This is a genomic window from Streptococcus sp. ELY_86, from assembly GCF_058314495.1.
On record NZ_JBZFUK010000002.1, the window covers coordinates 354,434 to 520,688 of the forward strand.

Sequence of the window (166,255 nt, forward strand, 5' to 3'; positions counted from 1 at the left end):
GCTAAAGCTCCTATGTTTGACACGCCAACCGCTATCGGCGGTTTGGCTAGTTCACTTACTAACTTCGCAGAAGCTGTATTATCGACACCTTCTGCTGCGTGTCGTAACTTTCAATAAACTTGGAGCTGAAGCTCCTATGTTTGACACGCCAACCGCTATCGGCGGTTTGGCTAGTTCACTTACTAACTTCGCAGAAGCTGTATTATCGACACCTTCTGCTGCGTGTCGTAACTTTCAATAAACTTGGAGCTGAAGCTCCTATGTTTGACACGCCAACCGCTATCGGCGGTTTGGCTAGTTCACTTACTAACTTCGCAGAAGCTGTATTATCGACACCTTCTACTGCGTGTCGTAACTTTCAATAAACTTGGAGCTAAAGCTCCTATGTTTGGCACGCCAACCGCTATCGGCGGTTTGGCTAGTTCACTTACTAACTTCGTAGAAGCTGTATTATCGACACCTTCTGCTACGTGTCGTAACTTTCAGTAAACTTGGAGCTAAAGCTCTTTATGTTAGACACGCCAACCGCTATCGGCGGTTTGGCTGGTTCACTTACTAACTTCGCAGAAGCTGTATTATCGACACCTTCTGCTGCGTGTCGTAACTTTGGACAAACTTGAAACTAGAGTTCTTAAATCTTACACGGCAATCGTTAGGGCAACGGCTCGTAATTTCAAGCAGGTTTGGGACTGAACTCATTGGCAAAGCTGAATCTCATATCTGTTTGATACAAAAGCTCTCAATTTTCACACAGAATCTGCTAAAATACAAAGCAAGCTCTTCCCTGTACAGCACTATACATCATTTATAAGGAATAACTAAGATGACTACTTATTACAAAGCAATAAACTGGAATGCTATTGAAGACGTTATTGATAAATCAACTTGGGAAAAACTGACTGAACAATTCTGGCTGGATACGCGGATTCCGCTTTCCAACGACTTGGATGACTGGCGCAAGCTTTCGGCTCAGGAAAAAGATTTGGTCGGCAAAGTTTTTGGCGGCCTGACCTTGCTTGACACCCTGCAGTCTGAATCAGGTGTTGAGGCTCTGCGCCACGACGTGCGTACCGCTCATGAAGAGGCTGTTTTTAATAACATTCAATTCATGGAGTCTGTCCACGCCAAATCCTACTCATCCATCTTTTCAACCCTGAACACAAAATCAGAAATTGATGCTATTTTCGAGTGGACCAACAACAACGAATACCTGCAAGGAAAAGCTGAAATCATCAACGAAATCTATCTTAAAGGCAATCCTCTGGAAAAGAAAGTTGCCAGCGTCTTCCTTGAAACCTTCCTTTTTTATTCAGGTTTCTTCACACCGCTCTACTATCTGGGTAACAACAAGTTGGCCAACGTGGCTGAAATCATCAAGCTGATTATCCGTGACGAATCCGTTCACGGCACCTACATCGGCTACAAATTCCAGCTTGGTTTTAACGAACTGTCTGAAGAAGAACAGGATAAATTCCGTGACTGGATGTATGACCTTCTCTACAAACTCTATGAAAATGAAGAAGGCTACACCGAAACGCTTTACGACGGTGTCGGCTGGACTGAGGAAGTGAAAACTTTCCTGCGCTACAATGCTAACAAGGCTCTGATGAATCTGGGGCAGGATCCGCTGTTCCCTGATACAGCTGATGATGTTAATCCGATCGTCATGAACGGTATTTCAACCGGAACCTCCAACCATGACTTCTTCAGTCAGGTCGGAAACGGCTATCTTCTCGGTACTGTTGAGTCCATGCAGGACGATGATTACAGCTACGGTTTGTAAAAAGCCACAGGAGAAATAAGTTTAGCTGTAAGATCTGAGGCACCTCTATTAAGCCCAGCTTAGCTGCTGTTCAAACATAGGAAAAGCCAGAATCACTGTTCTGGCTTTCAGATTGTAGACAAACTTCCAAAACTAAATTCTCTCTAAAATTTTATCATAGAATAGTATCACTTTTCATTTTTTATAAGATGATATAGAAAATGAAAGAATCCTAACCCTGATACCTTCCGATGTAGCAAAAGAGGCAGAAACATTGAATTTCTGCCTCTCGGAGATTTTGAGACCTAGGCTCAAAATCTAGATATGGAATTCCGAAGGAAGTCGCTGTGACGATTGCCGTTAGAAATCGATACTATTTCTAACGGCAATCTAATGCAAAACCTAGTCAAGAGCTATAGCCTTGGCGTTTGGTTTTGCCGTCCGTGCTACCTAAGGAAGGTATCATAACAAAATATTACTTTTTGAGAAAATAGACTTTTTCTTCAGTCTGAAGCCAGAATCACTGTTCTGGCTTTTTGTTTTTTCTGTTCAGCCAAGAGGCTCGTTTTTGACAGGGCACATTCATTTTTGTTTTTATGTGTTATAATGAAAAAGAATCTTTCAGCGGAGGCACGATATGATTTTATTCTTGATTATGATGGAGCGGGCAGGCCTGATTATTTTGCTGGCCTATGCGTTTGTTCATGTTCCCTTTATCAAGCAAACACTCAACCATCCTGAGGTTAAAAAGCACCAGCTGATTTTACTGCTCTTGTTTAGCTTTTTCGCCATTATTTCAAATTTTACCGGTGTGGAAATCCAGTCTAATTTAGCCATCGTCAACCAAACTCTGGGCAAGATTGCCCAGCACTCTTCTGTTGCCAATACCCGGGTGCTGACAATCGGTGTGGCCGGCTTGATCGGAGGGCCTGTGGTCGGCGTTTTCGTCGGTGCCATCTCGGTTTTATTTCGATACTGGCAGGGCGGACTGGCCCCTTACATTTACATCATTTCGTCACTCTTAATCGGGCTGTGCTCGGGCTTGCTGGGGAAATATTTCCGCAGGCAGCGGCCCATGGTTACAATCAGACAGGCCATGTTTGTCGGCATGTCTATGGAAGTTTTGCAGATGATCTGCATCTTGATTTTCAGCTCCGACTTTCATCAGTCTTGGGAATTGGTCCGCTTCATCGGACTGCCCATGATTTTTGCCAATACGCTGGGAGTTGGTATTTTCATTTCCATCATCACCTCAACTCAGCAGCTGGAAGAACAGGCCAGAGCTGTCCAGACGCATGATGTCTTAAAACTGGCCAATGAAACCCTGCCATATTTGCGGCAGGGGCTCAGTTTTCAGTCCTGTCAGCCGGTTGCTGAAATTATCCATCAGTACATGCGGGTTGCGGCTGTCAGTCTGACTAACAGAGACACTATTTTGGCCTATGTCGGAGCAGGCGCCGATCACCATGTTCCCAATATTAAAATTTTGACAAAACTAGCCAAGCGGGCGATTGAAACCGGCAGCATCTGCATTGCCAAAGACCGCAGCGAAATCGAATGCGACCACGAAGGCTGCACCCTCACCTCAGCTATTGTCATTCCTTTGAAAATTCAAAATGAAACGGTCGGAACGCTAAAGCTCTATTTTTCAGGAAACCACAAAATGAGCTATGTGGAACAGGAAGTCGCTGAGGGGTTGGGCAATATCTTTTCAACACAGCTGGCTCTGGGGCAGGCCGAGGCGGCCGCCCATCTGCTGCAGGATGCAGAAATGAAATCCCTACAGGCTCAGGTCAATCCGCATTTCCTCTTTAATGCCTTAAACACTATTTTGGCCCTCATCCGCATGGACGGTGAAAAAGCCCGTCACCTCCTTAAAGAGCTCAGCAAATTTCTGCGGGGCAACCTGCAGGGAGCCCGCCAAAATGTCATTCCTTTAAGTCAGGAAATCATGCAGGTCAATGCCTACCTTGCCTTGGAGGAAGCCCGATTCCCAGACAAGGTCCACTATCACATAATAGTTGATGAAAATCGAGACGGCAAAGTCTTGATTCCGCCTTTTACCTTGCAAGTATTGGTTGAAAATGCCTACAAGCACGCTTTTAAACAATCTAAGACCGACAATCATCTGCGTGTCTTGATTGAACGCAAGGAACAGATGCTTCACATTACCGTTGAGGACAATGGGCAGGGTATTCCAGCCGACAAGTTAAAAACGCTGGGCAAGGTTCAGCAGGAATCAGCCGAAGGTTCAGGCTCAGCCTTGGAAAACCTCTCCCGCCGTCTGACCCTCATCTACGGACACGAAGCCAGCCTTAGTTTTCAATCATCACCCGACGGAACAAGCGTTTACGTTGCTGTTCCCTTAACAGAAGAGAAAGTCACATAATAATAACCACCCGTTTTGAATAAGAATCATAAGCCCATAAAATAAGCCAGCGTCTTTAGGCGCTGGCTTACACTTTGTTCAAGCCCCATTGCTCTCAACTCGTTACTAGCTTCCCTTGCGAAATTTGATTGGAGATTTCAGCCAAATTCTTTTACAGCTACCTTATCAATTAATAGCAATGTATCGTCGATTACCGCTAAACGCAACATAAGAAATCCAAGTAAGACCATCGGAATTTACGACTTTATCATAATTAACAGTTTGTCCTGCATTATAATAGGCAATTTCTGGACTGGACTGCTTTGGCTCTGCCTTGACAGAAGAACGCTTTGTGAAACGGTAGCTTCCTTGAGACGGGATAGTCGGTTCTACTGCTGCAGATTCTGCTTTATAACCGCCTCCTTCAAAGCCATAATATTCCTCTAAACTCAAACCAGACTGATAAATTTCCTTGGCTTCTTCCCCTATATAACGGATATGCCAAGCTTCAGGCATATAGCCTGTAACGGATTCCTTTCCTGGTTGGTAACGAACAACAAAGCCGTAATTGTGAGCATTATTTTTAAGACAATTGCTTGCTGATTTATCTTCCAAAAGGTTACCCGATTTATCAGTCAAATCAAAGGTTAAGCCTGTTTGATGTTCACTGTAGCCCGGTCTTGCTGAATAGCGATCTGCAGCGGCCTTGCCATCACGGTTAACATAACTTTGATATAAATTTTTTTGATAATCATATGTCCTAAAACCACTATAAGATTTTCCAACATTGTAACCTTGGGCAATCATATCATCTCTGAGACGGATAAAAGCGGCTTTGGCTGTTGGGTTTTCACCAGGGTTATAACTAGCTGATAATGGGTACTTTTTATTAACAATAACAATTTCATCATATTTGCCTTTAATGCTGTAATAAGAGCCATTATAGGTTACAGATTTTGATGTTGGAGATTCAACAGTCGTTTTAGTAGCCGCAACTCCTGCCATAGTCCCATCTTTTTGAACATAATAAAGATGGATATTGTACTCACCTCGATTATTTTTATGCTTGCCAATATTAACACTTACCTTGTAGGTATTATTAGACTGATGGGAAGCATCATACCAAACAATATCATCTTGCCCATTTTGCGTGGTCCAAACAGGAACTTTTACTGCCATCACTCCCTTGGTTGATGACACATTACTCACCACAACATTGAATCCTTGGGATGATCGGTTCTCAATAGTTAATTTACCAGTAACTTTATCTGCTGTTGTTTTCGTCGGCGAAATAGGATCCAGTTGAACATAGCGGCGAATACCACTATACGAGATATAGCTCAACCATTGGTATTTTTCTGCCTCTAACACCTTATCATAATTAATTTTTTCACCTTTTTCAAAAGTAAATTCAGTTCTAGCAGATAGTTTAGCCTGATTTTTGACATTAACTTGGTGTGTAAAAGTGTAAGAACCTTGAGAAGGAATAGCCATTGCACTTGGAGCTGCTATCTTCGTCTGAGCTGCAGCCACTCCTTGCACCCTGCCGCTCGGTTCAAGATAATAAAGATGAATGTGGTAAATTCCGCGTTCATTCTTATGGTTCCTGATATTAACAGCTAGTTTATAATTTCCATTGGCCTGTTTAACGCTATTATACCAGACAATATCATCTTGTCCGCTTTTATCAGTCCATACAGGAACCTTTACAGCCGTTATACCATTGCTGTCGGAAACATCAGTGATGAGAACATCAAATCCCTGACTTGTCTTGTTTTGAATATTAATTTTTCCTGAAACTTTAGAAGCTGTCGGCTTTTGCGGCTGAGCTTGTTCCAACTTATTAATAGCAGCATAACGCCGAGTTCCACTGTAAGAAACATAGCTCAGCCATTGATAACCATCGTTTTCTAAAAGTCTGTCATAATTAACCTGATCTCCTTTGTTAAAGTAGAATTGGGTTGGAGCGGCTGTTCTTGCCTCATTTTTAACATTGGTTCGCTCTGAAAAGGTGTAACGTCCTTGAGCCGGAATTTTTTTCACTGGTGATGGCTGAGGTTTCGCTGGTGTACTGGGAGCTTTTTGAGTCAGCTGATTAATCGCAGCATAACGCCGAGTTCCACTGTAAGAAACATAGCTCAGCCATTGATAACCATCTTGATTTAAAACGCGATCATAAAAAATCTTGTCACCTGCATTGGCATAAAATTGAATTGGTGCTGAAACCTTAGCTTCATTTTTGACTGGTGTGCGTTTCGTATAAACATAGTTTCCCTGACTAGGAAGCTGTTTTGTAGGAGCAGCTGCAGAAGATTTATTAATATTAACAGCTTTAACAGTTTTTACCGCTTGTTCTTGTCTCTTAATGTCAACTTGAGGAGAGACTACTGCTTGTTTGATTTGCTTAACTGCTTGATTAACTTGATTAGCATTAATTGGATCAGCAGCACGAGCTGTGGACGCTTGATTAGGTACCACTGGCTCTTGAGGCTGTTCATTATTAGCAGTGGCAGCATCTGAAATCTCAGCAGCGTTACTGCTGATATCAGTGTGGCTTGCTTCTGTTACCTGTTCTGATGAGACTGTTGCGGGTGCTGTACTTTGAGAGGTGGCCGCTGCAGCGGTGTGGTCTTCCACAGTTTCAACTGTTGGTGAATTGACAGCTGTTTCTGTCTGCTCATCCGCAAAAGTCACACCACTAAGAAAAAGAAGAGAACCAATCAAAACGGAGGCAACTCCGATAGCATATTTCCGAATAGAAAACCGCAGTCTTTTAACAGCAAACATTTCTTTTTTCATTATTAATCACCCACTTTCTTTGTTACCATCTTTTAAGCATAAACAATTAGTTCATCTGGTATTAAAAATGAAAATATTTCTCCAAAACTCATTGTTACAATAATTTCTTTTTTGTTACGTTTTATTTACTAATATTGTACCACTTAATGACAGCGTTTTCAACAATCATCCTAAAGGTTATCCATTATACTTTAAGATCTTTTTTATGGACATTTCAGAACTCTGCTTCTCTGCCTTTATCTATGTTATAATAAAACAGTTATCTATAAGATTATATTATGTCTTATTCAAAAAGAAAGGACCTAACTCATGAAAGTATTGGTTGTTGACGATGAGCCTTTGGCGCGCAACGAGCTCATCTATCTGCTCCATAAATACGATGAACACCTATCCATCAAGGAAGCTGACGATATTCCTTCTGCTTTGGCTTTGCTGCTGCAAGAGCACTACGATGTTGCCTTTTTGGACATTCAGCTCAGGGAAGCTTCGGGTATGAGTTTGGCTGAGAGTATCAATAAAATGCCGGATCCGCCGATTATTATTTTTGCGACAGCTTATGATCAGTACGCCATTACGGCTTTTGAAAATAATGCCCGCGACTATCTGCTAAAACCCTATGAACCTGAACGCTTGAAAGCGGCTATGGACAAGGTCAGACAGAGCCTTAGGACAAGGACTGACGCAGCAAGTGAACACGCGCAGCCGCAAGCCTATCCTATCAGCGAAGAAGACCGCATTTATATGGTTCAAGCCAGCGATATTATCATGATCGAAGCCTTGCAGGGCAAGACCATTATCCATACCAGCCAAAAGCAATATGAGTCTCATGATTCTCTGGCCTATTGGCAGGGAAAACTCCCAGGCGAGCAATTTGTCCGTGTTCATCGCTCCTACCTTGTCAATCTGCAAATGATTACGGTCGTTGAGCCTTGGTTCAACCAAACCCTGCGGCTCACCTTAGCTGACCGCCTAAAAGTGCCTGTCAGCCGGGCTAATGTTAAATCCTTAAAAGAACGCTTAGGTATCTCCTAAGTGTTCTTTTTTGCAGGAACATGCTGCTTATCTCCCCTATCTAACCATTCATGTCCTAAATCAGGTCATTCATTTTGAAAACGGCTCAGATTCTCTTTTCATTGTTATAATAAAACCATGTAAGCGCTTAAATTTTTAAAAATAAAAATCCTACATCGCTAAAGGAGGATTAGCCATGATAACATTTTTGGGAGGTATAGCACTGCTGATTGTCGGGTATTTTACCTACGGTGCTTATATTGAAAAAAATTTCCAAATCGACACTGACCGAAAGACTCCGGCCGAGGCTTTGAGGGACGGTTATGACTTTGTTCCTATGCCTAAATGGAAAAATGCCATGATTGAACTGCTCAATATTGCAGGAACCGGTCCTATTTTTGGGCCTATTATGGGAGCCTTGTACGGACCTGTCGCTTATCTGTGGATTATCCTAGGCTGTATCTTTGCAGGAGCCGTCCACGATTACATGATCGGCATGATTTCCCTGAGAAACAAAGGAGCTTTCCTGCCCGAACTGGCCAGCCGCTATCTGGGCAAATCCATGAAGCTGGTCATCAATCTCTTTTCCATGCTGCTGCTCATCTTGGTCGCAACGGTATTTGTCATCACACCGGCTAATCTGATTGCCAGCATCCTGCCAAAAGGTCTCATCGGACTGCCATGGATTGTCGGGCTGATTTTTGTCTATTACCTGATTTCAACCGTACTGCCCATTGACCAGGCACTTGGTAAAGTTTATCCAGCCTTTTGTGTGATTTTGATGATCAGTACAGCTGCTATTGCCTTTCGTTTGCTGACCGGCGGATTTGATATGCCTAATCTGACGGCAGCTACTTTCAAAAACATGCACCCGACAGGCTTGGCTATTTTCCCTGCTCTTTTCTTCACCATCTCCTGCGGAGCTATTTCCGGCTTCCACGCAACACAGGCACCGATGGTTTCTCGTACCACTATCAATGAACGCGAAGGTCGCTTTACTTTCTATGGTATGATGCTGGCTGAAGGTGTCATTGCTATGATTTGGGCTGCAGCTTCTATGAGTCTGTTTGATGGTAAAACACTGTCTCAATTAATCGCTGCCGGTACTGCTTCTGCCGTTGTTAACAAAGTCATGATCATGCTTTTAGGCAATATGGTCGGAACTGTTGCTATCATTGGTGTTATTGTCTTACCGATTTCTTCAGGACTGTCTGCTTTCAGAAGCTTACGGACTATCGTTGCCGATTATCTGCACATCAAACAAGACACGCTTCCTAAGATTTTCGCTGTTACCATTCCGCTCTATGTGATTTCTTTCGTCTTAACAAAAGTTGATTTTAACTTGCTCTGGCGCTACTTTAACTGGGCCAACCAAGTTACAGCCGTTATCGGTCTCTTGGTTGCAACGCGCTATCTGGTCTTGAAACGCCGGAACTTCTGGGTTACCTTGATACCGGGCATCTTCATGCTTTATGCTGTGGTGGTCTATATTCTCAGTGAACCCCTTGGTTTTCATATGGGGCTGTCAGGTCTGACCTATCTCTTGGGAGCTTTGATTACAGCCGTTTTGATCGCACTCTTCTGGCATTCCGGACAAAAGCAACTGCACCGCTTAGACCCCGAATCCTTCTTGCTAAATGACCAGCGCCCAATCAGTTATTACACCTCGCTGGATATGTAAGAATCAAACATACAAAAACAGAGTCAGAATCGTTTCTTTTGAATAACGATTTTGACTCTGTTTTTTTTCTTGTAAATAGGTGAGCTAGGCTTTTTCGATCTGATCTGTCAGAGACATCATCTCAAGCAGGCTTTGAGCCGTGTCATAGCCCTTGTTGCCTGCTTTGGTGCCTGAGCGCTCAATCGCCTGTTCAATGTCCTCTGTTGTCAGTACCCCGAAAATTACAGGAATATCGCCTTCTAGATTAAGCTGACCAACACCCTTAGCAACTTCGTTGCAGACCAGATCATAATGACTGGTTCCTCCTCGGATAACGCAGCCCAAGGTCAAAATGCCATCATACTGCTTGTTGTTTAGAAGTTTTTTAGCCAGATAGGGAATTTCAAAAGCTCCAGGAACCCAGTAAACATCAATAGCTGCTTTGGATAGCCCGTGGCGCTCCAAATTGTCCTTGGCTCCCGCCAGCAATTTTGAGGTAATAAATTCATTGAAACGTGCAACAATAATGGCAACTTTCTTTTCCTCGGTAAAATGAAACTGTCCTTCGAATACTGTCATGTTTTTTCTCCTTTCTCAGACTTGAATGTCGTGATGAAATTTTTCTTTTTTAGTTTTCAGATAAGAGAGATTTTCCCTGCGGGCCGGAACCTGCAGAGGAATTCTCTCAGCTACTTCTATACCGGCAGCCTCGAGCTGCTGGACTTTATCGGGATTATTGGTCAGAAGTCTGACTTTGTTTAATCCTAGATAGTCTAAAACGGTCTTGGCAAAATCATAGTGCCGCTCATCAGCTGCAAAGCCAAGTTCCAGATTAGCATCGTAGGTATCAAGGCCTGCATCCTGCAGCTGATAAGCTCTCAGCTTGTTTTTCAGCCCGATGCCGCGGCCTTCCTGCCTCAGATACAAAATCGCACCGCTTCCTTCTTTTTCAATTGCTTTCATGGCTGCTTCTAACTGCTCTCCGCAGTCGCAGCGCACGGAAGAAAAAATATCTCCCGTGGCACATTCTGAATGAATCCGAAACAGCGGAGCAGATTCTTTTGTGAGATCGCCCTTGGTTAACAGCAGATTTTCTTTACCTTCTCCGTCTTCCAGAAGGGTCAGGTCAAAATAACCATAGCGGGTGGGCAGAGAGGTTTTAACCGCCCCTTTAAAACGCAAATAAACTGCCAGCTCTTCAATCGAAATCAAGGGCATCTGCCATTCTTGGGCCAGCTGCTCCAAATCTTTCCGCCTTGCCATGTGACCGTCCTCTTTAAGAATCTCACAGATATAAGCAGCAGGTCTGCTGCCGGCCAGACGGGCCAGATCAAGGGCCCCTTCGGTATGACCGCGCCGTTCCAAAACACCTCCTTTTTTGCCAATCAAAGGAAACATGTGCCCGGGCCGCTTGAAGTCAAGAGCTCTGCTTTCTTCCGAGGAAAGGGCCTGAATGGTTTTTGCCCTGTCAAAGGCGGATATACCTGTTGACGTGGTATGATGGTCGACACTGACCGTAAAAGCCGTTCCGAAGACATCTGTATTGTCGGCAATCATGTCAGACAGATCCAGCTGCTCAGCTATTTCCTTTGAAATGGGAGCACAGATGAGACCGCGTGCTTTTTGCGTCATAAAATTGACCTTGTCTGCACTCACAAGACTGGCCAAACCGACCAGATCGCCCTCAGCTTCCCGATCAGCATCGTCCGTCAGAATAATCAGTTCTCCTTCTTTGAGCCTTTGTATGGCTGCTTCAATTTTTTCAAACATGGCGTCTCCTTTCAGCACTTGCCTGTGCTTTGATGTATTTACCCAAAATATCTGTTTCAATATTAACCCAGTCGCCTGCTTTAAGCTGACCCAAGTTCGTTTTTTCACGGCTGTGCGGAATCAAGGATACTGTAAAACGCTCCTCATCGCAGGACACAACTGTCAGACTGACCCCGTTAATAGCGACTGAGCCTTGCGCAATGATTTCCCCAGCATGCCCCTGAGGGTACGAAAAGGTTAAAATTTCAGCATTTCCCAGACTTTTCTTGTCAAGCAGCTGGCTCTGAGCATCAATATGTCCGGTCACAAAATGTCCCTCAAAGCGCCCGGCAGCTGATAAGGCAGGTTCAATATTAACAGCATTTCCAATATGCTGATAGCGTAGATTGGTCCTCTTAAAAGTCTCCGGCATAATATCAACCACAAACTCACGGCCTCTTTTAGCAACACAGGTCAAGCAGGCACCGTCAACCGCGATACTGTCACCGATAGCGATTTGATCAAGAAAGCCTGCAGACACCTGGCAGGTCAGGCGAACGCCTTGGCTGTTTTTGCTGAGATGGCTTATTTTCCCTTTTTCCTTAATTAATCCTGTAAACATGGATCCTCCTTTCTTTTGGCAGAAATTCGCCAATCCTCACCAACCTGCTCTAAGGATACATCAGGCAGATTAGTCAGGGTTTGTGCTATTCTGGTGCTGCTCATGCTGGCCAAGGCATCTCCTCCTAAAAGAATCGGGGCCAAGTAAAGCAGCCATTCATCCCAAAGATCAGCTGCATAAAAGTCATCGTGAATATGGCTGCCGCCTTCAACATAGAGAGACTGAATACCCTCTTTAGCCAGCTGTTTAACCACTTTATCAACCGTCCAGTCAGGGTCACAAAAAACGCTGACATGAGCAGGCAGATCTTCCACAGGTCTTTGGCTAAAAAGATAGACCGGGGCTTCGCTGTTAGTAAAAAGCTGAAGCTGCCTGTGGCTGAACAGCCGACCTCGCCGATCTAAAACAACACGAACCGGTGGGAAAAGACTGCTCTTTGCTGCCAGAAGGCCGGGGTCATCCAGCAGAGCTGTTTCGCTGCCGATTAAAATAGCCTGATAATCACTGCGTTCCTGATGAACCAGCTCTTTGGCTTTCTTTCCAGTCAAAGCTGTCCGTTTGCCTTTAAAAGCAATCTTGCCATCTAAACTCATGGCGCTTTTTAAAACAATATAGGGCCGCCCATGCCGGTAAAAATAATTATAGTGGGGATTGAGCGCTTCTGCTTCTTTTTCCAGCAGACCAACATCAACCGTCAGTCCCTGACTTTCTAAAAACTGCCGGCCCCTGCCTGCGACTAAAGGATTGGGATCTAGCTGGGCAATAACGACCCGTGTGATTCCTGCCTGAACAATACTTTCTGTGCAGGGGGGCTGCTTGCCCTGATGATGGCAGGGTTCAAGCGTTACATAAAGCGTTGCCCCTTTCAATTCTTCGGCGTTTTGACAGGCCATTATCGCATTTTTTTCTGCATGATAATCGCCATATTTTAAGTGAGCTCCCTTAGCAATGACCTGATTATTTTTAACAATAACCGCTCCAACCAGCGGATTGGTATAGGTCTGGTATTTTCCCTCCATGGCTTTAGCAATAGCTAAAGCCATAAACTGTTCATCCATACTGCCTCCTTTCCAACACAAAAAACCCCGTAAAAATATTACGGGGCAGATAAGGTTTACCATCATAAAAGACCGACAGAAGAATATTCACTCTTAATCTGAACATGTCCTGTCTTTGACAAGAAGTCTGGAACTATGCTGTTTTCAGCAAGGTTAACAGCAGCTTTTTAAAACAGATATTTAGACCAACAACACCTGCATAGCTGAAAAACTTCCTGTATGCAAGAACACTTGACTCTTTAACAGCCAAGGTATCACTTGACAGACTGGCAACATCCCTTTGGGGAAGCCTAGTCTCTTCTTTTATTTTCTTCTCCCATCCAGACTATACTGTCGGTTCCGGATTTTCACCGGATCAACCGCTCTCGCAGTTCACGGACTTCAAGCTCAGCTTGTCACCGTCGGTCGGGAATTTCACCCTGCCCCGAAGAAATAAATCTATTCAATTGCCTAAAGGATAACACGCTGACAGCAATTTGTCAACACTTACCTATGCTCAGGCAAAAACTTCTTTTAGAATAGCCAATCCCTGGTCCAGCTCATCTTTGGTTAGGGTCAAAGGCGGCAACAGCCTGATGACATTGCTGCCTGCAGTAAGCACAATCAATCCCTTGGCACGCGCTGAGGCAAGCAGCAGACTCAAATCTGCGCTTGTTTCAATCCCAATCATACAGCCCAGTCCGCGAATCTGAGTGACCTTGGGATTATCGGCCAGCATACTCTTCAGCTGGTCTTGCAAGTACTCTCCCTTAGCCAGTGCAGTTTCTAAAAATCCCTCTTCTTTTAAGACTGTTAAGCCGGCACTGGCTGCTGCCATGGCTAATTTATTGCCGCCAAAGGTCGATCCGTGACTGCCGTAACCAAAAGCTGCCGACAGCTTAGTTTTCCCCAGCATGGCTCCGACAGGAACTCCGTTTGCTAAGCCTTTAGCCAATGTGAAAATGTCCGGCTCAATGCCGTAATGCTCAAAAGAATACAGCTTGCCCGTCCGGCCCATGCCTGTTTGAACCTCATCAACAACCAGTAAAATATTTTTTTCCTTGCAAAAAGCAGCCAAATCTCTGACAAAATCTGGCTCAGCCGGGTGAATACCGGATTCTCCCTGAACTAATTCCAGCATCACCGCAGCAGTGCGTTCAGAAGCCAAACTTTTGACGCTGGCCAGATCATTATAATCTGCATAAAGAAAATGGGGAACCCCGTCACCAAACCCCTCTTTTATCTTGTCCTGACCGGTTGCAGACATCGAGCCGAAAGTCCGGCCGTGAAAGGAATCTTTAAACGTGATGATTTCCTGCTTGCCGGTCGCCTTGCGGGCAAGCTTGATAGCAGCCTCATTGGCTTCGGCTCCGCTGTTGCAAAAGAAAGCCAAATAATCGCGGTCGCCAATCAGTTTTTCTGCCACCTCTTCCTGCAGAGAGTTCTGGTAAAGATTGGGAGTATGCCAAATGCGGTCAGCCTGTACCTGCAGAGCGGCCTTGACCTGCGGGTGAAACCCCAAATTTGTCACACCGATACCTGATGAAAAATCAAGGTATTTTTTGCCGTCTGCATCAAACAAATAATTTCCTTCTGCTTTGACAAATTCAATAGCCGCTCTTTTATAATTTTGAAATAATTTACTCATCTTTGCCTCTCCTGTTACTGTCGGAAGCTCTGCTGCCTTCCTGTCCTTTTTACCGGTAGTCATTTTTATCCTTTGTGAATCAAGGTTCCGCCTGCCAAACTGTCAGCAATCAACACCTGGGCAACGCCTGCCTCAACGGTCTTTGCAGCACTTTCGATTTTGGGAATCATACCGCCTGTGATGACGCCCTTTGCAATCTTTTCAGGAATCTGCTCAATCGTTAATTCCGGCAGCACACGCCCATTTTCTAAGACCCCTTTAACATCTGTCAGAAGAATCAGCTTTTCAGCAGACAGAGCTGCTGCTGCCGCTGTCGCCAGATAATCCGCATTTATGTTGAGCAGATCACCCTTTTGAGAATAGCCCAAAGAAGCCAAGAGCGGAATCTTTTTATCCTTGAGCAGTTCTAAAAGAGGAGCAGTGTCTATATCAGTTACCTCTCCTACATAACCGTAAGTAACCTTATCTAAAAAATCGGCTCTTACCAGCTGCCTGAGCTGCGATTTCAGCTGCAGATTATCAAGGCCTGCCTGCGTCAGCCGATCACTTAGATCCTTTCCGACAATATCTAACAGTGCATGGCTGACCAAAGTCATATCCTCACGGCTGGTCACCCGCAAGCCCTTAACTTTTTTGATGGGAACCTGCTTTTCCTCCATCAGCCTGTTGATAGCAAAGCCGCCGCCGTGCACAATAACAAGAGCTTTGCCGGCAGCCTGCCAGGCTTTCAGCTGCTCAATAAAGCTCGAATCTAATTGCTGACTGGCGACACCGCCGATTTTGATGACTATGATTTCTGACATGGATTTTCCTTTCAAATACAGTTAAACTCACAAAATTCAAACAAGAATAAGCAGAAAACAGATAAGACTGGGAATTTTTCAGCTCCTTTGCTTCCGGTTATAGCTTTTACTCTCTCATCAAGCTTTTTTTAGTTCAGGTCCTGTAAAGGGCATTGATTTTCACATAATCGTAGGACAGATCACACCCCCAAGCGGTGCCCTTTTTTTCACCGGCATGCAGGTCAATGCTGACCTTGATTTCGTCAGCCTGCATGATATCCTGCATCTCTTCCTCATCAAACTCCACAGGGCTTGAAGCAAGCATGACAGGAATCGTCCCCAGATAAATGTCAATATTGTCCACAGCGATATCTGCTCCGGCGTAACCCACTGCTGCTAAAATCCGCCCCCAGTTGGGGTCTTCACCAAAAACAGCTGTTTTAACCAGACTTGAGCCAACCACACTCTTAGCCATCATGCGGGCGTCCAGCTCATCGGGAGCATTGAGTACTTCAACCTCAATCAGCTTGGTCGCACCTTCACCGTCTTTGGCTATTTTTTTAGCTAACTCCTGCATGACAAAATGAAGCATGGCTGAAAATTTGTCAAATTCCGGGGTGTTTGGCAGAATTTCGTCATTTAAAGTGCAGCCATTAGACATGACAAGAACCATATCATTGGTTGAGGTATCACCGTCAACTGTAATCTGATTGAAGGTTGTTTCAGTATTTTGGCTGAGAGCCAGCTGCAGCGTCTCACTTGAAATAACAGCATCGCAGGTGATAAAGGCCAGCATGGTAGCCATATTGGGGTGAATCATACCAGACCCCTTGGCAACACCTGCCATAGTGACTTCGTCACGGCCAAACTGTTCAGTGACAGTTACTGTTTTTGTCACTGTATCAGTTGTCAGAATCGCCTCAGCAAAGTCATTTGCATTGCCATTGACAACAAGCTTGGACAGCCCATTTTTCAAGGTCTCCATGGGCATAAGATCACCAATGACACCTGTTGAGGCAACACCGACAAGGTCACTATCGATACCCAATTTTTCAGCTGTCCATTGCTGCATGGTCTGAGCATCTTCCAGCCCTTGCACGCCTGTGCAGGAATTAGCAACACCTGAATTCACAAGCAGCGCCTGCATTTTTTGCGCTTTTTTGACCGCATTTCGAGTGACAATCAAAGGCGCTGCAATCACCTTGTTAGTCGTATAAACCCCGGCAACGCTGGCCGGTACTTCTGAGACAATCCAGCCGAAATCTTTTTTGCGCTTTTTAAAACCTGCGTGTAAACCATCTGCCGAAAAGCCCAGCGGACTGGCTATATTTCCATCAATAACTTTCATAACTCAACTACTGGAAACCTAAAAATATCTAAAAGCCCATTAAAATGCTGAACAGCTATCTGAGAACTCTTACCTCTGATCAGCTGTCATACTGCTGTGCTTATATCTTTGAAGTTCCATTCCTTTCTAAACTCATCTCTACAAATAACTGGGAGACGTCAGCAACCCTTCAGTTTCGTCAAATCCCATCATGAGATTGAGATTTTGAAGGGCCTGACCGGCGGCACCCTTGATTAAGTTGTCAATAACAGATACAACCGTTAAGACATTAGTCACTTCGTTATAAGCAAAACCAATATCTGTAAAATTAGAACCGATGACATTGTGAAGCTCCGGCAGACTCTTTTGCATACGGACAAATGCCTTATCAGCATAACAGTCAGCATAAATCTTATCGATTTCAGTCTCCGTCAGAGCCGTCTTTAATTTAACATAGCAAGTTGCTATAATACCGCGGTTGACAGGCAAGAGCGAGGTTGAAAACTGAAGGTGCTGAAAATCGCTATCGAACAGCTGCAGCTCCTGAACAATTTCAGGAATATGCTGGTGGCGGTTGAGTTTATAGGTGACATAATTGTCGTGCACATTGACAAAATGGCTGGATTCTGACAAACCCTTGCCGGCTCCTGTCAGTCCTGACTTAGCATCGATGATAATGCTGTCCAGATCAGCAACTCCAGCCTTGATCAAGGGCAGCAAGGCCAGTTCTGCCGCCGTAGCATAGCAGCCGGGATTGGCAATAAATTTCTTCCCTTTAACATCGGTAAACTCAGCCAGCCCGTAAGTAAATTTATCCAGATCTGTTTGTTTTGCAGCGGGTTTTTGATACCATTTTTCATAAGTCTTGGCAGGCAGACGGTGATCCCCGGAAATATCAATGACAGGAAAATCCGCTGCCAGGAAATCTCCGGCCAGCTCCTTGGCAACACCGCTTGGAGTGGCAAATATAACCGCATCAGCTTCCTCCATAATGGCTTGACTGTCAAAGGCCTGAATGGTTAAATCACAGATACCTCGCAGATAAGGATAAATATCAGACAGTCGTGTTCCAATCTCCTTGGTTGCATACACCGATACAAGTTTTGCTTTCTTGTGATGATTCAAAAGACGCACCAATTCTAATCCGCTATATCCTGTAATACCAACGATTGAAACTTTCATGCTTAATCTCTCCTTTACTGAATATGTTGATTATTTTATCGTATATTTATACATAAGTCAAGAATAAAAATAAATAAAATACAAAAAAATCTGTCCGCAATAGTATGCAGACAGATCAGAAAATCGGCTGTAATAAACTACTATACTTATTTAAAGGCCATAAGCAGGAGATAGATAGCAGATGGAAGATTATTCAATATATGAACCGCCATCGAGTCCTTAACATTGCCGCGGCGCTGATAAGCCAGATAAAGTATGGCACCAAGACAGGCATAAATCAGAAACTCAAAGACCGTTGTTGCGTGAGGAAAAGCAAAGACAGCAGTGGTCACAATACCGGCTAAAACTTTATGATTATGCTTAAACAAGAGATGATTAGGAAAAGCACGGTAGGCCAATTCTTCGATGATCGGACCGATAATCCCCACTAAAATAACATATAAGAGGGTGTATAAAAAGAAACCTCCGGCAAAGAAATTAGCTAAACCTTGCAGGCCGGCATCATTAGCTGTTGTAGTCTGACCGCTCAGCTGCTGGTTCAATAAGGTTCCTCCAATTGCCACAACACGCGCCAGCAAAAAGAATAAAAAGGCAAAACCAAAATCCTTCCAAGTGAATTTTTGCTGGGCAATAGCTGCATCTTCGTGCTTTTTATGCGCCTTCCATAAGAAATAAATAACAGCAGCGATAAATACAATATAAGCAATTCCCAGTCCCCATTTAAGCGGCAGAGACAATGTGAACTGCCTTTGCAGCAGAATCATGGGCGTGATATTGCAAAGCAGGGACAGAAAAATAAGACCGATAACTTTAACGATATTAATAACTAATTTCATAAAAATTCTCCTTTTATTTATAATACCTTTTTGTCATTTTAAACTGCATAGCCATAATGTAAAGATGGATGACAGCTGCTACCATAAGACCGGACAGCTCAACCTTCTGCAGATAAAGAGAGAGCAAAAACAAAGCAAGATAGATTCCCGGCAGGATAGCACCGCTCAGATTCATAACAATTTCAAAAGATATTTTGTAATTGGCTTCCAGCTCTGCTTCATCCATCTGCATAATATTGTTCTTTAATTCTTTAAGCGTCGGAACTAAGGGCATGTTAAGATTGCGGATACGATTGTAAACCTTGAGCACATAACCCTGCAAAGCGCCTGAAGCAATCGCCGCCAGAAAATCCAGAAAAGGAAAAGACATCTCAGCATAGCTGTCCGCAAATATCAGCTTATAGGCTAAAATTAAGCTAAGAACAGCCAAGACACCGCTTACGCCTCCATAAATCACTGCATAAGAATGCCTTTTGTTCATGGTTCGGTAGAGTTCTTCCGACTCATCATCTGTACTGTTTTGGTAATCTTTATAAGCCTGCAGTACTTGAAAAATGTAAAAAACACTGAGAACAAAAGCAATGACAAATAAAATTCGCAGACTGACAAGAAGAAGCTCTGTTAATTCTTTCTGAGACAGGGGCAGTTTTTGGCCGGAAGCATGAAAATAGCCAATTAAAGCTCCTCCCAGACCGCCGATTAAAGCACCGATGAGGAATCTTATTCCAGCTCGTTTAAAAGTTCCCTTTTGTTTCTTAACCATTCTCTTTATCCTCCTCTAAACGAAAGACTTCTTCTACCGGTTCGTGGAAAATCCCGGCAATTTTCATTGCAATCACAACCGAAGGCGTGTACTCATTGCGCTCAATCAGACTGACGGTCTGACGGGAAATACCTGCTAACCTAGCTAATTCTGTTTGATTAATCCCTTCTCTGGCTCGCAGTTCTTTGAGTCTGTTTTTCAATATGAAAGCCATGGTTTCCTCCTTTAGACAATTTGCATTATCTAATAATCTGCTTTCGTTTTGTCGCCCAAATAACACCGGCTAAAGACAGCAGCAGCCATATCAAAAGAATCCAAAAACTCTTATCCGTTAAATGGTAGGCCGTCCAATCGGTGCCGGCTTTCGTATAGGCTCCCATGTAGGTGTAGGTAATGACTTTTTCAATACCTTTATCCATCATCGAAAATAAAGGCAAAAGGAAGGTCAGCATCATAATCGGCATGGCCAAAATAGTTGCCCGAGACTGAGTATCTGTCAAAAGAGCTACCATCAAAAAGAGCAGAAAGATAGCAGGAGAGGTCAAAAGCATGATAAGCACATAAGACAGGCCCAAGTCAGCAAAATCAACCCTTAGGTAGACGGGCAAGAGAATCAGATAAAGCACGGTCAAAATAAAAGGAAAAAACAAACTGGCCAGCACATACTCCCAGCTCTTAACACCTGCCAAACGCAGGCTGCGCTGATTGTTTTTTTCAGCTTCTTCTGCGACTAAAGTTGGTATGTTATAACCAATCAAAGCCGGGATTATCGGCAAAACCAGATACAAAATAAGTTCATTCATATCTTGCATTTTTAAGTCTTTATACATAAATTGATAAAGCAAAACCAGCAAAAACGGTGTGAAAATATTGACCATGATCGGTTTATTGGCAAGTACCATCTCTTTGCGGCTCCAAAAAAGAGCCCTTAACCGCTTAAACATTTAATTTACCTCCTGTCAGTGAGATGAAAACATCTTCCAAAGTCGGCTCACAAGAATGAATGGTTTCAATATCCCCTACATGTTCTAACTGAGGCAGCTCACTGTAGGACAGCTCTGCTTCATTCCCATCGGCATAGAGAATACGGACACGCTTATCCTGATAATATTTTTGAATCAAATCTTTGGGACGTCCTGTTTCAACCAACTTCCCTTGATAGAGCAGGGAAACACGGTCACAAAGAAGAGTCGCTTCCTGCATGTCATGCGTTGTCAAAAAGATCGTTGTCCCTTGCGCCTTCAGCTCCAGCAGCCAATCGTGAATCATACGCGATGTTGCCGGATCAAGCCCGCTGGTCGGTTCATCTAAGAAAAGAAACTTAGGACGGTTAATAAGAGCCCGCGCCAAAAGCATGCGCTGCTTCATCCCCGTTGAGAGTTTTTCAGCAGGCTTATTGCGGCTTTCATATAAGCCTATGCGCTGCAGCAGCTCATCAACACGGCTGTTAGAAACCCCATGCCACTTGCTGTAGACTTGGATATTTTTATACAGTGTCATTTTTTCATAAAAACCGCTGGTATCACTGACAATCCCAATCTGTGCCAAATCGTCGCTGTTCAAATCAAGCGCTTCTTTGCCAAAAACCATCGCCTTACCGGCATCTATCAGCAGCTGTCCTGTCAAAATATTGATCGTTGTCGTTTTCCCCGAGCCTGACGGACCTAAAAACCCGGAAATCTCACCTTCTGCTATCTCAAAAGAAATACCATCCAGCGCCGTCTGATTGCCAAAGCGTTTGACCAAATCTTTGACTTCAATAACATTTGTCATCCTAAACCTCCTTAGTTACAGTTTGTAAACGGTCATTTTTTCTTCTTGCTGCTCAAAGCAATCATAAGATATTTGACAGTTACATTGTAACACTTCCTTTTCATTTTGACAATGATTATTGTCAAAATGAAAAGGATTTTTGTCAAAAAAATTGAGAACCATTAGTTGGCCTCAATTTGATTTATGAAGCGGCAGAACAATATCAACCTGACCGCCGCCTTGTTCAGCATTTGACAGCTCAAGACTGCCGCCGTGCAGGCGTACAATATTATCTGCAATAGTCAGGCCCAGACCTTGATGATTGACCTGTGACCTGCTCTTATCATCTTTGAAAAATTGCAGGGTTCCTTTTTCCAAGGCTTCCTTAGAAAAACCCGCTCCGCTGTCCAAACAGGAAATGCTTACCGCCTCACCCTGCAAACCATAGCTCAGCTGTAAACAGCCTCCTTGCGGGCTGTGCTCCACAGCGTTAGCAACAATGTTCATCAAGGCGCGTTTCAATAACTCTTTATCCCAATAAGCAGTAAGCTGAACATCAAACAAAACATTGAGAAATTGAACTTTGATTGCTTTTGCTGCAGCAAGGGCCTGAGTGTTCTGGGAAAATTCTTCCAAAAACGCTGCGACCTTAATTTTTTCAGGATGGAAATCTTGTAATTCTCTGTTCTTAGTCAGGTAGGACAATTGCTGAAGGTAAGTCTCTACTTGCTCAATATTTTTCAAACTGTAGCGGATGAATTCCTGCTGCTGATCAGACAGGCTTGTGCTGTTTAACAATTCGGTATTGCCGCGAATGACAGTCAAGGGGGTCTTAATATCATGCGTTAAAGCAGCTATTTGATCTTGTTTCTCCTGTTCCAATTGCCAGCTGCGCAGCAACGATTCTCTCAGAGCCTGCCGCATGATATCCAAACTATGTAAGACTTGATTAAACTCTTTAACGTTAGATGACTGTATGGCAAAGTCCAAATCTTGCTTAGTTATTTTTTGCGTAGCAGCAATAATCGGGGACAGCTGCCGCTGAAGTCTGCGGGCAAAGAGGATCGTCACTAAGCTAAACACAAGCAAGGTTCCCAGTCCCGTCAGAATAAGGAATAACAAGCTCACATTAGGCAGATACCTATTCATCCAGGCAATGGAATAATGGGCTTTTAGCTGATAGTTGACAACGACAATCTCATTTTTAGGCTTCAAAATCATAAAGTAGCCGTAATCGCCAGGGCTGACCGTTTTCCCAGAATAACTGGCTAAAGCTTGCTTCTGCAGCTTCTTCGGCATTTTACTTTCTTTGATTTTTCCGTCTTTAGTCAGCAAAAGGTAAGTTGTATCTTTAGGCAAACGATTTGCTTTAAACCTACCAGTTTGCTTAATTTCTTTGTCTAAGCGCTGGAGTTTTTGCTCTGTTTGATTGGCAGGAATGACAAGGTTAGTATTGAGACTTAGGACAAAGGCAAGCCAAATTAAACACAATAAGGCAATAAAAGACAAACTGACTGTCGCAAAATACAGGGTGAAAATCATTTTTAAAGAACGACTTGATTTTTTCATTGCCATTTATAACCTATCCCCCAGACCGTTTCAATGGGTTCCACCCCGGCAGCTCTAAACTTAGCGCGAATATTTTTAATATGCTCAGCAATAGCAGCCGGTGTTCCTCTTTCTTCGTACCCATACAAATAGTCATAGAGCTGTTCTTTTGAAAAAACCTGACCGCGGTGTTTAGCCAAATGTTCGCAAATCTCATATTCTGACTTAGTCAAGTCCAAGACTTGCTCACCTGCCCACACTTGCTTGCTGGATAAATCAAAATAGACATTACCCAAAAGCAAGGCTGCATGGCGCTCACGCTTTTCACGGCGCAAGTGAGCATTGACACGCGCAAGCAGCTCTTGTACACCAAAGGGCTTAACCAGATAATCATCCGCTCCGTAACTAAGCCCCGAGACAATATCAGCTTCCTGTGTCTTAGCCGTCAGAAAAAGAATGGGACAGTCCACCAAGGGGCGAATCTCTCGGCAGAAGCTCAGCCCATCCACATCCGGCATCATAATGTCCAGTAAAATCAAATCATAGCGCATTAATTTCGAACGGTCAACCTGTTTAGCACTCGTGAAAGTGTCTGCTAAATAATTATGCAGCTGCAAGGTATTTTTTATCAGAGCCAAAATATCTGCATCATCATCAATTGCCAAAATGCGTGTCATACTAGGAAACCTCCTTCACTAGGATAACATATTTTATTCAACATTGCTCCGTCCCTGCCATCTGTCAAACCAAAAAAGACTGAAAAATAAACCAAGCAAAGTCGTTGGGAAGGCCACTTCCAGCCATAGGAGAAGCTGCTGAGCAAAGACAGGATTTTTATCTGGATATTGCAACATGTTAAACCAGGTGTCCATCAACCGTGCTGGCCAAGCACAAGGAACAAATTGCCAAATGCCATCACCTAAGCCTGTTAGAAGCAAGGCTGAAACTAGGACTTCAAAAATCCCTAAGCCAATTGTTGCACCACTGCCAAATAAAAACGCAATTAATAGATGAAGCAAATATAAGATAGCTGTTGACGCCAATAAAAACAGTCCCACATAAGCATAAAAGACAAGATAAGGGACATCTGCATCGGAGCGATACAAGATTCCAAAGATGGTCAAAGCTAAACATATAGCAACAGTTTCCATTACGATAAGACTGACAAATTTTACAAAATAAAGGATTTTTCGTTGACTACTTGCTAAGAAAGTTTGAAAATGGCCAGCTTCCGCCTCTAATTCAACGCCTTTACTGCAAATAACAGCAATGACTAACGGAAAAGCAATTCCCAGCATCTGTAAATAACCACTCGTAATACTTGCCCAAGAATAAGCAGGTGTCACCAGACCAAAGACAGCCGTTAAAACAGCGATACCAGTTGGTAAAAGTACATGTATCCAAGGCAAAAAGGTATGATTATATTTCAAAAACTCTGCCCAAATCAATTTAACCATTACTTAACCTCCTGTTTTTCAAACCAAAGAGCCGTTAGCCAGGTCAGCCCTGCAAAGAGGACAAGCGCCAGAGTTAAGCTGAGCATAACGGACCAGTTACTAGTTGCTAATAACGGTGCCGCAGCTTCTGAACCAGCTTTCAGTCCATTAGGATATATTTTCATAATGGGGATCATCACTCGTATCCCCCAAGCATACGGGCACAACAACCAATAAACGGTCGTCGAAAAAGTAACTCCTAAGATAATATTAGCTGTGAAATTGACTAACAAAGTGACAATTAAGCCCAATTTCTTTGCCAGCCATAAACAAAATGGGAGCTGCCAAAGCACACTGAGCAATAAGGCCATAGAAGCAAGAAGCATTTGGCTAATAGGATAAGTTTCTCCAGCGTTAGGAAAAACAAAATATTTCAACAAGATTAAAACAAAACAATGCAAGAAACTGCTCAGAGTCAAGTAATAAGCCAAAGTCATAATCTTACACGTCCAAAATTTTCTTAAGGAAATTGGCAAAGGAAATACTGCCCGATAACGTAACTTTTTTTCTTCATAAGTATTTACTAAAGCAGCAAATAAGGTCAGGAGCCCCGGTAAAATCATGACATACCACCAATTATAAGCATTCGTAATCAAATATTGAGACACAATAAAACCGTGTATCACTACCAATAGCGGTCCAAAAATCAGTAATTTTTTTGCCATCGTCCGCTTCAGTTTTAAGCGCTCAGCCTGAAACATTCCCAGCATCTCACTCACCTCCCCGATACTTCATGACAACATCAGTAAAGAGCTTTTCCAAATTTTCACCGTGATGAATCTTATCTTGATAGCCAAGCACACCATTGGCAATAATCCCGATATGATCTGCTGTCATTTGAATTTCAGATAAAATATGACTGGAAATAATAACTGTAATCCCTTGTTCAGGAAAGGAACGAATGAGCTCACGCAGTTCCTGAATACCAATAGGATCAAGTCCATTGGTCGGCTCGTCTAAAATCAAGAGCTTAGGATGGTTAAGCAGAGCAATCGCAATACCCAAGCGCTGTTTCATCCCCATGGAAAACTGACCAGATTTTTTTTGACCTGTATTAGTTAAATCAACAATCTTTAAGACTTCATCAATCCGACTATTCGGTAGTCCTAACATCAAAGTTCTTACTTTTAGATTTTCACGCGCTGTCAGGTTTTCATAAAGCGGCGGCGATTCAATCAAGGCTCCGATATTTTCTAAATCCTTGCGGCTCCAATCGTGTCCGTCAATCAGAATCTGGCCAGATGTCTTTCTCAGCATTCCTGTGACCATTTTAAGTGTTGTTGATTTGCCGGAACCATTGGGTCCTAGCAGACCATAAATCGACTGACGTTCAACTTTCAAGTTCATCTGATTAACTGCCGTTTGCTGACCAAACTGCTTGGTTAAACCTTTTGTCTCTAACATATAATCCATTATGCTGTCCTCCTTTTTTCTGTTTCCTAGTATAAAAAATAAATTTAAGAATTTTATAAGGAAAAGAAAAAAAACGATAAACTAATAAAAATTGAACAATAGAAAAACCCAAGTCCACATGAACTTAGGTCTTTTTATTCCTAGAAATGTTAACCTGCAAAGCTGTTCCAAATAACAGCGATAAGGAGGGCCGGCAGGAGATTGGCGACTTTGACCTTTGTATCGAAGGCCAGATTAGTGCCGACACAAAAGATAATCGCGTTGCCCACAAGGGCTATACCATCAACGGCCTGACTTGACAGAAAATTTCCTGCTAAAGCTGCTAAAAGCGTGACGCCGCCCTGAAAAACAGCTACCGGAATAGCTGAAAAGATGGCGCCTCGGCCTAAGGAGGCTGACAAAATAGCAATGATAATCAAATCCAGCACACCCTTAGCCAGCAGGATAGAAGCATCGCCGTAAATACCATCTTGAATAGAGCCGACAACAGCCATCGCTCCGACACAGACGGTGCAGGTTGCTGTGACAAAGCCGTCAACAAACTGACTGTCTCCTTGGCTGCCTGTTTTGCGTTTGAGAAAATCACCGAACTGCTCAATGCGTGCCTCGATCTGACAGAGCTCACCCAGAACAGCACCAAGAGCCATACTGATAATCAGCAGAAAACTATGCCCGCTTTGAAGATGATTGTTATCAACCGCCATCATTTTCCCCAAAACACCGGCAATGGCTAAAAAGATGACCGCTACACCTGTTGCCTGCATCAGGGTTTTCTGCAGCTGGGGTTTGAGATGGTTTTTAAATCCCAGCCCCAAACCGCCGCCAACTATAATCAAAGCAACATTCATTAAAGTGCCCAATGCTAATTCTCCTTATCAGAGATGATCAGCGACAGCGGCCAAAAGCTCTTGGATAGCTCCGGCGTCTGATCCGCCAGCCATAGCCATGTCAGGTTTTCCGCCGCCGCGGCCGGAAACAATTGGTGCGAGTTCCTTAATCAGATTGCCGGCGTGGACGTCCTTACTCTTGCTGGCAACAAGAACGTTAACCTTTTCACCGATACTTGCTGCTAAAACAAGAACGTCTGAATAGTCTTTTTGCTTCCAATTATCAGCAAAGGTGCGCAGAGCACCTGCATCGGAAACCTCAACTTGACTGGCAATGTAGCGAAGACCGTTTGCTTCTTTCACCTCTTTGAAAATATCTCCGGCTGCAGCCGCAGCTGCTTTTTCTTTCAATTCGGCATTTTCTTTTTGCAGCTGATGAAGCTGTTCCTGAAGGGCAGTGACCTTGCTTACAACTTGATTCATTTGCGGCACTTTAAGTGTTGCAGCAATTTCTTTGAGGCTGTCTTCTTCCTCGCGGTAAGCTTCAAAGGCTTCTTTGCTGGTTACTGCCAGGATGCGGCGCGTTCCTGAACCAATACCTTCTTCTTTGACAATCTTGAAGATGCCGATTTCAGAAGTGTTCTTCAGGTGAGTACCGCCGCACAGCTCTATCGAATAATCCCCGATGGAGACGACACGGACATTTTTCCCGTATTTTTCACCAAAGAGAGCCATAGCTCCCATCTTCTTCGCCGTATCAATATCTGTTTCAATAGTTGTGACCGGCACAGCTTGCCAGATCTGTTCATTGACTTCGGCTTCAATGCGTCGGAGCTCTTCAGCTGTAACAGCTTCAAAATGCGTAAAGTCAAAGCGCAGGAATCCTTCTTCGTTGAGAGAACCAGCCTGAGTAGCATGGTTGCCGATGACATTGTGAAGCGCAGCGTGGAGCAAGTGAGTTGCCGTATGGTTTTTCATGACACGGTTGCGGCGGTCATGGTCAATTTCCAGCCTGTAAACTGTTCCGACTGACAAGCTGGCCAAAACTTCTACCGTGTGCAAAGGCTGACCGTTTGGTGCTTTTTGAACATCTGTCACCCGCGCAACAATGTCTCCCTTATCATTTTTGATAAGACCGTGGTCAGCGACCTGACCGCCCATTTCGGCATAAAAAGGTGTTTCTGCAAAGACAAGGAGAGCTTCTCCTTCTGAAACAGCCTCGGTGCGCTCATTGTCTGCAATGATAACAGACAGCCTACTGTCGAGAGCTTCTTTTTCATAATTAAAGACCGATTTTTCGCTAATATTGGACAGGGTTTCGTTCTGCATGCCCATTGAGCCGCCTTTAACGACACTGGCACGAGCCCGTTCCTGCTGCTCTTTCATGGCAGCTTTAAAGCCATCATGATCAATCTTAAAGCCTCGATCCTCAGCCAGTTCTTCGGTTAATTCTACAGGGAATCCATAGGTATCGTAGAGTTTAAAGATATCTTGGCCGGCAAGCGTCTCTTTGCCTGCTTGTTTGAGATCAGCCAGCAATTGATCCAAGTGGCCTGAACCGGCATCAATGGTGCGGGCGAATGTTTCTTCTTCACGTTTGACAATTTTTTGAATAAAGTCTTGTTTTTCCAAAATTTCCGGATAGTAAGACTCCATAATTTGTCCGACAGTCGGAACCAGTTTATACAAGAAGGGCTCGTTGATACCAAGGCGGCGTCCGTGCATGACAGCACGGCGCAGCAAACGGCGCAGAACATAGCCGCGTCCTTCATTTCCGGGAAGAGCCCCATCACCAATAGCAAATGAAAGTGAGCGAATGTGGTCGGCAATGACCTTAAAGCTCATGTTGTCCCCATCAGGATCATACGTTTTGCCGGACAGCTTTTCAATGTCACGGATAATCGGCATAAAGAGATCCGTTTCAAAGTTCGTTTTAGCTCCTTGGATGATGGCAACCAGACGCTCTAAACCTGCTCCCGTATCAATGTTTTTATGCGGCAGTTCCTTATACTCAGAGCGCGGAACAGCAGGATCGGCATTGAACTGTGACAGCACGATATTCCAAATCTCAATATAGCGGTCATTTTCGATATCTTCAGCTAAGAGGCGGACACCCAGATGATCCGGGTCAAAGTCTTCCCCGCGGTCAAAGAAAATTTCGGTATCCGGTCCTGAAGGGCCGGCACCGATTTCCCAGAAATTATCCTCAATCGGAATCAAGTGGCTGGGATCTACGCCGACCTCAATCCAACGGTTGTAGGACTCCTTATCATCCGGATAATAAGTCATGTAGAGCTTGTCTTTGGGAAAATCAAACCACTCAGGGCTGGTCAAAAGTTCAAAGCCCCATTTGATGGCATCATCGCGGAAGTAATCGCCGACCGAAAAATTGCCCAGCATCTCAAACATGGTGTGGTGGCGGGCAGTTTTGCCGACATTTTCAATATCATTGGTCCGAATCGCCTTTTGCGCATTGGTAATACGAGGATTTTCAGGGGTTACTGACCCATCAAAGTATTTCTTCAGCGTTGCGACTCCTGAATTAATCCAGAGCAGGGTCGGATCGTTGACCGGAACTAAATTAGCAGACGGTTCGATCGCGTGATCCTTCGATTTCCAAAAATCCAGCCACATTTGGCGTACTTGGGCACTTGTTAATTGTTTCATCTTGTATGAATTCCTTTCTTATTTCGAATTATTTTCAAGTTCCTTGACATAGTCAATGGCAATCACTAGCGAGATAACCAGGTCAGAATAAACCTCATCATAGACCTGAATCGTGTAGGTTGAGGCCAGTTTAAACCACTCCTGCGAAATGCGGGCAATGACCTGGCCGTCATGCAGCAGTTCAAAATCCATATCCCAGAAATTGCCTTGGACGGTGATGCCTAAATGATCAATACTGTAACGAGGCTTGAAAAAGGTCATTTCTTTTCTAATAGTAAAATGCTGACCGTTTGCCATACTGACATCAAAGGCAGCAGGGAAAGCAAACACCCGTTTTTCAATTTTACTGACAGGATTTTCCGCCATGTCCTTAACAGTAAAAGTCTTAGGAATCTTAAAGAGGCTTCCCTCTACTTGATAGCAGTCTATTCCCAGTTCATCACTGATGGTAAATTTACCGGCCATAGACCACATTTTTTCCTTAATTTTAAATTCTTTTGCCATACACCTGTCCTTAAACAAAGACAAGTCCATCAAACGAAGGGCGAAAAAACCGCGGTACCACCTTCATTCAATGAACTTGTCATTCTTATTTTCGTATTCAATTTAACAATCAAGCAGCAAGATCTCTCGCTTTGCATAGCTCGCATCAACCGCTATTTTTCTGGGGCAAAGAGGTGAAAAATCAATTCTTGATAGGTCAATTATACTGTCTTTTGCAGCATTCGTCAATCCTTACAGATTACTCTGCCGCTGTTGTTTCAGCATTTGTCGTTTGGTCATCGGCAGCTGTTGTTGCATCATCGCTTGAAGCTGCTGTTGTCGTTGTTGAAGCAGAAGAGTCACCTTCGCCTGCTGTGGCATATTGTGAGAGAATCTCACTGAACGCCTTGTCTTTAACTTTGACATTAGCTTTTTTGAAGGCCTTGCCGATAACAGCATTGCGGAAATTAGTATCTGCCAGTTTTTGGTTGATGATAATTTCTTTCAGGCGCTTTTTATAAGCTTTCCAGTCAGCATTTTTATTTTCTTTCTTAGTAACCTTGACAATGTAATAGACAGGCTTGTACGTTGAAGAATCGGCTGTTGTAATAACATCAGACACACCGTCTTTGTCAAGCGCAAAGGCAGCTGTCAGCACCTGACTCGGAAGATCTGTCGAACCTGAGTCAAATGTATACTCTGTTTTATCACCCTTAGTATTATCTTTGGCGATTTTGGCAAAGTCTGCTCCGTCTGCTTTGGCATCTTCTAAGACAGATTTGGCCTTGCTTTCGTCATCCAGCTGGATAATCTGAGCCGTTACTTCCGGCTTGTAATCCTCATAAGCCGCCTTATAATTGGCATCTGTCAATTCTTTTTCAGCTTCTTCTTTCACCGCATATTCCAACAACTTTTCAGAACGAATTTGTTTCTTGTAGGATTCTTTAGTATAGCCGCGGGATGCCAGGATACTTGAGAAAGAATCTCCGTAATATTTTACTGCTTCGTTATAGGCTTTGGTGACTTCTTTGTCAGAAACTTTGTCTCCGTATTGTTTTTCAAAGACTTTTGAAATGACCAGAGACAGCACAGCTTGTTTCGAAGCGGTTGACTCTTTAACTTCATTATAAAAGTCTGAGACAGTGATGGTGTCACCCTTCATCGTAATGATTTTGCTGCTTTGTGATGTTTTGGAACAAGCCGCCAATGTGACAACAGAAAGCAAGGTCACAAGTCCTGTAACAATCGTACGTTTTTTCATTCTTGATAAACTCCTTTTTGTCATTAACCCTTTCATTATATCATAATTTCTTAAAGATGACTTAATCGGGCAGTTTGGCTTCTTTAGTGTTCTTACGAATCATCAGCAGACCGTCGCCAAGCGGCAGGAGACTGGCCGTCAGGTCAGGATTTGTCAGGGTCGCATCAAATAATTTCTGCAGACCGCGGTAGATAGCTCGTTGACTGCGATGAATCTCGTCCAGCGGCTTTGTCACATCGCCCCCTTGAAAAACATCATCCAGCACAACAAGACCGCCGACAGCCAAATGCTCTAAAACAGCAGGTAAAAAGACAATATACTTTGACTTTGCCGAGTCCATAAAGACAAAATCATAAGTCTCGTCAAGCTCAGCTAAAATATCTGAAGCCTCACCTTCAATAAGGCGAATCTGCCTGCGGCTGTCATAGTTGGCAAAGTTGTCCTTAGCCAAAGCAATCATCTCAGGATTGCGGTCAATCGTTGTGATTTTGGCCGAAGGAGCACTTTCAGCCATTAAAAGTGCTGAAAAACCAATAGCTGTCCCGATTTCCAGAATTTTTTTGGGCTGCAAAACCTGCATCAGCAGCCGAAAATAGGCTGATGTTTCCGGCGGGATGATCGGAATATTTTCAGACTGTGCAAAATCTTCCAATTTTTTTAGAAAACCTGTATTCTGAGCCTGATGTTCACGCATAAAGCGAACAACTTCTTCTTTTACTACAGGCCGGCGCATGTTGCGGTTGGCATTTTTACTGTATGTTTTAACCATGATTTCTATTATAACAAAAATTCTCTGGGCAGTGCCAGAGAATTCTTTCTTAAAGCTCTCCCAGCAGAAGCAAATCTTTCAAAGTCTCAATTTTACGATTGACAGCTGAGTCAGGCTGATGGAGATTGATAGAGTGGATACCGGCATTTGCTGCCGATTCTGCATCCAGCCTGCGGTCCCCGATATAATAGACTTGCGATTTGTCCAAACCATACTTATCCACCAGATAGCAGATTCCTTGAGGATGAGGCTTTCTGGCAAAACCATTGGCAGAAGTAATGACTTCCGTGAAAAACCGATCAATCCCTAAGCGCTCAAGTACTGATTGTGTTGTCGCTCCCTTGTGGGTATAGATGAAATGCCGGATGCCCTTTTCCTTGGTTTTCTGCAGAACCTCTTTAGCGTAAGGCATGAGGCTGATCATATGGTCACGTGCTTCTTGCTCACGATTAAAAAAAGCCAGCAATTCGTCAAAAGACAGACGGTGTTCAGCTGCTAGCTTTCTTAACAAACTGCCGACCGATTCTTTAATAATATAATCCATAACCCAGTCCTCATCAAAGGGCAGACCATAGAACTTATAAAGCAAGATTAAAACCTCACGAATGGCTCCATAGGACTCCACCAGAGTCCCGTCAAAATCCCAGATAAATGTCCTTTGTGTCATATTCTTTCCTTACGATGCACTCCTTTTTCAACTAATTCTTCCAATTCTGTCAGCCGTTCTTCAAAGACCTTAAAGGCTGCATCCAGATAATCACCCTTGGTCATATCAACTCCTGCTTTGGCAATGACATTAAGCGGGTAGTCTGAATTTCCCGCCTTGAGATAACTAAGGTATTTGTCCTTATCTTCCTGAGTGCCGTGCACAATTTTATGTGCCAGATAGCTGGCGGCTGCAAAGCCTGTTGCGTACTGATAAACATAGAAATTATAGTAGAAATGCGGAATCCTTGCCCATTCAAATTGAATTTGAGGATTTTCTTCTTTGGCTAAGCCATAGTATTTCTCATTTAAATCGGCATAAAGATTATTCAAATAGTCACTGGTTAATACCTCACCGGCTTGAGCGGCCTGATGGATGCGCTGCTCAAACTCGGCAAACTGACTTTGCCGAAAGACTGTTCCCTTGAAACCATCCAGATAATGATTGAGAATGGCAAAGCGCTGCTTGTCATTTGTCACTTCTTTTAAAAGTGTCTCCGTCAGAATATTTTCATTGGTGGTTGAGGCAATCTCAGCCAGAAAAATGGAGTAATCTCCATAAACATAGGGCTGATTCTCACGGGTAAAAACTGAATGGATAGAGTGTCCCGTCTCATGAACCAGCGTAAACAAATTATCCAGCGTGTCCTGCCAGTTGAGCAGGATAAAAGCATTGGTATCGTAAGACCCACCGGAATAAGCACCTGAGCGCTTGCCTTTATTGACCTGAACGTCAATCCAGCGTTCTGTAAAAGCACGGTGCACGCGTTCTGAATAATCTTTGCCAAAAACTGCCAGTACTCCCTCAGCTTTTTTTAAGGCTTCATCATAGGTGACACTCATATCCATCTCTGATAAAGGCGTGTAAATATCATACATTTTAAGATCATCAAGTCTTAAAATTTTCTGGCGAAGTTTAACATAGCGTCTAAGCAAGGGCAGGTGCCTGTTAACAGCCTTTAGTAAGGTATCATAGACACTTTCCGGGATAAAATTCTCAGCCAGAGCGGCCTCACGCGCACTTTTATATTTTCTTGTCTCAGCCTTAAAATTATGAACCTTGACGTTGGTCTCTAAAGTCTTAGCGTAAGTATGCTGAAATTGCTCATAGACGCTGTAATAAGCCTCATAGGCAGCCTGTCGGACCTTACGGTCCTTGGATTCCATCAACGTAATGAAATTGCCATGTGTCAATTCCACCTCTTGGCCCTCTTCATCCAGAATCGTTGGAAAAACAATATCGGCATTATCCAGAATTTCAAAAGTTTCACCGGCCGAACCGAAAATTTCACCGGCAGCAGCCAACAATTCCTCTTCCTTGTGAGAAAGGACGTGCTCTTTTTGCTTAAACAATTTTTCAAAGAAATGGCTGTAGGCAGTCAGCTGGGGACAGTCTGCCAAAAAATCCTGATACTTTTCTTCAGACAGCAGCATGAATTCAGGTTCATAAAAAGCAAAGGTCTGGCTGAATTTTGCTGCCAGAGCTGTCGCCTTAGCCTGAAATTCCTGATATTTGGCTACCGTCGTGTCTTGGTCATTTTTCATGGAAGCATAGACATAGATTTTTTCCAAACGGCGGCTCAAAGTCAGATAACGTTCAGTAATCTCCAAAAGACTCTGACCGGAGTCAAGAAGATGCCCTGCCTTAGCCTTAGCTTTTTCAAACTCTCTGCCGAGTGCTTGATGCTCGTTTTCCCAATCCTTATCGTTTGAAAAGACGGTTGTTAAATCCCACTGGTATCTTTTCTCAATATGCTTACGATTATCAGACATTTGCTTCCCCTCTTTCGCTGTCATTACCAACCATTTTAACATAAAAAGCCGGCGGATAGAGTTTTTGGATGTTTTTATTTTCTTGGCTGCGATAATATTGGAAAAAGGCTGTATAGAAGTTTGATAAATCTTGAGTAATTTGGCAAAAACCAGTTTCGCTGTCAAGCGGTCTGACCTGCGAATAAAAAGCCGCCATATCTAGGCTGAGCAGGTTAGTTCCTTTTAAATAGGCAGCTTCTTGTCTTTTAAGCCAATGAGGATTGCGCCCTGCCAGCTGCCTTTGAATATAAGTCAGGAGCTGCTGATCCATTTTGACCTGATAGAAAGACATCTTCTGCTTAATAAAAGGCAGGCGCAGAAAAGCAAGAAGATTATCGTCAAAGCGACACTCTTCTGCCAGATAATGAACATGTCCGTGCCAATCTTCATAAATGAGATATTTCAGACGCAGGCAGCGCCTATCCAAATCTAGCTCCCAGAGATGAAAGCCCATATTAGCCGAAAAATAGAGCAAATCTCGTTGCAGGCTGGTCAGCGTTTGGTTTAGCCAAAGCTTTTTCCCCAGCAGCCAGCGGACCTGACAGCCATGTTCTCGGTAAGCTTGTGTTCGCTCATGCAAACGTTCTTTGGACAAGCGGCTGCATTGAACTTCCAACGCTAACTTTTCATTAACCATAAGATCTGCTATCTGTCCTAATTCGGGCAGCAGCTTTTCCACTTCAACTGAAGAAAATGCCGAAAAACTTTTATACAGTTCTGCTTTTAATCCCAAGTGTTCTGCTGATTCATTCTCACTGTAGAACCGGCAGTTTTGAAGACTGATGTGAGCAAAGTGCGGCCGCATAACGGAGCCATGTCTAAGGCGTACTGCCTCTCCGCAAGCCGGACAGGTAAAGCGCTGTTTGCGAGGAACAGTTTCAGCCAGATTCACGAGCTTTCCTTCTTCATCAAATGCTGCTAACATAAATGACCTCCTACTTAGTTATACGAAAAGGAGCTGACCCTCAGCTCCTTTTTCATTTTATAAACCTTGCTGCTCCGACAGCTGTCAGCAGCAATAAAAAAGCTGATTAAGGTATTAACCAGCTCTCAAAATTCAATTTTATTGCCGCTTATCTTTTGCAAAGCTTCTTTATAAGTTTTATAAAAGGTTGGTGCCGGTACCTGTTTCTTTTTGCCGAAATCATAAAGGCATTGACATACAAAAAACAAGTCGGGCAGATTGTTATGCAGGGTTATAATCGTGCGGCTCAGAATATTTTTAGCAAACATGCGTTTCATAAGCGGTGCAGAAAGCCGGATGGGCAGTCGGTAGGGCAGCAATTCGTTCCGATAGTACTTCAAATTTACCCCTCTGCTCTTTACAATTTTAGCAGTTTCACGAATAGCTCTGACAGCTTGAGAAAGCGACTGAGTTGAGCTAATCATATTTTCAGCTGCTTGACTGGGATTCTTAAGATCGGCATGAGCAGCTATGGTGGAGATAACACCGGCATTAATGGCCATGTGCAGCCAAATCCACTCCAGCATATCGTAAGGCTTTTCCAGCTGGATCTGACAGCTGGAAAAGAGTTTTTCTAAATCCGTATAGTTGGAAATCCCAGCTTTGTCTTTCTTTTCCAGCATAAAATGATCAAAGACACAGGCAGTTAGCTGCTTGTCAGAAATTCGTCCCCCAGCTACGGGATAGCCCAGAATATAGTCACGTCCTTTCATCAGCTCATCTAAGGAATGCCTATCCTGCCAAATCCCACACGCCAGCAAAATCGTACCGGAAATCTGATTTTCCTGCAGGTAATCGATAGCTTCCCTAATCTTTCCTTCAGGGAGACTGACAAAAATAAAATCATAGGCTCTTTGACGTTGTTTTTGGACATGGTAAAGATCCTGCACATGTAAGCCTGTCTTACTTTTTCTGCCGTCTAAGAGGTCTACGTCCAGAGCAGCAAGCTTTGTTCGACTGCTGCTGTCACGAATATAGTGCTCAACCTGATGACCTGCCTTTTCAAATAGATAACCGTAAGTTGCTCCGATAACGCCTAAACCGACGACTAAGATCTTCATGTGCTTTTTACTTCCTTTCTGTGACGTTTTTGAGTATGACTATACCAGACTAGAACCAGCAATAAACTTAAGCTTTGAGCAACAGCCACTCTCACTGCCATCAGCTCATCACTGCCGGATTCTGACAACACATGCAGCAAATTGACGCTGCTGTTATTGATAAAATGCGCCATCATCGCCATATAGAGACTGCCGGTCAGTTTAGTCATGAGTGCAAAAGTAAATCCTACTAAAGCAGAGGCTGTGACATAGACTATCGTCTGAACAACTGTTTGCACCAGCGTTGTCTCGCCATCAATCAAACTTCTGATAGGAGCCATCACATGCCAAAGGCCAAAGAGGATTGAGGACAAAACAGCAGCCATGATAAAACGATACTTTTCTTCCAGCAGTCTTTGAAAAAGTCCGCGAAAGATGCCTTCCTCCATAATGACATTAATGATATTGCCAGCTATGCAAAGCAAAAAGAAAATGGGGGCTGCCTCTTTTTCGATATTTTTATCTACATTAAAAACACTGACGTAAACCTCTAACCCTTGGAATTTCCCTCGGCCAGTCAGCGCAGCAATTTCTGCACCGTAAGCCAAAGCAAAAACAGCAAGGCTAAAAATCAATCCTCTTAGGAGATTCTTCCCAATACCTCGTTTAGAAAATCCCAGCTGCCGCAGACTGAAACCACGGCTTTTAGCTGCCCAAAAGAGAATTGCGATCCCGGCTAATTTATGAACAAAAGCCTCACCCCAGACTGTCTGATCGGTCCGCAAGACAAGGTATTCCAAAATACGGCAGGCAAAACAAAGACCATAAATCATCAGAATAAAAGACCACAATTTTAATTTAGAGTTAGTAACCATAAACCCTCCGCTCTTTTAACGGTGCTGACGTTTTTGAATCAGCTCATTGATTTCCTTTGCTTCCTGATTGAGATCAAAAAGATCCAAAACTTGAGACACAGCATACATGATCAACCCAATCAGAACCAGCATCAGCCACTGATTCCAATTGAAAACAAGTCCCAAAAGGCCGGTCAGACCCTCTATCACTGCTATATCCAGCAAGGCCTGCCAAAGAAAAGAAGTCAAAGCTAACCAACGTGTTGCTAATATCGTGAGATGAATAAGGATATTTAAGAAGAGTACCTGAAAAATAGAGACCAGATACAGCCAATGTGCCCCTAGACAGAGCGCTACTAAGGCGACTAAAAGCAGGGACAGCCCTGTGGTTGCAAAAACATTGATAAACCATTTTTTCATCTGTCCTCTCCTCCTCTTAAGGTTTCCTTGACAGCCTGCAAGTAACTGCGATTGACAATCAATTTTTCGCCATTATCCAAAGTTGCTTCCATGCGGCTGTTAAAGAGCGGACGCATACTTGCCAGCCGATCGATGTTGAGCAGACAGGATTTACTGATTTGTACAAAACCATACGGCTCTAGGCCGCTGCTCAGCTGATAAAGACGCAAGTCTGTCTGGTAAACCGCTTGGTTCAGATAGACAAAGGTTTTTTTATCAACACTTTCAATATAGTAGATATCAGACACGTTAACCAAATATTCTTCACCATCCAGATAACAGCTGAGCTGCTTATCAACGGACTCTAAAAAACGAAGAATGCGTCTGACCAATTCATCTTTTTGCCTATAAGTCAGATGGACAGCTGTATCTTTAACAGACGGGTCTTGCTTGATTGTTAATTTCATAGTATCACCTGCCATTCATTATAGCATAGCCCCAGCAGCAAAAAAATCCCATATCCACTAAGATACAGGATAGGGCAACTGAATTACAGCCTTTCTGTCAATCGGATAGCTAAAACAGTGTGCAGGCAGCCGTTTGTGATGATCTTGCCAAACCTTTTAAATGGGCTATAAATCCGATCATTCAGCCTCATAAATGCTGTATCAAACAGTCGTCTGCCTGGCTCCTTTAAGCACAAGAATCGTTTATTTTTAATTTGTCTGCAAACTTTTTGACAAGCCCTTGTCATAGTAGTATAGTTACTCTATTGACACACATAGGAGGTTATTTATGTTTCTCGCCTTAAAAGAAATGAAACATGAGAAGGTTCGCTATGGGATGGTTATCGCCATGATTACCCTCGTCACCTATCTCATCTTTATCATGACTAGTCTGGCTTTGGGTTTGGCTCATGAAAACACTGCGGCTATTGAGTCTTGGAAGGTCAAAAGTATCCTGCTCAATGATAATGCCAACACAACCTTGCGTCAGTCACTCTTGACTAAGGAACAGGTAAGTCCTTACAGCAAAGATAAGGATAAGGCGCAAATTGGTGAAACGACTGTAATTTTGACAGCTGACGGCGCTGATAAAAAGGCTGCAAATTTTGTTGGGATCAAGGAAGATCAGTTCATTGCCCAAGACATGGCCATTTCCGAGGGACGCCTCTTTAAAAAGAATTACGAGGTTGTTGTCGACGACTCTCTGGCCGAGGACGGTTATGATGTGGGTGACAGTATCAAACTCAACGGCTCTGATAAAACCTTTACCATTGTTGGCTTTACCAAGGGTGCCAAACTCAATATTTCTCCTGTTATTTACGGACAGCTCTCAGACTGGCAAACCCTCAAAGGGACAAAAGATTTTGCGGCCAGTGCCATTGTCTCTAAAGATGCCAACTTAAAGATTGACAAGAATGGTGTCAAATCTTACACAATTGATGCCATGATCCAAAAACTGCCGGGCTATTCCGCACAAAATGAGACGTTTATCTTTATGATTGCTTTCTTGATGATTATCTCTTTGGTTATCATCTCGGTTTTCCTTTATATCATTACTATTCAGAAGGTCAATAATTATGCGGTCCTCAGAGCTCAAGGGGTTCCTGCCGGGCGTTTGATGAGCGCTACACTGGCTCAGTCCTTTTTATTGACTGTGGCCGGACTTGTGATTGGGATTGTCCTGACAGTTGCGACCGCCATGGCTATCCCTAACAGTGTCCCTATGACCTTCCAGCTGGATCTCTTATCTTTGGTGTCAGTTGGCATGATTGTCATGGCTCTGCTGGGATCGCTCATCCCGATTCGCATCACCGCTAAAATTGATCCTATAAGCATCATCGGAGGTTAAGCATGGCAGTTTTAACATTAAAACAAATCAACAAATATTTTGGCAAAGACAGCGCCCGCGTTCACGTCCTTAAAGACCTGAATTTCAGCGTTGATAAGGGGCAGCTTGTTCTGGTGTTGGGACCGTCCGGCTCGGGTAAAAGCACCTTCTTGACTATTGCAGGCGATCTGCAGACACCGGACAAAGGCAGTATTTCAATCAATAATCAGGATATGCTCAAGCTGACTCCTAAGCAGCGGGATAATCTGCGTCTCAACAAGATTGGCTTTGTCCTGCAAAACTATAGTCTGGTTCCTTATTTGACAGCTATGGAGCAGTTTCAGCTGGTCGACCGCATCAAAAAAGAGTGCAATATCAGCTCAGATGATCTGATACAGCTCCTCAAACAGCTTGATATCTACGCGTTAAAAGATAAGTACCCCGACCAACTCTCTGGCGGTCAGCGGCAGCGCCTAGCTATTGCTCGGGCACTTTACACCCAACCGGAAGTTGTTCTGGCTGATGAGCCGACGGCTGCACTGGACAGTGAGCGGGTCAAAGAAGTCGGTAAACTTCTAGCTGACCTGGCTCATCAAGGTGATAAAGCCATCGTCATTGTCACTCATGACAGCCGTCTGCAAGCCTTCGCAGATGATATCTACCATCTCAGCGACGGCGTTCTGGAAAAAGGATAACTTTAATAGGCCTGAAACAGTCATCTATCGAGCACATAGATTCATTACAGCCTCCCAAAACTAAATTCTCTCTAAAGTTTCATCATAGAATAGTATCACTTTTCGTTTTTGTAAGATGATATAGAAATGAGCGAAGCCTAATCTGATACTTCCTGATGTAGCAAAAGAGGCAGAAACATTGAGTTTCTGCCTCTCGGAGATTTTGAGACCTAGGCTCAAAATCTAGGCATGGAATTCCGAAGGAAGTCGCTGCCGTCCGTGCTACCTAAGGAAAGTATCATAACAAAATATTACTTTTTGAGAAAATAGACTTTTTCTTCAATCTATAAGGAGCTTGTCAGCTCCTTATTTTTATTATAACTTGCCGGCTGCTGCATGATCCAAAATCAGTGTCACATCAGGGTGGTTCTGCAGAATGCTGGCCGGCAGATCTTCTGTAACCGGTCCTTTAACCATGCGGGCAACAGCATCAGCCTTTTGACTGCCGTAAGCCATGAGGACAATTTTTTTAGATTTCATAATAGAAGCAATCCCCATGGAAATAGCCTGAGTCGGAACATCTTCTGGCTTATCAAAAAAGCGGCTGTTGGCTTCAATAGTACTTGGGCTTAAATGGACAATATGGGTTGTGCTGTCAAAAGCAGTGCCCGGCTCATTAAAACCGATATGGCCATTGCGGCCGATGCCCAGAATTTGGAAATCGATAGGATTTTCTGTGATAAGCTGGTCATAGCGCTTGGTTTCTGCCTGCAAATCAGCTGCCAAACCATTAGGCAGAAAGCTTTCCTTAAAGGGCTTAGCAGCAAAGAGATGCTGCTGCATGAAATAAGCATAACTTTGTGGATTTTCTGCAGATAAACCAACATATTCATCAAGATTGACAGACACTAAATTTGAAAATTCTACCTTAGAAGTTCGTATTTCGCGATAAAGCTCCAAAGGCGTGCTGCCTGTCGCCAAACCCAAAGTTTTGGCGCCGGCTTCTATCTCTCTTTGCAAAAGTTCAAAGGCCTTCCTGCCTCCTTCTGCTTGATCTTTAACGACGATTATTTTCATGGCATCCTCCTTAAAAATGGTCTATACAACTATTATATGGTATAGACCAATTACTGTCAAGCTTTGCAGCCGATGCTAAATAAATCACAATTTTATTATCTTACCGAAAAAAAAGACCAAGACAGCAATCTTAGCCTTCTTTGATTAGAAAAACAGTCGGCATTCTCTCAAAGCGAAAAGAGCTGGCCAATCAGGTAGGTCGCAAACATGGTCAAAAGACCGATGGAAACATTGCGGCGCATGGCAGGCCCGACCGGAGCATCTCCCAGACGGGAACTGACATAGCCGGTAATCAGCAGGGCCACAACCACGACTGCAACGGTTGCAATAATCCGAATATTCTCCGGAAAAAGCATGATAGCCGCAGTAGGAAATACAGAGCCGACGACAAAAGAAATAAAACTTGACATGGCTGCATGCCAGGGATTGGTAAATTCGCCAAATTCAATTCTATATTTTTCTTCAACCAGAGTTTTTATGGGGTTGTTAAGAAAGGCCTTGTTAACCAAAAGCTCCGCTGAAGTTTCGCACTCGCCCTTAGCCAGATAAACATTGTAGAGAGATTTTCTGGCGGCATCAGGATCGCTTTTGAGCAAATGCTCCTCGCGGGCAACAGCTGCCTGCTCCGTATCTTTTTGCGTGCTGACACTGACGTACTCTCCTCCTGCCATCGAAAAGGCTCCTGCCAAAATAGCCGAAAGGCCGGATAAAAAAACAATCCATAAATCAGCCTTTGCACTGGCAACACCGATAACCACACCGGCAATAGAAATAATACCGTCATTTGCTCCCAGAACACCTGCGCGCAGAATATTCAAGCGCTTTGAAAAACTATGTTCCTGTTCCATAGGCAACTCCCAACTGTTTTTCTTCATAATAATCTAAAACAAACCGGCAATCTGTTAAACTTTGTTGACCGCAGGTTTTTATGACATCACTTTTATCGATAATATTATTATACCTTTCATCTAGAATCATTACAAATCAAATTTACACTGATGACTGAAAATCTATCTCGTGTTATAATGGTAAGGCTGAAAAACGATTATTAGAGGAATACTATGAATACGACTGATTTTGATTTTGATTTACCTGAACATTTAATTGCCCAAACACCGCTCAAGCAGCGCGACAGCTCCAAGCTCTTGGTTATTGACCATAAGAGCAAAACGATGAAAGACACTCATTTTGATCACATTATTGATGAACTCAATTCGGGAGATGCCTTGGTTATGAATGACACGCGCGTGCTTCCTGCCCGGCTGCACGGAGAAAAAGCGGAAACTCACGGACATGTTGAGCTGCTGCTTTTGAAAAATACTCGGGGTGACCAATGGGAAGTCCTTGCTAAGCCGGCCAAGCGCTTGAAAGTCGGCAGCCGAATTTCTTTTGGTGATGGCCGTTTAAAAGCAACTATCATCAAAGAATTAGAACACGGCGGCCGCATTGTTGAATTTTCTTACGATGGGATTTTTCTGGAAGTTTTAGAAAGCTTAGGAGAGATGCCCCTGCCGCCTTATATCCATGAAAAATTGGCCGATCGTGACCGCTATCAAACCGTTTATGCCAAAGAAAACGGTTCTGCAGCAGCACCGACAGCCGGCCTGCATTTTACAGAAGAGCTGCTGGCTAAAATCAAAGCCAAGGGGGTAAAACTCGTTTACCTGACCCTGCACGTGGGACTTGGAACCTTCCGCCCTGTTTCAGTTGATAATGTGGAAGAGCATCAGATGCATTCAGAATTTTACAGTCTGTCCGCAGAAGCCGCCCAGACGTTAAAAGATGTCAAAGCAAAGGGCGGCCGCATTGTGGCTGTTGGTACAACGTCGATTCGCACTCTTGAAACCATCGGCAACAAATTTGACGGCCACATCCAAGCTGACTCCGGCTGGACCGATATTTTTATCAAACCGGGCTACCAATTTAAGATTGTCGATGCCTTTTCTACAAACTTCCACCTGCCAAAATCAACACTGGTCATGCTCGTATCAGCCTTCGCCGGACGCCAGTTTGTCTTGGACGCTTACCAGCATGCCATTGACGAACACTACCGTTTCTTTAGTTTCGGCGATGCCATGTTTGTTAAGTAAGGCTAAACATAAAAATCGGCTCTATAATTGCTGTAGGTACAGAAGTTATAGAGCTTTTTGAGTACAAAAAGTCACTGCCTATTGTCACCTAAGAATAGTCTCTAAAGACTATATTTTGGAAGCAGAGTTGATTATAATTGAAATTTGCTGTGAATTATCAGAATAATTTTTACAATATCTCATTATCTCATTACTATTTTTATTTTATTAAAAAACCTAAAATTCATTGCCAACTGAACATAATTCCGCTAAAGTAAGTACCGTCAGCTGAAATAAAGCGATAAATACAAAAATAAAAATTATCGGAGATGATTAGAATGCAATCTGTAATTTTAGGATTAGTTGGGCTCGTTTTTGGAGCATTGGGACTTGGTCTGCTATGCTATAGTTTTTCAGGCAGCTGGATGATGACCATCGGCGGTGCCATAATCGGCGGACTTTTAGCCGGATTTGCTGGGTATTCTATCCACACCCCTATTTCTTGGTTATAATTTTCTGTGAAGAATAACTGAGATTAGTTTGAATGGTATTGCTTAAGCAGTTAATCGCATTTGATATGATTGTTAGTCCCGTAACATCAGTTATTTGGCCACTCTGTCAGGTACAGTGGATGATAAAAATAATCCGGAGTTTGGGACAAAAGTCTCAAACTCTTTCAATTTCAGCATTAGATAAAAAAAACAGGTACTTCATCTTTGGAGTACCTGTTTGTGTTTTCAGTGAACAGTCAATCAGCAATTCTCTAACTGGTTTTATCTTTATAGGCAGTGTTTATGCAGTTATTAGGGAGTTATGATATTTTACCCAAACAGCTTAATTGATGCCCCGAATAGCCACGGAAGCCGGATTGGTCTTAACGCTAATGTCATCAATCAGCCAAAAATACAGTGTGCTTCCATCTTTCCCAGCCAGCGGAATGACCTTCCGGCATTTTTTCCCTGCTATCGAAACATTTTCCATATTCGGGTAAGCAGAGCAGCCCCAAGCATAAACCGATTGAAATTCCGGAAATGTCCCTTTCTTTTTCAGAGATTCCTGCAGATCCGATCGCAGCGTCTTTTCATCGGAGTATTTCTTATGAAATGAACAGTTCAGATTTCTTTTGCCAATGTAATAGTATTTCCCATTCTTTTTATACATTTCAGTACTTTCCAGTTTTGGGCATAGATAGAATGGATTTTTTGCTTGGGAAGGGCCTTTTTTAACTGATTTTGGAGCAGGTGCATAATAGATGACACAGGCCGAATCCTTGTTTTCAAACCGGTAGATTTCCTTATAACGATTAGAAGAAACTTTCGCCTTTTTGAGAACATCTTCTATATGAGGATAACCCTTGGTAAAAAGGTCTTTAGTATAATTCATGGTCGCCAGATTATTGCCCTGAATCGGCTTGGGTGACGAATTCGTCATCATAGTCATAAACAAAGTACCATAAAGTAAGACATAAACGACTGCAATGGCCGCAGCAAATCTTTTGGCCGCAATGATTTTCGAATGCTTCCTTAAAAGGAATATTACAAAAATCCATACTAGGATAAAAAGAACAAGAAACAGTATTCTTTGCTCGTTCACCGTTCGTCCAAAATTCATGCTGATAACCACACTTAATAACTGTAAACCAATTATTAAAAGGCTCAGTCTTAGACCGGTGTGAACCTTGTGACTTTTTTTCATCATAACCCCTAAATCTAACAATGAGAGCGGAGCAGACACACCTGTTTGGCTCCGCCGTCACCCATAAACCGCTGCAATCAACACGATTGCTAAAAAATCAGGAACTTAACAGCCATTTGATTTTGTCTCCTGCCTTGGCACGACTGATAATCACCGGCAGGACAAGCAATCCCTTAAAAATTCAGCAAGCTGCTCTGCCTAATATACGGAAAAAGCGGCAAAATTTTACCCGCCCCTTTCCTTTCTTTTGGCATCTACAATTCATTAACAATGTAATCTTTTGCATTCATGGCAGCGTGACGCCCTGAATTAACATTGTGAGCGCAGGCGGAACCGCCCAAGGTAATGGTATAAACACTGCGGTACTGCATGGTGCTGTCCATTCCTGAAATGTAAAGGCCAGGAATTTTTTCAAACTTCTCATCAATAACTTCAAATTTACGGTTAGAACCGACACCGCCAATACCAATCAGATTTGACGGATCCAGCCGAGCGATATAAAACGGTCCTTCTTCAATCGGAATCAGCATGTCCGCATCCTTGTTGAACTCTTCATCCTTGCCTTGGTGACAATAGTGATTGTAGCGTTTCATCGTATCAGCCACTGTATCTTTGGGCAGGTTAAAATGCTGTGCTAAATCTTCAATGCGGTCTTCTTTATACAAAGAATTGCCGTCATTGGTCCGAACAGCTTCTGCCAAAATTTCCTGAGCATTTTCAACCCCTTCGGTAATCTTATCATAAATAGCCTGATTGAAAATCTGATAGGTGTTTTTGGTTGAGTGGATAGCCATTCTTTGATAGAGCAGATTATATTTCTTAACATTTTCATTGACCAGCCGCACGCCCTCTTGGTTTACCCATACAACAGGACCGCCGGATGGCAGGGCCATAAAACCGTTAATAGGATCAATGTACAGGTGCACACCTTCGTGCGGCAGCGCCATGATATAATTCATCATGAATTCCGGTGATTCCAAAAGCATGTCCTTGGCACCCAGAGACATGGCCATCTTATAGCCGTCACCAGTATTACTTGGCATAGAGCAGTAATGCAGGTTTTCTGTTTGCCAGCCTTGCTTTGCAATCAGCTCTTCGCTGTGACCCACACCGCCTGTAGCAATCAAAGTCGCCTTGGCATTGATTTTTAAAATGCCGTCTTTATTTTGAGCATAGGCTCCGCGGACTGTGCCATTTTCATAAATCAGGCCCTGAGCGCTGGTTTCCAGCAAGAATTCGACGCCTAGTTTGTCAGCGTGTTCTTTCATATAAGGAACATAGCCGACAGAAGCAAACCCGCCTTTATACCAATGGAAGGTCGGAAACTGACAAGTTCCGTGGTAGTCATCCACAGATGTCAGCTGAACACCGTGATCCACCAGCCAGTCAATATTGTCAGCCGAATTATTGACAAGATCAACCCAGAAAGAACCGTCTACACGGTATTGCCCCAGCTCAGCTTCCCGCGCAATGATTTCTTCTTTATTGGCGTGAATGCCTGCTGCTTTTTGCATTTTAGTATTGATGCCAAAAATCCCCTCAACACCGCCGCCGTTACCGGCAACAAAAGGCATCTTTTCAAGAACAGTCGTTTTCAGTCCCAGCTCACCTGCCTGAACAGCAGCTGCCAATCCTGAAATCCCTGCGCCAATAATCAGAAAATCAGTGTTTATTTCCTTATCAATTTTTTCAGGCGCTGTTCGCCACTCGCTGTAATCATCTGCAGTAGCGGCCTTTGAAGTTGCTGCAGCTTCTTCGGAATTGCTGAGCGAGCCAGAGACTGACTGATGATACTCGTCAGTGTTACCGCCGGCCTGAGCAATCACCTCACCAACAGCTTTAACCAAGCCTTTGGACGTTGAAGTCGCACCGGAAATCGCATCAACCTCAAGGGTCTGCTCTCCAATCATCTGCTGTGTTAAACGCTTAATAACAGTGTCCTCTAAACTATCCGGAATAATTTCCTTTTGTGGATTAATTTCTGCAAGTTTGCCGTCTTTAATAATAATTTCGTAAGGCGTTGTATTGCCTTCATAGCCTTCTGCAATCACCTTATAAGTTCCTGATTTTAACTGAGCCATGATAATTGTTCCTTTCAATATAATATAAAATAACCTCTAGCCAATTTTTACAACCGGCTTGATGACAGAACCATTTGCAGAATCTGCAAAAGCTTGATTGATGTCTTCAAAAGCATAATGTTTTACCAATTTGTCAATTGGAAATCGGCCTTGCTTATAGAAATCTACCAAACGCGGGATAAACAGCTGAGGCACAGCATCACCTTCAACAACACCAATCAAAGATTTGCTGACAGACATAATTTCAGCATGAATATCAATAGGCATCTCCGGTGTTAAGCCTACGACAGCCAGTGTTCCCATAGGAATTAAAGCACGCAAAGCGGCACGCACAACAGCAGGTACTCCTGTTGTGTCAAGACCATAGTCTGCTCCGCCTTCTGTGATTTCCTTAATGCGTTTCTCAAAGTCTTCTGTTTGGCTGTTAATCGTATGCGTAGCACCCAGCTCTTTTGCCAAAGCTAAACGGTTATCGTGAATATCTACCGCAATAATATTGGCACAGCCTGTTAGCTTAGCTCCCATAACGGCTGACAGCCCTACAGCTCCCGCTCCGTAAATAACGATGGATGTTCCAAATTCAGGCTTTAAACGATTTAAAACAGTACCGCTGCCCGTTTGAAAACCGCATCCTAAGCCTCCCAGCAAGCTAAGATCAACATCCTTATCTACCTTTACAGCACTTGTTTCTTTCACAACGGAATAAGTCGCAAAAGAGGCCTGTCCAAAGAAAGTAGACAACTCTTGGTTCCCTTGCTTTAAAGGTGTTGTCCCATCCGCAAACCGTCCGCCAAAATTTAACAGTCCGCTGCTGACACAATTGGCCGGATGTCCTTTTAGACAATTAACACAGTGATTGCAGTAAGCAAAGGATAAGACCACATGGTCCCCCGGCTTAACACTGGTGACAAACCTTCCCGTCTTTTCCACAATACCGGCGCCCTCATGTCCCAGCACCACCGGATAAGGTGTCATACCAATGTCTCTTCCCAAAGCATCTGTATGACAGATTCCGGCAGCTACGACTTTAACTAAGACTTCATCGTCTCTAGGTTCTCTCAGTTTTGCATCTTCAATCCGCAAGGTTTCCCCTTGCTCATGTGTTACGACAGCTTTTATTTTCATAGACTTCACCTCCTGACGCTATTATTATGAATAGGCGCTTCCTGACGCAGTCTCCTCCTTTCTCCATAAGTTTGTATGCGTTTTCACATTAAGTGTATCATTTTCTCTTATAATACTCAATGAATAATTGATTGAAACCGATAAAGACTGAAACACTTAAAATTACAATTACTGTTTCAAATATTTTTTGAAAAAAGCAATTGTCTTTTGCCAAGAATCGTTTGTATCTGCCATAACTTTGCTGTTTTCAGTCTTTTGGTAACGATGATTGGGCTGTTATAAAAAACCTCAGCTGCTCACGAGCAGCTGAGATTTTGTCTGTTAATTGCGGTTGACGCGATGCCATTCATTGATAACATAGGCTATTTGGCAGAGCTGAGAATAGCCGACATCGTTAATTTCATCGTTTTCGGGAGTTGTACCCCCCAAACCGGCGGTATAAAGTGCGATCAAATAAGGTGTTTGTTCATAAACAAGAGCATCAATATTAAGAGCTTCACGGACATAACCCGGTTTTTGGCGGATGTCGATGTCTGGAAGATAGGTTTCATAGTAAAGCCCCGGGAAAGACTGTCCCAAATAGCCAAGGATATCAGCGTATTTATCCTGATGCTGCCAAAGATGATCCAAAACCTGGATGTAGTAGTCTGTTGTCGTTTTATTGCCCTCTTGGTCAATCGTTTTAACGTCGCCTTTAGATGTACCATAGCGTTTAAACATCGGATAAACCTTATCAAAGCCTCCGAGAGCCTTAGCCATGGCATAGGCAGGGGTATTTTCGGAATAAATCAGTGAGTACTCCTGCATTTCAGGAATAGTCATATCATCACCAAACTGATTGCGGTAAGCCTGGTATTCGCCGATATATTCATACTCAAGGTCTGTAATATCATAGGGCTGCTCTAAAGAAAGCTCTCCTTTTTTCACAGCATCCACTGCCAGCATATTCAAAGGCAGCTTATAAGTTGAACCCGCAGTCATTGGCTGCGCTTCATTCATAGCGATCACTTCACCGCTTGCTGTATTTTTATAGGAAAAAGCAACGCAGGAATGGTCAATTCCTCTTTCATCCAGATAAGTCTGAACAACCTGCGGAAGAGTCATATTGGCATAATCATAGCGCAGACCAATAGCGTCCATCGTTGCTGCGTCAGCATCCATAACCGCTTGTTTTTCTTCTGCTGTTTTTTCAACAACCTGAGGCGGCGTTTTCTTTTCTTTACTGTCATTTGCTGTTTCGCTGGTCTCACTAAGACTGGATGACGTTTTCGTTGATGAAGACCGGTTTTGCTTCATGATATTTTTAGATTGAAAGAAAAAACTACCCAATAATACTACTAAAGCAAGAACCAGTACTGATACAATTAATTTTTTTCGATTCACAATTTTCTCCTGACCCTACCATTATAAAGGACTGACAGTGAAATGACAAGACTATTAAAAAAATTTCTTTAGTATTTCAGCTGCTTTTAATCAGGCAAAAGTTTCACTCCATGCAACTGTGCTCAGAAAAACATTAAATCAACATCTGTTACTGCTGACTTCAGCACCTATTATGAATAATAAAAAGGGGCTGAGGTAAAATGCCTCAGTCCCTGCTAAATAATAGCGAAAAACTATTTTGCTGCTGCATAAAGTTCAGCAACCTTGTTCCAATTGATTACTTCAAAGAAAGCTTTGATATAATCCGGACGAACATTGCGATACTTGAGATAATAAGCATGTTCCCAAACGTCAAGCGCTAAAATTGGCTTTAATCCCTGTGAAATCGGGGTATCTTGGTTGGCTGTTGACATTACTTCAAGCTTGCCTTCTGCGTTTACAACGAGCCAAGCCCAGCCTGAACCAAAGCGTGTTGCTGCTGCCTGAGTGAAGGCTGTCTTGAAGGCTTCAAATGAGCCAAAAGCATCATCAATTGCTGCGGCTACTTCTGCAGTGATTTCTGTTTTTTCCGGTGAAAGAAGCTCCCAGAAAAGCGCATGGTTAAGGTGTCCGCCGCCGTTATTGATAAGAGCCTGACGGATATCCTCCGGAATTTGTTCAACATCAGCCAAAAGCACTTCTAAATTTTCACCAATTTCTGGATGTTTTTCAAGAGCTGCATTAGCATTTGCCACATAAGCAGCATGGTGTTTATCATGATGAAGGGTCATTGTTTCTGCGTCAATATAAGGTTCCAAAGCATCGTAAGCATAAGGAAGATCCGGTAAAATAATTGCCATGTCAATTACCTCTTTTCTTTTTTAATACACCCTCATCATACCGTAAAACAATAGAGCTTACAACTATTCTGCTCATTGCCTTTCATGTACCATTTTCAAAATCGCCATATCAAACAAATAGTCCTTATCATAGACACCTCTTTTAATGTGATAATCCGCATCAATAAGATAGACCATGGCCTTTTTAAGAAAAGACAGCGGCAGGCTGCGGCTGTCTCTGACAGCAAATTTAACTTGATAAGGATTGACCCTTCGGCCCATAATATCGGATAATTTCGCTACCATCTGCTGTTCTGTTTTTCCTTGACCGCCCAGTATTTTAACCTGTGTAAACATACGAAACTGGCCCAGCATAACAGCAATCAGTTTGATGTCATCTTCTCCCTGCAGCCGCAAATCCCGAATTAACTCACGCGCCTCATCTACCTTCCCCAACAAAACCAGCTGGGTCAGATCAAAAATATTATCCTGCAGCGTTTTAGGAATGGCCTGACGGATATCTTGGCTGGTTACCCGGCCGCCTGCTTTATAGGACTTCAGGAAGGTCAGATTCTTGTTTACCTCACTAAAATCAAAACCTGACTTGGCAAGCAGCTCTTCAAAAACACCAGACTCAAAAACCAGACCTTCCTTATGGGCCCGCTTTTGAAAATAGGTTCGAAGTTCCGCTTCCTTTAAAGGATTGGCTTCAAAAATCTGAGCATCTCGCTTGAGCAATTTCACTAAACGTCTCTTGCCATCCAGCTTCCCGGACGCGCAAAGAATCAGCTTTGTACTCGTAATAGGATTGGCTAAATAAGCTTCCAGGCGCTTCAATTCTTTATCATCAAGATAAGACTTTTTAGCCGTTGTAATATCGGCAACATTATCAAAAATGACTATTTTCTCATCAGCGAAAAAAGGCAGACTCTCCAAATCCATTTCAGCATCCTGATAAGCCGTTTCAGCCATATCAAAATAAGAATAATTCAAATCACTGGGTTCAAAACCAATTTGATTTAAAAAGAGTTCTTTCATCTGGCTGTACTGCCCAAAATCTTCTCCGGTTAAAACCGTAATGGGAGTAAGCTCGTCCTTTTTTAAACGTTCAATCATTTCTATAGCAATCATATCCTTATTATAGCAGAAAATAGCAAGGAGTATGACCTTCAGCTAAAGGCAGAAGAAAAAATTCCAAAACGTACTGAGACAAAGACTTAGGATCCCCTATTCAGACTGTCAGTTCAGCCTTACTGTTCAAAGCCTGCTTTATTGACAGTTTATGAATGTTCAGCAGACAAAAACTGCCTGCTGCTCAAACTTTCCAGATAAAAAGTAAAAGACTTGGGCAAACTGCTCCAAGTCTTATTAAACGGCTTATACTTACTGTTGCTGATTCGTCGGTGCCTGCGGCTGTACAGGTGCAGCAGGCTGAACGGTTGGCTGCTGCGGTGCCTGTCCTTGATAAGCATTAGGCGTTTGCGTTGGCTGCACAGGCTGTGCAGGTGCTTGATAAGGTTTTGTCGGCTGACACAGCAAAATAGTATAGAAAATATTTGCGAATCCAACAAGAACAAATACAATAGCACGCAAGAAAGGCACAAGCAGAAGCAATGAGAAGACTGCTGCTCCTACTGGAATAAAAATAAGTGACCAGTGAAAACCAGCATCACGCAAGCGGCGAACAGAAATAGCCAAGTTCGGCACTAAAATGGCCAAATAAAAGAGAAGAACAATAACTGTAAGAATAATAATATCAACAGTAAAAAGATTTGGTGTCGTATCAACCATTAAGGAATCAATGTCTCCATTGTAAACCCTTCCCAAATATTCATAATAATTGAAATAATAAATGGATGTAATCGCAGATGCGAAAGGCATTACAAGCAAGACATTGCACAGGACTGCCCACCAATAATCAGTTCGGCTGGTTCGACCTGTAAAATTGACATAGTTCGTCCAGAATTTTTTATAAGCTGTAAACATAGGTAAACTCCCTTACTATTTTTTACTCTATCAGAATACCACAATTTCAGCAGGAAAACAAGAACACCTCCATTTCCCTACTCGGGACGCAGCAAGCCTGTCACAGAATATTCAAAAGCCACTTCTTCCTACAAGATCAGTTATGATTAAAAATCCGGCAGCCCATTTACCAGTAAAATCGGCTTCAATCAACAAAGACACCATTAGAGCACCGGCAGCAGTTTTATCTTTATTTCACCGTTTCAAGCGTCCAGTATCGGATTCCTTTAAAACGAAGAGCGCCCTGCTGGTCTGTCCGATAAATCTGACTTTTAATTTTAATCAAACGCCTCAAAGTCTCCTGATGCGGGTGCTTGTAGCGATTGTTTTTTCCTGCAGAAATAAGGGTTACTTGAGGCCTGATCTGCTTTAAAAACTTAACAGAAGAAGAGCCTTTGGATCCATGATGTCCTGCCTTTAAAACATCAGCTGTTAGATGGGGATAGGCTCCAAGCAATCGTTCTTCCCCTTCTTTTTCCAAGTCACCTGTAAAAAGAAAGCTCAGATTTAAAAGTTTGCCATAAAGAACCACAGAATCATTATTCCCCCCATCTCCTGTTTTAAAAGGATAGAGTACCTGCAGCTGACTGCCCATGATAGGCAGGCGGTCTCCAGCTCTAAGAACAGCTGCTTTAAGCTGCAGCTTTTTTAGTTTTACTGCAAAATTCTCATTAGCCAAACTGCCCGGACTGACTAAAACCTGTCCGATTTTAAATGTTTTTGCGACAATTTCTATATCGCCTATATGATCGCTATCTGTGTGGGTGAGAACCAGTTGATCAATCTTACTAACACCGCGGCTTTTCAAATAAGGAATCAGGGTTCGCTCCGCATTAGCACTGCTTGTGCGCTGCTGCCACTCAGCCGGCTTAGCAAAAGGCACTCGGCCTCCTACATCAATTAGAATTGTCTTCCCTTTTATATCCCGCAAAAAAATGCTGTCGCCCTGTCCGACATCAACCATGGTAACCTCATTAGTTAAAGGATTTTTTGCAATCAAAAATGATAAAGCAAGAAAGGCAGTCAATAGAGCGGCTAAGAGCCTTTTCTTTCGATAATCATGCAGCAGTGCCATAGTCAGCAAAATAATCACTAACAGCCACAAAGACGGTTTCCCCAGAATCAAAGGACGGCTGAAAATCTGATTGATATAAACAATAAATCGCTCTAGCATAATGAAAAATAAATTAGCATTTACCAATACTATAAAAGGCGATAAAAGGAAGACAATCGTCAGAACCGGCAGAATAAGGCCATCAAAAACAAGGGAAAAAACCGCTGTTAAAAAGACTGAAAGAGGCTGAAAACTGCTAAAATACCACATCAGAAGCGGCAGTACACCCAAAGACAAGGTCAGCATCTGAGCACCCCATCGCTTGGGCTGGGACAAGTGCTTAAAATCAATCATGCTTAAAATAAAAGCATAGGCAAAACTGAGCACTCCGCCTGCTGTTAAGAGAAAATGCGGCATGACAAAAAACATCATAAATAAGGTCACCGCCAAATTATCCATCTTGGTAAAGCCGACATTGGACAGATTATTCTGCAGCAGACTGCGGACAACAGATACTGAAAAACCTGTCAGCCCGGCATAAATCAAAGAAAAAGGCAGCTGCAGCCAGTTCATATAATCCCGTCTCACACCTAAACGCAGACCCAGGTAGCGAAAATTACCGATAAAAAAGCCTACCTGCATGCCTGATAGTGCAAAAAGATGGATGATCCCCAAACTGGTATAAATGTCACTCATTTCATCAAAAGACCTATCCAAATGACCAAAAAGCAGGCCGGTCATGTAATGGCGCATAGGAATCGGGAACTTTTGACTGACAAACACCAAGAGCCGCCGCCGCTGCTCATGCAGCCTATCAAAAAAAGTTAAGCCTTGCTCGGGCCTTATTTTTTCTATTTTTTCAACATTCACCAGGCGGTAGATCTTTTGTGTTTTTAAGTAGCTGCGATAATCAAACCCGCCAAAATTCCGTGTCTGCTCAGCTTTATGCACATCAGCAGCAACCTTAATAAGACTTGTTTTCCAGAGGTTCTCAAAGTATTGCTTTTCTTTCTGAGATTTTAAGGTGTAAAAGGCTTGATAGATGCGATGTCCTGATTTGCCTTGAAAACTAAGGCTGTCGCCATTAATACTGATAGTATCCGGAATAATTCTGAGCTCCTCAACCTGCTTAGGAGCATTTTGATAGTCAGATTCTATTTTTTGATAAGACAAGTAAAAATAAAATCCAAAAAACAATAGGAAGAAGAAAGTTCTTAAGCAGGTTTTTCGGTCATACTGGCTAATGAGGAAAATACCGCTTAAACAAAGCAAAAGAGCTGTTATGAACGAAAAACGATAGATTAAAAAATAAATCAAAATAGTTAAAAATGCTAGATACACAGGCTTTAACGGTAATTTAATCAACACTCACCATGTCTTTCAGTTTTTCAAAGGTTTTGTCTCCAATGCCGGAAATATTTTTCAGATCTTCTATGGACTGAAAACTGCCGTTTGTCTCACGATAATCAATAATGTCCTGCGCCCGTTTTTCACCGATACCGGATATGGTCTGCAGATCAGCAAGGCTGGCTGTGTTTAGATTAATCTTATCATTTGCTGCGGCCTCAGAGCTGCTTGCCTGACTGGCTGCTTCTTTCTGAGGATTGCCAACGACACTGATGTTTTCTCCGACTGATGCGACGTAAATAACAGCCTCATCCTGCAGCTTTTGCGCAAGGTTGACTGATTTGCGGTCTGCTTTTTCAGAAAAACCGCCGGCCCTCTCAATAAGCTCATTAACTCGGCTGTCAGCCGGCAGGCGGTAGACTCCTTGGTTTTTTACTGCACCCTTGACATCAACCATTATTGTTGAAGCTGCTTGCGCCTTCCTTTTATTTTTCGAATGGGCTGGTACACTTGTTGCTGAAAAAGTCTGCTCCTGTGACTGCGGCCAATTGCTTTGTTCCTCTTTTTCGCTTGAAGAAAGAAAATAAAAACCCAGTCCCAGAGCAGCAAAAACAGCGACTGCCGTAAGAAGCCACTTATTGTCTCTGAATTTATCCAGCATTTCTTCTATCATATAATCCTCCTTACTTCTTTATTCGCAGAATAAAGAAAAAACCTACCTTAAGGTAAGTTTTTTACATTATTTTAAATTTTTTTCCCGATGTTTTTCAGGATTCCAGACAAAACTTGCAAACCAAGAAAAGATATAAGTCAACCCCAGTATAACGACTACCAACAGCATCGCAGGCAGGCGGTAAATCAAGCTCCACCAGCTTGGACGGCTGTCATCCTTGAAAGATGCAGTTTCGGCATCCATCTGAGCAAATTCTTTTTCAATACGATGCGAAACCTTTTCAATTCCGTCGTCATTCATGCGCTTGATATCCGAAATATCAATAGGATTTCCAAAAGTCACATCAATCCTATCGTGCTTAAGAAGACCCTTGATTGAAGTAGGACCGGCATAGGCTGCCGGCATGATTTTGACCTTGCTGGTTTTTGCAATAACAGCAACACCTCCCTTGACATCAGAAGAGTGGCGGCTGCCGCTTGGAAACATAATAAGAGAACGATCGCTCTTTCTAAGCATTTTCACAGGATAGCGAATGGCTTCCGTTCCCGGATTTTCCCGATCAATAGGAAAAGCTCCGCACATGCGAATCCACCAGCCAAAGGCACGATTTCTAAAGAGTTCCTTTTTGGCCATGAAAATAAATTGCTTGGGACGAGCTGCAAAAGCCAGAAAAATAGGATCCCACAGCGTACGGTGAGGCGCCACCAAAACATAATTTTCATCTTGAGGCAAAAGCTTATTCCGATGATGATAGTGAATGTTGCCGTTAGCTGCCCAAATTAAAAAGACCAGCAGAGAGCGCAGATACGTGTAAAGCACTGAAAATTCTCCTTTATTTAAGATACAAAGGGCGTGAAGAAAGCGAGAAGAAAATAGAACCCTAGCGCCATGCGCTGGCGCATCAGGCAGGCTGTCTTTTTCTCGACGCTTTTAGCCCGTATTCAATTTTGATAACACAGTAATGATTTCATTATATCAAAATTTAACATTTTTGACAGAAGAATTATTCCAGAGCTGCCATTTGATTTATCGTTAAACTATTTGTCAGACTTCTGAAAAATTATTGCGTATGGCAAGAATTTCAACACCCGTGTCAGATTGAAGCGACAGACAGGGCATTATTTTTTTGCTATAATAATTCCTATGAAAACTCCTCTTTTAAAGAAAAAAGAGCGGATTGATCAGCTCTTTTCTACCGATGTCAAAATTATTCAAAATAAAGACGTCTTTTCTTATTCTATTGACAGCGTCCTGCTCTCTCGTTTTCCAAAATTTCCCGCCAAAGGTCTGATTGTCGATCTTTGCTCAGGCAATGGAGCCGTCGGACTATTTGCCTCAACTAAAACCAAGGCTAAAATTGTTGAAATTGAAATTCAAAAACGTCTGGCTGATATGGGCCAGCGTTCAATCGAGCTCAACCAGCTGCAGAGCCAAGTCAGCATGATTAACGACGACTTAAAAAATCTCATGAACCATGTTCCCCGCTCCAAGGTTGATCTTATCCTTTGCAATCCGCCTTATTTTAAAGCAAGCGAAACATCTAAAAAGAATGCCAGCAAACATTACCTTTTAGCTCGCCATGAAATCACAACTAATCTTGATGAGATTTGCCGCATCAGCCAGCAGGCGCTTAAAACCAAGGGACGGCTGGCGATTGTACATCGTCCTGATCGCTTTCTTGAAATCATTGATACTTTGAAAAGATACAAGTTAGCGCCAAAACGCATCCAGTTTGTCTACCCCAAGGCTAATAAAGATGCCAATATGCTTTTGATTGAAGCCATTAAAGACGGCTCTCCTGATGGCATGAAATTTTTACCGCCTTTGATTGTCCATAAGGATAATGGCGACTACACCGATGAGATTCATCATATTTACTTTGGCAGGGAACACAAGGCCTATATGTATGTGCTTGAATGTGCTGACGGCAGTCTCTACACCGGCTATACAACCGATTTAGACAAACGCTTAGCCACGCACAATGCCGGCAAAGGCGCCAAGTACACTAAATCCAGGCTTCCCGTCAAACTCCTCTATTATGAGACCTTCAATCATAAAAATGCGGCTATGAGTGCTGAAGCCAAATTCAAGCGCAAAACACGTCAGGAAAAGCTGGATTATATCGCAAAACATACTAAATAAGACTAGAACAGGCGCACTACGCCTGTTTCTTTCTTAATTGGGTACATCTTTTCCAGAAAAATTTTGAAAAAAATGCACTCACAAAATCAGAGGCCTAAACGTGAACGAGTTTTTCCAGCGCACAAATTATCACATAAAAAACCTCCTGAAACACATGTTTCAGGAAAGTTTGCCTATTTACCAGTCACCCTTATTGCGAATAGTGAAGCCGCTTTTCTTTTCAGAAGTCATGAAAAAGAAGATAGCCATCAATGATTTTTATCTTTCTTTATCCACCTGACAATACCAGCAATCAGCAATACTGTTATTAAACCACAAGCTATAAGTGCTGCTGTACTGGCAACTGTCCCAGATATAGCATCAATTCTATATAGCAACCGCATAATTGAAACGACTGTAAGTATAATCAGCAGCGAGGATTCAATTCTAATCAAGGAAGTCAGTTGATTGTCAACTGTTCGTAAAAAGCCAGGAAGCAACAGTAAAGTAATAATAATCAAAAATAAATTAGAAAATGTTTCTTCTCCATTATTAAACGGCCAAATCATTAATAAATTAACTATAACATTTAAAGATGAACAAAAAATAAACGACCATTTTTTTGTCATTATCTATATACCTCAAATGATTGAAAATACTATCATCAAATCATTTTAATCTAATGTTGCTGCACCGTAACCTATCATTCCACCTGCAGCAGCACATGTAAGTAAATAAGCACCGCCGAGTCTCCATCTAGCTGCCTGACAAACTATAGCATAGCAGACCAACTCCTAAAGCTCCAAAAACCAGTTCAACTAAACCCAAAATTATGGATTGCATTCTGAGCATCTCCAATCTCTTATTCATTTAAATTGGTAAACTAGGGGCTGTGATTGCAAGTCCGGCAAATCTGCCAGCAAGCACAGCACTAATTACACCACCTGCGATAGCACTGGTAATACCAAGTATCAAACCGCCTCCGTCTGATTCAGAAAGATAAGCGATATCCACTGCCACAAAATCATCAAGGAAATAGTAACAAAACCTCCGATAGGAGGAGACTTCATCACTTTGTTACCATGTTTTTATTTTTTATTTCTTTTATTCAAAATAATTCGCCCTATAATTGCTGATATAGCACCGATGATTATAAGTACAATATACTTCATAATTAATCTCAATCGCCTCCCGTTATTAAATACCAACTTCCGCTTGCAACGGCACCGTTAATAATACCTGCTGCTTCTGTTTTTTAGTGTAAAATGCTGTAGATACAAAGGCCGAGAAAAAGAAACAGGCAAATAAATGAAACAATAATATGTTTACTGCGGTAAGAAATAACTGCTAAAGCACAGAGAACCAGCATCAATAGAAGTCCAGAAAATCTTTCCATGACATTGTTCTTCCTAATTCTCAGAATGCTTTATTTTTGCCATAATCATGATACCAGCGAAACTCTGAATCAACATCACAATAAAAATAATAAGATTCATATATTTAAAAGGAAAGATTATAGGAATTAACAGCATAAAAGGTAAACTGTCTAATAATAGATGCTGTAATTTTTTTAAAGACATAAAATCACTCCTTATCTTTTAGATCCAAGCTGGAAGTCCTGGAAGGTGAGTTGCCAGACCTGCGAGGGCTGCAGGAACACCGTACTTTACCCCAACTGCAATAGAAATACCACCTGTTTCCGGTGCGGCTAATGCCGCTCCAACTCCAACCCCAATCCCAGCAAGTGCAGCCAAGATATATCCTTCTCCATCAATTTCAGAAAGTTGGTCTGATTTTAAATTTTCAAATCGTTCAAACGCTAATGAGTTCATAAAAACAACTCCTTACCACATTAGACCCAAGCTGGAAGTCCGGGACAATGAATTGCCAATCCTGCAAGAGCTACGGGAACACCAGCTTTAACTCCAACTCCAATAGAAGAGCCAGCTGTTTCTGGTGCAGCTGCTACCGCAGCAACTCCAACTGCAATCCCAGCAAGTGCAGCTATGACATATCCCCCACCATCAACTTCTGAAAGCTCAGTTTGACCTACTGCCTCAAAGTTATCAAAGGCCGCTGAATCTAATGTTACTGTGTTCATAAAATGTCCTCCTAAAATTTCACATAAGCTTATCAGCTTACAAGTTTTTTATTTTCACAAGATTCCTAAGGAAGCATGAAATGTTTCTAAAAGTTTCCCTGTGAAAACTACACATCTATTCTAGTGCTTAATTTTCTCTTATTCAAGGGAATTTGGCTTATTTAATGAAATCGATAATAAACCATAAAAAAAGAGCAAATTTTCAGACTATTTTCTTAAGCTATTAACTTAATTTGAAATTTATCAAAAAACTCTCCTGAAATACACGTTTCAAGAGAGTTTGACTGCTTATCTGTCACCCTTATTGCGAATGGTGAAGCCGCTTTGTTTTTCGCTGGAAGTACGATGCGGACGTTTATTGCTCTTGTTTTCAAAATCCTTGCGGTTCTTGTTGGATACGCGCTTGAATTCACGGCGATTCTTATCTCGATTGCGGCCATCGTTGCGGCTGCGCCGGCCTCCGCGGCGGTCATCACGGCGGCGTCCGCTGCCGCCCTTGCCGCCGCCAAATTTAAAGGGTAGCGGCTTTTCTTTGGCAATTTCGACCTTAGGCATCATTTCCGGATCTTGAACGGTCAGAGTCAGGATATACTGCGCCAGCTCTTCCGATGAAAATTCAGCAGCTAATTTTTGAGCATCATCTGTGAATTTTTCAAAATTAGAACGGATTTTATCATCTTCAAAGTCACGTTCAATTTTCTTAAGAGCAACTTTCTTAGTAGCACGAAAGGCTTCCTCGGCAGTAGCCGGTTTCATCCCCTTCATGCGTTTTTTGGTCAGATTTTCAATGATTTGCAGGTAGCCCATTTCATTTGGAGAGACAAAAGTGATGGACTGACCATGCTTGCCGGCACGGCCCGTGCGGCCGATCCGGTGAACATAGCTTTCTGGATCCTGCGGAATATCATAATTGTAAACGTGGGTCACACCTGAAATATCGAGACCGCGTGCAGCCACGTCTGTTGCAACCAAGATATCAAGGTTGTCATTTTTAAAATCACGGAGCACACGCAGGCGTTTCCCCTGATCCAAATCCCCATGAATTCCTTCTGCACGGTAGCCGCGCAGTTTTAAGCCGCGAGTCAGCTCATCTACCCGGCGCTTGGTGCGGCCAAAAACAATGGCAAGATCCGGCTGCTCTACATCTATAAGGCGGGTCATGGTGTCAAATTTTTCCTGTTCCTTGACACGGACATAATATTGGTCAACAAGATCGGTTGTCAGTTCCTTAGCGGCAATTCTGACATGCTCTGGATTTTTCATAAACTGCACGCCGATGCGCTTAATAGCCTCCGGCATGGTTGCTGAAAATAAGAGAGTCTGACGTGTCTCCGGAACACGGTAGATAATTGCCTCAATATCCTCTAAAAAGCCCATATTAAGCATTTCATCGGCTTCATCAAGGATTAAGGTTTCAACATGATCCAGTTTAAGCGCCTTGCGCTTAATCAAATCAAGCAGGCGTCCCGGCGTACCGACAACAATATGGGCACCTGATTTCAGAGCTTTAATCTGCTTTTCAATACTGGAGCCGCCGTAAACCGAACGCACCTTAACACCCTTTTCACGGCCAAAACGAAACAGCTCTTCCTGACTTTGAACAGCCAGCTCACGTGTCGGAGCAATTACAAGCGCCTGTACCAAGTTGCTGGCAATATCAATCTTATTTAAAGTCGGCAGGCCAAAAGCCGCTGTTTTCCCGGTTCCTGTCTGAGCCTGACCAATAACATCTTTTCCTTCCAAAGCCAGAGGAATAGTCAATTCTTGGATAGGTGAGGGCTCAGTAAAGCCGGCTTTTTCAACAGCCGAAAGAATGTCTTCTGTTAGGTTTAATTCTGTAAATTTCAATGGTTTCTCTTTCTAAAAGGCAGTGCGAAGCTGCCTCATTAAACTTATTAGTATGTGCAACCTAATTATTATAACATAAATAGCATAAATTGATAGTTTTTTATTTTAGAATGAAGCAATAACACGTTTTCAAAACAAAAACCTCCGGAAAGTGACGCCGTCTTTACTGCGCTGCTTTCCGGAGGCCTGTTATTAAGCAAAGAGAACATAGCGGCGAATACCGCTGTAAGATACATAGCTGAGCCATTGATGACCGTCTGCGGTCAGAACCTTATCGTAATTAATGCTTTCACCTGCTCTAAATGTGAATTGGGTCGGGCTAGACATTTTAGCTGCATTTTTCACACTGACTTCCTTGGTAAAGGTATAGGTACCTTGAGCAGGAAGATTTGGTTTTGCTGGTGCCGGCTGACTGGATTGGCCGCCATTCTTTGACGAAAGTACAGCTATTGGAGCATAACGGCGAATACCGCTGTAGGATACGTAGCTGATCCATTGATGCCCGTCAGTTTCTAAGACCTTGTCATAAAAGACCTTATCTCCCTTATTAAAGAAGAATTGGGTTGGGCTGGACATTCTGGCTTCATTTTTAACATCTGTCTTGGCTGTGAAAGTGTAGGTTCCGGAAGCCGGAAGAGTTGACTTAGCCGGTGCTGATGGAGATGGCTTAGCTGTTTCAATAGTCGTTGCAGCAGTTCCGACGCCAATCTGCTGACCGCTGCCCAGCAGGTAGTAGAGGTGAACATGATATTTACCAGTGTTATTTTTATGTTCGCTGATTTTTACAGTAACCTTATAATTGCCATCTGCTGCTTTGGCTGCCTTATACCAAACAATATCATCCTGACCGCTTTGATCTGACCAGACAGGAACTCTGACTTCTTTAATGGTTTGATTGCTTGAAACCTTAGAAATCAGAACATCAAACTGCTGAGCGGTCTTATTTTGAATGTTAATGCTGCCGGCTGCTTGCGGAGCTGCTGGTTTTGGCTGCGGTTTGGCTGGTGAGGTCAGTGAAGCAATAACCACATAGCGGCGGATACCGCTGTAAGAAATGTAGCTGATCCATTGGTGATTATCCGCAGTCAGAACTTTATCATAATAAACTTGGTCACCCTTATAAAAGGAGAATTGGGTCGGACTGGACATTTTAGGCTGATTTTTCACATCTGCTTGCTTGGTAAAATGATAAGTTCCGGAAGCCGGAAGAGATGGTTTCGTATCTGCAGGTTTTGGCACTGCAGGTACAGAAGACGTTACCCCGATTGGAGCGTAGCGGCGAGTGCCGCTGTAGGAAATATAACTTAACCATTGATGTCCGTCAGTATTCAGAACTTTGTCATAATAGACCTTATCTCCCGCATTAAAGAAGAACTGGGTTGGACTGGACATTTTAGGTTGATTTTTGACGGGCGTTTGTTTTTTAAAGGTATAGTTGCCTTGGGGCGCAAGAGAAACTGCTGAAGCGATTGTCGTTTTTTTCACAGGCTGCTGAACTGCTTTGACACTGACCTTACTGCTAGTGCGAGCTGGAGTGCTGACCGAAGACTTGCTGCTTACAGGAGCAGGCTTTTCTACTGTCTGAGCAGCAGGTTTAACCTCGCTTGTCACAGCAGAAGCTTTGACTTCGCTGACTGGTTTTGAGGAGACAGCAGAAGGATTTTCAGGAGCGGGGTTAACAGCAGTGCTCGTGTTAGCTGCAGGAACCTCGGCTGTTTGCATGTTGGTTTCTGCTTCAGCTGTCCTGACAGGTTCATTTTCAGGCTGAACAGCAGCAACTGATGCTGTCTGACTGTCTTGATTAGCTTCAGTTTCAGAAACAGCTGGCTGAGTCACCGTCGTTTCAGCTGTTGAAAGCGGACTTGTCACTTCATCTGCAGAAATATTTTGAGCACCCAGAAACAAGAGACAGCCAATAAGAACAGAAGCCGCTCCAAACGAATATTTACGGATTGAAAAACGCTGTGCCTGATGATCTAAATAATTTCTTTTCATGATTTTCTCCTTTTATTCACTTGAATATCTGCGAAGGCTGCTGCTGCTAAGCAAAACTGTCCAGCTTTTTAAGAAAACAAGTTTTCAAATCATTTTTTACAACTTAATTGTAACATAAAAGAAATATAATGCAATATAAACGTAATATAAATGAAATATTGTTTGACCTAATCTCACCAATAACAAGCAAGACTAAAACCTCTGTACGCTTTTGCAGCGCTCTTTCTCAGCGTGCTCATCAGTAGAAGAACCTTTTTAGCCACATGTCACTAAATAAAAAACCGAAACATTTGTCTCGGTCCTTTATTTAAGACACATCAGTGTCCTTGTTTCTTTTGACGGTGCTTTTCTTGCTTTTGCTGATATTTAAGAGTTTTTGCAGCATCGCGTTCCTCTTTGCTTTGCGATTTGCGCTCTTTTTTCAGGCTGTCATGAATCTCCTGCATAGCCATTTGCGCTTTAGTCGATGTGATATTCCAAAAATTAGACACAAACTCTAACGATTGAGGCGCTTTTCTATGAAATTAACTATCATATAAAAATAAGCTAACAATCTATAACTTAAAAAAGACGGAATATCTTGAACCAAGAATTTATCATACAAAATGTCTGCTGCTAAGGCTGTCTGGAGAGATTGAATCTGACCAGCAGCACGGCTAAAGCCAAACTGACTGCAAATAAAATAACAATCAGCAGCTGACTGTCTGCTATTGCCGGCCAGCTGAGCAAAAAACCTGCCGCCAGCACTCCCAGAAGAGCAATGACTAAGGACTTGGTAAAGCTGTGGCTGGTCTTATTAAATTTTTGAATACCGTAAATGCCAAGCAGCAGCAGAAAAATACCCAGATAAAGCAAGCAGACAGCAAAACTGTTCTGAGCCTCCTGACGCTCCAGAAAACCAAGCGACACTGTCACAAAACTCAATCCAAAAAAGATAGGATAGTGCCAGTAAATCAAACTATTAACAGCATATTCCTGCGTTTCCAAATCCAGCATGTGGTCAATCTCCACAATATAGACCATAAAAAGACTGGCAACAGAGACAAAGATTAAGAAAGATGACAAACCAAGGTGATTGGGAGCAAAGTAATCTGCAATACCGATAATCATTTCACCAAAAGTGATGATAACCAGAAGAGACAGGCGCTCAGCAAGGTGAGGAAAACTGACAGGCGTAACCCGTTCGTTGATGACTTCCGTTTTATTGTTTGCCAGAATTCCCGGCAAAATCCATGTTGCAATTACACTGACTGCAGCAACGATTAAACCAAACCTGTAAGGAAGAAATAAGGCAATCAGCAGTCCCAGCGAACGGCTGCTCAAAATATAAAAAAAGCGTATAATCAAGGCTTTGTCTGCCGGATTGTCAGTCTTAAAATACTGGGTAACGTACTGCAGCAAAAGCAAAAAAGAAATAACCGCAAAAGGCCCGTAAAAATAAAGAAAGCTTCGATGATTAAACTCACCTGTTATCGAAGTTAAAGAAATCAAGAGCATGCTCATCTGCGCAAACATAAATAAAATATTGGTCAGTGAGTTTTTACCGAAACGGTTGGTAAAGACGGTCTGAACCATCCATGAATTAATCATAATCACCATACCGATGGCAAAAGCCCAAAAGGACGCAAAAGGAACAATTCCTCCATGAACATGGTGAATCAGAGCTGTCTCCTTGCTGATTCCATAGACAAAAACCAAGTCATAAAAGAGCTCTGTCAGTTCAACTTTTTTGTGCTTAATAAGTGCAGTCATAAATCCTCCAAAATAGTTAGTACCTTATCATCTCAGTCCTGCTGCTTAATCGGGCAAAAATCGGCTTAGTTCCTCAGCAAAATGAGGATATCTTTGCACAGCAATCTGCGAAAAATCAGCCATAATATCGGATAAGGTAATATTAGCCATGGCCTTTTCAGCCGCTTCTTGTATTTCTTGATATCTGGCAGTCAAAACTTCTTGAACACCACTTGCGATGACACAGTCGGCATTGGTATTTCTGTCTACCTGCAGCAGGGTATTATTGGCCGGCAGGCTGTCAAAAATATCTAACAGGGTAATCTCTGAACTGTCTTTTGCCAACCGTGGCTGAGCCTTGCCGCGCTGGCTGACAATCAAGCCTGCTCTTCTCAGGTTGCCCATGATTTTACGGACATTGGAAGCATTGGTTTGAACGCTGGCTGCAATCATTTCACTTTTTAAAAAATCAGGATTGTTGGTACAGGACACATAAACCATGATATGGATGGCATCGCTGAATTGTACGGACTGTTTCATTTTGCTCCTTTCTAAAATTAATTTTTTCTTGAATTATTATATCAGAAAAGAAGAAAAATGGTGTATATAATGAAAATACATCTACAAACTGTAAAGCTGCCGGCCGGCCTTATTATTGTTACATAACATAAACTGAACAAACCTGTTGTGTGTTCTCTAGGCAAAATCAAAATCAGCAGATTTATCCTGTCAAGACCGGCAGCGGATGAGATTTTTTAGCTCAAATTCATTTTGACAAAAAAAGAACTGAACATATCAGTTCTTAACTTTTGATGTAAGAATAATCAGAAGTTTTATCCTTAAAGATTGCTTTACATCTTTTCTTCCAATTCAACATCCGGATATTTATCAGCAAACCAGCGCAAGGCAAAGTCATTTTCAAAGAGGAAGACGGGCTGATCAAAACGGTCACGCGCCAAGATATTGCGGCTGGAAGACATCCGCTCATCCAGATCTTCTTCCTTAATCCAGCGAACAGTCTTTTTGCCCATTGATGTCATGACAACTTCTGCATTGTATTCGTTCTCCATCCGGTGTTTAAAAACTTCAAACTGCAGCTGGCCGACCGCTCCCAGCATATATTCACCTGTCTGGTAATTTGTATAAAGCTGGATAGCTCCTTCCTGCACCAGCTGTTCAATCCCTTTATGAAAGGACTTTTGCTTCATGACATTTTTAGCTGCTACTTTCATAAATAATTCCGGTGTAAAGGTTGGCAGCGGTTCAAACTCAAATTTGTTCTTACCGACTGTCAAAGTATCGCCAACCTGATAGGTGCCTGTATCATAAACCCCGATAATATCACCGGCAACGGCATTGGTAACATTTTCCCTGCTTTCTGCCATGAATTGAGTAACATTTGACAGTTTGACACTTTTGCCGGTTCTGCTAAGGTTCACTGACATACCGCGTTCAAATTCTCCGGATACAATACGGACAAAGGCGATCCGGTCACGGTGTCTTGGATCCATGTTCGCCTGAATTTTAAAGACAAAGCCGGAAAAATCCTTATTGAGCGGATCAATCACACTTCCTTCGGTTGTTTTGTGCCCATGCGGTTCAGGCGCAAATTCCAAAAAGGTATCTAAGAATGTCTGAACGCCGAAATTAGTCAGGGCAGAGCCAAAGAAGACAGGGGTCAGCTCTCCTTTTAAAACGGCTTCTCTTGAAAATTCATTGCCGGCTTCCTGCAGCAGTTCGACATCTTCTAAGACCTGCTCATAAAAAGGATTATTGGCAAAAAGCTTGGCTCCTTTGTCAAAATCCGCAAAACGTTCATCACCCTTATAGAGTTCTAAACGCTTATTATACAGGTCATAAAGGCCTTCAAAAGATTTTCCCATTCCAATCGGCCAATTCATAGGGTAGCTGGCGATCCCAAGCACATCTTCTAATTCTTCCAAGAGATCGAGCGGCTCTCGGCCGTCACGGTCCAATTTGTTCATAAAGGTAAAGACCGGAATGCCGCGATGTTTAACAACTTCAAACAGCTTTTTGGTCTGCGCCTCGATCCCCTTAGCCGAATCCACAACCATAACGGCTGCATCTACGGCCATAAGTGTCCGGTAGGTATCTTCTGAGAAATCCTCATGCCCCGGTGTATCAAGGATGTTGACGCGCTTGCCGGCATAATCAAACTGCATAACAGATGATGTTACTGAAATACCGCGCTGCTTTTCAATATCCATCCAGTCTGATTTCGCAAAGGTTCCTGTTTTTTTCCCTTTAACCGTTCCTGCTTCACGAATTTCACCGCCAAAATAAAGCAGCTGCTCGGTAATTGTCGTTTTCCCCGCATCCGGGTGGCTGATGATGGCAAACGTTCGGCGTTTTTTGATTTCTTCTTGTAAATTCATAAGTCCTCTTTTTAGTTAATTGTACACAATTCTTTGATGCTTATCAGAGATGCATTTTTAATGATAATCTCTCTGCTGTTTCCAAGCATACCAACCCTACTAGTATACTTAATTTTCAGCTTTTTTTCAATCATCTTCAAAATCCGGCGGCTGTAAAAAACAAAAGAGCTGTTTTAATCAACTCTTTTGTACATTCTTTAAAAAACGGCTGTCTTTTCCTTTACCCTTTTGAAAATCTCATCAATCAGGAGCAGCATGGCAATTAAAACCAGAGACACTGCTGTGTAGCGCACCCATAGAGCACTCTGAGTGATGAAAGGGGTATAGCGCAGAATCCCGTAGTTACCACCGGTTACTTTATTGACCAGAACCAAGAAGAGATTGAGCACCAGCGTATAAACAGTTATACTGCGCCGGCTGAGCAAGCGGCTGTCATAGTGACTGAGCAGATAAACCAAACCATTAACCAATAGCGCATAATGTCCGGCAATAAAAGAAAAAGCGGTAATATGGGGAAAATCATAGGCATCCATGATGGGATAGCCCAAAGCAAAAATGGCTCCGCTTGTCCCCATCAAAGCAAAATACTGTTTGAGCTTTGTCCTATCAGGCAGCAGCAACAGAGCAAACATTGCCAGCCTGCAGTGGTAGAGCGGCAGACTGTTGGAAAGCGGAACAGCCGCAAACCCATACCAGGCATAAAGAGCTATCAGCTGAAAAGCCTGAAGGAGTATAAAAGCCTTAGTGTAAATAGGATTTTGATAATACTTAACAGAAATATAAATCAATGCAAACAGCACTGCCATCATCACAAGATACCACAAAAGAGAAATCTCGGGCGGCTGAGTCTGCTGAGAGGTTAAAAATGCCTTCATCCTGTCCTTTCTATGTATCTTTTATAAAGGCTTGCGCTGATTTCTTAGATTTCTGATTGACTGAGCTCTTCAACCCTTTCTGACCTGCCGGACCTTTCGGACCTTTCATCAGGAAGGGCAAAATAGTTAAAGAGTAAAATCGTGCAGATACTAAGGCTGACACCGTAGTCTTCGATCATAGCTGTCAAAAAAGCGGATAAAATAAAGATAAAATGATAAAGAGTGAATTTCTTTTTCAGCGTCTGAAAGCCAATCATAATTGGAAAGAGCAGATAAACTAAAATGCCCTGACGCATGAGAGAGTCAACATAGTAATTCTCGTTAAAAATTCTGCCTCCGTTGGCATAGTGCAGATCCGGAACCCGTCTGGGCAGGAGCTTAAAACCGTAAGCCTTGATATAAGCATGAGCATTTCTCAAACGGCCGGAGAACATCGAATTTAAAGAATCAAAAACAGATGACTCAGGCTTATAAAAATACGACAGCAGAGTGCCAAGCACAAAGATGAGCAAAATAGAGCGAAAAACAACTTTTCCCGATACCTTATACATCATCAATCGCTTTTTAAACAAGGAAACTATCAGGATAACTGCAAAAGTAAGAAAGCCTGTCCTTGAATCTGTTATTGAATAGACCAGAAGACCCAGCATAATCAGCCACAACACTTCAGACAAAGGCACTGTTTTCTTACGCATGAGTGAAAAGTCATAAAACAGACTCATGATAAACATACTCAAAGAATTGGGATGCATAAAACCGTAAGAATGGCGAAGCAGATGCTTTGCAGGCCTGTAAAGAGTAGCATCTGGTATTTTGCCGCTGATATAAAAGAGCAAAACCCCTATGGCTAAAAGTATTTTGGCATAAAAAATAATCGCAACCAAATTAGACTGCTTAGGATCAACCGAAACCGACAGCAAAAAGAAAGACAGCAGGGAAAAATCCGGAACAAAATCTAACAGATAAAACTGATAAGGGAGCAAAACCAAGCAGATTGCTACCGCAGCTGCCGCAAATAGTTTTTCCTTTGACAGCCTTGTTAAATAAAGGTGCCAGATAAAGGTCACAAGGCTCAGCAGCAGAGAAAACATACTGAACCCTATATAAGAATCCTCCGGCACAAAGCGCTTGATAAAATAAGTATAAACTGCAACGATAAAAGCAATACTGTAAAAACACTGGTAAACCCTATTGCCTTTGTTTTCCAGGAAAAAGTGCCACTCTTCCTTCATTAAATCCATTCTTCTTCTCCAAAATATTACATGTCAAAAGCATTGGCCGGCTGACCCAAAAACCAAAGGCAGCTAATCCGGTTTTGCTTCTAAAAGCTCTACAGCCTTGCCTAAATTCATCGAATTTGACCCTTTAAGAAGGATTTGATCCTCAGGCTGAAGGATTTCTTTAAGCCGCTCAAGCAGCTCTTCAAACTGATTTTGGTCTTTTGTCTTTTTGAAATAATAAACCTTACCCAGCGGAAATATCTGACCGGCTAACTGAGCTAAACCAGCAATGTCCTCCCCGTAAAAAATGACGGTATCTAAAACATCAGGATTCAGACTGGTAATCAGATCCTTATGCATTTGAACAGAATCAGGTCCTAACTCTTTCATATCGGCCAAAACAGCGATTTTTTTACCGCCCTCATTGCCTGGAATAGCCGAAAAAGTCTCCAAAATCAAACGCATGGCCGTAGGGTTGGCATTGTAAACATCTGAAAGGATATCAGCTCCGTTGGCTGCCTTTTTCCATTCTGTACGATTGCGGGTCAGCTGAAGCTCAGACAAAGAAGCAATAATCTTTTTTTCCGGAACATTGAGCAGCTTACCGACATAAGCGGCAATCATGGCATTGGCCGCATTGTACTTGCCGGTGACAGGCAATGTAACCTTCTCTTCTAAAAAATTCGTAGCAAAAGTCAGAAAATCTTTGTGCTCTTCCAATGCCGTCACATAAATATCTGCATCAGGGCCAAAGCGAATAACCTTTTGATTATCCGGCAGGAAACGGTTGATAATCTTGTCTGCCGGTGCAATCAAGATACCATGTCCGTCCATTCCTTGCGTAATCTGCATTTTTCCTTGGGCAATTTTTTCCCGGCTGCCAAAAAATTCTAAGTGTGCCTCACCAATTAAGGTCACCACAGCGATATGCGGATGAGCCAAATCGGACAGCAGCGCAATATCACCGAGGTGATCCTGCCCCATTTCAAGAACGATTTTTTCGGTATCATCCGGCATGTGCAAAACAGTATAAGGAAGACCGATTTCATTGTTGTAATTGCCTTGGGTTTTATAGGTTTTATAGGTCGCCGCCAAAATCTCTGCAATCATATCTTTAGTCGTTGTTTTGCCGTTTGATCCGGTTACTGCAATAACATCGACACGCATTTTTTCCAAATAATACCGGGCCAGAACCTGAAATGCTTTCAAACAGTCATCAACCAAAATATAAGGTTTGCTGCCGTCTAATTTTTTTTCGGAAAAAGCTGCCGCCGCTCCATTTGCAAAAGCTGTTTCAATGAAGTCGTGACCGTCACGCGCACCCTGAAGCGGTAAGAAAAGATCGCCTTCTGCAATTTTACGGCTGTCAAATTCAATCTGTCGGACAGGAATATCTTCAAAAGAGCTGATGTCATTTTGACTGCCGACAACCGAGGCAATTTCATGCAATGTTAGTTTCATAGTTATTCTCCTAAATAAGGGAGCAGGCCTTGGCTGTGATTTATGAAAAATCGGCTTTGCTGCCCTATATCCCAAAGGCTGATTGCAGTGAAGGTCCGTTAGCTTATGACCAGCCCCAATCAGCTTTCGGCTTAGCCGCTGCTGCTCAACAGAGTTAAAAGGCTGGAGCTTTCGCTCCCACCTCTTACGGGCTATCCACTTAAACCTATCTGCAAAATGTGCAGCAATCACCAGCGATGTCACTGACCTTTTGGCAGACTTCTTGAACCGCTAAAATCAAAATAGTGAATTCCAACGGTGAGTTCGGGATAAAGTTTTCTTCATTTCATTATAACATAAAACTAAGCGGGGTTTTGTCCTTAATTTGCTTCTTCTGCCGAATTTATTCCAGAATGCCTGCGCCACCATGATGACAGAATAGACCCTGAAATATTGTGCCAGATGGAAAAAATCGTTGACGGGATAGCTGCCTGAGGAAGAAAATATTTCATTGCCAAGGTTGCACCCAAGCTGGAATCCTGCATACCAACTTCAAAGGTAATCGCCTTTTGCTGCGGTTCTTCCAAATGCAGTAATTTTGAAAACAAAAAGCCCAGGCCGTAACCGCATAAATTATGCAGCATAACAACCGGAATAACCAGCGCTGTTGCGGCAGTAAAAATATTGGCATGGTTTGCTGAAACCACTGCACCGATGATTAAAAGAATAGCCATTTGCGATATCAAAGGCATTAGCTGAATCACAGCGTTGATCTTTCTGCCAAAGAGTGTATGAACAATGACACCCAGAATGATTGGCACGACAACAATCCGCAAAGTTGACAGAAAAAGACTGGCTGCCGGCACTGCAATATACTGTCCTGCCAGTACTGACAAAAGCAGCGGCAGCATGACAGGTGCAAGCAGGGTAGACAGGACTTCAATAGAAACATCTAAAGCAACATCACCGCCCGCAAGAAAGGCCATGACACTTGATGACGTTCCGCTGGGACAGGAACCAACCAAAATAACACCGGCAGCGGCAGCTCCTTTTAAGTGAAAAATCAAGCAAAGCAGCCAGGCCAGACCGGGCATAATGACGTAATGAGCCACTGTCCCCAATACTACAGGTACCGGACGTTTAGAAATTCTCAGGAAATCCTCAGTTGTCAGGGTCAGCCCCATGCCAAAGAGAATGATTCCTAAAAGGTAAGACGTATTAGGAATAACCCAGGTGCTGGTCTGCGGCAAAAAATAATTAAACACTGCCCATAGGACAACAACCAAGGTAAACCACTTACTGATCCAAGTGCTAAATTGCTGAAACTTTTTCATAAAAAATCCTCCTATATAATAATCACCTCCATTATAGTCCTCTTTTTTGAAATTTTCAAAAAATTCTTTTATTTTTTCTGAATATTTTCCGAAAAATTGTTTTGCTTGTCCAGCTGCAAGGCAATAAAAAAAGAGAGCAGAGCACTCTCTTTTATCCTTAGATTAAATGACTTTCCCGCTTGGCAAACATTTCTTTTGCCAGCTGAACTAATTTTTCAATTAATTCCGGGTAGCTGAGGCCCATATTCTCCCAAAGCAGAGGGTACATGGACCACTGAGTAAAACCGGGCATAGTATTGAGCTCATTGAGAAAAACATCGCCTTCTGCGGTCAAAAAGAAATCACAGCGTGATAAACCACAGCCGCCTAAAGTCCTGAAAGCTGCCGCAGCGTATGCTCGCATTTTTTCAGCGGCAGTATCATCGACCGCTGCCGGAATAGCCATGGTGATTTTGTTATCAATATACTTAGCTTCATAATCATAAAAGGCGACATCTTTGACAACTTCTCCCGGTAGGGTTGTTTGGATATCCTTGTTCCCCAAAATACCGACTTCAATTTCACGCGCATTGACACCTTGTTCAATTAAGATGCGGCTGTCATACTTCAAAGCAAGCTCAATAGCTGCTTTCAGCTCGGCCTGATGATCCGCCTTAGAAATACCCACACTTGATCCCATATTGGCAGGCTTTACAAATACAGGATAAGACAGTTTCGCCTCAATTTCAGCCAGCTTAGCTTCTAAATCTTCCCCTTCAACGAAGCTTACATAAGCAACTTGAGGAATAGCAGCGCTTTCTAAGACTTGCTTGGTTGTAATCTTGTCCATAGCGACACTTGAAGTCAGCACATTTGTTCCTACATAAGGCATCTTTAAAACTTCTAAAAAGCCCTGAACAGAACCATCTTCACCCATCGGTCCGTGAAGGACAGGAAAAACGACAGCGCCATCTTCGTAAATATCGCTAGGCTTAATTTTCTGAGAAGGAACAACTGTTTCATTAGTCATCAATTTTTCTGAGTCTGCAGGCTGACCGCTAAACTCCTGAGTCTTTATAAAATCACCTTCTTGAGTGATAAAATAGGTTTTGACCAAGAATTTATCGTAATTCACTGCCCGCATAACACTTTCAGCCGAGAGCACTGAAACGTCACGCTCAGCAGAACGGCCGCCATACAATAAAACAAGCGTTTCTTTAGACATAAGTATCCTTTTCTATTTTTCAGTAATTTCTTTTTAATCATATCATAATTAGGAAGCATTTTCAAAAAATATTGGAAAGCCCGCCGCAGACTGATATTTCAAAACTCGGCATCCGTTCATCCCAATCCAGCAAAAAACCAATTGGCTGATTCCAATTGGTCCATTTTATGGAAAATAGGCATAAGTTCTGCTCCTGCTGTCAGATTATCTGCGGCAGGCAGCACCCTTATTTTATAACTCTGTCCTGTTTTCGATGGCGCGCAGGAGGGTCACTTCGTCAGCGTATTCAATATCCGATCCTACTGCTAAGCCCCGAGCCAGACGGGTCACCTTGATTCCTGCCGGCTTTAGTACTCTGGAAATATACATAGCAGTTGCTTCTCCATCTGCTGTCGCATTGGTGGCAATGATAACTTCAGTAATACTGCTGTCATCCCGCAGACGCATAAGAAGGCTTTTCAGATTAATGTCATCCGGACCGACACCATTCATCGGAGAAATAAGCCCCTGTAAAACGTGATAAAGTCCGTGGTATTCCTGAATTTTTTCCATGGCTGACACATCCTTGCTGTCTTCTACCACAAGAATGGTTGAGTGATCTCTGCTATCGTCTGTACAGATACTGCAAGGATCATCATCGGTCAGATTGCCGCAGACTGAACAATAGGTCAGCTCCCGCTTAGCAGCCAGAAGATTTTTTGCAAAGTCATTGACATCCTCATCACTCATACCAATAGTATAAAAAGCTAAACGTGTCGCCGTTTTGATCCCAATTCCGGGCAGCTTGGTAAAGCTTTCAATCAATTTAGCTATGGGAGTTGGGTAGAGCATTCTTTCTTCCTCACTGTTTCATCGGATTCATTTTCTGATAAAGATTGATAATATCCCGTGTAATAGCATGGCTGGTTGTCCCGTGCAGGTCTGTTTCATGCGGCAGAACTACGGCTACCGCCACCTGCGGGTTGCTGCTTGGCGCATAGGCGACAACGTTCAGATTGGATGTGTAAACAGATTTGCCGTCTTCACCGGTAACATAGGCTTCAGCTGTCCCTGTTTTAGCAGAAATCGGAACACTGGCTCCATTGGCAAGCGTTTTACCCGTTGCATAACTGCCGCCATTAACAACATTATAGAAACCGTCTTTAATGATGGCCATATTATCACTGGAAATCGGCACTTCATTTAAGACCTTGGTATCGACAGACTGAACCAGACTGCCCAAACCGCCGGTCTTGTTATTGCCGTATATACCCTCAACTAAATGAGGCGCAATGCGTTTGCCGCCGTTAGCGACAGTCGCAGCATACTGAGCCAGCTGCATGGCCGTATAGTTGTCAAACTGGCCGAATGATTCTGTCAAGACATTGGCAGCATCAAACTTATCCGGCGTGTAGCCTTTTGATTCTCCCGGAAGGTCAATTTCAGTTGCCACACCAAGACCGTACTGGGCATAAGCTGTCCGCAGTTTTTCCATAGCACTTTCATAACCGTCTGAAGACAAGGTCATCCCGCTGTGGTAATCCTGCCCCATCAGTTTTAAAGCCAGCTGAACCATATAGGTATTGGACGAATATTCCAAAGACTGGCTGGCAGTCAGCGGAATTGAGCCATTGGTAAACCACGATTTGATGGGATTAGACCCTGCAAACTGGATGGCCTGGTCATTGATAACCTGATTGCCTGATAAGACACTATTTTCCCAGCCGGCAGTTAAGGTCGCTCCCTTAACTACAGAACCGGGTGTGAAAACTTCTGTAATGGTCCCCAGTGCATTGGATGAAACTTCTCCTGATTTCAGATCATGTTCTAAACCAGCCATAGACAAAACAGCACCCGTATTAGGATTTAAAACAACCGCATAGACACCTTCAGAATACTTGGTGTTTCCGGCCGCTAATTCTGATTTAAAATATCGGCTGAGAATCTGTTCAACACCCTTTTGAAATTCCAGATCAATGGTTAGTTTCAAATTTTTGCCCTTGGTTCCCTTGGCAGTGGTTTTATTGCTGACAATCTTGCCTTCTTTATTCACTTTAATGGACTGAATAGTTCGGCTGCCCTGCAGATAATCCTCATATTGTTTTTCCAAATAAGAAGTTCCGACACGGTCATTCAGCGAATAGCCTTTTTTGACATAGTCACTTGCTTCCTCAGCAGGCAGACCGGTTTTCTGGCTGGAAACCTTACCAATAATGGAGGTAATTGAATTTTTATCGGCCTTGCGCTCCCAGTCCGTCTTAACAGATATCCCTTCCAAATCTGACTTGCTGGTTGCCAGCACAGCGATTTGTTCGGCCGTCAGATCTCCCGTTGTCAAAGAGGCCGTGTTAAAGACTGATGTTGCATTCATCTGGCTGAAAATATAAATGATTTTTTCTTCATCCTCAGAATAATTAATCGCACTGTCCGGAACAGCTTTGACAGCATTGGCATAAATATCTGATTCTTTCAGATTATTGCCGAAATTATCATACTTTTTCTTATCCGGCAGCTTCTTAACCACTTTTTGATAGATCTTAGGATCCGCCAAATAATAATCTTTTTTCTGACGCTTAGTGACCTTGCTTTCCGTCAGCGTAACCATGCCTCCCAATTTTTGAGAATTCTTTTTGATGTCTTCAGCAGTCATCGTATTGCTTCTGGTGAAGGCAACAACTTCCTTGACCTCATTTTCAACCAGAGGAACACCCTTAGCATCATAAATCTGGCCTCTCGGGCTTGACGTTTTAATCGTATAATTCGTTGATTCCGTTAACTTGGCCTTGTAAAATTTAGCATCGTAGATCTGCATCTGTGCCAATCGTAACAGCAAGATTGTAAACAGAGCTACAATAAAGAAAAATAGGAGATTGATTCTGTTTGAGATAAGAACAAAAGTTCTGGACTGATTCTTTTTAGGTTTCTTGAGTTTACGTACCATTTTTCCTCCTATTTTGATGAAACTACGTCTTTTATTTTATCATAATTTAGCTAAAAACTTATGACTTTTCTTCAAACAGGGCAAAATTCCTGCAAAGAAAAAGCAAGACAGGAACTGAGCAAAGCTGATTTTGTCATACCTGTCTTACTTTTTGCGCTGCGGGTAAAAGGGGTATTCCCTATAGAAAATGAGATTGGACTTCAGCCAATCTCACTTGTTTCTCATTAGACAAACAATGCCGAACTTATTCTCCCAAGTAGTACTCAGCAGTCACGTTCAGATTTTCATCAAATTCAAATACCAATGGTGGGAAATTAGGGATTTCAACACTCATAATATCATCATCTGATAATTGTTTGATGTGCTTAACAAGGGCACGAATCGAATTACCGTGTGCACCGACAAAAACATTTTTGCCGTCTTTAAGTGCCGGAGCAATTTTATCTTCCCAGAATGGCAGAGCACGTTCAAGCGTTACTTTCAGGTTTTCAGCGTCCGGAACAATCGTATCATCAAGGTTTGCATAACGGCGGTCAGTGTGTGCAGAGTATTGATCGTCTTTAGCCATAGCCGGAGGCAAAACATCATAAGAACGACGCCAAATGTGAACTTGTTCATCACCGAATTGTTCAGCAGCTTCAGCCTTATTTTTACCAGTCAAACCACCGTAGTGGCGTTCATTCAAGCGCCATGATTTTTCAACAGGCACCCAAAGCTGATCAGAATATTCAAGAGCTAAGTTAGTTGTTTTGATGGCACGTGTCAAAACTGACGTGAAAGCGAGGTCAAATTCAATGCCTGCTTCTTTGATCAATTTACCGGCATCAATCGCCTGCTGAGTTCCTTTATCTGAAAGGTCAACATCAGCCCAGCCAGTGAAAAGGTTAGCCTTGTTCCATTCTGATTCACCGTGACGAGCAAATACTAATTTTACCATTAATGTTCTCCTTTATTTTTGACCAATGTCAAATAGTTTACTGTTTTATTTTACAAAAATATCGTGAAAAAATCTACTGCATTTTCGAAAAAGATTGAAATCTCCTGTTTCAAAAGCAAATGAAAGTTCTAAAATGAAGTTAGCCGCATGAGATCAGACAAAAACATCTCAGAGAGCTACAATTGTAATCACCACAACAACAATTAGAAAGCCTCTGAGATGCAGACACCAAAAGAAAAACATTTAGCATTAAAAGCACAGAAAAGTCTGAGCAGGTATTGCTTACAGATAACGAGTACTGACTGCTTTTACTAATGCAAAAGAGAATAAGCAAACCAAGCAAGCAATACAATGACACATATAAATGAAATAATAATGTTTTTACTGCGGTAAGAAACCAGTGCTAGTATACACCTACTTTAAGCAGTGCAGCAGCAATCCAATTTATTATTTTTTACAATTCATTAGACTTAGAAGCATTATGAAAACAAGGCCTCCAATGGCTCCAATAATATAATATTCCATATTTATAAGCCTATCTTATTAAAAATTTCATTCACCTATTACTTTTTAAGTATATGACAATAACAAAAAGAGATTGCAATATGAGCAAAGTAAATATAATTAACTTGGCGTCATTGTTGGGAATCAATACACACAATAAAGCTAGGAATATATAACTTAAAAATATATAGCGTCGATATTTCTCTAAAAACATAAGCAATCCTATTAAATCAATGGCCCACATTTATCATAACTTAATCCGGCCATCATACAGGCAAAGCCAGTACTCGCACCTACAGCTCCTGCTCCAGATACTGTTCCGAAGATAGGCACAGTTACCGTACCAAGCCCTGCACCTACAGCCGCTCCGCCAATGAATCCAAAAGTAGCTCCCGCAAGGCCGAGTAACAAGCCTCCCCCTTCAGCATTCGAAAGGACAGTCATATCTGCTACCTCAAAGTTGTCAAAGGCCATTGAATCCAAAGTTACCATATCTAAGCTTCTATCAGCTTGCAGCAAGCTCTTGAAGCGTTAATTTAGTATTTGAAAATTATTTTAACATTTGATGTTTCTAAATCAATACTATTTGACCGAATTTAACATAACTGTATAGTCTATGAAAAAACGTAAATTTTCCGAAAAAATATGGTAATAAAAAGAAACCGACACCCATAAGGAAGCCATAAAATCATAAGAAGATTCTCAAATAAGCTTGCAGCTGCTCATATCTAGTGTTACAATAGAAAAAATCATCTTTTTGGAGGCTCTATGGTTTCAACTCATACAACAATTGGTTCCTTTACCTTTGACAACTGTCTTATGAATGCCGCAGGTGTCTACTGCATGACACGCGAGGAATTAGACGCTATTGAACAGTCTGCAGCAGGGTCATTTGTGACTAAGACCGGCACTCTTGAAGAGCGTGCCGGCAACCCTGAACCCCGCTATGCAGATACAGCTCTGGGTTCTATTAATTCCATGGGTCTGCCTAACAAAGGCTTCCGGTATTATTTAGACTATGTTATTGAACTGCAGCACGAGCCTGACAGTAAAAATCATTTTCTTTCCCTCGTTGGTATGTCTCCTGAAGAGACCCATACCATCTTAAAAGCGGTCCAAGCTTCTGACTATCAAGGCTTGATCGAGCTCAATCTTTCCTGCCCAAATGTTCCCGGCAAACCGCAGATTGCTTATGATTTTGAAACGACTGACCAAATCCTCTCAGACGTTTTCTCCTATTTTACAAAACCTTTGGGGATTAAACTGCCGCCCTATTTTGATATTGTGCATTTTGATCAGGCAGCCGCTATTTTCAATAAATATCCTTTAACCTTTGTTAACTGTATCAATTCTATCGGCAATGGCTTAGTCATTGAAGATGAAGCAGTTGTTATCAAGCCTAAGAACGGCTTTGGCGGTCTTGGCGGTGACTATGTCAAACCAACAGCCTTGGCAAATGTCCATGCCTTTTACAAACGGCTGAATCCGTCTATTCAAATCATCGGAACAGGCGGCGTCAAAACCGGCCGCGATGCTTTTGAACATATTCTCTGCGGTGCCAGCATGGTACAGATCGGAACTGCCCTTCATCAGGAAGGCCCGGAAGTTTTCGAACGCATTACCAAAGAACTAAAAGACATCATGGCTGCCAAAGGTTATGACAGCTTAGAAGATTTCCGCGGCAAGCTGACCTATATCGACTAATTTTTTCAAGAAGAGTTTGGACCAAAAGTCCCAAACTCTTTCAATTTATAAAGTATCACATATTTAACGCAGTGGTTGTGAGTAAGACTTGTTGGCTTAGCCGACTTAGTCTTACCCCTGCACAGTTCATTAGATGCTTTAGCACCAATGAACCACTGCTAATTGGAAGTCCTTATCCCTTGCTACGCAAGTGATAGCGGATATTTGAAGCTAACTTAGTTAGCTTTATTATCACTCTCAAAAGGTCTGGGAGACCTTTTGAGCTAATAAACTGTGCGGAGGTGGGATAGAAATTATCCAGTGGATGATTTCTACCTGAGCCTTAAAATAGGAGAGCGAGGAAAATCGAAATCGCCATTTCATGACGATTTACCGATTTTTGTCCCACTCTCTTTTTATTTGCCTCTTTCGGCAGCACTTCTGCTATAATGGAAGCAAGAATCTAAAGGAGGGGTTACATGTCAAAATTATTATCACCTGCTCACGTTGCAGGTCTTTCACTGAAAAACCGAGTCGTTATGCCGCCCATGTGTATGTATGTTGTTGACAAAGAAGACGGAAAAGTCACACCGTTTCACCATGCGCATTACGGTGCCCGTGCAATCGGGCAGGTCGGCTTGATTATTTTAGAAGCAACAGCTGTAGAGCCCGACGGCCGTTTAACTAATAATGACTTAGGTATTTGGAGTGATGAACATATTCCGGGACTCAAAAGTTTGGTAGATGAGCTGCATGCTTTCGGAGCCAAAGTCGGAGTACAGTTAGGGCATGGCGGCCGAAAAGCGGCTGATGCCAAGGATAAGATTGCTCCCAGTCCTACTGCCTACAATCAGGACTATGGAGTCCCGCGCGAAATGACACTCACAGATATTGAACGGGTTCAAAAATCTTTTGCTGCCGCAGCCGGGCGCGCCCATAAAGCCGGCTTTGATATGGTTGAGCTGCACGGGGCTCATGGCTATCTCATCAATCAATTTTTGGAACCTCTGACCAACCACCGCAAGGATCGTTACGGCGGCAGCTTGGAAAATCGTTATCGCTTTGTTCAAGAGATGCTGCCTCATATAAAAGATGCTTTTAAGGGGCCTGTCTGGATGCGTTTATCCTTGACTGCTTATGATGATACACAGCAGCAAAATACTATTGAAGACTGGCAGACCATCGGACAGTGGCTTGAGCGTGATGGGATCAGCTGTATTGATGTTTCAACAGGCGGGCTGCTCGACGTTCGCCCAAACATTCCCATTTATGGCGGCTATCAAGCACCCTACACCAGCCTAATGAAGGAAGCTGTCTCCATTCCTGCTACTGCTGTTGGGCTGCTGAATTCTCCGGAATTAGATGAATACCTCTTGCAAACTAAGCAGGCAGATTTGATTGAAATCGGCCGCGGCCTGATTCGAAACGTTAACTGGCTGAGTGACGCCGCCAGTGTTTTGCACGATCACCAGTTTAAGCCTTACAACAATTCTTATCAACGCGGACAGATAAAATAAATGCAAAAAGCACCAACAGTAAAAGTTAAACCGTGGGTGCTTTTTAAATGTCTTCTTGTTTATCGGCTGAGACTGCCGAATCCTTTTGTGTCCTTGTTCCAGAAGCCGTCATTGTTTTGCTGATAACGACAGCACTAATTATTTTGGCAAGGGAAAAGACCATCAAAAAAATGAGAAAAATTTTTTCCATAACAGCTCCTTTTTTCTTTTATTAGAATATATCAAAAAATGGCTAGCTCCGTCTCTTCAGAAAATGGAATCATACCACCTGATTTTTTAAGCTTTTATTTCATTTTTTCTCTTTTTTGGCAGTCCGGGCAAAGACCGTACATCAGAAGCTGTGTCCGTGTGATGTCGTAACCCGTCTGCTGGTGCGCTTCCCTCTCAATTAAAGAAAGGTCGGCATCTGCAAAATCTGTAATCTTGCCGCAAGACTCACAGACAACATGCAGATGATCATCCCCCATAAAGTCAAAATAAGCCGTATTGTCATTGCTGAGTTTGAGCTCTGCAACAAACCCTTCATCTATCAAGACTTTGAGATTGTTATAGACGGTCGCTAAACTCATGCTGGGATACTGAGGAAGAAGGTCGCGGTAAATCTGTTCTGCGCTCGGATGATGGTGAGCATTAATCATATAAACAATAACGGCCTTCCGGGTCTCTGTAATACGGATATGCTTTCTTTTAAGATGTGTCAGCACACGATTATATGCCGCCTGTTTTGGATCATTGTCATAGACATGCAGTGCCATTCTTAATCCCAGCTCCTTTCTGCTTTATCTTTTTCTATTATACACTATTTTCGCTTAAAGGCGAAAATAGAAAGCTCAAACAGCAGGATAATGGCACAGTGCCAGCTCATTTTAACAGTATCTGACGGCTGTTGTTTTGATGTCAGATCAAAGCGGCAGCAAAAACCCTGCCCGTATGGGCAGGGTTTTTAGACTGGGCTATAATTATTTTACAGCGTCTTTAAGAGCTTTACCAGCTTTGAATGCCGGAACTTTAGAAGCTTTAATTTCGATTTCTTCACCTGTTTGAGGGTTGCGACCTTTGCGTGCTGCACGTTCGCGAACTTCGAAGTTACCAAAACCGATAAGTTGCACTTTTTCACCTTTTGCAAGGTATTCAGATACTGCTGAAAATACAGCATCAACTGCTGCAGCTGAATCTTTCTTAGTCAATTCAGTAGCTTCAGCAACTTTTGCGATCAAATCTTGTTTGTTAGCCATTTAACAAATCCTCCAATAATTTTATAAGCCTTATAGGCTTTAACAGATTCTATCATACCTAAAAAACCTAGATAGGTCAAGTATTTAATGCCTTTTTACCGATTTTTCTTTAAAATATCAAAGTTTATTTCATCAGTCGCTAGATTGATGGCTGTCGATTTCAAATAAAGGCCGCTGTCATTGTCAATCGCTTGCAGATTAATGTTGACAACAGATTTCTTAGGAAGAATTTCAACAAAGTCCGGCAGCTTGTAGCTGGATTTGATATAGCTGAGCACCTCAGCTTCCGGTAAAGGCAGGTTGCCCACCGACATTGATGTTACTTTAAGCTGAATAGCTCCGCTTTTTAGATGATAAGGCTCAAAATAGATGTAAAGCGGCACTTCCGTTCCCAGAAGTTTATAGCTTCCCTGAAATTCAATGTTCGTGGATGTCAGACGCACATTGTAGCCCATATCTTCGGACTGATAATCATCTAAATAGCTGGTCAGGGTCTGGTTGAGCTCTTCTTTAGTCGTCGTAATAGTGCCGACCTTAATCGGATTTTTTACTGTTTGACTGCTCTTAGTATCACTTGCGGAGCCCCCCGTTACTCGGATGATAATAATGCTCCAAAAAGCAATATTAACAGCCAACAAAAGCAGGAAAGCCCACTTCCACCAGTTCCTTTTAGTTCCAATTTTTCTTTGTTTCACTGATTTTCTCCATTACTGCTTTTGACATAATCTGATAACCGACATTATTGGGATGGAAACGATCATCTTCGGAAAGAAGATTGTTGGTTATCTGGCCGGAATCACTCTCACTGCTTGGTGCTTCAACAGCCGTCTGACCGCCGTCAACACCCTTATAAAGTAATTCATTAATCGAGACAAAATAAACATTTTTATATTCTGCAGTGACTTTCTGCGTTCCTTCATTCCACTTATCAATAATTTCCTGCATTTGTGTCAAATCAGGAAAATTTAGATAGTAGGGATTGTAGATGCCGACCACATAAATAGGCAGGTCTTTATTGTCCTGTCTGGCCAGCTCAATAATTTTTCTCAGATGTTTCTGATAAATCTGAGCCGGTTTTGTAAAAGACGATGCTTTCAAATTAGCTAAATCCTTGCGGATAACAGCCATAACATCATTGCCCCCGACTGTCAGCGTCATCAAATTAGCCCTTGTAAGGCTTTTTTGAATTTGTTCTTCTTCTGACATCCGTGCCAAAATCTGCTGGCTGGTATTGCCTGAAACCCCGTAATTATTGCTGGCCACATCATAATGGTAGCTCGTCTGCAGCTCATGTGACAGCAGCGGAATAAAGCCGCCCTGCTCTGTCGTGTCCCCGACGCCTTCTGTCAGCGAATCACCGATTGCCACATAATTAAACGTCGCCGATTTCTTTATGGACAGCTTGTTTCCCACATTTTTTAAACTAGCTTCTTGAGTTGGGATTAAAAAGTAAAATAAGAGACCGAAAATAAGAAGGCTTGCAAGAAAAAAAGCAAGTCCTTTAGGAAGTTTTTTATTCATAGTGCACCATCACCGCAAAAGCTCCTTCACCTGTGTGAGTCTGAATGACTGAGCCAGTTTCAAAAACAGCAATTTCCTTTTCAACATAGGCCTGCAGCTTGTCTCTGAGACCGTTGGCAAGTTCTGCCGTTCCCGCATACGAAATACCAATCTCAGCAACTTTCCGGTTTTTGATATGGCTAATGAAACTATCCAGCCATTTGTTGAAAGTCTTATTGCCCCGCCCTTTGGCAACCGGATTTAGAACATGGTCTTTAAGCTCCATGACAACTCTGATATTAAGCAAGGAAGTGATCAGACCTGTTACACGGCCGATTCTGCCGCCTTTGACAAGGTTCTCCAATGTTGAGACGCCAATGAACAGCTCTGTTTTCTTTTTAACCTCTTCAATCTTGGCTAGAACCTCTTCCAGACTGCTGCCGCTTTTAGCCGCCCGCGCTGCTGCAACAACCTGGAATTTCATAGCCTGATCCGTAAAAGAAGAGTCCAAAACAGTAACATCTGCCCCGGCAATATTGGCTCCCTGACGCGATGCTTCAACGGTTCCCGATAAGGCGTGAGTAATATGGATGGCAACAATATGCTCTGCACCTTCTTTTAGAAGATGCTCATACGTCTCAGCAAATAAGCCCACAGGCGGCTGGCTGGTTTTAGGAAGTGTCTTGCTGTTTTTAGCCAGCGTGCGAAATTTGCCTTCCTCCTTAAGGTTATTATCGGAATAAATTTCACCGTCAACCATAACCGTTAAAGGGACGACCGTAATATCCAGTTCCTTGACCAATTCAGGTTCGATCGTAATAGATGAATCGGTGACAATTTTAATTTTGCTCATGTTATATCCTGCTTCATTTAAGCTTTCTATTTTTATAGTATCGCTTTTATTATACCAGATAATAGCCTTTTAGGGGAAGTTTTACGGCACAAAAAGTCAGAAAAGCACTCGCTGTTTTTTAATGGTCCATTTTCCCTGCCTGAGAGCTTTTTAGAACTGCTGTTTATTTCCTCAGCAACTCTTTAGCCTGCTCACGGGCAGCCGGTGTAACATTGTCTCCTGCCAGCATCTTGGCAATCTCTTCAACTCTTTCATCTGGGGTCAGAAGACGGACAGTCGAAACAGTTGAATCCTCGTTGCTTTGTTTTTCAATGAAATACTGATAGTCACTGATGGCAATGACCTGAGGGAGATGAGAAATGGCCAGAACCTGACCGTGCCAGCCAATTTTATAAATCTTTTGCGCTATGGCCTGCGCCACACGGCCTGATACACCGGTATCAACCTCATCAAAAACAATGCTGGTCTTATCTTCACGGCGGGAAAAAGTTGATTTAATCGCCAGCATCAGCCGGGACAGTTCTCCGCCGGAAGCCACTTTAACCAAAGGTTTGAAGCCTTCTCCCGGATTTGTGGAAATATAAAACTCGATAGCCTCATTTCCTTCACGGTTGAACTTGCCCTTAGTGAAAACCACTTTGAAATCAGCCTTATCCATGTAGAGGTCCTTTAATTCCTGCTTGATTTCTTTGGATAGGTGCTCTGCAATAGCATGGCGCTTTTGACTCAGCTCTGCTGCAGATGCAACTAAGGACTGTTCCAATGATTTTAATTCTTTTTCAATATCGTCAAAAGACAAATCATTTCCTGTTAGATGGTCATATTCCTTGGCAATATTGGTAAAATAATCCAAGACATCATCTACTGTCCCCCCGTACTTGCGGGTAATCGCGTTAATCGTATCCAGCCGCGCTTCAATCTGAGCTAAGGCACCGGCATCAAAGTCCAGACTGTCCAGAATATCTCCCAAACGCTTGCTGACATCTTCCAAAATATAGTAAGATTCGCTGAGACTGTCGGATAATTCCTTATAATCAGCATCGTATTCTTCCAGGCTTTGCAGATCGTTCATGGCAGAGCGGACATTGGCAAGACTGGAAAAATCGTCATTATCCAGCAGGACATAAGCATTGGTCAGGGTATCCACGATGAGTTTGTGATTCATCAGCTTGTCCCGCTCTTTTTGCAGCTTCAGATCTTCGCCTGATTTGAGAGCGGCTGCTTCAATTTCAGCAATCTGATACTCCAGCATCTCAATTCGGGCTTGATGTTCTTTTTCATTTCTGCGCTTATCAAGGACACGTTTACGCAGACTTTTATAGCGGTCAAACAGCTCCTGATAGGTCTTTTTAGCTGTTTGAAAAGCCTCATCGCCAAAGGCATCTAAAAGCTGGATGTGCTTTTGCGGACGCATGAGTTCTTCTTGATCATGCTGACCGTGAATATCAACCAGATACTGCCCAACTGCACGCAGGGTTGCAAGATTCACCATCTGACCGTTGATGCGGCTGATACTGCGGCCGTTTTGCAAAATTTCCCGGCGGATAATCAATTCATCGGAACACTCTATGCCATTATCCTGCAACAGCTCCTCTAAAAACGGATTGGCATCAATGGAAAAAAAACCCTCGATTTCTGCCTTAGAACTGCCGTGGCGGATAACATCAGTACTGGCTCTGCTCCCCAGCATCATGTTCATAGCATCAATGATAATGGATTTCCCCGCACCTGTTTCACCAGTCAAAACAGTCATACCCTGCTCAAAGCTGAGTGAAATTTCTTTAATAATAGCAAAGTTTTTTATGGCAATTTCTAAAAGCATGCTCCCTCCTTTTTTAGTTTATTCTTTCATCCAAGACTTGATTTCCCGGCGGATTCGGTCGCTGTCTTCAGGACTTTTCGCAAGCAAAAGCAGGCTGTCATCATCAGCAATCAAGCTGAAAATAAGCCCCTCAAACCGTTCGAGCAAGAAACGTTTGAGCAGGTAGCTGGTGCCCGGGACAACATTAATGTGCAGGAAATGGTCCAAACCTGAAATTTTTTCCGACACAGCTTGAACAGAATTTTCTGCTGGCTTGGGCGCAGCGGCTTCTTTTCGGGTATTTCCCTTAGACAGACCGTAAATATAGCGGCCGTTTGCCGTCGGTACCTTAATAATTCCAACTTCGTTAATATCTCGGGAGATGGTTGCCTGTGTTGCCTGCAAACCTTCTTTTTCTAACAGCCCGACCAATTCATTTTGGGTTTCAATCTCATTTTCTAAAACAATTTTTTTGATTAGTTCTAACCGTTCACGTTTTTTCATTCTTTTTAAATTCCTCGTGTGCTTGATCTACAATAGTCTCAATATCCGGTGCAATCTGATTTTCAGGATGGTCCGACTTTTCTAAATGGGCTAAAAATTCAATATTGCCGTGCCCGCCTTGAATCGGTGAAAAATCCAGGCCTTTAACTGTAAATCCGCAATCTGTCGCAAAAGCGCTCACATTTTCTAAGACACTTCTATGAACCTGCCTGTCCCTAACAATCCCGTGTTTGCCAATCAGCTCCCGGCCGGCTTCAAACTGAGGTTTAATCAGTGCAACAACCTGCCCTTTATCCTCTAAAATCTTAAACAGGGCCGGCAATATCAAAGACAGGGAAATAAAACTGACGTCAATAGACGCAAAAGCCGGCTGACCGTTTGTAAAATCCTTTGGTTCTGCATAGCGAAAATTATATTGTTCCATACTCAGCACGCGCTCATCCTGACGCAGCTTCCATACTAACTGATTGGTTCCGACATCAACCGCATAGACCAGTTTAGCTCCATTTTGCAGCATAACGTCCGTAAAACCGCCTGTAGAAGCGCCTATATCAAGTGTTACCAGGCCGTCTACCGAAAGCGAAAAAACAGTCAAAGCCTTTTCCAGTTTAAGCCCGCCGCGACTGACATATTTGAGCTTGTCACCTTTTAATTTCAATTCAGTTGCTGCATCAATTTTTTCGCCGGGTTTATCATAGCGCTGACCGTTTAAAACAGCAACGACCAAGCCTGCCATAACTCCGCGCTTGGCCTGCTCTCTCGTCTCAAAGAGGCCTTGCTTGTAAGCTAACACATCTACTCTTTCCTTAGGCATGAAGACGCAACCTTTCTATCATCATCTCAATCTGACTGCTGTCAAAGGAGCTTTGTGCAGCAAATGTTTGAAAAATGGCCTGCGCCTGATCGAGAGCATCGTTTAAAATGTCATATGACTTATCTAAGCCTAAAAGACTGGGATAGGTTGATTTTTCGGCAGTTATATCCTTTTGCGGTGTCTTGCCCAGCTGAGCAAAATCAGCTGTCACATCCAAAATATCATCACGCACCTGAAAAGCCAGACCAATCAGTTCACCCGCACGGCGCAGGGCAGCCAAATCTTTTTCGGACAGCTCTGCAATCAGACCGGCAGCAACAAAAGGAAAAGTCAAGAGTTTTCCGGTTTTATTAGCATGAATTTGGGCTAAATCAGCTAAATCCAGCTGAGCCTGTTCGCCCTTAATATCCAGCATCTGACCGCCCACCATGCCATAGGTTCCTGAAGCTTCTGACAGTTCGGCTACTAAGCGTATTTTGATCTTGTCAGCTAAGTCAGCCTTGGCCAGCAAACCAAAAGGATCCAGAAAAAGACTGTCACCTGCTAAAATGGCTGTTGCTTCATCAAATTTTTTATGGCTGGTCAGCTGTCCCCGCCTGTAGTCATCATTATCCATGGCAGGCAGATCATCATGAATGAGGCTGCCTGTGTGGATCATCTCCAGACAGGCTGCTACTTGATAATGCGCATCCTGCAAACTTAGGCCGAACCCCTGCAAAAGTTCCAGAAACAGCAAGGGTCTGATCCGCTTGCCGCCAGCATGAATGGAATATAAAACAGCATCAACAAGGTCCTTGGAGACAGCTTTTTGCCCATAGTAGTCCTGCAGGGCTTGATCAATTTTTTTTATTTTCTTATCCACCATCAGTCCATTTCCGCTTGGCTGCCGTCAGCCTGCATCACCTTGACCAGCGTTTTTTCTGCTGATTCCAGAGTCTTTTGCAGATCCTTGGAAAGCACCATTCCCTTTTGAAATTCAGCAATGGCTTCTTCGAGAGGAACATCACCGTTTTCGAGTTTCCCGACAATTTCCTCTAATTCCTGCAAATTTTCTTCAAATGTTTTCTTCTTGTTCGACATCTTCTACCTCCACTTGAACGTGTCCGTCCTTCATTGCCAGACTGAGACGGTCGCCTTTTTTTATCTCCTTGGCGGACTGAATAATATGGCTGTCTTTTTGAACAATCGCATAACCCCGTGCGACAATCCGCTTGGTATCCAGAGACAAAAGCGCATCCTGTGCCTTTTCAAAGCGGGCTAATTTACTGTCATACTGACTGGTCATATGGCTCAAAAGCAAACGCTGGGTCTGCTTTAGCTGATCTTGATAACGATTTATCGTTCCCGACAGATCAACCGACTGCAATCGCTGTCTCAGCAGCCTTTCTTCCCGATCGTAATAATCGTAGGTCTGCTGCGTTTGTGTCAACAGTCTCGTTTTTAAATGGTCTAATTTTTGCACATAGGCATCATAGAGCCTTTCCGGCTGCCTAAAGATAACTGACTGCTGAAGTTTTCTGACTTTCTCATCTTTTTGCCGAATCAGCCGCATGACCGCCTGATAGGACCGCATCTGCCTTTCCTGAAGAAAGGCGAACAAATCAGCCTTGGTCACCGGAGTGGCTAATTCTGCTGCTGCCGTAGGAGTAGCTGCCCTGCGGTCTGCTGCAAAATCGGCCAAAGTTGTATCTGTTTCATGCCCGACACTGGAGATGATGGGCAAATGAGAATCAAAGATAGCCTGAACCACTGTTTCTTCGTTAAAAGCCCAGAGGTCCTCAATAGATCCGCCGCCGCGGCCGACAATCAGCAAGTCTAAATCTGCATGCTCATTTGCCAGCCGAATATTAGCCGCCACTTCTTGGCTGGCACCTTCTCCTTGCACCTTGGTTGGAAAAAGCAAAATCTCCACTCCGGGAAAGCGGCGCGAAACTGTCGTAATAATATCTCTAATGACCGCACCGCTGGGACTGGTGACAACACCGATTTTTTTCACAAAGCGCGGCAGAGGCTTTTTATGGCGCTCATCAAAATAACCGGCCTCTGTCAGCTTTTTCTTGAGCTGCTCAAACTGAACAGCTAAGGCTCCGATACCGTCCGGCTCTGCTTTTTCAATGATAATGGAATAAGAACCCGATGGTTCATAAAGCTGCACACGCCCAATGACATTGATCTTCATGCCTTCTTCCAGCTCAAAACCCAGTTTTTGATAAATCCCGCTCCACATGGTTGCCTGAATGACAGCCTTTTCATCTTTCAGCGAAAAATACTGATGTTTAGGCCGTTTTCTGAAATTAGAAACCTGTCCAGTTAAGTACACCCGCTCCAAATAAGGATCGCGGTCAAATTTCAGCTTCAAATACTTGGTCAAAGATGACACCGATAAATACTCAGCCATGGAACTCCTTTCCTAAAATATCACGCCGCGGAACTGCATCTGCTATCCAAACTGCATAGTACTACAATTATAGCAAAAAATACAGAATTTAGCAGATCTTAGACAGGAAAAAAGAGCTGTCAGAAAAACACTGTGGCAGCCCTTTTGCCTGTAAGATTAATGAATTACCTTCAGTATTGCTGCATTGTTGATGCTGAACTTGAAAACACGGGAGAAAACGTTTACAATATAAGGTAGAAATGGATGGTTATATGGAAAAAGTTATTATTTTTGATATGGACGGTGTCATTGTTGACTCAGAATACACCTTTTTTGAAACTAAAACACAGATCCTGCGCGATGAAGGAATTGACGTAGATGAATCTCATCAGTATCAATACATGGGAACAACTTTTGAATTCATGTGGCAGCAAATGAAAGATGAGTTTAACCTGCCAAAATCAGTGGCCGAATACATAGCCGATATGAATGCGCGCCGTGATGCTTTGATAGTACGGGACGGCGTACGGCCAATCAAGGGCGTTCAAACCCTAATCCGCTGGCTGAAAGACCATAGCTATCGCTTAGCAGTAGCATCATCGTCACCCTTGAAAGAAATCAAGCGTGCCTTGGCAGAACTTCAGCTGGCAGACTGTTTTGATTATATGGTAACCAGCGAAGAGGTGCCCCATTCAAAACCAGCTCCGGATGTTTTCTTGTATGCGGCTCAGCTCTTAAAAGCCCAGCCGACTGAATGCATCGTCATAGAAGACACTAAAAATGGTACTCGGGCGGCCAAAGCTGCCGGTATGTATTGTTTTGGATTTGCCAACCCAGATTATCCCGCTCAGGATTTAAGCGCAGCTGATCAGCTGATTACAGACTACAGTGACATTTACCAGTATCTAAAGAAATAAGCTGTGCTGATTTTTTACAACGGCAGAGAGCCCTTGCTCAGCTCCTTCATCCACTTTGGCAGTTCTTTGCTGATCCTTGTGGGTAAAACAACATAAGCAGTCCGGGCCAGCGCCTCAGCAACAGCAGAGTGAAGATAGGCTGCTGCTGCGACAGTTTCAAAAAGATCGAATTTAAATTGAGCAGTAAAGCCCGCTATCATACCTGCCAAGGTATCTCCCATACCGCCCGTTGCTTGATAGGGACCGCCGACATGCAGCTCTCCGACACGGTTGCCTTGATAAATTTTCGTTTGATGGGATTTAGCGACTAGGGTGGTTCCTTTTGGAAAACGGGCTAGCGCTGTTTTTGTTTTAGCCTCAGTCTGTTCTGAAATAACAAGACCTGACAGCCTTTCCCATTCTTTTTGGTGGGGAGTGAGAATAATATTTTTCGTCGGCCATTGAATGCTGTCTTTCTTAGCCAGCAGGTTTAAAGCAGAGCCGTCAATAATCAGGATCTGATGCTCTTTGAGAGACTGCCAGACTAAGTCAAAGGTTTGATGAGCAAGAGTATCCTCAGCCAAGCCCGATCCGATAAGAATCACATCAGCCGCAGCTGTCTGTTCTGACAGGCGGCTTTTTTCTGCCATATCAAAAGCCATAGCCTCAGGCAGATGACTGTGCAGGGCTGTGATATTATCCTTATGTGTCGCAGCCGTAACCAAGCCAGCTCCGCTGTTAACACAGGCAAGAGCTGCCATGATGATGGCACCGCCGTAAGGATAGTTGCCGCCAATTAAAAGAACACGGCCAAAAGTCCCCTTGTGACTTTCAAGAGGACGCGGCTGAATAATTTTTCGAGCTAGTTTTTCATCAATTATCATTTTCCCACACTTCTAAGGGCAGCTTGATAGGTTTGTTCCAAAAGCATAGTGATGGTCATAGGACCCACACCTCCCGGAACCGGCGTAATCAGACTGGCAGCTTGGGCGACTTCATCAAATTTAACATCCCCAACTAACTTGCCCTCATCATCACGGTTCATGCCGACATCAATCACGACTGCGCCATCTTTGACAAAATCCTTGCTTACAAAATTGCCCTGACCGATAGCAACGATCAGCACATCTGCTTGTCTTGCTACCTGAGCAAGGTGCCGTGTCCGTGAATGCGTTAAAGTAACTGTTGCATTTTTATCCAGCAATAATTGTGCCATCGGTTTTCCGACAATATTTGAGCGGCCGATAATCACCGCATGCTTGCCTTCAAGATCCACCTGATAAGCGCTCAGCATTTCCATGATGCCCGCCGGCGTACAAGGCACCATAACCGGTCTGCCGCTCCACAAATGCCCCGTATTCATGGGATGAAAACCATCAACATCCTTATGCGGATCAATAGCCAAAATTATTTTTTTGTCATTAATATGAGCAGGAAGCGGCAGCTGAACCAAAATACCGTGAATAGACGGATCTTGATTATAATTGTCGATCACATCAATTAGTTCTTCTTCGCTGATGGCATCTGACAGGCGCACTGTCTCGCTTTTAAAACCCGCTTTCTTAGCGGCGCGTTCTTTGTTGCGGACATAGACCTGGCTGGCCGGATTATCTCCAACTAAAATCACTGCCAGCCCCGGAACAAGATTGTATTTTTCCTGCATGCGCGCAACTTTCTCAGCCAGCTGCGTCTGCATCTGCTGTGCTAAGGCTTTACCGTCAATAATATCTGTCATCTTTCTCTCCTGAAATAAAACTAAATCTATTATATCAAAAAAAGAGAGCCGCAGCCTCTCTTTTTCTTATATTTAATTCTTATAGGCCGTTCAAAGGATTACTTTTCCCGGCAGAAGATTCTGCTAGTTCGATTTAGCTGATTTCTTCATTTCCTCTTTGATGGGGCAGGCACAGCTGCAGTCTCCGCAAGAGCCTTTTTGTTTAAGATAATGACGCATGCCCAAAAAAGCACCGCCTGCAATCAGCAGGGCAATAATAATCGTTGACATCTGATTCTCCTTTATCAGTCGTGAATGAGACCTAAATTGTCCAAAGTAATGATTTCTTCTTTAATTTGACGCGGTTTTCTCATAATGAAGTAAAGCATGACTGCAAACACTGCAGCAGCTACGCCGGTCCAAAGGGAGAAAGGCTTGCCATAAAAAGCCACAAGACCTACTTGGTAAATAAGGAGACTGACCAGATAGGCAAGACCTGTTTGAAAACCAATTGCCGCTAAGGTCCACTTGAGATTCCCCATTTCCCGCCGGATCGCTCCGATAGCCGCAAAGCACGGCGCACACAGCAGATTAAAGGTTAAAAAGGAATAGGCAGCAAGAGCTGTGTAATCCCCTTGAAGACTGGTCCAAAGCGCGTGTGTGGTTTCTGTCGCATTAGGATTATGGTAGAGAATGCCAAAGGTTGCTACAACCGTTTCCTTAGCTGCAAGACCGGTAATAGCCGCTACTGCTGCCTTCCAGTTGCCAAAACCAAGCGGTGTGAAAATCCATGCCAGCAAATGGCCCAGATAGGCCAAAATACTGTTTTCCGTATCAACGGCCTGAAAGGCAAAATTATAAGAACTCATAAACCAGATTAAGACCGTTAAACTGAAAATAATGGTCCCTGCACGCTTGATGAAGCTCATGGCTTTGCCAAAAGCATAGCGCAGGACAGCGTCAGCTTTTGGCAGGTGATAACCGGGCAGCTCCATAATGAAAGGACTGGTATAGCCGCCGAGAAAACTCGTTTTCTTAAGCGCAATCCCTGATAAAATAATAGCAGCCATTCCCAGGAAATAAGCACTGGGAGCAATCCAAGGATTATGCGGGAAAAAGGCTCCTGCAATCAAGGCGATAATGGACAGCTTGGCCGAACAGGGCATGAAAGTTGCTGTTATGATGGTGATACGCCGATCACGTTCATTTTCAATGGTTCGGCTGGCCATGATCCCGGGAACTCCGCAGCCTGTTGAAATCAACATGGGAATAAACGATTTGCCCGAAAGGCCGAAACGCCTGAAAATCCGGTCCATAACAAAGGCAATCCGGCTCATATAGCCGATATCTTCTAAAATTCCCAGACAGACAAAAAGAACAAATATTTGCGGCAGAAAACCGAGCACTGTCCCAACACCGGCTACAATACCGTCAATAATCAGCGACTGCAGCCAAGCTTCTACTTTTAAACTCTCCAGAATCCCGGTTGCAAAATCAGGCACATATTGACCAAAGAGCACATCATTGACCCAATCGGTGCCAATAGTTCCGACTGTCTGGATGGAGAGGTAGTAAACCAAAAACATGACGCCTGCAAAGATCGGCAGTGCCAAGATCCGATTGGTTACGACCTTGTCAATCTTGTCAGATACAGACATCTTAAAGTCACTGTCCTGACTTTGTGCCATTTGGCTGACACGTTCAATAAAGGCATAGCGCTGATTGATAACAATCGATTCTGAGTCCTCTGTGAAGATTTCCTCCGTAATATGGATAATATCTTCAATTTCTTTCTTCTGAAAAGCAGACAAATCCAGTTCTTCTTCAACCAAGCGGTCACGTTCAAATAACTTTATGGCGTAGAAGCGCCCAGAACGCTCTGGGACTGTCTGGCCGAGAACTTCTGTAATCTGAGCAATGGCCGCTTCAAATTTAGCATCATAGGTTGGGTACTGAATGCTGTCAACACTGGCTTTAGTTGTTTGGCCGGCTTTTTTAAGAGCCTTGTCAATACCAGTATTTTTCAAAGCACTGGTAGCAACAACCGGAACTCCCATCTGATAAGCTAATTTTTCGACACTGATTAGTTTTCCCTGACTTTTTAAAACATCACTCATATTAAGAGCGATCGTCACAGGAATACCCGTCTCAATCAGCTGGGTTGTCAGATACAGATTTCTTTCCAAATTGGTCGCATCAACCACATTCAAAATAGAATCTGCCTGATTGCTGAGCAGGTAATCACGCGCCACCTTTTCTTCCGGACTGTAAGGAGACATGGAATAAATCCCCGGTAAATCCTGTACAGTGACAGCTTTTAGTTTTCTGACTTGTCCGCTTTTGCGTTCAACCGTTACGCCGGGCCAGTTTCCGACATGCTGACGGGTTCCTGTCAGCAAATTAAAAAGACTGGTCTTTCCGCTGTTGGGATTGCCAATCAAAGCAATTTCTGTCATCTTTCCTCCTATTCATCTATCTTGACAACGCTGATCATTTGCGCTTCAGATTTTCTAAGCGTCAGCTCATAGCCGCGCAGGCTAATCTCTATCGGATCTCCCAAAGGGGCCACCTTGCGAAGATAAACCTTGGTATGGCGCGTCAGCCCCATATCCATCAAACGGCGTTTGGCCTCATTGACAGCAAAAATGTTATCAATACAGGCAAACTGTCCTACCGGCAGCTCTGATAAGGGAAGGGTTTCTATCGTTTCCTTATCCTCACTGACATCTATTTGAGCTAAAATGGAGTCATCAAAAGCAAGGCGGCTTGATTTTAACATGACAATAGCACTGGATTTTGTCTTTGAAATCAGCTCAACACGGCTGCCAACCTTTAAGCCCAGATTAGAAAGATGCCTTATGCTGGCTTCCGGCAGATTGATACTGACAATGTTATAAGGAACATTGAGACGTGCATCTTGTAGAATCAAATTTCTTGACCTCCATTAATATTCTTGATAAAATCAACAATTTTACTCATTCAGTATATCATAATTTGGCAATTTCTGACACCCCAAAACAGACCCGAAGGGCTGCAGTGACAGTAAAAAGAAGGTACTTTTATATGGTTTGCATCTGCTAAAAAAGCGAAAAAGTGCTGCTGCCAATTCTCATTTATCTGCCCCTTTGCCGCCTTTAGGGAAATGAAAAAAGCCGGAAGATGTATCTTCCAGCTCCTGCTTGATTTATAAGACTTTTCCCAAGAAATCCTTGGTGCGTTCTTCTTTAGTATTTTCAAAGACAGCCTCAGGCGATCCTTCCTCAACGATAACACCGTCATCCATGAAGATAACACGGTCAGCAACTTCTCGTGCAAAGCCCATCTCATGCGTAACGATTGCCATGGTCATGCCTGATTTAGCCAAATCCTGCATAACACCCAGCACTTCACCAACCATTTCCGGATCAAGGGCTGAAGTCGGTTCATCAAATAAAAGGACATCCGGATCCATAGCTAATCCGCGCGCGATAGCAATACGCTGCTGCTGCCCTCCTGAAAGACTTGAAGGGTAGGCATCAGCCTTGTCCCGCAAGCCGACCTTATCCAAGAGCTGATAGGCTTTCTCTTCGGCTTCAGCCTTGCTGAGTCCTCTCGTTTTAATCGGAGACAATGTGATATTGCCAAGAACAGTCATATTAGGAAAGAGGTTAAACTGCTGAAAGACCATTCCCATCTTCTCACGCATTTTGAAAATATCATTGGTCTTATCTGTGATATCCACACCCTCAAAGGTAATATGTCCCTTAGTTGGTATTTCCAAAAGATTCATGGTCCGCAAAAACGTTGATTTCCCGGAACCCGACGGACCAATGATCACCAGAACTTCTCCTTGTTTGATATCAAGGTCAATTCCTTTGAGGACTTCATTTTTACCGAAAGATTTGTGCAGATTTTTAATACTGATGAGTGTTTCTGACATTAGCTGTCTCCTTTACCAAAGCGGTTTTCAAGTGATTTGACCAGTGCTGACATCAATGTCGTCACCATCAAATAATAAAAGGCTCCAAATAAAAGCGGGGTCAAAGGCAGATAGGTTGCCGTCACAACTGACTGAGCACCGTTCCACAGCTCCATGACACCGATGGTTTGTAAAAGTGAGCTGTCCTTGATAATGGTGATAAATTCATTCCCCAAGGCCGGCAGGATATTTTTAAAAGCCTGCGGCAAAATAACATAACGCATAGCATTAACCGGTTTAATTCCCAGCGAATACGCAGCTTCCAGCTGACCTTTGGGCACCGCTTCGATACCGGCACGGACAATTTCTGAAATATAAGCACCACTGTTCAGCGATAAAACGATAATCCCCGGCAAAAGCCGCGAAAAATCCAAATCCAAAACACCGAATTTAACAATAGGCATATTGGCAAAGTGCAAAACGACAAAAGAAATCATGATCTGAACAACCATAGGCGTTCCGCGGAAAATCCAGACATAAAAGGACACCAGCCAATTTAAAAATTTAATATTGCTGCGTTTAATCAAGGCCACCAAAACACCGATAATGGTCCCGAAAAATACTACGCATGCCGAGATCATGATGGTAACAAGCACCCCATAATTAAAATAAGCCCAATACTTGGGTAAAAATGAAAAATCCATTGATTACTCCTCTAAAATGATATGAAATATTATATTATAATTTGAATAAAAATACAAGCCATCTTCCGGCGCTTTTGCCAAATATCAGCAGCTGCCGCAAAGCAGACTAGTAAAAACTAAAAAACAGACCGATAGTTTTTATACAGGTCCCTGCTTTCTTAATTGAGCAGGAAAAACAAAGCTTAGCCGGATCTATTGTAAGAACCCCTTGCTTTTAGCTGCAGTTATTCCTGCTAAATACAAATTAAGAGGTTAGGAATTGTCTCCCAACCTCTCTTTGTGATTGTATGATTAGTAGAGTAAATCGTAAATTTCCATAGCGATGAGATCAATACTGTCAAACGTATAAGTCTCACGCGCTGCAACATCCCGCAGGGTAAACACAGGACCGTTTTCCGGATCATTATTAAATGAAACTTCAGCAACAACAGCGCCGTCACGCTCAAAATGGCGTTTCAAATTACTGTCATCAGTCGTCATCAATTCTAAACGATTAATAATTCTCACTAAATGTGATTCCATGATATTCTCCTATTCGTTTTTTAACTCTTCTTATTTTAACACAAATAAGGCAAAAAAACAGTAAAATCATTCATTTTAGATATTTTTTAGGGATTGATACATGATGGCTTTGATAGAATGAAGACGATTTTCGGCTTCCTGAAAAATAACCGAGCTGTATTTCTGGAAAAGAGCATCTGTAATCTCAAGTTCTTTATAGCCATACTGCTCATAAATAGTCTGACCTATTTCGGTATTGGTATCATGAAAAGCAGGCAGGCAATGTAAAACAATCGCTTCAGGATTAGCCGCCTTATCGAGCAACGATTGGTTAATCTGGTAGTCCATCAGCAAATCAATTCTTGCCTTGAAATCCACCTCTTCTCCCATTGAGACCCAAACATCAGTATAAAGTATATCAGCACCTTTGACTGCTCCAGTATCATCTGTAATGGTAATGGTTCCTCCTGTTTGGTGCTGCTTAGCCAAGGCAGCAATCTCTTTTTTAGGCTGCAAGGCTTTAGGAGCAATAATCTTTACATTAATCCCTAAAATAGCCGCAGTCACCAGCAGAGAATTGGCAACATTATTGCGGCCGTCTCCCAAATAAGCCAGTGTCAGCCCGTCCAATTTTCCAAAATGTTCCTTGACCGTCATAAAATCAGCTATCATCTGAGTGGGGTGCCAGGTATCTGTCAAGCCATTCCACACAGGAACTCCTGAAAATTCAGCCAGCATCTCCACATGTTCCTGCTTAAAACCGCGGTATTCGATGCCGTCAAACATGGAGCCCAAAACTTTAGCCGTATCAACAACCGACTCTTTTTTTCCTAATTGTATTTCATTGCTCCCAAGATAGGTCACATTCATGCCCAGATCCTGACCGGCAACAGTGAAGGCACTTCTGGTTCGCGTTGAGGTTTTCTCAAAAATAAGAGCAATATTTAAACCGTCCAAATAGTTATGAAGAACTCTTTCTTTTTTTAATTTTTTAAATTGCAGAGAAAGGTCAATAAGAGCTTCCAATTCTTCTTTTGTATAATCTATCTCTTTTAAAAATGATTTTGTGGCTGTCATTTGTATCTCCTTGCATTTTTATACTATATTTTTACATTTTTATTCATAATTGTCAAGTCTTTTTGCAGAATGTCCGATATCAGCAGCCACTACACTGCAGTCCCTTGTCCAAACCTTATCAAAGGTCTGACTTTCAATCTTTTTACTTGATTTATGTCTGAATGGTGCTATAATTAACATATAAAGTTTGACCATTATTGACCAAATGTTTTAATAGTCAAATCTTGTATTCTACAACGAAAGAGGTAGTAATGATGCTCTGTCAAAATTGTAATTTAAATGAAGCGACCATTCACTTGTACACAAGTGTTAACGGTCAGCAAAAGCAGGTTGATCTCTGCCAAAATTGCTATCAAATTATGAAAACAGATCCTGAAAACAGCTTTTTGAATAATCTTTCCCAGCAAAATTCTTCATCAATGAATCCTTTCTTTGATGATTTCTTTGGGGATTTAAATAATTTCCGAGCCTTCAATCAGGACCTGCCTAATTCTCCGCAGACTCAGTCCGGCGGTGGCAATGGCGGCAACGGAAACAATCGGCGTCCCGGTGGCCCTCGCCAGCAGACTCCTCAACGGCCAAACGGCCTGCTTGAAGAATTTGGAATCAATTTAACCGATATTGCCCGCAAAGGCGAAATTGATCCTGTCATCGGCCGTGATGAAGAAATTACGCGGGTTATTGAAATTCTTAACCGCCGAACCAAAAATAATCCAGTTCTCATCGGAGAACCCGGTGTCGGTAAGACTGCTGTTGTTGAGGGATTAGCTCAAAAAATTGTTGACAATGATGTTCCTCAAAAACTACAAGGCAAAAATGTTATCCGCCTTGATGTTGTCAGCCTGGTCCAAGGTACCGGCATCAGAGGACAGTTTGAAGAACGCATGCAAAAATTAATGGAAGAAATCCGTCAGCGCAAAGATGTCATCCTCTTCATTGATGAAATCCATGAAATTGTCGGAGCCGGTTCTGCCGGTGACGGCAATATGGATGCCGGTAACATTTTGAAGCCTGCTTTGGCTCGCGGTGATCTTCAGCTTGTCGGTGCTACGACACTCAATGAATACCGAATCATTGAAAAAGATGCGGCTCTGGAACGTCGGATGCAGCCTGTCAAGGTTGATGAACCTAGTGTTGAAGAAACAATCACTATCCTCAAAGGCATCCAGCCTAAATATGAAGATTATCACCATGTCAAATATACTGACGAGGCCATTGAAGCAGCTGCTAATCTGTCCAACCGCTACATTCAGGACCGCTTCCTGCCGGACAAGGCCATTGACCTGCTGGACGAATCCGGTTCTAAGATGAATTTGACCCTTAATTTTGTAGATCCTAAAGAAATCGATCACCGCTTGGCTGAAGCTGAAAATCTCAAGGCTCAGGCAACCCGTGATGAAGATTATGAAAAAGCAGCCTACTTCCGCGATCAGATCGCTAAATATAAGGAAATGCAGTCTGCTAAGATTGATGAGCAAAATACACCAATCATCACAGAAAAAAATATTGAAGCCATCGTTGAGCAAAAGACAAACATTCCGGTTGGTGAGCTCAAAGAAAAAGAACAGTCTCAATTAATCCATCTGGCGGATGATTTAAAACAGCATGTCATCGGACAGGATGCAGCTGTTGATAAGATTGCTAAGGCCATTCGCCGCAACCGCGTAGGATTGGGTACTCCTAACCGGCCAATCGGCAGCTTCCTCTTTGTAGGACCTACCGGTGTTGGTAAGACCGAGCTGTCTAAACAATTAGCTATTGAGCTCTTTGGATCTGCTGACAGCATGATTCGCTTTGACATGAGTGAATATATGGAAAAACACGCTGTTGCAAAACTTGTCGGAGCGCCTCCGGGATATGTCGGTTATGAGGAAGCCGGGCAGCTGACTGAAAAAGTCCGCCGCAATCCTTACTCTCTCATCTTGCTTGATGAAGTTGAAAAAGCCCATCCGGATGTCATGCACATGTTCCTGCAAGTCTTGGATGACGGTCGTTTGACCGATGGTCAAGGCCGCACGGTCAGCTTCAAAGATACGATTATTATCATGACCTCTAATGCCGGTACAGGTACAGCCGAAGCCAGTGTTGGTTTTGGTGCCAGCCGAGAAGGCCGGACAAACTCTGTTCTGGGTGAATTGGGCAACTTCTTCAGTCCTGAATTTATGAACCGCTTCGACGGTATCATTGAGTTCCAAGCACTGAGCAAGGACAACCTGCTTAAGATCGTTGACCTGATGCTGGATGATGTTAATAATCGTTTGTCAGTCAATGACATTCACCTTGATGTTACTGATAAGGTTAAGGAAAAACTGGTTGATCTCGGTTATGATCCAAAAATGGGTGCAAGACCGCTTCGCAGAACCATTCAAGATCATATTGAAGACGCTATTACCGATTTCTACCTTGAAAACCCTGACCAAAAGAATCTGAAAGCTGTTCTGACCAGCAAAGGCGCTATCAGCATCAAGCCTGCCAATAATAAAGTTGAAACAGTCGCTAATACTGCTTCAGAATCGGAATAACGTCATAAGAGGCTGGGGTCAGACAAAATCCCAGCCTCTTATTTTATAGGGAATAGCTTGCGGCTTCTGGTCTTTTCTTGAATTTCTCACTATCTTGATCTTTCTTTTCCAAACGCACTAGGCAAAAAAATCGTTTTTTAGTATAATAATAAGCAATATTGACATGATTATTTGGAGGGAGACAACATGAACCATCCAACTTTCGGCGAAAAAAAAGCAGACGTCCATTACAAAGAACGCTTTGGGGTTTATGCAGTGATTGCTGATCCCAGTCAAGAGAAAATTATTCTTGTTCAGGCGCCAAACGGAGCTTGGTTTTTACCGGGCGGTGAAATCGAAAAAGGAGAAAATCAGCTGCAGGCTTTGGAACGAGAACTCCTTGAAGAATTGGGATTTACCGCTGTTATCGGCCGGTACTATGGTCAGGCAGATGAATATTTTTATTCCAGTCACAGGAACACTTATTTTTACAATCCTGCTTATATTTATGAGGTAACAAGTTTTAACAAGGTTGGCAAGCCTCTTGAAGATTTCAATCATCTGGCCTGGTTTTCTCTGGCAGAAGCCAGGGAAAAATTAAAACGCGGCAGCCACAAATGGGGCATTGACTGCTGGCAAAAAGAGCACCAGAAAAACTAAATTCAGATAACATTTCGCCTCAAATCATGCTATAATATTATTACGACACTACTACAGGAGGAAAGTTATGAGATTGATCAACACGACCAGCAGCCACCAGCGCTTGGTAAAAAATCAGCTGCAGCATACAGATGCGACACTTGTTGAAACTTATTCAGCCGGCAATACTGATGTTATTTTTACCCAGGCCCCTAAACATTATGAACTCTTAATTTCAAATAAACATCGTGCTATTAAAGACAGTGAAATTGAAGCTATCCGAGAATTTTTCCTCAAGCGTAAAATCGATAAAAATATTATTCTTTTAGATCAGTTAAAAACCCTGCATACAGCAAATCTGATTGAGATTTCCATTCCGATAATTAGCTAGTCAAGTCAGAAACAGCTGTTTCTGGCTTTTTTCTTTGGGACTGCAACGGCACATTTAGATAAAAAAAGACTTGGTTCTCAGCTTCATTAACTGAAGATAAGCTCCAAGTCTTTTTCATTATTTACTTTCAAACCCTTGAGCGATAGCTTCTGGGAAATGTTCTTCCAAGATGGCTGCACAGTGATCACAAACAACAGCATTATAAGAGCGTTCTTTAACACTTTCGTCCACACGGCGGCAGCGATCGCAGACGTCACCATGAGCATGCTCAACAGTAAATGCAACATCCTCAAAAGCAAGGGCTGACTCCGGTGCTGCTTCCTGTGTCACGGTTAATTGCGATACAATAAGCAATTGAGCCACATCACTGTCGAGAGCCGTAAGAAGAGCATAAACTTCTTCACCTGCATAGACAGTCAAATGCGCTTCAAGCGATTTACCAATAATCTTCGCATTGCGGGCTTCTTCAAGAGCTTTTTGAGCTTGGTCGCGAAGTGACATGAAGGCATCCCAGGTATCCAAAATTTCATCTTGATTAACAAAATGTTGTGCCTCCGGCATTTCTGCCAACTGTACAAACTCTTCCTCTTCATGTTCCAGATAAGACCAGATTTCTTCGCTGGTATGCGGGAGAATCGGTGTCAGCAGTTTTGTAATCTTGACTAAAATATCATAGAAAACAGTCTGCATTTGCCGGCGAGCCAAGCTGTCTGCTGCCTCAATATAGACGACATCTTTGGCAAAATCAAGGTAGAAAGCTGACAGGTCAACCGTCACAAAATTAACAACAGCCTTATAAATAGCCATGAAATCATAATCCTTGTAAGCTTGATTGACAGCCGCTACAAGTTTGTTAAACTTGATGGTCATGTATTTGTCAACAGAACGAAGGTTTTCAAAGGCTACCGCATCTGTATGTGGGTTAAAATCAGCTGTATTGGCCAGCAAGAAACGAAGGGTATTTCTGATTTTACGGTAGGTTTCTGATACCTGACCTAATATTTCCATAGATACCCGCACATCGCTGTCAGTATCAACAGAAGCTGCCCACAAACGAAGAATTTCAGCACCGTATTGCTTAGCTACGTCACTTGGTGAAATGATATTACCCTTTGATTTGGACATCTTTTCACCCTTGCCATCAAGCACAAAGCCTTGAGACAGGACTGATTTATAAGGAGCATGTCCATTAACGGCAACAGAAGTAATCAAGGATGAATTAAACCAGCCGCGATACTGATCGCTCCCTTCCAAATAAAGATCAGCAGGGTAAGCAAGTTCCTGACGTGTATTTAGGACACCATTCCAAGATGAGCCTGAGTCAAACCAAACGTCCATGATATCCGTTTCTTTGGTGAACTCGCCATTAGGCGATCCCGGATGGGTAAATCCTTGAGGCAGCAAATCTTTGGCATCGCGCTGCCACCACACAATCGAACCGTATTTTTCAAACAGATCAGCAACATAATCCGTAACTTCCTTGGTCATAATAGCTGTTCCGTCCTCTGCATAAAAGATTGGAAGCGGCACACCCCAGGCACGCTGGCGGGAAATAACCCAGTCGCCGCGGTCTCGGATCATATTGTACAGACGTGTCTTACCCCAAGAAGGATAGAAATCAACCTTGTCAATTTCATCAAGAATATCCTGACGGAATTTTGAAACCGAAGCAAACCACTGCGGTACTGCCCGCCAGATAATCGGTTTTTTCGTTCTCCAGTCAAATGGATAGGAGTGAGTGATGACTTCAGACGCAAGCAGCAGGTCACCCAGTTTTTCTTTGACTGTCGGCAGAACCTTGTCATAGAATTGCCCTTGAAAATCAGAACCGGCGTTTTCCATCATGATACCGCGCTCATCAACAGTAACGACCACTTCAAGACCGTATTTAATCCCTACATTGTAGTCGTCTTCACCAAAGCCGGGCGCCGTATGAACAATTCCGGTACCGGAATCAAGCGTAACATGGTCGCCATTCATAACCAATTCTTCTACATCATCATCCCATGGATGGGCTGTAACGATGCGATCAAGTTCACTTCCTTTATAAACAGCTAAGGTTTCTGGATTTTCCCAGCCAAAACGTTCTGACAATTCCACAAGCAGAGCCTGCGCAACCACGAATTTACGTTCATCATTGGCTGGTTTGACCACGGCATAATCCATATCCGGACCGACGGTCAGACCGCGGGAAGCTGTGATGGTAAAAGGTGTTGTTGTCCAGACAACGATATAGGTATCTGTGTCCAGCACTCCCTTGCCATCTTTAACACGGTTGGCATAGTAAAGCGATGTTGATTCAATATCGTGGTACTCGATTTCTGCCTCTGCCAGTGCAGATTCAGACGACCAAGACCAATAAACCGGTTTGGCACCGCGATAAATGTAGCCCTTATCAGCCATAGCACCAAAAACACGAATCTGAGCGGCTTCATATTCCGGTACCAAGGTCACATAAGGATTCTTCCAGTCACCGGACACTCCCAATCGTTTAAAGTCTTCACGCTGTTTATCAACCTGACTTAGAGCATAGTCACGGCACATCTCCAAATACTCAGCCAGATCAAGTTCTTTACGCTTAACACCTTTTTTAGCCAGCACCTGCTCAATTGGCAGACCATGGGTATCCCATCCCGGAACATACGGTGCCCTGAAACCGGACATTGATTTAGCACGTACGATAATATCTTTCGAAATTTTATTGAGGGCATGTCCTAAATGAATGTTGCCGTTCGCATAGGGAGGGCCGTCATGCAGGAAGAAAGACGGCTTATTGGCATTTAATTCCTGACGTTTAGCATAAATATCTGCTTCGTCCCATTGTTTTTGCCACTGCGGTTCTTTATTGGGCAGTCCCGCACGCATAGGAAAAGGTGTTTTACCGAGGTTAAGCGTTTCTTTTAATTTCATTATAACTCCTTATCTCATTCTTAAATTATTACAGGGACAGCTATCTGCAGCAGCAAAGACACTGTCTGTCATCCAGATAAACATAAAAAAAACCTTCATCAAAGGACGAAAGTTCGTGGTACCACCTTAGTTCAGACAGACTGTTGTCTGTCCCTCTTAGCTTGTAAGGTAAGCTGAGCCTTCTATCTTAATGATTCAGATAGAAACGAACAAAATGATAAGCCCCAATCAAGGGAGTGCAGGTCTTCCACCATCACCTGCTCGCTGAATCTGTTCATCAGGCCTGTGTTTTTGTTATTCGTTAATATTCAATTTAAAGGTTTGTGTCTCGTTCAGATTGAGCTCTTCAGGCGTATCCGCTGCAGTTTCATGAGCTGCTTCAATAATAATCGGCTGCTCATTATCCGCTTGCGTTTCTTCTAATTTTTTATTGCTTTCAGCAACACGGCGGTGCAAATCTTCCATCTCTTCCGGAGTAAACTGACGAGTGACATCAATAGGTTCTGTATCTGCAGTATCCGGTACATGTTCACCTAAAACCTGCTCAACAACTTCTTTAAAAGCTGCATCTGAATTTTGCAGATAAACTGCTGTCGGCTGCAAAAGTTCCGTCCATTCCGGAGAATTGGCAAGCGCCAGCTGGCCTTCTACCACAGATAAGAGATGCTGATGGAACACACGGCTTTGGCGTTTGAGTTCTTCTGTTTCAACAGCGATGCGCTTAGCCTCATCCGTAGCATCACGCAGAATTTCATTGGCTTTCGCTTTAGCTGCATCAACCAATTGCTGAGACTCATACGTAGCCTTATTTAAAATATTAGTTGACTCTGTATTTGCTGATGCCTTAACTTTCTCAGCCGTTTCCTGAGCTAAAATCACAGACTGGCTGAGTGATTCTTTCATTTCATCAAAGTAACCCAGTTTGTCTTCTAACTCCTTGATACGGTTGTCTTTTTCACGGTTAGTGCGTACCAACTCTTCATAGTCGTCAACAACAATATCCAAGAACTCTTCCACTTCCTGAGTATTGTAGCCGAACATTTTTGTTCCAAAGGTTTTATCTTTAATTTCAAGTGCTGTAATTGCCATTTTATTCTCCTTATTTATGTATGATTCGGTCAATGGTCAGTTTATGTTTTCCATGCTTTGAAAAACCGTTATCTCGTTTTACGGTAAACCTTCCGTAACCTCTGACGCTGATTAAATCGCCAACTTCAACCAAATGAGATACCTTGGGCTGAATGAGGTAATCCAGCTTCACCTTTTCGCTTTCGATTAACTTGCTGGCCGTTCCCCGAGAAATATTCAGAACAGCTGCAATAATTTTATCTAATCGCATACTTGATGCCAAAATATCAATCTCTTTAGTATTCGATTGATTTTCCAGCTGTTTTTCAAAGGGTATTTCTTCAAAGGCAACCGCTGCCCTTCCTATTTTACTCACCTGAGTATTTAAATAAGAAACCATGCTTTTTTCAACAAAAACCTGTGCGCGATTTTCCTGAACTAAAATATCACCTAAAATATGACGTTCAATGCCTAATTTATTAATCAGGGTTCCCATAATCTGAGCATGCGTCAAGTGATTAAATTTACTGTTGTATTTAATTTCCAGCAAACTAATACCAAAGTCTGCCAAATCCAAATTGTAGTAAGCCGGCGCTATCAAGAGCCGAGCATATTCGGAAGGAATAAAATCCGAGCTGACATAACACTTTAGCTCTGTCTGCCCTGCAATACTCTTCATAACTGCAATTTGTCTGGGATTTAAAAAATCCGTAAGGCAAAAACTGTAGGTATCTTCTGCTTGTTTAATTAAATCATAAGCCTTTTCAATTAATTCTTGCTCTTCTAACCTAAAGTGCTGATAAATCTCTTGTTTTGCCATATTAAATAAGAAGATTAAATAAAAACTGTTTCAATAAATTCAAAAGCAAAATAATGATAATAATTGTAAAATCAAGTCCTGCAAACTGCAGATTGAAACGCCTGAACGGTTTAATGACTGGTTCCACAATATCAACTAACAGTCTCCCAAGCCAAGTATCATAAGCGCCGGGAAACCATGATAAGAGAGCATAAACCACCAGCAAGAAGGAATAGACCTCAATCACTCTTGCCAGAATTACCACAATATACGCTAACATCATTTAACGTCTCTTCATGTCGTAGTTAAAGCTGACATCCTGGCCATTGGCTGCAAGACTCATTTCTTCAACATCCACAATAACATTGATTGGCGTTAGCAGATACATTGAGGCACCGACCTTTTGCAGATTTCCTGCCAGAACCTTGCTCGCTCCGTCAATGAAGTCTAAGCAGCGCCTAGCCTGTGCTTCAAGCATGTATTGAAAATCAATCAGCACACATTCGTTGCGAATCAGCAAATCAACAATTTCTTCTGCATCCTCATACTTACGAGGAAATTTAAGTGCGATTGTTGTCTTATCCTGTGCAGACTGCTGAGCATTATTGCGGCGGGTTGGGAGCGGGTGAATATTTTCTTCACCTGATGGGCGGCGGGGCTGCCCTTGGTTTGGCCGCGAAGCCTCTTGATTAGGCTGATGACCTTTCTTTGCATTTTGCTGTGTCTGCTGAGCAGCAGGACGTTTAGCAGACTCCTGCTGTCGAGCCGGTACAGCAACAGGTTCTTCTACTTCGCTGACCTCATCAGTGTCAAAGTAAGAAATAATTCTGTTAAAGCTATCTCTAAGTGCCATACGTATCTCCGTTTCATTTAAAGAATGCGCTGCCTATTCGGATGAAGGTTGCACCATTTTGAACTGCAATCGGAAAATCACCGCTCATCCCCATGCTCAATTCATCCAAAGGCATATTCTTTAAGTTTCTTTCTTTTAGATTTTTTCTCAATTCGTTGGTTTGGCTGAAAATTTTTGCCAATTCCTGCTCAGAAGCATCTATCGGCGCCATGGTCATCAACCCAACAACTTTAATCTTATCAAATTTTTGAATTTCTTCAAGTACATTATCAACTTCTGACACTTTGAAACCATGCTTGCTTTCTTCGCCAGAAATATTAACTTGCAAAAAGCATTTAACATCATGTTCGGCACGTTTTTGAATTTCAGCAGCTAACTTTACAGAATCAAGGGCATGGAAATAATCAACCAAGTTGATAACATCCTTAACCTTACGCCGCTGCAAACTGCCAATCAGGTGCCATGTCAAATCATAGGCCTGTAAAGCATGATATTTGTCGAGAAACTTGTCAACCCTGTTTTCGGCAATATGCTTAACTCCTGTTTGTACAAGTTTTTCTGCCGTATCACTGTCAACATATTTAGTCACTGCAACGACAGTAACATCATCTTTACTGCGTCCGGCCGCCTGAGCACAGGCAGCGACTTCCTGAAAAATGCGATCTTTATTTGCTTGTAAGTTCATTGTTAACGGTTTTTAAAGAAAGGAGGTGTTTCCAATTCATCATCATCGTCTGTATCAGCTGAAAAACTGCTCATTTTTAACTGACTGTCAATTTCACCTTCAGTCGGGCGGGCAATGCTCTCACGGCGAAGATCCCAGTCACCGAATGCAGACTGCTGAGGCTGTGCCTCTGCTGGTGTTTGCCGTGGCTCTGCAGCCGGCATTTCATGCGATTCATTCAAATCGAAATCAAAATTTTGACGGCGTTCAAAATTTGGCTGTGAAGCATTTGCAGAAGGAGCCTGCTGCTGAGGTCTCGGCTGCTTGTAAGGCTGTGCCTGGCGGCGAATGCCGGATACCTGCTCAACACGGTCAGGGCGAACACCGGTAGCAACTACGGTTACGCGAATCTCATCTTTCATAGACTCATCAATTGCTGTACCGAGCCAGATGTTTACACCGTGTCCCGCAGCCTGATTAACAATTTCAGAAGCTTCTTCAGCTTCGGTCAGGGTCATATCAAGACCGCCGGTAACATTGACAATGACATCTTCTGCCCCATCAATTGTTGTTTCAAGAAGCGGCGAATAGGTTGCTTTGCGAGCTGCTTCAACGACCCGTTCTTCACCGGTTCCGACACCGATTCCCATCAAGGCATTTCCTTTGTTTGCCATAACAGTTTTAACATCAGCAAAGTCAAGGTTGATCAAACCGGGACTGGTAATCAAATCGGTAATTCCCTGTACACCTTGGCGGAGTACATTGTCAGCTTCACTGAGCGCTTCAAGAAGCGGTGTTTTCTTATCAACAATTTCAAGCAAATTATTATTTGAAATAATAAGAAGAGTATCTACCTCATCACGAAGTTCATCAATACCTTCAATGGCATAATTGCCGCGTTTGCTGCCTTCAAAACCAAAAGGTCTTGTAACAACAGCAACTGTCAGAGCACCGACTCCCTTAGCAATGCGGGCAATGACCGGAGCAGCTCCTGTGCCGGAACCGCCGCCCATACCAGCGGTGATAAAGACCATATCAGCACCGCTAAGAGCTTCTGTTAATGCTTCTTCGCTTTCCTCTGCGGCTTTGCGGCCGATTTCAGGCTGACCGCCGGCACCCAGTCCGCGAGTCAGTTTAGGACCGAGCTGAATCACCGTTTCAGCTTTAGAGCTGCTCAGAGCTTGGATGTCGGTATTGGCTGCGATGAATTCAACACCGGAAACGCCCTCGTCAATCATGCGGTTGATGGCGTTCCCGCCGCCGCCGCCGACTCCAATTACTTTAATTACTGCACCCTGTACAGATGCTGCATCGAATGAAAATGCCATTTTAATCTTTCCTCACTTTAATTTTAATCAAACATACTGCCAAAGATACCACGTACACGGTCACTCATCTTTTGTTTTGGTTTGGCTGGTTCTCCTTTTTGAGGAGGCAGCTCTTCCAGCTGTGACTCAAGAGTGGCAGATTCTTGTGTTTGAGCGAAACTTCTAGTTTTAGGAGCAACACCTGTCGGCTTAATATCAATTGGTTTTCTTCTCAATTTTTCATCACCGGAAACAGCTCCCTGTGCCAAAATATCAACTTCGGTCAGCGTTCCTACATATTCAACAATACTGATGATGTTAGCAAACATAGGATTTCTGATACCAACTTGGTTGGGAACATGAAGCTTAACATTGGCACCAAAGATTTCCTGAGCAACCTCAACAACACCGGGCATAATTGCGGCACCGCCGACAATCACAATACCGCCGGGCAGATCCAGCAGCCTGCCGCGTTCCAAGTCCTGCTTGATGCGATCCAGCAAGTGGCGAACGCGTGCCGAAATAATTTCTGAAAGGTAACGTTCAGTAACCTCTATCGGATTTCTTTCCCCGACTACTTCTACCTGCACAGTTTCTGTCGAACTGGCTTCAGAAACATTAGCTTCTCCGAAATTAAATTTAAGTGCTTCGGCAACTTGATGCGATGTCTTAAGGACTTTGGAAATGTCCTTAGTAACGTAATCGCCGCCTTCGGCATAAGTATTTGTAAACTGCAGTTCTTGGGCACGCATTGAAGCAACGGTTGTCTGACCGCCTCCCATATCAATGACAGTAGCACCAAACTCGCGTTCTCCTTCGTTTAGAACTGATTTTGCAAGAGCCAGCGGCGAAATAATAATATTTTCAACCTCAATGCCGGCACGCTCCACTGTTTTACGAAGATTATGCAAAATCGTACTCGGTCCGGTATAAATCAAGCCGCGCATTTCCAAACGAATCCCCATCATTCCGCGGGGATCACGGATGCCCTGAAAGCCATCGACAATGAACTCTTCCGGAATCAGAGAAATGACCTCACGCTCCGGTGTGATGCTCTTGGTCAAAGCTGAGCGAACTACACTGTCAACATCTTCATCTTTGATTTCTTTAGATTCGCTAGGAACAGGAATCATTCCTTGGGTAGGCTCAATCTGCAGCAGATTTGCCGGCAGACCGACATTAACCTTGCTGATTGACATTCCTGCCTTTTCTTCTGCTTCTTCAATCGCTGTTTTAATAGCTTCTGCCGCAGTGTCTATATCAATGATAATACCATCTTTCACACCCGAACTTTTAACATTACTGACACCGATAACATTCATACTGCCGTCAATAAATTCAGCAACCAAAACTTTAATCGAGCTTGTTCCTATATCTAATCCTGTAAAAAAGCCATCTCTAGCCATTCACTCGACCTCTCTATCTTTCCATTCTATTACTGTCAAAAACAGAATTATTCAGAGAATATTATACCATAAAAAAACGTAAAATGTTAAGCTTTTTACGTTTTTTGTTATAGAAACTTAATTTCTTGATTCTCATAAAAATCACGGAGCAGCAGTCGCTTCTGTAACCGACTGAGCATTTTCTTCTGACTCGGCAGCTGAAGAATCTGCTGAGGCAGAATTGCCGTCTTCTGATGACTCGCTTGGCTCTGTCTCAGAAGAACTTTCTGTTGTGGCAGAGGCCTTGTGTTCGGCAAGCGCAGCTTCAATGTCTGAATTAGTGCTGTAAAGACCTACTTCCATGTCAACAATGCTGCCGTCTGCCAAATCCTTTTTGATTTTAGGATAATAAGGCAGCTTGCTGTCAATTTCCGACAGAGGGACACGGACTGTGTTGCCGTCTGTCATCTCCAATAAAAGCAAATCGTTTGTAGATTTTGAGTCAGCCGAGGAGATTGTTTTAATGCTCTTAACCAAGGCTTGATCTAATTTTGCTAATTTTTTGACAAGTGTCTGCACATCCTGCGCCTTAGGAAGATTGATGGTCATAAAGGACTCAGGCAGCTCTGAAGCATTGACCGGGTCAGCCTGTGTACCGTTTTCTAAAATCGGGATATAGCCGTTATCTGCCTGCGTATAAGCAATAATACTGCGCTCTTTTACTTTCAGCGTAAAATTGTTCGGAAAACGGTAAATCAGATGAGCTTCTTTAATCCATTTGTCCTTGGCTTTTAAAGTATTTTCAAAACGGCTCTTTTCAAAAATCAAAGCGGTCAGATAATCGGATTTCTTGATGCCTGATTTTTCAATCAGCTGCGCTTCAATCGCATTTTTGTGGCCTGAAACGTTTATATTTTTTTGACGGCTGAACGGACTGATCATAAATAAAGAAACCAGCAAAACCACCATTGAAACAGTGATTACTAAAAAGGCCTGCCAGAAGTCTTTGCGGGGAATAACCCGTGTTTTTTTCTTCTTGGGCTTTTTTACTTTAGCCTGCTTTTCTTTAGGCTTTTCCTGCTTAGAATCTCGGTCAAAAGAAGACTGCTCTGCTGCCTTTGGTTCCGCTGTTTTATCTTTAGAATTAGAACCTTCTTTTTCAGCCTGAAACTGAGCCTTTTTCTCAGCCATCTTTTTTTCGTTTAGTTTTTCTTTTTCAAGCTTTTCTTCCTGTTTTTTCCTGAGAAATTCCAGATTTCGCTGCTGCCACTCTGTTAAAGGGACTTCCTGTTTCTCTGTATCTTTTTTATCTTTTGCCATTATTTTCCTTTTTTTCAATTCCTATATCTTTTAACAAAAGACTGTAAAAATTGTCCGGAGAGGTAATCTCGGTTGATGATGCCATATTCTTCTTATAAAATTCCTGATTTGCCAATAAATGTTCGACTTTTTCCGTCAAATGAGCAACATCTAATTGTTCTTCAGGCAATTGCTGAGCATAGCCTTTTTTTTCAAAATAAGCAGCATTTTCCAGCTGATCGCCGCGGCTGGCTTCTTTCCCCAAGGGAACAATCACATGCAGTTTATTCATGGCAAGAAGTTCAAAAATAGTATTGGATCCGCCGCGCGTAACAACAACATCGGCCAGATCCATGAGGGGCTGATAAAGATCTGTTACATAATCTACCCGATAAAGATTGGGGCTCAGGCTGTTGAGCTGCTTATCTCCTGAAATGTTAATAATATTATATCTTTTCAGCAGTTCAGGCGACGCGCTGATGAAACGGTTAAAAACCTTGGCTCCGGCTGATCCGCCGATAAACAGCAGCGTTTTCAAATCAGAATCAAACTGCTCTTTGACAGCTTCAATCTGCTCTGCTGTTTCCAGGCTCAGGCTTTTGGCAGCAATTTTAGTAATGGCTCCGACATGTTTTGTTTTAGTCAGCGCATCAGCCTGTTCAAAAGTGGTATACATGGTTGTAGCAAATTTATAAGCAATCTTATTAGCCAGTCCCATTGATAAATCGGACTCATGAACAAAAACCGGTACTCTTAAAAATTTGGCCGCTATTACAGGCGGAACCGATACGAAGCCCCCTTTGGAGAAGAGTAACTGCGGACGGATTTTGGCAATGATAGCTAAAGACTGTAAAATTCCCCAGCCGACCTTAAAGGCGTCCAGCAGATTCTGCCAGGAAAAATAGCGCCGCAGCTTGCCGGTAGCAATCGAATGAAAGCTGACATCAAGACCTGACTGCTTAATCTGCTCGTGCTCAATCCCATGCTTGTCACCAATATAGTGAACTTCCCAGCCGTCCTTTAAAAACCGAGGAATCAAAATCAAATTGAGAGTAACATGACCGACAGTGCCGCCGCCAGTAAAGACAATTTTCTTTTTTGCCATGCTTATTCTCCCTTGATCGCTTCAAAGGCTGCGATAAATTCATCTCCGCGCACTTCAAAATTTTTGTACATATCCCAGCTGGCGTTGGCCGGGCTCAAAAGGATAACATCGCCGCTTTCAGCATTGTCAAAGGCGACCTTAGCAGCATCGGCAACATTTTTAGCATCCAGATAAGGTACATGTGCCTTATCTGCAGCCCGTTTAACCCGAGGAGCTGATTCTCCCAGAATAATCATTTTTTTCAGTCCTGCAAGATCCGGCACAAGCTCATCAAATTCATTGCCCCGGTCAAGACCGCCTGCAATCAGGATAACTTTTTTATTATCAAAGCCAGATAAGGCCTTCTGAGTTGCTAAGATATTGGTTGACTTGCTGTCATTATAAAATTTAACGTCATTGACTTCGCCCAAATACTGCAAACGGTGCTTAACCCCGCCAAAATGAGCCAGAGTTTCTCTGATGGCTTCATCCGGCACACCGGACAATTTTGCCACGGCGATTGTTGCTAAAGCATTTTCGACATTATGACTGCCCGGAACACCGAGCTCATCTGCTTTCATGACGGCTTGGCCCTTGAAACAAAGCATCCCGTCCTCTAAATAAGCACCATCAACTTTTTTCTCTGTTGAAAAAGGAACAACCGTAGCCTTAGTTTGTGCCGCCAGAGTTTCAGCGATCTTCTGATTGAAATTAAGGATGACAGTATCATCTGCAGTCATATTCTTTTGAATATTCCACTTGGCCTCAACATAATTCTCAAAGGAACCGTGATAGTCAATATGCGTTGGCATCAGATTAGTAATCACAGCAAGATGCGGATGAAATTCTTCCGTTCCCATTAACTGAAAAGAGGATAATTCCATAACCAAAGTGTCCGCAGCAACTGCTGACTGTGCTACTTCACTGGCCGGATAGCCAATATTCCCGGATAACAGTGCTGAATGTCCGCCGTGATTTAAGACCTCTGCAATCATGGTAGTGGTTGTTGTCTTGCCGTTAGAACCTGTAATGCCAATAATAGGTGCTTCAGAAACCAAATAGGCCAGTTCAACCTCTGTAATGACAGGAATATTTTTCTCCAATGCCCTGACAACCATCGGATTGGTATAAGGAATTCCCGGATTTTTAACCATGTAAGCAAATTCCTCATCCAGAAGTTCCAAAGGATGGCTGCCGCAAATAACCTTGATCCCTTCTTCCAAGAGCGCCTGCGCAGAAGGATTTTCATCAAAAGGTTTGCCGTCATTGACGGTTACAATGGCACCCAGTTTTGCCAAGAGGCGGGCAGCTGCTTGGCCTGATCGCGCTAAGCCCAGCACCAAGACTTTTTTATTTTCAAATTTTTTAACTTGTTTCATTTTGATAATTCTGACTTTCTCATTAACTATATACTCTAATATTTTACCCTGAATAGGAGACTTTTTCAAGATTTTAAAGTAAGACAAAGACTTTCTTTCTCATCAAAGAAGCAAGGAGATAACGTCCGGCACACACAGCAGTTCATTTAACGATTAGCTAAACATAGTTAAAAGACCGGAACTTTTGTCCCGGTCTCCACATTTTAGTTATGATACTTTTTACTTTTAGGTTTGGTCGTTAGCTGCAGCACATCCTTTAGAGCACAGTAGCCGACAGCAATCATTCCTATACCGACAAAGATTTCAGGAGGTGACTGCATAATCTTGATAAAAGTCATTCCGGTCAGTACCATTAAAAAGGCCACTACTGCTACCAGAGAAATCATATTCATGGTATTTTTGACCGTTTTAGGAGCGATAAAAATGTAATACATTAAAAGCAGTACGGCAATAATGGCATAAAACATTTTTTCTCCTTTCTTTCTGATCGGATATTTTAATCGTCAGCAGATTTTTTCTTCTTAGCAGCCTTGGCCCGCGCATTTTTATCCAAAATCTGCTTGCGCAGACGGATAGACTCAGGTGTCACTTCCATGTACTCATCATCATTGAGGAATTCAAGCGACTCTTCAAGGGTCAGGATGCGCGGTGTTTTAATAACCGCTGTCTGGTCTTTGGTAGCCGAGCGAACGTTGGTCATCTGCTTAGCTTTGGTGATGTTTACCGTCAAATCATTCTCGCGTGAATTTTCGCCGATAATCATACCTTCATACACTTCTGTTCCCGGATTAACAAAGATTGTTCCGCGTTCTTCGATGGACATGATCGAGTAAGTCGTTGCCTTGCCTGTATCAATAGAGACAAGAGCACCGCGGTGACGGCCGCCGATTTCAGCATTGATAACTGGCATGTATTTATCAAAAGTGTGGTTCATGATACCGTAACCGCGTGTCATTGACAGAAATTCTGTCGGATAACCGATAAGCCCGCGAGCCGGTGCCAAGAAAATCAAACGAGTCTGACCGTTGCCGGTTGACTGCATATCAAGCATTTCACCTTTGCGTTCTGACAGTGACTGGATAACTGCACCTTGGTATTCTTCCGGCGTATCGATCTGTACACGCTCGAAAGGTTCCATTTTCACGCCGTCAATTTCTTTAATGATAACTTCCGGACGCGATACTTGCAGCTCATAGCCTTCACGGCGCATAGTCTCAATAAGAATTGACAAATGTAATTCCCCGCGCCCTGAAACTGTCCATTTGTCAGGAGAATCAGTGGCCTCAACGCGGAGGGAAACATCCGTCTGCAGCTCTGCTAAAAGCCGCTCTTCAACTTTGCGGGATGTGACAAATTTGCCCTCACGTCCTGCAAAGGGCGAATTATTTGCTAAGAAAGTCATCTGCAGTGTCGGCTCGTCAATATGAAGAATTGGCAGCGATTCAACAGCATCAGTCGGTGTAATCGTTTCACCAACGAAAATATCTTCCATCCCGGAAACCGCAATCAAATCACCTGCCTTGGCTTCTTTGATTTCACGGCGTTCAAGACCGAAAAATCCAAAGAGCTTTGTCACACGAAAGTTCTTGCTAGTACCATCAAGTTTTGAAAGAGTCACCTGATCACCGACTTTTATCGACCCGCGGAAAACACGGCCGATACCGATACGTCCGACAAAATCATTGTAATCAAGAAGCGACACTTGGAACTGCAAAGGCTCACCTGAGTTATCAACCGGTGCCGGAATGTGGTCAATAATCGTATCAAAAATCGGTGCCATTGTGTGCTCTTGATCTGCCGGATCATCTGAAAGAGATGAGGTTCCGTTAATCGCTGACGCATAGACAACAGGAAATTCCAGCTGGTCATCATCTGCTCCCAGTTCAATGAAAAGCTCCAGCACTTCGTCAACCACTTCTTCTGGGCGGGCAGACGGTTTGTCAATCTTGTTAACAACAACGATTGGTACCAAATTCTGCTCCAAAGCCTTTTTCAGAACAAAACGCGTCTGCGGCATTGTTCCTTCATAGGCATCAACAACCAAAACAACGCCATCTACCATTTTCATGATACGTTCGACTTCACCGCCAAAATCCGCGTGTCCCGGTGTATCCATGATATTAATGCGTGTTCCGTTATAGGCAACAGCCGTATTTTTAGCCAGAATAGTGATTCCGCGTTCTTTTTCAAGATCGTTAGAATCCATAGCCCGTTCTTCTAACTGCTTATGCTCATCAAGTGTGTGCGATTGCTTCAAAAGCTCATCAACAAGAGTCGTTTTCCCATGGTCAACGTGGGCAATAATCGCAACATTTCTAATATCTTCTCTAAATTTTGTCATGATTCCTCTTATAATTATTTTATTTCAACTTACCAATTATAGCATAATTTTTGAGAAAAAGCGCAGGAAAGATAGCTGTAAACGTTTAAAATAAGAAAAAACATACTCGAAAGCATGTTTGATAATAGCTAAAGCTCCAAGAAAATTACTCTTGTTCTTTCACTTTTCCGTTCCAGTAATCAAGTCCGTTTTTCAGGACATAAAGATCCTTGTAGCCTGCTTTTTTGAGCGTTAAAACGGCACGGGCGACTAACTGCCCGCGAGTATTGTCATAAAGCAGAACCGGTTTATCCTTGCGAAGAGCTGATAAAGACTCTTTAAACTGTTCCGACGGCAGATTGCGTGCGCCTAAAATATGCTTGCGGCGAAATTCATTAGGAGAGCGTAAATCTACAACCTGCGCTTTTCTCATCATACTTTCAAATTCTGCGTTGGGAATATACTTAGCCGCACGGCGGACACGAAAATAATTCCAGGCAAAGAAAGCAAGAAAGGCAAAAATAATAATCCATAAAATAATTGTTACAGTTGACATATGACTCCTTTATTTCTCATTCTTCAATAAACTGACGGGCAAGACTGGCTGCTCCGATAATACCGGCATCATTTCCCAGTTCTGCAATTTTAATCTTGGTAGATTTTTTAACTTGCGGAAAAGCAAATTGCTGGAAATACTTTTCGATGCGTAAACGTAAAAATTCACCGGCTGCAGACACACCGCCGCCAACAATAACCGAGTCAGGGTTCAAAATATTACTGATATTGGCCGTGGCAAGACCTAAATAAAACCCGACCTTTTCAACCACAGAATCCGCAAACTTATCACCGGCTGCCGCTGCAGTAAAAATATCCTTGCTCGTCACGCTGTCACCGTTATCAATAGCGGCTTTAATACTTGATGTACCCTCATAACTTTCTGCCAAAAGACGGCTCAGGCGGACAACACCTGTCGCTGAGGCAACTGTTTCAAGACAGCCCTTATTGCCGCAGGTACACTCAAAACCATCGTCCGGCTCAACAACAATATGGCCGATTTCTCCGCCGGCTCCAGCAACTCCATGGATAAGGTTGCCGTCCGCAATGATACCGCCGCCGACACCTGTTCCCAAGGTCACAAAAACGACATCCGGATTATTGTCACCGGCACCAACCCAGCGTTCACCTAAGGCCGCAACATTGGCGTCATTATCAATGGCAAAAGGAATGCCCAGCTCTGCTTCAATAGCTGCTCCGACTTCTTGTGTTTCAGCCCAATTCAGGTTAAAAGCTCCTGTAACAGTCTTTTGAGCGCGGTCCACTGCTCCCGGCGATCCCATACCGATACCTGCAAAATCGTCTTTGGACAATCCATAAAGGTCTAAACGGTGTTTGATGGATGCAATAATGTCGGGAACGATATGTTTGCCGTCTTCCAAGATATTGGTTTCAATAGCCCACTTTTCCTGAACCTGGCCGTCCAAGGTCAGAATGCCGAATTTAACACTTGTTCCGCCAAGATCAATGCCTAAAAGCTTTTTACTCATCTTCTTTTTCCTTTTCTATCCTGTGCTCTCTGCGCAAAATCAGTTCAGCCTGTAAGTAGTCATTTTTTGAAATCAGCCCGTTTTCATAGAGCCTCTCCAGCTCAATTTTCATCATTTCGATGTCGTAAAGCCGCTTCCCCAAATAAACATAGATGCCAAACTGTTTCAACAGCTGCTGCACATCATATAATGTTTTCATCTCTCAAATTTTACCAAAAAAAGGCCGTTTTTTCAATATATTTTTGCAAACGTTTGCCTTTACCGCAAGCAAAAAACCTAAGACATAAATCTCAGGTTCTTTTTGTTCGGGAATAGCTGTGCAGCGTATTCAGATTATCATTTTAAAGTCCCGGTGCTTGTCCCAGTTCAGCCTGCAGCATCCAGATTGTCTTTTGTGCCTGCGTTTGAGCAGCAGTAAAGATATCGTTAGAAACAGCGTCCCCTTCTTCATCGGTCACATCAAGTCCCACTTGATAAAGAGTGGACAGATAGCCATAAACCTCTACAAGACGGCTCAAATGATCAGCCATTGATTTATCCCAGCTTCCTGCTTCTTCTTCCAGCTTAGAATTTTCATCAAATTCCTTTAAAGTTGAAAACGGACTGCCGCCAATAGTAATCAAGCGTTCGCTGATTTCATCCAGATGCCCGTTTAAGTCGTCCATCAACTCATCCATTTTCGGATGAAGGTAAAGAAAACCAGCTCCGCGCATGTACCAGTGTACTTGATGCACAATAGAAGCTGCCTTTGACAAGTCGGCTACCGCCTGATTGAGCACAGCCTTTGTCTTTTCTTTGCCTGACGTTCCTTTCTGTTCAACTTGATGCGTAATAGATGCATAGATATTTTCAACAAGTGTGTCTGTCTTAGTCATAGTAAGTCCTCCTTGTAACTTATTTCATTTACATCTCTATTTTAGAACGATTCTAATTAAAAGGCAACTATTTTGCTTCCTTTTTGACGAATAATCAGATATGAAACTTTTTTTATTCTTTATCTCCGGTGCTTCATTGGGATCTTTTTTGGGCTTAGTTTTTGACCGCTTCCCGCAAGAGTCAATTATTTGTCCCCGCAGCCACTGCAATAACTGTCACAGATACTTAGCCGTGCGGGATTTGATTCCTGTCTTGTCACAAATTTTCAATAAAAGCCGCTGCCGCTTTTGCGGCTGTGCCATCCCTTTAAGGTACGCCTTCACGGAATTTTTCTGCGGTCTCATCGGTCTAGGTTTGGGACTCAGTCTGCTGGCATTTTCACAAGTGTGCCTGCTTTTGATGGGGATTCTTCTGTCCCTTTACGATCTGAAAGAGCAGACCTATCCTCTTATTGTATGGCTGGTATTTACTGGTTTGCTGCTCTTTTTTTATCCTTTAAAGCTTATCAGCATCATCCTCTTTTTGTTCGGGATTGTTGCTGCTCTAAAAAACATCAGTATGGGCAGCGGTGATTTTCTTTATCTGGCAACCCTGTCCTTATCGCTCAGTTTTCAGGAGATGATTTGGCTGATTCAGTTTGCCAGCCTGGCAGGGATCGCTTCTTATTTTTTCTGTAAAAAGCAAGCAGAGAGTCTGCCTTTTGTGCCCTTTATTTTTCTGGCCTACAGCGTTATTTTGCTGCATCAAATAATCTCAGTTTGATACTTTGTACAGCAATAAAAAACAGCGAAGCACAGGCTGCCTGTGCTTGAGAGCCATGGCGCCTGATTTCGCTGCTTTTTTTCTGTCAATGTTACTATTTGAGCTAACTGTGCAATAGGTGCTGTGCAGCCTTACGTCCTTGGTGCACAATACCGGAAATAGCTGTACCTGATCCCGGATAATATCCGGCAATCCAGCCGCCCGCATTCAGACCAGCTGCGTACAGATGCGGAATAGCTTTGTCAAACGGGTCTAAAACCTGACAGTCAACATTAATTTTAAGACCGCCGATAGAACCAAGATTGCTGGCAGAGTTCTTATAAGCATAGAATGGAGCCTTTAGAGCTTTCAAACCCGTACGGCGTCCAAATGCCTGATCAGTACCTGTTTCCATTGCTTTATTCCATTCCTGAATTGTTTCAGCAAGGCTGTCCTTAGGAACGCGGAGCAGATCTGCCAATTCTTCTGCTGAATCAGCCTTGATCACATGTCCGGCAGCAACATCCTCTGCTAAGCTTTCTGCTGTCCAGGCACTGCCTGCTTCCTTGATTGAATTGTCATCAAAAATCATATAAGTAGGAGCCATAAACTGCTTTTCCTGTTGGAAAATAGCCCGGTATTGATAGGCATAGGTCGCATCCTCACAGACAAAACGCTTGCCTGCTCCATTGATAAAAATCAAAGGAATTGTTGGAATTTGGTTGTTGGTAGCATTGCCTGTCTTACCGCAAAAATCAATGCAGCCGCCCATACCGGTTACTGCTGCACCGGCAGAAAGTCCCATTAAAATACCGTCGCCGGTATTTGTTTTAGCAGTCAAAACCGTGTTAAAGGCCAAATCGTTGAACTGCTGAGGATTGTAAGCCTTAGCCAAAGCTGGGTTATGATCAACACTGGCTGTTGCCAAAAGAACTCCCTTCTTTGCAGCGATCAGCTTTTTCTTTCCGCCAACAAGAGCAGCAACACCATGGACAGCCTTACTTTCTTGATCCTGAATTAAAGAGACTACTGTTGTATTATATTCTATCTCGGCACCGGCTTTAAGAGCTTCTTTGAAGAGTGCCTGAGTCAGAACGACACCGTCTCCGCCCTGACCGCCGTTTTCATAGACGTGGATACGGTCCGCAAAAATATCATCCTTAATATAAGGAATATGACTGTGCCCATAGACAGAAGTCCACTTGATTCCCATCTGGCTGAGCCATTCGATATTTTTTGGCGCACCTTGGGCTAAGTCCCTTACCAAATCAGCATCTATGACATTTTCGCCCGCTTTAATCCACAATTCGGCATGTTTTTCAGGAGTATCTTCCTGATAAGACGTGAGCGCTTTTTGATAAGGCGTTCCTGCTGCCTGAACCACACCGCCGGAATAATTCGTTGTGCCGCCGGCAATACCGGCCTTCTCACAAATCAGAACAGACAAGCCGCCGCGTGCTGCCTCAACTGCTGCCGACAGACCGGCACCGCCGGAACCGACAATCACCAAATCATAGCTGGCATCGTATTCTGAAACCTGATCCAAAGGAGTGACAGGCTGAGCCGATGAGGTGTTTTTCACTTCCTGAATAACGGCCAGAGACGGACTTGTCACAGCATCAACGTCAGGCTGAACGGCATAGGGATTGTCTGATTCAGGATTGAGAGCTTCTTCCTGACTGATTTTTCCTGCGTCAGCAGCCAAAGCTTTTTGAACGGCATTCTTAAAAGCAAGGCTTGAAAAAGTTGCACCTGATACAGCATCAACATCGGCGGTTCCCTGTGCAAGCATGGCTGCTTTCATTTGGGCAATTCCCAGATCTCCAACCAAAGCTTTGCTGCTGTGTTCACTGTCTAAAGTCTTAATTTTACCGTCTTCCAGACCGACAGTAACCTTTAATGGTCCGTGAAAGCCCAGAGCTGCGCCTTTTACTGTTTTTTCTACCATGTTTTTGACTTCCTTTCTAAATAAAGATAAAACGCTTTCATCTTTATTATACGACTTCTGATCTTTTTTAGCTGAGAAAAAACTAACAAATTTCTTATTTTATTAAAAATCAAAGGACACAAAAAAGCGGAAATGAGACATCATTTTGACCGCATCAATAATAAATACTCTTTCCGCTTTTTATTCTTATTTTTGATAATGACTGCCGAATTTGATAAAATCTGCTATTTCCTGCTTTTGCCCGTCATGCAGAGCCTTAACAATTTTGGAACCTACAATAACGCCGTCTGAAACCTTATTAAAACGTTCAATATCAGCAGGACTGGAAACACCAAAACCTGTTAAGACAGGGATCGGAGAAAGACTGCTCAGCCGTTTTAAATGCTGATCCAAATCTTCACGGTAGCTGCCTGCCTTACCGGTCACACCGTTGACGGCAACAGCATAGATAAATCCTTGAGCATCCTCAATCAGCTCTTTTTGACGATCCAAACCGGTTGTCAGGCTAACGAGGGGCACTAGAGCAATGTCTGTGTTTTTAAGATAGGGTTTGATAAAATCTTCCTGTTCATGCGGTAAATCAGGGACAATCAAGCCTTTAACCGAAGTCTTTTTTAGCTCTTCAATAAAGCGCTCAACACCGTATTGGAAAACAGGGTTGAAGTAAGTCATGATAACAAGCGGGACCTCAGTCTTTTTTTCTTGAAGCAGACTGACAATCGCTGACAGCGATGTTCCCTTAGCTAAGCTGCGCTGACCGGCCAGCTCAATGACAGGACCATCAGCTACGGGATCAGACCAAGGGATACCTATTTCAATAGCTGATACTCCTTGTTCTTCCAGAAAAGAAATGGTCTCAAAAAGACCGCCAAGACCTTGGGGATAATCCCCTGCCATGATGTAGGGAACAAAAAGTCCCCGGCCGTTTGCTTTAATTTCCTGTAAATGTGCTGTTAATGTTTTTGCCATGATTTTATTTTCCTTCCTGCTCAAAACGTTCTTTGACCTGCATAACATCTTTGTCTCCGCGTCCTGACAGACAGACAATAATCGCTTTATTCGGCCCCAGTTCTTTGGCAACTTTTTGCGCTAATGCAATAGCATGGCTGGATTCAAGAGCGGGAATGATTCCTTCCAAACGAGACAGCAGTTTAAAAGCTTCCAAAGCTTCTTCATCAGTAATAGAATCATAGGTTGCCCTGCCAATTTCATTGAAATAGGAATGCTCAGGTCCTACACCCGGATAGTCAAGACCGGCCGAAATAGAGAAGGCTTCCATAATCTGACCGTGTTCATCTTGAAGGACATCCATCAGAGCACCGTGAAGAATTCCGGGACGCCCCTTGGCAAAGGTAGCCGCATGCTTATCGGTATCAAGTCCAAGTCCGGAGGCTTCTGCCCCATACATAGCTACACTCTTATCATTGACGAAAGGATAGAAGAGCCCGATAGCATTTGACCCTCCGCCAATACAGGCTAAGACAGCGTCCGGCAGCTTGCCGCCTGAAATATCGGCATACTGGCGTTTAGCCTCTTTGCCAATAACTGACTGAAAATCCCGAACAATTTCCGGAAAAGGTGCCGGTCCTAAAGCCGATCCCATAATATAATGTGTATCATCAATATTAGCTACCCACGAACGAAGCGCAGCATTGACCGCATCTTTAAGGACACGCGAGCCGTCTGTCACCGAATGAACCTTGGCACCAAGCAGTTCCATGCGAAAAACATTGAGTGCCTGGCGTTTGACATCTTCTTCTCCCATGTAGATAGTGCATTCCATATCAAAGAGCGCAGCTGCCGTTGCAGTGGCAACACCGTGCTGTCCTGCACCTGTTTCGGCAATAATTTTCTTCTTGCCCATGCGTTTAGCCAGCAGCACCTGACCGAGAGCATTGTTAATTTTATGGGCGCCGGTATGATTGAGATCTTCGCGTTTCAGATAAATTTTGGCGCCTCCGATATGGTCTGTTAAACGTTTGGCAAAATATAAGGGGGTCTCACGTCCCACGTAATCTTTAAGAAGGGCCGATAGTTCTTTTTGAAAATCAGGATTAGCTTTGGCTTCACGGTAAGCTTCGTCCAATTCAATAACCGCTGTCATCAGGGTTTCAGGAATGAACTGGCCTCCAAAATTTCCATAAAATCCTTTTTCATTTGGCTGATTATAAGTCATTTTTTCACACTTTCTATAAATTTTATAATCTTTCGGCTGTCTTTTTGACCGTCTGTTTCAACACCCGAAGATACATCAACAGCATAGGGAGAAAAGCAGCGGATACACTCCTTGACATTGTCTGCACTTAAACCGCCTGCAATAAAGAAAGGCTGCTTAATACATTTATTTTGGAGCAGCTGCCAGTTAAAGGTTTGACCGCTCCCTGCCAAGGGAGCATCAAAGAGCAGATACCGAGCCTTGCTTGATACAAGAGCTTCTTCATTGGTCACTTGGACTGCGCGGATCATTGGAACTGAAATCTGATTTATCAGTTCTTCATCAAAGTCTCCGTGCACCTGCACCAAATCCAGCGGAACTGTCCGGACAGCTTCTTCCAGTTCCTTTAAACTCGGGCTGACAAAAACGCCGACTTTTTTGACTGTCTCTGGAATATCTCCCGCTAATTTGTTAGCTGTCTCAAAACTGACCTGACGCTTGCTGGGAGCAAAAACAAAACCAATATAATCCGCTCCGCCGCTGACTGCTGCAAGCACAGTGTCCCGGCTGGATAAACCGCAAATTTTAACTTTTGTCAATAGCCAGCTCCTTTATCTTATCTGCAATACTATCTGCCTGCATCAAAGCCGTACCGACAAGAACAGCATTGAAATACGGCGCAAGCAGCTCGCTGTCTTGGCGACTGAAAATACCAGACTCTGACACGTAGACCCGGTCATCGCGAAAATAAGCTGATAGTTCCAGACTGGTATTGATATCAACTTCAAAGGTGACCAAATTGCGATTGTTAACACCGATAATTTGAGCACCGATTTTGTGAGCTCTTTCTAATTCAGGCAAATTATGTGTTTCGACCAGCACTTCTAAACCTAAGCCGGTCGCAAAGTCATACAGTTCTTTGAGACGCTGCTCAGACAGAGCTGCAGCAATGAGCAGAACCACCGTCGCACCGGCATTGCGGCTGCGCACAATCTGTTTCTCATCAATAATGAAATCTTTTGCCAGAGTTGGAATCTGCACTTTTTGCGAAATATCTCTTAAATAGTCAATATTACCTTTGAAAAAGACCTGATCTGTCAGAACGGAAATCATTGCAGCACCGGCTCTCTCATAGGCTGCTGCCTGCTTGACAATATCCACATCGAGATTGATATCTCCCATGCTGGGGCTGGCCTTTTTGACTTCAGCAATAATCTGCAGCTGATGAGCGTGTTCCTTTAAAAAATCAAACAGCCGATAAGTTTTGCGAAGAGGCTTTAGCTCAGGCATCGTCAATGCTGCCACTTCTTCCTTTTTTTGTTTTAAAATGGTTGGTAGAAATTCTTTAGTCAACTTGCGCCTCCTGTAATGCCTGCAGCTTAGCATAAGCTTTCCCTGATGCGATAACCTCCCGTGCCAAATCAACCCCTTCTGCCAGAGAATCTGCTTTGCCATTGGCAAAAAAGCCAAGACCGGCATTAAGAACAGCTGTTTCAAGGTAGGGACTGGGTTCATTTTTTAAAACGCTGATAAGAATCTGAGCATTTTCCTGAGCATCACCGCCCCTGATATCATCCAGACTGACCTCGGGCAAACCCAAATCCTTAAAACTAAAACTGCCCTGCGAAATGTTTCCTTTGTCCAGCAAGGTATAATGATTAACCCCGTAAAGCGCAGCCTCATCCATATTGTCAGGCCCCGTGATAATGACGGCCCGTCTGCGGCCGAGAAGTTTTAAGACCTGAGCAAGATCATGCTGTAAATCAGCCTGATAGAGCCCCATGAGCTGCGTGTCCAGATTCATCGGATGGGTCAAAGGACCGATGAGATTCATAATGGTCGGAATACCTAAGGCCTGTCTGGCAGGAGAAATATAGCGCATAGCCGGATGCATCTTCTGTGCGAAGAGAAAGGCAATCCCTGTCTCATCTAAAACCTGAGCCAGTTTTTCAGGCGGCAGATCAACACTGATTCCTAAGGCCTCCAGCACATCAGCAGAGCCTGATTTTGAAGAAATAGAGCGGTTGCCGTGTTTAGCAAGGCGGATACCGCCGCCGGCAAGAATAAAACTGCAGGTAGTTGAAATATTAAAACTAAAAGATCTGTCACCGCCCGTGCCGCAGTTATCCATGACATTTCCTGTCTGGCTGGGAATAAAAACAGCGTTTTCCTTGATCGCCTTGACCAAGCCTAAAATTTCCTCGGGGGTTTCCCCTTTGATTTTTAAAGCCATCAAAAATGCTGCAATCTGAGCCTCCGACAGCTGACCTCTTAAAATTTTTTCAGCGACGGCTGTCATCTGATTTTCTGATAAATCTGCTTGAACAGCTAATTTTTCAAAGATTTCTTTCATTGTATATCCCTTCTAAATGGTTCCTGCTATCTTGACAAAATTCTCAATCATTTTCAAACCTTGAGGAGTTCCGATAGATTCCGGATGGTACTGCAGGCCGTAGACCGGCAGCGTCTTGTGCTGGATAGCCATAATTTCTGCATCATCTGTGGTTTTGGCAACAACCTCAAAATCCTTTGGCAGCTCCTCAACCACAATAGAATGATAGCGCATAATATCAAGCTGATTTGGCAATCCATCAAAAATCGGACAAGGAGCTGCAAGAACCATCTGACTTTGTTTGCCGTGCATAACTTGATGAGCCAAGCCCAATCGGCCGCCAAAACTTTCAGCAATAGCCTGATGCCCTAAACAAATGCCTAAAATCGGTTTCTTTCCCGCAAAATCTTTAATTACATTTTCCATTTTACCGGCAGCGGCCGGCCAGCCGGGACCCGGAGACAGGACTAGGGCATGCGCTTCATCAGCCATTTGATAAAGCTCTGCAGCATCATTTCTCAGGACTTTGACATGGGCAAACTGTCCTAAGTACTGAGCTAAGTTATAAGTAAAAGAATCATAATTATCAACCAGTAAAATCATAGAACTTCTCCTATTCTCGTCATAGCTTTGGCTTTGTTAATAGTCTCATAGTACTCATTTTCAGGGATGCTGTCATACACAATTCCGGCACCGGCCTGAACATAGGCCTTATGATTTTTAACAATCATTGTCCGGATGGCAATGGCAAAATCCATATCACCGCTTGCTGACAGATAGCCGATCGCACCGGCGTAAATACCGCGTTTTTCCTTTTCCAATTCGTAAATACGGTTCATCGCACGGATTTTTGGAGCCCCCGAAACTGTCCCTGCCGGAAGTGTTGATTTGAGGGCATCCATGGCGCTTAATTCCGGCAGCAGTCTTCCCTTAACCACACTGGTTAAATGCATGACATAACGAAACAATTCAACGTCCATATACTTGGTCACTTCCACAGTGCCAACCTCAGCAATCTTCCCAATATCATTGCGGCCAAGATCCACCAGCATCCGATGTTCGGCAGTCTCTTTGGCATCTGACTGTAAATCCTCTGCCAGCCTTCCATCTTCTTGTTCGTCTGCTCCCCGCGGGCGTGTCCCAGCGATAGGATTGGTCGTCACTACCCTGTTTTTGACAGAGACTAAACTCTCAGGACTGGCACCGATAATCTGATAATCGCCAAAATCATAGAAATAGAGGTAATTGGAAGGATTGGTCACGCGCAGATTTCGATAAAAATCAAAGGGCTTGCCCTTAAGGTCAGCTGTAAAGGACTGACTGAGCACGCACTGAAACATATCTCCCTGGCGGATAAGCTGCTTGGCCTTTGTCACCATCTCCTTAAACTCACTTTCTTTCAAATGATTCTTAAAGGTCAGCGGATGCAGATCACGTTCTGAAAATTCATCGTCAGACTGTGTTTTCAAATCTGTCAGAATCCTCTCAAGAGCAGCTTTCTGAGCGGCTTGGCTTCTGTGGCTGTAGATATTCTCCTCAACAACAGCCACTTTTTCTTTTTTATGATCGAAAATCAAATAAGATTCATAAACAAAAAAGTGCATATCCGGCGTGCCTATACTGTCCTTGGGAATCTGACCGATATTCTCATACAGGCTGATCATATCGTAACCAACAAAACCAATGGCTCCGCCGTTAAAAGGCAGGTCCTGAGATTTTTGCGCTTTGACTGTCAGCTGACTGAAGTAATCTAAAGGATCGCCTTCAACAACTTGGCCGTTTTCTGTCAGGCTGCCGTTTTCAAACTTAACTTCAAAAACAGGATTGTAAGCGACGATTGAAAAACGGGCATTCTCTTTTTCTCTGGGGATGGACTCCAAAATCACCTTGTGCTCACCCTGCACGCGCATGTAAGCAAGGATTGGAGTCAAAATATCAGCATTTAATATCTTTTTCACGATAAGTCTCCTTTTTTGTTCACTTCCTGATTGCTATTGACTTTAAGTTCTAAAGCTGTAAAAGATTCAATCATAACTTGCCAGACAGCAAGCACAACATCTGCTGATAGGCCTAAGGTTTCTGCCTCCTGCTGTCTGCTTTGAAGAACTTGTTTTACTCGTTTAGGGGCAGCGACAGCCGCTGTGTTTCTGACAGGCTTTAACCGCCCAATCTTTTCAACCATCTGCTGGCGCTCTGCCAATAAAACTAATAATTGATGATCTAGCTGATCAATTTGATTTCTGAGTTTCTGAATACTTGCCATAACTATCACCTGTTTTTTACATTTTTGAATAAATCATAAAAAGAAGACAAACACCAGTATTTCCCAGACACGAAAAAGCCCCCACACAGAAAAATCTGTGTGAGGGCGTTAAATCTAGCTAACACGGTGCCACCTCAATTAACGGGACAGACAGTCTTTCCCCGTCATCTCTATCTCCTCCAACAAGGAGCTGCACGGTAAGGAGTGCCAACCTGAAGACTATGTTTTATCTCCACCTATTAGAATTGTAATAAAAAACCTCACACAGAAAAAACATCTGTGTGAGGGCATTATACCAATAACGCGGTGCCACCTCAGTTGACAGAAAATCCACAATCTTTCTGCCATCTCTATCTCCTCTAACAAGGAGCCGCACAATAAGGAGTGCTCACCTGAAAACTATTGCTTATTTCCAATTCTAAACAATCAGCCCAATTTCACTCCCATCAGCTGCTTGTTCACAACCGCCACAAGCTCTCTGAAAACCTCTGAGAGGTACTTTTCTGATTTGTTTATGATTATACACTTTCTAAAAAACAAATGCAAGCCCTATTATAAGCTTTTTTTGCCAAATTTCCAAAAAATCAGAATTTTTCTATGTGAAAAGTTTTCAAGCACCAATACTTTGATAGGTGAAATTGTCTTTCCCTTCAAAATATGCTATAGTAAAACTACTTTATCTTAAACTGCTAAGGAGATTTTTATTATGTCCAAAACCAGAGCTGAATTAAAAACGGAGGCGAAACAGCGTCTTCAAGGCAATTGGGGCTATGCTGTCGGCCTATACGCCCTGCCAACTCTCACTGTCTCAGCCATTGTCTGGGGTTGTGCACTGATAGTTGCCGTGCTTGCCGGATCACTAGCGGTAGCTATCAGTGAAGAAGCTGCCATCTGGGCAGCAGCACCCTTGTTGATACTTATCGGCCTTGCCTTCTTTGTCTGTACACTGACTGTGGAGGTTGGCATTACTTTGGGATTTCTGGACTTTTTCAGAGGAAAAAAACCAACCTATACCCAAGCCAGTACTTATCTTTTAAGAGAAGAGCGCTTTGGAAAATTTTTCTGGACCGATCTGGTCATGGTGGCTTTTATCTATTTATGGTCATTTCTCTTTATTATTCCGGGAATCATTAAAAGCTGCAGCTATGCAATGACCAATTACATTATCAAAGATAAACTAGAAAAAGGCGAAGCATTGACTCTCACTCAGGCTATCACTGAAAGTCGGCAGTTGATGAACGGGCACAAATGGGAATACTTTGTCCTTCAGTTAAGTTTCATTGGCTGGGCCATCTTAGCCAATTTAACACTCGGTATTGGTTATCTGTGGTTAATTCCTTATATAGAGACAACAGCTGCTGCTTATTACCAAAATTTAAAAGAAACTTCCGCTTCAGCACCGCTCGCCAATAATACAAGCCAAACTGCTGCTGTATCGGCTTAGCCTTTCAAAAACAGTATATATTCACCACAAGGAAGTCCGGCGGCTTCCTTGTTTTTGTTTGCAAAGATAACCTTTTTAAAAAGCCTGCAGTCTTTAAAAATGGTATAATGTAAGCGACAGCAACAGTCCCTTAAGAAAGGAGTTTACCAATGAAAATCATCAATGCCGTATTTTTTATTAAAGCTGACAAAAGAGAAGCATTTTTAGCCGATATCACTCCTTTGATTAACTCCTCGCGCGCAGAAGCCGGGAATCACGGTTACCAGCTTTATGAAGCTTTGGATTTGCCCAATCAATTTGTCATGGTTGAAGAATGGGAAAACCAAGCTGCCATTGACCAGCACAACACCAATCCGCACTTTCTTCAGTTAATGGACCATTTAAAAGATTACAGCACAGCCGACCCTGTGATTAAGGTGGCAGATTAGTAAAAAGATGTAAAAAGAGAAGAACAAAATCACTTGTCCTTCTCTTTTTAATTTCTGACGGTCAGTCCATCATACCTGCCTGCAGCTGGTACATTTTATAGTAGGTGCCTTCTTTGGCCAGCAGCTCATCATGAGTTCCGAATTCGATAATTCTGCCCTTATCAAGAACATAAATACAGTTGGCATCCTGGATGGTTGACAGCCGATGGGCAATGGCAATCGTGGTACGCCCTTGGCGCATTTTGGCTAAGGAATTTTGAACAATCTGCTCCGTTTCTGAGTCAATATTAGCAGTCGCCTCATCAAGAATCAAAATTTTCGGAGCACTGGCAACCGTTCTGGCAAAAGCCAGAAGCTGGCGCTGTCCGGTTGAAAAGCTGGAACCGCGCTCACTGACAGGCTCATCATATTTCTGGGGCAGTTTTTGGATAAACTGATCGGCATCAACAAACTGGGCCGCGGCTTTAACGTCTTCATCGCTCAAATCCTGATACATCTTGATATTGGATTTTACAGTCCCGTGATAAAGGAATGGTTCCTGCAGCACCAATCCGACATTTTTTCGCAGTTCCTCTTGACTGTATTTTCTGATATTAGTTCCGTCAATTGTGACTTGGCCCTTTTGAAATTCGTAAAAACGCATGAACACATTGATGATTGATGATTTTCCTGAACCGGTTGAGCCGACAAAGGCAATCGTCTGGCCTTGACCGACCTTAAATGAAATGCGGTCTAAAATTTGATTTTCCCCGTCGTAAGAAAAAGAAACATCTTTAAATTCAATATTTCCGGCAGTTATTTCAGCCTCACTTTCTTCCTGACTGGGCTCATAGCCTTGTTCATCAATCAGATCAAAAACACGGCCTGCCGAAATCATAGAGGTTTGTAAAGTCGAAAAATTTTGTGTGACTTCGATTAAGGGATCAAACAGACGGTTAATATACTGAATGAAGGCATACATTATCCCGGCTGAAATACCAATCGTCTGCCAGTTAAAGCCGAAGTAAGCCATCAGCAGAGCATAGGCCAGCAGTTTTAAGAGCGACATAGCCGGGCGCAGAAACAGACTGTCCAGCGCCATTGAACGATTGGCATAATTAAAATGCTCTTCATTGATGTCTTCAAATTCCGCTTTTAAGCGCTCTTCCTGACCGAAAGCCTGAATAATACTGATACCTTCAATACTTTCAGACAGATTGGTATTGATATCGCTCAAAAGGCTGCGGGTCTTAGCAATGACGCTGACCGATTTTTTGCGATAGAGATTGACCAAAATAAAAATAAAGGGAAGAAAGAGTATGACGAGAAAAGTCAGACGGTAATTGAGCATCAGCATGGTATAGAGGGTTACGCTGAAAATAAAGATGGCAGAAATAAAACTGGACAGAATCCCTGAAAACATTTCACTGATGCTTTCTGTATCATTGGTCAGCCGTGAGACAATGGACCCTGCCGGTGTCTTGTCAAAATAAGACATCCCCAATCTTTCCATATTGGCAAAAGCATCTTTACGAATATCGCGCACAACACTGAAAGAAACACGGGCAAAGAGCAGATTTCCCAAATACTGTAAAATAGTCTGCAAGACATAAAGAAGATAATAGCCCAGCAGCAAGAAAGCGGCCGCCTGATTAAAGTCAGTCAGAAAATGATCAATAAAATAAGAGGCAACCAAAGGAACGATACTTTTAACCACTGTTGTTGAAAGAAGAAAGAACAGCGCGAAAAAGGTCAGCCACTTATAAGGTTTCAAATAAGACATCAAGCGCAGAAAAACACGGCCTTGGTGTTCGTTATTCTTCATCACTGTCTCCTTTCATTTCCAATTGCTGAGCCTCATAGGTTCTTGCATACCAGCCGCCTGACTGGATGAGGTCATCATGGCGTCCGCGTTCAATAATGTGGCCGTCCTGCATCACCAAGATAAGATCAGCATGCACGACTGCACTCAGCCGGTGGGCTGTTATGAGAGTTGTTTTATCCCGGCGGGTCTCTTTGAGGTTATCAATAATCGCATGCTCAGTCTTAGCATCAACCGCTGACAAGGAATCATCCAAAATAAGGATATCCGGATTTAAAATCATGGCCCGGCTCATAGCAATACGCTGCTTTTGACCGCCTGATAAGGAGACCCCTTTTTCACCGATAAGGGTGTCAAAGCCCTGGGGCATAGCTGCAATATCATCGTAAACCTGAGACAGCTTGGTAGCTTCTTCAACCGATGCCATACTCAGCTGAGGATTGCCAAAGCGGATATTCTCTAAAATGGACATGGCAAAGAGAACCTGATCCTGCGGTACATAACCGATAAGACTGCGCAAATCTGCCAAACGGTAGTTTCGAATATCGTGACCGTTGAGATAGATAGCGCCTTGGTTAACATCATATTCACGCAAAAGGAGCTTAAGAAGGCTGGTTTTGCCTGAACCTGTCTGCCCGACAATTCCCAAAGTCTGTCCTTTTTCCAAGGTGAAATGGATGTTGCTGAGCGTCTCTTCATTATCATAGGTGAAGTGCTCAATGGCATATTCCAAGCGGCCATTTTGAATCTCAGGCAGAGGATTTTCAGGATCTTTAATATCAGATGTCTGCGATAAAAGGCTCATGATCCGCTCATAAGAAACAGCTCCGCGCTGCACAATATTAAAGAGAAAACCTATCGCCATCAAAGGCCAGACCAACATATCCAAATAAGTCACAAAAGTCACCAGACTGCCGACCGTTACCTGATTATTTTTCACAAAAAAGGCACCGACCAAAAGCGTTAGCGTATAAGAAGCCCCTACAAACAAGAGTACCAAAGGATCAAGCATGCTATCATATTTCATGGTCGTCATGTTTTTAGCAAAGGTCATCTCGTTTGTTTCCTGAAAAGCAGCTAATTCATCTGCCTGATAGCCGAATGACTTGGTTACCTTGATGCCTGAGACACTTTCTTGAACCTTATTATTAAGCTCTGAGAAGGCTGCCTGAGAATGTTTGAAGCTCTCATGCGTCCTGCGTCCCAGACGGCTGGTCGCAAAAGCCATCAAAGGCAGAGGAATTACCGCAATCAGCGTCATCTGCCAGGAAATGCTGAAAAACATGGTCATCAAGGTTACCAGAGCTGTAATCGAAGCATCAACAGCCGACATAACACCGCCCCCTGCCAGACGCGTCAGAGAGTTAATATCATTGGTCGCATGCGCCATCAAATCACCTGTCCGGTATTTTTGATAAAAAGAAGGAGACATTTTCGTAAAATGTTCAAAAAGACGGGAACGCATGATCTGTCCCAAACGATAAGAAGTTCCTAAAATATAAATGCGCCAGACATAGCGCAGCCCATACATGGCAAAGGCGGACAGCAGCAGGTAAAAAAGATCCCACAAAAGCGTTTCTCTTGTCAGACTTTTACGGGTAATATGGTCAATCACATGCCCCATGACCTTAGGCGGAATCAGATTGAGAACACTGACCAAGCTGAGGGCCAGTATCCCAATCAAATAGCGGCGCTTTTCCAGTTTAAAAAACCACCATAAATTTTTAATAACAGACATCTTTGCCCTTTCTTTTAATCATCATAAGAAAAATCCCCCAGAATGAGGGAAAATCACATTACTATTATAAACCTTGGAGCCGACTCTAAGTCAAGCAATCTGATTGTGATTTACTGTTGCAATTTTCTTTGCAACCCTTGATAAGTGTAAAAAGCAAGAACACTGCCCAGGGTATTTGTCCATAAGTCGTCAATTTCAAAAACGCGGTTGACATTGAAAAACCAATCCAAAAGAAGCTGACTTATTTCAATAAAGAGGCTGACACTAAAACTGAGCATCGCAGTCCTTTTTAAACTGCGGACATTTTTGTTCAGCAAAAGTAAACATAAAATAAGGGGATACAGCAACAAAATATTGCTGATGTTTTGCCCTATGCCCCAAAAGAGCTGCCATAAGCTCTTTATCTTTCCCAGACTGACGAGCGAATTAAAGGGAGTCAAAAGAACAACAAGACGCCCGAAGTGCTGAACCCCCGGTGTTTTAACCTGACTAAAAGGCTGCGGCAGAAAGCACATAGCACAGACAGCCAGTACATAGAGGCAGAGCAAACATCTGACTGCACTTTTGCCCCAAGGTGTCAGCTCGCCGTTTTTCTCCCAAAATCGTGACACTACTGAGCAGCCTCAGCGATAGCTTTTTGGCGGTCGCGCTTCATTGTATTGGAACGCAGCTGACCGCAGGCTGCATCAATATCCGTTCCATGCTCCTGCCGGACAACACAGTTAACGCCGTTTTTCTTAAGCACGTCATAAAAGGCATCTACGCTCTCCTTAGGACTGCGGCTGTATTGATCGTGCTCGGTCACGGGGTTGTAAGGAATGAGATTGATATAAGACAGCTTGCGGATTTTCTTGGTTAAATCGGCCAGCTCTTGTGCGTTTTCAGGAGTATCATTGACGCCGTTAAGCATGATATACTCAAAAGTCACGCGGCGGTTGGTCGTTTCAATATAGTATTCAATAGCCGCAAACAGTTTTTCTAATGGGAAAGAACGGTTGATCCGCATGATGCTGGAGCGCAGCTCATTGTTGGGTGCATGGAGCGACACTGCCAGATTAACCTGAACGCCTTCATTGGCAAATTCTCTGATTTTATGAGCCAAACCTGATGTTGATACCGTGATATGGCGGGCACCGATTGCAAGGCCCTTGTCATCGTTGATGGTTCGTAAGAATTTAATAACATTATCGTAATTGTCAAAAGGTTCGCCGATTCCCATGACCACAACGTGGCTGACACGCTCGCCCTGACCGCGTTCGTCAAAATATTTCTGAACCAGCATAATTTGAGCAGTGATTTCTCCGTTATTGAGATCCCGCTGTTTTTTGATCAAGCCGCTGGCGCAGAAGGTACAGCCGATATTGCAGCCAACCTGTGTCGTAACACAGACCGAAAGCCCGTAATGCTGGCGCATAAGTACCGTTTCAATCAGCATACCGTCAGGCAGTTCAAAAAGATATTTGACTGTTCCGTCGGCAGATTCCTGAACAATGCGCTGTTTAAGCGGATTCAGGCAAAAATTTTCCTTTAAAACAGCTACAAAATCTTTGGAAATATTCGTCATTTCTTCAAAAGACTGAACACGCTTGCGGTAGAGCCAATCCCAAATTTGCGCAGCTCGGAATTTCTTCTCGCCGTGTTCTACTGCCCAGTCAATCAATTCATCACGAGTCAGCCCGTAAATAGATGGTTTCATAATTATTATCAAGAACCTGACAACATTCAGTCAGTTGTTAAAAATTGCTGACTGTCTTACTATTAAAAGTTTTTGCGGCAGCCAAGTACCTGTCCGGTTCTTTGTCCTTTCTACTTTTCCTTTTTTCTGATGACAAAATTTTTCTTTGCCTCATGAATTTCCCGCAAGGCATCACGCTCTTGTGTTTTTTCTTGGCGAAGCCTGTCGGGATTCGTCCTAGTATTTTTGTTAAAGCGTTTTTTCCGGCGATTATCGCGGCGCCTGCGCCTTTGAGTATTATCTTCTTCAGCTTTGATTTCCCTAGGGTTTGGATTTTCCAAAACAAAATAGGCACAGCCAAAATTGCAGTATTCCTTGAGATAATCGTCCAGACGGCCGATGTAAGGTTGTCTGTTTTTAGCTTTGGACTCTTCCTTGTAGAAGCCTTTGAGCCGCAGCTGTTCATTGCCCCAATCGCCGACAATATAATCATATTTCAGCAGGATTTCTGAAAAACGCTGGCTGAAAACGGTCGCATTAAAAGCATTCTTGACATTTTCTAAAATCAATAAGTCTATCTCATCACTCTTAACATGATTGTCAAAAGTTATAAACTGAGGCCCGGGAAATTTGTTGTAATTATACATGTCCGGGGAGATGTCTTTTCTCATAAGTCTCCTCTCAGATATTTTTCTACTGTCTGTCTCAGCAAATCAGGAAACAGCAGCCGGCCCTTACGTGAAGTAATGCTGCTAAAGTAAGGGGCAAAATAATACTGATCCACTAAAACTAGGCGCAATTTATCTTTTTTACTGGTAACCTTATTATTATACACTATTTTTCCATTTTTGTAAGTAAATCCATTCGTCATAACCTCACCAAACTGACAGCCGCGAAAGCCCATACCGCGAATCTGCTGATTAGCCAGCAGGTCAGCCTGGGAAAAAATATCCCGACAGATTTCTAAAAGTTCTGCCCTGCTTATTTCAAAGGTCACTAGACGCATCTGATGCGGAAGGGAGAGATGAAGGCCGGCTTTGGTCACTGTCTGCTCAAAAGGTTCAACAACTAAGCCGGTATTAATGATGGCCACATCTGCAGCTGCTGAGCTAATCATAGCTTCCATGACTATTTCTGTGCATTCTTTTTGAGTCGGTTTTCGCGAAAGCTTGCAAACCAGCTGTTCTGCCAGTCGGCCTTCTCCTTCTTGAAAGAGGGTATGGGCAAAATCCGCATCGCTTTTTTGAGCCTCCAGATCGCTGAGCGGCAAAGCTTCAATGTGGATATCCGTTAAACCATGATGGTCAAAATCAAGGTCTATCTGACCGACATGATCCCCGTAGCGCCCTGCTGCTGCCAGATAGGTCCCCTCAACAGTCTCTCCTTCTTCAAACACATGATGGGTATGAGCACCGATAATCAAATCAATTTCAGGTATTTCACGCGCTATTTGCTCATCCAAACGAATGCCCAGATGGCTCAGTAAAATCCGAAAGTCTGCTGCCTGCACCTCCGGCACTTTTAAATCCCGCTTGAGACAGGACACAGCATCATGAACCTGCCAGCCGTTTGGCTGATAGGTTTTGTAATAAGGGAAAGTGTAAGCCAAAAAAGCGATTTTCGTTTTCGCCTTGGTTTCATAAATCACATAAGGATGAGCCCAGCTTGGACGCCCGTGCCTGTCAGTAAGATTGCCCAAGATGACTCGAAAATCAGCCTTGTCATAGAGATGATTCATCTCAGACTTAGCTAAGCCGATGCCTTCATTATTGCCGATCGTGGCAAGGTCTATTTTTAAATCATTCATCAAGGCTACATTAGCTTTTCCGCCTGTCGCATCTGTCAAAGGATGGCTCTTGTCAACATTGTCGCCGAGGTCGCATCTCAGCACTTCCTTATCTGTCTGTGACTGCTCATCAAAAAAACGCTTGATCTTGGGATAAGCCTCGAAATGCGAATGTAAATCATTGATATGCAGAATTCGAATACTTTCTTTCATGTTTCTATTTTAACACTTTCACAGCAGATATAAAAAGATAAGCCATGCCGGACGAGTCCGCCCCTGCCTTACAGGGGTACACTAAAAGGTCTGCTCACACATAAAGCAGACCTTAAATCAATCTAATCTGGACTCTTTGCACTTAGGTTAAAAATTCAGAAGGTACACCTTATCCCGCCTTTAATCATGTTTTCTCAGATAGTCGATAGCATCTTCCACGCTTTTAACGGGAACAATTTTCATTTTGGTGTCCAATTTTTTGGCAGCCTGTTTAGCTTCCTGATAGTTGGTAAGAGCCTTAGGATTTTCTTTTAAGACAGCCTTATCCAGAGGATTGTCGGGTACAAAGAAAATATCGGCATCAATTTTATCTGCCGCTGCAACTTTCAGACCGGCTCCACCAATATCTCCGACCTTGCCGTCTTCCTCAATAGTCCCTGTTCCTGCGATAATACGGCCCTTGCGAAGATCCTCATCCACCAGCTGATCGTAAATATCCAAAGTAAACATCAAGCCGGCACTTGGCCCGCCTACGCCGTCGGTACTGAATTCAATCTTATCATCAGAAGACACTTTGGTATGGTCAACCAAGCCGATACCGATACCGTTTTTGCCGTTTGATAATTTGACAATCTTGCCTTTAGCCGTTTTCTTCTTGTTTTCAGAGGTGTACTGGACACTGACCTTGCTGCCTAATTTTTGACCGGAGACGTATTTGATCAGTTCTTTGGAGCTAGAGAAAGTACGGCCGTTAACACCGGTGACCGTGTCCGCAATGTTTAAAATGCCCTTAAAGGTCGAATTTTTACTGACATTCAGGACATAGACCCCCATGTAATCAAGGCTGGCTTTTTTATCAGCTAAATTGAGGGCTTCATAAATAGCACCATTTTGCGAGGTTTCCATGTAAAACTGGTTAATACGCATGTAGTCTGCATCACTGACACCGCCGGTCGTTTCCTGAGCACTGGTAATTTCAGTAAAGGGTGTCAGCCAGGCATAAACAACTTGAAAGACCGTTGCCCTGCTCACCCCGACGGCTACAAAATTGTAGGAACCTTTTTCTTTGTCTTCTTGATCATTAACCGTCAAAACCGTACGGATATCATAAGCCCCGCCCGGCATCTCCATGTAGTAGGGCAGAGGGATAAAAAAACAGCCTAAAAGTAAAAGAACACCTAAACAGCTAATTAGCCACCATTTATATTTTTTGATTGTTTTCAAACATTTTCTCCACTTCTTTAGCAACACTTACCGGCACATATTTTTTAATATCTGACTTAAAATAAATCAGCTCACGCACATGTGTTGAGTTAATATACTTCATGTCTAATTTGGTCAGCAGGTAAACCGTCTCTAATTCCGGTGCCAATTCCCGATTAAAAAAGTCTAAACGGGCTTCGTGTTCCAAATCCTCAGAGCCGCGCAGACCCCGAACCAGATGAGTTGCTTGCAGATCTCTGGCCACATCAACAGCCAGAGAATCACGCGCCCTTATCACACTGACATTTCCCAAACCAGCCACAGCCTCTTCCAGCATTTTCTGACGGCTGTCTATATCAAACAGCCCTGTCTTATCTTTATTGTAAAAAATACCGACATAAAGCTTGTCAAAAAGTTTTCCGGCACGTTCAATAATATCCACATGCCCATTTGTCACAGGATCAAACGATCCCGCAAAAAGTCCAATTTTATCTGACATAAACCGTCACCTTTGATATCCCATAAATTTTTTGTTTCCAAATGCCCAGCTCTGCAATTTCCTCAGGCAAATGAACAGCCTTGTCCGTTTCACAGACCACTATGACGTCGTCTGACAGGAGCTTACGCCGGCAAAGCTCTTCAACAGTCTTGACAATTTCTTCCTGGGCGTAGGGAGGATCCAAGAAAACCAGATCGAATTCCCCACTCAGGCGCTCCAAAGCACGCGCAGCTTCCATTTTCAAAAGCTGAAACCGGCTCTCTTCCTTGGTCATTTTTATATTGGCCTGAACAATAGCCTGAGCCTTGCGGTTTCTCTCCACCAAGACAGCACTGTCCATCCCCCGTGAAACAGCTTCAATCGCAAGACCGCCGCTGCCGGCAAAAAGATCCAAAACACGGCCGCCGCTAAAGTAGGGGCCAATCATATTAAAAACAGCTCCCCTCACCTTATCTGAGGTCGGACGTGTTGTCTTTCCTTCCAAAGTCTTTAATGGCCGCCCGCCATAACTGCCAGAAACAATTCTCATAGAAAGTATTATAGCAAAATTTAATATAATTTTCTCAAATAGAGACTAGTTCTCTTTGTATTTCTAACATTCTTTCATCAACAAATTAAAAAAGAAATTATTTTGAATATTTACATAACGATTACGAAATATGTTATAATGATTACGTTACATCATATAAAGAGAGGTTCCATTAAGTATGAAAAAGAATAGGTCACTATTATTAATTATTACATTTATTATCATTTGGGGATTTCAAAATCTTCCATTACTTAGTACCAATATCAATTTTTCTAATACCTCAATAGTATCGGCAACTATGGTACCAACTAACGAAATCACTAAAGCCGAGAGAGCCGTTAAAAAGCTAGAAGACAATCAAACTAGAAAAAATCTAGCCAAAGCTCAAAAGAAAGTTGATGCTGTCACCGATACAAATAAAAAAGCAACTCTGCAAAATCGCATTAATTTAGTAGAACAAGCAATTATCATTAAAGAAGCTCAAGCAGCTGTTAAATATTTAGAAGATAATCAATCTAGCAATAATGTTGCCAATGCTAAAAATAAAACGGCTTTAGTTACAGACGAGGGAACTAAGGCAAATCTAGAATATCGTATCGCCCTTGTCGAAAATGCTATTTCTGTCAAAGCAGCAGTAACTTCTGAAAGCACAGTTGTTGCTCAAGAGGATCGTATTGTATACGTTACTGGAGGAGGAAAATCTGATGTTTATTGGTATAGCACGGATAGGATGCCATGGAATACTAATATGAATAACATTATTCAGATGAAAGAATCAGAAGCTCTTGCTGCTGGGAAACGACACTCTTTAACAGAATAAATAGAATTTGATAGCACAACAAACACCACAAGGTCGGAACAAATTTGTTCCGACCTTGTGGTGTCTTATGATGTTGGCAGCTGTGCAAATACTTTAACAACAAAAAGTTTTCTGAAATCTGTTTTGTCACTTCCAATTATTTTGTCAATTTTTAAAAATCCAGTCATTTCTGATAGTTCTGGAACTGACCTTGAATTCTTTTTGCAGACTATCTGTGCGAACAGGCAATGCCGATACTAAAATACGGTTTAAAATACTGACAGAACATTCTTTCATCAATTTCTTACTCCTTTCTTACTTATTAGTATAAAGTGAAAAACAGCTAATTGGTAGTAGATATTTTTGCCATTTCTTACGGAAAAAAACTAAGCTTTTAACTAAATTGTCAGTCTGAGATAGTGCTGCTAGGCTTTGGCGGTAAGACGAAAAAGCCCGGCCTCTAAACATAAGAGGCCGGACTGTTATTAATGATATGACAGGTAAACAATCCTTTGAAAGCAGCCGTCAGGATTTACCGGCTTTTAAACTTGGCTTTATCTCACTTATCAAACTGGCAGTCATCCGTCTGGGTCCGCGGATATTGGTAACGCCGTGCTCTTTCAGCCGCTCAATGGGAAAGTCGCTGTCATCATATTTTTTAAGTAACTCCAATTTCATGGACTTTCTGTCTGAATGGGGCTGTTTAATACCCGCTTCGAGCACCCGGCAGGCATAGCGAAGCGCGCGTGTCGGCGCTGTAATGTAAACAAAAAGGTAATCTCCTGTCTGGATACTGGCTTTTTGCGGCCAAATATTGATTTTATGCGCCGCAAATTCAGCATCAATATCATAATACTTGAGATTTGCCGGAATAATCCAAAAATCAGGGCCGTCCGGATTTCCCAGACTTTTCCCGCTGACCAAAGCTCTGCTCTTATCCACCAGAGAAAACAGCAGATCATCGGTCACAGTGCCGTCCAAAACAACCGAAATCCAAGATTTCTTATTCATGTGATAGGAAGGATAAATTCCCGGAAGATCAAGAAGACCTGCCAGATCATAAGGCTCGACCTTGAGATTGATAATCTCTACTTCCTGCTTGAGCTTCTCTTGTTCCCACACTTCTTTTCCCAGATCCAGCTTGCCGCGCTCAATCACCATGATGAGTCCGTACCATTTACGGTTAAGAGGATAACGGTAAGAAGAAAAGGAGGGATATTTTTTAAAGGGGTGGTCATATTGATCCCCGTAAACCTGCTCCAGCCTTTGAGCTAAGCGGTTGGTCTGCTCCTCTATAAATGGCAGAGCTTCAAAGCAAGTATCTGCTAGTTTTCCTAAAATCTCAGCATAAGCTTCTCTGATCTGACCGACAAAGCTGCCTGTTTGGCGCTCTACCCGCAGAGCCAGGTAATCATCTCCAGTATCCCTATCAAGCACACGGCCGGATACCAAGCCTTCAGCAGAAATCCTTATCAGCGCCTCAAAGTCACCGTTCATGAAGCTTTCTTTGTAGAGATAACCGTCTCCTTCTTTTGAAAAGCCATAGGGAAGAAGCTTGTCAAACAGCACACGTTTCTTCTTAAAAAAATCTGATTCAAGAGACATCCTATTTTCCTTTCCAAGATGCACATACAAAACAAATTAATTCAGTACATAGTCCATAATCGCCTTAGAAGCGCCGTTATCGTTATTAGAGGCTGTTTCTTGGTCGGCCTCGTCTTTGACAGCCTGCGGTGCGTTGCCCATAGCCACTCCCAAACCGGCTAATTTTAACATCGGCAGATCATTGAAATTATCACCGATTGTCATAGCAGCTGTCAGAGGCACATGATAGTAAGCGGCAATTTCCGTGAGAGCATTTTCTTTGGAGACTGATTTTGAGATGACCTCTAAGTAGTTAGCCTTAGACAGGTAAAAGGAGGCATCCGCAAATGACAGGGTTTTGAGATGAGCAAGCAGTTCTTTAATGTCATCAGCCTCAGCAATCAAAAGAAGTTTATGAACGGGTCTTTTGCTGTCTGCCAAAAGCTTATCCAGTTCACCGACAAGCGGCGTTTCTTTGGTAATATCAGCCTCAATCTCCACCCATTTATTTCTCTTGTCAACAATCCAATCACCGCCCGAATACACATTAAGAGCAATATGAGAAAACTCCCTGCGCACCACATCAACAACCCTTTTAACATCTGTTTTATCGAGACTGTGTTCCATTAAAGTTTGAAAGTGTTCTTGACTTCCCTCAACAATAAGTGCACCGTTATAGCAGGCAAGAGGACTGTCATTTAGATGAAGCTCCCGGGCAAGGGGAAACATGCCGTGAGGCGATCTGGCAGAAGCCAGCACAAAGGGAATGTTCTTTGCCTTTAAAGCAGCCACAGCCTCACTCAGTTCAGAGTCAAGCTGGTGCTTGTCATCTAAAATAGTCCCGTCAATATCACTTAAAATCAATCGAATCGCTTCTGCCATAGTAACCTCCTAAAAAATAAGTTTCAAATCTTGCGACAGCAGTTTTTGGATAGCTTTTGTCGGTTTTTTATCCGTGATAAAATAATCAAAGTCGTTAATATCAGCCAGCACATAACTGGCTTCCTTTTCAAATTTATCTTCCTCGGCCAGCAGTATCTTGGTCTTGGCATTTTTCAAAACCAATTTCTTCAGGTAGGTATCGGCCGCATCTTCAAAAGACACTTGCCCTTTCTTGAGACCTGCAGCTGCAATGATAGCTGCATCAAAATGAATGTCCTTGAGCAGCTCTGCTTCATTTAAAGCATAATAAAAGCGGTTCTTAGGCTGAAACTGGCCGCCCAGAAGGTGAAAATCAACCGTTTCATGCTGAGCCAGAACAATGGCATTATCCAAAGAATGCGAATAGATGGTCACGTCCTTATCAATCAGCTGCGCTAAGCGCAGCACCGACGTTGACACATCAAAAAAGTAGAGCTGCCCCGGTGCTATCAGCTGATAAGCCTTTTGAGCTATGGCATCTTTGCTTTCAGTCAGACGGTGCAGACGCTCTTCAAAAGACAGAACGTTCTGCGATTTCTGCAGAGGCAAAATCCCGCCATGCGTCCGAATAACCTGCTTATCAGCCGCTAGAAAAGCAAAATCCCGCCGCACCGTATCGCGAGAAACATTCAGCAGCGCACGCGCATCTTTGGAAGACAGCTCCCCTCTTTCTTCAACCAACCTCAGGATTTCCTGCAGTCGTTTTTCCCGGTACATAACACCCCTCCTTTGCTTAAATCTATTATAACACATTTTAAGCAAAGATAAGTCTTTTTAAGTTTTTATAAGTTTTTGTTTTTAAAACATAATATGGCAACCTCAAAAACCTGTGACAAAGAGAACATGAAAAGCACCCCAAACCTTAGATTTTTAGCCTAACGCTTGGAGTGCAGCTCAAAAGTCTCAGATATTTAATTTTAAGGGGCGTATAATCCGACTGGAATAGCCTTAGACAGCTGCTATTGACGATAATAATAGTCCTCTGCAGGATAGTTGCCGTCACTTTGCGTTATCAAAATACGAGGTTTGCTTGCATCTGATTGATCCCCTTGAGGATTTTTAAAACCAATCTTAAACAAAGCCAAGGCCGCACCCGTATTATTGCCTGCTCTTAAGCTGGCATAAGGAATACCGTTTCTGTTAGCAGAATCTTTAATTCCCTGTAAGGTCATCTTGCCGTTTACTGTACCGTCAGAAGTAATTTCTAAAGTATCACCTCTGCCGTTTTTCCAAGTGCCAACCAAAGATTGAAAGTTGCCGTTATTAATCTCATCAATATTTAAATCCTTTTGACTGACATCAGTGGAAGCAGTCTCATCAGACGTTTCCGCTTCAGTAACTGCTTCGGACGAACTGCTTGAAGTGGACTGTTTTTCTGTCTTTTTTTCAGTCTGCTCAGATTTTGCTTGACTGGAAGCTTGCTGCGACGTCTCTGTCTTATTATTGCGGCAAGCCGACAAAAGCAAAATGGACAAGAAAGCCAAAAAAATGGTTACTAATTTCTTTTTCATAACAAGCTCCTCTCCTTTATAAAAATAGCATACCCTCCTACTTTCCTTTGAGTGACCTCCTTCCTAAAAATCAGAAATCGAGATAATAGAAGAAATCAATCTCTTCAATCACTTATTTTTATTTCAGACGACTTTAACTACCTCTATTATACTACAGTCTTAGCAAAATTAGTCAGAATTGCTTGTTGATTTTTGACTTGCAATGATGGGAATTCTTTAAAGTATCGTCACCTAAATGTTGACAAAAGCGTCTTACCGTAGCTCTTGATAATTATCAATCAAATAGCAGGAAAGCTGATAAGCCACACTTCCCAAATCACTGGAATGGTATAAATTCTGCAAATTATACAGTAAACTTAAACGTCTGTTTTTCATTATTTTCTCCTTGACCTTGGATGAATCCTAATTATACCAAAAAACAAGCCCAACCATATATATGGCTGGACTTGTCTAGGAGATTATGAAAAAGAAAAGTTTTGGGATTCCTATTGCTAGGATGGGTATAGTATATCTATCCTAGCTTAAAGCAAGCTGAAAGAATTCTTGAAGAAAACTTAACTTTAGGTCCTTCTCTTTAAATTATAAACATCTGAGTGCATAGTCACATCAGCTTCTTGATATCATAGAGATTTTCCTATTTTTCTGCCAAAACCTGCGCAATAAATTCAGACTTGCTGATGTTGTGAGAATTTGTCCACAAAGTCAGTTTTTCATTTAACTCATCGGACAAACGAACTGAAGTTGGAACAGCCATGAAATCACTCTCTTTAGAATTTTTATTTTGTAGTTGTGTTTGACTACGTTTGAGATAGGAAACAAGTTGGGTGAGGTGCTTAATTTATGATTTAGTGTATGAATCCATCATTTATACCGATATTTTTTCTTACTTTTGATTCAAGTTGTTTATCTTGATAAAATATCATTCAAGCTAGAAACTATATGCCCCTTCTGCAGAATTGAAATATTATCTATTCCAGACACTTTTTCATCAATTGACTCTACATATTCTTCAACAGTTTTATTCAATGAATTTAGTTGCGATTCTAAATGACATTTAAAACCATCCATAAACTCCCTATCTTGATATAAATCATAATAAAAATTATCAATAATTTTAACAATATAAAATTCTAATATCCCATCTCCACCAGACCAATAATAGCGGCTATTAGAAGTCTTCGTATCAAAAAATGTTCTACTAGTGTAATTAGGCTTCCTAGTATAATGATAATAGTTCCATCTTAAAATCCATTCCAAACGAAGTAAACTGGTTACAGATATATTATCTATGACATCTGATAAATTTACTTTACCACTATGCAAAAGATATTCAACTGAAACTTGTACGTTATTTTGTTTACCATAGGAACGGGGTTTTTCAAAAATTGAATCTAATTTATCAGTAAGGATTAAATACTCTCGACAAAAATAACCAATTCTTTCTTCTTTAGGAAAGTTTCTTTCAATATTAAATCTACTATTCGAATGTGAATATTCTTTTCCTGCTAACAAGCATTGAGCGTAAAAAATTTTAAAATCTGACATTAAATGCTGTTCACCAAATTGATCAAACCAAGAAAAATCTTCAATTATGTCACTACGTTTATTCCATAGCTTGTGTAAGAAGTCTTCAGTAATACGATGCTTAATATTAGTTGTTAATATTATATTCTTAGCTTGATTAAATAAATAATCGTGGTACTGCTTATCATAATTCATTATTTTTTTTATTTCCGTATCATAAAACTCAAGATTATCATCCCATTGAATGCGGTCTGTATAGAATAGTTGATATAGCATAAAAGCTAATCGGTATTCTTCATTCAGGCTTAAGATACAACTTTTCTGACTTTTAGTAAATATTTTTCTGGAATGTTCTAATGATTTAAATAGTATACCCGAATACTTATCAAATGCCTTTTGTGAGTTCGCCCAATCAATGCCATCACAGGATAGACTATCTAAATTTTTTTGATCCTGATCCCAGAATATTCTCCATTTAGATTCTTCAAAATATTTTTTTATATACTTCTTATAGCTAATATACTTTTTACGACTTTTGATATTTTGTCTATTTTTTCCCTCCATAAGCTTATTACAGTCATCCCCATATATTTTGGATACTCTAGCATTTCTATTCTTTTTAATAATTACCTTATTAAAGATATTGTCAGTAATCAATTTTTGAGTTGAAACTACTAAATCATCATATATCTTTTGTACATCTAACTTAGGATGTTTTAAGATTGTTATCCATAAAAAATTTTCCACTGTATTATCAGAATACTTCCAATAATGTTGATTTCTAGTACCAAGTCCTTGATATATCGTGCTTTCCTTTATATAATAGTTGTCCCAAAGTTCTTCCTTATTAGATTTTTCAAGTAATAAATTAAATATTTTAATTTCAAAATTTAACAAGATATACCATGATTCAAATGGCATATCAAAATCTAAATTATCTGGTTTTTTTGTAAAAAATTTATACTTATCATCTTTCGGTAAAAATAGATTCCATTTTTTTCTGACAAAAGAACTATAAAATTGATGAAATTCTCCAAGGTTGTTTATTACTAACTTGTTATTATTGTCTATTTTATCATATACATCCTTCTGCATTCCCGAAAATACTAATTCTATATATTCTTGTTTCTCTGTTTCCGATAAGTTATTTGTATCATAACTCAGCCATTTATATAAAAAATTAGGTTCTAAATCATCATAAAGTAATTGTTGCTTCATGTAATAATGATTCCGAAAGAGCTTCATTTTAAAAAATAATCGTTTGATGGAACTAGCTTGCCAATCTATCTCATTAAATTTTGCACTACGCAGTTCTTTTTTGAATTGTACCCAAAATTTTTGAATATACTCCTTTTTGATTCTTTCTCGTATAATACTTCGCAAGTTATAGTCTGAGCCAGAATTTATTGTTGACATGATACTAATCAAAAACAAACTCATCTTCAGAAGAAATATAAAAGCAATTAATAATAAAAATATTGAACTCTGCCATAGATAAACTAAATATAAATTTACTGCATTAATTGACAGAGATAATTTTATAACAATCGGAACCATTATCGTAACAAATAATGAAAATATAAAACCATTACTTTGGCTAAAACGATACCAGAAAAAATCTTTCAACAAATAACTTGTTTTATTTTTACCGAGATATTTCCTATGTTCATTATTCTCCGTGGTATATTGTAAAAAACCTATATAAATACCATACATCCCTAATATTCCAACGATAAAAGAAAAAATGTCAAGGAAAGATAGTGAGACGAGATTTATAGACTTAATCTTAAGCGGTTTTTGAATTAAAACAGATGAAAAATAGTAACAAATTATGAATATTTTAATTATATGCCGTAAATTATTCTGCCAATGTGACTCATAAATATCATAAATTTTATTAGATACTCTATTGTAGTTCAATAGAAATTTTTCAAATTTTGATCTAGGTAGATTTCCAATCCCTCGATCAAAGATATTATTCACATTCTTTATTACAATACTTTTCCTTTTTCGAAAATAGTTTTTTATGCAATAAGGAATAAAATATAATAGAGAAGAACATGATAATGAAATGAGCAATAATAAAATTACTTTTAACAACATAAATAAAATTTCCTCCATTTGAACAAATAACTTTTGTATTATTATACCAAAAAACACAGCCTTTCGACTGTGTTGTATTGTTTATTTAGCAAGCTTCTCCATCTCTTTAATCCGCTCTACTGTCGCATCGTATTTGGCTTGGTAGTCGGTTTGTTTGTCGCGTTCTTTTTGAACGATTTCTGGTTTGGCATGGGTGACAAATTTTTCGTTGCCGAGTTTTTTGGCAACCATGTCCAGTTCTTGAGCCCACTTTTTCAGCTCTTTGTTGAGGCGAGCCAGTTCTTCTTCGACATTGAGCAGGTCAGCAAGCGGCAGGAAGATTTCGGCACCTGTGATGACGGCTGACATGGCAAGGTCTGGCGTATCGATATCACTTGAGATTTCAAGTTTTTCAGGGTTGGTAAAACGCTTGATGTAGTTGACATTGCTATTAAAGAAGCTTTCCAAGTCGCTGTCGCTGGTTTTGACAAGGATAGTGATTGGTTTGCTTGGCGCTACGTTGACTTCAGCTCTGCTATTTCGCACTGAACGGATCAGGTCTTTGAGACTCTCCACGCCTTTGTGCGCAGCCTTATTTTCAAAAGCAGGATTAACCGTTGGATAGGCTGCTGTGACGATTGAGCCCTCAGCATATTGTCCAAAAATTTCCTCCGTCACAAACGGCATGATTGGATGCAGCAGACGCAGAATCTTGTCTAAGGTATAAAGAAGAACAGAGCGGGTAATCACCTTCTCATCTTCATTGTCGCTGTAAAGGACTTCCTTGGTCAACTCCACGTACCAGTCGGCGAATTCATCCCAGATGAAGTTGTAGAGAAGATGACCAGCCACACCAAACTCAAACTTGTCAAAGTTTTCAGTAACCTTGCTAATCGTTTCATTGAGATTGTGGAGAATCCACTTGTCCGTGACATTACCTGCTGTACCAGCAGCAACCTTATCGACATTGGCTGTCGCTTGGTCGAGAGTCAGGCCTTCATTGTTCATAAGGATGTAGCGGGAGATGTTCCAAATCTTGTTAATGAAATTCCAGGCAGCATCCATTTTTTCGTAAGAGAAACGCACGTCTTGACCCGGCGCAGAGCCGTTTGAAAGGAACCAGCGCAGGGCATCGGCACCGTATTTATCGACGACATCCATGGGGTCGATACCGTTTCCGAGGGATTTGGACATCTTACGTCCCTGCTCATCGCGAATAAGACCGTGGATTAAGACATTCTTAAAGGGCTGACGGCCTGTGAATTCCAAGGATTGGAAAATCATGCGGGACACCCAGAAGAAGATGATGTCGTACCCTGTTACCAAAGTTGACGTTGGAAAGTAGCGCTTGAAGTCTTCGCTATCTGTATCAGGCCAGCCCATGGTTGAAAATGGCCAAAGGGCAGAGCTGAACCAAGTATCAAGGACATCTTCATCTTGTGTCCAGCCATCGCCTTCCGGTGCTTCTTCTCCGACATACATTTCACCATCGGCATTATACCAAGCAGGGATTTGGTGGCCCCACCAAAGCTGACGGGAAATCACCCAGTCGTGGACGTTTTCCATCCATTGGAGGAAAGTATCATTGAAACGTGGCGGGTAAAAGTCCACGCAGTCATCAGTCTCTTGGTTGGCAATGGCATTCTTGGCCAATTGGTCCATCTTGACAAACCATTGGGTTGACAGGCGCGGTTCAACCATGACACCGGTACGTTCTGAGTGACCGACCGAGTGGGTCATCTTTTCAACTTTGACAAGGGCGCCGATTTCTTTTAACTTGGCAACCGTTGCCTTGCGGGCTTGGAAACGATCCATGCCGGCAAATTCACCAGCCAATTCATTCATGGTTCCATCGTCGTTCATGACATCGACTTGCGGCAGATTGTGGCGCTGACCGACCAAGAAGTCGTTAGGATCATGAGCCGGTGTGATTTTAACGACACCGGTTCCAAACTCTGGATCCGCGTGTTCATCAGCCACGATTGGGATTGGCTTATTAACGATTGGCAGAATAACATTTTTACCAATCAGATCTTTATAACGGGAATCTTCTGGATTGACTGCGACAGCTGTATCACCAAACATAGTTTCCGGACGGGTGGTTGCGACTTCAAGGGCGCGTGAGCCATCTTCCAGCATGTAGTTCATGTGGTAGAAAGCACCCTCCACGTCCTTGTGGATGACTTCGATGTCAGACAAAGCTGTCCGAGCCTTAGGATCCCAGTTGATGATGAATTCACCGCGGTAGATCCAGCCCTTCTTGTAGAGGTCAACAAAGACCTTACGAACAGCCTTAGAAAGCCCCTCGTCAAGGGTGAATCGCTCGCGTGAGTAATCGACAGAAATTCCCATCTTGCCCCACTGTTCCTTGATGGTTGCGGCATACTCGTCCTTCCATTCCCAGACCTTGTCCAAGAATTTTTCACGGCCGAGGTCGTAGCGGGAAATGCCATCTTCTGCCAAGCGCGCTTCGACCTTGGCCTGTGTAGCGATACCTGCGTGGTCCATCCCTGGCAGCCAAAGGGTATCAAAGCCCTGCATGCGCTTCTGACGGATAATAATATCCTGCAAAGTCGTGTCCCAAGCATGACCCAGGTGCAGTTTTCCCGTCACATTTGGCGGCGGAATCACGATTGAGTAAGGGTGTGCTTTCTTGTCGCCTGACGGCTTGAACACATCCTCGTCAAGCCATTTTTGATAACGCCCAGCTTCAACCTCAGCTGGATTGTATTTTGGTGAAAGTTGTTTTGACATTAATTTTGCTCCTTTTCGACATCTTTTATTAATTTTGGAGGATAGACTGTGAAATTTTTATTAATTCCATTAATAAATTGATTATCATAGCCAAATCTAAATTCTTGTTCGTAGACCCTATTTATTAAATCCTGAAATTGAATTTTGAAATTTATAAAATATAATTTTTGTTTATTAGTAAGATTATCTGATATTTTAAGAGAAATAGAATCACCTGGCATAGTGAAATATTCACTAAAATATTCATACACATTATGAGTCGGTATATCATTTGTTACAAAATCTGCATCGAAATAAATTTGACTATTATATTTTCCCTCTCTCATTGGAACTAAACCAATATTGGTGGCAGACTCTCTACCCACATTAATTAAAAATAGCTCGACTACCATATTTTCAGAATTTAAATTTGATTTAGCATAGTCAATATGGAAATATGGCAATAATTCAGATCGCCTATTAATTTGTTCTTGTAAATCGTCTGAACGCTTCTCTTGAATACGCTGTTTCTCTTTATATATTTCAAACTCTCTCTGATAGTCTTGAAATTCAAAATTTTTATTATCTCGCTTAATTTGTCTGTATAAAGCAATAATACTTATAATAAGCGCTATTATTGAAACTAAAGAATTCAGTTTAATAACCTCCTTATATTATATTCTATTATTCAACTTTATTTTTTAAAATAGAATTTGCAATATGTTTTAGGAACCGGTCAAGTATTTAAAGTTCGTCATTATCTGATTTGTCACTTAATCCAGAAAAATAGTTAGCTACTGCAACGGCTGCTAGCAACATTACTCCCAAAATTCCTCTTCCAATTTTTCTTTGTTTGTCATCCTTTTTACTCTGGCAGTCATGACACATTTCTCTGCTATCACTTATTTCTCTACCACATTTGTTGCAAATATTAGTTTCCATTATCAATTTCCTCCTTGTTTTGAGAGATTATAAGTTGTTTAGGAATAAAATGTACTCCTAAGAAATCATCATTGTTAGCAATAAACTTTGTTAATGACTGCGTTGTTTCAAGTATCTCATTTGAAAAATACTTAAATGGATTTTTTGAGTTCTTAGTAAATTCGTCTAATAGAAGAGCGTTATTCCCTGAAAAATCATCTAAAATAATATTTTCAAAATCAAGTAGACAATAATTTAACGCTTCATATTCCTGTAATTCAGTTAAACTACCAATTTGAAAACTAAAAGCATCTTTTAAATACTGTAAGTTCATTAAAGTTGTTTCTGCTAATTCACGATCTTCTTTAGTGTTACTTCTGGAAACAACTTTTTGAAGCTGATTTTTATTTTTTTCATCTTTATATCGTTTTTCAATTTTGTACTTAGAATCATAAATCTGTTGTAACAATAAATTTTTAGCATTAGTTGCTTGAGAATAAGCTTCCCTGAACAATTGTTTTCTTGTTTCCGAATTTTGTATAAGAAGAGCTGTCTCATATTTTTCTTTGGCAGACAATACTTCAGCATATCTATTTAAGTCAAAATTCCTATTAACTTGATTTATTTTAGTTTCTAATAAATCCAATTTTGCTGATAGTTCTTCTAGTTTCTGAGTAAGACCAGCGGTAGCTATACTTGCTCCAAGTTCTACAGGTACTGATTTTATTGGTACTTGAGCAAACATTTTACCTGTATTAGAATCTACTAATGTTGCCAAAGGTTCCCCAGTTTTATTTTTTCTCATAAATCGAAGCGCACCTGTAGCAATCTTTTCCGAAAACTGAGTCATGTCTAATTCATATCGCGATTTTTTCTGCAATTCTTCAAAAAACTGAGGTGCATTATTTAGTTGTGCCCTAATTTTTTTCGCCAATAAGTTTTCTTTTTGGTGATTATATAATTCGACATTAAATGCACGTTTTCTCATTGGTGAAGGTGAGTTGCCTTGTTGTGACATTATTTCATTTTGTTCTGTTGCCATCAGTTTCCTTTCACTACTTAGCATAATTCTTCCAAACTGTTCGATTTTTCCGAACAGTTCAACCTGTGCAAATTTCACACCATCTCCTATCCTTTCTTAAACCTCACACCGTTTTCTTTTAGCTTTTTAATCGTGGCAGGGCCGATACCTGAAATGGCTAGGATTTCTTTTTCGGTATGCTTTTCCAAATCTTCCTTGCTCATAATGCTAGCATCGCATAGATATCGGCCTTTATCAATCTTAATCCCTTTCATGCAGGGGGAATTAAAAAATTCTAATCGTTTGCGCGGAGAATCAGGCAGACTGTCCTGATACTCTTCTGCTAAAGCAACCATTTGATGGATAACAAAGGGTTTGGTGACCAAAAAGGTCTGTAGGGGGTGCAAGGTAATCTGGAGAGATAAAGCTGAGTTAGGACGGTAGGTAGAAACTTCATTTGCTATATCAAGCTGCTGAACCCAGTAAGGGTTATCAAAAACTTGTACGGCTTCTTTATTGACGTTTGCTAAATACCTAAATAATTCTTTAGCCGCATCCATGTCACCTATAAGTATCATGGCAATAAGCATATGTACTATGACGCCATCATCCTGCCACTCTTGCCCAAGCTGTTCTTCATAAAAATCAGTAATTTCCTCTGTTTTATAAAGAGCGTTATAAGCACTCAACATCAAATAAATAAATCCAGGCGGAAATCTATCATCAGCAGCAATTTTAGAGCGTACAAAATCCACTACTTGACCAGCTAGCCCGACCAGCCCTTCTTGCAGATAAGTCTCTGTCACAAAAGTGATGACTGTCAAGGGACTACGGGCTTCCAAACTATACCAAGATGCATAATCAGTTTTCTTCCACTCTGCCAAAGCCACTTGATAAAAACCCTGCAGTTCTTTTAAGTAGTCAGCTGAAAATTCTGTGCTTCTTAACAGCAAGGATTGAAATCTTGCTTCAAAGTGGTCCGGATATCTTGCTAACAGCTTAGTAATCAAACGGAGTTGAACATTTTCATCTTCCTCTTCCATCGCCTGATAAAAGAGCTCGTCTGCTTCATCCATTTCCAAATCTTCAAAATCTAAGACAGAATCTAATTGATCCAAAATGTCAGGATTACCAGTTCGTTCAAATTCTTCAATAAGTCTATTGATCGATGCTTCATCAGAAGATCCTTGAGAAAATAGCGGATAGTCGGTTTTTTCTGCAAAGGAAGCAAAATCAATAATGTTGTTGCTTTCCCGTTTCTGCTTCTGTTTCAATTCTTTCTTACGATTCTTCTTTTTAGCCATAATTTTCTCTTTCTCACCTCTCCCCTTCCCACTCGGCATAGAACTGCTGGAGATAGCTTTCCATAAACTCATGGCGTCCTTGCGCCAGGCGTTTACCTTCTGCTGTGTTCATGAGGTCTTTGAGTTTGAGGAGTTTTTCGTAGAAGTGCATGATGGCTGTGTCCTCGCCTTTGCGGTAATCCTCTAGGGTCAGGTTTTCTCGGGGTGCCATAGTCGGGTCGTGAATCAATCGGCCTTTATGGCCCGAATAAGCCATGGCTCTGGCAATGCCGATAGCGCCGATGGCATCGAGGCGATCGGCATCTTGAACCACTTGCCCCTCTAAGGAGAGCTTGGCGGTGTTGTGCCCACCTTTATAAGAAATGCCTGTCATGATACTGGTGATTTCAGTAATTTGAGCTTGTGACAAACCTTGCTCAGTTAGGAAATACTCCACTTCAGCCAGAGCCTTGTCTTCATCGAAAAGCTTGCTGTCGGCCATATCATGCAGCAGCGCAGCCATTTCACAGATAAAGAGATCTGCTTCTTCGGCTTTTGCAATGGCCAGAGCAGTCTTCGTGACACGCGCAATATGCCACCAATCATGACCGCTGGCCTCGCCAGCTAAAGTAGCTTTCACGAACTGGCGCGTGCTGGCAAGAATCTTTTCCTTATCCATGATCTGCCTCCCACTCACTTCTGAGCAGACCGTATCTCAGGTCATCACAGCGATTGCCCAAGGCATCTTTGCGATCCCGAATCCGTGCCTCTAAAGTAAAACCCAATTTCTCCGCCACGCGCTGACTTTGCTTATTGGTGTCGTAGCAGTTCAATTCAATCTTATGAAGGTTGAGGAGGGTAAAACCAAGCTCAATCAAGGCAGCTGCTGCCTCCGGCACAATTCCTTGTCCCCAGCAATCCGGATGCAGCGTATAGCCGATTTCTAACACATCATCTGCATGGCGGTGATTAAAATCCACAGAGCCAATCACCTTGTCCTGTCCTTTCAGCTTTATACCGTAGCCAGAAGGCAGCTGCTGCTCCGCCTGATTTTGAGGCAGAATATGTTCCAAATAATAAGCCTCATCCTCAACCGTTTCGACCGGCGGAAAGCCTGCCGGATAGCTAACTTCCGGCAAACTGGCATAGGCAAAAACATCCGCAGCGTCCGCAACTGTCCGCTGACACAAGATTAAGCGGTCGGTTTCGATATCAGGCAAGCTAGCATTGCTGATTTCTCCATGTATCTTAATCATTCTTTCCTCACCTTTTATCTAAAACTTACAATTAAAAAGAAAAACGCCCCCGTCAAAAGACAGGGACGAACTTATTTCTAAATCCGCGGTACCACCCACATTCGGGTCTTGGAAAACGCTCCAGCTGAAGCAAAGAAATTTCCGCATAGTCTACCCGCTGCTCTTTATTTTTCTTTAAGGACCATCAGCAACCCATACCGATATCTGTGCGGATTTCTCAGCAGCACCGCTTTCTGTAACAGATAGACTTCAGCATTCCTCTGAATGGTTTTATTCTAGCAAAATTTCAGCTGCAAAGCAACTGACACTATCTTATGCTTTCAGGCTGACGCCGTTTTCCTGCAGCTTCTTAACAGTTGCAGGACCGATGCCTTTAAGAGCAAGCAGGTCTTTTTCCGTCCAGTCAGCAAAATCCTGTACCGAAACAATGCCTTCATTGTACAGTGTTTCCGCCAGATTCGCCCGAATATCAGCCAATTCCGGCAGTGCAGAAAATTCCTCTAAGCTCGGCTTTTTAAGCGAGTCCTTAACATCTTTTGTGACTGTTTTGGCTGTTTCTGCAACACTGGCAGCAGCTTCTTCTACAGCTTGTTTAGCCTTAGACAGCAGTCCTTGACGTTTCATTTGTAATTTCAGTGCTTTTTTACGATTCTTCTTCTTTGCCATTTTGTCCTCTTCCCATTAATACTCACGTGAACCTAATAAACCATCCGGCATGTCGTGAAAACTCTTGCCATTTTTATAGTTTTCAAATTTTCCCTGAATAAATTTATAAGCATCCAGCTTACTCTCATAACGAATATAAGCATCTGCTGCGTGCTCATCTTTACTTTCCCGGGCAATCTTTTGGCTTTGTTGCATGGCCATTTCATTGACCGTCACCTGCGTATTAATCCAAGTTTCAAAATCCTTTAAAAACTCTTGTTCGTAAGACATTTTTCCTCCTAAATAAAAGGCATTAATCAATCAGTAAACATTATAGCTTAAAAATCAAGGGAATTCAAGATGACAGGCAAAAGACAGCCAAAAATCTATAAAACTCAAAGATGTTCAAGGGCGCTTTCGATTACTTCATCGCCGGCAGACATTTTGATGACCTTGCCGTAAGTATTCGGACGTTCTAAAACTGCCGCCAAAACATGGGCCACATCAGCAATGCTGTTAGTTCCGGGTTTAGCGGGATTGAGAGCTATTTTCCCGCTGGCAGTATCTTCTGTCAGCCCGGTTGGCTGAATAATCGTATAGTCTAGATTTGTCTGATGAACCACATAATTATCGGCAAAGAACTTAGCAATATTATAATTGGTCAGCTTATCTAAACCTGGCAGATGCCACTTATCCGGCTCCAGAGCAAAAATAGAGCTCAGAAGAATAAAACGCTTGATGCCGGCCTGCTCGGCAGCTTGGGCCAATTTGACAGCTCCGAAGGCATCAACCTGCAGCAAATCCTGACCGCGGGAACCTGCTGTAAAGTACACCGCATCCATACCTTTGAGCCGTTCCGCCAAAACCGGCAGATCATCATGAAGATCAAAAGGTACTGCCGTAACATTTTGATGCTTAATGACATTTTCAGGTTTTCTGGCACCCGCATATACGGAATGTTTTTCAGCTAACTGTTGAATTAATTGCTCAGCAACACGTCCGGTTGCCCCTGCGACAAAAATTTTCATCGTCATCCTCCTTAGAAATTTCCTATATTATAGCTCTTTCTTTCCAAAAATAAAAGGAAAACTACTTATTGATAAACCAGCAAGTATTTTTTCTTTCAAGCTTGCATTCTTTTCTATTTTATAGTATCATATAAAAGTCGCCGCTATAGTTAAATGGTATAATAGAGCAATGGTAATGCTCCGTTCCGAGTTCGATTCTCGGTGGTGGCAGTTTTAAAGAAGTCCGATCGGACTTCTTTTTTCATTTCTAATCATAAAAAGACATCCTGTTTTAAAACAAGCAGGATGTCTTGCCGTTTAATTAACACATTCTTCAATGGCACTGTCAGCTGCAATACGGCCAAACGTGAAAATATCGGTCAGCGAATTGCCTCCGAGGCGATTGCCTGCATGAAGACCGCCGGCAACTTCGCCTGCTGCATAAAGACCTGGAATCGTTTGTCCATTTCCATTGATAACATGGGTTTTCGTATCAATTTTAAGGCCGCCCATCGTATGGTGAACCGCCGGTTTGCGCGGCGTTGCATAAAACGGTGCCTTTTCACACTTAAGATCAAAGCTGCCTTTGTTGAACTCAGGATCATAGCCGGCATCAACATAACTGTTGTAATTTGCAATGGTCTCAGTCAAAACTTTTGGATCGATCGCAATTTGCTCTGCCAATTCTTCCAGCGTATCGGCGCGGTAGAGGGTGCCTGCTGCGACCTGCGCTTCAATCTTTTCATCACTGGTATTGTAGGCTGTTTGCTTGATATTATCATCAGCAATCAGATAGAAAAGTCCCCCATTATCAATCGCTGCCTGTGACAGTTTATCCCGACTGCCATACTCGTCAACGAAGCGTTTGCCTTCTTTATTAACCATGATAAAGTTCGCAGGAGGTACCTGAAGACCTGAAAAGAGTGCACCTGTTTCGGGATCGGATACCGGCATCATCTGCGTGAAGCCCATGCCGACAAGATCTGCTCCGACACTTTGTCCAAGGACAATGCCATCTCCGGTAATGGCCGGTGAGTTAGACGTTTTAATATCATCATCAATTTCTGTCCAATAGGTGTTGTACTTCTGCAGCATCTTCGTATTGGCACCAAAACCGCCGGAAGCCAGCACCACAGCCTTGGCATGAACTGTAATTTTTTGACCGTTGCGGCCGGTACCGATCACACCCCGAACAACACCGTCTTCTACAATAAGTTCTTTGACTGGGGTGTCCGTCAGGATAGTTCCGCCGTTTGCACGCACATAATCATCCAGGACAGAGATGTAAGCATAACCCATGGGCATTTTTGGCTTATGGCCGCGGCGCCATAGGGCTCCAACCGGCATGGTGACTTCACTGCGGTCAAATTCTACACCAACATCCTCCAGCCACTTGACAGATTCCAGCGCCCGCTCTGTCAAAATTTTGACCAGATCATAATTGCCGTGGATTTCATGTCTTTGCAGGTCTGTCCGCTTACCGCCGATGTAGGTTTGAATACGGTAGAGTAATTTTGAATCAAAGAGATAGCTTGGGTCTTTAAGATAATTTTCCAGCTCTAGCTTCAAAGCACGGAAATCCTCCAAATATTCCGGATCAATATCAGCTTCATCAGTGTCATGGAGATTTTGAAGATTCTGAGCCTCACCAGGATGCGCTGCAAAGCTGTTTTGCCATTCAGGCCAAGGCGCATTGATTGGGCCGCCGGCGCGGACAGTATTGCCGCCAAGTGCCGGGAATTTTTCAACAACAACAGCTGTTTTCCCTTGCTGAAGAACAGTTGCTGCCGCTGCCAAGCCAGCACCGCCTCCGCCAACAATCACAACATCAGCTGTGTATTCTCTGTCTTCTTTGTCCAGAGCTGACGGTGCTTTGGGACGCTTGCGCAGTACATCAGGATTGCCTCCCGCAAGCTTAACGGCACGGGCAACGCCGTCTAAAACACCTTGACTGGTCACCGAAGCGCCGGATATGGCATCTACATTAAGCGTTTGACCTTCCAAAATCTCATTAGGAATACGGGTGAAGACAATATCTGAAATACCGGATGTTTCTCCGGAACTGTCAATATCAATTTTTTCGATTTTTTCTTCGGATAAGGTCACTGCCATAGGCAGCTTGCCATTGTGGCCTTCTGTCGTTACTTGATAGGTTCCCGGTTCAAAGCGGACATCTTCCGGCAGATTAAGCTGATTGGCCACATCCACAAAACGCAGGAAACGCAAAAAACAGCTATCCAGAAAATCTACTGTTCCTTCATCTTTTAGATCACCCTTCTCATCAAAAGCACGGTGAGCACGGCCAAGTAAGAATTCACTGCCCGGCATAACAGTCGCATTAACACCGGGAGCATCCAGAACCTGACGCAGGTGGAGCTGCGCTCTGGATGACCCCTGAACATCATAGGAAGCCCCTACAATCATAACAGGTTTACCGTCAAGCGGATGAATGGTGAAAGACAGCCATTCCAAAAGACTGTTCAAACTTGAAGGGATGGAGTGATTGTGCTCAGGCGTTGCAATGATGACGCCGTCAGCAGCCGTGATTTTCGTATTAAAGTCTTGAATAACAGGTGTATTGGTTTGATCATTTGTTTCATTAAACATCGGTACATCTGTAATTTCTAAAATATCAATCGCCGCTTTAGCAGCAAAATGTTTCTGCATGAACTGCAGCAGCATGCGGTTGTAGGATTTAGCAGCATTTGTACCAACAATACCAACTAATTTCATCATTAAGATACCAAAAAACGTTGAAAGTGCCTGTGAGACACTTCAAGCGGCAAAAGAAGGCGAGACGGGCTCACCGCCGCAGCGAAAACAGCTAAAATTAAAAATGACCATTTTTAAAATTCGTTATCGGCTTTTAACTTCTTCGCTCGTGTTTCATTCCTTTCTTTCTTACTTCTTTTCATCTGTAAAGGCCGCAGCAATTAACTTTGATTTAAATTGTCAAGCATTGCCAGACTAACTGCTGTGGCTGATTTTTACAACAGACTCTTCTCAGACTTTAGAAACACTGGCTGTACTTGCCAAAGAGTGTTTTATCTCAGCAACAATACACAGGATTTAAAGATTCCTAAAGCCGTTTTTTTCTGTTAATGCTGTCTGAAAAGATCTGCACCAGTTTTATCGCTTTATGCTTTCAGCCAGTCTTCCCAGATGAATGATTTCTTGCGCTCAGTGTCAGACGGTTTGACCAGCTGTTTGGTCAGGCTGACAAATTCTTGAAATTCCTCAAAGTGCTCTTCTAATTCTGCTACTTTTTCGGGATTATCAAGATTAGACTGATCATCTAAAACCTGCTCAGAATGTCCCAAGAGAAATTCGGTTCCCGGCATAACACGCGCTTTTATTTCCGGTGCATCCAAAATCTGGCGCAGATGCCCTTGCGCTCTTGATGTTCCCAGAGCCCCCAGAGAAGCTCCTACAATCATAACAGGTTTATTGATCAGCACTCGGCTGGTGTAGGCAATCCATTCCAAGGCCGAAGCAAGCGGAGCCGGAATCGTGTGGTCATACTCCGGAGTAGCGATAATGACAGCATCTGCTTCAGCAATTTTTTGACTGAAAGCGGCCACCGCTGCCGGAGCAGTTTTGTCCTCAGGTTCGTTAAAGGCTGGTAAATCCTTGATTTCCAAGATTTCAATATCTGCCTTGTCTGCAAAATGTTTTGCCATAAACTGCAATAATTTACGATTGGTGGAACGGTCCGAATTGGTTCCAACAATGCCAGCTAATTTCATTTAAAAGACCTCCTTATCAGCTAATATCTCGCCTCTATTATACATCAAAAAAATATTTTTTGTAAGCGAATGCAAAGGGACAGCCTGTTTCTTTCGAAAATGCTGACAGCATTCTTTGGTGGATTGATTAATAAGCTATTTACCGATAAATTCATACTAAAACTCCGAACAAGAAACAGTAAATTCAGGAAAACCGTTCTTGTTCGGAGTTTTAAATTTATTGTGCCGTATACAGCTTCAAAATCTTATTGCCGATACGCTCAATGTCATCAGTCAGGCCGCGCAGTTCAAAATCATCAATCATAGGAAAACCGAAATGCTCAGAATACTGTTTGGCTGTCAGACAGTATTGATTGTTGAAATTTTTATTGCCCGAACCGACAACACCGTAACAATAGCGATAATTATCCGCAAAAGTAATAAAATCCCTCAGCGGTGTTGTCAGGATTTCAACATCGCCGCTGTCAAGACCGTTTCCCCCCTCAAGATAGGTAGGCAGAAAAGCCACAAAATAATCTGTCATGGCGAAAAAATCTTCTTGATCTTTGACCATATCTTTCACATTAATAGTCTTGATTGGCAGATCTGTCTTTGATTCCAAATAGTCTTTTAAACGTTTGACAAAGCTTTGCGTATTGCCGCTCAGACTGATATAAACTAAATTAATTGATGATGCCATCTTTTCCCCTTTACGATAAATCTTTCTGACGCTTGATTAATTTAACCACCGCCTCGGTTCTTGCTGTATGCGGAAACATGTCGACTGACTGAATATAGACAACGTCATAATGCTTCGCCAGCTTAACCAAGTCTCTCGCCAGCGTTGATACATTGCAGGACACATAAACCATTTTTTCAGGCTGGTAGCGGTTAATAACCTTTAAAAGTTTATCATCCAGCCCTGTCCGCGGCGGATCAACAAGGAGCGCTGTTGCCCTATAGCCATCATTATACCACCTGGGAATAACCGTCTCTGCTTTCCCGACTTCATAGTGCATGTTAGAAAATCCCATCTGTCTGGCATTTTCCTTAGCATCGTCAATAGCTTCGGGTATAATATCCATGCCTCTGACTGATTTTACTTTCCCTGCAAAAGCCAAACCAATGCTGCCAACCCCGCAGTAGGCATCAATCAGCTCATCCCTTTCATTGACATCAAGCGCTTTGATGGCTTGCGCATAAAGAACCTGTGTCTGCTCGGGATTGAGCTGATAAAAGGCCCGCGGTGACAAAGAAAACGAATAGTCCAAGACCTTCTCAGATATGGTATCAGGACCCCAGAGAATCTCTGTTTTATCGCCATAAATACTGCTGGACTTACTTGAATTAAAATTAACCGCAGCCGTCTTAATTTCTGAAAATGCCTCAGTCAGGTCACGAATAACTGGTGCCAGATTAACCGCTTTGCTCGTTACAAAAATCAGCTGGACTTGCTTTGTCGCCTGCGCTTTTCTAACCATAATCGTCCGAATACCGGAAAGCTTGCGCTCATTATGGATTGGCACTTTGTACTTGTCCAACAGCTTGCAGGCCTGGTTGACAATTTTTTGTGTCAGCTCATCCTGCACCAAGCAGTCCTTGATATCAACTAAACGGTGGCTTCCTTCCTGAAAGAGACCCGCCTTAGTTACGCCGCCGATTCTTCGAGTCTGAAACTGCAGCTTTGCTCGGTAATGCCAAGGCTCATCCATTCCTATTGTCGGACGGATATCATAATATTCATAACCCTGCGGTTTGAATTTTTTCAAAGCCTGTCTGAGCAAATCCTCTTTAAAATGCAGTTGTTTGTCATAGCGCAGATGCATAATCTGGCAGCCGCCGCATTCAGCATAAATCGGACAGTTTGGCTGCACACGGAATTTAGACTTCTTATTAATCACAAGCAGCCGGCCCTGCGCAAAATTTGGCTTGACACTGGTTATTTGGCAGAAAATATCCTCACCTTTTAAAGCTCCGGGAACAAAAACCAAAGTCTTTTTATAAAAACCGATTCCTTCACCGTTAATCCCCATTCTTTTAATCTTCAGGGGAATCTTTTGTTTCACTCGTAAATTCATACTACTATTTTATCATTTTCTGCTATAATAAAGGCATGAAAATTACCAAAATTGAAAAGAAAAAAAGACTTTATCTGATTGAAATAGATGAAACCGACAAGCTTTATGTCACAGAAGATACAATCGTTCGCTTCATGCTGAGCAAGGACAAAGAAATCACATCAAATGACTTAGAGCAAATCAAAACTTTTGCCCAGTTTTCTTACGGTAAAAACTTAGCGCTTTATTATCTGTCTTTCAAGCAGCGCTCTGAAAAAGAAATCAGGGATTATCTGGCAAAACATGACATTGATCCAGACAGTATTGCACAGGTCATTAAGCCACTTAAAGAAGAAAGATGGATTGACGACCTGCAGTACATTGAAACGGTTCTTCAGCAAAATCTTCATTCTGGTGACAAAGGAGCTTATGTATTAAAGCAAAAGTTACTGCAAAAAGGCATTGACCGCAAACTGATTGACTCTGCTCTGGAAAAAGCTGACTTTTCAAACATTTGCAGAAAAGCTGCTGAAAAAATATTAAAAAAATACCAGGGCAAACTTCCGCAAAGGGCACTGAGAGACAAGCTCAGCCAAACATTAACAAACAAAGGATTCTCCTATCAGGAGGCTAAAGCAGCAATCGCTGAATTCCCTTTGGAAGAATTTTCTGAAAATGAAGAGGAACTGATTTACAAAGAGTTGGATAAGCAGTACCGCAAGTACAGTAAAAAATACGATGGCTATGAACTCAAGCAGCGCCTGACACAGAGCCTAGCCAGAAAGGGATTTGACTTCGATCAGATTAGAAGCGCCTTGCGCGAGTATTTGTAAACTTCATGACAGAAAGAGTGATTTTTTCAAAAAATTATGATAAACTGTAAAAGACAAACTTAATTGTAGGAAGTTGGTAAGGCAATGAAATTACCTAAGGAAGGCGACTTTATTACAATTCAAAGTTATAAGCATGATGGTAGTTTGCACCGAACTTGGCGCGACACTATGGTACTAAAAACAACAGAAAATGCTGTTATTGGTGTGAATGATCATACCCTCGTCACTGAAAGCGACGGCAGACGCTGGGTAACCCGCGAACCGGCGATTGTTTATTTTCATAAAAAATTTTGGTTCAATATCATTGCAATGATCCGAGATAATGGCGTTTCTTACTACTGCAACTTGGCCAGCCCCCATGTACTGGATCAAGAGGCACTGAAGTATATTGACTACGATTTAGATGTTAAGGTTTTCGCTGATGGTGAAAAAAAACTTCTGGACGTTGATGAATACGAGACACACAAACAAAAAATGGGCTATTCTGCTAACATTGACTATATTTTAAAGGAAAATGTTAAAATTTTAGTTGATTGGATTAACAATGGTAAGGGACCTTTTTCACAATCCTATATCAATATTTGGTACAAACGTTATCTTGAACTTAAGAATCGTTAAGGTTGTCAAAAAAGCACTGCACAGTGCTTTCTTTTTATAGAACCAAACAGGGAGGCTTCGTATTATGGCATTTGCAAATACAAAAGGGCGGTATGCAAGTTTTGGAGTTGTCACCAGCCTGCCGCCGGAATTGATTGATGTTTTCTGGGAAATTCTTGATAATAATTTAAAAGACGTCTTTACACTGGATGATATCTTAACCTTTCAGCTGCTCAATAATCATGGCCAGCTGAGCTTCAAATATTATGATAAGTACAGTCAGACGGCTATCGTGTCTGATTATGCAGCTAAATATGATCCTTTTTATCCGGAAATCGTCCAAATTGTTGACAATAACGGCAGGGAAACCATTCTTCTGCCCCATGAACTAGACACCAATCTTTAAGAGTTATTCCTATATAATTAAAAGCATGATAGCAAAATAATCCCTAGATTATTTTGCTATCATGCTTTTTTATGTTATGATCCAGTCAGAAAACACTCCAGCAAAGCAGGTGTTTCTTATCAGCAATCTTAAAATAATAATTAGAAAATGATAATGCAACTAAAAAAGAACCTCATAAATAGAGATTCATAATAGTCCGTACGGGATTCGAACCCGTGTTACCGCCGTGAAAAGGCGGTGTCTTAACCCCTTGACCAACGGACCATTCTTTATGGGCACGAGTGGACTCGAACCACCGACCTCACGCTTATCAGGCGTGCGCTCTAACCAGCTGAGCTACGCGCCCAAAACGCTTAATAGATTATCATATAAATACTGTACTGACTAAGCAGATACAATGCCGGCTACATGACTTGAACACGCGACCCTCTGATTACAAATCAGATGCTCTACCAACTGAGCTAAGCCGGCCTATCCCTCATGCGG

Annotated in this window: 159 protein-coding genes, 4 tRNA genes, 4 pseudogenes and 1 riboswitch; of the genes and pseudogenes, 24 read left to right on the forward strand and 143 right to left on the reverse strand. The window is 42.6% G+C overall.

Annotated elements, in window-relative coordinates; genetic code table 11:
* The first annotated feature begins 823 nt into the window (after positions 1 to 823).
* The gene (gene nrdF, locus AC4HAN_RS04640) at positions 824 to 1,783 is read left to right on the forward strand and encodes a class 1b ribonucleoside-diphosphate reductase subunit beta (protein ID WP_491091428.1); all 960 of its coding nucleotides are present in this window, start codon (positions 824 to 826) and stop codon (positions 1,781 to 1,783) included.
* A 616-nt stretch (positions 1,784 to 2,399) separates the two neighbouring features.
* Positions 2,400 to 4,151, forward strand: a complete 1,752-nt coding sequence (locus AC4HAN_RS04645) for a LytS/YhcK type 5TM receptor domain-containing protein (protein WP_491091429.1) — start codon at positions 2,400 to 2,402, stop codon at positions 4,149 to 4,151.
* Positions 4,152 to 4,316: 165 nt separating this feature from the next.
* Here AC4HAN_RS04645 and ldcB read toward each other — a convergent pair whose 3' ends face one another.
* The gene (ldcB, locus tag AC4HAN_RS04650) at positions 4,317 to 6,929 is read right to left on the reverse strand and encodes an LD-carboxypeptidase LdcB/DacB (RefSeq protein WP_491091430.1); all 2,613 of its coding nucleotides are present in this window, start codon (positions 6,927 to 6,929) and stop codon (positions 4,317 to 4,319) included.
* A 309-nt stretch (positions 6,930 to 7,238) separates the two neighbouring features.
* Between ldcB and AC4HAN_RS04655 the strand changes: the two genes are divergently transcribed.
* Positions 7,239 to 7,961 carry a LytR/AlgR family response regulator transcription factor gene (locus AC4HAN_RS04655; RefSeq protein ID WP_491091431.1) on the forward strand — a complete coding sequence of 241 codons (723 nt, stop codon included), beginning with the start codon at positions 7,239 to 7,241 and terminating at the stop codon, positions 7,959 to 7,961.
* Between the two features lie 175 nt (positions 7,962 to 8,136).
* Positions 8,137 to 9,621 (forward strand): carbon starvation CstA family protein, encoded by a 1,485-nt coding sequence (locus tag AC4HAN_RS04660; RefSeq protein WP_491091432.1) that lies wholly within the window; start codon positions 8,137 to 8,139, stop codon positions 9,619 to 9,621.
* A gap of 84 nt (positions 9,622 to 9,705) precedes the next feature.
* On the opposite strand, the gene ribH is transcribed toward AC4HAN_RS04660, so the two are convergent.
* The 30 genes from ribH to AC4HAN_RS04810 all read right to left on the reverse strand — a co-directional run bounded on the left by ribH (position 9,706) and on the right by AC4HAN_RS04810 (position 38,003).
* On the reverse strand, positions 9,706 to 10,179 hold the full coding sequence (ribH, locus tag AC4HAN_RS04665) for a 6,7-dimethyl-8-ribityllumazine synthase (protein WP_491091433.1): 474 nt from the start codon (positions 10,177 to 10,179) through the stop codon (positions 9,706 to 9,708).
* A 15-nt stretch (positions 10,180 to 10,194) separates the two neighbouring features.
* Positions 10,195 to 11,370 (reverse strand): GTP cyclohydrolase II, encoded by a 1,176-nt coding sequence (ribA, locus tag AC4HAN_RS04670; RefSeq protein ID WP_491091434.1) that lies wholly within the window; start codon positions 11,368 to 11,370, stop codon positions 10,195 to 10,197.
* On the reverse strand, positions 11,363 to 11,971 hold the full coding sequence (locus AC4HAN_RS04675) for a riboflavin synthase (RefSeq protein ID WP_491091435.1): 609 nt from the start codon (positions 11,969 to 11,971) through the stop codon (positions 11,363 to 11,365). The genes ribA and AC4HAN_RS04675 overlap by 8 nt, the downstream gene beginning before the upstream one ends.
* Positions 11,956 to 13,029, reverse strand: a complete 1,074-nt coding sequence (gene ribD, locus AC4HAN_RS04680) for a bifunctional diaminohydroxyphosphoribosylaminopyrimidine deaminase/5-amino-6-(5-phosphoribosylamino)uracil reductase RibD (RefSeq protein ID WP_491091436.1) — start codon at positions 13,027 to 13,029, stop codon at positions 11,956 to 11,958. The genes AC4HAN_RS04675 and ribD overlap by 16 nt, the downstream gene beginning before the upstream one ends.
* 304 nt (positions 13,030 to 13,333) lie before the next feature.
* Positions 13,334 to 13,465, reverse strand: a riboswitch (FMN riboswitch).
* Positions 13,466 to 13,525: 60 nt separating this feature from the next.
* On the reverse strand, positions 13,526 to 14,656 hold the full coding sequence (locus tag AC4HAN_RS04685; RefSeq protein WP_491091437.1) for an acetylornithine transaminase: 1,131 nt from the start codon (positions 14,654 to 14,656) through the stop codon (positions 13,526 to 13,528).
* Positions 14,657 to 14,721: 65 nt separating this feature from the next.
* Complete coding sequence (gene argB, locus AC4HAN_RS04690) at positions 14,722 to 15,459, reverse strand: acetylglutamate kinase (RefSeq protein WP_491091438.1); 738 nt, start codon at positions 15,457 to 15,459, stop codon at positions 14,722 to 14,724.
* A 133-nt stretch (positions 15,460 to 15,592) separates the two neighbouring features.
* Positions 15,593 to 16,786, reverse strand: coding sequence for a bifunctional glutamate N-acetyltransferase/amino-acid acetyltransferase ArgJ (gene argJ, locus AC4HAN_RS04695; RefSeq protein ID WP_491091439.1), 1,194 nt, complete (start codon positions 16,784 to 16,786; stop codon positions 15,593 to 15,595).
* Positions 16,787 to 16,924: 138 nt separating this feature from the next.
* Complete coding sequence (gene argC / locus AC4HAN_RS04700) at positions 16,925 to 17,947, reverse strand: N-acetyl-gamma-glutamyl-phosphate reductase (RefSeq protein ID WP_491091440.1); 1,023 nt, start codon at positions 17,945 to 17,947, stop codon at positions 16,925 to 16,927.
* Between the two features lie 146 nt (positions 17,948 to 18,093).
* Positions 18,094 to 18,783, reverse strand: a complete 690-nt coding sequence (locus AC4HAN_RS04705; RefSeq protein WP_491091441.1) for a CPBP family intramembrane glutamic endopeptidase — start codon at positions 18,781 to 18,783, stop codon at positions 18,094 to 18,096.
* A gap of 13 nt (positions 18,784 to 18,796) precedes the next feature.
* Positions 18,797 to 19,546 carry a DUF3169 family protein gene (locus AC4HAN_RS04710; RefSeq protein WP_491091442.1) on the reverse strand — a complete coding sequence of 250 codons (750 nt, stop codon included), beginning with the start codon at positions 19,544 to 19,546 and terminating at the stop codon, positions 18,797 to 18,799.
* Entirely contained in the window at positions 19,539 to 19,760 is a 222-nt protein-coding gene (locus tag AC4HAN_RS04715) for a helix-turn-helix transcriptional regulator (RefSeq protein WP_491091443.1), read from the reverse strand. The genes AC4HAN_RS04710 and AC4HAN_RS04715 overlap by 8 nt, the downstream gene beginning before the upstream one ends.
* Positions 19,761 to 19,785: 25 nt before the next feature.
* Entirely contained in the window at positions 19,786 to 20,490 is a 705-nt protein-coding gene (locus AC4HAN_RS04720) for an ABC transporter permease (protein ID WP_491091444.1), read from the reverse strand.
* The gene (locus AC4HAN_RS04725) at positions 20,483 to 21,319 is read right to left on the reverse strand and encodes an ABC transporter ATP-binding protein (protein WP_491091445.1); all 837 of its coding nucleotides are present in this window, start codon (positions 21,317 to 21,319) and stop codon (positions 20,483 to 20,485) included. The genes AC4HAN_RS04720 and AC4HAN_RS04725 overlap by 8 nt, the downstream gene beginning before the upstream one ends.
* Positions 21,320 to 21,490: 171 nt before the next feature.
* Positions 21,491 to 22,873, reverse strand: a complete 1,383-nt coding sequence (locus AC4HAN_RS04730) for a HAMP domain-containing sensor histidine kinase (RefSeq protein WP_491091446.1) — start codon at positions 22,871 to 22,873, stop codon at positions 21,491 to 21,493.
* Positions 22,864 to 23,523 (reverse strand): response regulator transcription factor, encoded by a 660-nt coding sequence (locus AC4HAN_RS04735; RefSeq protein ID WP_491091447.1) that lies wholly within the window; start codon positions 23,521 to 23,523, stop codon positions 22,864 to 22,866. Before AC4HAN_RS04735 ends, AC4HAN_RS04730 begins: the two co-directional genes overlap by 10 nt.
* A 33-nt stretch (positions 23,524 to 23,556) precedes the next feature.
* Complete coding sequence (locus AC4HAN_RS04740) at positions 23,557 to 24,303, reverse strand: lantibiotic immunity ABC transporter MutG family permease subunit (protein ID WP_491091448.1); 747 nt, start codon at positions 24,301 to 24,303, stop codon at positions 23,557 to 23,559.
* A complete protein-coding gene (locus tag AC4HAN_RS04745; protein WP_491091449.1) occupies positions 24,303 to 25,052 on the reverse strand; it encodes a lantibiotic immunity ABC transporter MutE/EpiE family permease subunit in 750 nt (249 codons plus the stop codon). Before AC4HAN_RS04745 ends, AC4HAN_RS04740 begins: the two co-directional genes overlap by 1 nt.
* Position 25,053: 1 nt before the next feature.
* On the reverse strand, positions 25,054 to 25,755 hold the full coding sequence (locus tag AC4HAN_RS04750; RefSeq protein WP_491091450.1) for a lantibiotic protection ABC transporter ATP-binding protein: 702 nt from the start codon (positions 25,753 to 25,755) through the stop codon (positions 25,054 to 25,056).
* 149 nt (positions 25,756 to 25,904) lie between these two features.
* Positions 25,905 to 26,603 carry a DUF554 family protein gene (locus AC4HAN_RS04755; RefSeq protein WP_027975590.1) on the reverse strand — a complete coding sequence of 233 codons (699 nt, stop codon included), beginning with the start codon at positions 26,601 to 26,603 and terminating at the stop codon, positions 25,905 to 25,907.
* A 27-nt stretch (positions 26,604 to 26,630) separates the two neighbouring features.
* Entirely contained in the window at positions 26,631 to 29,249 is a 2,619-nt protein-coding gene (alaS, locus tag AC4HAN_RS04760) for an alanine--tRNA ligase (RefSeq protein ID WP_491091451.1), read from the reverse strand.
* A gap of 18 nt (positions 29,250 to 29,267) precedes the next feature.
* Positions 29,268 to 29,753, reverse strand: coding sequence for an LURP-one-related/scramblase family protein (locus AC4HAN_RS04765; RefSeq protein WP_491091452.1), 486 nt, complete (start codon positions 29,751 to 29,753; stop codon positions 29,268 to 29,270).
* Between the two features lie 238 nt (positions 29,754 to 29,991).
* On the reverse strand, positions 29,992 to 30,993 hold the full coding sequence (gene prsA, locus AC4HAN_RS04770; RefSeq protein WP_491091453.1) for a peptidylprolyl isomerase PrsA: 1,002 nt from the start codon (positions 30,991 to 30,993) through the stop codon (positions 29,992 to 29,994).
* 61 nt (positions 30,994 to 31,054) lie between these two features.
* Positions 31,055 to 31,762: an O-methyltransferase gene (locus tag AC4HAN_RS04775; RefSeq protein WP_491091454.1), complete on the reverse strand. Its 708-nt coding sequence runs from the start codon at positions 31,760 to 31,762 to the stop codon at positions 31,055 to 31,057.
* A 49-nt stretch (positions 31,763 to 31,811) separates the two neighbouring features.
* Positions 31,812 to 32,429 carry an HAD-IA family hydrolase gene (locus tag AC4HAN_RS04780; RefSeq protein WP_491091455.1) on the reverse strand — a complete coding sequence of 206 codons (618 nt, stop codon included), beginning with the start codon at positions 32,427 to 32,429 and terminating at the stop codon, positions 31,812 to 31,814.
* On the reverse strand, positions 32,426 to 34,240 hold the full coding sequence (gene pepF / locus AC4HAN_RS04785; RefSeq protein WP_491091456.1) for an oligoendopeptidase F: 1,815 nt from the start codon (positions 34,238 to 34,240) through the stop codon (positions 32,426 to 32,428). Before pepF ends, AC4HAN_RS04780 begins: the two co-directional genes overlap by 4 nt.
* Positions 34,233 to 35,204, reverse strand: coding sequence for a competence protein CoiA (locus tag AC4HAN_RS04790; RefSeq protein ID WP_491091457.1), 972 nt, complete (start codon positions 35,202 to 35,204; stop codon positions 34,233 to 34,235). The genes pepF and AC4HAN_RS04790 overlap by 8 nt, the downstream gene beginning before the upstream one ends.
* A gap of 125 nt (positions 35,205 to 35,329) precedes the next feature.
* Positions 35,330 to 36,304, reverse strand: a complete 975-nt coding sequence (locus tag AC4HAN_RS04795; protein ID WP_491091458.1) for a ketopantoate reductase family protein — start codon at positions 36,302 to 36,304, stop codon at positions 35,330 to 35,332.
* Entirely contained in the window at positions 36,301 to 37,158 is an 858-nt protein-coding gene (locus AC4HAN_RS04800; protein WP_491091459.1) for a CPBP family intramembrane glutamic endopeptidase, read from the reverse strand. Before AC4HAN_RS04800 ends, AC4HAN_RS04795 begins: the two co-directional genes overlap by 4 nt.
* Before the next feature lie 15 nt (positions 37,159 to 37,173).
* The gene (locus tag AC4HAN_RS04805; RefSeq protein ID WP_491091460.1) at positions 37,174 to 37,557 is read right to left on the reverse strand and encodes a hypothetical protein; all 384 of its coding nucleotides are present in this window, start codon (positions 37,555 to 37,557) and stop codon (positions 37,174 to 37,176) included.
* The gene (locus tag AC4HAN_RS04810; RefSeq protein WP_491091461.1) at positions 37,554 to 38,003 is read right to left on the reverse strand and encodes a LytTR family DNA-binding domain-containing protein; all 450 of its coding nucleotides are present in this window, start codon (positions 38,001 to 38,003) and stop codon (positions 37,554 to 37,556) included. The genes AC4HAN_RS04805 and AC4HAN_RS04810 overlap by 4 nt, the downstream gene beginning before the upstream one ends.
* Before the next feature lie 328 nt (positions 38,004 to 38,331).
* Here AC4HAN_RS04810 and AC4HAN_RS04815 point away from each other — a divergent pair, with 328 nt between their 5' ends.
* Both AC4HAN_RS04815 and AC4HAN_RS04820 read left to right on the forward strand, forming a co-directional pair.
* A complete protein-coding gene (locus AC4HAN_RS04815; protein WP_491091462.1) occupies positions 38,332 to 39,390 on the forward strand; it encodes an ABC transporter permease in 1,059 nt (352 codons plus the stop codon).
* A gap of 2 nt (positions 39,391 to 39,392) precedes the next feature.
* Complete coding sequence (locus AC4HAN_RS04820; protein ID WP_491091463.1) at positions 39,393 to 40,064, forward strand: ABC transporter ATP-binding protein; 672 nt, start codon at positions 39,393 to 39,395, stop codon at positions 40,062 to 40,064.
* A 354-nt stretch (positions 40,065 to 40,418) separates the two neighbouring features.
* Here the strand turns inward: AC4HAN_RS04820 and nagB are convergent, their stop codons facing one another.
* Together nagB and AC4HAN_RS04830 are read right to left on the reverse strand one after the other, a co-directional pair.
* Positions 40,419 to 41,120 (reverse strand): glucosamine-6-phosphate deaminase, encoded by a 702-nt coding sequence (gene nagB / locus AC4HAN_RS04825; RefSeq protein ID WP_491091464.1) that lies wholly within the window; start codon positions 41,118 to 41,120, stop codon positions 40,419 to 40,421.
* A gap of 167 nt (positions 41,121 to 41,287) precedes the next feature.
* Positions 41,288 to 41,968, reverse strand: a complete 681-nt coding sequence (locus tag AC4HAN_RS04830) for a VIT1/CCC1 transporter family protein (protein ID WP_491091465.1) — start codon at positions 41,966 to 41,968, stop codon at positions 41,288 to 41,290.
* Positions 41,969 to 42,181: 213 nt separating this feature from the next.
* Between AC4HAN_RS04830 and queA the strand changes: the two genes are divergently transcribed.
* Complete coding sequence (queA, locus tag AC4HAN_RS04835; RefSeq protein WP_491091466.1) at positions 42,182 to 43,210, forward strand: tRNA preQ1(34) S-adenosylmethionine ribosyltransferase-isomerase QueA; 1,029 nt, start codon at positions 42,182 to 42,184, stop codon at positions 43,208 to 43,210.
* Positions 43,211 to 43,527: 317 nt separating this feature from the next.
* On the forward strand, positions 43,528 to 43,701 hold the full coding sequence (locus AC4HAN_RS04840; RefSeq protein WP_245543135.1) for a hypothetical protein: 174 nt from the start codon (positions 43,528 to 43,530) through the stop codon (positions 43,699 to 43,701).
* Positions 43,702 to 44,023: 322 nt separating this feature from the next.
* On the opposite strand, the gene AC4HAN_RS04845 is transcribed toward AC4HAN_RS04840, so the two are convergent.
* From AC4HAN_RS04845 to AC4HAN_RS04890, 10 genes are all read right to left on the reverse strand, one after another.
* Positions 44,024 to 44,887, reverse strand: a complete 864-nt coding sequence (locus AC4HAN_RS04845) for a hypothetical protein (protein WP_491091467.1) — start codon at positions 44,885 to 44,887, stop codon at positions 44,024 to 44,026.
* Between the two features lie 251 nt (positions 44,888 to 45,138).
* Complete coding sequence (locus AC4HAN_RS04850) at positions 45,139 to 46,965, reverse strand: FAD-dependent oxidoreductase (RefSeq protein ID WP_491091468.1); 1,827 nt, start codon at positions 46,963 to 46,965, stop codon at positions 45,139 to 45,141.
* Positions 46,966 to 47,001: 36 nt separating this feature from the next.
* Positions 47,002 to 48,090 carry an NAD(P)-dependent alcohol dehydrogenase gene (locus tag AC4HAN_RS04855; protein ID WP_491091469.1) on the reverse strand — a complete coding sequence of 363 codons (1,089 nt, stop codon included), beginning with the start codon at positions 48,088 to 48,090 and terminating at the stop codon, positions 47,002 to 47,004.
* A gap of 321 nt (positions 48,091 to 48,411) precedes the next feature.
* On the reverse strand, positions 48,412 to 49,473 hold the full coding sequence (locus AC4HAN_RS04860) for a serine hydrolase (RefSeq protein ID WP_491091470.1): 1,062 nt from the start codon (positions 49,471 to 49,473) through the stop codon (positions 48,412 to 48,414).
* 233 nt (positions 49,474 to 49,706) lie between these two features.
* The gene (gene sodA / locus AC4HAN_RS04865; RefSeq protein ID WP_491091471.1) at positions 49,707 to 50,312 is read right to left on the reverse strand and encodes a superoxide dismutase SodA; all 606 of its coding nucleotides are present in this window, start codon (positions 50,310 to 50,312) and stop codon (positions 49,707 to 49,709) included.
* Between the two features lie 72 nt (positions 50,313 to 50,384).
* The gene (holA, locus tag AC4HAN_RS04870; RefSeq protein WP_491091472.1) at positions 50,385 to 51,422 is read right to left on the reverse strand and encodes a DNA polymerase III subunit delta; all 1,038 of its coding nucleotides are present in this window, start codon (positions 51,420 to 51,422) and stop codon (positions 50,385 to 50,387) included.
* 252 nt (positions 51,423 to 51,674) lie between these two features.
* Positions 51,675 to 52,277: a DUF805 domain-containing protein gene (locus AC4HAN_RS04875; protein WP_491091473.1), complete on the reverse strand. Its 603-nt coding sequence runs from the start codon at positions 52,275 to 52,277 to the stop codon at positions 51,675 to 51,677.
* A gap of 229 nt (positions 52,278 to 52,506) precedes the next feature.
* A complete protein-coding gene (locus AC4HAN_RS04880) occupies positions 52,507 to 54,738 on the reverse strand; it encodes a DNA internalization-related competence protein ComEC/Rec2 (protein ID WP_491091474.1) in 2,232 nt (743 codons plus the stop codon).
* Complete coding sequence (locus AC4HAN_RS04885; RefSeq protein WP_491091475.1) at positions 54,728 to 55,390, reverse strand: helix-hairpin-helix domain-containing protein; 663 nt, start codon at positions 55,388 to 55,390, stop codon at positions 54,728 to 54,730. The genes AC4HAN_RS04880 and AC4HAN_RS04885 overlap by 11 nt, the downstream gene beginning before the upstream one ends.
* A gap of 66 nt (positions 55,391 to 55,456) precedes the next feature.
* Positions 55,457 to 56,209, reverse strand: a complete 753-nt coding sequence (locus tag AC4HAN_RS04890; RefSeq protein WP_491091476.1) for a lysophospholipid acyltransferase family protein — start codon at positions 56,207 to 56,209, stop codon at positions 55,457 to 55,459.
* A 324-nt stretch (positions 56,210 to 56,533) separates the two neighbouring features.
* On the opposite strand from AC4HAN_RS04890, the gene AC4HAN_RS04895 reads away from it, so the two are divergent.
* Positions 56,534 to 57,532, forward strand: coding sequence for a GIY-YIG nuclease family protein (locus AC4HAN_RS04895; protein ID WP_491091477.1), 999 nt, complete (start codon positions 56,534 to 56,536; stop codon positions 57,530 to 57,532).
* 248 nt (positions 57,533 to 57,780) lie between these two features.
* Here the strand turns inward: AC4HAN_RS04895 and AC4HAN_RS04900 are convergent, their stop codons facing one another.
* The 17 genes and pseudogenes from AC4HAN_RS04900 to pbp2b all read right to left on the reverse strand — a co-directional run bounded on the left by AC4HAN_RS04900 (position 57,781) and on the right by pbp2b (position 76,575).
* Positions 57,781 to 58,140 carry a hypothetical protein gene (locus AC4HAN_RS04900; RefSeq protein ID WP_491091478.1) on the reverse strand — a complete coding sequence of 120 codons (360 nt, stop codon included), beginning with the start codon at positions 58,138 to 58,140 and terminating at the stop codon, positions 57,781 to 57,783.
* Between the two features lie 45 nt (positions 58,141 to 58,185).
* Positions 58,186 to 58,266 (reverse strand): annotated as a pseudogene (locus AC4HAN_RS04905) (bacteriocin-type signal sequence); the annotation flags it as partial.
* Positions 58,267 to 59,109: 843 nt separating this feature from the next.
* Positions 59,110 to 59,343 (reverse strand): hypothetical protein, encoded by a 234-nt coding sequence (locus AC4HAN_RS04910; RefSeq protein WP_491091479.1) that lies wholly within the window; start codon positions 59,341 to 59,343, stop codon positions 59,110 to 59,112.
* A gap of 20 nt (positions 59,344 to 59,363) precedes the next feature.
* Positions 59,364 to 59,612: a hypothetical protein gene (locus AC4HAN_RS04915; RefSeq protein WP_491091480.1), complete on the reverse strand. Its 249-nt coding sequence runs from the start codon at positions 59,610 to 59,612 to the stop codon at positions 59,364 to 59,366.
* Between the two features lie 288 nt (positions 59,613 to 59,900).
* Positions 59,901 to 61,460, reverse strand: a complete 1,560-nt coding sequence (gene cshA / locus AC4HAN_RS04920) for a degradosome RNA helicase CshA (RefSeq protein WP_491091481.1) — start codon at positions 61,458 to 61,460, stop codon at positions 59,901 to 59,903.
* 192 nt (positions 61,461 to 61,652) lie between these two features.
* Positions 61,653 to 63,455 carry an SH3 domain-containing protein gene (locus tag AC4HAN_RS04925; RefSeq protein WP_491091482.1) on the reverse strand — a complete coding sequence of 601 codons (1,803 nt, stop codon included), beginning with the start codon at positions 63,453 to 63,455 and terminating at the stop codon, positions 61,653 to 61,655.
* A gap of 317 nt (positions 63,456 to 63,772) precedes the next feature.
* Positions 63,773 to 63,922 (reverse strand): annotated as a pseudogene (locus AC4HAN_RS04930) (DUF2992 family protein); the annotation flags it as partial.
* A 148-nt stretch (positions 63,923 to 64,070) separates the two neighbouring features.
* Complete coding sequence (locus AC4HAN_RS04935; protein ID WP_491091483.1) at positions 64,071 to 65,207, reverse strand: low temperature requirement protein A; 1,137 nt, start codon at positions 65,205 to 65,207, stop codon at positions 64,071 to 64,073.
* A 45-nt stretch (positions 65,208 to 65,252) separates the two neighbouring features.
* The gene (locus tag AC4HAN_RS04940) at positions 65,253 to 65,726 is read right to left on the reverse strand and encodes an Rrf2 family transcriptional regulator (RefSeq protein WP_491091484.1); all 474 of its coding nucleotides are present in this window, start codon (positions 65,724 to 65,726) and stop codon (positions 65,253 to 65,255) included.
* Positions 65,727 to 66,037: 311 nt separating this feature from the next.
* Positions 66,038 to 67,582 (reverse strand): peptide chain release factor 3, encoded by a 1,545-nt coding sequence (locus tag AC4HAN_RS04945; protein ID WP_491091485.1) that lies wholly within the window; start codon positions 67,580 to 67,582, stop codon positions 66,038 to 66,040.
* A 197-nt stretch (positions 67,583 to 67,779) separates the two neighbouring features.
* Complete coding sequence (locus AC4HAN_RS04950; protein WP_491091486.1) at positions 67,780 to 68,457, reverse strand: YwaF family protein; 678 nt, start codon at positions 68,455 to 68,457, stop codon at positions 67,780 to 67,782.
* 44 nt (positions 68,458 to 68,501) lie between these two features.
* Entirely contained in the window at positions 68,502 to 69,698 is a 1,197-nt protein-coding gene (locus tag AC4HAN_RS04955) for a hypothetical protein (protein ID WP_491091487.1), read from the reverse strand.
* A 63-nt stretch (positions 69,699 to 69,761) separates the two neighbouring features.
* Positions 69,762 to 71,138 (reverse strand): UDP-N-acetylmuramoyl-tripeptide--D-alanyl-D-alanine ligase, encoded by a 1,377-nt coding sequence (locus AC4HAN_RS04960; RefSeq protein ID WP_491091488.1) that lies wholly within the window; start codon positions 71,136 to 71,138, stop codon positions 69,762 to 69,764.
* 359 nt (positions 71,139 to 71,497) lie between these two features.
* The gene (locus AC4HAN_RS04965; protein ID WP_491091489.1) at positions 71,498 to 72,451 is read right to left on the reverse strand and encodes a bile acid:sodium symporter family protein; all 954 of its coding nucleotides are present in this window, start codon (positions 72,449 to 72,451) and stop codon (positions 71,498 to 71,500) included.
* A gap of 157 nt (positions 72,452 to 72,608) precedes the next feature.
* Complete coding sequence (locus tag AC4HAN_RS04970; protein ID WP_491091490.1) at positions 72,609 to 73,655, reverse strand: D-alanine--D-alanine ligase; 1,047 nt, start codon at positions 73,653 to 73,655, stop codon at positions 72,609 to 72,611.
* Positions 73,656 to 73,886: 231 nt separating this feature from the next.
* The gene (recR, locus tag AC4HAN_RS04975) at positions 73,887 to 74,486 is read right to left on the reverse strand and encodes a recombination mediator RecR (RefSeq protein ID WP_491091491.1); all 600 of its coding nucleotides are present in this window, start codon (positions 74,484 to 74,486) and stop codon (positions 73,887 to 73,889) included.
* Between the two features lie 10 nt (positions 74,487 to 74,496).
* The gene (gene pbp2b, locus AC4HAN_RS04980) at positions 74,497 to 76,575 is read right to left on the reverse strand and encodes a penicillin-binding protein PBP2B (protein ID WP_491091492.1); all 2,079 of its coding nucleotides are present in this window, start codon (positions 76,573 to 76,575) and stop codon (positions 74,497 to 74,499) included.
* 60 nt (positions 76,576 to 76,635) lie between these two features.
* On the opposite strand from pbp2b, the gene AC4HAN_RS04985 reads away from it, so the two are divergent.
* Positions 76,636 to 76,803, forward strand: a complete 168-nt coding sequence (locus tag AC4HAN_RS04985) for a hypothetical protein (RefSeq protein ID WP_491091493.1) — start codon at positions 76,636 to 76,638, stop codon at positions 76,801 to 76,803.
* 16 nt (positions 76,804 to 76,819) lie between these two features.
* Here the strand turns inward: AC4HAN_RS04985 and AC4HAN_RS04990 are convergent, their stop codons facing one another.
* Together AC4HAN_RS04990 and AC4HAN_RS04995 are read right to left on the reverse strand one after the other, a co-directional pair.
* Positions 76,820 to 77,512 carry a phosphoglycerate mutase gene (locus tag AC4HAN_RS04990; protein WP_491091494.1) on the reverse strand — a complete coding sequence of 231 codons (693 nt, stop codon included), beginning with the start codon at positions 77,510 to 77,512 and terminating at the stop codon, positions 76,820 to 76,822.
* A 729-nt stretch (positions 77,513 to 78,241) separates the two neighbouring features.
* Complete coding sequence (locus tag AC4HAN_RS04995; RefSeq protein WP_491091495.1) at positions 78,242 to 78,508, reverse strand: bacteriocin; 267 nt, start codon at positions 78,506 to 78,508, stop codon at positions 78,242 to 78,244.
* Positions 78,509 to 78,784: 276 nt separating this feature from the next.
* On the opposite strand from AC4HAN_RS04995, the gene AC4HAN_RS05000 reads away from it, so the two are divergent.
* Together AC4HAN_RS05000 and AC4HAN_RS05005 are read left to right on the forward strand one after the other, a co-directional pair.
* On the forward strand, positions 78,785 to 79,720 hold the full coding sequence (locus tag AC4HAN_RS05000; protein WP_491091496.1) for a dihydroorotate oxidase: 936 nt from the start codon (positions 78,785 to 78,787) through the stop codon (positions 79,718 to 79,720).
* Positions 79,721 to 80,178: 458 nt separating this feature from the next.
* A complete protein-coding gene (locus AC4HAN_RS05005; RefSeq protein WP_491091497.1) occupies positions 80,179 to 81,216 on the forward strand; it encodes an oxidoreductase in 1,038 nt (345 codons plus the stop codon).
* Positions 81,217 to 81,259: 43 nt separating this feature from the next.
* Here AC4HAN_RS05005 and AC4HAN_RS05010 read toward each other — a convergent pair whose 3' ends face one another.
* From AC4HAN_RS05010 to xseA, 12 genes are all read right to left on the reverse strand, one after another.
* Positions 81,260 to 81,406: a hypothetical protein gene (locus AC4HAN_RS05010; protein ID WP_491091498.1), complete on the reverse strand. Its 147-nt coding sequence runs from the start codon at positions 81,404 to 81,406 to the stop codon at positions 81,260 to 81,262.
* A 94-nt stretch (positions 81,407 to 81,500) separates the two neighbouring features.
* Positions 81,501 to 81,971: a Fur family transcriptional regulator gene (locus tag AC4HAN_RS05015; RefSeq protein WP_491091499.1), complete on the reverse strand. Its 471-nt coding sequence runs from the start codon at positions 81,969 to 81,971 to the stop codon at positions 81,501 to 81,503.
* A gap of 204 nt (positions 81,972 to 82,175) precedes the next feature.
* A complete protein-coding gene (locus tag AC4HAN_RS05020) occupies positions 82,176 to 82,451 on the reverse strand; it encodes an HU family DNA-binding protein (RefSeq protein WP_027975724.1) in 276 nt (91 codons plus the stop codon).
* A 95-nt stretch (positions 82,452 to 82,546) separates the two neighbouring features.
* Positions 82,547 to 83,146, reverse strand: a complete 600-nt coding sequence (locus tag AC4HAN_RS05025) for a YpmS family protein (protein WP_491091500.1) — start codon at positions 83,144 to 83,146, stop codon at positions 82,547 to 82,549.
* Positions 83,121 to 83,972 (reverse strand): SGNH/GDSL hydrolase family protein, encoded by an 852-nt coding sequence (locus AC4HAN_RS05030; RefSeq protein WP_491091501.1) that lies wholly within the window; start codon positions 83,970 to 83,972, stop codon positions 83,121 to 83,123. The genes AC4HAN_RS05025 and AC4HAN_RS05030 overlap by 26 nt, the downstream gene beginning before the upstream one ends.
* Complete coding sequence (locus AC4HAN_RS05035) at positions 83,965 to 84,804, reverse strand: DegV family protein (protein WP_491091502.1); 840 nt, start codon at positions 84,802 to 84,804, stop codon at positions 83,965 to 83,967. The genes AC4HAN_RS05030 and AC4HAN_RS05035 overlap by 8 nt, the downstream gene beginning before the upstream one ends.
* 163 nt (positions 84,805 to 84,967) lie before the next feature.
* The gene (recN, locus tag AC4HAN_RS05040; protein ID WP_491091503.1) at positions 84,968 to 86,626 is read right to left on the reverse strand and encodes a DNA repair protein RecN; all 1,659 of its coding nucleotides are present in this window, start codon (positions 86,624 to 86,626) and stop codon (positions 84,968 to 84,970) included.
* A gap of 18 nt (positions 86,627 to 86,644) precedes the next feature.
* On the reverse strand, positions 86,645 to 87,109 hold the full coding sequence (locus tag AC4HAN_RS05045) for an arginine repressor (protein ID WP_491091504.1): 465 nt from the start codon (positions 87,107 to 87,109) through the stop codon (positions 86,645 to 86,647).
* Positions 87,096 to 87,923: a TlyA family RNA methyltransferase gene (locus AC4HAN_RS05050; protein WP_491091505.1), complete on the reverse strand. Its 828-nt coding sequence runs from the start codon at positions 87,921 to 87,923 to the stop codon at positions 87,096 to 87,098. The genes AC4HAN_RS05045 and AC4HAN_RS05050 overlap by 14 nt, the downstream gene beginning before the upstream one ends.
* Entirely contained in the window at positions 87,916 to 88,785 is an 870-nt protein-coding gene (locus AC4HAN_RS05055) for a polyprenyl synthetase family protein (RefSeq protein WP_491091584.1), read from the reverse strand. The genes AC4HAN_RS05050 and AC4HAN_RS05055 overlap by 8 nt, the downstream gene beginning before the upstream one ends.
* 2 nt (positions 88,786 to 88,787) lie before the next feature.
* On the reverse strand, positions 88,788 to 89,003 hold the full coding sequence (locus AC4HAN_RS05060; RefSeq protein ID WP_491091506.1) for an exodeoxyribonuclease VII small subunit: 216 nt from the start codon (positions 89,001 to 89,003) through the stop codon (positions 88,788 to 88,790).
* The gene (xseA, locus tag AC4HAN_RS05065) at positions 88,978 to 90,321 is read right to left on the reverse strand and encodes an exodeoxyribonuclease VII large subunit (protein ID WP_491091507.1); all 1,344 of its coding nucleotides are present in this window, start codon (positions 90,319 to 90,321) and stop codon (positions 88,978 to 88,980) included. Before xseA ends, AC4HAN_RS05060 begins: the two co-directional genes overlap by 26 nt.
* 251 nt (positions 90,322 to 90,572) lie before the next feature.
* Here xseA and AC4HAN_RS05070 point away from each other — a divergent pair, with 251 nt between their 5' ends.
* Positions 90,573 to 91,217, forward strand: a complete 645-nt coding sequence (locus tag AC4HAN_RS05070; RefSeq protein ID WP_491091508.1) for an HAD family hydrolase — start codon at positions 90,573 to 90,575, stop codon at positions 91,215 to 91,217.
* Between the two features lie 14 nt (positions 91,218 to 91,231).
* Here the strand turns inward: AC4HAN_RS05070 and AC4HAN_RS05075 are convergent, their stop codons facing one another.
* The 10 genes from AC4HAN_RS05075 to AC4HAN_RS05120 all read right to left on the reverse strand — a co-directional run bounded on the left by AC4HAN_RS05075 (position 91,232) and on the right by AC4HAN_RS05120 (position 99,270).
* Positions 91,232 to 92,080, reverse strand: a complete 849-nt coding sequence (locus AC4HAN_RS05075; RefSeq protein WP_491091509.1) for an NAD(P)H-hydrate dehydratase — start codon at positions 92,078 to 92,080, stop codon at positions 91,232 to 91,234.
* Positions 92,077 to 92,931 carry a bifunctional methylenetetrahydrofolate dehydrogenase/methenyltetrahydrofolate cyclohydrolase gene (locus AC4HAN_RS05080; RefSeq protein WP_491091510.1) on the reverse strand — a complete coding sequence of 285 codons (855 nt, stop codon included), beginning with the start codon at positions 92,929 to 92,931 and terminating at the stop codon, positions 92,077 to 92,079. Before AC4HAN_RS05080 ends, AC4HAN_RS05075 begins: the two co-directional genes overlap by 4 nt.
* A 123-nt stretch (positions 92,932 to 93,054) precedes the next feature.
* Positions 93,055 to 93,201, reverse strand: coding sequence for a FeoB-associated Cys-rich membrane protein (locus tag AC4HAN_RS05085; RefSeq protein ID WP_491091511.1), 147 nt, complete (start codon positions 93,199 to 93,201; stop codon positions 93,055 to 93,057).
* A gap of 14 nt (positions 93,202 to 93,215) precedes the next feature.
* Positions 93,216 to 95,366 carry a ferrous iron transport protein B gene (feoB, locus tag AC4HAN_RS05090; RefSeq protein ID WP_491091512.1) on the reverse strand — a complete coding sequence of 717 codons (2,151 nt, stop codon included), beginning with the start codon at positions 95,364 to 95,366 and terminating at the stop codon, positions 93,216 to 93,218.
* 8 nt (positions 95,367 to 95,374) lie between these two features.
* Entirely contained in the window at positions 95,375 to 95,839 is a 465-nt protein-coding gene (locus AC4HAN_RS05095; protein ID WP_027975739.1) for a ferrous iron transport protein A, read from the reverse strand.
* A gap of 255 nt (positions 95,840 to 96,094) precedes the next feature.
* Positions 96,095 to 96,829, reverse strand: coding sequence for an amino acid ABC transporter ATP-binding protein (locus AC4HAN_RS05100; protein ID WP_491091513.1), 735 nt, complete (start codon positions 96,827 to 96,829; stop codon positions 96,095 to 96,097).
* Complete coding sequence (locus AC4HAN_RS05105) at positions 96,829 to 97,512, reverse strand: amino acid ABC transporter permease (RefSeq protein WP_491091514.1); 684 nt, start codon at positions 97,510 to 97,512, stop codon at positions 96,829 to 96,831. Before AC4HAN_RS05105 ends, AC4HAN_RS05100 begins: the two co-directional genes overlap by 1 nt.
* 291 nt (positions 97,513 to 97,803) lie before the next feature.
* The gene (locus tag AC4HAN_RS05110) at positions 97,804 to 98,034 is read right to left on the reverse strand and encodes a DUF1797 family protein (RefSeq protein WP_491091515.1); all 231 of its coding nucleotides are present in this window, start codon (positions 98,032 to 98,034) and stop codon (positions 97,804 to 97,806) included.
* A gap of 75 nt (positions 98,035 to 98,109) precedes the next feature.
* Complete coding sequence (gene argF, locus AC4HAN_RS05115; RefSeq protein WP_491091516.1) at positions 98,110 to 99,090, reverse strand: ornithine carbamoyltransferase; 981 nt, start codon at positions 99,088 to 99,090, stop codon at positions 98,110 to 98,112.
* A 39-nt stretch (positions 99,091 to 99,129) separates the two neighbouring features.
* Positions 99,130 to 99,270, reverse strand: coding sequence for a hypothetical protein (locus AC4HAN_RS05120; protein WP_491091517.1), 141 nt, complete (start codon positions 99,268 to 99,270; stop codon positions 99,130 to 99,132).
* A gap of 74 nt (positions 99,271 to 99,344) precedes the next feature.
* Between AC4HAN_RS05120 and AC4HAN_RS05125 the strand changes: the two genes are divergently transcribed.
* The 3 genes and pseudogenes from AC4HAN_RS05125 to AC4HAN_RS05135 all read left to right on the forward strand — a co-directional run bounded on the left by AC4HAN_RS05125 (position 99,345) and on the right by AC4HAN_RS05135 (position 102,621).
* Complete coding sequence (locus AC4HAN_RS05125) at positions 99,345 to 101,612, forward strand: ATP-dependent Clp protease ATP-binding subunit (RefSeq protein WP_491091585.1); 2,268 nt, start codon at positions 99,345 to 99,347, stop codon at positions 101,610 to 101,612.
* A gap of 163 nt (positions 101,613 to 101,775) precedes the next feature.
* Positions 101,776 to 102,251, forward strand: a pseudogene (locus tag AC4HAN_RS05130) (NUDIX domain-containing protein).
* Positions 102,252 to 102,318: 67 nt separating this feature from the next.
* A complete protein-coding gene (locus tag AC4HAN_RS05135) occupies positions 102,319 to 102,621 on the forward strand; it encodes a DUF1827 family protein (RefSeq protein WP_491091518.1) in 303 nt (100 codons plus the stop codon).
* A 117-nt stretch (positions 102,622 to 102,738) separates the two neighbouring features.
* On the opposite strand, the gene ileS is transcribed toward AC4HAN_RS05135, so the two are convergent.
* The 17 genes from ileS to dpr form a co-directional block, all read right to left on the reverse strand.
* On the reverse strand, positions 102,739 to 105,531 hold the full coding sequence (gene ileS, locus AC4HAN_RS05140) for an isoleucine--tRNA ligase (protein WP_491091519.1): 2,793 nt from the start codon (positions 105,529 to 105,531) through the stop codon (positions 102,739 to 102,741).
* A gap of 294 nt (positions 105,532 to 105,825) precedes the next feature.
* On the reverse strand, positions 105,826 to 106,620 hold the full coding sequence (locus AC4HAN_RS05145) for a DivIVA domain-containing protein (RefSeq protein ID WP_491091520.1): 795 nt from the start codon (positions 106,618 to 106,620) through the stop codon (positions 105,826 to 105,828).
* Between the two features lie 10 nt (positions 106,621 to 106,630).
* Positions 106,631 to 107,419 (reverse strand): YlmH family RNA-binding protein, encoded by a 789-nt coding sequence (locus AC4HAN_RS05150; RefSeq protein WP_491091521.1) that lies wholly within the window; start codon positions 107,417 to 107,419, stop codon positions 106,631 to 106,633.
* Between the two features lies 1 nt (position 107,420).
* The gene (locus AC4HAN_RS05155) at positions 107,421 to 107,681 is read right to left on the reverse strand and encodes a YggT family protein (protein WP_491091522.1); all 261 of its coding nucleotides are present in this window, start codon (positions 107,679 to 107,681) and stop codon (positions 107,421 to 107,423) included.
* Positions 107,682 to 108,251 (reverse strand): cell division protein SepF, encoded by a 570-nt coding sequence (locus tag AC4HAN_RS05160; protein ID WP_491091523.1) that lies wholly within the window; start codon positions 108,249 to 108,251, stop codon positions 107,682 to 107,684.
* Positions 108,252 to 108,264: 13 nt separating this feature from the next.
* On the reverse strand, positions 108,265 to 108,936 hold the full coding sequence (locus AC4HAN_RS05165) for a YggS family pyridoxal phosphate-dependent enzyme (RefSeq protein ID WP_491091524.1): 672 nt from the start codon (positions 108,934 to 108,936) through the stop codon (positions 108,265 to 108,267).
* 2 nt (positions 108,937 to 108,938) lie between these two features.
* Positions 108,939 to 110,243, reverse strand: a complete 1,305-nt coding sequence (gene ftsZ / locus AC4HAN_RS05170; protein ID WP_491091525.1) for a cell division protein FtsZ — start codon at positions 110,241 to 110,243, stop codon at positions 108,939 to 108,941.
* A 23-nt stretch (positions 110,244 to 110,266) separates the two neighbouring features.
* Complete coding sequence (gene ftsA, locus AC4HAN_RS05175; protein WP_491091526.1) at positions 110,267 to 111,628, reverse strand: cell division protein FtsA; 1,362 nt, start codon at positions 111,626 to 111,628, stop codon at positions 110,267 to 110,269.
* A 141-nt stretch (positions 111,629 to 111,769) separates the two neighbouring features.
* Positions 111,770 to 112,927: a cell division protein FtsQ/DivIB gene (locus tag AC4HAN_RS05180; RefSeq protein ID WP_491091527.1), complete on the reverse strand. Its 1,158-nt coding sequence runs from the start codon at positions 112,925 to 112,927 to the stop codon at positions 111,770 to 111,772.
* A complete protein-coding gene (locus AC4HAN_RS05185; protein ID WP_491091528.1) occupies positions 112,914 to 114,011 on the reverse strand; it encodes a UDP-N-acetylglucosamine--N-acetylmuramyl-(pentapeptide) pyrophosphoryl-undecaprenol N-acetylglucosamine transferase in 1,098 nt (365 codons plus the stop codon). Before AC4HAN_RS05185 ends, AC4HAN_RS05180 begins: the two co-directional genes overlap by 14 nt.
* 2 nt (positions 114,012 to 114,013) lie before the next feature.
* A complete protein-coding gene (murD, locus tag AC4HAN_RS05190) occupies positions 114,014 to 115,369 on the reverse strand; it encodes a UDP-N-acetylmuramoyl-L-alanine--D-glutamate ligase (protein WP_491091529.1) in 1,356 nt (451 codons plus the stop codon).
* Between the two features lie 203 nt (positions 115,370 to 115,572).
* Complete coding sequence (locus AC4HAN_RS05195) at positions 115,573 to 115,836, reverse strand: DUF3165 family protein (RefSeq protein WP_491091530.1); 264 nt, start codon at positions 115,834 to 115,836, stop codon at positions 115,573 to 115,575.
* A 29-nt stretch (positions 115,837 to 115,865) separates the two neighbouring features.
* Positions 115,866 to 117,710, reverse strand: coding sequence for a translational GTPase TypA (typA, locus tag AC4HAN_RS05200; RefSeq protein WP_491091531.1), 1,845 nt, complete (start codon positions 117,708 to 117,710; stop codon positions 115,866 to 115,868).
* A gap of 145 nt (positions 117,711 to 117,855) precedes the next feature.
* On the reverse strand, positions 117,856 to 118,245 hold the full coding sequence (locus AC4HAN_RS05205) for a rhodanese-like domain-containing protein (RefSeq protein ID WP_491091532.1): 390 nt from the start codon (positions 118,243 to 118,245) through the stop codon (positions 117,856 to 117,858).
* A 16-nt stretch (positions 118,246 to 118,261) separates the two neighbouring features.
* Positions 118,262 to 119,233, reverse strand: a complete 972-nt coding sequence (locus tag AC4HAN_RS05210; RefSeq protein WP_491091533.1) for an ROK family glucokinase — start codon at positions 119,231 to 119,233, stop codon at positions 118,262 to 118,264.
* Positions 119,226 to 119,432: a YqgQ family protein gene (locus tag AC4HAN_RS05215; protein WP_491091534.1), complete on the reverse strand. Its 207-nt coding sequence runs from the start codon at positions 119,430 to 119,432 to the stop codon at positions 119,226 to 119,228. Before AC4HAN_RS05215 ends, AC4HAN_RS05210 begins: the two co-directional genes overlap by 8 nt.
* Positions 119,433 to 119,574: 142 nt before the next feature.
* Positions 119,575 to 120,108 (reverse strand): DNA starvation/stationary phase protection protein, encoded by a 534-nt coding sequence (dpr, locus tag AC4HAN_RS05220; protein ID WP_491091535.1) that lies wholly within the window; start codon positions 120,106 to 120,108, stop codon positions 119,575 to 119,577.
* Between the two features lie 100 nt (positions 120,109 to 120,208).
* Between dpr and AC4HAN_RS05225 the strand changes: the two genes are divergently transcribed.
* Positions 120,209 to 120,871: a prepilin peptidase gene (locus AC4HAN_RS05225; protein ID WP_491091536.1), complete on the forward strand. Its 663-nt coding sequence runs from the start codon at positions 120,209 to 120,211 to the stop codon at positions 120,869 to 120,871.
* A 103-nt stretch (positions 120,872 to 120,974) separates the two neighbouring features.
* Here the strand turns inward: AC4HAN_RS05225 and AC4HAN_RS05230 are convergent, their stop codons facing one another.
* The 9 genes from AC4HAN_RS05230 to AC4HAN_RS05270 form a co-directional block, all read right to left on the reverse strand.
* Positions 120,975 to 122,798: an FAD-dependent oxidoreductase gene (locus AC4HAN_RS05230; protein ID WP_491091537.1), complete on the reverse strand. Its 1,824-nt coding sequence runs from the start codon at positions 122,796 to 122,798 to the stop codon at positions 120,975 to 120,977.
* A gap of 186 nt (positions 122,799 to 122,984) precedes the next feature.
* Positions 122,985 to 123,767 (reverse strand): tryptophan synthase subunit alpha, encoded by a 783-nt coding sequence (gene trpA / locus AC4HAN_RS05235; RefSeq protein ID WP_491091538.1) that lies wholly within the window; start codon positions 123,765 to 123,767, stop codon positions 122,985 to 122,987.
* 4 nt (positions 123,768 to 123,771) lie between these two features.
* Positions 123,772 to 124,974, reverse strand: coding sequence for a tryptophan synthase subunit beta (trpB, locus tag AC4HAN_RS05240; protein ID WP_491091539.1), 1,203 nt, complete (start codon positions 124,972 to 124,974; stop codon positions 123,772 to 123,774).
* Positions 124,971 to 125,552, reverse strand: coding sequence for a phosphoribosylanthranilate isomerase (locus tag AC4HAN_RS05245; RefSeq protein WP_491091540.1), 582 nt, complete (start codon positions 125,550 to 125,552; stop codon positions 124,971 to 124,973). The genes trpB and AC4HAN_RS05245 overlap by 4 nt, the downstream gene beginning before the upstream one ends.
* Positions 125,539 to 126,306, reverse strand: a complete 768-nt coding sequence (trpC, locus tag AC4HAN_RS05250; RefSeq protein WP_491091541.1) for an indole-3-glycerol phosphate synthase TrpC — start codon at positions 126,304 to 126,306, stop codon at positions 125,539 to 125,541. The genes AC4HAN_RS05245 and trpC overlap by 14 nt, the downstream gene beginning before the upstream one ends.
* Positions 126,299 to 127,306: an anthranilate phosphoribosyltransferase gene (gene trpD / locus AC4HAN_RS05255; protein WP_491091542.1), complete on the reverse strand. Its 1,008-nt coding sequence runs from the start codon at positions 127,304 to 127,306 to the stop codon at positions 126,299 to 126,301. Before trpD ends, trpC begins: the two co-directional genes overlap by 8 nt.
* Positions 127,307 to 127,318: 12 nt before the next feature.
* Positions 127,319 to 127,888 (reverse strand): aminodeoxychorismate/anthranilate synthase component II, encoded by a 570-nt coding sequence (locus AC4HAN_RS05260; RefSeq protein WP_491091543.1) that lies wholly within the window; start codon positions 127,886 to 127,888, stop codon positions 127,319 to 127,321.
* Positions 127,885 to 129,246 (reverse strand): anthranilate synthase component I, encoded by a 1,362-nt coding sequence (trpE, locus tag AC4HAN_RS05265; RefSeq protein WP_491091586.1) that lies wholly within the window; start codon positions 129,244 to 129,246, stop codon positions 127,885 to 127,887. Before trpE ends, AC4HAN_RS05260 begins: the two co-directional genes overlap by 4 nt.
* Positions 129,240 to 129,548 (reverse strand): chorismate mutase, encoded by a 309-nt coding sequence (locus tag AC4HAN_RS05270; protein WP_491091544.1) that lies wholly within the window; start codon positions 129,546 to 129,548, stop codon positions 129,240 to 129,242. Before AC4HAN_RS05270 ends, trpE begins: the two co-directional genes overlap by 7 nt.
* Before the next feature lie 706 nt (positions 129,549 to 130,254).
* Between AC4HAN_RS05270 and AC4HAN_RS05275 the strand changes: the two genes are divergently transcribed.
* Together AC4HAN_RS05275 and AC4HAN_RS05280 are read left to right on the forward strand one after the other, a co-directional pair.
* On the forward strand, positions 130,255 to 130,992 hold the full coding sequence (locus AC4HAN_RS05275; protein WP_491091545.1) for a DUF975 family protein: 738 nt from the start codon (positions 130,255 to 130,257) through the stop codon (positions 130,990 to 130,992).
* 149 nt (positions 130,993 to 131,141) lie between these two features.
* Complete coding sequence (locus AC4HAN_RS05280; RefSeq protein ID WP_491091546.1) at positions 131,142 to 131,420, forward strand: putative quinol monooxygenase; 279 nt, start codon at positions 131,142 to 131,144, stop codon at positions 131,418 to 131,420.
* Between the two features lie 61 nt (positions 131,421 to 131,481).
* On the opposite strand, the gene AC4HAN_RS05285 is transcribed toward AC4HAN_RS05280, so the two are convergent.
* The 9 genes from AC4HAN_RS05285 to rsmD all read right to left on the reverse strand — a co-directional run bounded on the left by AC4HAN_RS05285 (position 131,482) and on the right by rsmD (position 140,864).
* Positions 131,482 to 133,224 (reverse strand): ABC transporter ATP-binding protein, encoded by a 1,743-nt coding sequence (locus tag AC4HAN_RS05285; protein WP_491091547.1) that lies wholly within the window; start codon positions 133,222 to 133,224, stop codon positions 131,482 to 131,484.
* Positions 133,214 to 134,959, reverse strand: a complete 1,746-nt coding sequence (locus AC4HAN_RS05290) for an ABC transporter ATP-binding protein (protein ID WP_491091548.1) — start codon at positions 134,957 to 134,959, stop codon at positions 133,214 to 133,216. The genes AC4HAN_RS05285 and AC4HAN_RS05290 overlap by 11 nt, the downstream gene beginning before the upstream one ends.
* 110 nt (positions 134,960 to 135,069) lie before the next feature.
* Complete coding sequence (locus tag AC4HAN_RS05295) at positions 135,070 to 135,570, reverse strand: VanZ family protein (RefSeq protein ID WP_491091549.1); 501 nt, start codon at positions 135,568 to 135,570, stop codon at positions 135,070 to 135,072.
* Positions 135,570 to 136,655 carry a dual-specificity RNA methyltransferase RlmN gene (gene rlmN / locus AC4HAN_RS05300; protein ID WP_491091550.1) on the reverse strand — a complete coding sequence of 362 codons (1,086 nt, stop codon included), beginning with the start codon at positions 136,653 to 136,655 and terminating at the stop codon, positions 135,570 to 135,572. The genes AC4HAN_RS05295 and rlmN overlap by 1 nt, the downstream gene beginning before the upstream one ends.
* Before the next feature lie 110 nt (positions 136,656 to 136,765).
* Positions 136,766 to 137,305 carry a YutD family protein gene (locus AC4HAN_RS05305; protein ID WP_491091551.1) on the reverse strand — a complete coding sequence of 180 codons (540 nt, stop codon included), beginning with the start codon at positions 137,303 to 137,305 and terminating at the stop codon, positions 136,766 to 136,768.
* On the reverse strand, positions 137,302 to 138,633 hold the full coding sequence (locus tag AC4HAN_RS05310) for a bifunctional metallophosphatase/5'-nucleotidase (RefSeq protein ID WP_491091552.1): 1,332 nt from the start codon (positions 138,631 to 138,633) through the stop codon (positions 137,302 to 137,304). The genes AC4HAN_RS05305 and AC4HAN_RS05310 overlap by 4 nt, the downstream gene beginning before the upstream one ends.
* 180 nt (positions 138,634 to 138,813) lie before the next feature.
* Positions 138,814 to 139,857, reverse strand: coding sequence for a SepM family pheromone-processing serine protease (locus AC4HAN_RS05315; protein WP_491091553.1), 1,044 nt, complete (start codon positions 139,855 to 139,857; stop codon positions 138,814 to 138,816).
* Positions 139,835 to 140,335, reverse strand: coding sequence for a pantetheine-phosphate adenylyltransferase (gene coaD / locus AC4HAN_RS05320; RefSeq protein WP_491091554.1), 501 nt, complete (start codon positions 140,333 to 140,335; stop codon positions 139,835 to 139,837). The genes AC4HAN_RS05315 and coaD overlap by 23 nt, the downstream gene beginning before the upstream one ends.
* Entirely contained in the window at positions 140,325 to 140,864 is a 540-nt protein-coding gene (gene rsmD / locus AC4HAN_RS05325) for a 16S rRNA (guanine(966)-N(2))-methyltransferase RsmD (protein WP_491091555.1), read from the reverse strand. The genes coaD and rsmD overlap by 11 nt, the downstream gene beginning before the upstream one ends.
* A gap of 178 nt (positions 140,865 to 141,042) precedes the next feature.
* Here rsmD and AC4HAN_RS05330 point away from each other — a divergent pair, with 178 nt between their 5' ends.
* A complete protein-coding gene (locus AC4HAN_RS05330) occupies positions 141,043 to 141,684 on the forward strand; it encodes a hypothetical protein (RefSeq protein ID WP_491091556.1) in 642 nt (213 codons plus the stop codon).
* A 162-nt stretch (positions 141,685 to 141,846) separates the two neighbouring features.
* Here the strand turns inward: AC4HAN_RS05330 and AC4HAN_RS05335 are convergent.
* The 17 genes and pseudogenes from AC4HAN_RS05335 to AC4HAN_RS05415 all read right to left on the reverse strand — a co-directional run.
* Positions 141,847 to 141,960 (reverse strand): annotated as a pseudogene (locus AC4HAN_RS05335) (HTH domain-containing protein); the annotation flags it as partial.
* A 228-nt stretch (positions 141,961 to 142,188) separates the two neighbouring features.
* On the reverse strand, positions 142,189 to 143,268 hold the full coding sequence (locus AC4HAN_RS05340; RefSeq protein WP_491091557.1) for an MmcQ/YjbR family DNA-binding protein: 1,080 nt from the start codon (positions 143,266 to 143,268) through the stop codon (positions 142,189 to 142,191).
* 36 nt (positions 143,269 to 143,304) lie between these two features.
* Positions 143,305 to 144,129 carry a Cof-type HAD-IIB family hydrolase gene (locus AC4HAN_RS05345; protein ID WP_491091558.1) on the reverse strand — a complete coding sequence of 275 codons (825 nt, stop codon included), beginning with the start codon at positions 144,127 to 144,129 and terminating at the stop codon, positions 143,305 to 143,307.
* A 9-nt stretch (positions 144,130 to 144,138) separates the two neighbouring features.
* Positions 144,139 to 144,885 carry a DeoR/GlpR family DNA-binding transcription regulator gene (locus AC4HAN_RS05350; RefSeq protein WP_027975793.1) on the reverse strand — a complete coding sequence of 249 codons (747 nt, stop codon included), beginning with the start codon at positions 144,883 to 144,885 and terminating at the stop codon, positions 144,139 to 144,141.
* A gap of 242 nt (positions 144,886 to 145,127) precedes the next feature.
* Positions 145,128 to 145,679, reverse strand: a complete 552-nt coding sequence (locus AC4HAN_RS05355) for a DUF6287 domain-containing protein (protein ID WP_491091559.1) — start codon at positions 145,677 to 145,679, stop codon at positions 145,128 to 145,130.
* A gap of 252 nt (positions 145,680 to 145,931) precedes the next feature.
* Positions 145,932 to 146,054 (reverse strand): hypothetical protein, encoded by a 123-nt coding sequence (locus AC4HAN_RS05360; RefSeq protein WP_491091560.1) that lies wholly within the window; start codon positions 146,052 to 146,054, stop codon positions 145,932 to 145,934.
* Positions 146,055 to 146,582: 528 nt separating this feature from the next.
* Positions 146,583 to 148,919: a hypothetical protein gene (locus AC4HAN_RS05365; protein WP_491091561.1), complete on the reverse strand. Its 2,337-nt coding sequence runs from the start codon at positions 148,917 to 148,919 to the stop codon at positions 146,583 to 146,585.
* A 468-nt stretch (positions 148,920 to 149,387) separates the two neighbouring features.
* On the reverse strand, positions 149,388 to 152,039 hold the full coding sequence (locus AC4HAN_RS05370) for a valine--tRNA ligase (RefSeq protein WP_491091562.1): 2,652 nt from the start codon (positions 152,037 to 152,039) through the stop codon (positions 149,388 to 149,390).
* Positions 152,039 to 152,431, reverse strand: coding sequence for a hypothetical protein (locus AC4HAN_RS05375; protein ID WP_491091563.1), 393 nt, complete (start codon positions 152,429 to 152,431; stop codon positions 152,039 to 152,041). The genes AC4HAN_RS05370 and AC4HAN_RS05375 overlap by 1 nt, the downstream gene beginning before the upstream one ends.
* 331 nt (positions 152,432 to 152,762) lie before the next feature.
* The gene (locus AC4HAN_RS05380) at positions 152,763 to 152,960 is read right to left on the reverse strand and encodes a hypothetical protein (protein ID WP_491091564.1); all 198 of its coding nucleotides are present in this window, start codon (positions 152,958 to 152,960) and stop codon (positions 152,763 to 152,765) included.
* Positions 152,950 to 154,059 (reverse strand): hypothetical protein, encoded by a 1,110-nt coding sequence (locus tag AC4HAN_RS05385; RefSeq protein ID WP_491091565.1) that lies wholly within the window; start codon positions 154,057 to 154,059, stop codon positions 152,950 to 152,952. The genes AC4HAN_RS05380 and AC4HAN_RS05385 overlap by 11 nt, the downstream gene beginning before the upstream one ends.
* Positions 154,060 to 154,067: 8 nt before the next feature.
* Positions 154,068 to 155,264 carry a helix-hairpin-helix domain-containing protein gene (locus tag AC4HAN_RS05390; RefSeq protein ID WP_491091566.1) on the reverse strand — a complete coding sequence of 399 codons (1,197 nt, stop codon included), beginning with the start codon at positions 155,262 to 155,264 and terminating at the stop codon, positions 154,068 to 154,070.
* Positions 155,265 to 155,277: 13 nt separating this feature from the next.
* On the reverse strand, positions 155,278 to 155,922 hold the full coding sequence (locus AC4HAN_RS05395; RefSeq protein ID WP_491091567.1) for an HD domain-containing protein: 645 nt from the start codon (positions 155,920 to 155,922) through the stop codon (positions 155,278 to 155,280).
* The gene (locus AC4HAN_RS05400; protein WP_491091568.1) at positions 155,915 to 156,499 is read right to left on the reverse strand and encodes a GNAT family N-acetyltransferase; all 585 of its coding nucleotides are present in this window, start codon (positions 156,497 to 156,499) and stop codon (positions 155,915 to 155,917) included. Before AC4HAN_RS05400 ends, AC4HAN_RS05395 begins: the two co-directional genes overlap by 8 nt.
* A gap of 312 nt (positions 156,500 to 156,811) precedes the next feature.
* Positions 156,812 to 157,165, reverse strand: a complete 354-nt coding sequence (locus AC4HAN_RS05405; RefSeq protein ID WP_491091569.1) for a helix-hairpin-helix domain-containing protein — start codon at positions 157,163 to 157,165, stop codon at positions 156,812 to 156,814.
* A 15-nt stretch (positions 157,166 to 157,180) separates the two neighbouring features.
* Positions 157,181 to 157,435, reverse strand: a complete 255-nt coding sequence (locus tag AC4HAN_RS05410; RefSeq protein ID WP_491091570.1) for a DUF1912 family protein — start codon at positions 157,433 to 157,435, stop codon at positions 157,181 to 157,183.
* Positions 157,436 to 157,539: 104 nt separating this feature from the next.
* Entirely contained in the window at positions 157,540 to 158,172 is a 633-nt protein-coding gene (locus tag AC4HAN_RS05415; protein WP_491091571.1) for an SDR family oxidoreductase, read from the reverse strand.
* A 139-nt stretch (positions 158,173 to 158,311) separates the two neighbouring features.
* Between AC4HAN_RS05415 and AC4HAN_RS05420 the strand changes: the two genes are divergently transcribed.
* Positions 158,312 to 158,382: transfer RNA gene (locus tag AC4HAN_RS05420), tRNA-Thr, on the forward strand.
* A gap of 87 nt (positions 158,383 to 158,469) precedes the next feature.
* Here AC4HAN_RS05420 and AC4HAN_RS05425 read toward each other — a convergent pair.
* The 4 genes from AC4HAN_RS05425 to rlmD form a co-directional block, all read right to left on the reverse strand.
* The gene (locus AC4HAN_RS05425; RefSeq protein ID WP_491091587.1) at positions 158,470 to 160,884 is read right to left on the reverse strand and encodes a flavocytochrome c; all 2,415 of its coding nucleotides are present in this window, start codon (positions 160,882 to 160,884) and stop codon (positions 158,470 to 158,472) included.
* 404 nt (positions 160,885 to 161,288) lie between these two features.
* Positions 161,289 to 161,897 carry an NADPH-dependent FMN reductase gene (locus AC4HAN_RS05430; protein ID WP_491091572.1) on the reverse strand — a complete coding sequence of 203 codons (609 nt, stop codon included), beginning with the start codon at positions 161,895 to 161,897 and terminating at the stop codon, positions 161,289 to 161,291.
* 217 nt (positions 161,898 to 162,114) lie between these two features.
* Complete coding sequence (gene nrdI, locus AC4HAN_RS05435) at positions 162,115 to 162,576, reverse strand: class Ib ribonucleoside-diphosphate reductase assembly flavoprotein NrdI (protein WP_491091573.1); 462 nt, start codon at positions 162,574 to 162,576, stop codon at positions 162,115 to 162,117.
* Positions 162,577 to 162,586: 10 nt separating this feature from the next.
* Entirely contained in the window at positions 162,587 to 163,954 is a 1,368-nt protein-coding gene (rlmD, locus tag AC4HAN_RS05440; RefSeq protein WP_491091574.1) for a 23S rRNA (uracil(1939)-C(5))-methyltransferase RlmD, read from the reverse strand.
* Between the two features lie 35 nt (positions 163,955 to 163,989).
* Between rlmD and recX the strand changes: the two genes are divergently transcribed.
* From recX to AC4HAN_RS05455, 3 genes are all read left to right on the forward strand, one after another.
* Positions 163,990 to 164,766, forward strand: a complete 777-nt coding sequence (gene recX, locus AC4HAN_RS05445) for a recombination regulator RecX (RefSeq protein ID WP_491091575.1) — start codon at positions 163,990 to 163,992, stop codon at positions 164,764 to 164,766.
* An 84-nt stretch (positions 164,767 to 164,850) separates the two neighbouring features.
* Entirely contained in the window at positions 164,851 to 165,384 is a 534-nt protein-coding gene (ntdP, locus tag AC4HAN_RS05450) for a nucleoside tri-diphosphate phosphatase (RefSeq protein ID WP_027975814.1), read from the forward strand.
* A gap of 64 nt (positions 165,385 to 165,448) precedes the next feature.
* Entirely contained in the window at positions 165,449 to 165,769 is a 321-nt protein-coding gene (locus AC4HAN_RS05455) for a DUF960 domain-containing protein (RefSeq protein WP_027975815.1), read from the forward strand.
* 192 nt (positions 165,770 to 165,961) lie between these two features.
* Here AC4HAN_RS05455 and AC4HAN_RS05460 read toward each other — a convergent pair.
* The 3 genes from AC4HAN_RS05460 to AC4HAN_RS05470 form a co-directional block, all read right to left on the reverse strand.
* A tRNA-Glu gene (locus tag AC4HAN_RS05460) sits at positions 165,962 to 166,033 on the reverse strand.
* Positions 166,034 to 166,041: 8 nt separating this feature from the next.
* Positions 166,042 to 166,115: transfer RNA gene (locus tag AC4HAN_RS05465), tRNA-Ile, on the reverse strand.
* Between the two features lie 52 nt (positions 166,116 to 166,167).
* Positions 166,168 to 166,240, reverse strand: a tRNA-Thr gene (locus AC4HAN_RS05470).
* Positions 166,241 to 166,255: the final 15 nt, after the last annotated feature.

Coding starts and splice junctions, on each gene's coding strand:
- nrdF (WP_491091428.1), top strand. CDS start 824: ATGACTACTTATTACAAAGCAATAAACTGGAATGCTATTGAAGACGTT.
- AC4HAN_RS04645 (WP_491091429.1), top strand. CDS start 2,400: ATGATTTTATTCTTGATTATGATGGAGCGGGCAGGCCTGATTATTTTG.
- ldcB (WP_491091430.1), bottom strand. CDS start 6,929: ATGAAAAAAGAAATGTTTGCTGTTAAAAGACTGCGGTTTTCTATTCGG.
- AC4HAN_RS04655 (WP_491091431.1), top strand. CDS start 7,239: ATGAAAGTATTGGTTGTTGACGATGAGCCTTTGGCGCGCAACGAGCTC.
- AC4HAN_RS04660 (WP_491091432.1), top strand. CDS start 8,137: ATGATAACATTTTTGGGAGGTATAGCACTGCTGATTGTCGGGTATTTT.
- ribH (WP_491091433.1), bottom strand. CDS start 10,179: ATGACAGTATTCGAAGGACAGTTTCATTTTACCGAGGAAAAGAAAGTT.
- ribA (WP_491091434.1), bottom strand. CDS start 11,370: ATGTTTGAAAAAATTGAAGCAGCCATACAAAGGCTCAAAGAAGGAGAA.
- AC4HAN_RS04675 (WP_491091435.1), bottom strand. CDS start 11,971: ATGTTTACAGGATTAATTAAGGAAAAAGGGAAAATAAGCCATCTCAGC.
- ribD (WP_491091436.1), bottom strand. CDS start 13,029: ATGGATGAACAGTTTATGGCTTTAGCTATTGCTAAAGCCATGGAGGGA.
- AC4HAN_RS04685 (WP_491091437.1), bottom strand. CDS start 14,656: ATGAGTAAATTATTTCAAAATTATAAAAGAGCGGCTATTGAATTTGTC.
- argB (WP_491091438.1), bottom strand. CDS start 15,459: ATGTCAGAAATCATAGTCATCAAAATCGGCGGTGTCGCCAGTCAGCAA.
- argJ (WP_491091439.1), bottom strand. CDS start 16,786: ATGAAAGTTATTGATGGAAATATAGCCAGTCCGCTGGGCTTTTCGGCA.
- argC (WP_491091440.1), bottom strand. CDS start 17,947: ATGAAAGTTTCAATCGTTGGTATTACAGGATATAGCGGATTAGAATTG.
- AC4HAN_RS04705 (WP_491091441.1), bottom strand. CDS start 18,783: ATGAAATTAGTTATTAATATCGTTAAAGTTATCGGTCTTATTTTTCTG.
- AC4HAN_RS04710 (WP_491091442.1), bottom strand. CDS start 19,546: ATGGTTAAGAAACAAAAGGGAACTTTTAAACGAGCTGGAATAAGATTC.
- AC4HAN_RS04715 (WP_491091443.1), bottom strand. CDS start 19,760: ATGGCTTTCATATTGAAAAACAGACTCAAAGAACTGCGAGCCAGAGAA.
- AC4HAN_RS04720 (WP_491091444.1), bottom strand. CDS start 20,490: ATGTTTAAGCGGTTAAGGGCTCTTTTTTGGAGCCGCAAAGAGATGGTA.
- AC4HAN_RS04725 (WP_491091445.1), bottom strand. CDS start 21,319: ATGACAAATGTTATTGAAGTCAAAGATTTGGTCAAACGCTTTGGCAAT.
- AC4HAN_RS04730 (WP_491091446.1), bottom strand. CDS start 22,873: ATGGCAATGAAAAAATCAAGTCGTTCTTTAAAAATGATTTTCACCCTG.
- AC4HAN_RS04735 (WP_491091447.1), bottom strand. CDS start 23,523: ATGACACGCATTTTGGCAATTGATGATGATGCAGATATTTTGGCTCTG.
- AC4HAN_RS04740 (WP_491091448.1), bottom strand. CDS start 24,303: ATGGTTAAATTGATTTGGGCAGAGTTTTTGAAATATAATCATACCTTT.
- AC4HAN_RS04745 (WP_491091449.1), bottom strand. CDS start 25,052: ATGCTGGGAATGTTTCAGGCTGAGCGCTTAAAACTGAAGCGGACGATG.
- AC4HAN_RS04750 (WP_491091450.1), bottom strand. CDS start 25,755: ATGGATTATATGTTAGAGACAAAAGGTTTAACCAAGCAGTTTGGTCAG.
- AC4HAN_RS04755 (WP_027975590.1), bottom strand. CDS start 26,603: ATGAATGTTGCTTTGATTATAGTTGGCGGCGGTTTGGGGCTGGGATTT.
- alaS (WP_491091451.1), bottom strand. CDS start 29,249: ATGAAACAATTAACAAGTGCCCAAGTACGCCAAATGTGGCTGGATTTT.
- AC4HAN_RS04765 (WP_491091452.1), bottom strand. CDS start 29,753: ATGGCAAAAGAATTTAAAATTAAGGAAAAAATGTGGTCTATGGCCGGT.
- prsA (WP_491091453.1), bottom strand. CDS start 30,993: ATGAAAAAACGTACGATTGTTACAGGACTTGTGACCTTGCTTTCTGTT.
- AC4HAN_RS04775 (WP_491091454.1), bottom strand. CDS start 31,762: ATGGTTAAAACATACAGTAAAAATGCCAACCGCAACATGCGCCGGCCT.
- AC4HAN_RS04780 (WP_491091455.1), bottom strand. CDS start 32,429: ATGACACAAAGGACATTTATCTGGGATTTTGACGGGACTCTGGTGGAG.
- pepF (WP_491091456.1), bottom strand. CDS start 34,240: ATGTCTGATAATCGTAAGCATATTGAGAAAAGATACCAGTGGGATTTA.
- AC4HAN_RS04790 (WP_491091457.1), bottom strand. CDS start 35,204: ATGTTAGCAGCATTTGATGAAGAAGGAAAGCTCGTGAATCTGGCTGAA.
- AC4HAN_RS04795 (WP_491091458.1), bottom strand. CDS start 36,304: ATGAAGATCTTAGTCGTCGGTTTAGGCGTTATCGGAGCAACTTACGGT.
- AC4HAN_RS04800 (WP_491091459.1), bottom strand. CDS start 37,158: ATGGTTACTAACTCTAAATTAAAATTGTGGTCTTTTATTCTGATGATT.
- AC4HAN_RS04805 (WP_491091460.1), bottom strand. CDS start 37,557: ATGAAAAAATGGTTTATCAATGTTTTTGCAACCACAGGGCTGTCCCTG.
- AC4HAN_RS04810 (WP_491091461.1), bottom strand. CDS start 38,003: ATGAAATTAACAATCAAGCAAGACCCGTCTGTTAAAGATACAGCTGTC.
- AC4HAN_RS04815 (WP_491091462.1), top strand. CDS start 38,332: ATGTTTCTCGCCTTAAAAGAAATGAAACATGAGAAGGTTCGCTATGGG.
- AC4HAN_RS04820 (WP_491091463.1), top strand. CDS start 39,393: ATGGCAGTTTTAACATTAAAACAAATCAACAAATATTTTGGCAAAGAC.
- nagB (WP_491091464.1), bottom strand. CDS start 41,120: ATGAAAATAATCGTCGTTAAAGATCAAGCAGAAGGAGGCAGGAAGGCC.
- AC4HAN_RS04830 (WP_491091465.1), bottom strand. CDS start 41,968: ATGGAACAGGAACATAGTTTTTCAAAGCGCTTGAATATTCTGCGCGCA.
- queA (WP_491091466.1), top strand. CDS start 42,182: ATGAATACGACTGATTTTGATTTTGATTTACCTGAACATTTAATTGCC.
- AC4HAN_RS04840 (WP_245543135.1), top strand. CDS start 43,528: ATGCAATCTGTAATTTTAGGATTAGTTGGGCTCGTTTTTGGAGCATTG.
- AC4HAN_RS04845 (WP_491091467.1), bottom strand. CDS start 44,887: ATGATGAAAAAAAGTCACAAGGTTCACACCGGTCTAAGACTGAGCCTT.
- AC4HAN_RS04850 (WP_491091468.1), bottom strand. CDS start 46,965: ATGGCTCAGTTAAAATCAGGAACTTATAAGGTGATTGCAGAAGGCTAT.
- AC4HAN_RS04855 (WP_491091469.1), bottom strand. CDS start 48,090: ATGAAAATAAAAGCTGTCGTAACACATGAGCAAGGGGAAACCTTGCGG.
- sodA (WP_491091471.1), bottom strand. CDS start 50,312: ATGGCAATTATTTTACCGGATCTTCCTTATGCTTACGATGCTTTGGAA.
- holA (WP_491091472.1), bottom strand. CDS start 51,422: ATGATTGCTATAGAAATGATTGAACGTTTAAAAAAGGACGAGCTTACT.
- AC4HAN_RS04875 (WP_491091473.1), bottom strand. CDS start 52,277: ATGTTTACAGCTTATAAAAAATTCTGGACGAACTATGTCAATTTTACA.
- AC4HAN_RS04885 (WP_491091475.1), bottom strand. CDS start 55,390: ATGATAGAAGAAATGCTGGATAAATTCAGAGACAATAAGTGGCTTCTT.
- AC4HAN_RS04895 (WP_491091477.1), top strand. CDS start 56,534: ATGAAAACTCCTCTTTTAAAGAAAAAAGAGCGGATTGATCAGCTCTTT.
- AC4HAN_RS04900 (WP_491091478.1), bottom strand. CDS start 58,140: ATGACAAAAAAATGGTCGTTTATTTTTTGTTCATCTTTAAATGTTATA.
- AC4HAN_RS04910 (WP_491091479.1), bottom strand. CDS start 59,343: ATGAACTCATTAGCGTTTGAACGATTTGAAAATTTAAAATCAGACCAA.
- AC4HAN_RS04915 (WP_491091480.1), bottom strand. CDS start 59,612: ATGAACACAGTAACATTAGATTCAGCGGCCTTTGATAACTTTGAGGCA.
- AC4HAN_RS04925 (WP_491091482.1), bottom strand. CDS start 63,455: ATGAAAAGAAATTATTTAGATCATCAGGCACAGCGTTTTTCAATCCGT.
- AC4HAN_RS04935 (WP_491091483.1), bottom strand. CDS start 65,207: ATGACTGCACTTATTAAGCACAAAAAAGTTGAACTGACAGAGCTCTTT.
- AC4HAN_RS04940 (WP_491091484.1), bottom strand. CDS start 65,726: ATGAAACAGTCCGTACAATTCAGCGATGCCATCCATATCATGGTTTAT.
- AC4HAN_RS04945 (WP_491091485.1), bottom strand. CDS start 67,582: ATGAATTTACAAGAAGAAATCAAAAAACGCCGAACGTTTGCCATCATC.
- AC4HAN_RS04950 (WP_491091486.1), bottom strand. CDS start 68,457: ATGAAGGCATTTTTAACCTCTCAGCAGACTCAGCCGCCCGAGATTTCT.
- AC4HAN_RS04955 (WP_491091487.1), bottom strand. CDS start 69,698: ATGGATTTAATGAAGGAAGAGTGGCACTTTTTCCTGGAAAACAAAGGC.
- AC4HAN_RS04960 (WP_491091488.1), bottom strand. CDS start 71,138: ATGAAACTAACATTGCATGAAATTGCCTCGGTTGTCGGCAGTCAAAAT.
- AC4HAN_RS04965 (WP_491091489.1), bottom strand. CDS start 72,451: ATGAAAAAGTTTCAGCAATTTAGCACTTGGATCAGTAAGTGGTTTACC.
- AC4HAN_RS04970 (WP_491091490.1), bottom strand. CDS start 73,655: ATGTCTAAAGAAACGCTTGTTTTATTGTATGGCGGCCGTTCTGCTGAG.
- recR (WP_491091491.1), bottom strand. CDS start 74,486: ATGCTCTACCCAACTCCCATAGCTAAATTGATTGAAAGCTTTACCAAG.
- pbp2b (WP_491091492.1), bottom strand. CDS start 76,575: ATGGTACGTAAACTCAAGAAACCTAAAAAGAATCAGTCCAGAACTTTT.
- AC4HAN_RS04985 (WP_491091493.1), top strand. CDS start 76,636: ATGACTTTTCTTCAAACAGGGCAAAATTCCTGCAAAGAAAAAGCAAGA.
- AC4HAN_RS04990 (WP_491091494.1), bottom strand. CDS start 77,512: ATGGTAAAATTAGTATTTGCTCGTCACGGTGAATCAGAATGGAACAAG.
- AC4HAN_RS04995 (WP_491091495.1), bottom strand. CDS start 78,508: ATGGTAACTTTGGATTCAATGGCCTTTGACAACTTTGAGGTAGCAGAT.
- AC4HAN_RS05000 (WP_491091496.1), top strand. CDS start 78,785: ATGGTTTCAACTCATACAACAATTGGTTCCTTTACCTTTGACAACTGT.
- AC4HAN_RS05005 (WP_491091497.1), top strand. CDS start 80,179: ATGTCAAAATTATTATCACCTGCTCACGTTGCAGGTCTTTCACTGAAA.
- AC4HAN_RS05010 (WP_491091498.1), bottom strand. CDS start 81,406: ATGGAAAAAATTTTTCTCATTTTTTTGATGGTCTTTTCCCTTGCCAAA.
- AC4HAN_RS05015 (WP_491091499.1), bottom strand. CDS start 81,971: ATGGCACTGCATGTCTATGACAATGATCCAAAACAGGCGGCATATAAT.
- AC4HAN_RS05020 (WP_027975724.1), bottom strand. CDS start 82,451: ATGGCTAACAAACAAGATTTGATCGCAAAAGTTGCTGAAGCTACTGAA.
- AC4HAN_RS05030 (WP_491091501.1), bottom strand. CDS start 83,972: ATGAATAAAAAACTTCCTAAAGGACTTGCTTTTTTTCTTGCAAGCCTT.
- AC4HAN_RS05035 (WP_491091502.1), bottom strand. CDS start 84,804: ATGAGCAAAATTAAAATTGTCACCGATTCATCTATTACGATCGAACCT.
- recN (WP_491091503.1), bottom strand. CDS start 86,626: ATGCTTTTAGAAATTGCCATAAAAAACTTTGCTATTATTAAAGAAATT.
- AC4HAN_RS05045 (WP_491091504.1), bottom strand. CDS start 87,109: ATGAAAAAACGTGAACGGTTAGAACTAATCAAAAAAATTGTTTTAGAA.
- AC4HAN_RS05050 (WP_491091505.1), bottom strand. CDS start 87,923: ATGCCTAAGGAAAGAGTAGATGTGTTAGCTTACAAGCAAGGCCTCTTT.
- AC4HAN_RS05060 (WP_491091506.1), bottom strand. CDS start 89,003: ATGTCGAACAAGAAGAAAACATTTGAAGAAAATTTGCAGGAATTAGAG.
- xseA (WP_491091507.1), bottom strand. CDS start 90,321: ATGGCTGAGTATTTATCGGTGTCATCTTTGACCAAGTATTTGAAGCTG.
- AC4HAN_RS05070 (WP_491091508.1), top strand. CDS start 90,573: ATGGAAAAAGTTATTATTTTTGATATGGACGGTGTCATTGTTGACTCA.
- AC4HAN_RS05075 (WP_491091509.1), bottom strand. CDS start 92,080: ATGATAATTGATGAAAAACTAGCTCGAAAAATTATTCAGCCGCGTCCT.
- AC4HAN_RS05080 (WP_491091510.1), bottom strand. CDS start 92,931: ATGACAGATATTATTGACGGTAAAGCCTTAGCACAGCAGATGCAGACG.
- AC4HAN_RS05085 (WP_491091511.1), bottom strand. CDS start 93,201: ATGTCAACGATTATTATTGCCCTGCTGATTGCAGGCGGTGCTTTTTTG.
- feoB (WP_491091512.1), bottom strand. CDS start 95,366: ATGACAGAAATTGCTTTGATTGGCAATCCCAACAGCGGAAAGACCAGT.
- AC4HAN_RS05100 (WP_491091513.1), bottom strand. CDS start 96,829: ATGTCAGAAACACTCATCAGTATTAAAAATCTGCACAAATCTTTCGGT.
- AC4HAN_RS05105 (WP_491091514.1), bottom strand. CDS start 97,512: ATGGATTTTTCATTTTTACCCAAGTATTGGGCTTATTTTAATTATGGG.
- AC4HAN_RS05110 (WP_491091515.1), bottom strand. CDS start 98,034: ATGGAATCACATTTAGTGAGAATTATTAATCGTTTAGAATTGATGACG.
- argF (WP_491091516.1), bottom strand. CDS start 99,090: ATGACAGCCACAAAATCATTTTTAAAAGAGATAGATTATACAAAAGAA.
- AC4HAN_RS05120 (WP_491091517.1), bottom strand. CDS start 99,270: ATGTTAATTATAGCACCATTCAGACATAAATCAAGTAAAAAGATTGAA.
- AC4HAN_RS05125 (WP_491091585.1), top strand. CDS start 99,345: ATGCTCTGTCAAAATTGTAATTTAAATGAAGCGACCATTCACTTGTAC.
- AC4HAN_RS05135 (WP_491091518.1), top strand. CDS start 102,319: ATGAGATTGATCAACACGACCAGCAGCCACCAGCGCTTGGTAAAAAAT.
- ileS (WP_491091519.1), bottom strand. CDS start 105,531: ATGAAATTAAAAGAAACGCTTAACCTCGGTAAAACACCTTTTCCTATG.
- AC4HAN_RS05145 (WP_491091520.1), bottom strand. CDS start 106,620: ATGGCAATTACAGCACTTGAAATTAAAGATAAAACCTTTGGAACAAAA.
- AC4HAN_RS05150 (WP_491091521.1), bottom strand. CDS start 107,419: ATGGCAAAACAAGAGATTTATCAGCACTTTAGGTTAGAAGAGCAAGAA.
- AC4HAN_RS05155 (WP_491091522.1), bottom strand. CDS start 107,681: ATGATGTTAGCGTATATTGTGGTAATTCTGGCAAGAGTGATTGAGGTC.
- AC4HAN_RS05160 (WP_491091523.1), bottom strand. CDS start 108,251: ATGGCACTTAGAGATAGCTTTAACAGAATTATTTCTTACTTTGACACT.
- AC4HAN_RS05165 (WP_491091524.1), bottom strand. CDS start 108,936: ATGAACTTACAAGCAAATAAAGATCGCATTTTTCAGGAAGTCGCTGCC.
- ftsZ (WP_491091525.1), bottom strand. CDS start 110,243: ATGGCATTTTCATTCGATGCAGCATCTGTACAGGGTGCAGTAATTAAA.
- ftsA (WP_491091526.1), bottom strand. CDS start 111,628: ATGGCTAGAGATGGCTTTTTTACAGGATTAGATATAGGAACAAGCTCG.
- AC4HAN_RS05180 (WP_491091527.1), bottom strand. CDS start 112,927: ATGGCAAAAGATAAAAAAGATACAGAGAAACAGGAAGTCCCTTTAACA.
- AC4HAN_RS05185 (WP_491091528.1), bottom strand. CDS start 114,011: ATGGCAAAAAAGAAAATTGTCTTTACTGGCGGCGGCACTGTCGGTCAT.
- murD (WP_491091529.1), bottom strand. CDS start 115,369: ATGAAACAAGTTAAAAAATTTGAAAATAAAAAAGTCTTGGTGCTGGGC.
- AC4HAN_RS05195 (WP_491091530.1), bottom strand. CDS start 115,836: ATGTTTTATGCCATTATTGCCGTACTGCTTTTAATGTATTACATTTTT.
- typA (WP_491091531.1), bottom strand. CDS start 117,710: ATGACAAAATTTAGAGAAGATATTAGAAATGTTGCGATTATTGCCCAC.
- AC4HAN_RS05205 (WP_491091532.1), bottom strand. CDS start 118,245: ATGTCAACTGTAACAATTATTTTATGGATTATTATTTTTGCCTTTCTT.
- AC4HAN_RS05210 (WP_491091533.1), bottom strand. CDS start 119,233: ATGAGTAAAAAGCTTTTAGGCATTGATCTTGGCGGAACAAGTGTTAAA.
- AC4HAN_RS05215 (WP_491091534.1), bottom strand. CDS start 119,432: ATGAAAACATTATATGATGTGCAGCAGCTGTTGAAACAGTTTGGCATC.
- dpr (WP_491091535.1), bottom strand. CDS start 120,108: ATGACTAAGACAGACACACTTGTTGAAAATATCTATGCATCTATTACG.
- AC4HAN_RS05225 (WP_491091536.1), top strand. CDS start 120,209: ATGAAACTTTTTTTATTCTTTATCTCCGGTGCTTCATTGGGATCTTTT.
- AC4HAN_RS05230 (WP_491091537.1), bottom strand. CDS start 122,798: ATGGTAGAAAAAACAGTAAAAGGCGCAGCTCTGGGCTTTCACGGACCA.
- trpA (WP_491091538.1), bottom strand. CDS start 123,767: ATGGCAAAAACATTAACAGCACATTTACAGGAAATTAAAGCAAACGGC.
- trpB (WP_491091539.1), bottom strand. CDS start 124,974: ATGACTTATAATCAGCCAAATGAAAAAGGATTTTATGGAAATTTTGGA.
- trpD (WP_491091542.1), bottom strand. CDS start 127,306: ATGAAAGAAATCTTTGAAAAATTAGCTGTTCAAGCAGATTTATCAGAA.
- AC4HAN_RS05260 (WP_491091543.1), bottom strand. CDS start 127,888: ATGATTTTACTGGTTGATAATTATGATTCTTTTACTTATAACTTAGCT.
- AC4HAN_RS05270 (WP_491091544.1), bottom strand. CDS start 129,548: ATGGCAAGTATTCAGAAACTCAGAAATCAAATTGATCAGCTAGATCAT.
- AC4HAN_RS05275 (WP_491091545.1), top strand. CDS start 130,255: ATGTCCAAAACCAGAGCTGAATTAAAAACGGAGGCGAAACAGCGTCTT.
- AC4HAN_RS05280 (WP_491091546.1), top strand. CDS start 131,142: ATGAAAATCATCAATGCCGTATTTTTTATTAAAGCTGACAAAAGAGAA.
- AC4HAN_RS05285 (WP_491091547.1), bottom strand. CDS start 133,224: ATGAAGAATAACGAACACCAAGGCCGTGTTTTTCTGCGCTTGATGTCT.
- AC4HAN_RS05290 (WP_491091548.1), bottom strand. CDS start 134,959: ATGTCTGTTATTAAAAATTTATGGTGGTTTTTTAAACTGGAAAAGCGC.
- rlmN (WP_491091550.1), bottom strand. CDS start 136,655: ATGAAACCATCTATTTACGGGCTGACTCGTGATGAATTGATTGACTGG.
- AC4HAN_RS05305 (WP_491091551.1), bottom strand. CDS start 137,305: ATGAGAAAAGACATCTCCCCGGACATGTATAATTACAACAAATTTCCC.
- AC4HAN_RS05310 (WP_491091552.1), bottom strand. CDS start 138,633: ATGAAAGAAAGTATTCGAATTCTGCATATCAATGATTTACATTCGCAT.
- coaD (WP_491091554.1), bottom strand. CDS start 140,335: ATGTCAGATAAAATTGGACTTTTTGCGGGATCGTTTGATCCTGTGACA.
- rsmD (WP_491091555.1), bottom strand. CDS start 140,864: ATGAGAATTGTTTCTGGCAGTTATGGCGGGCGGCCATTAAAGACTTTG.
- AC4HAN_RS05330 (WP_491091556.1), top strand. CDS start 141,043: ATGAAAAAGAATAGGTCACTATTATTAATTATTACATTTATTATCATT.
- AC4HAN_RS05340 (WP_491091557.1), bottom strand. CDS start 143,268: ATGTCTCTTGAATCAGATTTTTTTAAGAAGAAACGTGTGCTGTTTGAC.
- AC4HAN_RS05345 (WP_491091558.1), bottom strand. CDS start 144,129: ATGGCAGAAGCGATTCGATTGATTTTAAGTGATATTGACGGGACTATT.
- AC4HAN_RS05350 (WP_027975793.1), bottom strand. CDS start 144,885: ATGTACCGGGAAAAACGACTGCAGGAAATCCTGAGGTTGGTTGAAGAA.
- AC4HAN_RS05355 (WP_491091559.1), bottom strand. CDS start 145,679: ATGAAAAAGAAATTAGTAACCATTTTTTTGGCTTTCTTGTCCATTTTG.
- AC4HAN_RS05360 (WP_491091560.1), bottom strand. CDS start 146,054: ATGAAAAACAGACGTTTAAGTTTACTGTATAATTTGCAGAATTTATAC.
- AC4HAN_RS05365 (WP_491091561.1), bottom strand. CDS start 148,919: ATGTATGGTATTTATATAGGTTTTTTACAATATACCACGGAGAATAAT.
- AC4HAN_RS05370 (WP_491091562.1), bottom strand. CDS start 152,039: ATGTCAAAACAACTTTCACCAAAATACAATCCAGCTGAGGTTGAAGCT.
- AC4HAN_RS05375 (WP_491091563.1), bottom strand. CDS start 152,431: ATGGTAGTCGAGCTATTTTTAATTAATGTGGGTAGAGAGTCTGCCACC.
- AC4HAN_RS05380 (WP_491091564.1), bottom strand. CDS start 152,960: ATGGAAACTAATATTTGCAACAAATGTGGTAGAGAAATAAGTGATAGC.
- AC4HAN_RS05390 (WP_491091566.1), bottom strand. CDS start 155,264: ATGGCTAAAAAGAAGAATCGTAAGAAAGAATTGAAACAGAAGCAGAAA.
- AC4HAN_RS05395 (WP_491091567.1), bottom strand. CDS start 155,922: ATGGATAAGGAAAAGATTCTTGCCAGCACGCGCCAGTTCGTGAAAGCT.
- AC4HAN_RS05400 (WP_491091568.1), bottom strand. CDS start 156,499: ATGATTAAGATACATGGAGAAATCAGCAATGCTAGCTTGCCTGATATC.
- AC4HAN_RS05405 (WP_491091569.1), bottom strand. CDS start 157,165: ATGGCAAAGAAGAAGAATCGTAAAAAAGCACTGAAATTACAAATGAAA.
- AC4HAN_RS05410 (WP_491091570.1), bottom strand. CDS start 157,435: ATGTCTTACGAACAAGAGTTTTTAAAGGATTTTGAAACTTGGATTAAT.
- AC4HAN_RS05415 (WP_491091571.1), bottom strand. CDS start 158,172: ATGAAAATTTTTGTCGCAGGGGCAACCGGACGTGTTGCTGAGCAATTA.
- AC4HAN_RS05425 (WP_491091587.1), bottom strand. CDS start 160,884: ATGAAATTAGTTGGTATTGTTGGTACAAATGCTGCTAAATCCTACAAC.
- AC4HAN_RS05430 (WP_491091572.1), bottom strand. CDS start 161,897: ATGAAATTAGCTGGCATTGTTGGAACCAATTCGGACCGTTCCACCAAT.
- nrdI (WP_491091573.1), bottom strand. CDS start 162,576: ATGGCATCATCAATTAATTTAGTTTATATCAGTCTGAGCGGCAATACG.
- rlmD (WP_491091574.1), bottom strand. CDS start 163,954: ATGAATTTACGAGTGAAACAAAAGATTCCCCTGAAGATTAAAAGAATG.
- recX (WP_491091575.1), top strand. CDS start 163,990: ATGAAAATTACCAAAATTGAAAAGAAAAAAAGACTTTATCTGATTGAA.
- ntdP (WP_027975814.1), top strand. CDS start 164,851: ATGAAATTACCTAAGGAAGGCGACTTTATTACAATTCAAAGTTATAAG.
- AC4HAN_RS05455 (WP_027975815.1), top strand. CDS start 165,449: ATGGCATTTGCAAATACAAAAGGGCGGTATGCAAGTTTTGGAGTTGTC.